Annotated in this window: 207 protein-coding genes, 11 tRNA genes and 1 riboswitch (1 of these 219 running past the window's edge); of the genes, 106 read left to right on the top strand and 112 right to left on the bottom strand. The window is 59.9% G+C overall.

The genetic code is table 11. The features are described from left to right. On the top strand, window positions 1-531 hold the 3' portion of the coding sequence (gene adk, locus DW58_RS08775; RefSeq protein WP_024550994.1) for an adenylate kinase. Its footprint begins 114 nt before the window's first position; only the last 531 of its 645 coding nucleotides appear in the window; its start codon lies beyond the left edge, outside the window; the stop codon is at window positions 529-531. A gap of 61 nt (window positions 532-592) precedes the next feature. On the opposite strand, the gene DW58_RS08770 is transcribed toward adk, so the two are convergent. Next, window positions 593-2,572, bottom strand: coding sequence for a PhoX family protein (locus DW58_RS08770; RefSeq protein ID WP_024549596.1), 1,980 nt, complete (start codon window positions 2,570-2,572; stop codon window positions 593-595). Window positions 2,573-2,751: 179 nt separating this feature from the next. Here DW58_RS08770 and hemH point away from each other — a divergent pair, with 179 nt between their 5' ends. Both hemH and DW58_RS08760 read left to right on the top strand, forming a co-directional pair. Next, on the top strand, window positions 2,752-3,717 hold the full coding sequence (gene hemH, locus DW58_RS08765; protein WP_024549597.1) for a ferrochelatase: 966 nt from the start codon (window positions 2,752-2,754) through the stop codon (window positions 3,715-3,717). A gap of 63 nt (window positions 3,718-3,780) precedes the next feature. Beyond that, window positions 3,781-5,085 carry an inosine/guanosine kinase gene (locus DW58_RS08760; RefSeq protein ID WP_024549598.1) on the top strand — a complete coding sequence of 435 codons (1,305 nt, stop codon included), beginning with the start codon at window positions 3,781-3,783 and terminating at the stop codon, window positions 5,083-5,085. Between the two features lie 90 nt (window positions 5,086-5,175). Here DW58_RS08760 and ybaL read toward each other — a convergent pair whose 3' ends face one another. Both ybaL and DW58_RS08750 read right to left on the bottom strand, forming a co-directional pair. Next, the gene (gene ybaL, locus DW58_RS08755) at window positions 5,176-6,879 is read right to left on the bottom strand and encodes a YbaL family putative K(+) efflux transporter (RefSeq protein WP_024549599.1); all 1,704 of its coding nucleotides are present in this window, start codon (window positions 6,877-6,879) and stop codon (window positions 5,176-5,178) included. 251 nt (window positions 6,880-7,130) lie between these two features. Next, window positions 7,131-8,351: an MFS transporter gene (locus DW58_RS08750; RefSeq protein ID WP_024549600.1), complete on the bottom strand. Its 1,221-nt coding sequence runs from the start codon at window positions 8,349-8,351 to the stop codon at window positions 7,131-7,133. A gap of 176 nt (window positions 8,352-8,527) precedes the next feature. On the opposite strand from DW58_RS08750, the gene ushA reads away from it, so the two are divergent. Further along, complete coding sequence (gene ushA / locus DW58_RS08745) at window positions 8,528-10,180, top strand: bifunctional UDP-sugar hydrolase/5'-nucleotidase UshA (RefSeq protein ID WP_024549601.1); 1,653 nt, start codon at window positions 8,528-8,530, stop codon at window positions 10,178-10,180. 76 nt (window positions 10,181-10,256) lie between these two features. On the opposite strand, the gene ybaK is transcribed toward ushA, so the two are convergent. The 3 genes from ybaK to copA all read right to left on the bottom strand — a co-directional run bounded on the left by ybaK (window position 10,257) and on the right by copA (window position 14,335). After that, window positions 10,257-10,736, bottom strand: coding sequence for a Cys-tRNA(Pro)/Cys-tRNA(Cys) deacylase YbaK (ybaK, locus tag DW58_RS08740; protein ID WP_024549602.1), 480 nt, complete (start codon window positions 10,734-10,736; stop codon window positions 10,257-10,259). A gap of 202 nt (window positions 10,737-10,938) precedes the next feature. Next, a complete protein-coding gene (locus DW58_RS08735) occupies window positions 10,939-11,739 on the bottom strand; it encodes a TraB/GumN family protein (protein ID WP_024549603.1) in 801 nt (266 codons plus the stop codon). Window positions 11,740-11,833: 94 nt separating this feature from the next. Next, complete coding sequence (gene copA / locus DW58_RS08730; RefSeq protein ID WP_024549604.1) at window positions 11,834-14,335, bottom strand: copper-exporting P-type ATPase CopA; 2,502 nt, start codon at window positions 14,333-14,335, stop codon at window positions 11,834-11,836. A gap of 109 nt (window positions 14,336-14,444) precedes the next feature. Between copA and cueR the strand changes: the two genes are divergently transcribed. Then, window positions 14,445-14,855, top strand: coding sequence for a Cu(I)-responsive transcriptional regulator (gene cueR / locus DW58_RS08725; protein ID WP_024549605.1), 411 nt, complete (start codon window positions 14,445-14,447; stop codon window positions 14,853-14,855). Here cueR and DW58_RS08720 read toward each other — a convergent pair whose 3' ends face one another. The 7 genes from DW58_RS08720 to tesA form a co-directional block, all read right to left on the bottom strand. Continuing rightward, window positions 14,856-15,581, bottom strand: a complete 726-nt coding sequence (locus DW58_RS08720) for a DUF3142 domain-containing protein (protein ID WP_024549606.1) — start codon at window positions 15,579-15,581, stop codon at window positions 14,856-14,858. After that, window positions 15,551-17,704 carry a hypothetical protein gene (locus tag DW58_RS08715; protein ID WP_083478900.1) on the bottom strand — a complete coding sequence of 718 codons (2,154 nt, stop codon included), beginning with the start codon at window positions 17,702-17,704 and terminating at the stop codon, window positions 15,551-15,553. The genes DW58_RS08720 and DW58_RS08715 overlap by 31 nt, the downstream gene beginning before the upstream one ends. A gap of 61 nt (window positions 17,705-17,765) precedes the next feature. Continuing rightward, window positions 17,766-18,215, bottom strand: coding sequence for an NfeD family protein (locus DW58_RS08710; protein ID WP_024550724.1), 450 nt, complete (start codon window positions 18,213-18,215; stop codon window positions 17,766-17,768). Then, the gene (locus tag DW58_RS08705; RefSeq protein WP_024550725.1) at window positions 18,215-19,129 is read right to left on the bottom strand and encodes an SPFH domain-containing protein; all 915 of its coding nucleotides are present in this window, start codon (window positions 19,127-19,129) and stop codon (window positions 18,215-18,217) included. Before DW58_RS08705 ends, DW58_RS08710 begins: the two co-directional genes overlap by 1 nt. 182 nt (window positions 19,130-19,311) lie before the next feature. Next, complete coding sequence (locus DW58_RS08700; protein ID WP_024550726.1) at window positions 19,312-20,166, bottom strand: co-chaperone YbbN; 855 nt, start codon at window positions 20,164-20,166, stop codon at window positions 19,312-19,314. A 57-nt stretch (window positions 20,167-20,223) separates the two neighbouring features. Beyond that, window positions 20,224-21,012, bottom strand: coding sequence for an SDR family oxidoreductase (locus DW58_RS08695; RefSeq protein WP_152525675.1), 789 nt, complete (start codon window positions 21,010-21,012; stop codon window positions 20,224-20,226). Between the two features lie 10 nt (window positions 21,013-21,022). Next, on the bottom strand, window positions 21,023-21,652 hold the full coding sequence (gene tesA, locus DW58_RS08690) for a multifunctional acyl-CoA thioesterase I/protease I/lysophospholipase L1 (protein WP_024550728.1): 630 nt from the start codon (window positions 21,650-21,652) through the stop codon (window positions 21,023-21,025). On the opposite strand from tesA, the gene ybbA reads away from it, so the two are divergent. The 3 genes from ybbA (at window position 21,620) to DW58_RS08675 (ending at window position 26,049) form a co-directional block, all read left to right on the top strand. Next, complete coding sequence (gene ybbA / locus DW58_RS08685) at window positions 21,620-22,306, top strand: putative ABC transporter ATP-binding protein YbbA (protein WP_024550729.1); 687 nt, start codon at window positions 21,620-21,622, stop codon at window positions 22,304-22,306. The genes tesA and ybbA overlap by 33 nt on opposite strands. Further along, entirely contained in the window at window positions 22,303-24,717 is a 2,415-nt protein-coding gene (gene ybbP, locus DW58_RS08680) for a putative ABC transporter permease subunit YbbP (protein WP_024562680.1), read from the top strand. Before ybbA ends, ybbP begins: the two co-directional genes overlap by 4 nt. A gap of 183 nt (window positions 24,718-24,900) precedes the next feature. Continuing rightward, the gene (locus tag DW58_RS08675) at window positions 24,901-26,049 is read left to right on the top strand and encodes a porin (RefSeq protein ID WP_024548560.1); all 1,149 of its coding nucleotides are present in this window, start codon (window positions 24,901-24,903) and stop codon (window positions 26,047-26,049) included. A gap of 252 nt (window positions 26,050-26,301) precedes the next feature. Here DW58_RS08675 and purK read toward each other — a convergent pair whose 3' ends face one another. From purK to ppiB, 5 genes are all read right to left on the bottom strand, one after another. After that, window positions 26,302-27,369 (bottom strand): 5-(carboxyamino)imidazole ribonucleotide synthase, encoded by a 1,068-nt coding sequence (purK, locus tag DW58_RS08670; protein WP_024548561.1) that lies wholly within the window; start codon window positions 27,367-27,369, stop codon window positions 26,302-26,304. Continuing rightward, window positions 27,366-27,875: a 5-(carboxyamino)imidazole ribonucleotide mutase gene (gene purE, locus DW58_RS08665; protein WP_029592725.1), complete on the bottom strand. Its 510-nt coding sequence runs from the start codon at window positions 27,873-27,875 to the stop codon at window positions 27,366-27,368. Before purE ends, purK begins: the two co-directional genes overlap by 4 nt. A 163-nt stretch (window positions 27,876-28,038) precedes the next feature. After that, window positions 28,039-28,455, bottom strand: coding sequence for a GNAT family N-acetyltransferase (locus DW58_RS08660; protein WP_024548975.1), 417 nt, complete (start codon window positions 28,453-28,455; stop codon window positions 28,039-28,041). A gap of 78 nt (window positions 28,456-28,533) precedes the next feature. After that, complete coding sequence (lpxH, locus tag DW58_RS08655) at window positions 28,534-29,256, bottom strand: UDP-2,3-diacylglucosamine diphosphatase (protein WP_024548974.1); 723 nt, start codon at window positions 29,254-29,256, stop codon at window positions 28,534-28,536. 2 nt (window positions 29,257-29,258) lie between these two features. Further along, window positions 29,259-29,753: a peptidylprolyl isomerase B gene (gene ppiB, locus DW58_RS08650; protein WP_024548973.1), complete on the bottom strand. Its 495-nt coding sequence runs from the start codon at window positions 29,751-29,753 to the stop codon at window positions 29,259-29,261. A 186-nt stretch (window positions 29,754-29,939) separates the two neighbouring features. Here ppiB and cysS point away from each other — a divergent pair, with 186 nt between their 5' ends. Next, window positions 29,940-31,325 (top strand): cysteine--tRNA ligase, encoded by a 1,386-nt coding sequence (cysS, locus tag DW58_RS08645; RefSeq protein ID WP_024548972.1) that lies wholly within the window; start codon window positions 29,940-29,942, stop codon window positions 31,323-31,325. Between the two features lie 82 nt (window positions 31,326-31,407). Here the strand turns inward: cysS and malI are convergent, their stop codons facing one another. After that, entirely contained in the window at window positions 31,408-32,421 is a 1,014-nt protein-coding gene (gene malI / locus DW58_RS08640) for a Mal regulon transcriptional regulator MalI (RefSeq protein ID WP_024548971.1), read from the bottom strand. Window positions 32,422-32,499: 78 nt separating this feature from the next. After that, complete coding sequence (locus DW58_RS08635; protein WP_024548970.1) at window positions 32,500-33,999, bottom strand: PTS transporter subunit EIIC; 1,500 nt, start codon at window positions 33,997-33,999, stop codon at window positions 32,500-32,502. Between the two features lie 372 nt (window positions 34,000-34,371). Here DW58_RS08635 and budC point away from each other — a divergent pair, with 372 nt between their 5' ends. Continuing rightward, entirely contained in the window at window positions 34,372-35,136 is a 765-nt protein-coding gene (gene budC / locus DW58_RS08630) for a meso-2,3-butanediol dehydrogenase (RefSeq protein WP_024548969.1), read from the top strand. A gap of 37 nt (window positions 35,137-35,173) precedes the next feature. Here the strand turns inward: budC and ybcJ are convergent, their stop codons facing one another. Together ybcJ and folD are read right to left on the bottom strand one after the other, a co-directional pair. Beyond that, entirely contained in the window at window positions 35,174-35,386 is a 213-nt protein-coding gene (ybcJ, locus tag DW58_RS08625; RefSeq protein WP_024548968.1) for a ribosome-associated protein YbcJ, read from the bottom strand. A 1-nt stretch (window position 35,387) separates the two neighbouring features. Then, window positions 35,388-36,254 (bottom strand): bifunctional methylenetetrahydrofolate dehydrogenase/methenyltetrahydrofolate cyclohydrolase FolD, encoded by an 867-nt coding sequence (folD, locus tag DW58_RS08620; RefSeq protein WP_024548967.1) that lies wholly within the window; start codon window positions 36,252-36,254, stop codon window positions 35,388-35,390. Between the two features lie 199 nt (window positions 36,255-36,453). Between folD and DW58_RS08615 the strand changes: the two genes are divergently transcribed. Continuing rightward, window positions 36,454-36,530 (top strand) — tRNA-Arg (locus DW58_RS08615). Window positions 36,531-36,906: 376 nt separating this feature from the next. Continuing rightward, entirely contained in the window at window positions 36,907-37,992 is a 1,086-nt protein-coding gene (locus DW58_RS08610; RefSeq protein ID WP_071789247.1) for an acyltransferase family protein, read from the top strand. A 429-nt stretch (window positions 37,993-38,421) separates the two neighbouring features. Here DW58_RS08610 and DW58_RS08605 read toward each other — a convergent pair whose 3' ends face one another. Both DW58_RS08605 and DW58_RS08600 read right to left on the bottom strand, forming a co-directional pair. Further along, the gene (locus DW58_RS08605) at window positions 38,422-40,950 is read right to left on the bottom strand and encodes an autotransporter outer membrane beta-barrel domain-containing protein (protein WP_024548965.1); all 2,529 of its coding nucleotides are present in this window, start codon (window positions 40,948-40,950) and stop codon (window positions 38,422-38,424) included. 288 nt (window positions 40,951-41,238) lie between these two features. Further along, window positions 41,239-42,480, bottom strand: a complete 1,242-nt coding sequence (locus DW58_RS08600; protein ID WP_024548964.1) for an MDR family MFS transporter — start codon at window positions 42,478-42,480, stop codon at window positions 41,239-41,241. A gap of 276 nt (window positions 42,481-42,756) precedes the next feature. Here DW58_RS08600 and eitA point away from each other — a divergent pair, with 276 nt between their 5' ends. From eitA to DW58_RS08580, 4 genes are all read left to right on the top strand, one after another. Then, the gene (gene eitA / locus DW58_RS08595) at window positions 42,757-43,761 is read left to right on the top strand and encodes a siderophore ABC transporter substrate-binding protein EitA (RefSeq protein WP_051195561.1); all 1,005 of its coding nucleotides are present in this window, start codon (window positions 42,757-42,759) and stop codon (window positions 43,759-43,761) included. Further along, on the top strand, window positions 43,761-44,801 hold the full coding sequence (locus DW58_RS08590) for a FecCD family ABC transporter permease (protein WP_024548962.1): 1,041 nt from the start codon (window positions 43,761-43,763) through the stop codon (window positions 44,799-44,801). The genes eitA and DW58_RS08590 overlap by 1 nt, the downstream gene beginning before the upstream one ends. Continuing rightward, on the top strand, window positions 44,798-45,556 hold the full coding sequence (gene eitC, locus DW58_RS08585) for a siderophore ABC transporter ATP-binding protein EitC (protein WP_024548961.1): 759 nt from the start codon (window positions 44,798-44,800) through the stop codon (window positions 45,554-45,556). The genes DW58_RS08590 and eitC overlap by 4 nt, the downstream gene beginning before the upstream one ends. Window positions 45,557-45,752: 196 nt before the next feature. After that, entirely contained in the window at window positions 45,753-46,382 is a 630-nt protein-coding gene (locus tag DW58_RS08580; protein WP_024548960.1) for a hypothetical protein, read from the top strand. 57 nt (window positions 46,383-46,439) lie between these two features. Here the strand turns inward: DW58_RS08580 and DW58_RS08575 are convergent, their stop codons facing one another. The 3 genes from DW58_RS08575 to DW58_RS20030 all read right to left on the bottom strand — a co-directional run bounded on the left by DW58_RS08575 (window position 46,440) and on the right by DW58_RS20030 (window position 48,328). Next, complete coding sequence (locus tag DW58_RS08575; RefSeq protein WP_024548959.1) at window positions 46,440-47,321, bottom strand: manganese catalase family protein; 882 nt, start codon at window positions 47,319-47,321, stop codon at window positions 46,440-46,442. 34 nt (window positions 47,322-47,355) lie between these two features. Beyond that, window positions 47,356-47,862: a ferritin-like domain-containing protein gene (locus tag DW58_RS08570; RefSeq protein WP_024548958.1), complete on the bottom strand. Its 507-nt coding sequence runs from the start codon at window positions 47,860-47,862 to the stop codon at window positions 47,356-47,358. Between the two features lie 289 nt (window positions 47,863-48,151). Continuing rightward, window positions 48,152-48,328, bottom strand: a complete 177-nt coding sequence (locus tag DW58_RS20030) for a con-10 family general stress protein (RefSeq protein ID WP_024548957.1) — start codon at window positions 48,326-48,328, stop codon at window positions 48,152-48,154. Between the two features lie 666 nt (window positions 48,329-48,994). Between DW58_RS20030 and DW58_RS08565 the strand changes: the two genes are divergently transcribed. Then, window positions 48,995-49,522 (top strand): fimbrial protein, encoded by a 528-nt coding sequence (locus DW58_RS08565; RefSeq protein ID WP_024548956.1) that lies wholly within the window; start codon window positions 48,995-48,997, stop codon window positions 49,520-49,522. Window positions 49,523-49,586: 64 nt separating this feature from the next. Next, entirely contained in the window at window positions 49,587-50,210 is a 624-nt protein-coding gene (locus tag DW58_RS08560; protein WP_024548955.1) for a helix-turn-helix transcriptional regulator, read from the top strand. Between the two features lie 66 nt (window positions 50,211-50,276). Here the strand turns inward: DW58_RS08560 and DW58_RS08555 are convergent, their stop codons facing one another. Together DW58_RS08555 and DW58_RS08550 are read right to left on the bottom strand one after the other, a co-directional pair. Then, the gene (locus tag DW58_RS08555) at window positions 50,277-50,768 is read right to left on the bottom strand and encodes a DMT family transporter (protein ID WP_024548954.1); all 492 of its coding nucleotides are present in this window, start codon (window positions 50,766-50,768) and stop codon (window positions 50,277-50,279) included. 9 nt (window positions 50,769-50,777) lie between these two features. Next, window positions 50,778-51,212: a DMT family transporter gene (locus tag DW58_RS08550; RefSeq protein ID WP_024548953.1), complete on the bottom strand. Its 435-nt coding sequence runs from the start codon at window positions 51,210-51,212 to the stop codon at window positions 50,778-50,780. 106 nt (window positions 51,213-51,318) lie between these two features. On the opposite strand from DW58_RS08550, the gene DW58_RS08545 reads away from it, so the two are divergent. Beyond that, the gene (locus tag DW58_RS08545; RefSeq protein ID WP_409371865.1) at window positions 51,319-52,245 is read left to right on the top strand and encodes a LysR family transcriptional regulator; all 927 of its coding nucleotides are present in this window, start codon (window positions 51,319-51,321) and stop codon (window positions 52,243-52,245) included. A gap of 3 nt (window positions 52,246-52,248) precedes the next feature. On the opposite strand, the gene DW58_RS08540 is transcribed toward DW58_RS08545, so the two are convergent. The 4 genes from DW58_RS08540 to DW58_RS08525 all read right to left on the bottom strand — a co-directional run bounded on the left by DW58_RS08540 (window position 52,249) and on the right by DW58_RS08525 (window position 56,815). Then, the gene (locus tag DW58_RS08540) at window positions 52,249-52,503 is read right to left on the bottom strand and encodes a DUF1158 domain-containing protein (RefSeq protein WP_024548951.1); all 255 of its coding nucleotides are present in this window, start codon (window positions 52,501-52,503) and stop codon (window positions 52,249-52,251) included. A gap of 80 nt (window positions 52,504-52,583) precedes the next feature. After that, window positions 52,584-53,705: a YbdK family carboxylate-amine ligase gene (locus DW58_RS08535; protein ID WP_024548950.1), complete on the bottom strand. Its 1,122-nt coding sequence runs from the start codon at window positions 53,703-53,705 to the stop codon at window positions 52,584-52,586. A gap of 134 nt (window positions 53,706-53,839) precedes the next feature. Next, window positions 53,840-54,505 (bottom strand): enterobactin synthase subunit EntD, encoded by a 666-nt coding sequence (gene entD / locus DW58_RS08530; protein WP_024548949.1) that lies wholly within the window; start codon window positions 54,503-54,505, stop codon window positions 53,840-53,842. Between the two features lie 36 nt (window positions 54,506-54,541). After that, window positions 54,542-56,815, bottom strand: a complete 2,274-nt coding sequence (locus tag DW58_RS08525; protein ID WP_024548948.1) for a TonB-dependent siderophore receptor — start codon at window positions 56,813-56,815, stop codon at window positions 54,542-54,544. A 276-nt stretch (window positions 56,816-57,091) separates the two neighbouring features. On the opposite strand from DW58_RS08525, the gene fes reads away from it, so the two are divergent. The 3 genes from fes to DW58_RS08510 are packed head-to-tail and all read left to right on the top strand — an operon-like array spanning window position 57,092 to window position 62,464. Then, window positions 57,092-58,324, top strand: a complete 1,233-nt coding sequence (gene fes / locus DW58_RS08520) for an enterochelin esterase (protein WP_029592698.1) — start codon at window positions 57,092-57,094, stop codon at window positions 58,322-58,324. A gap of 17 nt (window positions 58,325-58,341) precedes the next feature. Further along, on the top strand, window positions 58,342-58,575 hold the full coding sequence (locus DW58_RS08515) for an MbtH family protein (RefSeq protein WP_024551121.1): 234 nt from the start codon (window positions 58,342-58,344) through the stop codon (window positions 58,573-58,575). A gap of 25 nt (window positions 58,576-58,600) precedes the next feature. Then, window positions 58,601-62,464 (top strand): enterobactin synthase subunit F, encoded by a 3,864-nt coding sequence (locus tag DW58_RS08510; RefSeq protein ID WP_029696691.1) that lies wholly within the window; start codon window positions 58,601-58,603, stop codon window positions 62,462-62,464. Window positions 62,465-62,510: 46 nt separating this feature from the next. Here DW58_RS08510 and fepC read toward each other — a convergent pair whose 3' ends face one another. Genes fepC through fepD form a run of 3 tightly spaced genes read right to left on the bottom strand, consistent with a single transcriptional unit; the run spans window position 62,511 to window position 65,289 of the window. Beyond that, window positions 62,511-63,299 (bottom strand): iron-enterobactin ABC transporter ATP-binding protein, encoded by a 789-nt coding sequence (fepC, locus tag DW58_RS08505; RefSeq protein WP_024550842.1) that lies wholly within the window; start codon window positions 63,297-63,299, stop codon window positions 62,511-62,513. Continuing rightward, window positions 63,296-64,285: an iron-enterobactin ABC transporter permease gene (gene fepG / locus DW58_RS08500; protein WP_024550841.1), complete on the bottom strand. Its 990-nt coding sequence runs from the start codon at window positions 64,283-64,285 to the stop codon at window positions 63,296-63,298. Before fepG ends, fepC begins: the two co-directional genes overlap by 4 nt. Next, on the bottom strand, window positions 64,282-65,289 hold the full coding sequence (gene fepD / locus DW58_RS08495) for a Fe(3+)-siderophore ABC transporter permease (protein WP_024550840.1): 1,008 nt from the start codon (window positions 65,287-65,289) through the stop codon (window positions 64,282-64,284). Before fepD ends, fepG begins: the two co-directional genes overlap by 4 nt. 113 nt (window positions 65,290-65,402) lie before the next feature. On the opposite strand from fepD, the gene entS reads away from it, so the two are divergent. Continuing rightward, window positions 65,403-66,644 carry an enterobactin transporter EntS gene (gene entS / locus DW58_RS08490; RefSeq protein WP_024550839.1) on the top strand — a complete coding sequence of 414 codons (1,242 nt, stop codon included), beginning with the start codon at window positions 65,403-65,405 and terminating at the stop codon, window positions 66,642-66,644. 69 nt (window positions 66,645-66,713) lie between these two features. Here entS and fepB read toward each other — a convergent pair whose 3' ends face one another. Then, complete coding sequence (gene fepB / locus DW58_RS08485) at window positions 66,714-67,652, bottom strand: Fe2+-enterobactin ABC transporter substrate-binding protein (RefSeq protein WP_051195560.1); 939 nt, start codon at window positions 67,650-67,652, stop codon at window positions 66,714-66,716. 226 nt (window positions 67,653-67,878) lie between these two features. Here fepB and entC point away from each other — a divergent pair, with 226 nt between their 5' ends. The 8 genes from entC to DW58_RS08445 all read left to right on the top strand — a co-directional run bounded on the left by entC (window position 67,879) and on the right by DW58_RS08445 (window position 76,456). Continuing rightward, on the top strand, window positions 67,879-69,057 hold the full coding sequence (gene entC, locus DW58_RS08480; RefSeq protein WP_024562650.1) for an isochorismate synthase EntC: 1,179 nt from the start codon (window positions 67,879-67,881) through the stop codon (window positions 69,055-69,057). A gap of 8 nt (window positions 69,058-69,065) precedes the next feature. Then, window positions 69,066-70,676 carry a (2,3-dihydroxybenzoyl)adenylate synthase gene (locus DW58_RS08475; protein ID WP_024551096.1) on the top strand — a complete coding sequence of 537 codons (1,611 nt, stop codon included), beginning with the start codon at window positions 69,066-69,068 and terminating at the stop codon, window positions 70,674-70,676. 19 nt (window positions 70,677-70,695) lie between these two features. After that, a complete protein-coding gene (locus DW58_RS08470) occupies window positions 70,696-71,568 on the top strand; it encodes an isochorismatase (RefSeq protein ID WP_024551095.1) in 873 nt (290 codons plus the stop codon). Beyond that, window positions 71,568-72,323 (top strand): 2,3-dihydro-2,3-dihydroxybenzoate dehydrogenase, encoded by a 756-nt coding sequence (gene dhbA, locus DW58_RS08465; RefSeq protein ID WP_035885594.1) that lies wholly within the window; start codon window positions 71,568-71,570, stop codon window positions 72,321-72,323. The genes DW58_RS08470 and dhbA overlap by 1 nt, the downstream gene beginning before the upstream one ends. A 1-nt stretch (window position 72,324) precedes the next feature. Continuing rightward, entirely contained in the window at window positions 72,325-72,738 is a 414-nt protein-coding gene (gene entH / locus DW58_RS08460) for a proofreading thioesterase EntH (RefSeq protein ID WP_024551016.1), read from the top strand. Between the two features lie 317 nt (window positions 72,739-73,055). Next, window positions 73,056-75,161 carry a pyruvate/proton symporter CstA gene (gene cstA / locus DW58_RS08455; protein WP_024562648.1) on the top strand — a complete coding sequence of 702 codons (2,106 nt, stop codon included), beginning with the start codon at window positions 73,056-73,058 and terminating at the stop codon, window positions 75,159-75,161. Window positions 75,162-75,222: 61 nt separating this feature from the next. Then, window positions 75,223-75,420 (top strand): YbdD/YjiX family protein, encoded by a 198-nt coding sequence (locus DW58_RS08450; protein WP_024550181.1) that lies wholly within the window; start codon window positions 75,223-75,225, stop codon window positions 75,418-75,420. 16 nt (window positions 75,421-75,436) lie between these two features. Then, window positions 75,437-76,456 carry a CobW family GTP-binding protein gene (locus tag DW58_RS08445; RefSeq protein WP_024550182.1) on the top strand — a complete coding sequence of 340 codons (1,020 nt, stop codon included), beginning with the start codon at window positions 75,437-75,439 and terminating at the stop codon, window positions 76,454-76,456. A 54-nt stretch (window positions 76,457-76,510) separates the two neighbouring features. Here DW58_RS08445 and DW58_RS08440 read toward each other — a convergent pair whose 3' ends face one another. Both DW58_RS08440 and DW58_RS08435 read right to left on the bottom strand, forming a co-directional pair. Continuing rightward, window positions 76,511-77,578, bottom strand: coding sequence for an SDR family oxidoreductase (locus DW58_RS08440; protein WP_024550907.1), 1,068 nt, complete (start codon window positions 77,576-77,578; stop codon window positions 76,511-76,513). Between the two features lie 168 nt (window positions 77,579-77,746). Next, the gene (locus DW58_RS08435) at window positions 77,747-78,832 is read right to left on the bottom strand and encodes an oxidoreductase (RefSeq protein ID WP_024550906.1); all 1,086 of its coding nucleotides are present in this window, start codon (window positions 78,830-78,832) and stop codon (window positions 77,747-77,749) included. A 258-nt stretch (window positions 78,833-79,090) separates the two neighbouring features. On the opposite strand from DW58_RS08435, the gene DW58_RS08430 reads away from it, so the two are divergent. From DW58_RS08430 to DW58_RS08415, 4 genes are read left to right on the top strand one after another with little or no spacing between them, the layout of a single operon-like run. Next, window positions 79,091-80,596, top strand: coding sequence for a sugar ABC transporter ATP-binding protein (locus tag DW58_RS08430; protein WP_024562466.1), 1,506 nt, complete (start codon window positions 79,091-79,093; stop codon window positions 80,594-80,596). After that, window positions 80,593-81,588 (top strand): ABC transporter permease, encoded by a 996-nt coding sequence (locus tag DW58_RS08425; protein ID WP_024562467.1) that lies wholly within the window; start codon window positions 80,593-80,595, stop codon window positions 81,586-81,588. The genes DW58_RS08430 and DW58_RS08425 overlap by 4 nt, the downstream gene beginning before the upstream one ends. Window positions 81,589-81,609: 21 nt before the next feature. Next, window positions 81,610-82,674, top strand: coding sequence for a sugar ABC transporter substrate-binding protein (locus DW58_RS08420; RefSeq protein ID WP_024550337.1), 1,065 nt, complete (start codon window positions 81,610-81,612; stop codon window positions 82,672-82,674). Next, on the top strand, window positions 82,674-83,918 hold the full coding sequence (locus DW58_RS08415) for an LVIVD repeat-containing protein (RefSeq protein ID WP_024550336.1): 1,245 nt from the start codon (window positions 82,674-82,676) through the stop codon (window positions 83,916-83,918). Before DW58_RS08420 ends, DW58_RS08415 begins: the two co-directional genes overlap by 1 nt. 52 nt (window positions 83,919-83,970) lie before the next feature. Here DW58_RS08415 and mtnK read toward each other — a convergent pair whose 3' ends face one another. Continuing rightward, window positions 83,971-85,170 carry an S-methyl-5-thioribose kinase gene (mtnK, locus tag DW58_RS08410; RefSeq protein WP_024550335.1) on the bottom strand — a complete coding sequence of 400 codons (1,200 nt, stop codon included), beginning with the start codon at window positions 85,168-85,170 and terminating at the stop codon, window positions 83,971-83,973. 106 nt (window positions 85,171-85,276) lie between these two features. On the opposite strand from mtnK, the gene mtnA reads away from it, so the two are divergent. Continuing rightward, window positions 85,277-86,299, top strand: coding sequence for an S-methyl-5-thioribose-1-phosphate isomerase (mtnA, locus tag DW58_RS08405; protein WP_024550334.1), 1,023 nt, complete (start codon window positions 85,277-85,279; stop codon window positions 86,297-86,299). 52 nt (window positions 86,300-86,351) lie between these two features. Here mtnA and DW58_RS08400 read toward each other — a convergent pair whose 3' ends face one another. From DW58_RS08400 to DW58_RS08390, 3 genes are read right to left on the bottom strand one after another with little or no spacing between them, the layout of a single operon-like run. Beyond that, window positions 86,352-86,894, bottom strand: a complete 543-nt coding sequence (locus DW58_RS08400) for a 1,2-dihydroxy-3-keto-5-methylthiopentene dioxygenase (RefSeq protein WP_024550333.1) — start codon at window positions 86,892-86,894, stop codon at window positions 86,352-86,354. Beyond that, window positions 86,891-87,580, bottom strand: coding sequence for an acireductone synthase (gene mtnC, locus DW58_RS08395; protein ID WP_024550332.1), 690 nt, complete (start codon window positions 87,578-87,580; stop codon window positions 86,891-86,893). The genes DW58_RS08400 and mtnC overlap by 4 nt, the downstream gene beginning before the upstream one ends. Then, window positions 87,577-88,182, bottom strand: a complete 606-nt coding sequence (locus DW58_RS08390; protein WP_029696466.1) for a methylthioribulose 1-phosphate dehydratase — start codon at window positions 88,180-88,182, stop codon at window positions 87,577-87,579. Before DW58_RS08390 ends, mtnC begins: the two co-directional genes overlap by 4 nt. A 135-nt stretch (window positions 88,183-88,317) precedes the next feature. Between DW58_RS08390 and DW58_RS08385 the strand changes: the two genes are divergently transcribed. From DW58_RS08385 to DW58_RS08370, 4 genes are all read left to right on the top strand, one after another. Then, window positions 88,318-89,478, top strand: coding sequence for a pyridoxal phosphate-dependent aminotransferase (locus tag DW58_RS08385; RefSeq protein WP_024550330.1), 1,161 nt, complete (start codon window positions 88,318-88,320; stop codon window positions 89,476-89,478). Between the two features lie 355 nt (window positions 89,479-89,833). After that, window positions 89,834-90,397: an alkyl hydroperoxide reductase subunit C gene (gene ahpC, locus DW58_RS08380; protein WP_024550329.1), complete on the top strand. Its 564-nt coding sequence runs from the start codon at window positions 89,834-89,836 to the stop codon at window positions 90,395-90,397. A gap of 248 nt (window positions 90,398-90,645) precedes the next feature. Further along, on the top strand, window positions 90,646-92,211 hold the full coding sequence (gene ahpF / locus DW58_RS08375) for an alkyl hydroperoxide reductase subunit F (RefSeq protein ID WP_024550328.1): 1,566 nt from the start codon (window positions 90,646-90,648) through the stop codon (window positions 92,209-92,211). A 247-nt stretch (window positions 92,212-92,458) separates the two neighbouring features. Then, a complete protein-coding gene (locus DW58_RS08370; protein ID WP_024550327.1) occupies window positions 92,459-93,691 on the top strand; it encodes a zinc-dependent alcohol dehydrogenase in 1,233 nt (410 codons plus the stop codon). A gap of 176 nt (window positions 93,692-93,867) precedes the next feature. Here DW58_RS08370 and rnk read toward each other — a convergent pair whose 3' ends face one another. Next, on the bottom strand, window positions 93,868-94,278 hold the full coding sequence (gene rnk, locus DW58_RS08365; protein WP_024550326.1) for a nucleoside diphosphate kinase regulator: 411 nt from the start codon (window positions 94,276-94,278) through the stop codon (window positions 93,868-93,870). A 147-nt stretch (window positions 94,279-94,425) separates the two neighbouring features. Continuing rightward, complete coding sequence (locus tag DW58_RS08360; protein WP_024550325.1) at window positions 94,426-95,802, bottom strand: GntP family permease; 1,377 nt, start codon at window positions 95,800-95,802, stop codon at window positions 94,426-94,428. 476 nt (window positions 95,803-96,278) lie between these two features. Here DW58_RS08360 and DW58_RS08355 point away from each other — a divergent pair, with 476 nt between their 5' ends. The 6 genes from DW58_RS08355 (at window position 96,279) to DW58_RS08330 (ending at window position 103,969) form a co-directional block, all read left to right on the top strand. Further along, the gene (locus DW58_RS08355) at window positions 96,279-97,544 is read left to right on the top strand and encodes an ABC transporter substrate-binding protein (protein ID WP_024562468.1); all 1,266 of its coding nucleotides are present in this window, start codon (window positions 96,279-96,281) and stop codon (window positions 97,542-97,544) included. Between the two features lie 167 nt (window positions 97,545-97,711). After that, window positions 97,712-98,671 (top strand): carbohydrate ABC transporter permease, encoded by a 960-nt coding sequence (locus DW58_RS08350; RefSeq protein WP_024547808.1) that lies wholly within the window; start codon window positions 97,712-97,714, stop codon window positions 98,669-98,671. Then, window positions 98,668-99,513: a carbohydrate ABC transporter permease gene (locus DW58_RS08345; protein ID WP_024547809.1), complete on the top strand. Its 846-nt coding sequence runs from the start codon at window positions 98,668-98,670 to the stop codon at window positions 99,511-99,513. The genes DW58_RS08350 and DW58_RS08345 overlap by 4 nt, the downstream gene beginning before the upstream one ends. 3 nt (window positions 99,514-99,516) lie before the next feature. Then, entirely contained in the window at window positions 99,517-100,629 is a 1,113-nt protein-coding gene (locus tag DW58_RS08340; RefSeq protein WP_024547810.1) for an ABC transporter ATP-binding protein, read from the top strand. 10 nt (window positions 100,630-100,639) lie between these two features. Further along, complete coding sequence (locus DW58_RS08335; RefSeq protein WP_024547811.1) at window positions 100,640-102,289, top strand: glycoside hydrolase family 13 protein; 1,650 nt, start codon at window positions 100,640-100,642, stop codon at window positions 102,287-102,289. Window positions 102,290-102,292: 3 nt separating this feature from the next. Beyond that, complete coding sequence (locus DW58_RS08330) at window positions 102,293-103,969, top strand: glycoside hydrolase family 13 protein (protein ID WP_024547812.1); 1,677 nt, start codon at window positions 102,293-102,295, stop codon at window positions 103,967-103,969. A gap of 23 nt (window positions 103,970-103,992) precedes the next feature. Here DW58_RS08330 and rna read toward each other — a convergent pair whose 3' ends face one another. Beyond that, window positions 103,993-104,799 carry a ribonuclease I gene (gene rna, locus DW58_RS08325; RefSeq protein ID WP_024547813.1) on the bottom strand — a complete coding sequence of 269 codons (807 nt, stop codon included), beginning with the start codon at window positions 104,797-104,799 and terminating at the stop codon, window positions 103,993-103,995. A 502-nt stretch (window positions 104,800-105,301) separates the two neighbouring features. On the opposite strand from rna, the gene pagP reads away from it, so the two are divergent. After that, on the top strand, window positions 105,302-105,853 hold the full coding sequence (pagP, locus tag DW58_RS08320; protein WP_152525637.1) for a lipid IV(A) palmitoyltransferase PagP: 552 nt from the start codon (window positions 105,302-105,304) through the stop codon (window positions 105,851-105,853). 191 nt (window positions 105,854-106,044) lie between these two features. Beyond that, window positions 106,045-106,254 (top strand): transcription antiterminator/RNA stability regulator CspE, encoded by a 210-nt coding sequence (gene cspE / locus DW58_RS08315; protein ID WP_004100146.1) that lies wholly within the window; start codon window positions 106,045-106,047, stop codon window positions 106,252-106,254. A 220-nt stretch (window positions 106,255-106,474) separates the two neighbouring features. On the opposite strand, the gene crcB is transcribed toward cspE, so the two are convergent. After that, window positions 106,475-106,855: a fluoride efflux transporter CrcB gene (gene crcB, locus DW58_RS08310; protein WP_029696468.1), complete on the bottom strand. Its 381-nt coding sequence runs from the start codon at window positions 106,853-106,855 to the stop codon at window positions 106,475-106,477. 102 nt (window positions 106,856-106,957) lie between these two features. On the opposite strand from crcB, the gene DW58_RS08305 reads away from it, so the two are divergent. Together DW58_RS08305 and tatE are read left to right on the top strand one after the other, a co-directional pair. Beyond that, complete coding sequence (locus DW58_RS08305) at window positions 106,958-107,746, top strand: deaminated glutathione amidase (RefSeq protein ID WP_024547816.1); 789 nt, start codon at window positions 106,958-106,960, stop codon at window positions 107,744-107,746. Window positions 107,747-107,872: 126 nt separating this feature from the next. After that, window positions 107,873-108,076, top strand: a complete 204-nt coding sequence (tatE, locus tag DW58_RS08300) for a twin-arginine translocase subunit TatE (protein ID WP_024547817.1) — start codon at window positions 107,873-107,875, stop codon at window positions 108,074-108,076. Between the two features lie 87 nt (window positions 108,077-108,163). On the opposite strand, the gene lipA is transcribed toward tatE, so the two are convergent. The 14 genes from lipA to leuS form a co-directional block, all read right to left on the bottom strand. After that, window positions 108,164-109,129, bottom strand: coding sequence for a lipoyl synthase (lipA, locus tag DW58_RS08295; RefSeq protein ID WP_024547818.1), 966 nt, complete (start codon window positions 109,127-109,129; stop codon window positions 108,164-108,166). Between the two features lie 186 nt (window positions 109,130-109,315). Further along, on the bottom strand, window positions 109,316-110,284 hold the full coding sequence (locus DW58_RS08290) for a YbeF family transcriptional regulator (RefSeq protein WP_024547819.1): 969 nt from the start codon (window positions 110,282-110,284) through the stop codon (window positions 109,316-109,318). Between the two features lie 309 nt (window positions 110,285-110,593). Continuing rightward, window positions 110,594-111,232: a lipoyl(octanoyl) transferase LipB gene (gene lipB / locus DW58_RS08285; RefSeq protein ID WP_024547820.1), complete on the bottom strand. Its 639-nt coding sequence runs from the start codon at window positions 111,230-111,232 to the stop codon at window positions 110,594-110,596. Between the two features lie 85 nt (window positions 111,233-111,317). Continuing rightward, window positions 111,318-111,581 (bottom strand): DUF493 family protein YbeD, encoded by a 264-nt coding sequence (gene ybeD, locus DW58_RS08280; protein WP_024547821.1) that lies wholly within the window; start codon window positions 111,579-111,581, stop codon window positions 111,318-111,320. Window positions 111,582-111,688: 107 nt separating this feature from the next. Further along, complete coding sequence (gene dacA, locus DW58_RS08275; protein WP_024547822.1) at window positions 111,689-112,900, bottom strand: D-alanyl-D-alanine carboxypeptidase DacA; 1,212 nt, start codon at window positions 112,898-112,900, stop codon at window positions 111,689-111,691. A gap of 135 nt (window positions 112,901-113,035) precedes the next feature. After that, a complete protein-coding gene (gene rlpA / locus DW58_RS08270; RefSeq protein ID WP_024547823.1) occupies window positions 113,036-114,214 on the bottom strand; it encodes an endolytic peptidoglycan transglycosylase RlpA in 1,179 nt (392 codons plus the stop codon). Window positions 114,215-114,224: 10 nt separating this feature from the next. Further along, the gene (gene mrdB / locus DW58_RS08265; protein WP_024547824.1) at window positions 114,225-115,337 is read right to left on the bottom strand and encodes a peptidoglycan glycosyltransferase MrdB; all 1,113 of its coding nucleotides are present in this window, start codon (window positions 115,335-115,337) and stop codon (window positions 114,225-114,227) included. A 2-nt stretch (window positions 115,338-115,339) separates the two neighbouring features. Then, window positions 115,340-117,241, bottom strand: coding sequence for a peptidoglycan DD-transpeptidase MrdA (mrdA, locus tag DW58_RS08260; protein WP_024547825.1), 1,902 nt, complete (start codon window positions 117,239-117,241; stop codon window positions 115,340-115,342). Window positions 117,242-117,267: 26 nt separating this feature from the next. Further along, window positions 117,268-117,735, bottom strand: a complete 468-nt coding sequence (gene rlmH / locus DW58_RS08255) for a 23S rRNA (pseudouridine(1915)-N(3))-methyltransferase RlmH (protein ID WP_024547826.1) — start codon at window positions 117,733-117,735, stop codon at window positions 117,268-117,270. Between the two features lie 3 nt (window positions 117,736-117,738). Further along, entirely contained in the window at window positions 117,739-118,056 is a 318-nt protein-coding gene (rsfS, locus tag DW58_RS08250) for a ribosome silencing factor (RefSeq protein WP_024547827.1), read from the bottom strand. Window positions 118,057-118,317: 261 nt separating this feature from the next. Further along, a complete protein-coding gene (gene nadD, locus DW58_RS08245) occupies window positions 118,318-118,974 on the bottom strand; it encodes a nicotinate-nucleotide adenylyltransferase (RefSeq protein ID WP_024547828.1) in 657 nt (218 codons plus the stop codon). Between the two features lies 1 nt (window position 118,975). Next, entirely contained in the window at window positions 118,976-120,007 is a 1,032-nt protein-coding gene (holA, locus tag DW58_RS08240; protein WP_024547829.1) for a DNA polymerase III subunit delta, read from the bottom strand. Next, complete coding sequence (gene lptE / locus DW58_RS08235) at window positions 120,004-120,594, bottom strand: LPS assembly lipoprotein LptE (protein WP_024547830.1); 591 nt, start codon at window positions 120,592-120,594, stop codon at window positions 120,004-120,006. Before lptE ends, holA begins: the two co-directional genes overlap by 4 nt. A 14-nt stretch (window positions 120,595-120,608) precedes the next feature. Continuing rightward, window positions 120,609-123,191 (bottom strand): leucine--tRNA ligase, encoded by a 2,583-nt coding sequence (gene leuS / locus DW58_RS08230; protein WP_024547831.1) that lies wholly within the window; start codon window positions 123,189-123,191, stop codon window positions 120,609-120,611. 268 nt (window positions 123,192-123,459) lie between these two features. Between leuS and DW58_RS08225 the strand changes: the two genes are divergently transcribed. Beyond that, window positions 123,460-123,942, top strand: coding sequence for a zinc ribbon-containing protein (locus DW58_RS08225; RefSeq protein WP_024547832.1), 483 nt, complete (start codon window positions 123,460-123,462; stop codon window positions 123,940-123,942). 56 nt (window positions 123,943-123,998) lie between these two features. Here the strand turns inward: DW58_RS08225 and DW58_RS08220 are convergent, their stop codons facing one another. From DW58_RS08220 to miaB, 9 genes are all read right to left on the bottom strand, one after another. After that, window positions 123,999-124,724 (bottom strand): amino acid ABC transporter ATP-binding protein, encoded by a 726-nt coding sequence (locus tag DW58_RS08220; protein ID WP_024547833.1) that lies wholly within the window; start codon window positions 124,722-124,724, stop codon window positions 123,999-124,001. Beyond that, entirely contained in the window at window positions 124,721-125,398 is a 678-nt protein-coding gene (gene gltK / locus DW58_RS08215) for a glutamate/aspartate ABC transporter permease GltK (RefSeq protein ID WP_024547834.1), read from the bottom strand. Before gltK ends, DW58_RS08220 begins: the two co-directional genes overlap by 4 nt. Beyond that, window positions 125,398-126,138: a glutamate/aspartate ABC transporter permease GltJ gene (gene gltJ / locus DW58_RS08210; RefSeq protein WP_024547835.1), complete on the bottom strand. Its 741-nt coding sequence runs from the start codon at window positions 126,136-126,138 to the stop codon at window positions 125,398-125,400. The genes gltK and gltJ overlap by 1 nt, the downstream gene beginning before the upstream one ends. Window positions 126,139-126,377: 239 nt before the next feature. Further along, window positions 126,378-127,289, bottom strand: coding sequence for an amino acid ABC transporter substrate-binding protein (locus DW58_RS08205; protein ID WP_024547836.1), 912 nt, complete (start codon window positions 127,287-127,289; stop codon window positions 126,378-126,380). A gap of 369 nt (window positions 127,290-127,658) precedes the next feature. After that, a complete protein-coding gene (gene lnt / locus DW58_RS08200; RefSeq protein ID WP_024547837.1) occupies window positions 127,659-129,203 on the bottom strand; it encodes an apolipoprotein N-acyltransferase in 1,545 nt (514 codons plus the stop codon). A 5-nt stretch (window positions 129,204-129,208) separates the two neighbouring features. Next, window positions 129,209-130,087, bottom strand: coding sequence for a CNNM family magnesium/cobalt transport protein CorC (gene corC / locus DW58_RS08195; RefSeq protein WP_024547838.1), 879 nt, complete (start codon window positions 130,085-130,087; stop codon window positions 129,209-129,211). 78 nt (window positions 130,088-130,165) lie between these two features. Beyond that, window positions 130,166-130,633 (bottom strand): rRNA maturation RNase YbeY, encoded by a 468-nt coding sequence (ybeY, locus tag DW58_RS08190; RefSeq protein ID WP_024547839.1) that lies wholly within the window; start codon window positions 130,631-130,633, stop codon window positions 130,166-130,168. Further along, window positions 130,630-131,691 carry a PhoH family protein gene (locus DW58_RS08185; protein WP_024547840.1) on the bottom strand — a complete coding sequence of 354 codons (1,062 nt, stop codon included), beginning with the start codon at window positions 131,689-131,691 and terminating at the stop codon, window positions 130,630-130,632. The genes ybeY and DW58_RS08185 overlap by 4 nt, the downstream gene beginning before the upstream one ends. 223 nt (window positions 131,692-131,914) lie before the next feature. Further along, complete coding sequence (miaB, locus tag DW58_RS08180; RefSeq protein WP_024547841.1) at window positions 131,915-133,339, bottom strand: tRNA (N6-isopentenyl adenosine(37)-C2)-methylthiotransferase MiaB; 1,425 nt, start codon at window positions 133,337-133,339, stop codon at window positions 131,915-131,917. A gap of 179 nt (window positions 133,340-133,518) precedes the next feature. Between miaB and ubiF the strand changes: the two genes are divergently transcribed. After that, window positions 133,519-134,694: a 3-demethoxyubiquinol 3-hydroxylase gene (ubiF, locus tag DW58_RS08175; RefSeq protein ID WP_024547842.1), complete on the top strand. Its 1,176-nt coding sequence runs from the start codon at window positions 133,519-133,521 to the stop codon at window positions 134,692-134,694. A gap of 83 nt (window positions 134,695-134,777) precedes the next feature. Here ubiF and DW58_RS08170 read toward each other — a convergent pair. The 11 genes from DW58_RS08170 to nagB form a co-directional block, all read right to left on the bottom strand. Further along, window positions 134,778-134,852, bottom strand: a tRNA-Gln gene (locus DW58_RS08170). Window positions 134,853-134,889: 37 nt separating this feature from the next. Next, a tRNA-Gln gene (locus DW58_RS08165) sits at window positions 134,890-134,964 on the bottom strand. A gap of 6 nt (window positions 134,965-134,970) precedes the next feature. Further along, window positions 134,971-135,047 (bottom strand) — tRNA-Met (locus DW58_RS08160). 70 nt (window positions 135,048-135,117) lie between these two features. Beyond that, window positions 135,118-135,192 (bottom strand) — tRNA-Gln (locus tag DW58_RS08155). A 22-nt stretch (window positions 135,193-135,214) separates the two neighbouring features. Beyond that, window positions 135,215-135,299, bottom strand: a tRNA-Leu gene (locus DW58_RS08150). 7 nt (window positions 135,300-135,306) lie between these two features. Continuing rightward, window positions 135,307-135,383: transfer RNA gene (locus DW58_RS08145), tRNA-Met, on the bottom strand. Window positions 135,384-135,618: 235 nt separating this feature from the next. After that, a complete protein-coding gene (gene asnB, locus DW58_RS08140; protein WP_024547843.1) occupies window positions 135,619-137,283 on the bottom strand; it encodes an asparagine synthase B in 1,665 nt (554 codons plus the stop codon). Between the two features lie 303 nt (window positions 137,284-137,586). Next, on the bottom strand, window positions 137,587-138,339 hold the full coding sequence (locus DW58_RS08135) for an HAD-IIA family hydrolase (protein ID WP_024547844.1): 753 nt from the start codon (window positions 138,337-138,339) through the stop codon (window positions 137,587-137,589). Between the two features lie 61 nt (window positions 138,340-138,400). After that, window positions 138,401-139,621: a DNA-binding transcriptional regulator NagC gene (gene nagC / locus DW58_RS08130; protein WP_024547845.1), complete on the bottom strand. Its 1,221-nt coding sequence runs from the start codon at window positions 139,619-139,621 to the stop codon at window positions 138,401-138,403. A 7-nt stretch (window positions 139,622-139,628) separates the two neighbouring features. Beyond that, complete coding sequence (nagA, locus tag DW58_RS08125; protein WP_024547846.1) at window positions 139,629-140,777, bottom strand: N-acetylglucosamine-6-phosphate deacetylase; 1,149 nt, start codon at window positions 140,775-140,777, stop codon at window positions 139,629-139,631. 21 nt (window positions 140,778-140,798) lie between these two features. Then, complete coding sequence (nagB, locus tag DW58_RS08120) at window positions 140,799-141,599, bottom strand: glucosamine-6-phosphate deaminase (RefSeq protein WP_024547847.1); 801 nt, start codon at window positions 141,597-141,599, stop codon at window positions 140,799-140,801. A 324-nt stretch (window positions 141,600-141,923) separates the two neighbouring features. Between nagB and nagE the strand changes: the two genes are divergently transcribed. From nagE to DW58_RS08100, 4 genes are all read left to right on the top strand, one after another. Further along, window positions 141,924-143,942 carry an N-acetylglucosamine-specific PTS transporter subunit IIBC gene (nagE, locus tag DW58_RS08115; protein WP_024547848.1) on the top strand — a complete coding sequence of 673 codons (2,019 nt, stop codon included), beginning with the start codon at window positions 141,924-141,926 and terminating at the stop codon, window positions 143,940-143,942. A 174-nt stretch (window positions 143,943-144,116) separates the two neighbouring features. Beyond that, complete coding sequence (gene glnS, locus DW58_RS08110; RefSeq protein ID WP_024547849.1) at window positions 144,117-145,784, top strand: glutamine--tRNA ligase; 1,668 nt, start codon at window positions 144,117-144,119, stop codon at window positions 145,782-145,784. Between the two features lie 436 nt (window positions 145,785-146,220). Then, window positions 146,221-147,630, top strand: coding sequence for a chitoporin ChiP (gene chiP / locus DW58_RS08105; protein WP_024547850.1), 1,410 nt, complete (start codon window positions 146,221-146,223; stop codon window positions 147,628-147,630). A gap of 102 nt (window positions 147,631-147,732) precedes the next feature. Continuing rightward, window positions 147,733-150,390, top strand: coding sequence for a beta-N-acetylhexosaminidase (locus DW58_RS08100; RefSeq protein ID WP_024547851.1), 2,658 nt, complete (start codon window positions 147,733-147,735; stop codon window positions 150,388-150,390). Between the two features lie 102 nt (window positions 150,391-150,492). Here the strand turns inward: DW58_RS08100 and fur are convergent, their stop codons facing one another. From fur to ybfF, 4 genes are all read right to left on the bottom strand, one after another. Then, a complete protein-coding gene (fur, locus tag DW58_RS08095) occupies window positions 150,493-150,945 on the bottom strand; it encodes a ferric iron uptake transcriptional regulator (RefSeq protein ID WP_024547852.1) in 453 nt (150 codons plus the stop codon). Window positions 150,946-151,240: 295 nt separating this feature from the next. Next, on the bottom strand, window positions 151,241-151,771 hold the full coding sequence (gene fldA, locus DW58_RS08085; protein WP_024547853.1) for a flavodoxin FldA: 531 nt from the start codon (window positions 151,769-151,771) through the stop codon (window positions 151,241-151,243). Window positions 151,772-151,932: 161 nt separating this feature from the next. Then, complete coding sequence (gene ybfE, locus DW58_RS08080) at window positions 151,933-152,217, bottom strand: LexA regulated protein (protein WP_024547854.1); 285 nt, start codon at window positions 152,215-152,217, stop codon at window positions 151,933-151,935. A gap of 129 nt (window positions 152,218-152,346) precedes the next feature. Beyond that, entirely contained in the window at window positions 152,347-153,123 is a 777-nt protein-coding gene (gene ybfF, locus DW58_RS08075) for an esterase (protein WP_024547855.1), read from the bottom strand. Between the two features lie 192 nt (window positions 153,124-153,315). Between ybfF and seqA the strand changes: the two genes are divergently transcribed. Together seqA and pgm are read left to right on the top strand one after the other, a co-directional pair. Further along, on the top strand, window positions 153,316-153,864 hold the full coding sequence (gene seqA / locus DW58_RS20880) for a replication initiation negative regulator SeqA (RefSeq protein ID WP_024547856.1): 549 nt from the start codon (window positions 153,316-153,318) through the stop codon (window positions 153,862-153,864). Between the two features lie 24 nt (window positions 153,865-153,888). After that, entirely contained in the window at window positions 153,889-155,529 is a 1,641-nt protein-coding gene (gene pgm / locus DW58_RS08065; RefSeq protein ID WP_024547857.1) for a phosphoglucomutase (alpha-D-glucose-1,6-bisphosphate-dependent), read from the top strand. Window positions 155,530-155,625: 96 nt separating this feature from the next. Here pgm and potE read toward each other — a convergent pair whose 3' ends face one another. From potE to kdpF, 9 genes are all read right to left on the bottom strand, one after another. Further along, window positions 155,626-156,939, bottom strand: a complete 1,314-nt coding sequence (gene potE, locus DW58_RS08060) for a putrescine-ornithine antiporter (protein WP_024547858.1) — start codon at window positions 156,937-156,939, stop codon at window positions 155,626-155,628. Next, entirely contained in the window at window positions 156,936-159,134 is a 2,199-nt protein-coding gene (gene speF / locus DW58_RS08055) for an ornithine decarboxylase SpeF (RefSeq protein ID WP_024547859.1), read from the bottom strand. Before speF ends, potE begins: the two co-directional genes overlap by 4 nt. Before the next feature lie 251 nt (window positions 159,135-159,385). Next, window positions 159,386-159,490, bottom strand: coding sequence for a leader peptide SpeFL (speFL, locus tag DW58_RS20875; RefSeq protein ID WP_106875989.1), 105 nt, complete (start codon window positions 159,488-159,490; stop codon window positions 159,386-159,388). Window positions 159,491-159,859: 369 nt separating this feature from the next. After that, window positions 159,860-160,537: a two-component system response regulator KdpE gene (gene kdpE / locus DW58_RS08050; RefSeq protein WP_024562638.1), complete on the bottom strand. Its 678-nt coding sequence runs from the start codon at window positions 160,535-160,537 to the stop codon at window positions 159,860-159,862. Further along, window positions 160,534-163,218 (bottom strand): two-component system sensor histidine kinase KdpD, encoded by a 2,685-nt coding sequence (gene kdpD / locus DW58_RS08045; protein ID WP_024550979.1) that lies wholly within the window; start codon window positions 163,216-163,218, stop codon window positions 160,534-160,536. Before kdpD ends, kdpE begins: the two co-directional genes overlap by 4 nt. Before the next feature lie 9 nt (window positions 163,219-163,227). Next, window positions 163,228-163,803 (bottom strand): potassium-transporting ATPase subunit KdpC, encoded by a 576-nt coding sequence (kdpC, locus tag DW58_RS08040; protein WP_024550980.1) that lies wholly within the window; start codon window positions 163,801-163,803, stop codon window positions 163,228-163,230. 12 nt (window positions 163,804-163,815) lie between these two features. Beyond that, window positions 163,816-165,864 carry a potassium-transporting ATPase subunit KdpB gene (gene kdpB / locus DW58_RS08035; RefSeq protein WP_024562610.1) on the bottom strand — a complete coding sequence of 683 codons (2,049 nt, stop codon included), beginning with the start codon at window positions 165,862-165,864 and terminating at the stop codon, window positions 163,816-163,818. A gap of 19 nt (window positions 165,865-165,883) precedes the next feature. Next, a complete protein-coding gene (gene kdpA / locus DW58_RS08030) occupies window positions 165,884-167,566 on the bottom strand; it encodes a potassium-transporting ATPase subunit KdpA (protein ID WP_024562611.1) in 1,683 nt (560 codons plus the stop codon). Further along, on the bottom strand, window positions 167,566-167,655 hold the full coding sequence (gene kdpF, locus DW58_RS20650) for a K(+)-transporting ATPase subunit F (RefSeq protein WP_081706720.1): 90 nt from the start codon (window positions 167,653-167,655) through the stop codon (window positions 167,566-167,568). Before kdpF ends, kdpA begins: the two co-directional genes overlap by 1 nt. A 311-nt stretch (window positions 167,656-167,966) precedes the next feature. Here kdpF and DW58_RS08020 point away from each other — a divergent pair, with 311 nt between their 5' ends. The 11 genes from DW58_RS08020 to nei all read left to right on the top strand — a co-directional run bounded on the left by DW58_RS08020 (window position 167,967) and on the right by nei (window position 177,261). Further along, on the top strand, window positions 167,967-168,173 hold the full coding sequence (locus DW58_RS08020) for a YbfA family protein (RefSeq protein WP_024550558.1): 207 nt from the start codon (window positions 167,967-167,969) through the stop codon (window positions 168,171-168,173). Window positions 168,174-168,315: 142 nt separating this feature from the next. After that, entirely contained in the window at window positions 168,316-169,272 is a 957-nt protein-coding gene (locus DW58_RS08015) for a YbgA family protein (RefSeq protein WP_024550559.1), read from the top strand. Window positions 169,273-169,381: 109 nt separating this feature from the next. Next, a complete protein-coding gene (gene phrB / locus DW58_RS08010; RefSeq protein WP_029592675.1) occupies window positions 169,382-170,800 on the top strand; it encodes a deoxyribodipyrimidine photo-lyase in 1,419 nt (472 codons plus the stop codon). A gap of 13 nt (window positions 170,801-170,813) precedes the next feature. After that, window positions 170,814-171,557: a type 2 GTP cyclohydrolase I gene (locus tag DW58_RS08005; protein WP_024550114.1), complete on the top strand. Its 744-nt coding sequence runs from the start codon at window positions 170,814-170,816 to the stop codon at window positions 171,555-171,557. Window positions 171,558-171,575: 18 nt separating this feature from the next. Beyond that, window positions 171,576-172,232: a 5-oxoprolinase subunit PxpB gene (pxpB, locus tag DW58_RS08000; RefSeq protein ID WP_024550113.1), complete on the top strand. Its 657-nt coding sequence runs from the start codon at window positions 171,576-171,578 to the stop codon at window positions 172,230-172,232. Continuing rightward, window positions 172,226-173,158, top strand: a complete 933-nt coding sequence (pxpC, locus tag DW58_RS07995; RefSeq protein WP_024550112.1) for a 5-oxoprolinase subunit PxpC — start codon at window positions 172,226-172,228, stop codon at window positions 173,156-173,158. Before pxpB ends, pxpC begins: the two co-directional genes overlap by 7 nt. Beyond that, window positions 173,148-173,885: a 5-oxoprolinase subunit PxpA gene (pxpA, locus tag DW58_RS07990; protein WP_024550111.1), complete on the top strand. Its 738-nt coding sequence runs from the start codon at window positions 173,148-173,150 to the stop codon at window positions 173,883-173,885. Before pxpC ends, pxpA begins: the two co-directional genes overlap by 11 nt. A 177-nt stretch (window positions 173,886-174,062) precedes the next feature. Continuing rightward, window positions 174,063-174,788 (top strand): DUF969 domain-containing protein, encoded by a 726-nt coding sequence (locus tag DW58_RS07985; protein ID WP_024550110.1) that lies wholly within the window; start codon window positions 174,063-174,065, stop codon window positions 174,786-174,788. Continuing rightward, entirely contained in the window at window positions 174,785-175,792 is a 1,008-nt protein-coding gene (locus tag DW58_RS07980) for a DUF979 domain-containing protein (protein ID WP_024550109.1), read from the top strand. The genes DW58_RS07985 and DW58_RS07980 overlap by 4 nt, the downstream gene beginning before the upstream one ends. 18 nt (window positions 175,793-175,810) lie before the next feature. Then, complete coding sequence (gene pcp, locus DW58_RS07975; RefSeq protein ID WP_024550108.1) at window positions 175,811-176,455, top strand: pyroglutamyl-peptidase I; 645 nt, start codon at window positions 175,811-175,813, stop codon at window positions 176,453-176,455. A gap of 14 nt (window positions 176,456-176,469) precedes the next feature. Further along, window positions 176,470-177,261, top strand: coding sequence for an endonuclease VIII (nei, locus tag DW58_RS07970; protein ID WP_024550107.1), 792 nt, complete (start codon window positions 176,470-176,472; stop codon window positions 177,259-177,261). A 94-nt stretch (window positions 177,262-177,355) separates the two neighbouring features. Here the strand turns inward: nei and DW58_RS07965 are convergent, their stop codons facing one another. Next, window positions 177,356-178,639: a citrate synthase gene (locus tag DW58_RS07965; protein ID WP_024550106.1), complete on the bottom strand. Its 1,284-nt coding sequence runs from the start codon at window positions 178,637-178,639 to the stop codon at window positions 177,356-177,358. Window positions 178,640-178,848: 209 nt separating this feature from the next. Then, on the bottom strand, window positions 178,849-178,953 hold the full coding sequence (locus tag DW58_RS21645) for a hypothetical protein (protein WP_420852894.1): 105 nt from the start codon (window positions 178,951-178,953) through the stop codon (window positions 178,849-178,851). A gap of 332 nt (window positions 178,954-179,285) precedes the next feature. Between DW58_RS21645 and sdhC the strand changes: the two genes are divergently transcribed. The 25 genes from sdhC to pnuC all read left to right on the top strand — a co-directional run bounded on the left by sdhC (window position 179,286) and on the right by pnuC (window position 201,411). Then, window positions 179,286-179,675: a succinate dehydrogenase cytochrome b556 subunit gene (gene sdhC / locus DW58_RS07960; protein WP_024550105.1), complete on the top strand. Its 390-nt coding sequence runs from the start codon at window positions 179,286-179,288 to the stop codon at window positions 179,673-179,675. Next, window positions 179,669-180,016, top strand: a complete 348-nt coding sequence (gene sdhD / locus DW58_RS07955; protein WP_024550104.1) for a succinate dehydrogenase membrane anchor subunit — start codon at window positions 179,669-179,671, stop codon at window positions 180,014-180,016. Before sdhC ends, sdhD begins: the two co-directional genes overlap by 7 nt. Further along, entirely contained in the window at window positions 180,016-181,782 is a 1,767-nt protein-coding gene (gene sdhA, locus DW58_RS07950) for a succinate dehydrogenase flavoprotein subunit (RefSeq protein ID WP_024550103.1), read from the top strand. The genes sdhD and sdhA overlap by 1 nt, the downstream gene beginning before the upstream one ends. Before the next feature lie 16 nt (window positions 181,783-181,798). Next, on the top strand, window positions 181,799-182,515 hold the full coding sequence (locus DW58_RS07945; protein ID WP_024550102.1) for a succinate dehydrogenase iron-sulfur subunit: 717 nt from the start codon (window positions 181,799-181,801) through the stop codon (window positions 182,513-182,515). A 333-nt stretch (window positions 182,516-182,848) separates the two neighbouring features. Further along, entirely contained in the window at window positions 182,849-185,656 is a 2,808-nt protein-coding gene (gene sucA, locus DW58_RS07940; RefSeq protein ID WP_024550101.1) for a 2-oxoglutarate dehydrogenase E1 component, read from the top strand. Window positions 185,657-185,670: 14 nt separating this feature from the next. Beyond that, window positions 185,671-186,900 (top strand): 2-oxoglutarate dehydrogenase complex dihydrolipoyllysine-residue succinyltransferase, encoded by a 1,230-nt coding sequence (gene odhB / locus DW58_RS07935; protein ID WP_024550100.1) that lies wholly within the window; start codon window positions 185,671-185,673, stop codon window positions 186,898-186,900. 112 nt (window positions 186,901-187,012) lie between these two features. Further along, window positions 187,013-188,179: an ADP-forming succinate--CoA ligase subunit beta gene (gene sucC / locus DW58_RS07930; RefSeq protein ID WP_029592673.1), complete on the top strand. Its 1,167-nt coding sequence runs from the start codon at window positions 187,013-187,015 to the stop codon at window positions 188,177-188,179. Then, window positions 188,179-189,048: a succinate--CoA ligase subunit alpha gene (gene sucD, locus DW58_RS07925; RefSeq protein ID WP_024548050.1), complete on the top strand. Its 870-nt coding sequence runs from the start codon at window positions 188,179-188,181 to the stop codon at window positions 189,046-189,048. The genes sucC and sucD overlap by 1 nt, the downstream gene beginning before the upstream one ends. 853 nt (window positions 189,049-189,901) lie before the next feature. Next, window positions 189,902-191,470, top strand: a complete 1,569-nt coding sequence (gene cydA, locus DW58_RS07920; RefSeq protein WP_024548049.1) for a cytochrome ubiquinol oxidase subunit I — start codon at window positions 189,902-189,904, stop codon at window positions 191,468-191,470. Between the two features lie 15 nt (window positions 191,471-191,485). Then, window positions 191,486-192,625 carry a cytochrome d ubiquinol oxidase subunit II gene (cydB, locus tag DW58_RS07915; protein ID WP_024548048.1) on the top strand — a complete coding sequence of 380 codons (1,140 nt, stop codon included), beginning with the start codon at window positions 191,486-191,488 and terminating at the stop codon, window positions 192,623-192,625. Window positions 192,626-192,639: 14 nt separating this feature from the next. Further along, entirely contained in the window at window positions 192,640-192,753 is a 114-nt protein-coding gene (gene cydX / locus DW58_RS07910; RefSeq protein WP_055725978.1) for a cytochrome bd-I oxidase subunit CydX, read from the top strand. After that, entirely contained in the window at window positions 192,753-193,046 is a 294-nt protein-coding gene (gene ybgE / locus DW58_RS07905) for a cyd operon protein YbgE (protein WP_024548047.1), read from the top strand. The genes cydX and ybgE overlap by 1 nt, the downstream gene beginning before the upstream one ends. Window positions 193,047-193,238: 192 nt before the next feature. After that, the gene (gene ybgC, locus DW58_RS07900; protein ID WP_024548046.1) at window positions 193,239-193,643 is read left to right on the top strand and encodes a tol-pal system-associated acyl-CoA thioesterase; all 405 of its coding nucleotides are present in this window, start codon (window positions 193,239-193,241) and stop codon (window positions 193,641-193,643) included. Beyond that, window positions 193,640-194,332 carry a Tol-Pal system protein TolQ gene (gene tolQ / locus DW58_RS07895; protein WP_024548045.1) on the top strand — a complete coding sequence of 231 codons (693 nt, stop codon included), beginning with the start codon at window positions 193,640-193,642 and terminating at the stop codon, window positions 194,330-194,332. The genes ybgC and tolQ overlap by 4 nt, the downstream gene beginning before the upstream one ends. A gap of 3 nt (window positions 194,333-194,335) precedes the next feature. After that, window positions 194,336-194,764: a colicin uptake protein TolR gene (tolR, locus tag DW58_RS07890; protein ID WP_024548044.1), complete on the top strand. Its 429-nt coding sequence runs from the start codon at window positions 194,336-194,338 to the stop codon at window positions 194,762-194,764. 37 nt (window positions 194,765-194,801) lie between these two features. Next, on the top strand, window positions 194,802-196,016 hold the full coding sequence (gene tolA / locus DW58_RS07885; RefSeq protein ID WP_024548043.1) for a cell envelope integrity protein TolA: 1,215 nt from the start codon (window positions 194,802-194,804) through the stop codon (window positions 196,014-196,016). Between the two features lie 131 nt (window positions 196,017-196,147). Continuing rightward, window positions 196,148-197,440: a Tol-Pal system beta propeller repeat protein TolB gene (tolB, locus tag DW58_RS07880; protein ID WP_024548042.1), complete on the top strand. Its 1,293-nt coding sequence runs from the start codon at window positions 196,148-196,150 to the stop codon at window positions 197,438-197,440. 35 nt (window positions 197,441-197,475) lie between these two features. Beyond that, entirely contained in the window at window positions 197,476-197,997 is a 522-nt protein-coding gene (gene pal, locus DW58_RS07875; RefSeq protein WP_024548041.1) for a peptidoglycan-associated lipoprotein Pal, read from the top strand. 9 nt (window positions 197,998-198,006) lie between these two features. Further along, complete coding sequence (gene cpoB / locus DW58_RS07870; RefSeq protein WP_024548040.1) at window positions 198,007-198,810, top strand: cell division protein CpoB; 804 nt, start codon at window positions 198,007-198,009, stop codon at window positions 198,808-198,810. A gap of 162 nt (window positions 198,811-198,972) precedes the next feature. Beyond that, a tRNA-Lys gene (locus tag DW58_RS07865) sits at window positions 198,973-199,048 on the top strand. A gap of 43 nt (window positions 199,049-199,091) precedes the next feature. Further along, window positions 199,092-199,167, top strand: a tRNA-Val gene (locus DW58_RS07860). 4 nt (window positions 199,168-199,171) lie between these two features. Further along, window positions 199,172-199,247 (top strand) — tRNA-Lys (locus tag DW58_RS07855). Window positions 199,248-199,300: 53 nt separating this feature from the next. After that, window positions 199,301-199,376: transfer RNA gene (locus tag DW58_RS07850), tRNA-Lys, on the top strand. 226 nt (window positions 199,377-199,602) lie between these two features. After that, a complete protein-coding gene (gene nadA, locus DW58_RS07845) occupies window positions 199,603-200,664 on the top strand; it encodes a quinolinate synthase NadA (RefSeq protein WP_029592671.1) in 1,062 nt (353 codons plus the stop codon). A gap of 24 nt (window positions 200,665-200,688) precedes the next feature. Then, on the top strand, window positions 200,689-201,411 hold the full coding sequence (gene pnuC, locus DW58_RS07840) for a nicotinamide riboside transporter PnuC (protein WP_024548038.1): 723 nt from the start codon (window positions 200,689-200,691) through the stop codon (window positions 201,409-201,411). Here pnuC and zitB read toward each other — a convergent pair. Both zitB and DW58_RS07830 read right to left on the bottom strand, forming a co-directional pair. Beyond that, the gene (zitB, locus tag DW58_RS07835; RefSeq protein WP_024548037.1) at window positions 201,405-202,370 is read right to left on the bottom strand and encodes a CDF family zinc transporter ZitB; all 966 of its coding nucleotides are present in this window, start codon (window positions 202,368-202,370) and stop codon (window positions 201,405-201,407) included. The two genes, pnuC and zitB, sit on opposite strands and share 7 nt — an antisense overlap. 125 nt (window positions 202,371-202,495) lie before the next feature. After that, on the bottom strand, window positions 202,496-202,909 hold the full coding sequence (locus tag DW58_RS07830; RefSeq protein WP_024548036.1) for a protein YbgS: 414 nt from the start codon (window positions 202,907-202,909) through the stop codon (window positions 202,496-202,498). 321 nt (window positions 202,910-203,230) lie between these two features. Between DW58_RS07830 and aroG the strand changes: the two genes are divergently transcribed. Continuing rightward, window positions 203,231-204,283: a 3-deoxy-7-phosphoheptulonate synthase AroG gene (gene aroG / locus DW58_RS07825; protein ID WP_024548035.1), complete on the top strand. Its 1,053-nt coding sequence runs from the start codon at window positions 203,231-203,233 to the stop codon at window positions 204,281-204,283. A gap of 65 nt (window positions 204,284-204,348) precedes the next feature. On the opposite strand, the gene gpmA is transcribed toward aroG, so the two are convergent. From gpmA to modE, 7 genes are all read right to left on the bottom strand, one after another. Beyond that, complete coding sequence (gpmA, locus tag DW58_RS07820; protein WP_024548034.1) at window positions 204,349-205,101, bottom strand: 2,3-diphosphoglycerate-dependent phosphoglycerate mutase; 753 nt, start codon at window positions 205,099-205,101, stop codon at window positions 204,349-204,351. A 267-nt stretch (window positions 205,102-205,368) separates the two neighbouring features. After that, complete coding sequence (gene galM, locus DW58_RS07815; RefSeq protein ID WP_024548033.1) at window positions 205,369-206,409, bottom strand: galactose-1-epimerase; 1,041 nt, start codon at window positions 206,407-206,409, stop codon at window positions 205,369-205,371. Next, window positions 206,403-207,551: a galactokinase gene (galK, locus tag DW58_RS07810; RefSeq protein WP_024548032.1), complete on the bottom strand. Its 1,149-nt coding sequence runs from the start codon at window positions 207,549-207,551 to the stop codon at window positions 206,403-206,405. The genes galM and galK overlap by 7 nt, the downstream gene beginning before the upstream one ends. 4 nt (window positions 207,552-207,555) lie before the next feature. Next, window positions 207,556-208,602: a galactose-1-phosphate uridylyltransferase gene (galT, locus tag DW58_RS07805; RefSeq protein WP_024548031.1), complete on the bottom strand. Its 1,047-nt coding sequence runs from the start codon at window positions 208,600-208,602 to the stop codon at window positions 207,556-207,558. Window positions 208,603-208,611: 9 nt separating this feature from the next. Beyond that, complete coding sequence (gene galE, locus DW58_RS07800) at window positions 208,612-209,628, bottom strand: UDP-glucose 4-epimerase GalE (RefSeq protein ID WP_024548030.1); 1,017 nt, start codon at window positions 209,626-209,628, stop codon at window positions 208,612-208,614. A gap of 237 nt (window positions 209,629-209,865) precedes the next feature. Then, window positions 209,866-211,341: a molybdate ABC transporter ATP-binding protein ModF gene (gene modF, locus DW58_RS07795; RefSeq protein WP_024548029.1), complete on the bottom strand. Its 1,476-nt coding sequence runs from the start codon at window positions 211,339-211,341 to the stop codon at window positions 209,866-209,868. Between the two features lie 75 nt (window positions 211,342-211,416). Continuing rightward, entirely contained in the window at window positions 211,417-212,208 is a 792-nt protein-coding gene (gene modE, locus DW58_RS07790) for a molybdenum-dependent transcriptional regulator (RefSeq protein WP_024548028.1), read from the bottom strand. A gap of 131 nt (window positions 212,209-212,339) precedes the next feature. Here modE and DW58_RS20025 point away from each other — a divergent pair, with 131 nt between their 5' ends. The 4 genes from DW58_RS20025 to modC all read left to right on the top strand — a co-directional run bounded on the left by DW58_RS20025 (window position 212,340) and on the right by modC (window position 215,145). After that, on the top strand, window positions 212,340-212,489 hold the full coding sequence (locus DW58_RS20025) for an AcrZ family multidrug efflux pump-associated protein (protein ID WP_024548027.1): 150 nt from the start codon (window positions 212,340-212,342) through the stop codon (window positions 212,487-212,489). A 135-nt stretch (window positions 212,490-212,624) separates the two neighbouring features. Continuing rightward, complete coding sequence (modA, locus tag DW58_RS07785) at window positions 212,625-213,398, top strand: molybdate ABC transporter substrate-binding protein (RefSeq protein WP_024548026.1); 774 nt, start codon at window positions 212,625-212,627, stop codon at window positions 213,396-213,398. Continuing rightward, complete coding sequence (gene modB / locus DW58_RS07780; RefSeq protein WP_024548025.1) at window positions 213,395-214,087, top strand: molybdate ABC transporter permease subunit; 693 nt, start codon at window positions 213,395-213,397, stop codon at window positions 214,085-214,087. Before modA ends, modB begins: the two co-directional genes overlap by 4 nt. Further along, window positions 214,087-215,145 (top strand): molybdenum ABC transporter ATP-binding protein ModC, encoded by a 1,059-nt coding sequence (modC, locus tag DW58_RS07775; protein WP_024548024.1) that lies wholly within the window; start codon window positions 214,087-214,089, stop codon window positions 215,143-215,145. The genes modB and modC overlap by 1 nt, the downstream gene beginning before the upstream one ends. Here modC and DW58_RS07770 read toward each other — a convergent pair whose 3' ends face one another. Next, window positions 215,146-215,964, bottom strand: coding sequence for a pyridoxal phosphatase (locus tag DW58_RS07770; protein ID WP_024548023.1), 819 nt, complete (start codon window positions 215,962-215,964; stop codon window positions 215,146-215,148). It abuts the gene before it with no gap. Between the two features lie 142 nt (window positions 215,965-216,106). On the opposite strand from DW58_RS07770, the gene pgl reads away from it, so the two are divergent. Beyond that, a complete protein-coding gene (gene pgl, locus DW58_RS07765; RefSeq protein WP_029592666.1) occupies window positions 216,107-217,102 on the top strand; it encodes a 6-phosphogluconolactonase in 996 nt (331 codons plus the stop codon). An 81-nt stretch (window positions 217,103-217,183) separates the two neighbouring features. Here pgl and DW58_RS07760 read toward each other — a convergent pair whose 3' ends face one another. From DW58_RS07760 to bioA, 4 genes are all read right to left on the bottom strand, one after another. Beyond that, entirely contained in the window at window positions 217,184-218,494 is a 1,311-nt protein-coding gene (locus DW58_RS07760; RefSeq protein ID WP_024551019.1) for a putative acyl-CoA thioester hydrolase, read from the bottom strand. Between the two features lie 118 nt (window positions 218,495-218,612). Then, a complete protein-coding gene (locus DW58_RS07755) occupies window positions 218,613-219,089 on the bottom strand; it encodes a kinase inhibitor (protein WP_024551020.1) in 477 nt (158 codons plus the stop codon). Window positions 219,090-219,104: 15 nt separating this feature from the next. Beyond that, window positions 219,105-219,785: a type 1 glutamine amidotransferase domain-containing protein gene (locus DW58_RS07750; protein ID WP_024551021.1), complete on the bottom strand. Its 681-nt coding sequence runs from the start codon at window positions 219,783-219,785 to the stop codon at window positions 219,105-219,107. 57 nt (window positions 219,786-219,842) lie between these two features. Further along, a complete protein-coding gene (bioA, locus tag DW58_RS07745; protein ID WP_409371883.1) occupies window positions 219,843-221,150 on the bottom strand; it encodes an adenosylmethionine--8-amino-7-oxononanoate transaminase in 1,308 nt (435 codons plus the stop codon). 70 nt (window positions 221,151-221,220) lie between these two features. Here bioA and bioB point away from each other — a divergent pair, with 70 nt between their 5' ends. Genes bioB through bioD form a run of 4 tightly spaced genes read left to right on the top strand, consistent with a single transcriptional unit; the run spans window position 221,221 to window position 224,824 of the window. Beyond that, window positions 221,221-222,261, top strand: coding sequence for a biotin synthase BioB (bioB, locus tag DW58_RS07740; protein ID WP_024551023.1), 1,041 nt, complete (start codon window positions 221,221-221,223; stop codon window positions 222,259-222,261). Beyond that, the gene (gene bioF / locus DW58_RS07735; RefSeq protein ID WP_024551024.1) at window positions 222,258-223,412 is read left to right on the top strand and encodes an 8-amino-7-oxononanoate synthase; all 1,155 of its coding nucleotides are present in this window, start codon (window positions 222,258-222,260) and stop codon (window positions 223,410-223,412) included. The genes bioB and bioF overlap by 4 nt, the downstream gene beginning before the upstream one ends. Next, complete coding sequence (gene bioC / locus DW58_RS07730) at window positions 223,393-224,151, top strand: malonyl-ACP O-methyltransferase BioC (RefSeq protein ID WP_024562534.1); 759 nt, start codon at window positions 223,393-223,395, stop codon at window positions 224,149-224,151. The genes bioF and bioC overlap by 20 nt, the downstream gene beginning before the upstream one ends. Beyond that, window positions 224,144-224,824 (top strand): dethiobiotin synthase, encoded by a 681-nt coding sequence (bioD, locus tag DW58_RS07725; protein ID WP_024562535.1) that lies wholly within the window; start codon window positions 224,144-224,146, stop codon window positions 224,822-224,824. The genes bioC and bioD overlap by 8 nt, the downstream gene beginning before the upstream one ends. Here bioD and DW58_RS07720 read toward each other — a convergent pair. Beyond that, a complete protein-coding gene (locus tag DW58_RS07720) occupies window positions 224,821-225,531 on the bottom strand; it encodes an ABC transporter ATP-binding protein (RefSeq protein ID WP_024550098.1) in 711 nt (236 codons plus the stop codon). The two genes, bioD and DW58_RS07720, sit on opposite strands and share 4 nt — an antisense overlap. An 858-nt stretch (window positions 225,532-226,389) precedes the next feature. On the opposite strand from DW58_RS07720, the gene uvrB reads away from it, so the two are divergent. Further along, a complete protein-coding gene (uvrB, locus tag DW58_RS07715; protein WP_024550099.1) occupies window positions 226,390-228,408 on the top strand; it encodes an excinuclease ABC subunit UvrB in 2,019 nt (672 codons plus the stop codon). A gap of 105 nt (window positions 228,409-228,513) precedes the next feature. Here uvrB and yvcK read toward each other — a convergent pair whose 3' ends face one another. Further along, a complete protein-coding gene (gene yvcK / locus DW58_RS07710; RefSeq protein ID WP_024551098.1) occupies window positions 228,514-229,422 on the bottom strand; it encodes a uridine diphosphate-N-acetylglucosamine-binding protein YvcK in 909 nt (302 codons plus the stop codon). 223 nt (window positions 229,423-229,645) lie between these two features. After that, window positions 229,646-229,777, top strand: a riboswitch (molybdenum cofactor riboswitch). Between yvcK and moaA the strand changes: the two genes are divergently transcribed. Further along, window positions 229,765-230,686: GTP 3',8-cyclase MoaA (gene moaA, locus DW58_RS07705; protein WP_152977160.1), on the top strand; the 922-nt coding region annotated here is incomplete at its 3' end. (Overlaps the previous riboswitch by 13 nt.)

Below are 230,686 nucleotides of genomic sequence, written 5' to 3'. Positions count from 1 at the left end.
GTGAAATCTGGCTCAGAGCTGGGCAAACAGGCAAAAGACATCATGGACGCCGGTAAGCTGGTGACTGACGAACTGGTTATCGCCCTGGTCAAAGAGCGTATCGCACAGGAAGACTGCCGCAATGGCTTCCTGCTCGACGGTTTCCCGCGCACCATTCCGCAGGCTGATGCGATGAAAGAAGCCGGCATCAAGGTGGATTACGTGCTGGAGTTCGACGTGCCGGACGAGCTGATCGTCGATCGCATCGTGGGCCGTCGCGTACACGCCGCCTCTGGCCGCGTCTACCACATCAAATTCAATCCGCCGAAGGTGGAAGGAAAAGACGATGTGACCGGTGAAGAGCTGTCTACCCGTAAAGACGATCAGGAAGAGACCGTGCGTAAACGCCTGGTGGAGTACCACCAGATGACCGCGCCGCTGATCGGCTACTACCAGAAAGAAGCGCAGGCGGGTAACACCCGTTACGCCAAAGTTGACGGCACCAAAGCCGTGAGCGATGTGCGCGCCGAGCTGGAAAAAATCCTCGGCTAAGGCTGAGCGAGACAAAAAAACCGGGCAATGCCCGGTTTTTTTATGCCTGCGACGCGCGGGATCAGGTCCCGATCATGCCGCCGTCGGCTTTGACAATCACCACCGTTGACGAGCGTGGGCGCCCGGCCGGATCGGCATCTGGCCAGCTTGACACCGCCGTCGGGTTGGCCGGATCGGTAATGTCGTCACCGCCTTCACCCGGATGCTGAATATTGATAAACAGCGTGCGGTTGTCCGGGGTAAACGCGATACCGGTGATCTCGCAGCCGCGCGGCCCGGTCAGGAAGCGGCGATACTCGTTGGTGCCTGGAATGGTCGCCACCATCTGGTTGTTGCCCATATCCTGGTAGGCTTTCTTGTTGATGGTGCTGGAAGAGACGTCGGTCTGGATCCACAGCACGCCGCGGTGGTCGAACGACAGTCCATCCGGGCTGCCGAACGCCGCACCCTGCATGGAGCCTTTGGCTTTCTCGTCCGCGCCGTCGGTACGGCCCGCCATCACCAGGATATCCCATTTGAAGGCCGTCGCAGCCGGATCGCTGTCGGCTTCCAGCCAGTGCATGATGTGCCCGAACACGTTGTTGGCGCGTGGGTTGGCGGCATCCACCGGCGCTTTGCCCTCTTTGCCGCGATCGCTGTTGTTGGTCAGGGTGCAGTAGACGCTGCCCGCCGCATGGGGATCGACGGCGATCCACTCCGGACGGTCCATTTTGGTCGCACCGACCGCATCCGCCGCGAGACGCGTTTTCACCAGCAGGTCGCCCTGGTTCTCGAAGCCTTTGCTGCTGTCGAGGCCGTTCTGACCGTAAACCAGCGGCAGCCATTCTCCGCTACCGTCCTCGTTGAATTTCGCCACGTAGAGCGTACCGGACTCCAGCAGCGCCATGTTGGCGTCGCGGTTGGCGGCGTCATACTTTTTGTCCGACACGAACTTATAGATGTATTCGAACTTCTGGTCGTCGCCCATGTAGACCACCGCACGGTTGTCCGCCGCCAGGGTGACCGCCGCGCCTTCATGCTTGAAACGGCCGAGCGCCGAGTGTTTACGCGGCGTGGAGGTTGGGTTGTAGGGATCGATCTCCACCACCCAGCCGAAGCGGTTCGGTTCGTTCGGGGTTTTATCGACGCTAAAACGCGCGTCCACCTCGTTCCAGCGATAGGATTCATCTTCGTCAGCGATGCCGTAGCGTTTTTCCAGCGGCGTCATCTCGCCTTTTTTGACGAAAATATCTGACCAGTTCTCTTCGCAGGTCAGGTAAGTGCCCCACGGCGTGTGGCCGTTGGCGCAGTTCTGCATGGTGCCAAGGATGGTTTCACCTTCGGGATCGGCGGCGGTTTTCACCAGCGCATTGTGGCGCGCCGGGCCGGTGATCTGCATCGGCGTGTTAACGGTGATGCGGCGGGCGAAGGAGGAGGGGCGTACTACTTCCCATCCGTCACCCTGCTTTTTCACTTCGATAACGGAGATCCCCATCGCGTTCTGGCCCTTGCGCGCTTTGTCGAGGTTCCAGTTCGCGGTGCCGTCCTTGAACAGCATACCGTTATCAATGTATTCGTGGTTGAGCGCCAGCAGGCCGTGATCGGGGCTGGTGCCGCCCTGCGGGAGGCTGAACCAGGCCATACCGTCGTGGTGCATGCCCGCCTGGGCGGCCTGCTCGTCGGTGGTGTTGCTGGCGTCTTTCTTAAAGGCCGGCAGGTTGCCGCTGATGCCGGTGGCGTCGCCCCAGCGGTAGAACGGACGGGCAATGTAGCCCTCTGGCACGATAACGCTGTCCTCTGACGACACGGGAATGCTGGTGAAGCCCAGCGAGACGGCCTTCGCCAGCGTCGACGGCGTGGTCTGTGTCAGCGCCGCGAACGCCTCTTCCGGCTTCAGCAGCATCGGGAAGGAGACAGCAGTGCCCGCCACGACGCCCATCTGTAAAAAGCGGCGGCGTGATAAAAAGGCGCTGGCGACGGTGGAGAATACCGGGTTGTCGCTGCGGTTGCTGATGTCGTCGCTATGTTCTTTTTTGAATACGGACTTAAGGGGTCTGCTCATTGCGGCTTCCTGTCGTTTATTACCAGAGGAGAACGAAATCGCAGCCAGTGTAGGGTTAATTTGTTACAGTTTTATAACATGTCCGGCGACGCATGACGTCGTCTCCTTTCGCACTAATTGGTTCCGTTTGAGTGCATTCACGTTACAATTGGCCGCTAATTAAGAGATAAGGGACGGTAATGAGTCAGGCTAAAACAGGTATTCTACTGGCGAACCTCGGCACACCCGACGCGCCTACCCCGGCGGCGGTGAAACGCTATCTTCGGCAGTTCTTAAGCGACAGACGCGTGGTGGATACCCCGCGCCTGCTGTGGTGGCCGCTGCTGCGCGGCGTAATCCTGCCGATTCGCTCCCCCCGGGTGGCAAAACTCTATCAGTCCGTCTGGATGGAAGAGGGATCGCCGCTGATGGTCTACAGCCGTCGGCAGGAGAAAGCGCTCGCGGCGCGGCTCGGCCCTGACGTTCCGGTGGCGCTCGGCATGAGCTACGGCTCGCCGTCGCTTGAGAGCGCGGTAAAAGCGCTGATGGCGCAGGGCGTCACCCATATCGTGGTGCTGCCGCTCTATCCGCAGTACTCCTGCTCAACCGTTGCGGCCGTGTGGGACGAGCTGGGGCGCATCTTCACAAAAACCCGTTTTATGCCGTCGCTGAGCTTTATCCGCGACTATGCCACCAACGAAGACTATATCGCCGCGCTGGCAAACAGCGTGCGTCGGTCATTTGCCGAGCACGGCGAGCCGGATCTGCTGCTGCTCTCCTACCACGGCATTCCGCAGCGCTACGCCGATGAAGGCGATGACTACCCGCAGCGCTGCCGCGACACCACCCGGGAGCTGGTCAGCGCCCTTGGCCTGCCGCCGGAAAAGGTGATGATGACCTTCCAGTCGCGCTTTGGCCGCGAGCCGTGGCTGACGCCGTACACCGACGAAACCCTGAAAATGCTGGGTGAGAAGGGCGTGAAGCACATTCAGGTGATGAGTCCGGGCTTTGCCGCCGACTGCCTGGAAACCCTGGAGGAGATCGCGGTGCAGAACCGGGAGTTTTTCCTTGAGGCGGGTGGAGAGAAATACGAATACATCCCGGCACTTAACGACAATGACGATCATATCACCATGATGGTCAACCTGACCCAGCCTTACCGCTAATCGCAAGCCGGGCGGGGAGTGTGCTACCATTCTCCGCCTGTTCCCCAGGCGTAAAGCAAGACCATGAAATTTCCCGGTAAACGTAAATCCAAACACTATTTCCCCGTCAATAACCGCGATCCGCTGCTCCAGCCGATTCAGCCCGAAAGCGAAATCGGCACCTCGTGGGTGGTTGGCATTGACCAGACGCTGGTGGATATCGAAGCGAAGGTCGATGACGAGTTTGTCGCCCGCTACGGTCTGAGCCTCGGCCACTCGCTGGTTATTGAAGATGACGTCGCGGAAGCGCTTTATCAGGAACTGGTGCGTGAGAATCTGATTACCCATCAGTTTGCCGGCGGCACCATCGGCAACACCATGCACAACTACTCGGCGCTGGCGGATGACCGCTCGGTGCTGCTCGGCGTGATGTGCAATAACGTGCAGATCGGCAGCTACGCGTACCGCTACCTGTGCAACACCTCCAGCCGCACCGACCTCAACTATCTGCAGGGCGTGGACGGGGCGATTGGCCGCTGCTTTACGCTTATCGGTGAAAACGGCGAACGTACCTTCGCCATCAGCCCCGGCCAGATGAACCAGCTGCGCCCGGAGAGCATTCCTGAAGAGGTGATTGCCGGCGCATCCGCGCTGGTGCTGACGTCTTATCTGGTGCGCTGCAAGCCGGGCGAACCGATGCCGGATGCCACCATGCAGGCCATCGCCTACGCCAAAAAGTACAACGTGCCGGTGGTGCTGACGCTCGGCACCAAATACGTGATTGCCGATAACCCGCAGTGGTGGCGCGATTTCCTGAAAGAGCACGTGTCGATTCTCGCCATGAACGAAGAAGAGGGCGAAGCGCTGACCGGCGAAAGCGACCCGCTGATGGCGGCCGATAAGGCGCTCGACTGGGTGGATCTGGTGCTCTGCACCGCCGGACCGGTCGGGCTCTTTATGGCGGGCTTCACCGAAGAAGAGGCGAAGCGTAAAACCCAGCATCCGCTGCTGCCGGGGGCGATTGCCGAGTTCAACCAGTATGAGTTCAGCCGCGCCATGCGCTACCAGGACTGCCAGAACCCGCTGCGTATCTACTCCCATATCGCGCCATACATGGGCGGGCCGGAGAAGATCATGAATACCAACGGGGCGGGCGACGGCGCGTTAGCCGCGCTGCTGCACGATATCACCGCCAACAACTACCACCGCAACAACGTGCCGAACTCCAGCAAGCACCAGTTCACCTGGCTGACCTATTCGTCGCTGGCCCAGGTGTGCAAGTACGCCAACCGCGTGAGCTATCAGGTCCTGAACCAGCACTCGCCGCGTCTGACCCGCGGGCTGCCGGAGCGTGAGGACAGCCTCGAAGAGGCATACTGGGATCGGTAAGGGGTAACGGCGGGTAAGCGCAGGCTTGCGCCGTCGGCCTGAAAGGATACGCGTCCTCCTCGCGATATGAGGAGGACAACGTCAAGGGCGTTACTGCTGTAGCGTCGGGTGTGGGGTCGGCGCCACGTCGATATCGTCCGGGGTTTTCTTGTCCAGCAGCGCCAGCATGGTGTTGGCAATCTCTCGCTCGCCCATCACCACCTCATTTGCACCCCGTTCCGCGATGTAGTCCACCTCATCGTCATAGTGCGCCCGGGCGATAATCTCGATATCCGGGCACTTCGCGCGGGCGGTAGTGACAATCTCACCCGCCTCGTAGCCGTTTGGAATGGTCAGCAGCAGCCAGCGCGCGCAGTCGAGGTGTGCCAGCGCGAGAATTTCTTCGTTTGCCGCATTTCCCAGCACCGCCCGGATACCGCGCTCGCGCAGCTCATCCACGCGGCTGCGTGAGGTTTCAATCACCACCAGCGGAATACCCTGGGCCAGCAGCTTCTCGCCCAGCAGGCTGCCGACGCGGCCAAAGCCCACCAGCAGCGCGTGGTTGCAGATATCCACCGGGATCTGCTTCTCGTCTTCGATGGCCTCTTCCAGGGTCTGCTCTTCCAGCGTTTCGGTCTTATCCAGGTACTTCTCAAGGATGGCGAACAGGATCGGGTTGAGCATAATCGACAGGATGGCGCCGGCCAGCACCAGATTCTGACCCTCCTGCGGCAGCAGGTCGAGCGCCATACCGAGGCCCGCCAGGATGAAGGCAAACTCACCGATCTGCGCCAGGCTGGTGGCGATGGTCAGGGCCGTGCGGTGCGAGTGACCGAACATTTTCACCAGCGCAAAGGCCGCCAGCGACTTACCAAAGACGATGATGGCGACCGTGCCAAGCACCGCCAGCGGCTGCTGGAGCAGCACCATCGGGTCGAACAGCATCCCCACCGACACGAAGAACAGCACCGCAAACGCGTCGCGCAGCGGCAGCGTGTCGTGCGCCGCGCGGTGGCTGAGCTCAGATTCGTTCAGCACCATCCCGGCGAAGAACGCGCCCAGCGCAAAGGAGACGTCGAACAGCTCCACCGCCCCGAAGGCGATGCCGAGCGCCAGCGCCAGCACCGAGAGGGTAAACAGCTCCCGGGAGCCGGTCGCCGCGCTGCGAGCGAGGATCCAGGGAACCAGACGGCGGCCCACCAGCATCATCAGGGCGATAAACGCCACCACTTTACCGATGGTCAGCCCTAAATCGAGGCTCAGGGTGGCAAAGCCAACGTCGCCTTTCTCAACCATGCCGGCGACGGCAGGGAGCAGCACCAGCGTCAGCACCATCACCAGATCTTCAACGATAAGCCAGCCAATCGCGATCTGCCCGCGCTGGCTGTCGATAAGCTGCCGCTCCTCAAGGGCGCGCAGCAGTACCACGGTACTGGCGGTGGAGAGACACAGCCCGAAGACGATGCCGGTCATCAGCGACCAGTCAAGGAAGAAGGAGAGCGCCATACCCAGCAGCGTGGCCACCACTATCTGGGCGATGGCGCCGGGAATGGCGATCGACTTTACCGCCATCAAATCCTTAAGGGAGAAGTGAAGACCCACACCAAACATCAGCAGAATGACGCCCAGCTCAGCGAGCTCCGGCGCAAGTTTGGTATCGGCAACGAAACCTGGAGTAAACGGCCCTGCGAGGACGCCTGCTAACAAATATCCGACCAGAGGTGATATGCGAAGCCTGGTCGCCAGCATGCCGAGCAAAAAAGCGAGCACAAGGCCGCCGACAATGGTGGTGATTAGCGGGGTGGCGTGATGCATTCCGTCTCCTTTCGTTATTCGTTGATCCACTATGGCGTAGCGCCCGGCTCGGGACGATAAGCCATAACTCCAGTAAATAGTTTATGACAAATTACTTATCGGCGTTTGTGAATAATTGTTGAATGCTAATGAAAAAAGGCATTTGAAGACGAAAAATGTGAAATCAAGGGTTATCCGCAGGTTATTTCATGGAGGGCTGCGTAAAACCAGCGTTAGAAAATGGCCTGTATCATATTACAGGCCATCAACAGTCACGCTTTATGGCGGTTTTCAGGGAGGAAGATTGCCAAAATCCCCAGCAGAGGCAGGAAAGCGCAGATCTTATAGACCAGATCGATACTTGTATGATCGGCCACCACCCCCAGCACTGCCGCGCCGAGGCCGCCCATCCCAAAGGCAAAGCCGAAGAACAGCCCGGACACCATGCCGATGCGTCCCGGCAGCAGCTCCTGGGCATAGACCAGAATCGCCGAAAACGCCGAGGCGAGGATAAAGCCGATAATCACAATCAGTACCCCGGTCCACCACAGCGAAGCCCAGGGCAGCAGCAGGGTAAAGGGCGTCACGCCGAGAATCGATCCCCAGATAACGTATTTACGCCCGATTTTGTCCCCGACGGGGCCACCGATCACCGTTCCGGCCGCCACGGCAAACAGAAACGCAAACAGGTAGAATTGTGAGGTCTGCACGCCGATGCCGAACTTATCCATCAGGTAGAAGGTGAAGTAGCTGCTGATGCTCGCCATATAAAAGTACTTCGAGAAAATCAGCGCCAGCAGGATCCCGATCGCCAGCACTACTTTTTTACGCGGCAGCGGATTCACCGCCCGCTCAACCGGCTTACCTTTATTCACCTTCTGCTGCGCGGCGTACCAGCGGCTGATCTGCACCAGCACCACAATCGCCAGCAGCGCGGCCAGCACAAACCAGCCGACGTTGCCTTTGCCGTAAGGGGCGATAATCAGCGCCGCCAGCAGTGGTCCAAGCGAACTGCCGAAGTTGCCGCCCACCTGGAACAGGGACTGGGCCAGGCCGTGACGCCCGCCGGACGCCATGCGTGCCACCCGGGAGGACTCCGGGTGAAACACCGATGAGCCGGTGCCCACCAGCGCTGCGGCGATCAGCACGGTGGTAAAGCTGCCCGCCATCGCCAGCAGGATCAGGCCGCACAGGGTGAAGCACATGCCGATCGGCAGCGACCAGGGCATCGGGTACTTATCGGTGTAGTAGCCCACGAACGGCTGCAGCAGCGATGATGCCAGCTGGAAGGTGAGGGTGATCATCCCTATCTGCATAAACGACAGGGAAAAGTCGGCCTGCAACAGCGGATAAAGCGCCAGGATCAGCGACTGGATCATGTCGTTGAGCAGGTGCGACAGGCTGATCGCGCCGAGAATACCAAAGGCGGTTCGGGCCGGGGGTGAGGACGCGGGTTTACCGGCCAGCGCGCCGGTTTGTTCACTGATAGCCATAGATTCCAACGTTACAAAGGTGAAGGGAGAAACGAGGTCGTTCAGCCTGCGTATTATTATCTGGCTAACATACCGTTACCCGTCATTTGAGGAAAGTCGCAATTTTGAAATCTTATTTGTAGATCCTGTCAGCCCACTGTAATTTCAGCCTTTACGACACCTTCAGGGAGAGAGAAATGACGTTTTTACCCAAAAGCCTGGCGCTGGCGCTGCTGACCACGCTCAGCGCCCTCAGCCAACCGGCGTTCGCCTGGGAGCAGGATAAAACCTATAACCTGACGATCCTGCACACCAACGATCATCATGGCCACTTCTGGCGTAACGAATATGGCGAGTACGGGCTGGCGGCGCAAAAAACGCTGGTGGATAAAGTGCGCAAGGAAGTGAAGGCCAGCGGCGGCAGCGTGCTGGTGCTCTCCGGCGGCGACATCAATACCGGCGTGCCGGAGTCGGATCTCCAGGACGCGGAACCCGATTTTCGCGGCATGAACCTTATCGGCTATGACGCGATGGCGGTGGGCAACCACGAGTTCGATAACCCGCTCACCGTGCTGCGCCAGCAGGAGAAGTGGGCGAAATTCCCGTTCCTGTCGGCCAACATTTACCAGAAAAGTACCAACCAGCGGCTGTTCAAACCCTGGGCGCTTTTCAAACCGCAGGACATTAAAATCGCGGTGCTGGGCCTGACCACCGATGACACTGCGAAAATCGGCAATCCGGAATTCTTCACCGATATCGAGTTCCGCAAACCCGCCGACGAAGCGAAGCTGGTGATTCAGGAGCTGCAACAGACCGAGAAGCCGGACGTGATTATCGCGGTGACCCATATGGGCCACTACGATAACGGCAACCACGGCTCCAACGCGCCGGGCGACGTGGAACTGGCGCGCGCGCTGCCCACGGGTGCGCTGACAATGATTGTGGGTGGTCACTCACAGGATCCGGTCTGCATGGCCGGGGAGAATAAAAAGCAGGCGGACTACGTGCCCGGCACGCCGTGCGCACCGGACCAGCAGAACGGCACCTGGATCGTACAGGCGCACGAGTGGGGGAAATACGTCGGGCGGGCCGACTTCACCTTCCGCAACGGCGAGATGAAACTGGTGCGCTACCAGCTGATCCCCATCAACCTGAAGAAAAAGATTACCTGGGATAACGGTGAGAGTGAGCGCGTACTCTATACCCCGGAAATTCCGGAGAACCAGCCGATGCTCTCGCTGCTGACCCCGTTCCAGAACAAGGGCAAAGCGCAGCTTGGCGTGAAGATCGGCAGCGTTAACGGCAGGCTGGAAGGGGACCGCAGCAAAGTGCGTTTCGTGCAGACCAGCATGGGGCGTCTGATCCTCAACGCCCAGATGGCGCGCACCCAGGCCGATTTTGCCGTGATGAGCGGCGGCGGCATTCGCGACTCCATCGAGCCGGGGGACATCACCTATAAAGACGTGCTCAAGGTACAACCCTTTGGCAACACCCTGGTCTACGTCGACATGACCGGCAAAGAGGTGACCGACTACCTGACCGCGGTGGCGCAGATGAAGCCCGATTCCGGTGCCTACCCGCAGTTCGCCAACGTCAGCTTTACCGCCCGCAACGGCACCCTCAGCGACCTGAAAATCAAAGGGGAACCGGTAGACGCAGCGAAAACCTACCGCATGGCGACGCTCAGCTTCAACGCCACCGGCGGGGATGGTTATCCGCATATCGATACCAAACCGGGGTACGTCAATACCGGCTTTGTGGATGCGGAAGCGCTGAAACAGTATATCCAGCAGAATTCACCGCTGGATATCGGCACCCTGGAGCCGAAAGGCGAGGTGGTGTGGCAGTAAGAGGCTGCCAGGGGACGCATAGCGCCCCCTGGCGACAGCAGACCCGGCCCTCCGGAAGAGGGCCGGGGAAACGGCGTTAGTCCCGGCGCGCGATATCCGCGAACGTTGCGTTCAGCAGGCGGGCGAGATCCGCCGCCGCCAGTTCAATATCCAGCCCGCGTTTCCCACCGGAGACATAGATGGTGGGAAACCCCTGGGCGGGAGCGTCGATCAGCGTCGGTAGACGCTTTTTCTGCCCCAGCGGGCTAATGCCCCCCACCAGATAGCCGGTGGTACGCTGCGCCACCATCGGATCGGCCATCTCAACCTTCTTCGCACCGAGCGCTTTCGCCACCTTTTTCAAATCCAGCTGCGTCGCCACCGGCGTCACCGCGACCGCCATCTGTTTCGGGTCGCCATTCATCGACACCAGTAACGTTTTATACACCTGGTCGGCATCAAGCCCGAGCTTGCGCACCACTTCGTCACCAAAATTAGTTTCGTGAGGATCGTGCTCATAGGTGTGGAGCCGGAAGGCGATGCCCTGTTTTTCGAGTAAGTTAACTGCGGGTGTCATGTTTATTTCTGCCTTTTTCATCAACCTGGCCCAGCTTACGCTGCGGTCAACGGGAAAAAATAGTACCAGCTTGCTTAATTGTTCTGGTAGTCACCGGGCGTTTGCGAGACAATTTTTAACCACTGCTGGTGCAAGCCGCAGGATAACCACAACAATAATGACGTTCCTCTTTGACGGGCCAATAGCGATATTGGCCGTTTTTTTATCCACTGCGCAGCAGCTGCGGCAGATTCCCCTCACCGTAAAGATGCAACGCCCCCACCGCGACCACATAGCGACCCGGCGGCAGGGCGCGCATGACCTCGCACCAGTGGCGGTTGCGCTGGTGCATCAGCACATCGTAGAGCTCGTGGCCGAAGGTCGCGGGCAGCGCGACGTTTTTCTGACGCGGCGGCGCATCCAGCCACCAGCTCACCATCAGCTGCAGCAGGCGGGCGTTGGTATGCCAGTGGGTGAGGGTATCCTCCAGCAGGCTAAGCCCTTCGTCCGGCAGCGTTTCCAGCAGCGACATCTGGCTCTCGGTGCCTTCCAGCTCTCTGAGCGGCACGGTGGATGCCTGGGCGGCAGCGATCATCTGCACATCAATGCCGTAATCCGGGCGTAAACCGAGGCGCTGCGCCTGGTGCGCCTGCATCACCAGCGCCACCTGCCAGGGCGGCTGCCAGTCAAACGTTCCCATATCCAGAGCCAGCTCGTCCGCCCGCTGACGCAACCGGGCGTAGAGTTCGGGCGCGAGGCGCGCGCTGAGCGGCTGGTCATAATCCGGGGTGCGGAACGGGGCATTGCTGCCGCTGATATCGGCTTCGACAAACAGCGCGTCGGCGGCGGCAATCTTCTGTACCAGGCGTGCGGGGAGCGGTGCCATATCGCGGGTGCCCATATGGATGCTGCCCACCAGATGAAGATGGCGCCCGCTGGGCAGGGTGATGTCGATGGCTGGCCACGGATAGCTGCCTGCGGTCAGGCCAGACAACCAGGCGTGTAAGCGACTGAACAGGCTCATCATTCCTCCGGGGCTAAAAGATCATGCTAGCGCGCCCGGCAGGAAGGTGCAAATGGCGGGACGCCGCCACCGACGATGCGGTGGCGGCAGCGGGTCACTTTTTCGGCGTAAACCGCAGCAGGCGGTTGGCGTTGCTGACCACGGTGATAGACGAGAGCGCCATCGCCGCGCCGGCCACCACCGGGTTGAGCAGCGTGCCGGTGAGCGGCCAGAGAATACCGGCCGCAATCGGGATGCCGAGCGAGTTATAGATAAACGCCCCCAGCAGGTTCTGCTTCATGTTTCGCAGCGTGGCGCGGGAGATATCCAGTGCATCGGCGACGCCGGTGAGGCTGTGGCGCATCAGGGTGATGGCCGCCGTTTCAATCGCCACGTCGCTGCCGCCGCCCATGGCGATACCCACGTCGGCCTGGGCCAGCGCAGGGGCATCGTTGATGCCGTCGCCCACCATCGCCACCTTATGCCCGTCGCGCTGCAACGCCTGGATCGCGCTGGCTTTGCCATCGGGCAGCACACCGGCGATCACCTCATCGATCCCCACATCCTGGGCAATCGCCTGCGCCGTGGTCTGGTTGTCGCCGGTAAGCATCACCAGACGGTAGCCCTGGCTGTGCAGACGCGCCAGTGCGGCACGGCTGTCCTCACGCAGCGGATCGCGGATCGCCAGCAGGGCGGCCAGCGTACCGTCTATCGCCAGCAGCACCGGCGTACTGCCGTGCCGGGCCTGCTGCTCCATCGCCTGCGCCAGCGGGGCCGTATCAATGCCGTTGTCGTGCATCAGCGCAGCGTTACCGAGCAGCAGTCGCTGGCCCTCAACCTCGCCTGACACCCCCTGGCCGCGCAGCGTGCGGAAGGCGTTAACCGTCGGCAGCGAAGAGGCGTTCGCCTTATCGAGGATTGCCTGCGCCAGCGGATGGCTGGAGCCTTGCTCCAGCGCCGCCGCCAGACGCAGCGCATCGGCCTCGGTGTGGCCGCCGGCGACCTCGACCGCCACGACGCGCGGCTTGCCCTCGGTGAGGGTCCCGGTTTTATCGAACACCAGGGTATCCAGCTCGCTGGCGCGTTGCAGGGCATCGGCATCGCGCACCAGCACCCCAAACTCAGCCGCACGGCCGACGCCGGAGATGATCGACATCGGGGTTGCCAGGCCGAGCGCACAGGGGCAGGCAATGATCAGCACCGTGGTGGTGATCACCAGCGCGTAAACAATCTGCGGCGCGGGACCAAACAGGTACCAGATGGCACCGCTGAACAGCGCTATCGCCACCACGACCGGGACAAATACCGCGGAGATACGGTCGGCCAGCTTGCCGATCTCCGGCTTGCTGCTCTGGGCCTGACGAACCAGATGGATAATGCGCGCCAGCGTGGTCTGGTTACCGGTGCGGCTGGCGCGAAACAGCACGCTGCCATCCTGCACCATGGTACCCGCGTGGATCGGTGCCCCATCACCTTTCTGCTGCGGCACCGGTTCGCCGGTCAGCATCGCTTCGTCGAACCAGGCCTCGCCCTGGGTGATATCGCCGTCCACCGGTACGCGGTCACCGGTGGTCAGCCGCAGGATCATCCCGGCGGTCACCTCGGCCAGCGGCACGGTTTTGTCACCGCTCCCGGTCACCACGCGCGCAGTGGGCGGGGTGAGATCCAGCAGGCGTTCCAGCGCTTTTGACGAGCGCTGACGGGCGCGGGCTTCCAGCATATGGCCGAGGTTAATCAGACCAATAATCATTGCGCTGGCTTCGTAATAGAGATGGCGTGCTTCCATCGGGAACCACTGCGGCCACAGGTTCACGCTGATGGAATAGAGCCACGCCGTCCCGGTTCCCAGCGCCACGAGGGTATCCATCGTGGCGGTGCGATTCATCAGGCTTTTCCAGGCGCTGCGGTAGAAGTGGCCGCCGGCGAACACCATCACCGCCAGCGTAATCAGGCCAATCACCAGCCACAGCGTGCGGTTGGCCTCGGTGACCATCATGTTGTCGCCGACCATTCCCCAGATCATCACCGGGATACCCACCGCCAGCGCCAGCGCGGCCTGCCAGCGGAAGCGCTTCATCGCGGCCAGCGCGGTCTGCTGCTGGCGCTCGCGGCGCGCGTTGTCATCCTCAATGGCTTCCGCGCCGTAGCCGGCGTTCTCTACCGCGCGAAGTAAATCGGTTGCGGAGGCGTGGCCCATCACCAGCGCCGTGCGCTCCGCAAGGTTGACCCGTGCCTGCGTCACGCCCTCGACGCCGGACAGCGCTTTCTGGACCCGGGTGACACAGCTGGCGCAGCTCATGCCGGTGATGAGCAACTGCTGGCTGTCATCAAACGGCGCGTCTGCCGGAAGCGTCTCGGGAACCGCTGTCAGTGCTTCCGACGGGATTTCTGACTCTGTCAGCGGTTTAGCCTTTGGGTGGCTGAGAGTGGCGTCGTATCCGGCTTCTTTAACGGTGTCGATCAGCGCGTCCGCAGAGGCGCTGCCGGTCACCTGCGCAGAGGTCAGGGTGACCTCCGCCTGTTCCACGTCCGGACGTTTCTCCAGGCTTTCTTTCACGCGTTTGACGCAGTGCCCGCAGGTGAGGCCGTCCAGGGCCAGTTCAATAGTGTGAGACATGATGCTCCTCCTGTATAATCGGTCGTACAGATATTGACCGGGTTGATGTTTTTTACCGAACTGTCAGTAAGGGTAAACCTTCCATCAAGGGGAAGGTCAAGGGGAAAGCATGAATATCAGCGACGTGGCGAAAAAAACCGGCTTAACCAGCAAGGCAATTCGCTTTTATGAAGAGAAGGGGCTGGTGACGCCACCGGCCCGGGGTGAAAACGGCTACCGCACCTACAGCCAGCGGCACCTTGATGAGCTGACGCTGCTGCGTCAGGCCCGCCAGGTAGGGTTTAACCTGGAGGAGTGCAAAGAGCTGGTGCACCTGTTTAACGATCCGGCCCGTCACAGCGCGGACGTGAAAGCGCGCACCCTGCACAAGGTGGCGGAGATCGAACGCCATATCGAGGAGCTGCAGTCGATGCGCCAGCAGCTGCTGACGCTGGCCGCCGCCTGTCCGGGCGACGACAGCGCCGACTGCCCGATTATCGATAATCTCTCCGGCTGCTGCCACCGCAAGGTCGGGGCGTGATCACGGCGGCGCGTTGCCCAGCATGAACACCACCGCGCCGCGATAGAAGGGCGATGCGGCCAGCTCGCGCTCGTCGCCTGGGTCCCACTCGCCGTGTTCGACCACCCCGATTTTGAACGGAATACGCAGCCCGCGCAGCGCGGGAAGATAGCGCTGGTAGCCCGGCACCGTATGCCGTCCCTGATAGGTCTGCACCACCAGTTCATCCACCGGCAGGCCGTTGAGCACCTCTACGTTGCCGGTTTTCGCCCAGTCGAGCAGGCCGGTAACCCCGAGGGCGTAGTGCGCCGGCAGTCGCTGGCGTACCTGACGAAGGAAATCGGCATAGTCCGCCAGACGGTGCGTGGCCGCATCGAAATCGATCTGCAAACCCAGCACCTGGTTTCCCGCCGCCGTCCAGCGGTCGGGCAGGCGCAGCACGCGATCCAGGATCGCATCAGGAATATCAAGCGTGGCGATACGCACCGTGATCCACACCGCGGGCACCGCGAGTCGGCTTACCGGCATCCCAAGGCGTGAAAACACCGTCCGCTGCGGGTAGGCCACCACATCGCCCTGATGCAGATAGACCACCTGCGCCTGGCGCATCGATGGCGTCGCCCGCACGCCTGACCAGAGCCAGAAGGCCTGGTAGGCGTCGGCCTGCACCCGCGCCTCGCCAGCCGCCCGTACCGGCGTAGCCAGCAGCAGGGCGATTACCAGTAGTACTTGAGCTTTTGCGCCCATACGCTGCCCGGATAGCGTTTCTTCAGCTGGCTAAACCAGGCCTGGCGCGTGGCTTTGCTTACCTCTTTGCCACCGCAGTGGTTATAGCCCGACGGGGCGTAGCACATCACCGCCCGGTACAGCGCGTAGCTCTTATCTTCCGGCTCAACGCCGGGGCTGGCGATAACGCGCTGGTAGAGCGCCTGACGATCCGGCGGGCTGAAGGCCGGGTCGGTTTCCGACAGGTTCCACAGCATCGTATCCGTCATCTCCGGCGCGGTGCTGACTTCAACTCCGGTGGTGAAAATAAACTCCCCGAGGCAGTTCAGCGCATGGCCATCCTCAGGCTTTTTCACCAGGGTGCCGACGGTCTGGTCCAGCGAAGGGCACACGTAGCCTTTAGTGGTCGCGGTACCGTCCCAGTCGAAGGTGGCGAGATCCACATCCTTAAAATCGCTGGCGCTGATGGTGCCGGTAATATGCTGGCGCAGCGTCTTATCCTTGAGATAGCCCTGATAGTCACCGGCCATCAGATCCCGGGTCAGCAGGGTGTGCAGCGCGATAGTGCGCTCTTCATCATTGATGCCGTGCTCCGCCTGACGGCGCAGCAGCGCGGGTGATGCCGCAGACTTCAGCGTCAGGGAGCGCCAGTAAAGGTTGGTTATCGGGCTATCCGCAGCAAAAATCGCCTCCGGCTCGCCGCGCTGGATACGCGTCTCCATCAGGCGTTTTTCCAGCAGCTGTTGCTGTTCGCTGAGCGGGCGATCTTTCAGCAGGCGCAGCCACCAGCTGTCCGCCTCGGCCCACTGCTTCTTCGCCATCAGCGCATCGCCGTAGAGCACTTGCTCGCTGAACAAAATGAGATCGGGCTGCGGTGCGGTCTGTGCGGCGGGCGGACTGGCGAGGATCGCCTCGTAGTCGGCCTCCTGCCAGAACTGGCGGGCGTGATGCAGGTAGTTCCACAGCGGCAGCAGCGAGGCTTTTTCATAGGCGGGCTTGAGGCTGTCCAGCATCTGCGGCGTGATGGCGGCTTTATCACCGTCGCGCAGCTTACGCAGAATTTCCGTCGCGGCGATACGCGGGGCCTGGTCTGCACTGGCGAAGACGTCGCGTTGCCAGCTGACGATCCCGTTTTGCAGCTTACTCTCGGTTTCGGCGATATCCGCGATCAGCGTGTCGCTGGTGTCGGCGGCGGTCAGTTGCTGCTCGAGATCCCCTGCCAGGGTTTTCCAGTCCTGCTGATACCAGGCGATACGGCGCAGCATGCCGGTGGCGGAATCAGCGTACTGGCCTTCAGGCCAGGCAGTGAGATAGGCTTTCGCATAGTCCCGCGCCTGCTGCACCGCTGCGGCGTCGATTGCCTGGTTATTGAAGAAACCGTACTCGTCGGTGGCGTTCTGCGTGCTGTGGTTGAGGGCCGTGCGCATCAGCATATAGCGGGCGGTTTCTGACACCCAGGGCTGCGACGCGGCGACGAGAGCGGTATAGCCGCGGTTCGCCTCGGGGTAGTCGCCCTGATAGAACGCCGCGCTGGCGGCCAGGTAGTCGCGAAACGCCTGCGCGGCTGGGTTATCGCCCGGTTTCAGCGTCGCCAGCGTCGCGCCGGCATCGGCCGGGGCGGTGTACAGCGCGAGCCGTGCCTCGGCCAGTGCCCGGCGCTCCTCAGGCGTCAGGTTTTTTTCCGCCAGCAGCGCGGCGAAAAACGCCGATACCGTCGGCAGGGTGTTAGAGACAAAGCGGTTCTCCCGCTCGGCATCGGCCTCGCCGCTGAGCGGGGTCTGTTCCAGCCCCAGCGCGGTACGCTGAGCGGCCAGCGTCGCGCTCAGCGGAGTGGGCGTTGCTTCGGGCTGCGGGGCGTCGGACGGGGCGTCATACCACTCGTCGAGGTGCGTCCCAAAGTAGTAGCTGCGGCTGCGGGCGATCTCCTTCGGGAAGGGCAGCACCGGCAGCGCCAGCGGTTTCTCGCGCGTGACCAGGCGGATAAGGTTATCGCGCGTGTCGCTGGCCGGGTCAAGCCAGGGCTCGCCGGAGAGATAGCAATACTCTGCGCCCCACGGGCAGGCGCCGCCGTCGGAGGAAGCAAGGGCCTGGGCTGAGGCAAACGACAGCAAAAGCAGGCCAGCGGCCTGAGTTGTCCTGAACATGATAGATTCCGTTAGCAATGAAAAAGACGCCGCGACGAGCGCGCGGCGTCGGCAGGGACGGTCAGGCGCACGCTTTAATTCGCAGCGTGATCCCGTCTACGGCGGTGACTTCCACCAGCGTCGCCGCGGGCAGATCGGCGTCGGCCTGCACCGGCCAGCTGCTGTCGCCGATGCGCACGTGCCCGCGCCCGTTGACCAGCGGCTGCTCAAGGCGAAAACGCTGGCCGATCAGCTGGCGTCCGCGCTGGTTGAGCCCGTTGTTGCCTTCCGGCTGCGCTTTGCGCTTCAGCCAGCGCGACCAGAGCACGGCGGCGACCACGGTAATCAGGGCAAAGCAGATGCCCTGCCACTCCCAGCCGGTGGGCACAATCCAGGCCACCAGGCCGGTGACGATAGCCGCCACGCCGCTCCACAGCAGATAGCCACCGGCACCCAGCATCTCGGCGGCCAGCAGCAGGCCGCCAAGCGCCAGCCAGAATATGTGTGCGTGTTCGCTTATCAGCTCAATCATCATTTATGCCGGGCGGTGCCGCTCTCTTTGATAAGTTCGCTGATACCGGCGATGGAGCCCATCAGACTGCTGGCATCCAGCGGCATCAGCACCACTTTGCTGTTGTTGGCCGAACCGATCTGCTGCAGCGCTTCGGTATATTTCTGCGCCACGAAGTAGTTCACCGCCTGAATATCCCCTGCGGCAATCGCCTCGGACACCATTTTAGTGGCGCGCGCTTCGGCTTCGGCGCTACGCTCGCGGGCTTCCGCTTCGAGGAAGGCCGACTGACGCTCCCCTTCGGCCTTCAGGATCTTCGACTGCTTCTCCCCCTCGGCTTTGACGATTTCCGCCTGACGGATCCCCTCCGCCTCCAGAATATAGGCGCGTTTGGTACGCTCCGCCTTCATCTGGGCATTCATGGCATCAATCAGTTCAGCCGGCGGACGCACGTCGCGGATCTCAATACGGGTGATCTTGATGCCCCACGGGTTGGTGGCTTCATCCACGATATGCAGCAGGCGGGTATTGATGTTGTCGCGCTGGGAGAGCATCTCGTCCAGCTCCATCGAGCCGAGCACGGTACGGATGTTGGTCATGGTGAGGTTGATGATCGCCAGTTCGAGGTTGCTCACCTCGTACGCGGCCTTCGGCGCATCGATAACCTGAATAAAGCACACCGCGTCAATGGCGACGTTGGCGTTGTCTTTTGAGATCACTTCCTGGGACGGGATGTCGAGCACCTGCTCCATCATGTTGATCTTGCGGCCGATGCGATCCATAAACGGCACGACAAGGTTCAGGCCCGGTTGCAGAGTGGTGGTGTAGCGGCCAAAACGCTCCACCGTCCACTGGTAGCCCTGCGGCACGATTTTGACACCGGCAAAGACCACCACCAGCGCCACGAGAATCAGTACGGGAATCAGAATAAGCATCAAACAACCTCCTTTGTTAGTTTGACGCTATTTTAGCCCGCGGCAGGGGGCGGGGGATAGCTATTAACATCCGGGGGCGACGGTAAGTGTGAAGCGGCGTGATGCGCGTGGGGGAAAATGAGAGACGGTAGCGGAAAAAGGGAGTGGCAGGAGCGGGTTATCAGCCCGCTCCCGGGGCAGGATCAGTAAAGCAGGGAGTAGAGCTGGCGGCGGTATTTCGAGGCCAGCGCGTCGCCGGTCCCGAGTGCAGCCAGGATCTCCTGCATGATTTTGCGCGCCTGACCGTCGGCGGCACCGAGATCTTTTTTCAGGTGATCAAACAGCAGCGCCAGCGCCTCTTCGTTACGACCCACCTGATGCAGCTGCAACGCCAGCTGGCTTGCCAGCGCGGCATCGTCAGGATTATCGGCAACCTGCTGCTGCAGCTGCTGGATCTCCGGCGTGTCGGCGGCCTGCTTCAGCAGATCGATCTGCGCCACCAGGCCCTGGTAGCGGGTATCCTGGTCCTGAAGCGGGATGGTTTTCAGCACCGCTTCCGCATCCTCGGAGCGGTTCAGGGCGATCTGCGTCTGCGCCAGCAGCAGGCCAATTTCGCTCTGCTGGTTAGAGAGCTGCCAGGCCTCTTTGAGCAGCGGCAGCGCCTCCTGATGTTTACCCTCTTCGATAAGCTTCATCGCTTCCTGAGCTTTCAGCTCCTCTTCGCGCGGCAGCACTTTGTCGAGCAGGGCGCGAATCGCCTCTTCCGGCTGAGGACCCTGGAAGCCATCTACCGGCTGCCCGTTCTGGAACAGGTAGACGGTAGGAATAGCGCGCAGGCCAAACTGGGAGGCCACCATCTGCTCGGCGTCGCAGTCGACCTTCGCCAGCACGAACTGGCCGTTGTACTGGGCGGCAAGGGATTCCAGCACCGGGGTCAGCTGCAGGCAGTGCTGGCTGCGCTCGGACCAGAAGTAGAACAGCACCGGGGTGGTCACGGACTGTTCAAGGACCTGATGCAGGTTCGCTTCGCTGATGTTGATAATATTTTCTACAGACATGAGTCACTCTCTGTTGTCAGTTTCTTTTTACATGGGGGCAGCGGCAGGCGCTTCAACTTAGCCACGTAAAATTTTATCCATCGCCCGCGTTGGCAGCAGGCGTTTCAGTATGCATACCGCCCTGGTGACCAGCGTGACCGGATAGCGAATTTTCGGCGCGTTGCTCTCAAACGCATGGCGTACTTTTGCGACCACCGCGTCCGGGCCGAGGGTAAAGCGCGCTGCGATACCGGGATTCTCTACCGGCTTGTCGGACTGGGTCTGGTTGACGTTGTCGGTAAAACGGGTGCGAATCGGGCCGGGCTCAATCAGGCTGACCTTGATCCCGGTATGGCGCAGCTCCATGCGCAGCGCGTCCGACCAGGCTTCCAGCGCGTACTTGCTGGCGGCGTAGGCCCCGCGGCCTGGCGTGGAGATCAGCCCCATCACCGAACTGGTCATCACGATGCGCCCTTCGCCGTGCGGCAGCATGGCGGGCAGCAGCAGCATGGTGAGCTGGTGCGCGCCAAAAAAGTTGGCGGAAAACTGCTGCTCAAGCTGCGCGCGGTTGATGGTGTGCAGCGGCCCGTACAGGCCAAAACCGGCGTTGTTGAAAATCCCCCACAGGCGATTACCGGTGTGTTCGATGACGTACGCGGCAGCCTGTTCTACGCTTGATGGCGAGTCGAGATCGAGCAGAACGCCGGTAAACCCCAGCCCGTTCATGGTATCGACGTCCGCTTGCTTGCGGCACGCGGCCAGCACGTGGAAGCCCTGACGCTGTAATTCCCGTGCGCTTTCAAGGCCAATCCCGCTCGAACAGCCTGTAATTAAGACAGATTTTTGCATAACTTTACCAGACGGCATCCCCGAACATTTATGAGTCGTGGTTAACTAAAGGAGCCAGTCGCGTTGCCATCCAGTCCGCAATAAAGGGCTGCGCATCGCGATTGGGGTGAATACCGTCATCCTGCATCCAGCCCGGTTTCAGATAGACTTCTTCCATGAAAAAGGGAACCAGAGGAATATCGAATTCCTTCGCAAGCTGCGGATAAATCGCGCCAAACGCTTCATTATACCGGCGTCCATAGTTGGCCGGCAGACGAATTTGCATCAGAAGCGGCTCTGCATCGGCCGCTTTCACGGTCGTAATGATTTTACGCAGCGTGGTTTCTACGGCGTCCGGCTGAAAGCCGCGCAGGCCGTCGTTGCCGCCCAGCTCAATCAGCACCCAGCGCGGCTGGTGCTGCTTCAGAAGCGCCGGGAGGCGCGCCAGCCCCTGCTGTGAGGTATCGCCGCTGATGCTGGCATTCACTACCTTTGTGTCGCGCTGCTGCCACTTCTCGTTGAGCAGCGCAGGCCAGGCGCTGGTAGCCGACATACGGTATCCGGCGCTCAGGCTGTCACCCAGCACTAACAACGTGTCCGCCGCGGCGGCGCGACAGGTCAACAGAGCCAGAAACAGGAAGGGCAAATGCCAGCGGAAAACATTGTTGAAGTTCATCATCTTAAGAAATCCGTCGGTCAGGGGGAACATGAGCTTTCCATCCTTACCGGAGTTGAGCTGGTTGTCAAACCGGCGCAGACCATCGCGCTTATCGGTGAATCCGGCTCCGGGAAGTCCACGCTGCTGGCTATTCTCGCCGGGCTGGACGACGGAACCGACGGCGAGGTTAATCTGCTCGGCCAGCCGCTGCACCGCATGGACGAAGAGGCCAGAGCGCAGCTGCGCGCGCGCCAGGTCGGGTTTGTGTTCCAGTCGTTCATGCTGATCCCGACCCTTAACGCGCTGGAGAACGTCGAGCTGCCGGCGCTGCTGCGCGGTGAAAGCAGCGCGGAAAGTCGGGCAAAAGCCAAAGCGCAGCTGGAAGCGCTTGGCCTCGGCAAACGCCTCGATCACCTTCCGGCGCAGCTCTCCGGCGGTGAGCAGCAGCGCGTGGCGCTGGCCCGCGCCTTCAACGGCCAGCCTGCGGTACTGTTCGCCGATGAGCCGACCGGCAATCTGGATCGCCACACCGGCGACAAGATTGCCGATCTGCTGTTCTCCATGAACCGCGACTACGCAACAACGCTGATTTTAGTCACCCACGATCCGCAGCTGGCGGCGCGCTGCGATCGGCGTCTGCGGTTGGTGGACGGTACGCTGGTGGAGGAAGCATGATTGCACGCTGGTTCTGGCGCGAATGGCGTTCGCCATCGCTGCTGATTGTCTGGCTGGCGCTGAGCCTGGCGGTGGCCTGCGTGCTGGCGCTGGGCAGCATCAGCGACCGCATGGAAAAAGGGCTGAGCCAGCAGAGCCGGGAGTTTATGGCGGGCGACCGCGTGCTGCGCAGCAGCCACGAGATCCCCGAGGCCTGGCTTGCGGAGGCAACAAAGGCGGGCCTGCGGGTTAACCGCCAGCTCTCTTTCCCGACCATGACCTTTGCCGGGGACACGCCGCAGCTGGCGTACATCAAAGCGGTGGACAGCGGCTATCCGCTCTACGGTACGTTGCAGACGGCCCCGGCAGGCCTGAAGCCTGCACCGGGCAGCGTCCTGCTGGCCCCGCGCCTGATGGCAATGCTTAATCTCAAGCCCGGCGACACCATCGACGTCGGCGACGCCACGCTGCGGGTCGCCGGGGAGGTTATCCAGGAGCCGGACGCGGGCTTCAATCCCTTCCAGATGGCCCCGCGTCTTTTAATGAACATTGAGGACGTGGCGAAGACCGCCGCCGTGCAGCCCGGCAGCCGTATCAGCTGGCGCTATAAGTTCGCCGGCGAACCCAATCAGATAGCGGCCTACGAATCCTGGCTGCTGCCGAAGCTCAAGCCGGAGCACCGCTGGCTGGGGATGGAGGACGAAGAGGGCGCGCTGGGGAAATCGCTCCAGCGCTCCCAGCAGTTCCTGCTGCTCTCGGCGCTGCTGACGCTGCTGCTGGCGGTCAGCGCCGTGGCGGTGGCGATGAGCCACTACTGCCGCAGCCGCTACGATCTGGTGGCGATTCTGAAAACCCTCGGTGCCGGACGGCAGGCGCTGCGCAAGCTGATCATCGGCCAGTGGCTGATGGTGCTGGGGCTGGCGACGCTCACCGGCGGCGCGGTGGGGTTACTGTTTGAGCGCGTGCTGCTGCTGTTGCTCAAACCGGTGCTGCCGGCGACGCTGCCCGCAGCAAGCGGCTGGCCGTGGCTGTGGGCGGTTGGCTCGATGGTGGTGATCTCCCTGCTGGTCGGGCTGCGGCCGTATCGTCTGCTGCTCGCCACGCAGCCGCTGCGCGTGCTGCGCCGCGATGTGGTCGCCCGGGTCTGGCCGCTGAAGATATATCTGCCAGTCATGGCGGTGGTGGTGGTGGCGCTGCTTGCCTGGCTGATGGGCGGGCAAACCCTGCTCTGGGCGGTACTGGCCGGGGCGGTGGTGCTGGCGCTGATTTGCGGTCTGGCCGGCTGGCTGCTGCTGCGCCTGCTTAAGCGCCTGACGTTCCGATCGCTGTCGCTGCGGCTGGCGGTGAATCGCCTGCTGCATCAGCCCTGGTCCACCATGAGCCAGCTGGCGGCGTTTTCGCTCTCCTTTATGCTGCTGGCCCTGATGCTGGTGCTGCGCGGCGATCTGCTCTCGCGCTGGCAGCAGCAGCTCCCGCCAGAAAGCCCGAACTACTTCCTGATCAATATCGCGCCGGAAGAGGTGGGATCGCTGAAAGCGTTTCTTGCCGAACACCAGGTGATCCCTGAAGCCTTCTACCCGATTGTGCGGGCGCGTCTGACCGCCATCGACGGTAAAACCACCGCCGGTAACAGCGATGAGGCGCTCAACCGCGAGCTGAACCTCACCTGGCAGGAGAGTAAGCCGAGCCACAACCCGATTACCGCGGGCAGCTGGCCGCCAAAAGCCGGAGAAGTGTCAATGGATCAGGGGCTGGCGACGCGCCTGAATATCGGGCTGGGGGACAGCATCACCTTCACCGGCGATACCCAGGACTTCACCGCCAGGGTCACCAGCCTGCGCAAAGTGGACTGGGAGAGTCTGCGGCCTAACTTCTACTTTATCTTCCCGCAGGGCGCGCTTGACGGGCAGCCCCAGAGCTGGCTCACCAGCTTCCGCTGGGAGCAGGGTAACACCATGCTGACCCAGCTTAACCGCGAGTTTCCCACGGTAGGGCTGCTGGATATTGGCGCCATCCTGCGTCAGGCCGGACAGGTGCTGGAGCAGGTGAGCCGGGCGCTGGAAGTGATGGTGGTGCTGGTCACCGCCTGCGGCGTGCTGCTGCTGCTCGCCCAGGTACAGGTGGGGATGCGCCAGCGGCATCAGGAGCTGGTGGTCTACCGCACGCTTGGGGCCAGTAAACGGATGCTGCGCGCCACCCTGTGGTGGGAGTTTGCGCTGTTGGGCATTGTTGCCGGGCTGGTGGCGGCGATCGGTGCCGAGACCGCGCTCGGCATGTTGCAGACCCGGGTATTTGATTTTCCGTGGGAGCCGGAGTGGCGGCTGTGGGTGATCCTGCCGCTGTCCGGTGCGGTGCTGTTGTCGCTGTGCGGCGGCTGGCTGGGCGTGCGACTGTTGAAAGGAAAAGCGCTGTTCCGCCAGTTCGCCGGTTAATTACGGCGATTAAGTAAACAGAGGCGTCTGATTAATTTTCAGGCGCCTTTTTCTTTTTGTAATATATATTAATAAAATATTTACACCTTAACGGCACAAATCATTAAACCTGCTGACGAATCGGCCGTTAATTAGCGGTACCATTTTTTTCGCTAAAAGAAACGTAGTTACTAAGGATAATAAATGAAGTTTACATTGCGCGCTTTGCCAGTACTGGTAGGGGCAGGTCTGCTCGTGGGAATGACCTCTTTCAACGCCAGTGCGGAAATTACGCTGATCAAAGCCGACACACAGCCGGGCGATCCGTTAAGCCGTCTTAATTTCACCGTCGGCGGCAGTATTCGTCCGCAGTTTGAAATGATGACCGGCGACAGCGATAAAGGGTCTTATAAGCGCAACGGTTTTGACGGCGGTACCCGTTTCCGTTTCGCCGCCGATTATTATCTGTTCGACGATATCAGCTGGGTAAACTATTACGAGCTGGGCGTGAATATCCCGGCGGTATTTAACTGGGATAATCACTATAAAGACGGCGCGACCGACACCAGCCGCCGTATGCTCTATACCGGTCTGAAAAGCGACACCTGGGGTATCCTGACCTTCGGCCAGCAGAACAGCGCCTATTACGATGTGGTCGGTTCCAAAACCGATATCTGGGATTACGACATGAAAGCCCAGGCGCCAGGCAACGGTATCAATGGCGACTACGACGGCTCTTATCGTTCACGTAAGATGCTGAAGTATAAGAAAACCGTGGGCGATACAGACATCTATGCCGCCTACCTGTTCAGCGATGACTACAATGCCAACGACGGCTTCCGCTATCACCGTAAAGGCGGCGGCTCGCTGGCGCTGGATTACCACCTGACCTCCGATCTGACCTGGGGTGCAGCGTGGAACTACACTCGTGCCGACATCCGCGAAAACGACACCAGCAACAGCAAGACCTGGGATCAGAACATCCTCGGTACCGCGCTGAGCTGGACCCCGGACAACTGGACCTTCTCCTTCGGCGGCGGCTGGTACGAAAACTTCATGGTCACCAAAAAGAAATCAGCTAATGATTACTTTGCCGGCGATGCATGGGGCATTGAATACTTCGCGGGGTACAAAATCCCGGTGGGCCAGTACGCCATGAAATCCGTTCAGCCTTACGTGATGGGTGACCGTAAAGAGTTCATCAGCGGCCGCAGCTATCAGCGTATCGACAACGGTGTCGGTATCGCCTTCCAGCTGGATTACGGTTTCCGCGTGGACTACGAGCACGTGTTCACCTCCAGCACCGACAACCTGGGCGACATGAACCTGGTTCGTCTGCGTTACGACTTCTAAGACGTCGTTTCCCCCGGCATCGTTTCCCCGCCGGGGGAGTTCTCTCCCCGCTTCTCTCTTTTCTGTCTGGTCATCACCCGGTTTATCTGCCCGCTGCGGCAGGCTGGCTTCTCTGTGCACCCGTAATGGCGCTACATGAACTGACGGTCGTGCGGAGTACGCAGGGCGTGGCGCTATCAGGAGAAAACCTGCATTGGGGGAGGGGGATACGGTATCGCAGTGGGTACGTTACGCGCACCCACCGCGATGACATCAGTCCAGCTTGACGCGCGCCCAGGTGATGCCGCTGGCGTAGTCGGACGGCAGCAGCGGAACCAGCGCTTCAAGCGTGGCGCTCAGGCGGTCGGTGTCGCTGTCGGTGAGGTTGAGATGCCCGACCTTGCGGCCCGGACGCACCTCTTTGTCATACCAGTGCAGACGCACCAGCGGGAGCTTCATCCAGTCGTCGTTCAGCGCGGTGCCAATCAGATTGACCATTACCGACGGCGTATTCACTACCGGCGTGGGCAGCGGCAGGCGCAGAATCGCCCGCAGATGCAGCTCAAACTGGCTGATGGAGGCCCCGTTTTGCGTCCAGTGCCCGCTGTTATGCACGCGCGGCGCCAGCTCGTTGATCAACAGCCCGCCGGGCGTAATAAAGCACTCCATCGCCATCACACCCACGTAGTTCAACTCGTGCATGATAGCCGACAGCATCGTTTCGGCCTGCGCCTGCTGAGCGGCGTTGGCATGAGGGAAGACCACGCTGGCGCGCAGGATGCCGTCCTGATGCAGGTTGTGGGTCAGCGGGTAAAACACCGTGCTGCCATCGTGGCCGCGGGCGCCCACCAGCGAAACCTCGCCGGAGAAATTGATCCCCTGCTCGACAATGCACTCCCCGTAGCACTCGTCCGGCAGCTGCGCGGCTTCATCGGCGCGCAGTCGCCACTGGCCGCGGCCATCGTAGCCGCCGGTGCGGCGCTTCACGATCGCCAGCTCGCCCAGGGTGCTGAAGACCTCAGGCCACTGCGCGGCGGAGGCCAGCAGCTGCCAGGGCGCGGTTGCCAGGCCGAGGCGGTCGAAAAGCTGCTTCTGGGTCAGACGGTCGGCAATGATGGGAAACACATCGCGGTTAACGAACGCCGGGTGACGCGCCAGCTCGCGGGTGAGCGCGGTTTCCGGCCAACGCTCAATCTCTGCGGTGATCACGCTCTGCTGAAACGGTACCGCCTGCGGCTCATCGTCCAGACCTACCGGCCAGACCGCAATGCCCAGCGGCTCGCCAGCCTGACGCAGCATCCGCCCAAGCTGGCCGTTACCGAGTACGCATACCTGCTTCATGCCTGATCCCTCGGGTCCGGGTTGTCCAGCACCTCATCGGTCTGCGCCTGACGCCAGGCCGCGAGCCGCTCCAGCAGCGCCGCATCGTGCTGCGCCAGGATCTGCGCCGCCAGCAGCGCAGCGTTTGCCGCTCCCGCTTTACCAATCGCCAGGGTGCCCACCGGAATACCGCGCGGCATCTGCACAATCGAATAGAGGCTGTCCACCCCGCTCAGCGCGGCGCTCTGCACCGGCACGCCCAGCACCGGTACCAGGGTTTTGGCCGCAATCATGCCCGGCAGGTGCGCCGCGCCACCGGCACCCGCGATGATCACCTGGAAGCCGTTGTGCTGTGCGCTTTCGGCGAAGCTGAACAGTTTGTCCGGCGTACGGTGAGCGGAAACCACCTCGACATGATGAGGAACGTTAAGGGCATCAAGGATTTCTGCAGCGAACTGCATGGTGGCCCAGTCGCTTTTCGACCCCATAACAATGGCGATACGCGCCGGATTTTGGCTGGAAGACATGCGTCTTAAAACTCCTGTGAGTGTGCGTGGACAAGGTGCTTTGTCGTTCAGAAGGGCACAAAGAATAGCATGGAAAAATAGCAAGGAAAACGGTTGCGTAGCCATCGAAGCGGGAATTTACGCCGCGTGGCGCCAGGGGCGACGCGCCGTAAAAACGCCTGCGCTACAGCGTTTTCGTCAGGTAATAACGCTGCTGACCGGCGTGGGGGAAATTATCCAGCGTCATTTTTAGCAGGTAGCCGTTTTTTTCATAAAAGGGCCGCGCCTGAAAGCTGAAGGTATCCACCAGCACATACTCACAGCCGCGCCGCCGGGCCTGGCGTTCTGCCGCCGCAATCAGTGCCCGGCCGGTCCCATTGCGGCGTCGCGCGTCGGTCACCCACAGAAAGTCGATACACAGCCAGTTCCCCTTGAGGGTGCCCATCAGTCCACCGTCGAGGCCGCCCGCCTCATTGCGCAGCCAGACGCCGAGGCTACCCGAGGCGTCGCTTTCGATAAACTGCTGGTTGTAGCTGTGCAGGCCGAGAAACAGCGCGGCGCGATCGTCAGGTGAAATGACGTCGGTGATATCCAGTTCCATGGGAAAACTCCCCTCGTGTTCGTAAAGCGTGGTTGTAACACAGCGAGAGAAGAGAAAAAACGACAAGAAATGAGGGTGTTAGAACGGGAAGTAAATCAGCTCGACGCCGTCAGGGCTGACTTTTACCATCGACCCTTCATGATGCCATGCCCCGAGCACCACGCGACGGGCGGCGTCGCCGTTGACGATCAGCTCATGGACCGCCGGGCGATGGGTATGACCGTGGATCAGCCACTGCACGCCGTGCTGCGTCATGGCAGCCTCGACCGCGGCCTGGTTAACGTCCATGATCGCCTGGGTTTTGGTGCTGTTTGCGGCTTTGCTCCCGGCACGCATTCGGGTGGCAATACGTTTACGCACCCACAGCGGCAGGGCGAGAAACAGCCGTTGCAGCCAGGGCTGATGCACTTTGGCGCGAAACGCCTGATAGCCCGCATCGTCGGTACAGAGGGTATCGCCATGCATGATCAGCACCCGGCGGCCATAGAGGTTCAGCACCTGCGACTCGGGCAGTAGCTGCATCCCGCTCTCCCGCGCAAAGCGTTTGCCCAGCAGGAAATCACGATTGCCGTGAATGAAATAGCAGGGTACACCATAGTCGACCACGGCCCTGATGGCCTGCGCGATGTCGCGATGCAGCGGCACCGGTTCATCATCGCCAATCCAGGCTTCAAACAGATCGCCGAGAATATAGATCGCATCGGCTTCGCGGGCCGGGCCTGCCAGAAAATGCAGAAAACCGGCGGTGATCGCCGGTTCTTCTGGGCAGAGATGAAGATCTGCAATAAAAAGCGTGGCCACGATTACTCGCTGACGGTGACGCTTTCGATGATCACATCTTCTTTCGGCACGTCCTGATGCATACCGCTGCGGCCGGTGGAGACGCCTTTGATCTTATCGACCACGTCCATGCCTTCAACCACTTCGGCGAACACGCAGTAGCCCCAGCCCTGCAGGCTTTCGGCGCTGAAGTTCAGGAAGTCGTTGTCGGCCACGTTGATGAAGAACTGCGCGGTTGCCGAGTGCGGTGCCTGGGTACGGGCCATCGCCAGGGTACCACGGGTGTTTTTCAGGCCGTTGTTGGCTTCGTTCTGAATGGCATCTTTGGTGTTCTTCTGCTTCATGCCCGGCTCGAAGCCGCCGCCCTGAATCATGAACCCGTTGATGACACGGTGGAAAATAGTGTTGTTGTAGAAACCTTCACGACAGTAGTCCAGGAAGTTCTTCACTGTAACCGGCGCTTCGTTATCAAAGGTTTTGATGACGATATCGCCGTGATTGGTATGAAAAGTAACCATGTTTGCATCCTGTTCTGTTAAGTGGCGCTGCGACCTGACTTTCCAGGTCATATCAGGCGCCTGTTATAGCATAGGTCGCCCGCTTCGATCACCTTGCAAAGTGTGCTGCTTCGGGTTTGAATTACGGGTAAACTACACGGCTGCTCCGATCCGTATACTTTCACACACGTCTACATGGAATCTTCGATGTTAAAAATCTTTAATACACTGACGCGCCAAAAAGAGGAATTCAAACCTATCCATGCCGGGAAAGTAGGCATGTACGTGTGTGGTATTACCGTTTACGACCTGTGTCACATCGGCCATGGCCGCACCTTCGTGGCGTTTGACGTGGTGGCGCGCTACCTGCGTTTTCTCGGCTACGACCTGAACTACGTGCGTAACATCACCGATATCGACGATAAGATCATCAAGCGCGCCAATGAAAACGGTGAGGGCTTTGTCGAGCTGGTGGATCGTATGGTTGCCGAAATGCACAAGGACTTCGACGCGCTCAATATCCTGCGCCCGAACAGCGAGCCGCGCGCGACCCAGCATATTCCGGAGATCATTGAGATCGTCGAGCAGCTCATCGCCCGGGATCACGCTTACGTGGCTGATAACGGCGACGTGATGTTCTCGGTAGAGACCGATCCGCAGTATGGCCTGCTGTCACGCCAGGATCTCGATCAGCTCCAGGCGGGTGCCCGCGTGGAAGTGGCCGACGTGAAACGCAACCCGATGGACTTCGTGCTGTGGAAAATGTCCAAGCCGGGCGAGCCGAGCTGGCCGTCGCCGTGGGGCGAAGGCCGTCCTGGCTGGCACATCGAGTGTTCCGCCATGAACTGCAAACAGCTGGGCAGCCATTTTGATATTCACGGCGGCGGTTCGGACCTGATGTTCCCGCATCACGAAAACGAAATCGCGCAGTCCACCTGCGCCCATGACGGCGAGTACGTTAACTACTGGATGCACTCCGGGATGGTGATGGTTGACCGCGAGAAGATGTCCAAATCGCTGGGCAACTTCTTCACCGTGCGCGACGTGCTGAAGCATTACGACGCCGAAACCATTCGCTACTTCCTGATGTCCGGCCATTACCGCAGTCAGCTCAACTACAGTGAAGAGAACCTCAAGCAGGCCCGCGCCTCGCTGGAGCGCCTCTATACTGCGCTGCGCGGTACGGATTCGCAGGCGCAGCCGGCGGGCGGCGGCGCATTTGAAGCCCGCTTCCGCGAAGCGATGGATGATGATTTCAACACGCCTGAGGCTTACTCGGCGCTGTTTGATATGGCGCGGGAGGTTAACCGCCTGAAAGCGGAAGACATGAACGCCGCAAACCAGCTCGCCGCGCACCTGCGCAAGCTGGCCGCGGTGCTGGGCCTGCTTGAGCAAGCGCCGGAGCAGTTCCTGCAGTCGCGCGCGCAGGCGAACGACGATGAAGTGGCAGAGATTGAGGCGCTGATCCAGCAGCGTCTGGATGCGCGCAAAGCCAAAGACTGGGCGGCGGCGGATGCGGCACGCGATCGCCTCACTGCGATGGGTATCATCCTTGAAGATGGCCCGCAGGGCACCACCTGGCGCCGTAAGTAATTATTCACCGACGTAAAAAAGCCGCCTTCGGGCGGCTTTTTTTATGCAGCGTGGGTGCTATTCCCGTAAAAATCGCTGTGGGTCATGCCGAGTCGCGCGGGACCAGCTGGCCAGAAAGCGTAATGTACTGCGGAGGCAGCGTCGGCGCTTTCAGCTTGCGGATCATCAGCATGGCCGCCTGTCGCCCGGCCTCTTCACTGGCGGAAGAGACGTAGGTGAAAGAGGGCGAGGTGAGGTTAATTTGCAGCATATCCTCGAAGCCTATCAGCGACACCTGTTGGGTGAGAAACACATCTTTCCCCACCGTGCGCCCCACCTGTTGTATCCCGCTCAGGCTGCCGATGATGGCGTGCGGGGAGTGGCAGAGCAGGGCGGTGATGGTGTTGTTTTTCTCCAGCAGCTGACGGGTCACCACGCTTGCGGCAAAGGTATCCTCGGCGCAGACCGGGGTAAACTCCTCGCGCAGCGGTAAACCGTACTGCGCCAGCGCGGCGCGGTAGCCCAGCAAACGCTGATGGCGCAGCAGGCTGTTCGCCTCGCCGCCAATCCAGGCGATGTTGCGATGCCCACGCTCAATCAGGTAGCGGGTCGCCAGGCTGGCGGCCTGGCGGTTATCGCGCATCACCACGTCGATGTTGCTTTGCAGCGGCGTCTGAGACACCGCCACCAGCGGCAGCGGGCAGGTTTTAAGCGGCTCCGGCAGCGTGTCGCAGCGGTGGTCGGCGCACAGCCAGATGACCCCTGCCACCCCCTGACGGGAGAATGAAACCAGGGTACGCGCCAGATGCTCGTCGTCCTGCGGCTGGGCCAGAAACACCATGAAGCCCTGCGTTTCCAGCTCCTGTATCAGGCTGGCGGTCACCTTCATGGCAAAGGTATCGCCAAAATCGCGCAGGATAAGGCCAATCAGGTTCGAGGTGCTGGCGCGCAGGTTGGCCGCCGCGACGTTGTGCACATAGCCGAGCGACGCAATGGCGACCTGCACTTTCTCGATCGTGGCCTGTGAAATTTTCCCTTTCTGGCGCAGCACCAGCGACACGGTAGAGACCGAGACGCCCGCTGCTTTCGCCACATCGATAATGCCGACCTTTTTCATTCCCTGCCTTTAAAACGTTCCGGTTAACAACGTGATACCACAACGCCCTCCGGGATGATACAGAGGGCGTTGGCGTGATTATCTCCCCAGCATGCCGGACATCTCCTGAGCAATAAACTGCGCTCTGGCACCGAAGATCACCTGAATACCGTTATCACCGACGAACACCACCCCGCGTGCGCCGACGTTATTCAGCCCGTCGCGGTCCACTTCCTTGCCGTCGGCCACTTCCAGACGCAGACGGGTGATGCACGAGCCGACCGACCCAATGTTCTGCGCACCGCCCAGCAGCGCGACGATCTCGGTCGCCAGCTCAGCATCGCTCTTGTTGCCGGTGCTGGCGGTAACGTCGGTACGACCCGGCGTCTTCACGTCAAAGCGACGGATCACGAAGCGGAAGGTGAAGTAGTAGATAATCGCCATCGGCACGCCCACGATCACCGCATTGAGGTAGTGGGTCTGGAAGCCGTTAAACGACGGGAGAATACCAAACGAAATATAGTCGATAAGCCCGGCGGAGAATGACTTGGCGATATGCGCATCGAGCAGGTACATGCACATATAGGACAGGCCAGCCATGATGGCGTTAAACACGTAGAGCACTGGAGCCACAAAGATGAAGGTGAACTCTACCGGCTCGGTAATACCGGTTAAAAAACAGGTGAGTGCGGCGGAGAACAGGATCCCAGAGGCAATCTTTTTGTTTTTGGTGTTGGCTTCATGGTACATCGCCAGACAGGCCGCCGGCAGCGCGAACAGCATCAGCGGGAACTCGCCCTGCATGAATTTACCGGCATTCTGGTAGGTATCGCTGCTGAAGGACTTCACGCCCTCTTCCAGCATTTTGAACCAGATGGTCTGGTCGCCGTGGATCACCTGCCCGGTCTGGGTGGTGTAATCCCCGAACGAATACCAGAACGACGGATACCAGATGTGGTGCAGGCCGAGCGGGATCAGGGCGCGTTCCACCAGCCCAAAGATAAAGGTTGAGGCCGCCTGGTTATCGCCGTTGACCACCACCGACAGCGCATCGATCCCCGCCTGGATGTGTTGCCAGATGTGGGGCAGCACCAGACCGAGGATGAAAGAGAGGAACGCCGTAGCGATAGCGACAAAGCGCTTACCTGAGAAGAAGCCCAGGAACTCCGGGAGCTGCATCGTGTGGAAGCGGTTGTAGCACCACGCCGCCAGGATGCCGCAGATCAGGCCGCCAAACACACCCATTTGCAGGGTAGGGATGCCCACCACCATGGCGTATTTCCCGCCCTGAGAGGCCATCTCCGGCGTGATGCTGAGCACCGTGCCGATGGTGACGTTGGTAATGAACACCGATACCGCCGCCGACAGCGCGGCAATCCCCGATTCCGACGCCAGTCCGACCGCGGAGCCAATGGCGAACAGCAGCGGCAGGTTATCAAAGATGACCCCGCCGGCATTCATCATCAGCGGCAGATGAAATTTATCCCCGAACGCCAGCAGCAAACCTGCCGCCGGCAGAAGCGAAATCGGCAGCATTAACGCGCGACCGATCATCGACAGTTTTGAAAGCGATTTTACGAACCCTGACATCAGACTCATGCTGATTTCCCCCGAATGGCGACGCTGTGTGCGTGGTGCCTTGTTATTGTTAGTAGAACGTTTTAGTAGAACGTTTTAGTAGAACGTTCTACTCATCGTCTTTGAAGGCGATTATTCATGCAACAAATACTTCATTTCCAGCCAGACGAATTTCTGATTCTTTGAAGTCGCACGGCAATATGCACAGCCGCCACAGGGTTATTTGTGAGACGGAAAAATGTGCGCGATGTCACATTTATTCAGAATTTTTATTTGCCGAAAACTCAAGGGGTTACCTGGCGCTGGCCGGAGCCCGGGTTGCGATAATCGCCATGGCTGCCAGTCTTAATAGCGTTAAAGACACAGTGACTCACTGAGAAAACAGGAGGTTATATGGAACGCTTTCATAACAAAGTGGTAGTGATTACCGGTGCAGGTTCGGGCATTGGCGCAGGCGCGGCGCAGCGCTTTGCGAAAGAGGGCGCGAGCGTGGTGCTGGTAGGGCGTACCCAGGAGAAACTGGAAAAAGTGGCCGCCTCCCTGCCGCAGGGCAAACACCTTGTGGTGCCGTGCGATGTCTCAGTACCGGAGGAGGTCAAAGCACTGGCCCGTCGCGTGGAAGAGGAGTTTGGCCGCGCCGACGTGCTGGTCAATAATGCCGGGATGATCGTGCAGGGCCGTATTCATGAGATCGACCTGAACGACTGGGACACGCTGATGAAAACCGACCTTAACGGCGTGTTCTACGGCGTGCACTACTTTATGCCGGCGCTGCTGAAAACCAAAGGCAACGTCATCAATATTTCGTCGGTATCCGGGCTTGGCGGCGACTGGGGCATGAGCGTTTACAACGCGGCGAAAGGTGCCATCACCAACTTCACTCGCGCGCTGGCGATGGACTATGGCCGTGACGGCGTACGCGTTAACGCCATCTGTCCGGGCTTCACCTTTACCGATCTGACGGAAGAGATGAAGAGCAATAAGGCGCTGCTGGAGAAATTCTACGAGCGTATTCCGCTTGGGCGCGCCGGTGAACCGGAAGACATTGCGGATGCGATCGCGTTTCTGGCCAGTGACGATGCGCGCTACATCACCGGGGTCAACCTGGCAGTGGATGGCGGGATCACCGCCTCGAACGGCCAGCCCCCGCAGGCATAGGGGCAATAAAAAACCCGCCGGCTGGCGGGTTTTTTTATCAGGCGACGACGGTGATGCTCTCACCGGCGAAACTGACCGTCTGCCCGGCCACGATCTTGCAGCGCTTGCGCGTCTCGACCTGACCATCCACGGTCACCAGACCGTCGGCGATAAAAATTTTGGCCTGGGCTCCGCTCTCGCTCCAGCCTTCCAGCTTGAGCAGGTCGCACAGCTCAACGTGAGGGTGTTTACCCAGAGAAAACGTTGCCATCTTAGTTAGCCTCCACGTCATGATACTCTTCGCACGCCTGTAGCGTATTTTGAATCAGGGTTGCCACGGTCATTGGGCCGACGCCGCCCGGAACCGGCGTAATGTAGCCTGCACGCGCTGCGGCGTCGTCAAACACCACGTCGCCGACCACTTTGCCGCTCTCAAGACGGTTGATGCCGACATCAATCACGATCGCACCTTCTTTGATCCACTCGCCCGGAATAAAGCCCGGCTTACCCACCGCCACCACCAGCAGATCGGCATTCTCGACGTGCTGACGCAGGTTTTTAGTAAAGCGGTGGGTCACGGTGGTGGTGCAGCCCGCCAGCAGCAGCTCCATGCTCATCGGACGGCCAACAATGTTAGAGGCCCCGATAACCACCGCATTCAGACCGTAGGTGTCGATGTTGTAGCGCTCAAGCAGCGTCACGATGCCGCGCGGCGTACAGGGACGCAGACGCGGCGCGCGCTGGCACAGACGACCGACGTTATACGGGTGGAAGCCGTCCACGTCTTTGTCCGGCGCGATACGCTCCAGCACTTTGACGTTGTCGATGCCCGCCGGCAGCGGAAGCTGAACCAGGATGCCGTCGATATCGCTGTCGTTATTGAGCGTATCAATCAGCGCCAGCAGCTCGGCTTCGCTGGTGGTGTCGGGCAGATCGTAAGAGCGGGAGAGAAAGCCAACCTCTTCGCAGGCCTTACGTTTGCTGCCGACATAAATCTGGGATGCCGGGTTGTCGCCGACCAGCACCACGGCAAGACCCGGGGCACGTTTTCCGGCGGCCACACGGGCCTGCACTTTAGCGGCAACTTCAGCGCGAACCTGCTGCGCAATCGTTTTACCGTCGATTATCTTTGCTACCATCAGGGAAAGGATTCCATCTGTCATCAGGGAAAGGGGGATGGTGATATTTTGTCAGAAGCGCGCCGCGCTGTCAGTCACAGAAACGGTTTTATGGTTATTAAGCGCGCAGGCGGTGGAAAAGCCATTGACTCGACAGGCCCTGACCGTATAATTCCACGCGTTTCGCCCTCCCTGAGCCGGGCGAAATCCTTTCTGTCACGCGCCCTTAGCTCAGTCGGATAGAGCAACGGCCTTCTAAGCCGTGGGTCGCAGGTTCGAATCCTGCAGGGCGCGCCATGTGATATCTGATTTTACATCCTCTTCACCCTGACTGATTATCTGCCCGGAATCCCAGGACTCATATTGAATCTGATTGCGTTATGTGTTCGGTCAGGTGCAAGGTGATTTTACGGCGACGTGTCTGGCCAGACTCCAGATGTACATTTTCTGAAGAACCTTAACGCTACGTCTCCATGTGTTTGTCGGCGAGCGAAATCGCAAATCCAGCATTAGCACTTTTAAGATCTTACTTTTACTTTTCGCCTGCACACCCCAGCCGCCTGTCTTGCTAATTACATTTGACAGACATCCTTCAGCGCGTAACGAAACGAATGATCTTTATCTATGAATAAGCTATAGATGTATCATTATCGATAATGTTTCCGGTGAAAATTTGAACAGAAATGCGGCCATAGATGTGTCAAGAGCTTTAGCTGTGATGCTTGTCACGTTGTTCCACGTATCGCGTGGACCTTCTCTTCCCGTTTATCAAGTGGGGGACGTTAATCTATTTGGATTTATGGCAAATGGATGGGTCGGCGTTGGGATTTTCTTTATCATTTCTGGATATTGTATGGGAATGTCGACTGAAAGAGATTTTTCAGGCGGAATGACTTTATCAAATTATGCAAGATATTCATTTAAAAGAATGTTGAGGATAATCCCTCCTTATTATATATCGATCGCTATATGGGTGTTAATAATTGATGTTTACCATATTGCACCGAAGGCTACAGCATTCCGGGATATCATTACGCATGTAACCTTCACCCATAACCTTTTTCAGGATACATTTTTTAACATTTCAGGTGTGTTCTGGTCTATAGGGGTGGAAATGCAATTTTATCTTCTGCTTCCTTTTATTATTCTGCTGTGCCGAGGAACGGTTTCATTTTTGATGGTTTTATTGGTATGCCTTGGTGCTTCGATTGCGACGTACTACAGCAATCTTGGAATAGTATATAAGTGGGGGTTGTTGAATTATTTGGTTCTTTTTGTATATGGGTGGGGTATTTATAAGTATAAATCTTCGCTTTTGTATTTTATAAACAAGACCAAAGCCATTTACATTGCGACTCCTGCTTTTCTTTTATTGCTAAGCGTTAACGTTGAGAGTGGTAACCAACAAAAAATGTATGAGATGGGGATAGCGATAATCTATGGCGTGATTATGTTAAAGTTGAGTGATGTTATTCCAGAAGAGAACAGATCAAAGTTGCTTTATGTTCTTCTTTTGATAGGGCAGGCATCGTTTTCAATATATCTCTATAATTATATTTACCACTTTGTTATGCCCCGTACTCCATCGCCGTTTTCGATCGCCTTTATGTTTACAGGCGTTCTCGGTTTTGGCGTTATTATGTATCTGTTGGTTGAGGTTAATACCGAAAAAATGCGCGCGAAGTTGTTCAAAAACAAAAGAGTGCCAAGTGGCGCCAGACTGGATGGGAAGTATTCGGCTACTGTTACTGACAAGTAGCAGTACACCCATAAAAGGAGCCCACCGTTGTGGGCTTTATAAGTGTATTATTTAATATATTGAACTCATCGTATGATGTTTAAGGCTGTAATGTACCATGCCTACAAGCACAGGCATGAGAAGGTAATAGAATAATTATCAGTTCGTGAAGGGCTCAACCTCTTGATTAAAAAGGATTGTCCTGCTAGACGACTAGTTTTATGTTCTTTGTAAGATTAATTATGTATTGGTCAACGTGTTATAAAATATTAATGATTGGGCCTCAGGTTTGTTGGCCTGAATAGCGAACCCAAACTTTATTTTTATCGCAATGCCTCACACGATACTAAAAATACGCGGCGTCGACCTCTTTACGACGCCGCTACTGCGCCCCGGCACTGTCGACGTCAGGCCGCGGCACGCTCCCCATTACCACCCCTTCACCCATCCTCAAAAATCAAAGCTCAGCCCGGCCTGCAGGCTGACGCTGTTGTCCACGTCTCCGGTGCCGGTATAGATGCCGCTGGTGAAGTAGAGATCCCTGGTGATGACCAGGTTAGCGCCAGCACCGAACATCCCCATTTTCTGGTTATGACCTGAGGTGACGGCGTAATCGGCGGCGGTGAGAGAGGTATTATCGTTAAACTCGGTGACGTAGCGGGCGTCGAGCCAGGGCAGCACGCGGATTTTTGCCAGGTTAACCTCCAGCTCTCCGGTGACGCGCACGCCGCCGCCGGTATGCCAGGAGGCGGTTTTGTTTTTTGCCATGTCGATGCGGCCGCTGGAGAATTTGTCGCTGTTCACCTCGTTCCAGCCCAGCAGCACATAGGGCTGGATCAGCGCAGCGCCCGCGTTGACGTTAAAGCCGGTGCGGGCCTCCACATCGTACATATTGCCGTCATAGGTGCCGTTCAGCGCCTCTTTAATGCCGGTGGTGGTGGTGGGCAGATTGTGTACCCTGAGCGAATAGCGGATCTCTCCGGCACTGACGCTGCCGTCGGCAAACAGGCTCAGGCCATCATCATTTAGCGGCTGCTGCCAGCCGCCGTACAGGCTGTAAAAGTCGCCGTAGACCGCATTATTGAAGTTGCCCTGGTTGTCGCTGTCGCTGACACGATTACGCACCCAGGCCAGCGCAAAGCCACCGGTCAGCATGTCGCCATTGTCCAGCAGATGGCTCCAGTCCACCCCAATCTGGGCGCCCTGCAGGTTGCTGTGATAGTCGGCATCGTCAGTAAAGTCACCGGTCTGATAGAGATAATCTCCCCAGACGTGAGCGCCTTCGCTCACGCCGTTGAGAAGAAAGCTGCTGCGCAGTTTGTCGAGACGGCTGGCGAGATCGGCGCTCACCGACTGGCCTGCCTGCTTCGCGCCATCCAGCCCGGCTATCGCGCCCCGGACGTCATGCGCAAGGCCACTGTGCCGCTGGACAACGACGATCTCCGCCCCGTTGGTTGCGTTATTCATTGGCACGGTGGTGGCGAGCAGATCGTAGTTCCATGCCCCTGATCGCGCGGCAGCCTGCTGCTGGCCGTTGGCGAACTGATAGTTCACCGTGCCGCGCGACAGATCGTTAAAGGAGCCGACGATGAAGTGGCCCTCCTGGCTCTGCGGCCCCATCTCGCTGATGATGAGCGAGTTAACGCCCGTCACCGCGCCGGTGACAATCACCATGCTGTCGGTGCTGAGCGTCAGCCGGGCGTCGGACATGGTCTGGCCAATCAGCAGCGAGCGGTTCATCAGGCTGTACGCCGTCCCGCTGCCGATATGGGGCGTGACGATGGTGTTATCCTGGGTGGCATGGACGGTGCTGATATTGAGGATCGCGCCGTCGATGGCGCTTTTACCGTCCAGCAGAAGGCTGTTTTTCCCCGCACCGCCGTCGAGCGAACCCTTTACCTCGGCGCCCCCAATCACCGCCATACTGTCGTTCCCGGAACCGGTTATCACATCCCCGGTGAGCGTGGTGCCATCGCTGATAACGATCGTGCTATTCCCGGTAGTGGTGGCGGCGTCGATGCTGCCGTTGATCAGGCTGCTGCCCGCCTCAATCCTGGCGCTGCCTGCCCCGGCGAGCACCAGATCGCCGTTCAGCGTGCTGTTTTTCATCGTGACCTGATTGGCACCTGTTCGGTTCAGCAGTCCTGCGTCGCCCGTCACCGTGGCGTTGGTGAGGGTCAGCCGGTTGGTTTGCGTGCCTGCCAGGCCCAGCGCAACCGCATCTAAGGCGGCGGGCGAGGCGGGAAGCGAAATACCCGTTGCGCTGACATAGCTGTCAAACGCGCCGGCAACCGGGCTTTGCGTGGCATCGAGTCGGGCGTTGGTAAGCGTAACCGTACTGTTGGCATTTTTGCTCAGGGCATAGATCGAGCCCTTATCCAGGGTACTGCCGTCGAGGTTAACGCTTTGCGCCCCCGCGCCGCCGGTAATAATACTGCCGTGAAGCTGGCTGCCGTTGACCGCGCTGACGCTGTGCGCGCCGCGATCGGCCTGGTCGATGAAGACGGTGGCGCCCTTCATATAGGCTTTGTCGCCCACGGCGGAGCGGTAGCCCACGCTGTCGTTTTCCCCAAGTAAGCGGGCGTTATCGAGGGTAATCGAGATAGTGGTCTCGGCACCGCTGTTGCCGCCTTCAATCATATCGGTGCTGGCACCCTTATTGAGGGTGATAGCTGCCGTACCGTTCTGGCTCGCCTGAATGTATTTCCCGGTCATATCGGTGCCGGAGACGGTTAGGGACTGGGTATCGTTCTGCTGGCGCGTGTCCATATAAATGGTGGCGTCAGAGGTGGGGTCGTTGAGAAATCCACTTCCGCTCGGCCGATCAAAATAGAGGTCCTGCCCGTTATAGGGCGACAGACCGCAGGTTGCCGTGGGGGAAGAGGGGCAACCGGCCGCACTGACGCTGAACGCCGCGCCTGTCATCAGGGCGAGGGCAGAAAGCGGAAACAACGGGGCAAGCTTACTTGTGATTATCATGGCCTGGCTCCAGTGGCAAAACGTGCAGGGACGCGCCCGGCTTATGAATGGGAAAGCAAGCCGGAAGAGAATGACTGACTGGATTAAGGGTACGTGGCATCCGGCAGGAAAAGAGGGCGGCGGGTGAGGCGGTGAGGATTTGTGTGGCGCAATGAGAAAAGGTTACGGCTCGTTATCGCCCCGGGGTAAGTACCGGCGCGACGGGCCATGATGGTGAGGCGAAATGAGGCGGCGCTTCACTTGCGCGTGACACGCGCGGGCCGCAGCGAAGCGGCCTCGCCAGCCGCGCTACGCCGCGCGGTGTGCCTGGAACGGACGGCAGATCACCGTCATGGCGATGGCGCTGCACAGCGGCACGATCCCCAGCAGCACCCAGGCCATGGAGGCCTGAGGCGACGGCGTCAACGCGCGATCGAGCTGGCCGCCCAGCAGCAGATTGCCCACCAGCACTGCGATCCCGCCCATCGACGAGAGCGCCCCGTAGTGCGCGCCGAGATTGCGATCCCCGGCGAAGCGGGGGACCAGATCCATCCCCACCGGCACGATCAGCATCTGGCCAAGCGTCAGCAGGGTGACCATCAGCATGGCAGGCGCGAGGCGCGTGATGCCCGACGGCGGGGGCGTGGCGGCAAACAGCGCGACGCTGAAAAAGGCGCAGGCCAGCAGAAAAAAGCCGAGCGGCAGAATGCGCGCCGCGCCCGCCCGGCGGGCAAGCCGGGCCAGCGGAAGTTGCAGGACGATAATCAGCAGCGAGGCGAGCACGAACAGCGGGCCTAAGTCCTTCTCGCTGCTGCCGGAGCGGCTCAGCTCCACCGGCAGGGCCAGGTAGAGCTGGTTATAGCTGAACAGGTAGGCGCTCCAGGCCACGATAAACGCCACAAAGCGCGGCTGATGGAAGGTTGTCCACCAGGGGGTGATATGCAGTTCGCCCTGCCGACGGGCGGTCTGCGGCAGGCTGAAAAACAGGATAATCAGGGCGATAACAAACACCCCGGCCCCGGCGAGCGCCGCGCGCTGGAAGCCAAAACCGGCCAGCAGCGACCCCAGCACCGGGCCGAGCACCGCGCCCAGTTCACCGCACACCGCAAACAGCGCAAACCACTCCGAGCGCGTGCGTTTGCCGGCGCGCTCGCTTTCACCGCCGGCTTTGGCCAGCAGCGCTTCAATCGCCGGGGAGAACAGCGCTCCGCCGACGCCGGTCAGGCAGGCACCGAGCACGATAGGCCACAGGGTGTCGCCCAGCGCCAGCAGCAGGTAGCCGCTGATGCGGACCACGCAGCCGCAGAGGATGATGGCCCGGGCGCCGAAGCGATCCGCCAGCGCGCCGCCCACCAGAAACATGCCCTGCTGAGAAAAGGTGCGCATCCCCACGATAAGCCCCACCGCCCAGCCGGAGAGCAGCATGTCATCGCGCAGAAAGATCGCCAGAAACGGCACCACCGCGTAGAAGCCAATATTGAATACCAGCTGGCTGCCCAGCAGCAGGGGCGGATAGAGCCGCGTTGAGCGGCGGGCGGACAAAAATGACATGCGCAATCCACAGGGTCAAAAAAAACAGACGGCTACTATGCCCGCAAGCGATGAGGCGCGCAATTGGCGGACGGCGCTCCCGCTGATAGTTTGATAATGGAATAGTTAGCCTGCAAAACTATCCGCGTTGACTTTGCCGGAACCGCCCGGTATAAAACCGACTGTTTAAGAATGATTAGCATTTACACCTGCAAGCGGCGCGCCGTCTGATGTGAACGCGAGGCGGCGTTTTCTGACGAAGCAGGGGCACAACAACGATAAAAAACAGGGTTGATGATGGGAAAGGTTAAACAGATTTTATGGGCGCTGGGGCTGCTCGGTATGACCGGTAGCGCGCTCGCCACGCAGTATCCGCTGACCATTGAAAACTGCGGGGCGCAGGTCACCTTCGAGAAGAGCCCGCAGCGGATGGTGGCGCTGGGGCAGAACACCGCGGAAATCATGTTGCTGCTCGGCCTGCAGGACAAAATGGTTGCCAGCGCCTTCTGGCCGACCCGGGTACTACCCGAACTCGCGGCGCGAAACGAGCAGGTGAAGGTACTGACCGTGGAGATCCCGACGCTGGAATCGATCCTGGCGCAGGACCCGGATTTTGTCGCCGCCCAGCTTCCGCTGCTGCTCGGCCCTGATAGCAAAGTCGCCAAACGCGAAGATTTCGCCGCCGTTGGCATCAACAGCTACCTCTCCCCTGGCGTGTGCGCTACGAAGAAAAATACCGGAGATATCTACGGCAGCCGCAGCCAGCTGTGGGATATGTCGCTGCTCTATAAAGAGATCGACGATCTGGCGAAAATCTTCGACGTTGAAGCGCGCGGTACGGCGTTGATCGCCGACTTCAAAGCCCGTGAAAACGCACTGCGCACCAGCTTCGGCAAGAACAAGCGCGACCTGTCGTTCCTGTTCTGGTTCTCCAGCGCCTCGCCATCCGCCGATGCCTATCTCGGCGGTAAAAACAGCGCGTCCGGTTTCATTGCCCACCTGCTGGGCGGCCATAACGCCATCGATTCCGACAGCGAGTGGCCAACCGTTGGGTGGGAAAGCATTATCGCCGCCAATCCTGACGTGATTGTGGTGTCGAGCCTCGATCGCAACCGCTGGAAGCTCGACAGCGCCGAGGAAAAAATTCGCTTCCTGAAGAGCGACCCGGCGGTCAGCCAGCTTGAGGCGGTGAAAAAAGGGCATATCGTGGTCATGGACGGTCAGGCGATGAACCCGACTATCCGTACGCTCTACGGTGCTGAGCAGGTGGCAAAACAGCTTGAGACGCTGGGGCTGAACTGATGACCGCCCTGGTACAGAGTCCGACACGCAGCGTGCAGCATCTGGCGCTGTTTATTGCCTCCGTGGCGCTTCTGCTGCTGGTGATCGCGATCGGGGTAGGGGTGGGCGAGCTGACCATTCCGCTCAGAACCACCTTTTTTGCCGTGACCAATAAGCTTGGCCTGACGGCGCAGCCGTTGAATCGCATCCATGAAACCGTGATCTGGGACTTCCGCCTGAGCCGTGCACTGGTGGCAGCCTGCTGCGGCGCCGGGCTGGCGATCTGCGGCGCGGTGCTGCAGAGCCTGCTGAAAAACGCGCTGGCTGAACCCTACGTACTGGGCGTCTCCGCCGGGGCCTCGACCGGCGCCGTTGCGGTGGTGGTGCTGGGCATCGGTACCGGGGCGGTATCGCTCTCCGCCGGGGCCTTTACCGGCGCGTTTGCTGCCTTTGCCTTCGTCGCGCTGTTGACCAACGGCGCACGCGGCGGCAACGAGCGCACTATTCTGGCCGGGGTCGCGGCGTCGCAGCTCTTTAATGCCATTACCGCCTGGACCATCAGCACCTCCGCCAGCGCGCAGCAGGCGCGGGACGTTATGTTCTGGCTGCTGGGCAGCTTTAGCGGCGTGCGCTGGCCGGAGTTTCAGCTGGTGCTGAGCGTGGTGCTGGTTGGCCTGGCGGTCTGCCTCTGGTATGCCAAAGCGCTGGATGCCTTTACCTTCGGCGACGACGCTGCGGCCTCGCTGGGCATTCCGGTGGGCTACGTCAGGCTGATTCTGTTTACCGTTACGGCGCTGATGACCGCGGCGATCGTCAGCATGGCGGGCTCCATCGGTTTCGTCGGGCTGGTGGTCCCGCACGTGATGCGCTATTTCTTTGGGCCGCTGCACCGCACGCTGCTTATCGCCTGCGCCATGATGGGGGCCATTCTGATGGTGCTGGCGGATATCGCCGCGCGTACCGCCATCGCGCCGCAAAGCCTGCCGGTAGGGGTGGTCACCGCCCTGGTAGGGGTGCCGTTCTTTGCCGCGATCCTCTATCGTGGACGGAGGCCGCAATGAGTATTCACGCTGAAAATATTACCTGGCGCGTCGGTAAAAAAGTCATCGTCGATAACGTCTCACTTTGCGCCGCGGAAGGGCAAACCCTGGGGCTGCTTGGCCCGAACGGGTCGGGGAAGTCGTCGCTGCTGCGTATTCTCGCCGGGCTGCGTCGCCCCCACGCCGGACGGGTGCTGCTTGACGGTCAGCCGATGGCCGGCATTGCCAAAAAGCAGGTGGCGAGGCGAGTGGCGTTTGTCGAGCAGCATGCCGGTACCGACGCCGACATCCGGGTGCGTGACGTGGTGAAGCTCGGGCGTATTCCGCACCACTCGCCGCTCTCCTCCTGGACCGCGGCGGATGACCGCATCGTCAACGACGCGCTCAACCGCGTTGAGATGTTGGATCGCAGTGAACAGGGGTGGCTCAGCCTGTCGGGTGGGGAACGCCAGCGGGTGCATATTGCCCGTGCGCTGGCCCAGGCCCCCTCCGAGATCCTGCTGGATGAACCGACCAACCACCTCGATATTCATCATCAGATTCAATTAATGCGGCTTATCAGCGACCTGCCGGTGACCAGCATCGTGGCGCTCCACGATCTTAACCATGCGGCGATGTTTTGCGATGCGTTGATTGTCATGCAGAAGGGAACCGTGGTGGCGAGCGGTACTCCGGATGAGGTGCTGACCGAAGCGCTGCTGCGGGAGGTATTTAAGGTCGAGACGCGGATCGAGACCTCGGCCTGGCACGGGAAAAAGCATATTCACTTCATCTGATCTCAACCGGGCCTGTCGGTGGTGGGAACCAACAGGCTCGGTGCAGCGCACCGCCTCATTCACAGATTGTGCTTTCTTGTATGCAAAATGCTAATAAATTAACTTTTCCTTAAGAATAAGCACACGCAACGTTAAGTCGGCGACCTGTCGATGCCATACCCTGAGCCGCCTGATATTTCAATTGGCATTATTCTGTATGAAGCTTGATACCCATCTCACCCCCGTTACGGCTGGTCTGATTGTCCTTGCCGTGCTCTTTCCATATGCGGCCGATCTCCATCTCGCGTTATTTAACGGCGGGCTGGTGCAGGTTATTGAAGACGCTCAGGCGCTGTGGCTACTGTTCGGTGCGGCCTTCACGCTGTGCTACGCCTTCTCCTCCGGTCTGCCGGCGCGCTCGCGGACTTTCTGGCTGTGGGCCGTTGTCTGGTGGGTGGTGCTGTTTGGACGCAGCATCAGCTGGGGCCGCGACTACTTCCCGGATGAGCCTAAGATCGTGTTCCGTGGCATCTCGGTGGTGCTGATCGGTACCCTGGTGCTGATGCCGGTCTTCTCCCGCGTGCTGCGCCAGGAAGTTATGCGCCGTCTGCGCAGCGAGACCCTGCCGGTCTGGACCGCAGCGCTGGTGGTGGTGGCGTTTTTGATCTCCGATACCGTAGAGCACCATCGTCTGCTGGCGCCGCTGTTTTTACACCAGCCGCAGTATCAGGATTTGATTGAAGAGCTGTACGAGATCCCGTTTATGGTGGGGCTGTTTACCCTGACGGCAGGCATGTTACGGCGTGAAAAACGCAGCGTGGCTACCGCGCTCGCCGCCGCGCACTGATCGGCACCCATAAAAAAAGCCCGCGCAGCTGCGCGGGCTTTTTTTTGCGTCAGGGCGTTAGCCTTTTCGCTCGTGGGGCTCACCGATACCCAGATCGACACCGGTAATCGGGTCGATAGCGGTATCAGATTTGGTGCGATCGGCCATCGCTTTCAGCATCGCCATCTGTTCAGATGACAGGTTCACTGAGGCAGAGCCGTCGCCGCCATCCACCGCTGGCTGCGGATCGGCAACGTATTTAAAGTGCTCGTCGCTGTTCCAGCTACCGCGGATGTCATCCCCCTGCGACATGTTGTAGTACGTGTTAGCGTACTCTTCAACCGGTGGCAGTTTGCCCGCAGGGAAGTTGTTGCGAATCGAGTAGAGCGCCTTCTCAAAGGAGAGCTGGTGCGCCACTTCACGAGTCATCAGGAAGCTCAGTGCATCCTTCACGCCTGGATCGTCAGTCACATTGATAAGACGCTCATAGATGATTTTTGCACGCGCTTCGGCGGCAATGTTAGAGCGCAGATCGGCGGTCACTTCGCCGATGGTATCAATGTAGGCTGCCGTCCACGGCACGCCGCCGGAGTTGGTCAGCGGCGGCCCACCACCGTACAGCAGGGAGGTGATGTGGCTGTCGTTACCATTGTTACTCAGGGAGCGGTACAGCTCCGCTTCGCTTTCGGTCCCTTCCGCCAGCGCGCCTTTTGCCCCTTTGTTCAGCATCCCTACCAGGGTGCCGATGATCTCAAGGTGGCTCAGCTCTTCGGTGGCGATATCCATCAGCATCGCTTTACGGCCCGGATCGTCGTCGCCGAGACCCTGGGTGAAGTAGCGGCAGGCGGCGGCCAGCTCGCCCTGAGGGCCACCGAACTGCTCAAGCAGCAGGTTAGCCAGGCCCGGATTGGGTTCTGCAACCCGCACCGTATATTGAAGTTGTTTTACGTGTCGAAACATAGGCTCTCCTTAGAGAAGAAAATCGGCGGTCGGGTTATTTTTTCGCTTCTACACCCGGCGCTTCTGAGCGAGTGAGGTACTGCTGCGTCACGTCCGGCAGGTGGGTGAGTGCCCAGTCCGCCATCGCTTTTTCCTGCTCAAGGATCTGCTTAAACGCTGCTACGCCTTCGAGGTCGCCCACTTTTTCGGCGGCGGCGATCAGGGAGGTGTAGCACCCGATTTCGAACTGCTCGAACACGTAGCTACTGATAGCACCCTTCACGATTTCATCGGAAGTGAACATGCCGCCAATGGACTGACCAAAGGCCGACATTTTCCCCATGGTGTCTTTCATCATGGAGTGAGAAACATTGTTGCGCTCTAAAACCTGCTCCAGAATCTGGAGTTGACCTTTGGTCTCGTCGAGGTGCTGCTGAATACGGGCTTTCAAATCAGGGTAGTTATCAATACGACCCGCCATTGATTCGAGCATGGATTCAGCCTGCTTTTCCATAGCGTGGGCATCGCGTAACCAGTCATGGTAATGTTCTTCGTAGGTCATTATATTGCCTCCCGGAATACATCATTTACAAATAATAAATACAGCATAATTATCTGGTCTATCGCGAGATAAACCGGATGACTCGGCTGTAAAGTCAAATGGTCCTTCATGGGCGATAAAATAGCGACCATGAGAAGGATGATGAAATTAATATGGCTGAGGTGTCCATAACTAATTCTTCAATAACTCTGCGGACTACACTGCGCCCGCAGAGTAATTACCTCTGCATGTGGATGCAGAAATAATATCTAACGTTGCCAGGAATAAATTAATTGTACGGCATCAGAAATCAGGATTTTTTACCGCCGCCATGGCTGTTTTTTCCACCTTTGCTGCCTGCTTCAGAGGCGCGCTCAGGATCGTTTTTGAAGTTACCGCCGCTCTGCTGGCCGCCTTTGCGACCTGCCTCGGAAGCTTTCTGCTTATCATCAGCAAAATTACCGGAACCACCACGTTGTTGAGCCATAATACTGTCCTCACTTTGGGTTAGTTTACCGCTAAATATGACGTCACTCATATTTCGTTGTTGCGTTAATAAATCTAGCTCATCCCCCTGAGACGTCAAATAGCCGTGATACAGGAATCAGGCTGTACGGGGAATATTTACGCTTCGCTTGTTGTCAAATATTTTTACCGAGCGGCGGAGAATCAATGAGTTAATTTGAAAGATGCGCAAAAATCAGCCGTTAAATTGTGAGAATAGTCCTGGAGGGTTTTCTTATAACGAAGCGGTGTTTTGCCCCGTACAGCGCCAAAAATAGCCTCTACGCGCTGCGCTTAAAAAGGCGCGTAGTCCCGCACACAAACGCATAAACCAGAACGCGCCGAGATAATCTGACCGCCATTATTTCGTTGCCGTTGCGTTTCGCCATCAAGACGATAATTCGACGCAGCGGCAATCCAAATCTGGACTACTAATCGATTGAAGCTTCCGGCTGCAAAACGTAAATTTCGCCCACCGCAGCCGGGAGATCCGTGCGTTCAGGTAAATACCTTTATCCCACCGGGCGATACACCGATCTTTTTTATCGCGGCGTAGCGCTGCTCGTTCGCCGTGTCTGTACCTGAAAGTGAACCTGCAGCAGCACACACCCTTGGCTGGCGGACGATTCATATACTCAGGAATGGAACCATGAAAAAACAGTTTATCTTCGCAGCTATTGCGATGACGGCCGCAGGCGGGGAATACACGCATGCGGCAGACGGTACGGTGAACTTTACCGGCTCGATTGTCGATCAGGCATGTGTGGTCGACATTGGCACCAATGACACCATGACGGTTGATTTAGGCAACGTAGCAAAGTCATCTTTCACCGCCTCGGGCGACGAATCACCGGAAACCAAATTTACCCTTACGTTGAAAAGCTGCCCGGAAACGATCACCTCCGCTCGGGTGAAATTCGACGGCCTCAATGATGCGACCAATTCATCGCTGCTGGCGCTCACGCCAGAACAGGGGGTGGCAAAAGGGATCGCCATTACGCTGCGCACTGCGGATAAAGCGGGACTGGGGCTGAACGCCGTCAGCGACTACAGCTACCCGCTTGTCTCAACCGGAGAAAACACCCTCGACTTCTATTCTGCCTATCGCTCGACGTCCGATACGGTTGTCGCCGGCAAGGCCAACGCGGTTGCCACCTTTACCATGGATTACAACTGATCGCCTTTCAGGCCGGTCGGGGCCAGGCTCCGGCTGGCTTCTTCTCCTTATCAGGAAGATAAATATGATCAATATCGTTATTGAAGAGCGCGATCGTTATTTTGCCAGCGGGCTGGAGAGCGCCTTTTCGCAGCTGTTTATGGCTAAATATTGCCGCGCACCCGCTTTTTTCCATGAGGTGAATAACAGCACGATGCCCGAAATGGATATTATCGTGCTCTCTATTAATACTGGCGATAATGTCGACTGCCTGTGGCCTGCCCTGGCACTGCGCAAAACCCGCAGCCTGATTATCGGTTTTTATGAAAAAACGATGCCGGTACGGGTCAAAAAGCCGCTGTTTTGTCTGAGTAAAGTGCTGTGGCTCGATAAGCGATGCACTATCAACGAGCTGGCGCTAAAAGTGATTCAGGCGTGGCGTGAAACGCTGGTCGGAAACGGGGAAGTGGCGATGCGCGACTGCGCGCGCTGTAGCCGGCTTAAATTAACCGAACAGCAGCGCCGCATTGCCTGGTATATGCTCCACGGTTTCAGCATCGCTGAGATTGCAGCCGAGATGAAAATTAATAGTAAGACCGTCAGCGTCCATAAATATTTCATGATGGATAAGCTCAGCCTGCACAGCAACCAGCAGTTTCTGGCGTTCCTACACCGTAAAAATCGCATAAGCACTATTTCGCTGGAGTAACCGTTGGCGAGGGGAGTGGAGAGGAGAAGAGCGCCACGGCGTGAATCCCTTCACACCGTGTCCGGTTTAGCGCGGCGCGTTGGCCGTGCTGCCGTCCGTCTCTTCGGTCGGGTTGGCTGACACGCTGCCCGAATAGATAAAGTACAGGGCGATGCCCAGGCACACTACCGCGGCCAGTCGGGTCGGGGAGAAGGGGATAGCCGGGTTGTTGAGCCAGCCGAAGTTATCAATCAGCATACTCATGGTCAGCTGACCAAAAATGACCGCGACCGTCGCCACCGCGGTGCCGATACGCTGCACCGCCAGCACCATAATCACGATGTAGGGCACGCCAAACAGGGCGCCGATAAGCTGCCACTTCGGCACGTCGAACAGCGTGAGCGTCTGCTTAGGCTCGAAGAAGACGATCAGCAGGGCCGTCACCAGCGCGCCAACCGAAAAGGTGAGGAACGCGCTGCGAAATACGCCGACTTTGCTGCCAAGCTGGCCGTTAATCGCGGCCTGGATGCTCAGCAAGGCGCCGCCCGCCACGGCCAGAATAATCATTATCAGGGACATCGTTTCTCCTTAGCTCATCGCCACCAGCGCGAGGGCAATGATGATAAAAATCAGGGCATAGACGCGACGCGCATCAATCTTGCGGTGCGGCGTGCCGAACAGCCCGAAGTGGTCAATGATCAGGCTCTTGAAAACCTGGCCCGCCAGAATGCCGATCATCGTCATCGCGACCCCGATGACCGGCGTGGCGAGTGTCAGGACGATCACGTAGCCGGCGCCCAGAATACCGCCGGTGAGCTGCCAGCCCGGCTGGGCGAACAGCGACGGCGCGTTGCGCGGGCTGAAAAACAGCATCAGTAAAAACGTCAGGGCGGCACCCACGCCGAAGATGCTGAAGGTGGCCCAGAGATCCCCCACCTGTTGACCCAGCGGCCCCAGCAGGCCCGCTTCTATGGATAACCCCATCCCACCGGCAATGACCAGCACCAGTAATAACGCCCGCATAGATATGTACTCATGATTGAAAGAGGAGCGGCAGCATAAAGCAGGTGATTGCCCGGAAAAACGATATAATCCAGGAAACACCTTTGCAGGAATTGCATTAATGCCGATGACCGACGCCATCTCTATGCGGGCGCTCCGCTTCTTTCTCGCGGTTTTCGAAACCCAAAGCTTTTCAGTCGTGGCGCGACGCGAAGGGGTATCCGCCTCAATGATTTCGCGCACCATTCATCAGCTGGAAGATGCGCTCGGACAGCAGCTGTTCTACCGCAATACCCGGGCGGTAATCGCCACCGAAGCGGGGAGGCTGTTTGTGGAGTACGCCCGGGCCATCAGCGAACAGCTGGGCCAGGCACAGGAGGAGCTGCAAAACCGCGCCAGCGAGCCGGCAGGGCTGGTTCGCATCAACGCCCCGGTGTTTTTCGGCCAGCGCCATATCGCACCGGGGCTGACCGCGCTGGCGGCGCGCTATCCGCAGCTGCGCATTGAGCTGACCCTCACCGACGACTATATCGACCCGCATCGCGACCCCGCCGACGTGGTATTCCGCATTGGTACGCTAAGCGATGCCTCGTGGCACGCCCGGGTATTCGGCACGCAGCGCTACTATCTGGCCGCGTCGCAGGCCTATCTGGCGCAGCAGGGGACGCCGACCACGCCGCAGGCGCTGCATCACCACAGCTGTCTGGTGTACCGCGGCTCGTCCGGGCCGAACCGCTGGCTGTTCAGGCATCAGGACGACGAGTGGGTGCACCATCCGGTTCCGGCGCGGCTGGCGTCGAACAACGCCATGACGCTTCTGACCGCCGCGCTGGATGGAATGGGCATCGTGTTATTTCCCGACTGGCTTATCAGCGAACGGCTGGCCAGCGGCGAGCTGGTGCGGCTGTTGCCCGACTGGGAAGCGGCGATCAACCCTGAGCCCCAGCATATTGCCGCCCTTTATCCCCACGCGCGGCATCCGCCGCTGAACGTCAGGGCGGTGATTGATTACTATCTGGAAAGATTCGGGACGCCGCTCTACTGGCAGCAGTAGGTCTTAACTATCGCGCTCAAGGGAGAACCAGCGCTTCCAGACAAAACGGATCGCGGCATATTCGATAACGCCCAGCAGCAGGAACCAGAGGCAGAACAGGATGGTGTACAGCTGATTGAGATCCAGCAGGTGAAAACGCGTCATCAGCGACTGGGCCAGCTCAATACCCAGCGATGGCGCGGGCAGAAGCAGGCAGGAGAGAAACGCCAGCAGCAAAATGCCGCCTGCGGTCATCAGGGATTCAAGAGGGTGTTTCATCGGACGCTCGCTGCGATAAAAAGGGGCATTGTCCGGGATATGGCCGGGCAGTGCAACCGCCCGGCCCCGCTATCCGGCCGTTACAGCGGCGACGCCCAGGCCTCGCACTGACGGCGCACCAGCTCCGTCAGCGACCCGCCGTCGGCGATAAAGTGGCGCATACGCTGCGCTTCGTTTTCCCCACGCGCCAGCCAGCGATGGATCTCCTCCAGCGCGCTGCCGGCGTGCAGCTTGTCGGCATAGGGCTGAATGCGATCGAGCAGCCTTTCGAGATCGGCCTTGATCGGCGTCTGTTTCCCGCTGTGCACATCGGTCAACACGCCCTCCAGCCCGAAACGGCAGGCCTGAAAACGGTTAAATTTGTAGAGCAGGTAGTCGCGCTCCTGATGCTGGAACGGGCGCTCGGCCAGCAGCCAGTGGGCCATCGCCTGAATAAAACCGGCAATGTTCACCGCGTGGGCCAGCGTCAGCGGGGTATCCATCACCCGCACTTCCACGGTACCGAAGCCGGGGCTGGGGCGCACATCCCAGTGCAGATCCTTGATGGAGGTGATCATCCCGGTGCTGGCCAGGCGGCGGTACAGCCCCTCGAACTCCTGCCAGTTTGCGGTCCAGGGCGCGTGGCCGTTATCCGGGAAGGCGGAAAAGATGTTCAGGCGCGACGAGGCAAAGCTGGTGTCCGACCCCTGCATATAGGGCGAGGAGGCCGAGAGCGCAATCAGATGCGGGACGTAGCGTGACAGCCCGTGCAGCAGATAGATGGCGTCGTCGCCGTTGCTGCAGCCAACGTGAACGTGCTGCCCGAACACCGTGGCCTGCTTCACCAGATAGCCGTATAGCTCCAGGGTGTGGTTATAGCGCTCGTTGCTGCACACCTCCTGCCGCTGCCAGGTCTGAAACGGGTGGGTGCCGCCGCCGCAGATTTGCAGGTGGTGCTTGTCGGCGGCCTGCAGAATCGCCTGCTGCAAACCGGCAAACTGCAGCTCAACCTGCGCGATGTCGTGGCAGACGTCGGTGGCCATCTCCAGCATGCTTTCCGTAATGTCGTGTTTGACTTCGCCCGCGGTGACCTGATGTCTGGCTTCGTCGATAAGCGTGGAGGAGTCCTGACTGAGGTCGTAACCGGGTGGATTAACCACCTGCAGTTCCAGCTCGACGCCGAGCGTAAAGGGATCAGAGAGATGAAAAGGAGTCAGGGACATAGGCTGCTCATCACAATATGGGTGTCAGATAAGTATAGCGGCGGCGAATGAGGCGGGTTTGAGAATCCTGAAAATGCGATCGCCAGCAGGTGAAAACGGTTGCCGGGTGGAGGAACGTGCCCTGGGGGTAGCCGTTACGCGCGGATCAGCGTCACGACCCGACCGGACTCACACAGCGTGTGGGCGGTAAAGGTCATGGCGGCGGGGTAGGGGCCGAGACGGGCCGCCAGACGCAGCGTTATATGTCGGCTATCCAGCGCCGTCACCTGCGCGGCTTCAAAACCAAATCCCTCACCAACCCGTGGAAACAGGGCTTTGAACAGGCTCTCTTTGGCGGAAAACGCCAGCGTCAGCGCCAGCGGGAAGGGCAGACCGCTGGCGGCAAGCGCGCGGCGTTCCGCGGCGGTGACCGTCTCATCGGCAATCTCGCGCGCGGTCGCTTCATCAAGCGGCGTTTCGCAGTCGATACCCAGGGCGTGAAGCGCGTCGGTCTGGCGCACCGCCACCGCCAGCGCGGTACAGCCGGCGTGGGTGATGCTGCCGATAAACCCGCTCGGCCACAGCGGTTCCCGGTGCGTCCCGATGCCGGGCACGCCGTGCTCCGCGCCGGCCTCACGCAGCGCCAGCCCGGCGGCAAGGCGTCCGGCCAGATGCTCCGCCTGACGCGAAGCGACGGCCCTGGCCAGCAGCGCGGCATGGGGCAGCGCCTGCATATCGGCAGGGGTGAGGCTGTGCGGGATGAAATCGAGACGCTGCACCGGCAGACCGGCGAGCAAAAAGCGTGAGTATGTGGTATCCATCGTTAAAAAACCCTCCCCGGGGGGAGGGGTAGCCTATCAGAACTGGGTGTTGATGCCCATATACCAGGTACGACCGGACTCGTTGTAGGTCGCCGCGCCGGCCCCGTACATATAAGAGCCCGTTTTGGCGTTCCCCGTGGTCTGGGCGTTCCCTTCGCGCCAGTGGCGCTTGTCGAAGACGTTATCCACGCCGCCGGTCAGGCTGACGTTTTTGGTCACGTCCCAGGTCGCGCTCAGGCCAACCAGGCTGTATGGACTCACTTCCTGGGTTTCCGGCCCGGTCGCCGGCTGGCCCTTATAGTTGTACTTCTTCGGCTGCTGCTTGCCGTACCAGGTGAAGGTCGACTGCAGGGAGAGATCCTGACGCACCTGCCAGCTCAGGGTCGAGTTCAGCGTGTACTGCGGAATGATCGACAGACGGTCGCCGGTTTCCTTGTTCTTACTCTGCAACATCCAGGTCAGGTTGTTGGTCCAGGTGACGGTATCGCTCACCGGCACGTTCAGCGTACCTTCCAGCCCTTCCACCACCGCTTTCGGCACGTTTTCCCACTGGTAGATATCGGTACCCAGACGGCCGTTGGGGATCCAGTTGGTGACGCTGTAGCCCGATTCAATCTTGTTGCGGTAGTCGTTGCGGAACCAGGTCACCCCGGCCAGCCAGCCGTCGCGCTTGAACTCCAGGCCAATTTCTTTGTTGATGCTGGTTTCCGGTTTCAGATCGTCGTTACCCATCAAGTAGCAGCCAACGTCGCTGGCGCTGGCGTAGCAGCCCTGGCCGCGGCTGTAGAGGATGTAGTTCGGGTTGGTCTGATAGAGGCTCGGCGCTTTATAGGCCCGGGCGATACCCATTTTCAGCGTAATGTCATCGCTCAGCCCCTGGGAGAGGTTCAGCGACGGGCTCCAGTTGTTGCCCACCACGCTATGGTGATCGAAGCGCAGGGCCGGCGTCAGAATGGTGCTGTCGGTCAGCTCCATGTTGTCTTCGGCAAACAGCGAGAAGATCTCGGCTTTTGAATAGGGGCTGCGCGCGGAATCGCTGTAGCCAGGGATAAGCCCGCCACCGGTGTTGCCGGTCAGCGTCTGGCTGTTGGAGAGCAGATCCTTCAGGCGCTGCTGGTTCCATTCGGTGCCAAGCGTCAGCGTCTGGTTCACCAGCAGATCGAGCGGCAGGCTGATTTCGCTGTGCAGCATGACGTCGGAGAGATCGCTGTCGACGAACTTCTGGGAAGCTTTCGGATCGAAAATCCCTTCGGTACCGCCCGCCAGGCCTTCCGGCATGCGGGAGTTGCGGGTGTGTTCGTACTGCGCCCAGCTGCTGGTGCTCACGCCGTTATCCCAGCCGCCGTTCCAGGTAAGGGCCCAGGTCTGGCGATAGAGGCGGTTGGTCTCTTCCCCGTATTTGTCCTTCACCAGGTCATTGGTGTTGGTGTTCTGGGTGTCCCCCGCGTAGAGGTTGCCCTGGCGGCTGTAGCCCGCTTCAAACTCCAGGGACTGCATCGGCGCGAAGTCCCAGCGCAGCTGGCCGTTGATGTCCTTGTCGATCACCCCTTCACGGCCTGCCGGCATGGTGTCGGCATAGGTGCCGGTACGCAGCGACTCGTGGCCTGCGTTGATGTTGCGCCCGTCGGCCTGGGTTTTATCCAGGTTGCCGAACAGGCGGAAGCTGACGTCGCCGCCCAGCGGGCCGGTGAGGCTGAAGTTGGTGCGCTTGGTCGCGCCTTCCTCTTTATGCTCCGGGGCGTTGAAGTAGCTGTTCCACGATCCGTGCCACTCGTTGCTGCTTTTTTTGGTGATGATGTTCACCACACCGCCCGCCGCGCCGTTGCCGTAGCGCGCCGCCGCCGGGCCACGCAGCACGTCGATGCGTTCGATCATCTCCGGCGGCACCCAGCCGGTGTCGCCGCGGGTATCGCGCTCGCCGCGCCAGCCCAGACGCACCGAGTTGCGGCTGGTGACCGGTTTACCGTCCACCAGAATCAGGGTGTTTTCCGGGCCCATGCCGCGAATATCGATCTGGCGGTTGTTGCCGCGCTGGCCGCTGCTGGAGTTGCCGGTCAGGTTGACGCCCGGCATGGTGCGGATAATCTCCGACACGTCGCGCGCCGGCATGTTTTTACGGATTTCATCGGCGGTAATGGTCGATACCCCCGGCGCCTGCAGGTTCTGCTCGGCGGCGGTCACCACCATCGTTTCTTCAGGCGTTTTTTCCGCGCTGTCCGTGGTGGACGCGGCGGCACAGACCGGCGCGGCCGCGCCGAGGATCCCCAGATGTACCATCATCGCCAGGGAGTACTGCACTTTTTTATTCATTATGATTTCCTGCTTTCCCGTCCGCATTTCCCTTGTCATCCAGCCCCAGAGGGAGGAAACGCGGCATGCCAGTCCACCGTGTCAGCACCCGGTAACGCCCGCAAACCGCACGGCGACCGCAGCAGCACTAAAGGTGGGTGAGTGAAACACGTTACGTGCTGCGCTTCCCACAGCGCGCCAATACGCTATTGCAAATACGAATAATTATCAATAATATTATCGTCGTTTTCCGAATGACCAACGATTTCTACACGTAAAACATGGGGTTATAGGGCGTTGAATCAGCTGACAACGGGAAGTGAAGCCTGGTGGCAGGCGCGGCAGGAACAGGGCGGGCCGAGCGTGGTCCGGCGAGACGACGGCGACTGTCAGGTCACCTTCTGGTGGCGCGACCCGCAGGGCGATGAGCGTACCTCCCCGGTACAGCGCGTCTGGCTGCACATCACCGGCGTGACCGACCACCACAATCTCTCGACGCCGCAAACGCTGCGCCGCCTGCCGGGCACCGATGTCTGGCGCTGGGAAACGGTGCTGCCCTCCGCCTGGCGCGGCAGCTACTGTCTGATGCCTGTCGTCAACACCGATGATTTTCCGCCGTCGGTGTTCAGCCCGCAGGGGCCGGATCGCGCCGGGCTGCGTACCGGCTGGAGCCGCCTGCTGTCCCAGGCGATTGCCGACCCGCTCAACCCGCACAGCTGGCGGGGCGGACGCGGGCACGCGGTGTCGGCCCTGCATCTCCCCGACGCGCCACCCCAGCCTGGCTGGGACGGCCCGGACGAACCCTTTACCCCACCGCAGTGCATCACCTGGCGCAGCGCCCGGCTTGGCAATGAGCGCCGGGTGTGGATCTACACCACCGGCAATGATAACGCCGCCGACCGCCCGCTGGCGCTGCTGCTTGACGGCCAGTTCTGGGCCGAGAGCATGCCGGTCTGGCCTGCGCTGGCCCGGCTTACCCGCCAGGGCAAACTGCCCCCCGCCGTCTACGTACTGGTCGATGCCATCGACACGGTGCACCGTGGCCATGAGCTGCCCTGCAACCCGGCGTTCTGGCAGGCGCTGTTCGACGAGCTGCTGCCTGAGGTCCGCGCCGTGGCGCCCTGGCAGGACGATCCCGCCCGCACCCTGGTGGCCGGGCAGAGCTTTGGCGGCCTGGCCGCGCTCTACGCTGCGCTGCGCTACCCCGATCGTATCGGGTGCGTTATCAGCCAGTCCGGCTCGTTCTGGTGGCCCGACCGCGAGCAGGGCGCCCAGGGTGGGGTGCTGGTTCAGCAGCTGCGCAGCGGCGAGCTGACCTGGCGCGCGCCGCGCGTCTGGCTTGAGGCCGGTGTGCGCGAACCGCTGATCCACGCGGCGAACACCGCGCTCTGTTCTCTGCTTCAGCAGGCGCAGCCGCCGGTTATCTGGCGGGAGGTGGACGGCGGACACGACGCATTGTGCTGGCGCGGCGGCCTGACGGAAGGGCTTATCGCCCTCTGGGGCAAGCAGCCGGCAGCGCAGGGCACCTGATTCGACAGGAGTATGGTATGGAACCGAGTAATCCCTTCGACGATCCCCAGGGACGCTTCTTTATTCTGGCTAACGCCCGCCAGCAGTTCAGCCTCTGGCCTGAACGCTGCGCGCTGCCCGACGGCTGGCAGCAGGTGTGCGACCCGCAGCCGCAGGAGGCGTGCTTCCGCTGGCTGGAACAGCACCGGGAGCGCCTGCAACCGGGCCGCTTTGTAACGCATCAACAGCAAAAAGGGACTGGCAGTGAGTGAACAGAGATCGAATCGCGGCGTGCTGATGCCGCTGGTGGCGGCCCAGCCGGGGATCTGGATGGCGGATAAGCTAAGCCGTCAGCCCAACGCCTGGAGCGTGGCGCACTACGTGGAACTGCACGGCGACCTTGACGGCCCGCTGCTGGCCCGCGCTATCGCCGCCGGTCTTGAAGAGGTCGATACCCTGCGGATGCGTTTTGTCGAGCAGGACGCCGAGGCGTGGCAGTGGCACGATCCGACCCTGACCTTTGCGCCCCCGCCGGTTATCGATCTTCGCGACTGCGCCGACCCGCAGCAGGCCGCCCACGCGCGAATGCAGGCGGATCTCGATCGCGATCTGCGTCTGGAGAGCGGGCAGCCGCTCTGGCACCACGCCCTGCTGCGCCTTGGGGAGCAGCACTGGTTCTGGTATCAGCGCTATCACCATGTGGCGGTGGATGGCTTCAGCTTCCCGGCCATTACCCGGCGTATTGCCGCGATCTACACCGCCTGGCGTCAGGGCGAGGTGCCGGCCCCGACGCCGTTTACTCCGTTCAGCGAGGTGGTGGAGGAGTACCAGCGCTACCAGACCTCCGAAACCTGCGCCCGCGATGCCGCGTTCTGGCGCGAGCAGCTTACCCGGCTGCCCGACGCCGCCACGCTCTCAGGCGAGCCGCTGACCGGCGATCTCTCCACCACCGCCTTGCACCGCTACCACATCCGGCTTGAAACCGCGGACCTCACCCGTCTGGTGGCGCAGGGCAACGGACAGACGCTGGCCGAGATGGCGCTGGCGCTGGCCGCGGTATGGCTGGGCCGGCTCAGTGGACGCCGCGCCTTCAGCGCCGGGTTTATCTTTATGCGCCGCATCGGCTCCAGCGCGCTGTGCGCCACCGGACCGGTGCTCAACGTGCTGCCGCTCGGCGTGCAGATTGAGGCTGACGCGACCCTGCCGCAGCTCGCGGCTCAGCTCAGCGCCCAGCTGAAAAAAATGCGTCGCCATCAGCGTTACGATGCCGAGCAGATCCTGCGCGACGCCGGGCGCGTGACCGGCGACCAGCCGCTGTATGGCCCGGTGATCAACCTGAAAATGTTTGATTACCAGCTCGATCTGGACGGCGTGGAGGGCATCACCCACACCCTCGCCACCGGGCCGGTGAAGGATCTGGAGATCGCGCTGCTGCCGGATGAGCAGGGCGGTCTGGTGGTGGAGCTGCTGGCGAACGCCGGACGCTACGACGCCCGCCAGCTGGCACAACATCTGGCCCGGCTGCCGCTGCTGCTGCGCCAGTTCGCCGACCGGCCCGACATGCGCTGCGTCGAGGCCGCGCTGCTCCACCCCGAAGAGCAGGATTTGCTGGCCCAGGTGAACGACACGGCGATGATGCTGCCCACGGAGACGCTGAGCAGCCTGATCGTCAGACAGGCCGCCCTGACGCCGGATGCCCCGGCGCTGGCGGATGCGCATTATCAGTTCAGCTATGCCGGGATGCGCGCTCAGGTGCAGGCTCTGGCGGCGGCATTGACGCAGCGCGGCGTGCAGCCAGGGGATATCGTCGCCGTGGCGCTGCCGCGCTCGGTGTTTCTGTCGCTGGCGCTGCAGGCGATTGTCGAGGTAGGGGCCGCCTGGCTACCGCTCGACACCGGCTATCCCGACGAGCGCTTGCGCATGATGCTGGAGGACGCCGCGCCGCGACTGCTGATTACCGAACCGTCCCAGGCCGCGCGCTTCGACGGCCAGCCGATGCTCCACTTCACCGCGCCGCTGCCGCCGGTGACGGCGGTTCAGCCGGTGGCGTCGCAGCCGGACCATACCGCCTATGTGATCTTCACCTCCGGCTCCACCGGGCGTCCGAAAGGGGTGATGGTAGGGCAGGCCGCCATCGTTAACCGCCTGCTGTGGATGCAGAACCACTACCCGCTGAACGGGGATGACGTGGTGTTGCAGAAGACGCCGTGCAGCTTTGACGTGTCGGTCTGGGAGTTCTTCTGGCCGTTTATCACCGGCGCGCAGCTGGTGATGGCCCCGCCGGAAGCGCACCGGGACCCGCAGGCGCTTCAGCAGCTGTTTGCCCGCTACCGGGTTACCACCACGCACTTTGTGCCCTCGATGCTGGCGGCCTTTGTCGCGGCGCTTGGGACGCCGGAGGCGACCGCCAGCTGTGCCTCGCTGCGTCGCGTCTTCTGCAGCGGGGAAGCGCTGCCCACCGCACTGTGCCGCGAGTGGGAGCAGCTCACCGCGGTACCGCTGCACAACCTTTATGGCCCGACCGAGGCAGCGGTGGACGTCAGCTGGTATCCCGCCTTCGGGCCGGAGCTGGCGGCGGTGCGCGGCAGCAGCGTGCCGATTGGCTTCCCGGTCTGGAACACCGGGCTGCACATTCTTGACGACGCCATGCGTCCGGTGCCGCCGGGCATCGCCGGCGATCTGTACCTCACCGGCGTCCAGCTGGCCCAGGGCTACCTGGGGCGGCCCGATCTCACCGCCAGCCGCTTTATCGCCGATCCGTTTGCCCCGGTCGAACGCATGTACCGTACCGGCGACGTGGCGCGCTGGCTGGAAAACGGCGCGGTGGAGTATCTGGGACGCAGCGACGATCAGCTTAAAATTCGCGGTCAGCGTATTGAGCTTGGCGAGATAGATCAGGCGCTGCTCACTCTCCCCGGCGTGGCGCAGGCGGTGACCCATGCCTGCGTGCTGAATGCCGCAGCGGCCAGCGGCGGCGATGCGCGCCAGCTGGTGGGCTATCTGGTACCAGAGACCGGCGCGACCCTCGACGTGGCGGCGCTGCGCGCGCAGCTTGCCGCGCAGCTTCCGGCGCATATGGTGCCGGTGGCGCTGGTCACGCTCGACGCCTTCCCGCTCAGCGCCAACGGCAAGCTCGATCGCAACGCGCTGCCGCTGCCGCAGGCGGTCTCCCGCGCCGATGCCCGCGCGCCGCAGCCGGGGCTGGAGCAGGAGATTGCCCGGGCGTTCTCCGCGCTGCTGGGCTGCGAGATTGACGATGCCGCCGCCGACTTCTTCGCGCTTGGCGGCCACTCGCTGCTGGCGATGCGCCTGGCCGCTGGCCTGAAGCGCACCCTGAACCGGCCGGTAACGGTGGGGCAGGTGATGGTAGCGTCTACCGTGGAGAAACTCGCCGCGCTGCTGAGTGCGACGGAGAGCGAAGAGCACGCCAGCAGCGCGGGCTTTGAAGCGGTGCTACCGCTGCGCCAGAGCACCGGGCCGACGCTGTTCTGCTTCCATCCGGCCTCCGGTTTTGCCTGGCAGTTCAGCATCCTGCAACGCTACCTGGATCCGCGCTGGTCGATAACCGGTATTCAGTCGCCGCGTCCGGACGGGCCGATGATGACCTGCGCCACGCTGGATGAGGTGTGCGATGCGCATCTGGCGACGCTCAGACAGCGTCAGCCGACCGGGCCGTACTATTTGTTCGGCTACTCGCTTGGCGGGACGCTGGCCCAGGGCATTGCGGCGCGGCTGCAGGCGGCGGGTGAGCAGGTGGCGTTTCTCGGCCTGCTCGATACCTGGCCGCCGGAGTCGCAGAACTGGGCCGGGAAAAGCCCTGACCAGCGCGATCCTGAGGTGCTGGCGGAGATCGCCCGCGAGCGCGAGGCCTTTGTCGCCGCCCAACAGGGGCAGGGATCGGATCGCCTGTTCGGGACCATCGAAGGGAACTACGACGATGCGGTGCGGCTGCTCAGCACCGCGCGTAGCGCCCGCTTTGACGGAAAGGCGACGCTGTTCGTGGCCACCCATACCCTGAAGCCGGGGATGGATCCGCATACCACGTGGGCGCCGTGGATCGGCGAGCTGGAGGTCTATCCGCAGGCCTGCGCGCACGTGGACATCATCTCTCCGCAGGCGTTCGAGGCGATTGGGCCGGTGTTACGGCAGATTCTGGGATAAGGGACGTAGTGGGTAAGCGACGCTTACCCACCCTGAACGCGCGCGGCTACGGGCGTCCCAGCGGCACAATCAGCGGGGTGTGGGCCACTGGATCGTCAATGATCATGCAGCGCATACCGTAGACCGCCTCGATAAGCTCGGGAGTAACGATCGCTTTCGGCGCGCCCTCGGCCACCACCTTGCCGTCGCGCAGCGCGATCAGGTGCGTGGCGTAGCGGCAGGCCTGGTTCAGATCGTGCAGCACCGCCGCCAGGGTATAGCCGCGATCGCGGTTGAGGGTGCGCAGCAGCTCCAGCAGATCGATCTGATAGCTGATATCAAGCCAGGTGGTGGGTTCATCCAGCAGCATGATCGCCGTCTCCTGGGCCAGCACCATGGCGATCCACGCCCGCTGGCGCTGCCCGCCGGAGAGCGTATCCACGCTCTGGGAGGCCAGCGCTTCTACGCCCGTCGCCTTCATCGCCCGGACGACCGCCTCCTCATCCTCCTTGCGCCAGCGGGTAAACAGCGGCTGGTGCGGGTAGCGACCGCGCGCCACCAGCTCCTGCACCGTAATATCCCCCGGCGTGGTCGCGTTTTGCGCCAGTAAACCCACCCGTTTCGCCACCTCTTTGGTGGCGTAGCGACTAATCGCCTCGCCGTCCAGCAGCACCTCGCCGTGAAGGGGCTTCATCAACCGGCTCAGGGTGCGTAACAGGGTCGACTTGCCGCAGCCGTTGGGGCCAATAATCGCCGTAAAGTGGCCGTCGGGGATCGCCACGCTTAAGCCGTCGGCGACCACGTGTTTACCGTAGCCGAGGGTTAAATCGCTGCCGTACAGACGAGAATGGGTCATCTCTTGCGGGACTCCTGAATCAGCAAGGCGATGAGATAGATACCGCCGATGCTCACGGTAATTACCCCTACCGGAAGCTGGTAAGGCATAAACAGGTGCTGCGCGCACAGATCGGCGAGCAGCAGCAGCGTGGCGCCACACAGCGCCGACTGGGTCAGCCCCAGGCGCGCCGTACCGGAGAGGCGGCGCACGATGTGTGGCGCAACCAGCGCAATAAAGGAGATCGGCCCGGCCAGCGCGGTGGAGGCCGCGGTCAGCAGCACGGCGGTCAGCATCAGCAGCAGGCGCGAGCGCTCAACCGGCACGCCGAGCGCGCAGGCGCTGTCGTCGCCCATCTCCAGCAGCCGCATGCGGCGCACCAGCAGGCCGGCGGCGATAAACATCAGCACCATCACCGGCACCGCGGGGAGGGTTTTGCTCCAGGTCAGGCCGTTAAGCGATCCGGCATTCCATAGCCCGGCGGAGATGGCCGTCTCCAGCGAGGCGTGCAGCAGCAGCCAGGTGTTGAACGCCACCAGCATGGCGCGGGTGCCGATGCCAATAATGATCAGACGGAAGGTATCAATGCCGTTGCGCCAGGCCAGCAGCCAGACCAGCAGCGAGGTGACAATCCCTCCCACCATCGCGGCCAGGGTGATGGCGGTCTGGTGCTGACCAAACAGCACCATCGCCACCAGCACGCCGCTCCAGGCCCCGGTATTAAAGCCCATTACGTCAGGGCTGCCGAGCGGGTTACGCATCAGCGACTGGAACATGGCGCCGCTGACGCCAAGCGCTGCGCCCACCAGTAGCGCCATGGCTACGCGCGGCAGGCGCCACTCCACCACGACCATCGACATGGCGCGCGGGGCGCTGCCGGTCAGGGCATCCAGCACCTGGCCGGGAGTGAGGATCACGCTTCCGGCGCGCAGCCCCCATCCGACAAACAGCAGCGCCGCCAGAATAAACAGCCCCAGCACCAGGGCAAGACGCGACAGGCGGCTCATAGCGTCACCCCGTTACGGCGACGACGCACCAGCCAGATCAGCACCGGCGCGCCGATAAAGGCGCTGACCACCGAGACGCGCAGTTCGCCCGGCACCAGCAGTCGGCCAATAATATCGGCAAGCAGCAGCAGGGCAGGGGTCGCCAGCATCGTCACCGGCAGCGTCCAGCGGTGGTCCGGCCCCACCAGCCAGCGGGCCAGGTGCGGCATCATCAGGCCGATAAACGCGATGGGGCCGACGGCGGCGGTGGCGCTACCGCACAGCACGGTGATCGCCAGCAGTCCGAGGATCTGGGTGCGCGCCACGCGGCTGCCGAGCGCGGTGGCGGTGTCGCTGCCCATGCTCAGGCTGTTCAGCGCCCGGCTCAGCAGCAGGGCGACCGCGGCGGCGGCCAGCACCGGCAGCAGAATGATTTTCAGCGGCAGCAGGCTGCGGATATCCAGCGAACCGGCCTGCCAGAAGCGCAGCTGGTCATACACCTGGGGATTGAGCAGCGAGATGCCGCTGGTCAGCCCCTCCAGCACCGCCGCCAGCGCCACCCCGGCCAGCGTCAGGCGCACCGGGTTGAGCTGCCCGCCGCCCTGGCTGCCGGTCAGGGCGACAATCAATGCGGCCAGAAACGCACCGCTGAAGGCCAGCGTCAGTAGGGTTAGGGGGGAGAGGGACGTCATTAGCGCCGCGCCGATGACAATGGCGAAACTGGCCCCGGCGTTAACGCCGAGCAGGCCCGGGTCGGCGAGCGGGTTGCGGGTGAGGGTTTGCATCAGCGCGCCGGCAATGCCCAGCGCCATACCGGCCAGCAGCCCGGCGAGGGTGCGCGGCAGACGCGCATCCAGCACGATGATGCAGTCCGCGCTCTGGCAGCTACCGGCCAGCGCGTCCATCACGGTGCCTGGCGGCAGCGCTTTGGCGCCTGTCAGCAGGCTGAACAGCATCACAATCAGAAGCAGAATTAAGAGGCTCAGCACAATGTAAGGGCGGGCTGAAAACCGTGACCACGACATAACACACTTCCCTGACATGATAATGATATTAATTATCGTTATCGCTCTTTGCGGATTATGTTAGCATGAGCCCCCTGCTATCCGGTAAGGAAAATTGGTGTTAAGGCCCTGTAATGAACCGACATTCAATGCTGCTCAACCTGAGTTTGCTCAAGACCCATCCTGACTTTCGCGCTGTCTTTATTGCCCGTTTTATCTCCATTCTCTCCCTCGGCCTGCTCGGCGTTGCCATTCCGGTACAGATCCAGACCCTCACCGGGTCGGCGTTGCAGGTCGGCCTGGCGGTAACCCTCACCGGCAGCGCGATGTTTATCGGCCTGATGACGGGCGGCGTGCTGGCCGACCGGCACGAGCGCAAGCGCCTGATCCTGCTGGCGCGTTCCACCTGCGGACTGGGGTTTATCGGGCTGTGCCTTAACGCTGCGCTGCCCCAGCCGTCGCTGGCGGCCATCTATCTGCTGGGTGTCTGGGACGGCTTCTTCGGGGCGATTGGCGTCACGGCGCTGCTGGCGGCGACGCCAGCGCTGGTGGGTCGTGAGAATCTGATGCAGGCGGGGGCGATCACTATGCTCACCGTGCGGCTTGGCTCGGTGATCTCCCCGGTGGCGGGCGGCCTGCTGCTGGCCTGGGGCGGGGTGGTGTGGAACTACGGTCTGGCGGCGCTGGGCACCTTTATTACCCTCCTTCCGCTGCTGCGCCTGCCGCGCTTAGCCCCGCCGCCCCAGCCGCGCGAACACCCGCTGCGTGCCCTGTGGGCCGGGCTGCGCTTTTTGCTGCACAGCCCGCTTATCGGCGGCATTGCGCTGCTGGGCGCGCTGCTGACGATGGCGAGCGCGGTGCGGGTGCTCTATCCGGCGCTGGCTAACCACTGGCAAATGAGCGCCGGGGATATCGGCCTGCTCTATGCGGCGCTGCCCGCCGGCGCGGCGCTCGGGGCGCTGACCAGCGGTAAACTGGCGCACAGCGCGCGACCGGGGGCGCTGATGCTGGCGACCACCCTCGGCGCCTTTATCGCCGTGGCGATGTTCAGCCTGATGCCCAACGGCGCATTAGGGATGCTGTGCCTGGTGGCGGTCGGCTGGCTCAGCGCCATCAGCTCTCTGCTGCAATACACCCTGATTCAGCAGCAGACCCCGGAGGCGATGCTGGGGCGCATCAACGGACTCTGGACGGCGCAAAACGTCACCGGGGATGCCATCGGCGCGGCGCTGCTCGGCAGCATGACGGTGGTGATGGCGCCGATGTACGCGGCCAGCACCGGCGGAGCGGTGCTGACGCTGGCCGGCGTCGTGCTGCTGATGCTGCTGACCACGCTGCGGCGTTTTCGTCAGCCAGAGACCCCGACGGCGCCATAACCCCAGCGGTTTACTCGCCTCACTCCGCCAGGCGATGCCGGCGGGGGTGGGGCACAACCGCCGCGCCCGTCAGCCCGCCGGTGTCGCAAACCGCGCCATCAGCTGCTCCAGCGTTCGGGTGGCGCTGTAGTAATCGAGCCGGAACGTCTCGGTACCGAGGGCGTACACGCGCTGCTGCTTCACCGCCGGAAGATGCGCCAGCAGCGGGTTGGCATAGATCGCCTGCGCGTCTTTCTCGTCCCCGGCAAACAGCAGCAGATAGTCGCCGTTGAGACCCGCCGCCAGATTTTCACCGCCCAGCTGGATGATGTCGTGACGTTTGCCCATGCTCTGGCTGGCATGCAGCGCGGCGGGCGGCGTGGCGAGGGTAAAACCGATCTGCTGCAACAGCTGTCCCTGGGCGGAATCCGGCGTCCAGAGATTCGCCGCGCGCGCCGCCGGGTTATACACCAGCGCGCTGACCGTACCAGCGGGCAGGGCAATGCGGCTGCGCGCCGTCTCCAGCTGCTGATTGAAGCTGGCAATGCGTGCCGCCGCCTGCTGTTCGTGGCCGGTTATCTCACCGAGTTGGGTCAGCAGCGTCTGCCAGCTCTTATCGTCGTAGTTGACCACCAGCGTCGGGGCAATGGCGGAGAGCTGCTCGTAGAGCGCCATCGCGGAATCACCGCCGGTGGCGCTGATAAGGATCAGATCCGGCATCTGCGCGGCGACCGCTTCGGCCACCGGTTCACCAATCCACAGGCGCTGCACGTTGTGCTCGCGGGCAATGTCGCTCCACTGGCGGAAAAAGCCCTGGCTGTCCGCGACGCGGTTACCCGGTGACGTTGCCCCGCTGGCGATGACCGGCGCATCGATCGCCAGCAGCGAGCCGGTGAGGGTAACGCTGGTCGAAACAATGCGCGTCGGCGCACGCTCCAGGGTATGCGTGCCCTTACTGTCGGTGATCTGACGCGGCCATTCCGCCGCCCCGGCGTTTACGGCAATTCCGAAAAACAGTGCGCCCGCCATCAGGGCGACGCGTAAGCCTGCAAAACAACGTATCACGGTGAAAAAGTCCTGTTTTATGGTTTAATAATGCTTCTCATTTTCATTGTTGGCGGCGCAGGATGCAAGCGAAGGTGACGTCAGGTTCGCATCCACAGAGTTGACTTCCGGGTCGATTGCTTTTAGGTTAGCGCCCCAAAATACAAATGATAATTATTACCAACAGGCATAGCATTGTTTGGAGGATCGCATGGATACGTCACTGGCAGAGGAAATGCAGCAAGGGGCTGCCCGGGTTTCAGCGGACGACTTTTTCTTTATGTCGCCGTTTCGCAGTTTCATCGCCTCCGGCTGCGTCAGCCGGGTGTCGCAGCCCGCGCTTGACGGCGACCAGGTGGACGGCAGCTTCCAGCAGGCGGTGAAAGACGCCTTCGCCCACGCCCGGTCGCAGGGCGTGACGAAACCGGTGTTAGTGGGGGCTATCCCGTTCGACACCTCGCGCCCGTCGGCGCTGTTCGTACCGGCCCGCTGCGAGAGCTTCTCCCGCCCGGCGCGCCAGAAAGCGGCGCTCTACCAGCCAGAGACTACCGCGCTGCGGGTGACCGGCAGGGACACGCTTCCCGACCAGCCGGTATTCGAGGCGATGGTGGCCCGCGCCGCTGCGCTTACCGCGACCCCGCAGGTCGATAAAGTGGTGCTCTCCCGGCTTATCGATATCACCACCGATCTCCCGCCCGACAGCGGGGCGCTGCTGGAGCGGCTTATCGCCCAGAATCCTGCCAGCTTCAATTTCCACGTGCCGCTGCCGGACGGCGGCGTACTGCTCGGCGCCAGCCCGGAGCTGCTGCTGCGCAAAGAGGGCACGCATTTCAGCTCGCTGCCGCTGGCCGGTTCGGCCGGACGTCAGCCGGATGACACCCTCGACCGCGAGGCGGGCCGTCGCCTGATGAACTCGGAAAAAGACCGCCATGAGCATGCCCTGGTCACCGGGGCGATGAAAGCGGTGCTGGCCCCGCGTAGCCGTACCCTGAGCCTGCCGGACACCCCGCAGCTCATCACCACCCCGACCCTGTGGCATCTGGCGACGCCGATTGAGGGCGACGTGCGCGATGCGCATGAGAACGCCCTGTCGCTGGCCTGCCTGCTGCATCCGACGCCGGCGCTGAGCGGCTTCCCGCACGAGGTTGCCAAAACCCTGATTGCCGACCTTGAACCCTTCGATCGCGATCTGTTTGGCGGCATCGTCGGCTGGTGTGACGAAGAGGGGAACGGTGAGTGGGCGGTCACGATCCGCTGTGCGCGCATCACGGGAAATCAGGTGCGCCTGTTTGCCGGCGCGGGCATCGTCCCGGCCTCTTCTCCGGAAGGGGAGTGGCACGAAACCGGCACCAAACTCTCCACCATGCTCAACGTATTTGGACTCAACTGAAGGTAGCTATGACCGTTTCTTATACCCGCTGGCCGGACGATCTCGCCGCACGCTATCGTGAAAAAGGCTACTGGATCGACAGGCCGCTGACCGACATTCTTACGCGCCACGCCGACAGCGATGCCTGTGCGCTGATCGATGGCGAGCGCACCTTCAGCTACCGCGACCTGAATGCCGCCTCGGATCGCCTGGCCGCGGCGCTGCAACGCCAGGGGCTAAAGCACGGCGAAACCGCGCTGGTGCAGCTTGGCAACGTGGCGGAGTTTTACATCACGCTGTTTGCGCTGCTGAAGATCGGCGTCGCGCCGGTGAATGCCCTGTTCAGCCATCAGCGCACCGAACTCGACGCCTACGCCGGACAGATCGCCCCGGCGCTGCTGGTGGCCGACCGCGAACACGCGTTCTTTGCCAGTGATGAGACGCTGAGCCAGTTTGTGGCGACCCACGGGTCGCTGCGCGTGGTGGCGCTGCGCAACGAGGCGGGCGAGCACTCCCTCGAAGCCATGATTGATGAACCGGCGGGAGCGTTTGTCGCCAGCCCGACCCCGGCGGACGAGGTGGCGTTCTTCCAGCTCTCCGGCGGCAGCACCGGCACGCCGAAACTTATCCCGCGCACCCATAACGACTACTACTACAGCATCCGGCGCAGCAACGAGATCTGCGATTTCAGCCCGGAAACCCGCTACCTGTGCGCGCTCCCGGCGGCGCACAACTATCCGCTCAGCTCTCCTGGGTCGCTCGGGGTGTTCCTGGCCGGTGGTAGCGTGGTGCTGGCCCGGGACCCGAGCGCTACGCTCTGCTTCCCGCTGATTGAACAGCACCGCATCAACGTCACCGCGCTGGTGCCGCCGGCGGTGAGCCTCTGGCTGCAGGCGATTCAGGAGTGGGGCGGCAACCAGCAGCTCGCCTCGCTGCGTCTGTTGCAGGTCGGCGGCGCGCGGCTCTCGTCGTCGCTGGCCGCGCGGATCCCCGCTGAGATCGGCTGCCAGCTGCAGCAGGTGTTCGGGATGGCGGAAGGGCTGGTGAACTACACCCGTTTAGACGACAGCGACGCGCGCATCTTCAATACCCAGGGCACGCCGATGTGTCCGGACGATGAGGTGTGGGTGGCGGACGAAAACGGCAATCCGCTGCCGCGCGGCGAGGTCGGGCGGCTGATGACCCGTGGCCCGTACACCTTCCGCGGCTACTACAACAGCCCGGCGCACAACGCTCAGGCGTTTGATGCCAACGGGTTTTACAGCTCCGGGGATCTGATCGCCATCGACGAGGATGGCTACATTACCGTTCAGGGGCGCGAGAAAGATCAGATCAACCGCGGTGGGGAGAAGATCGCCGCCGAGGAGATCGAAAACCTGTTGCTGCGCCATGAGGCGGTGATCCACGCCGCGCTGGTGAGCATGGAGGACAGCCTGCTGGGCGAGAAGAGCTGCGCCTGGCTGGTGACGTCACGCCCGGTGCGGCCGGTGGAGATGCGCCGCTGGCTGCGCGAGCTGGGCGTCGCCGATTTTAAACTGCCGGATCGCGTGGAGTGCATCGACTCGCTGCCGCTCACGCCGGTCGGCAAAGTCGATAAAAAAATGCTGCGCCAGTGGCTCGCTGAACGCGCACAAGCCTGAACGATGAAAGGGAAAGACAATGGCCATTCCAAAACTTAACGCCTATGCGCTGCCTGCCGCGCAGGAGATCCCGACCAGCAAAGTGAGCTGGCCTTTTGAGCCGCAGCGCGCTGCCCTGCTGATCCACGACATGCAGGATTACTTCGTGAACTTCTGGGGCGACAACTGCGCGATGATGGAACAGGTCATCGCCAACATCGCGGCGCTGCGCCAGTTCTGCAAACAGCAGGGCATTCCGGTCTACTACACCGCCCAGCCGAAAGATCAGAGCGACGCCGACCGCGCGCTGCTCAACGATATGTGGGGGCCGGGGCTTAACAAGCACCCGGAGCAGCAGCAGGTGGTGGCCGCGCTGGCGCCGGATGCTGACGATACGGTGCTGGTGAAGTGGCGCTACAGCGCGTTCCACCGCTCGCCGCTGGAGCAGGCGCTCAAAGAGACCGGACGCGATCAGCTGATCATCACCGGGGTCTACGCCCATATCGGCTGCATGACCACCGCCACCGATGCGTTTATGCGCGACATCAAACCCTTTATGGTGGCCGATGCGCTGGCGGACTTCAGCCGGGAAGAGCACCTGATGGCTCTGAATTACGTGGCGGGCCGTGCCGGTCGCGTGGTGATGACCGCCGATCTGCTCCCCCAGCAGGAGAGCGCCGACGTGCCGGCCAGCAAAGAGGCGCTGCGCGCGCTGGTGCTGCCGCTGCTCGACGAATCCGACGCCCCGTACGATGACGACAACCTTATCGACTACGGTCTGGATTCGGTGCGCATGATGGCGCTGGCGGCCCGCTGGCGTAAAGTGCATGGCGATATCGATTTTGTGATGCTGGCAAAGAACCCGAGCATCGACGCCTGGTGGGCGCTGCTCTCCCGGGAAGGCGCGCGCTGATGGCCGGACTGGATTTCAGCGGCAAAACCGTCTGGGTCACCGGCGCAGGCAAAGGGATTGGCCACGCGACGGCGCTGGCCTTCCTTGACGCCGGGGCCAGCGTGGTGGGCTTCGATCTGGCCTTCGACCAGCCGTCTTACCCGTTTCGCACCGAAGTGCTGGACGTCGCCGACGCCGACGCGGTGGCGCAGGTTTGCCAGCGGGTACTGACCGACACCGCCGCGCTCGACGTGCTGGTCAACGCCGCGGGCATCCTGCGTATGGGGCCGACCGATGCGTTGAGCCACGACGACTGGCAGCAGACCTTCGCCGTCAACGTCGGCGGGGCGTTTAACCTGTTCCAGCAGACCATGCCGTGGTTCCGCCGCCAGCAGAGTGGGGCCATCGTTACGGTGGCCTCCGACGCGGCGCACACCCCGCGCATCGGCATGTCGGCCTATGGTGCCTCGAAAGCGGCACTGAAAAGCCTGGCGCTGACCGTCGGCCTTGAGCTGGCTGCCAGCGGCGTGCGCAGCAATGTGGTGTCGCCTGGCTCTACCGATACCGACATGCAGCGCGTGCTCTGGACCCGCGATGATGCCGAACAGCAGCGCATCAAGGGCTTCGGCGAGCAGTTTAAGCTCGGCATTCCGCTCGGCAAGATTGGTCGTCCGGCAGACGTGGCCGCCACCGTGCTGTTTCTTGCCTCCGACGCTGCAGGCCATATCACGTTGCAGGATATCGTGATCGACGGCGGCTCAACGCTGGGGGCATAGGATGATCTGGAAACGTCATTTATCGCTGGATGAGCTGAATGCCACCAGCCTCAATACGCTGGTGGCGCACCTCGGCGTGGTCTACACCCGCATCGGGGACGACACCCTGGAAGCTGAAATGCCGGTGGATGCCCGCACCCACCAGCCGTTCGGCCTGCTGCACGGCGGCGCGTCCGCCGCGCTGGCGGAAACCCTCGGGTCGATGGCGGGCTACCTCACTACCCGTGACGGACAGTGCGTGGTCGGCACCGAGCTTAACGCCACCCACCATCGGCCGGTTTCGCAGGGCAAAGTGCGCGGCGTCTGCCAGCCGCTGCACCTGGGGCGTCAGAGCCAGTCGTGGGAGATCACCATTTTCGACGAGCAGGGCCGCCGGGTTTGCACCTCGCGCCTGAGCACGGCGGTGATGGGATAACCCCGCCCTTACTCCGACCCTCTGCCACAGGGGAGGGCGCCCCGTTTTGGTCGGGGTGGCCTCTCCCGACATCGCCCCACACCGCTGCTTCTCTCTCGCCTGCCTGAAGCGGGGCCGGTGAGGGAAACCCCTCGCTGTCTACCCTTTGTACAACGCCATTGCACGCCGTTTCCCTCGTAAAGTGATCCCGCTAGCAATGTCAGGTAAATCCCTCCCGTCGCGCCCCTTTTATCCGGATTCAGCGTTGTTAAATTTTGGCTGCTGATATAGATACAAAATGTAACACCTTTGCTGCATCACACTGACGGACAACAACTATGAATAAATCAGGGAAATACCTTATCTGGGTGGCGCTGTCGTTGCTAGGCGCGTTTGCCCTCGGATATATCGCTCTCAATCGTGGCGAACAGATCAACGCGCTGTGGATCGTGGTCGCCGCGGTGTGTGTTTACCTTATCGCCTATCGCTTCTACGGCATCTTCATCGCCCGTCGCGTGCTTGCCGTCGACGGCACCCGCATGACGCCCGCGGTGCGGCATAACGATGGCCTCGACTATGTGCCAACTGACAAAAAGGTGCTGTTCGGTCACCACTTTGCCGCTATCGCCGGTGCCGGGCCGCTGGTCGGGCCGGTTCTGGCAGCCCAGATGGGCTATCTGCCGGGGATGATCTGGATCCTGGCCGGTGTGGTCCTGGCCGGTGCGGTGCAGGATTTCATGGTGCTGTTTGTCTCCACCCGCCGCGACGGGCGCTCGCTCGGTGAGCTGGTGAAAGAGGAGATGGGCCCGACCGCCGGAGTGATTGCCCTGGTGGCCTGCTTTATGATCATGATTATCATCCTGGCGGTGCTGGCGATGATCGTGGTGAAAGCCCTGACCCACAGTCCGTGGGGAACCTATACCGTCGCCTTTACCATTCCGCTGGCGGTCTTTATGGGGATCTACATCCGCTATATCCGTCCGGGGCGCATCGGCGAAGTGTCGATCATCGGTCTGGTGATGCTGATTTTCGCCATCATCTCCGGCGGCTGGGTGGCGGAAAGCGAAACCTGGGCACCGTGGTTTGACTTCACCGGGATTCAGCTGGTGTGGATGCTGGTGGGCTACGGCTTCGTTGCCGCAGTGCTGCCGGTCTGGCTGCTGCTGGCCCCGCGTGACTACCTCTCCACCTTCCTGAAAATCGGGACCATCGTCGGGCTGGCGATTGGCATCCTGATTATGCGTCCGACGCTGACCATGCCGGCGGTGACGAAATTCATCGACGGTACCGGCCCGGTCTGGTCCGGCAACCTGTTCCCGTTCCTGTTTATCACCATTGCCTGCGGCGCGGTGTCTGGTTTCCATGCGCTGATCGCCTCCGGCACCACCCCGAAAATGCTGGCCAATGAGAATCAGGCCTGCCTTATCGGCTACGGTGGCATGCTGATGGAGTCGTTCGTTGCCATCATGGCGCTGGTGGCGGCCTGCGTTATCGACCCGGGCGTCTACTTCGCGATGAACAGCCCGATGGCGGTGCTGGCACCGGCGGGCGCAACCGATGTGGTGGCCTCGGCCGCGCAGGTGGTAACCAGCTGGGGCTTCCAGATCACCCCGGAGACCCTGACGCAAATCGCCAACGAGGTGGGTGAGCAGTCGATCATCTCCCGCGCGGGCGGGGCACCGACCCTGGCGGTGGGGATGGCGTACATCCTGCACGGTGCGCTGGGCGGCCTGATGGATGTCTCATTCTGGTATCACTTCGCCATTCTGTTTGAGGCGCTGTTTATCCTGACGGCGGTGGACGCCGGGACCCGTGCGGCGCGCTTTATGCTGCAGGATCTGCTGGGCGTAGCGGCCCCGTCGCTGAAGCGCACCGACTCGCTGCCCGCTAACCTGCTGGCGACCGCGCTGGTGGTGCTGGCCTGGGGCTACTTCCTGCGCCAGGGCGTGCTTGACCCGCTGGGCGGCATCAACACCCTGTGGCCGCTGTTCGGCATCGCCAACCAGATGCTGGCCGGTATGGCGCTGATGCTCTGCGCCGTGGTGCTGTTCAAAATGAAGCGTCAGCGCTACGCCTGGGTGGCGCTGGTGCCGACCGCCTGGCTGCTGATCTGTACCCTGACCGCCGGCTGGCAGAAAACCTTCAGCCCGGATCCGAAAGTCGGCTTCCTTGCCATCGCCAACAAGTTCCAGGCGATGATCGACAGCGGCACCATCCCGGCACAGTACACCGTGTCGCAGCTCAATCAGCTGGTGTTTAACAACCGTCTCGACGCCGGACTGACCATGTTCTTTATGGTGGTTGTGGTGGTGCTGGCCTGGTTCTCGCTGAAAACCGCACGGGCGGCGTTGAAGTCCGACAAGCCGACGGCCAACGAAACGCCGTATGAGCCGATGCCGGAAGATGCAGACCGCATCGTTGCCCAGGCGAAAGGCGCGCACTAAGCCCTGGCCCTCTCGCGGCGCATCGGCCTTCACCGGTGCGCCGCCAACCGGAGTAACCACGATGTTCGATACTCTTGCAAAGGCCGGGAAATACCTCGGTCAGGCAGCAAAGCTGATGGTCGGCGTACCCGACTATGACAACTACGTGCAGCACATGCGTCTCAACCACCCGGACGAGCCGCCAATGAGCTACGAAGAATTTTTCCGCGAGCGTCAGGATGCGCGCTACGGCGGTAAAGGCGGCGCGCGTTGCTGCTGATTAAAAGGAAGACGTCATGACGACTGCCGTATCCGTCACCCTGCTCACCGGTTTTCTCGGTGCGGGTAAAACCACCCTGTTAAACCACTACCTTCATCATCACGCCGACAGTTCGGTGGTGATTGTCGAGAACGAATTCGGCGCCGTCGGCATCGACGGACAGCTGCTCGCCCGGGGCGACAACATCCGCGTCGTTGAAGTGAGTAACGGCTGCGTATGCTGTAGCGTGCGCGGCGAGTTTACCGAGGCGATGGTCGATCTGCTGGATCGTCGCGCCTCCGGCGAAATGCCCTTTGAGACGCTGATCGTGGAAGCCACCGGCCTCGCCGATCCCGGCCCCATCATTCAGACCTTCTTTACCGAGGAGCGGCTGCGCGAATCGCTGCGGCTGGACGCGGTAATCACCCTTGTGGACTGCCAGCACATCGGCCAGCAGCTGGATGAGCATCCGGTGGCCGCGGCGCAGATTGCCTTTGCCGACCGCCTGCTGCTGACCAAAACCGACCTGTGCGACGAGGCGCATAAAGAGGCGATGCTGGCGCGTATTCACCGCATCAATAACAAAGCGCCGCTGCTGGCGATCCATCACGGCGCCTGCCCGCCCGGGGAGTGGCTGAACATTGCCGCCTTTGAGATGGACGACCGCAACGCGCTGACCGAGGGCTACCACATTATCTCCGCCCGCGCCGACGCGCCGGGCCGCTTCCGACCCTTCGCCACCACCCGCGCGGAACCGACGCCGGACGTGATCCAGGCGCACGTGTTCGACGCCGGCACGCTGGATTTGAAAAAGATCGGGGCGTTTATGGAGCGCTGCATCGCCGACCACGGCAACGACATGCTGCGCTACAAAGGCGTGCTGGCGATCGACGGGCAGCCACAGCGTCTGGTGGTGCAGGGCGTGTATAAAGTGGTGGGCTTTGATTACGGTTCAGCGTGGCAGGAGAGCGAAACCCCGCACTCGCGGCTGGTGATCATTGGCCGCTACCTGCCTGTGGAGCAGTTAGGACGCGCGTTTGCCGAGACCGCAAGCTAAGCGTGGCTTCAGCCCGCAGCACAACGGTGCACGCCAGGCGTGCACCGCTCAGGATCAGCGGGGAATGATGTTCTCCGCTTTCAGCTTTTCAAACAGCGCGATAAAGGCGTCCGGGGTGGAGCGATACCCGGTAAACCCGGCTTTGCGGCTCTTGCTCATATCGGTGAAGGCTTCCATCGGACGGCCCAGATCGGCATCGGTGTGCCACCATGAGGCAAGTCTGGTGATGTCCGCTTCGCGTAGCTGATACCGGGCGGCGATCTCCTGCCAGGCCTCTGCCGCCTCCTGCATCCGCGTTTCCAGCGGCATCGCCCGTCCGGGATACTCCGCCGCCTCAATGCCAAACCAGGCGGCCAGCCGCGGCCACAGCCAGTTCCAGCGGAACACATCCCCGTTGACGGCGTTGAAATCTTCATTTGCCGCTTCCTCAGACGTGGCGGCCCACAGCAGCTGTTCGGCCAGTAGTCCGGCGTCGGTCATATCCGCCAGGCCGTTCCACTGCTCCGGCGAGCCGGGGAAGATAAACGGCCAGCCTTTTTCGCGGCACAGGGTAGCGTAGACCGCCAGCGTCTGGCCCATGTTCATGGCGTTACCCACGGCATAGCCGATGATGGTGTGCGGACGGTGGACGCTCCAGCGATAGCCGTATTTCTTCGCACCGGCGAACACTTCGTCCTCCTGGGCGTAGTAGAAATTTTCCACGGGCTGGCGTCCCTGCTCTTCGCGGAACGGCGTAACGGGAACGGCGCCTTTGCCATAGGCTTCGAAGGGGCCGAGATAGTGCTTCAGGCCGGTAATCAGCGCCACGTGAGCGCCGTTCAGGCGTTCACCCAGCGCCTCAATGACGTTACGCACCATCCCGCCGTTAACGCGAATATTTTCCCGCTCGTTCTCCTGCCGTGACCAGACGCTGAAGAACAGCGCATCGGGCTTCACGTCCGCCAGCGCTTCACGCACCTGGTCGCTGTCCGTCAGGTCGGCGGTGAGGCTGCGGCAGCCTTCAGGCGCGGCGCTACGCCCGCGGGAAAGCCCGGTGACCTGCCACCCTTCATGCTGCAGTTTTTCGGCCAGCGCGCGACCGTTGATGCCGCTGATACCGATAATCAATGCCTGCTTTTGCATTTCACTCCTCCTCTTGTGCGTTGATCCTTAGGGTAGTCGAGAATTTCAGCTTTACCGGAGACAGAGGCAGTTCTGACTTGCCGGGTGAGGCGAGAGGCGCCATCGGCGGCGAGCCAATGGCGTGGGCGAATAACGGCGGGAGAACGGACGACGGGGTGGTGGCTGAGGTTAGTTTCCCCAGCGTTCCACCTTCTCAAAGGCGGCACGCAGCCGCTGCGGGGTGACCTCGCCCGGCAGATAGTGGATGGATTCCACCGGACGCAGGGTATGGGCAATCACCTTCTCAAGCTCGGGGCTGTGGATATCAACCTCCAGCTGCGCCAGGGTAGTCGGCAGGGTGAAACGCTGCCACGCCGCAATCAGGGTGTCCAGCACCTCGTCCTGGCCGAGCAGGGCGCTCTGCACCAGAATGCCGTAGGCCACTTTGGTGCCGTGCAGGAATTTGTCGGTCTGGGGCAATACGGTCAGGCCGTTGTGCACCGCGTGTGCCGCCGCAACCCGCGTATAGCGCTCGCCCAGCCCGCCCACCATGCCGCCACCGGCGATAATCGCCTCCACCACATCGCAGAAATCCTGGCTCAACACGCCGTTCTGCTGGTCGGCCAGCGCGGCTTCGCTCTGCGTCAGCAGCATATCGCGAATAACCTGCGCCCCGTTAATGCCGAGCCGCACCGTCAGCGGTAGCGTCTCCGGCTGCGGCGCCAGCACCACCGCTTCATACCATTTCGCCAGGGTGTCGCCGATCCCCGCCAGCAGATATTCCGCCGGGGCATTGAGGATAATCGTTGGCTCCACCAGCACCAGATGGTTGGCATCGTCAAAAATTTCGAAATGCAGCGCCTGCCCGGCGTCGTTGTACCACACCGAAAGCGGCGTCCAGGCCGCGCAGGTGGCCGCCACGGTCGGTATGCCGACTACCGGGACGCCAAGACGGCGCGCCAGCGCTTTGGCGGTATCCAGCAGCGTGCCGCCGCCCACGCCGATGACCACGGCTCGATCGTCACCAGCTTCCTGTGCCAGCGCGGCGACGTCGCGTTCGCTGCAGTGGCCGCGGAACAGGATCTGTCGTGCGCCCGGGGCGTTGAAACTCGCCGGCAGGAAGGGGCGCGCCGCGGCGATGGCGCGCTCGCCGTAGACCCACACCGCGCGGGAGAGCTGCTCAGGCGTGTAGAAGTCATCAAGTCGCGCCAGCGCGCCTGGGTGGGCGTAATAGTTGGCCGGGCCGGGAACCACGCGAATAGCGGTATCAGTCATGATGTTGTCCTTTTTTATTTTCCCGACACCTTAGCACGAGCAGACTTCCAGACGTCCATATAAATACGGGTTATCAGATGCAATTTTTTCATGTTGGCCGCCAGATCGCGTGGCAACATGAATAATTTTGATGTTACATCCAGACATCTGGACGGCTAATATTTTTTTGCTTTATCTTATGCCGATTCGTTCATTGCCAGCAGATATATCCTCGTGAAAAAGTGGCAAAACCCCCAACCCGTGCAGGAGAGTGCCGCCATGTCCGTAACGCAACGCCTTGAAATGCGGAATATCTCCATTGCCTTCGCGGGCGTTAACGCGCTCAGCGGGGTGGATTTCACCCTGCACGGCGGGTCGGTCCATGCGCTGACCGGGGCCAACGGGGCGGGAAAATCAACCCTGATGGCGGTGCTGTGCGGCACGTATGCAGACTACACCGGCCGCATCGCCATTGACGGCGAGCCGGTGGAGATTCGCTCGCCGCGCGAGGCGAAAGCGCTGGGCATTCACCTGGTGCAGCAGGAGGTGGACGTCGCGCTGGTGCCGGGCCTGAGCGTGGCGGAGAACATTCTGCTGGACGATCTGGCGCAGCCTGGCCATCGCTATCGCTGGGGAGCCATCCGGCAACGCGCACGGCAGGCGCTGGCCCAGCTGGACTGCGATCTGGACGTGAACCGGCGTATTGACGACTGCACCCTGGCGCAAAAGCAGCAGGTGCTGCTGGCCCGGGCGCTGTCGCACCGCTGCCGCTTTCTTATTCTTGATGAACCCACCGCGCCGCTGGATCAGCACGAAAGCGAGCGCTTATTCGCCGTGGTGAAGCGCCTTCAACAGCAGGGTATCGGCGTGGTGTTCATTTCCCACCGTTTGCAGGAGCTGAACGAGGTGTGCGACACCCTGACGGTGCTGCGCGACGGGCGGCTTATCGAATCCGGCCCGATGCAGGCGCTGACCCCCGGCGAGATCGTCGAGAAGATGCTGGGCCACCAGCTCACCGACCTCTACCCGCCGCGCCGCGCCGAGCAGGGAGGCGAGACGCTGCTGCGCGTCAGCGGCCTGCACGACGACGCCCTGCTGGACAATATCTCCCTGCACCTGCGGCGCGGCGAAATCCTCGGCATTGCCGGGCTGGCGGGGGCGGGGAAAACCGAACTCTGTAAGGCGCTGTTCGGCGCCAGTAAAAGCCGCGTTGATGAGGGCGAGCTGAACGGCGCGCGCTGGCGTCCGCGGGATCCGGCGGACTCGGTGGCGCGCGGGCTGGCGCTGATCCCCGAGGAGCGTCGCAAAGAGGGCATTTTTATTGATGAACCGGTGGCCATGAACCTGGCGGTGAGCGCCGATCGTCACTTCTCACGCTGGAGCCTGTTCGGGCACCGTGCGGCGTGGCGCTGGGCGGAGCAGGTGATCGCCCGTCTCGGCGTGCGCACTACCGGGCCTGGGCAGACGCTGCGTCGTCTGTCGGGCGGCAACCAGCAGAAGGTGGCGATTGGCAAATGGCTGCGCGGCGGGGCAGAGGTGCTGATTTTTGACGAGCCGACCAAAGGCGTGGACGTCAAAGCGAAAAGCGATCTGTTTGTCCTGATCGACCAGCTGGCCCGGGACGGCAAAGGGGTGATCTACGCCTCGGGCGAGTTCAACGAGCTGGTTGGGCTGTGCGACCGCATCTGCGTGCTGTGGGACGGGCGCATCGTCGCCGAAATGGAAGGCCGCATGGCCTCAGAAGAAACATTATTACTCTACTCCACCGGAGGAACCCCCGCGTGAACAAAGCCGTAGCCCTGAAACCGACGCTGTCGGCCCGTCAGCAGATCATCGAGTTTCTCTATAAGTGGGGGATGCTGGTCACCGTGGTGGCGCTGATTGCGATCTTCGGTATCGCGTCCGACAACTTCCTCGACCCGAACAACATCATCAATATTCTGCGCTCCATCGCCATCGTGACGGTGATTGCGGTGGGGGTGTCGATCTCGCTGACCATCGGCGGCTTTGACCTGTCGGTGGGCTCCACCGCGTCGCTGGCCAACGCGCTGGTGATTTCGCTTTTCGTCTGGCACGGCTTCGGGACCACCGAAGCGATTGTGGTCACGCTGCTGCTCTGCACCCTGGTCGGGCTGTTTAATGCCTTCCTGATCGTGGTGCTGAAAATTCCCGATATGCTCGCCACGCTTGCCAGCCTGTTTGTTATTCAGGGCGTGGCGATGACTTACAGCTACGGCGGCTCCATCACCGAGAACATGGTGCTGCCGAGCGGCGATATGGCGGAAGGCATGATTCCCGCGGCGTTTGGCCTGCTGGGCCAGGTGCCGATCATCGTCATCATCATGCTGGCGGTCACGCTGGTGGCGCAGCTTGGCCTGTCGCTAACCACCCACGGGCGGCGCATGTACGCCATCGGCGGCAACCCGGAGGCGGCGCGCCTCTCCGGGATCCGCACCACCCGCTATAAGGTGGCGGCCTACGTGATTGCCTCGCTGCTGGCGGGCCTCGGCGGCATTCTGCTGGCCTCGCGCATCGGTTCGTCCCAGGTGAATGCCGGCGGCGGCTATCTGATGGACGCGGTGGCGGCCGCCTGGATCGGCTTCTCGTTGGCAGGCTCCGGTAAACCCAACGCGCTGGGCACGCTGGTGGGGGCGGTGATCCTCGGCGTGCTCTCCAACGGGCTGGTGATGCTCTCGGTGCCGTACTACGCAATGGACATTATCAAAGGGCTGGTGCTCGCCGCCGCTCTGGCTATTACCTACATTCAGCGACGTTAACCTTTCAGACAGGGAATTATGATGAAAAAAATTACGCTTTCACTGCTGGCGCTTGGCCTGTTCAGCGCGCTACCCGGTTTCGCCGCCACGCCTGCCCCGGTGCCGGAGGCCATTGCCGGTCACAGCGGGCCAATCCGCATTGCGGTTATCCGCAACCTCGGCTCCGATGACAACACCACCCAGTTTGTTGCCGGTGCGATCCAGCAGGGCAAAAAGCTGGGCTTTAAGGTCAGCACCTTCCTGAGCAACGGCGACGATGCGAAGTTCCAGGACTTCGTGAACCAGGCCATCAGCCAGAAATATGACGGCATCATTCTCTCCCAGGGGCGTGACCCGTACTCCACGCAACTGGTGAAGCGCATCGTCGATGCCGGTATTAAGGTGTCGGTTTTCGATACCGCAGTGAGCGGCGACATTCCGGGCGTCACCGTGACCCAGCAGGATGACGCCTCCCTGACCAACCTCTCTTTCGGCCAGCTGGCAAAAGACTTCAACGGCAAAGCCAACATCATCAAGCTGTGGGTCGCCGGCTTCCCGCCGATGGAGCGCCGCCAGGCGGCGTATAAAGCGCTGCAGCAGCAGTACCCGGAGATCAAGGAGCTGGAGTCCATCGGCGCGGTGTCCTCTGATGTGCAGGGCGATACCGCCAATAAAGTGGGCGCCGTGCTGGCCAAGTATCCGAAAGGGCAGATCGATGCGATCTGGGGCACCTGGGATGCGTTCAGCCAGGGGGCGTATAAGGCGCTGAAAGAGAACGGCCGTACCGAGATCAAACTCTACAGCATCGACATCTCCAACCAGGATTTGCAGCTGATGCGTGAGGCGGGCAGCCCATGGAAAGTGAGCGTGGCGGTGGATCCGAAGCTGATCGGTGCGACTAACGTGCGCCTGATCGCCAACAAAATTGCCGGTGAGCCGACGCCTGCCACCTACGACTTCAAAGCTGCCGCCATTCCGCAGGCGCTGCTGACCAGCCAGAGCGGTGCCGTGAACGTCGCCAGCCTCGGCAAAATCATTCCCGGCTGGGGCCAGACCGACGATTTTATCGCGCCCTGGTTTGCCACCCTTGAAGCGCAGCACAAATAATGGCGACCGAACCTCCTCGTCCTGACTACAGCCGCAATATGCGGCTGATTGGCCACAGCGATCAGGGCGGCCGCCCGGACGGCGTCCAGCTGATGGTGCATCGCGGCTATGCGTATGTGGGTCATATGGTGTCCCAGGGGTTTACCATCGTCGACGTGCGCGATCCGAAAAACCCGCAGGCGGTGGGGTATGTGCCCGCGCCGCCGGGTACCTGGAATGTGCATCTGCAGGCGCATGACGATCTGCTGCTGGTGATCAACGCCCGGGATCTGTTTGCCGATGCGCGGTTCGCTGACGAAAAGGTCTACTACACCCGTTCGGTGGGTGACACGGTGCGTGATGTGCAGGATCGCGGCTGGTGCGCCGGGCTGCGGATTTTTGATATTGCCACCCCGGACAAGCCGCGGGAAATCAGCTTCCTGTCGCTGAACGGTATCGGTATTCACCGCATCTGGTACGTGGGGGGACGCTGGGCGTACGTCTCGGCGCTGATCGACGGCTTTACCGACTACATCTTCCTGACCATCGATCTGGCCGACCCGCGCAGGCCGGAGGTCGCCGGACGCTGGTGGCTGCCGGGCATGAACGAGGCCGCGGGCGAGCAGCCGTCGTGGCCCGAAGGCAAACGCTATGCGCTGCATCACGCCATTATCGCCGGGGATACCGCCTACGGCAGCTGGCGCGACGGCGGGCTGACGCTGCTCGACGTGAAGGACCGCACCCGGCCAACGCTTATCAGCCACCGAAACTGGAGTCCGCCGTTTGGCGGCGGGACGCACACCGCGCTGCCGCTGCCGGATCGCGATCTGCTGGTGGTGCTGGATGAGGCGGTGCTGGACAATCAGGAGGATGGCGAGAAGCACATCTGGCTGTTTGATATTCGCGAGCCGTCAAACCCCATCAGCATTGCGACCTTCCCGCAGCCGGACGAGGCGGACTATGTGGCAAAAGGGGCGCACTTCGGCCCGCATAACCTGCATGAAAACCGCCCCGGCAGCTTTGTCAGCTCGACGCTCATCTTTGCCACCTGGCAGAACGCCGGGGTGCGGGCGTATGACATCTCGAACCCATACCGCCCGGTGGAGACCGGCGCGCTGGTGCCCGCCGCGCCTGCACGCATGATGGACACCCGGCCCGGACGCCCGCAGGTGATTCAGTCCTGCGACGTGTTTGTGGATGCCCAGGGCATCATCTACAGCACCGATTATAACGGTGGTCTGTCGGTGATTGAGTATCTGGGATAGGTCGACACAGAAGAGGGTGGGCGGGTAAGCAATGCCCACCCACCGCGACAGGCTAGCTGTACTGCCGCACCCGGATAAGCAGCTCGTCGGCATTATCCACTTGCCCGGCAACCAGTATCAGCGCTTTGCCGAGTTCAATGGCGTGGCGCAGGCAGGCGTGCTTCATCTCTTCATCAGCAATGGTGTCGATGTCTGCCACATGGGAGAGGCCCACGCTGCGGCGAATCAGCTCGCTGCCGGCAAAACCGACGGCATCGGTCAGCACTTTCTTCAGGAACGCTTCAACGTAGCCCGGCGCCGCCAGCGCGGCGTCGTGGGTTTCCGTGGCGGCAAGGCGGGCAAAGCGCGTGGCAAACGCCTGCCACAGCTCGCGAATATCCGTCAGGCGCTGCTCGCGTGCCGCGGCGGCATCGCGAATACCCAGCTGCCCCGGCGCGCCGCAGTAGTTGAGCAGCAGGTTGCCGATAGCGGTGCCGACGTCGAACCCGATGGGGCCGACGTAGCCAAATTCGGCATCAATGGCTTTCAGGCTGCCGTCGGCAACGAAAATAGAGCCGCTGTGGATGTCGCCATGCAGCAGGGCTTCGGCATGGGAGAAGAAACGATGCTTGAGACTTGCCACCGCCACCTTTAGCGCGCTGTCGTCGCGCAGGGCGGCGACGCTGGCTTCAATGGCCGCCGGATAGCTGTTGCGCTCATGGATCTGATAGGGGTCATTGAAGAACAGGTCTTCGGTGATCTCGCACATTTCCGGGTTGATAAACTGCGCCACCAGCGCCTTTTTGTTATGCGGATGAAGATGAAAATCGCTGGTGTGAAACAGCGTCTGCGCCAGGTACTCCCCCAGCTGCGTGGCGGCCTGCGGGTAGTAAGCGCCCTTGATAAGCTCCCCACGCCAGATGCGGTGGTCGGAGAGATCCTCCATCACCATCACCGCCAGCGCCGGATCGTAGTGCAGCACCTGCACCGTGTGCTGCGGGCAGTGGCGATAGTGCTCTACCAGCGTCTGGGCTTCAAGCCGGGCGCGGTCGAGGGTCAGCGGCCAGGACTCGCCGACGCAGCGCACGTAGGGTAGCGCCTGCTTCACAATCACGCGGCTGCGATGGTGAATGTCGAAAATTTTAAACACCAGGTTGAGATTGCCGTCGCCGATCTCCTGCGCGTCCACCAGCTCGTCAGGCGAGTCCACGCCGCCAAATTGTTGTGCGTAAGCCACGGCATCGGCGGCTGTGAAAGTGCGGTATTGCGACATTGCCCCTGTCCTCTCTCATTCTGGATATTAAGCCATTCAGACGTCTATACATCTGGACTTCATCCTGACACAATGTTCCACATTAACGCAACAGGGATTTAACGACATGCAGACACTTCAGACCACCAGCCTGCGGGTCGAGGGAAACCAGTTCTGGATCCTCGATCAGCAGGCGTTGCCGCAGCAAAAAAACTGGCTTCCTGCCGACAGCGTCGAGGCGCTGGTCGGGCATATTCACGCCTTGCGGGTACGCGGTGCGCCGCTGATTGGGCTCTCCGCCAGCCTGCTGCTGGCGCTGCTCGCTGAACGGGGCGAGAGCCGCGAGGCGCTGGCTGCGGCGCTGGAAACCCTGCGTGCCGCGCGGCCCACCGCGGTCAACCTGATGAACAATCTCGATCGCATGCGTACCGCGCTGGCGCAGCCCGACCACGTGACGGCCCTGGTGACGGAAGCGCTGCGGCTGGTGGAGGAGGACAGGGCGCTGTGTGAGCGCATCGCCCACGCCGGTGCCGCGCTGGTGACGCCCGGCAGCCGCCTGCTGACGCACTGCAACACCGGCGGTCTGGCTACCGCCGGACGCGGCACCGCGCTGGGGGTGATTGCTCACGCCTTCGAGGCGGGTAAGGTAGCCAACGTCTGGGTGGATGAAACCCGGCCCCTGTTGCAGGGCGGGCGTCTGACGGCCTGGGAGCTGGGGGAGTGGGGCGTGCCGTACCAGCTGATTACCGACTCCATGGCGGCAAGCCTGATGGCGCAGGGCGAGGTGGATGCGGTGTGGGTCGGGGCGGATCGCATCGCGGCGAACGGGGACGTGGCGAACAAAATCGGCACCTACTCGCTGGCGGTGCTGGCGCACTACCACGGCATTCCGTTCTACGTCGCCGCGCCGCAGACCACGCTCGACCCGGCCTGCCCGAACGGGGCGGCCATTCCCATTGAGCAGCGTGCGGCAACGGAGATCACCGGCGTGGCAGGGAGTTTTGGAGCGGTACAGTGGGCGCCGGAGAACGCCCGCGTCTACAACCCGGCGTTCGACGTTACCCCCGCCGCGCTGATCAGCGGCTGGGTGCTGGACAGCGGCGTGGTCACCCCGGCGCAGGTGCGCGACGGCGCCTTCGCCACGGCGTAATTGATGGGGTTACCCCCGGCGCGCTCCTTGAGGAAAGGGCCGGGGGAGGGGATCAGGCCAGCGTCGGGTAGGCACCGGCGATGTCGTTGCCGGTGAACTGCGCAATCCAGCCTTCGGGGTTATCGAAGATGCGGATTGCGGTAAAGCAGGGCTGCGATCCCATATCAAACCAGTGCGGTGTCCCGGCGGGCACCGAGATCAGATCGTTTTTCTCGCACAGCACCTGATAGACCTTATCCCCGATGTGCAGGCAGAACAGCCCGGCGCCTTCAACGAAAAAGCGCACCTCGTCCTCGCCGTGGGTATGCTCATTGAGGAATTTGCCGCGCATTGCCTCTTTCTGCGGGTTGTCCGGGCGGATGCTGATGACATCCCAGCTCTGATAGCCCTTCTCCTGCACCAGACGATCGATGGCGTGCTGATAGGCCGCGATGACGGTCTGTGCATCCGGTGCCGCGCCGAGATCGCGATCCGCTTCCCAGCGCTCGAAGCGCACGCCCTGGGCGTTCAGCTGCGCCCTGATCTCCTCGGCGTCACGGCTCTGCCACAGCGGGGTTTCGGCATCGTTATCAGAAAAAATCGTCAGTCCACTCATAAGGCAATCTGCTCCGGTAAAATGTCACTAAAGGAAGCCACCTGGCGATGCTGGCTGTGGGCATCCGGCTCGCCGCGAATCAGCTGTAGGGTATGCCAGCCCGCCGCGCGTGCCGCGTCCAGCTCCTGATGGATGTCTGATAAAAATAGCAGCGTATCGGCAGGGGCGCCGATGTGCGCGGCAATGTTGCGATAGGACTGCTCCTCGCGTTTAGCGCCAACGTGGGTATCGAAATAGCCGCTGAACAGGGGGGTAATGTCGCCCGCGTCGCTGTAGCCAAACAGCAGCTTTTGCGCTGCCACCGAGCCTGAGGAGTAGACGTAGAGATCCAGCCCCTGGGCGCGCCAGGCCTCCAGCGCCGGCAGTACATCGGGGTAAAGATGCCCGGTAAAGTCACCGTTAAGGTAGCCGTCGCGCCAGATATGACCCTGTAGCGCTTTCAACGCCGTGGACTTGCGATCCTCATCCATAAAGCGGAACAGCGTCTGAATCAGCGTGTCGGTATCCGCCTTCGGATCGGCGATTTCAACGCGCAGATCGTCAAGCGCGGCGCGCACCGGTTCGCTCTCCTGCTGCGCCTTAACGAACGCCGCCAGCCGCTCCCGGGCGTAGGGGAACAGAACGTTATGCACAAAGCGGATGTCGCTGGTGGTGCCTTCTATATCGGTAACAATCGCGCGAATCATTTTCTCTCCAGCAGGCGTAAACGCAGTTCACATTCAAATAAAAACTCCAGCCCTTCCAGGTGGCGACGCGCTTCATTGACGTCGCGCCCCCAGCAGGTCAGGCCATGGCCGCGTAACAGGAAACCATAGCGCAGCGGCGCAGCCTCTGCATAGTGGGCGATGCGTTGCGCCAGGGCGTCAATGTCCTGATCGTTGTCGAACAGCGGAATATCGACCGCGTCGAGATGGGTCTGCTGCCCGGCAAGGGATTTTTGCATCTCGTAGCCCTGAAGCCGCAGCACCGGGGCGTTCTCCAGCCGCGACAGCACCGTGGCGTTTACGGTATGGACGTGCAGAACGGCGTGGGCCTCCGGGAAGAGGCGGTAGATAAGGGTGTGCAGCCCGGTCTCCGCCGAGGGTTTTCGCCCGGAGGGAACGCGGCCGGTGGCAATCTCCACCTGCAGAAAGTCATCGCGGGTCAGGCTGCCTTTGTCGCGACCGGATTCGCTCAGCCAGCACCAGCGGGCATCTTCGCGCACCGACATATTGCCGCCGGTGGCGGGGGCCCAGCCTTTGTGGCCTATCCAGTGGCAGGTTTCTACCAGCGCATCGAGTTGTGTCATCTGCAGGCTCCGTCTGTCGGGAGGAATAATCTTATGGTTTAGACGTCTAAGCGTCTTGATTGCCAAATACTATCATCGTGATATAGTGGCGGCAACACACGCTTAACATCCTTTCTTACTGCAGGCACGATAATCATGAGCGCTAACCCTTTGATTCCGGAAAGTAAACTTCCCGCTCTCGGCACCACCATCTTTACGCAAATGAGCGCCCTGGCGCAGGCGCATCAGGCGATTAACCTGTCGCAGGGCTTCCCGGATTTTGATGGCCCGCGCTATCTCCAGACCCGCCTGGCGCACCACGTTGCCGAGGGATCGAACCAGTACGCGCCGATGACCGGCGTGGCGCCGCTGCGTGAAGCCATCGCCGACAAAACCGCCGCGCTTTACGGCTACCGGCCCGATGCCACCCGCGAGGTGACCGTGACCGCAGGCGCAACCGAAGCGCTCTACGCCGCCATCACCGCGCTGGTGCGGCCGGGCGATGAAGTGATTTGCTTCGATCCCAGCTATGACAGCTATGCGCCAGCGATCCAGCTGGCGGGCGGGGTGCTGAAGCGTCAGGCGCTCCAGCCGCCGCATTTCCGCGTCGACTGGGCGCATTTTACGACGCTGCTGAGCGAGAAAACCCGGCTGGTGATCCTCAATACGCCGCACAACCCCTCCGCGACGGTGTGGCAAAAGGCAGATTTTGCAGCGCTGTGGCAGGCCATCGCCGCGCACGATATTTTTGTGCTGAGCGATGAAGTGTATGAGCACATCTGCTTTGCCCCGCAGGGCCACGCCAGCGTGCTGAGCCATCCGCAGCTGCGCGAGCGGGCGGTTGCCGTCTCGTCGTTTGGCAAAACCTATCATATGACCGGCTGGAAGGTGGGCTACTGCGTGGGGCCCGCCGCGTTGAGCGCCGAGGTGCGTAAGGTGCATCAGTACCTGACCTTTTCCGTGAACACGCCGGCGCAGCTGGCGCTGGCGGATATGCTGCGCGAGCAGCCCGAGCACTACCGCGAGCTGCCGGATTTTTATCGCGCGCGCCGTGACCGGTTTGTGCAGGCGCTGGCGGCCAGCCGGTTTGAGATCCTGCCGTGCGAAGGCACTTATTTCCTGCTGGCGGACTACAGCGCCATTTCCGATCTCGACGACGTCAGCTTCTGCACATGGCTGACCACCGAGGTGGGGGTGGCGGCCATTCCGCTGTCGGTGTTCTGCGCCGATCCGTTCCCGCACAAGCTGATTCGACTCTGTTTTGCCAAACAGGAAGCCACGCTGGATGCCGCGGCGGCCCGTCTGGTCGCGCTGTGAGGCAGCGACAGTCAAAACCTATCACAGCCATAGGCGAGATAGCCGACAAGGCGCATTGCCCTTTGTCAGGGGGAGTGTTCTAATCAAAGCGTTTTGCGTGTAAGTGCAAGACCCATCCTTGAAGTTGCCTGCGGGAATTTCAGGTTTAAAGCCACCCCGTCAGGAGGTGGCTTTTTTATTTTCAACGCTCAACACGTTGGTCCGGCAAAAGATGCGCATGCACCTTTTCGTCGTCAAAAACGTTATCGGTAAGGGTTGTTAGCTATCGCTTATTGATTTGATAATGCAAACGCATTAGCAGCAGCGAGAGAATTTCGATACCTTACATCCCATCGAAACCACGGAGGAAGTATAGATGTCCTTGATTAACACTAAAATCAAACCTTTCAAAAACATGGCGTTCAAAAACGGTGAATTCATCGAAGTCACCGAGAAAGACACTGAAGGCCGCTGGAGCGTATTCTTCTTCTATCCGGCTGACTTTACCTTCGTTTGCCCGACCGAACTGGGCGACGTTGCCGATCACTACGACGAACTGCAGAAGCTGGGCGTAGACGTGTACTCCGTCTCTACCGACACCCACTTCACCCACAAAGCATGGCACAGCAGCTCCGACACCATCGCTAAAATCCAGTACGCGATGATCGGTGACCCGACTGGCGCCCTGACCCGTAACTTCGAAAATATGCGTGAAGACGAAGGTCTGGCTGACCGTGGTACTTTCATCGTTGACCCGCAGGGCATCATCCAGGCGATTGAAGTTACCGCTGAAGGCATCGGCCGTGACGCATCTGACCTGCTGCGTAAAATCAAAGCGGCTCAGTACGTTGCTGCGCACCCAGGTGAAGTTTGCCCGGCTAAGTGGAAAGAAGGCGAAGCGACGCTCGCTCCTTCCCTGGACCTGGTCGGCAAAATCTAATTTTTCGTCGGCTTTCGCCTCATAGCGGCGTTGGCTTCACTCTCGCGCCCCGGTCACTTACTTGAGTAAGCTCCCGGGGACTTGAGAGTTCGCCGCCTTGCTCTGAAGCGAAAATCCTTTGAAAAATTATGCTTTATATCGGGTGCAATATTGCACCCGATTTTTATCCCCACACCATGATTCAAGTTGCATTCAGGCAGCCCGCACAAGGCAGCTTGCATGATGATGTTTTAAGCCCAGGAGATTGTATGCTCGATTCAAACATGAAAACTCAGCTCAAGGCGTATCTTGAGCGTCTGACTAAGCCTGTCGAGTTGGTTGCTACGCTGGATGACAGCGCGAAATCGGCAGAAATCAAGGAACTGCTGGCTGAAATCGCTGAACTGTCTGACAAAGTGTCTTTCCGTGAAGACAACGCGCTGCCGGTTCGCAAACCGTCGTTCCTGATCACTAACCCGGGTTCCGCTCAGGGCCCGCGCTTCGCCGGCTCCCCGCTGGGTCATGAGTTCACCTCGCTGGTACTGGCGCTGCTGTGGACCGGCGGTCACCCGTCGAAAGAAGCGAAAGAGCTGCTGGAGCAGATCCGCGATCTGGACGGCGACTTCGAGTTTGAAACCTACTACTCGCTCTCGTGCCACAACTGCCCGGACGTGGTGCAGGCGCTGAACCTGATGGCGGTGCTCAACCCGCGCATCAAGCACACCGCTATTGACGGTGCAGTGTTCCAGAACGAAATCACCGACCGCAACATCATGGGTGTGCCGGCGGTGTTTATGAACGGTAAAGAGTTCGGTCAGGGCCGTCTGTCACTGGCTGAAATCATGGCGAAAGTCGATACCGGCGCGGAGAAACGTGCGGCAGAGGCGCTGAACCAGCGTGACGCTTACGACGTCCTGATCGTCGGTTCCGGCCCGGCGGGTGCGGCAGCAGCGGTCTACTCTGCGCGTAAAGGTATCCGTACCGGTCTGATGGGTGAACGTTTCGGCGGCCAGGTGCTCGACACCGTGGACATCGAAAACTACATCTCGGTACCGAAAACCGAAGGTCAGAAGCTGGCCGGCGCGCTCAAGGCGCACGTGAATGAATACGATGTAGACGTGATCGACACCCAAAGCGCGACGAAGCTGATTCCGGCAAGCGTGGAAGGCGGCCTGCATCAGATTGAAACCGCCTCAGGCGCCACCCTGAAAGCGCGCAGCGTCATCATCGCCACCGGCGCCAAATGGCGTAACATGAACGTGCCGGGTGAAGACCAGTACCGCACCAAGGGCGTAACCTACTGCCCGCACTGCGACGGCCCGCTGTTTAAAGGCAAGCGCGTGGGTGTGATCGGCGGCGGTAACTCCGGTGTGGAAGCGGCTATTGACCTCGCCGGCATCGTAGAGCACGTCACCCTGCTGGAGTTCGCCCCAGAGATGAAAGCGGACCAGGTGCTGCAGGACAAGCTGCGCAGCCTGCCGAACGTCGAGATCATCCTGAACGCGATGACCACCGAAGTGATCGGCGACGGCAGCAAAATGACCGCGCTGGAGTATCAGGATCGCGTCAGCGGTGCCAAACACACCCTGGAGCTGGCCGGTATCTTCGTCCAGATCGGTCTGCTGCCGAACACCAACTGGCTGGAAGGCGCGGTTGAGCGCAGCCGCATGGGCGAAATCATCATCGACGCCAAGTGCGAAACCAGCGTGAAGGGCGTGTTTGCCGCAGGGGACTGCACCACCGTTCCGTACAAGCAGATCATCATCGCCACCGGCGAAGGTGCGAAAGCGTCACTCAGCGCGTTCGACTACCTGATCCGTACCAAAACCGCGTAACAACTGACGTTACGCAGCAAAAAGGCCGCCGATGCGGCCTTTTTTTATGCCCAGGATAAATCCCAATCCACCGCCGTCTGGCCCTAAAAAGCCGGGCAGCGCACCTCACCTGGCTACGCTTGGTCAGAGGAGAGTGAAGCATACCGCTTCGCTTTTTCGCTGAAATTCCAGCCACCTGGCTCAGTCATGCAGATTCATCGTCGATGATGCTGCCTGATGAGCCTGGCGATAACCAGGAGGTCAGTTTATGAAAGCGTTAACCTATCATGGCGCCCACGATGTTCGCGTTGATAACGTTCCGGACCCGTCCATCTATGCCGATGACGATGTGATCCTGCGGGTCACCGCCACGGCTATCTGCGGGTCAGACCTGCACCTCTATCGCGGTAAAATTCCCCAGACCGAACACGGCGATATTTTTGGGCACGAGTTTATGGGCGAGGTGGTGGAAACCGGCCGCGGCGTCACCAACCTGCAAAAGGGTGACCGGGTGGTGGTGCCGTTTGTTATTGCCTGCGGCGACTGCTTCTTCTGCCACCTGCAGCAGTACTCCGCCTGTGAAACCACCAACGGCGGCCACGGCGCCGCGCTCAACAAAAAGCAGATCCCGGCTCCGGCGGCGCTGTTCGGCTTTAGCCACCTCTACGGCGGCATACCCGGTGGCCAGGCGGAGTACGTCCGGGTGCCGAAAGCGAACGTCGGGCCGATCAAAGTGCCTTCTACCCTCGCCGACGACAAAGTGCTGTTCCTGTCGGATATCCTCCCGACCGCATGGCAGGCGGTGAAAAACGCCGAAATCGGCAAAGGTTCGCGCGTGGCCATCTACGGTGCCGGGCCGGTGGGGCTGCTGAGCGCCGCCTGCGCCCGCTATCTGGGGGCCGAGCAGATTTTCATGGTCGACCACAACGCCTATCGACTCGCCTTTGCGGAGCAGCGCTACGGCGTAATCCCGATTAACTTCGATGAGATCGACGATCCGGCTGCGGCAATTATCGAGCGCACTCTGGGGAATCGCGGCGTGGACGGCGTGATTGATGCGGTGGGTTTCGAAGCGAAAGGCAGTAAAACCGAAACCCTGCTGACCAACCTGAAAATTGAGGGCAGCAGCGGTAAGGCGCTTCGTCAGTGTATCGCCGCCGTGCGCCGCGGTGGGGTGGTGAGCGTGCCGGGCGTCTATGCCGGGTTTATTCACGGCTTCATGTTTGGCGACGCCTTCGATAAAGGCATCACCTTTAAGATGGGCCAGACTCACGTGCAGAAATGGCTGCCGGAACTGCTGGAGCTTATTGAGAAGGGGCTGATTCATCCGGAGGAGATTGTCACTCACTACATGCCGCTCGATGCGGCGGCGGAAGGGTACAAAATCTTTGAGAAGCGCGAAGAGGAGTGCCGGAAGGTGATTCTGGTGCCGGGGGCGACCACACCGGAAGCCGCACGCGATAAAGTGACCGGTATCGTGAATACGCCGCTAATGCCGTAACGGCTCGCCCGGCGCGCCCGTATGGGGTGCGTCGGATGCCCTTTCAGGATCGGCGTGAAAACGGCCGCTGTCGCCGGTCAGGCGATGACGTAAAGCGTGGAATGGGCAGGCGGTAAAACGGAAAGAGGATGCGTACGCATCCTCTGCAACAACGCGTCGCGGCGCGTCAGGGGAGGTTACAGATGGAAATCGCCAGCGGCTTCAGGCTGGTAGCGTAACCCCAGCACTTCAAGATGCGTCTCGCTGCCGCCCGGTAGCGTCCACTGAATGGTATTCCCCACCTCTAACCCCAGCAGTGCGGCACCTACCGGAGCCAGTACCGACAGCTGGGTACTGCTGTCCGTCATCTGCGACGGGTAGACCAGCTTACGCACGTAGCGCTCACCGCTGTTCACATCACGAAACTCCACTTCACTTTGCATGCTCACCACGTTATGCGGCATTGCCTGCGGGGAGAGCAGCGTAGCCCGGTCAAGCTCGGTGTTTAACGCCTGGGCGACCGGCAGCGTGGCGTACTCAGGTTTCTCAAGCAGTTTATCGATGCGCACAGCATCAAGTTCACTGATGATGATGGCAGGTCTGGACATCTGTCACTCCATGTTATGTCGTTACGCCCGCGGCATGCGGGGCATATAGCCAAAAGAAAACCCTCACCGCCAGGCGATGAGGGTTAGCTAAGGGGGATGATACTGGCCCCGACGGGGATTTTGAAGAGCCTTACTTCACAAACTCTCTTACAAAATCAGGCTGCCGATAGCGGCGAAGATAAACGCCAGGCTGCCGAGCAGAGTTTCCATCACGGTCCAGGTTTTCAGCGTGGTTTTCTCGTCCATTTCCAGGAAGCGACCCACCAGCCAGAAACCGGAATCGTTCACGTGGGACAGCACCGTAGCGCCGCCCGCGATAGCGATAACGATAAAGCACAGGTCGAATTCGCTCAGTCCGGTTGTCACCTGCACCATCGGGGCAACCAACGCCGCGGTAGTGGTCAGGGCCACGGTGGCAGAGCCCTGCGCCACGCGCAGCGCGGTGGAGATCACGAACGCGGCAACGATAAGCGGCATGCCGGTATCAGACAGCACCCCGGCCAGCGCGTCGCCGATGCCGCTGGCGCGCAGTACGCCACCGAACATCCCGCCCGCACCGGTCACCAGGATAATGCCGCAGATCGGGCCGAGCGCGCCGTCGCAGATTTTTTCCAGATGGCTGAGGCTGTTGCGACCGCTGAACACCCACAGCGAGAAGAACACGGTAATCAGCAGCGCGATCGGGGTTTTACCCAGCATACGCAGGAAGTTAACCAACGTGCTGTCGGCGCTGACCCAGCCCATCACCGTCGCGGTATTAAGACCGGTATCAAGGAAAATCAGCACCAGCGGCATCAGCAGAATGGTCAGTACCAGACCAAATGACGGCGGCTGATGGTTCGCGTCCTGCTGGACTTCACCCAGGAAGGAGCTGGGCAGTTTGACGTCGAATTTTTTACCGGCGTACTGGCCATACAGGTAGCCACCCAGATACCAGGTCGGCAGGGCGATGATCAGACCCACAAACACCAGCAGACCGATGTTGGCACCCAGCAGTTCGCTGGCGGCAACCGGGCCCGGATGCGGCGGTACCAGCGCATGCATTACCGCAAAGGCGCCTGCGGCAGGGAAGGCGTACTTGAGGGTCGAGCCGCCAAACTGCTTCGCGACGCTGAAGATGATCGGCAGCATAACCACCAGACCGGCATCGAAGAAGATCGGGAAGCCAAACAGCAGCGAGGCGACGCCCAGCGCGAACGGCGCGCGCTGTGAGCCAAACTTGTTGATCAGCGTATCGGCCAGCACCTTCGCGCCGCCGGACACTTCAAGCAGACGACCAATCATCGCGCCAAGGCCGACCAGCAGGGCGACGCCTGCGAGGGTGGAGCCGAAACCGCTCAGGATGGTCGGGACGATTTTATCGAACGGGACTTTGGTCGCGATGGCAACGACCACGCTGACCAGCGTCAGGGCCAGGAAGGCATGCACACGAAAGCGCATGATCAGTACCAGCAGCAGGATCACCGCAGCGGCGGCAATGCCGAGCAGCGTTCCAGCGCCGTAAGCGTAAGTTGTTTCGGTCATTCTTATTATCCTCTGGGATTCACAATGGCGCTTTACCGATGCGGTGTGCAGGTGCGCTCTCTGATACCGGTAACATGATACTGGTAACATCCCTGGCGCTGTAAATAACCCCGGACATATTTATTAACATTTTGAGAGGCAGTTCAAAGAACCGTGTAAAGCCAGCGAGTGCGGTTTTCAGGCCATGATGGCCAGGCCTCGTCGCCCGGTGCGCCGCGGGATTAACAGGCTCACCGGCTTAATGCTTTGCAGCTTTTCGCCATTTCGCAACATCAGACCGCTTTTTTACTGCCTTTATGCTGCGTTCCGTGCACTGCATCGCTATTTAGCGTAACCGTGCGACAACTTTTTTGCAGCATAAGACGATCCTTAACTAGCTTGTTGTTATGGCGCATTTTTGCGCGATTCCGATTACGGCGGCCTGAAGGCTTTAGCCTGAGGCCACCTCTTACTACAACAATTATCAAGAGGTGAAGATGAAAACGCTGACGTTAAGTGCCCTGACGGTGGCGCTGGCGGGTTTTTGCCAGGCCAGTTTTGCGGATACCCTGCGGATGGAGTGCCCGGTGTCGCCGGGCGGCAAAGAGTACTGTAAGTACATCAAAGATCGCTTTGAAAAGCAGACGCAGCACCAGCTTGAATTTGTGGAATTCCCGTCGGGCTCCGATGAAAAACTTGCGCTACTTCAGCAGCTCTTCGCGGCAAAAGATGGAAAGGCCGTCGACGTCTTCGAAACCGATACCATCTGGATCGGCCTGCTTGATAAGCAAACCCTGGATCTCACCGAGGCGATGGGATCTGAAAAAGACAAATTCTTCCCCGGCCCGTGGCAGAACAACAGCGTTAACGGCCACCTGAAAGCGGTGCCCGGTTATATCGATACCGGCGTGCTGTTCTACCGTAAGGATCTGCTCGATAAATATCAGGAGCAGCCGCCCAAAACCTGGCAGGACCTGACGCGTATCGCGACCAAAATTCAGGCCGCCGAGCGCAAAGAGGGCAAAAAGAACTTCTGGGGTCTGGTGTTCCAGGGCAAGTCGTATGAGGGGCTGACCTGCAATGCGCTGGAGTGGGTGGACTCTTACGGCGGCGGCACCTTTATTGACGAAAAGGGCAACATCACCATCAACAATCCGAAGGCGGCGCAGGCGCTGGATATGGCCCAGGGCTGGATCGGGACCATCGCGCCAAAAGGGGTGCTCGGCTACAAAGAGGAGGAGTCGCGCTCGGTGTTCCAGAACGGCGATGCGCTGTTTATGCGCAACTGGCCCTATGCGTACCAGCTCTCTCAGGCTGACGACAGCCCGCTGAAAGGCAAGGTGGGCGTGACGGCTCTGCCGAGTGGCCCGGAGGGCAACGGCGCCACGGCGCTGGGCGGCTGGCACTGGTCGGTTAACGGTAACACCAGGAATCCGGACGCGGCCATTGCGCTGGTGAAAATCCTCACCGATGACGACTCCCAAAAAAACCGTCTGAAAATGCTCGGCCATGCACCGACCCGCGTGGCGCTCTATGACGATAAAGAGGTGCAGGCGCTGGCACCGCATCTGACCATGTTCCGCGACATCTTTGCCAAAGCGGTGCCGCGCCCGGCGACGGTAACCAAGGCGCAGTATCCCCGCGTCTCCAACGCCATCTTCAACGTGACCTTCAGCGTGTTGAACGGCAAAGAGGACGGCAAAAAAGCGGTGGCGGATCTGGAGAAACGCCTGAAGCGCACCAAAGCCTCCGACTGGCGGTAAGCCGCGCGGTCGCCTGACCCTCTCCCGGCGGGAGAGGGGATCACCGTGCTCACGGCAGCGTGGCGGCGTTGATGATGACGCCCCGACGCTCTCATGCCGGTCGCTGGCCGACAGGGACAGCCGCCGTGAGCGTGGAGGTAACACTGTGAACCGTCACTGGAGTGCCTATGCGTAGCGATATTTCCCCTCCCTTACCGGCGTCGCGCGGCAGGCGTAAAGTCAGCCTGCACCAGCGTCGTCGGCGCGGCGCCTGGCTGTTGATTGCCCCGGCGCTGCTGCTGCTGGCGTTTGCCGCCGGCTGGCCGCTGCTGAGAACCATCTGGTTCAGCTTTACCAACGCCATGCTCGATAATCCCAACGAGTATGAAATAGTCGGCGTGGCGAACTACTTCGCCCACCGGGACGGCATGGCGATTGGCGTGCTGAGCGACCCGCTGTGGTGGCAGGCGGTCGGCAACACGCTGTGGTTCAGCATCGTGTCGGTGTCGCTGGAGCTGGTGCTTGGCCTGCTGCTGGCCCTGCTGATGAACGAGAAGTTTCGCGGCCGGGCGCTGGTGCGCACCGCGATTCTGGTGCCCTGGGCGATCCCGACCATCGTCAGCGCCAAGATGTGGGGCTGGATGTTTCACGATCAGTACGGCGTGATTAACGACCTGCTGGGGCGGCTTGGGCTGCCGTCGCACCTTGCCTGGATCGCCGAGCCGTCGCTCTCCATGTGGGCGGTGGTAATCGCCGACGTCTGGAAAACCACGCCGTTTATGGCGCTGATGCTGCTGGCGGCGCTGCAGCTCATTCCCGGCGATCTCTACGAAGCGGCGCGGGTCGACGGCGCCAGCGCCTGGCAGCGCTTCAGGCGCATTACGCTACCGCTGATCATGCCGGCGCTGGTGGTCGCCCTGATCTTCCGCATCATGGATGCGATGCGCGTCTTCGACCTGATCTACGTCCTGACCTCTAACAGCGAGGCAACGATGTCGATCTCCGGCTACGCCCGGGAGCAGATCGTCTCCTATCAGGACATGGGCATGGGGTCGGCCGCCTCGGTGCTGGTATTCATGATGGTGGCCGGTATTGCGGCGGTGTTTATTCGCGTAGCGCGGCTGAACGCAAAGGAGGATAACGCATGAAGCTTTCCCGTAAGCAACGCAACATCGGTGGCCGGGTGGTTATCTATACCGGCGCGCTGCTGGCCTCGCTGTTCTGCCTGTTTCCCTTCTATTACGCGGTGCTGAGTTCGCTGCGCAGCGGCCAGGAGCTGTTCACGCCGGTGTGGTACCCCACCGGCTGGCACTGGGATAACTACGTGGTGGCGCTGATGGATAACGGCATCGCCCGCAGCCTGCTCAATTCGTTTCTGGTCGCTGGCATCACGGTAGGGCTGTGCTTGCTGGTGTCCATCACCGCCGCGTTTGCTCTGGCGCGGGTTAACTTCCGCGGTCGTCGTTTCCTGCTGTTTACCATCCTCTGCGTGTCGATGTTTCCCCAGGTGGCGGTGCTGACCGGGATGTTTGAGCTGGTGCGTTTTCTGGGGCTGTATGACTCGCTCGGGGCGCTGATTGTCTCCTACACCACCTTCTCGCTGCCGTTCACCGTCTGGGTGCTCACCACCTTTATCAAAACCATTCCGGTTGAGCTGGAGGAGGCGGCCATCGTCGACGGTGCCAAAACCGGCACCATTATTCGCCGGGTATTTGCCCCGGTGCTGGCCCCGGCGCTGGCGACCACCGGCCTGCTGGCGTTTATCGGTGCCTGGAACGAGTTCATGTTTGCGCTCACGTTCATTATTTCCAGCGCGAAGCGCACGGTACCGGTGGCGATCAGCCTGTTCAGCGGGGCATCCAGCTTTGAACTGCCCTGGGGCAGCATTATGGCGGCATCGGTGATTGTGACGCTGCCGATAATCGTGTTGGTGCTTATCTTTCAAAAACGGATTGTCAGCGGCCTCACCAGCGGCGCAATTAAGGGGTAACGAATGGCTCAACTACAGCTGGCGAAAGTTCAGAAGCGCTTCGGCACCCACGCCGAGGTGATAAAGCCGCTCGATTTACAGATCGACAGCGGCGAGTTTGTGGTGGTGGTCGGCCCGTCGGGCTGCGGCAAGTCGACCCTGCTGCGGCTGGTGGCCGGGCTTGAGGAGATCAGCAGCGGCGAGATGTTTATCGACGGCGTGTGCGTGAATGACGATACCCCGTCCGAGCGCGGCATCGGCATGGTGTTCCAGTCCTATGCGCTCTATCCCCATATGACGGTGTACCAGAACATGGCCTTTGCGCTGGAGATGGCAAAGCTGTCGGAGAAGAAGATCGACGAGCGGGTGCAGGCCAGCGCGCGCATCCTGCAGCTGGAAAGTCTGCTCGACCGGCGGCCGAAGGATCTCTCCGGCGGGCAGCGCCAGCGCGTGGCGATTGGCCGCGCCATCGTGCGCGAGCCGAGCCTGTTTCTGTTCGACGAGCCGCTCTCCAACCTCGATGCCTCGCTGCGCGTGCAGATGCGCATGGAGATTGCCGCCCTGCACAAGCGCATCAACGCCACCATTCTTTACGTCACCCACGATCAGGTGGAAGCCATGACGCTGGCCGATCGCATTGTGGTGCTTAACAAAGGGGCGATAGAGCAGGTCGGCACCCCGCTGGAACTTTACGATCATCCCGCCAACGTGTTTGTGGCGCAGTTTATCGGCTCGCCGAAGATGAACCTGATGCCGGGGCGCGTGGTGACCTGCGACGCGGCGCAGTGCGAAATCGAGCTGGAGAACGGCTTCCGGCTGACGCTGGCGGTGGAGGGCGAATCGGTGTCTCCGGGTGATGCGGTGCAGTTCGGCATCCGGCCTGAGCACCTGGAGGTGATGGATCTGGCGGGCGCCGACGTTGAGGGCGAGGTGCTGTTTGTTGAGCACATGGGGAATGAAACGCTGCTCTACGTGAACGGCGGCTACGGCGCAGAACCGCTGGTGATGCGCCATACTTCACGGCTTGAGGTCAGACCGGAGCAGCACGTCGGGCTGCGGCTGGCCCCGGAGCACGGCTATCTTTTCGACGGGACCGGGAGGGCGTTACGGCGTCTGAATGTGGACAACCAGCACTGAAGGAAGCGTGATGAAAGCATTTGAGAGAAAGTGGTGGCACAGCGCGGTGGTGTATCAGATCTACCCCCGCAGTTTTATGGACGCGAACGGCGACGGCATCGGCGATCTCGCGGGCATTATCAGCAAGCTCGACTATCTCAGGCAGCTCGGCATCAATCTTATCTGGCTCTCGCCGGTGTACCGCTCGCCGATGGACGACAACGGGTATGACATCTCCGACTACGAGGATATCGCCGCCGAGTTCGGCACCATGGCGGAGATGGAGCAGCTTATTGAGGAGGCAAAGGCGCGGGACATTCATATCCTGATGGACCTGGTGGTCAACCACACCTCCGATGAACACCCCTGGTTCCTGGAAGCCCTCAAGGGGAAAGATAACCCGTACCGCGACTTTTATATCTGGCGCAAACCGGCCCCGGACGGCGGGCCGCCGAACGATTTTCGCTCCTACTTTGGCGGCAGCGGCTGGGCATTTGATGAGGCCAGCGGTGAATACTATCTGCACCAGTTCTCGGTGCGTCAGCCGGATCTCAACTGGGAAAACCCCCGGGTGCAGGAGGAGGTTCACGCCATGATGAACCGCTGGCTGGATCGCGGCATCGGCGGCTTCCGTATGGACGTTATCGATCTTATCGGCAAAGAGGTCGATAAGCAGATCATGGCGAAGGGGAAAAACCTGCACCTGCTGATCCACCAGATGAACCGCGCGACCTACGGGGCGCGGGATAAGCTCACCGTCGGCGAAACCTGGAGCGCCACCCCCGAAGATGCGCTGCTTTACAGCGACCCGGAGCGCCAGGAGCTGTCGATGGTATTCCAGTTCGAACACATCAAGCAGACCTGGGACGAGAAGCACGGCAAGTGGCGCAGCCGTCCGTTTGAGCTGTCGCGCTTTAAGGCGGTGATCGACAAATGGCAGACCGCGCTGGCCGACCGGGGCTGGAACTCGCTGTTCTGGAGCAACCACGATCTGCCGCGTGCGGTGTCGAAGTTTGGCGACGAAGGCGAGTACCGGGAGGCCTCGGCCAAGCTGCTCGCCACGGCGCTGCACTGCCTGAAAGGCACGCCCTATATCTATCAGGGCGAAGAGATCGGCATGACCAACGTGCGCTGGAGCACCATCGAAGAGTATCGCGACATTGAAAGCCTCAATTTCTACCGGGAGCGGATCGCGGCCGGTATTACTCACGACGAGATGATGACCGGTATCCACGCCAACGGGCGCGACAACGCCCGCTCGCCGGTGCAGTGGGACGACAGCCCGCACGCGGGCTTCACCACCGGCACGCCGTGGATGGCGGTAAACCCCAACTACCGCAGTATTAACGTCGCCCAGGCGCTGGCCGAGCCGGACTCCATCCTCTGGCACTATCAGAAGCTGGTGGCGCTGCGCAAGCTCTACCCGGTGCTGGTCTACGGCGACTATCAGATGCTCTTCGCTGAACATCCGCAGGTGTTTGCCTGGCTGCGCCGCTACGAGGGCGATACGCTGCTGGTGCTCAATAACGTCAGCCGCGAGCATCTGACGCTGGATATTCCCGAGCCGCTGCAGGCGTGGCACGGGGAGTGTCTGATCAGCAACTACGCACCGCGCGATCAGCTGGCGGTGAGCCTTGAACTCCAGCCCTGGGAGTCGTTCGCGTTACTGATACGGGAGTAGTGCATGAGTGAAATAACCACGCCGCACAGCCAACGCTGGTGGAAAGAAGCCGTGGCTTACCAGATTTATCCGCGCAGTTTTAAGGACAGCAACGGTGACGGCATCGGGGATCTGAACGGCATCACCGGCAAGCTTGATTACCTGCAGCAGCTGGGCATCGACCTCATCTGGATCTGCCCGATGTACCGGTCGCCGAACGACGATAACGGCTACGACATCAGCGACTACCACGCCATTATGGACGAGTTCGGCACCATGGCGGATTTTGACCGCCTGCTGGACGCGGTGCACGCCCGCGGAATGCGGCTGATCCTCGACCTGGTGGTGAACCATACCTCGGATGAGCACCCGTGGTTCCTCGAATCACGCGCCTCGCGGGATAACCCGAAACGCGACTGGTATATCTGGCGTGACGGGCGCAACGGAGCGGAGCCCAACAACTGGGAGTCGATCTTCAACGGCTCGGCCTGGGAGTACGACGACGCCACCGGGCAATATTTCATGCACCTGTTCAGCCGCCGCCAGCCGGATCTCAACTGGGAAAATCACCAGATGCGCCAGGCGGTGTACGACATGATGCGCTGGTGGCTAGATAAAGGCATCGATGGCTTCCGCATTGATGCCATCGCGCACATGAAAAAAGAGCCGACGCTGGCCGACGTGCCGAACCCGGACAAGCTGCCGTATGCCCCGTCGATGGTCAGCCATCTTAACTACGATGGCTTGCTGGACTACGTGGACGATATCTGCCGCGAGGTGTTTAACCGGTACGATATTGTCACCGTCGGCGAGATGAACGGCCTCGATGCGGCGCATGCCGAGGAGTGGGTCGGGGAGCACCGGCAGCGCCTCAACATGGTGTTTCAGTTTGAGCACGTGCGGCTCTGGGAGCCGGAGGCCGGGCTGCGGCCCGACCCGCTGACGCTTAAGCGCATTTTTACCGGCTGGCAGGAGGCGCTGGAAGGGAAGGGCTGGAACGCGCTCTATGTCGAAAACCACGACGTGACGCGGATTGTGTCGCGCTGGGGCGATACCGAACGCCACTGGCGGGAGAGCGCGACCTGCATCGCGGCGATGTGGTTTCTGATGCAGGGCACGCCGTTTATCTACCAGGGCCAGGAGATCGGCATGACCAACATGCGGTTTACCTCCCTCGACGAGTTTGACGATGTGTCAGCCCATAACAAGGCCCGGGAGCTGGCGCGGCAGGGGATGAGCGAGACCGAGATCCTGGCGTATCTCAACCGCACCGGGCGGGACAACTCACGCACCCCGATGCAGTGGGATGCCTCGCCGTATGCCGGGTTCAGCACCCATCAGCCGTGGCTGCCGGTGAATCCGAACTACGAGATGATCAACGTCGAAAGCCAGCTCTACGATAGCCATTCCGTACTCAATTTCCACCGTGAGATGATTCGTCTGCGCAAGCGCGAAACGGCGCTGGTGTACGGCAGATATGCGCTGCTGCTGGCGGCGCATCCGCAGATTTACGCCTACAGCCGCACCTGGCAGGGTGAGCGCATCCTGGTGCTGTGCAACCTGTCGGGCAAGCACGCGCTCTGGCCGGAGGCAGAGCTGTCGCTGCGCGGCGCAATTAGCATGCTGGCTAACATGGAGGAGGGTGAGGACGCTTATCGTCTGCGTCCGTGGGAAGCGCGCATCTATAAGTGCCACCACTAAACAACCGGGCGTAAAGCCCGGTATTAGTCGACGCCGACGGCGTCGAGCGTGAAGGTGCTGCCGCAGTTGCCGGGATGCGGCTGCGGCACGAAGCTGGATTTGCTCAGCGGCGCGTTGATGGTGCTGGCCTTAAGGGTGAACTGGATTTCTGTCAGCCAGGCCGGGTTCCCGTCACAGCGCAGCGCCAGCGATTTGGCGGCGTTTTTTCCCCAGGCTTTTTCCACCGCCGCGGTCATCTCACTGCGGCTTACCGTTTTCCCGTAGTTCGCCGCAAGAAACGTCCCCACGGGACTCGCTTTGACCTCGTGGTTCATGCGCACCATGGTGCCAAACCACGCGTCGGGGTCGAAGCCAAAGCACACCCCGTGCCGGGCGTATTCGTAGCGATCGAGGCAGGAGTTGCCCCCGGCGCCGGGCATCACGTCGCTGAGTTTGGCCGCCATCTCCAGCGACAGGCCCGTCTCTTCCGCATCGCATTTGCGGGACGCGCGCACTTCCGGGGCGTTCGGAATCGGGCGTGAGGCGCAGCCGTAGCGGATCCAGCGACGCTCATCCACGCCACGGGCCGCCACGGATTTGGGCAGTGAAGGCCACAGGCCATGCACCGTCAGAAAATGGGTTTTGTCGGGCTGCTCTTTTTGCAGACGGCACTCATCAGGCTCAGAGCGCTTTTCCGCGTGCAGACTCTGGCAGAAGCCGGTCTGCCAGGAGAGGGCGAGAACGTAGCGATCGAAGTCGGCATAGCGGGTCGCCACCAGCGGCTGTGCCTGCGCAAGCGAGGCAGCACACGTCGCCAGGACGCACAAAATACCATACCCGATCTTATTCATTTTTCATCCTGATGTGTTATCCCGCTCATTTCCGGGGGCTATTAAAGCACATAACCTTTAACGAAGGTTGAATAACCCGTGCGTTTTCGATATCAACACGTCTCATCAGAGGTCTGCTTTTATCGCCTGCGACGTTAATTGTCACGCCGCTATTCTGCGTCCTTGTAATGGCAATGGGCGGCCGCGCTGTGCGGGGCGGGAGACTATTTATTTTTTTATCTCACGGCGCAGGTGACAGGCCTGTAAGCCGCGCCACGCGCGGCCAGTGACAACCAGCAGGCCTGTCACGCTTCGGGCAGGCGGCGGGCGAGAATATTGCCAGGGTTATTATATGGTGAGTAAAGAGCTTATTATCCTCGTGAAAACCAGGTGTTAATAAAGCGCGAATATCCGGCTGTTTGAGACTTAACTGAATACTGGTTAGGCTTTCATTAAGGTACTCTCCGTTACGCTGTATCGATATTTTTTGAATGGTATGTAACGCGTGAACTCTTATAAACACCTGGTATTATTTTTAACTCTGCTGACCTGCACTCCTCTGGCTCAGGCCGCAATCGAAAGTGGCAGTACGATAAAAGGCTGGTTTGACACCTTCACCGATAACGTCGCACAGACCTGGGATGCCCCGCAGCACTACGATCTCTACGTGCCTGCCATCACCTGGCACGCCCGTTTCGCCTATGACAAAGACAAAACCGATCGCTATAACGAGCGTCCATGGGGCGCCGGTATCGGGCAGTCGCGTTGGGATGAGAAAGGGAACTGGCACGGCCTGTACGTGATGGCGTTCAAAGACTCCTACAACAAATGGGAACCCTTTGCCGGATACGGCTGGGAAAAGACCTGGCGACCGCTGGCGGATGAGAACTTCCATCTGGGTCTGGGGTACACCGCCGGGGTAACGGCACGCGATAACTGGAACTACATTCCGGTGCCGGCAGTGCTGCCGCTGGCGTCAGTAGGTTACGGCCCGGCAACGTTCCAGATGACCTATATTCCCGGCACATACAACAACGGTAACGTTTACTTCGCGTGGTTTCGCTTCCAGTTTTAAAAGAAATGTAAACGGAAAATCGGGCACTTAGGATATATCCCTTAGAAATTAAGGGGAAAAGGCGGAGCGGCTTTTCAGGAACGAGACTTTTATCACTATTTCGCAAATCTCCACTGGACAAAAGCCGCCACAATTGGTGTACTGATGTCCGACACAGCATTTGTGTCCATTTTCATGTAAAGGTAATATAGATGTCTAAGATTAAAGGTAACGTTAAGTGGTTTAATGAGTCCAAAGGATTCGGTTTCATTACTCCGGAAGATGGCAGCAAAGACGTGTTCGTACACTTCTCTGCGATCCAGAGCAATGGTTTCAAAACTCTCGCTGAAGGTCAGCGTGTAGAGTTCGAAATCACTAACGGTGCCAAAGGCCCTTCAGCTGCTAACGTAATGCCTATCTAAGCTTACGAAGCGCAAGTTTCAAAAACCCGCTCACTGAGCGGGTTTTTTTTGTCCTATTTTTACCCCATCAGTAAAAAAGATAGAGCTTCAGAAACGCCGCCGTCATCAGCACACTGAACGTCAGCGCGCCCATGTTGATCATCTTCTCTCTCATCGCCACACCCTCCGCCTGAAAATAGCCCAAGCGTCGCAGAGTAAGATTAAGGCAAGATGAAGACGCCTACGACGACGCCAGACTGTTTACCAGCCAGAACGCGAATGCCGTCATGATAAATGACCCGGCGAGATTCAGGGCAACATTCAGCCCCGCCCAGGCGTAGCGCCCGTCCTGCAACAGAAACACCACCTCAGCGGAAAACGTCGAGAAGGTGGTTAAACCGCCGCATAAGCCGGTTGTGATAAGCAGCTTCCACATAGGGTCCAGTTGTGGCATACGGTTGAACCACGCCAGCCCGGCACCAATAATAAAGGCACCCACCAGGTTCGCCGTCAGCGTACCGAGCGGAATAGCGTGATGCACCGCGTTGAACCGCAGACTCAGGGCCCAGCGCGCGACGCTGCCCAGCCCACCCCCAATAAACACCGCCAGCAGCAGATTCACCGTCAGTCTCGCCTTTTGCCATCAAAAGCGCAGTGTAGCGCGTCTGTTGGCGGGCTGGCTATCAGGTATACTCAGGCTAAAGCCATTATGCGGGAGCTGACGATGAAAGTTGCAGTGGGGCAGTTCGCGGTAACGCCGGATGCGCGGGCCAATGCGCAAACCTGCGTGGATTTTATGACCAACGCGGCGAAGGCCGATGCCGATCTGCTGGTTCTGCCTGAAGCGCTGCTGGCACGCGACGACGGCGACCCGGATCTGAGCGTCAAATCCGCTCAGGACGTGGACGGCGAGTACCTTGCTACGCTACTGCGTCAAAGCGCCGGAAACACGCTGACAACGGTGCTGACGCTGCATGTGCCCACGCAGCCGGGGAGGGCAGCCAATACGCTGTTTGCCCTGCGCAACGGCGAGATTATCGCGCGCTATGAAAAATTGCATCTGTACGACGCGTTTGCAATGCAGGAGTCGCGTCTGGTTGATGCCGGCCACCAGATCCCACCGCTGATCGAGGTGGCGGGAATGCGGGTAGGGTTGATGACCTGCTATGACGTGCGCTTTCCCGAACTGGCGCTGGCCCATGCGTTAAACGGGGCGGAGGTGCTGGTGCTGCCCGCCGCCTGGGTCCGCGGACCGCTGAAAGAGCACCACTGGCAGACGCTGCTGACCGCACGTGCGCTGGACACCACCTGCTGGGTCATCGCCAGCGGAGAGTGCGGCACGCGCAATATCGGCCAGAGCCGGGTCGTGGACCCGCTTGGCGTGACGGTGGCATCGGCGGCGGAAACCCCCGCGCTCTTTTATGCTGACATCAGCGAAGAACGGGTGGCAGAGGTGCGCGCGCGGCTACCGGTGCTGGCAAACCGGCGTTTCGCTGACCCGCAGCTGCGGTGATGTTTTTTTAATCAACGCTTGATTCATCTTGTTACAGCTTGCTATTGTGTGTCGGGCCAGGAACCCCGTTAAATACAGGGGTACTGAGCCGCGAAGTTCGCAGCCTGTTTTCTAGAGAAGGTATTTATGGGTGAGATTAGTATTACCAAACTGCTGGTGGTAGCAGCACTGGTTGTCTTGTTGTTTGGTACCAAGAAACTGCGCACGCTCGGCGGCGATCTTGGGGCGGCAATTAAAGGCTTCAAAAAAGCGATGAACGACGATGACGCGACCGCAAAAAGCGCATCAGACGCTGCCGCTCCGGCTGACAGACTCTCTCACAAAGAGTAACTGCGCCAGAAGGCAGAGATAAAAAAACCGGCACTCAGGCCGGTTTTTTTATTGCTGTACGCAGATGTGTTACCTGACGTAACAGACTTACTTCACTTCCATCCCTTTTGCCTGCAGATCAGCATGGTAGGAGGAGCGAACAAACGGACCACAGGCCGCGTGGGTAAAGCCCATCGCCAGCGCTTCCGCTTTCATCTCTTCAAACTCGTCCGGGCTGACATAGCGCTGTACCGGCAGGTGATGGCGGCTTGGCTGCAGGTACTGACCCAGCGTCAGCATGGTCACGCCGTGACGACGCAGATCGCGCATAACCTCAATTATTTCCGCATTGGTCTCACCCAGACCGACCATCAGGCCAGATTTGGTTGGCAGCTCTGGATGGGCTTCTTTAAAGCGCTCCAGCAGCTTCAGGGACCAGGCGTAATCGGCACCGGGACGCACCTGACGATACAGACGCGGCACGTTTTCCAGGTTGTGGTTGAACACATCCGGCGGCGTGGCGGTGAGGATATCCAGCGCCTTGTCCATGCGGCCACGAAAATCCGGTACCAGCGTCTCGATTTTGATGGTCGGGTTTTTGTCGCGAATGGCGCTGATGCAGTCAGCAAAGTGCTGGGCACCGCCGTCGCGCAGATCGTCACGGTCAACCGAGGTGACCACGACGTAGCGAAGCCCCATATCGGAAATGGTCTGCGCAAGCTTAAGGGGTTCGTTGGCGTCAGGCGCAACAGGGCGGCCATGTGCCACATCACAGAACGGGCAGCGGCGGGTGCAGATCGCGCCGAGGATCATGAAGGTTGCCGTACCGTGGTTGAAACACTCCGCAAGGTTCGGGCAAGAGGCCTCTTCGCACACCGAGTGCAGGCCATTCTTGCGCATCGCCGCTTTGATTCCCTGGATGCGGGACGAGTCGGCCGGAAGTTTGATTTTCATCCATTCCGGTTTTCTTAACAGGGCCTCGCGCTCCGTCACCACGTTTTTAACCGGGATAAGGGCCATTTTATCGGCGTCGCGGTATTTAACACCGCGTTCCATCACAATGGGTTTACTCATAGCGTGCGTGTTCCAGTTGCGGATATCGAAGGAAAGCGTTTCAGTTCAAGCGAATTTTTTATTTATCAACTATTTTTGAAACAACGCCCGGCAGTATACCATCGATGCCCCCCTGAAAGCAGCACGGGGTGGCACGAAATGGAAAAAGAATTGTAAAGCAGTTGTTACGTTGTGAGCGCGGGTCGGTTAACGCCCCTTCGCGGGAAAGGCGCGCTGCACGGTTTCAATGACGCTTTGCATCATGGGGTCGCGCAGGCTCAGCTTGTTGTAGTGCAGCGTGGTATCAAGCCGATCATCGCTGAACAGCGAGGTGTCAATTTCGCGCAGACGCCAGCTCTCTTTGAACATCTCGAACAGACGCGCTGGCATAATGCCAATCAGATCGCAGCTGCTGATCATCGCGGCAATAGTCACCATGTTGTAGCTGCTGAACGCCACCTGCAAGTTGGGGAACAGGTGATTCAGGCGCTTACGTATTTCGTTTACCGAATCATTCTGCAGGGTGATCAGCGCCTGTTCATGCTCCTGAAGCTGCTCCAGCGACACGGAGGACTGGCTGCACGGATGACCTTCGCGGCACACCATCACCAGACGATCGCTAAAAAGCAGATGGCTGCCGATGGTGCGCGAGGTATAGGTGGAGCCATCGACAACCAGGTCGGTCTGAAACTGGCTAAGCTGGGTTTCGGTATCGGTAATGGCCACATTGCGGATCAGCAAATGGGGATTGGCTTTTTGAATCGCGCTGTAAAGTAATGGAATGACCTGCGCGCCCACCGAAGGCGATGTCGCAATGGTAATGGTGCGCTGTTTGTTATGTGAGCCATGAAAGTCCAGCGCGCCGAGAATCGATTCCAGCCCCTGGCTAATATATTCGTGTAAATGCGTGGCGTATGCCGTCGGCGTTACCCCCTGGCCTTTACGGATGAATAAAGGATCGGGAAATATAAGACGTAATTTCTGGATAGACTGGCTAATGGCGGAGGGCGTCAAATTAAGAATTTTCGCAGCGTTTACAATGCCTTTATGGACGTAAACGGCTTCGAAAATGGTCAGCAGATTGAGATCGATATTACGCAACGTCCTGAATATCTCACGTTTTCTTTCATCGTCCTGCGGTGAAATCATATGTTCAGAGGTGCCCTTATATTCCACGCCTGGTCTCCAGATATATTCACTCTATGAATAATAGTTTACTTTTGGTATTTTTATTGTAGTTGTTGTTTATTTCGACAAAAAAAACGGCGCGTAGCGATTATTTATAGAAATAGCAGAGTGGTAGTACTCTGAACAGGCATTAAGAATATGCCTAATGTAAAGCCCATCAACGGTAAATTACTGTCAATAAGATATTTGCCTTTGGGACCGCAACGAAAATATATAATTCAGCCGTCAATGTAAAGGAGCAATGTTAAATCCTGGGAGACGCCCGCTGTGCAACGGGCTGGCGGTTAAAATATATTCTTATTTGATATTTTCAACTGGTGGATTATTCAGCAGGGCCAGGAAATGCTGCACCAGCAGCGGCTGGACGCTGTCGACGGTAGCATCAGGGTGCAAATCGCTTACCTGCACCATCTGCATACCGGCATAGCCGCAGGGGTTGATGCGCTGGAACGGCGACAGGTCCATGGCGATATTCAGCGCCAGGCCATGGAACGAACACCCTTTGCGAATGCGTAGCCCAAGTGAGCAAATCTTTTGCCCGTTGACGTACACCCCCGGCGCATCGGCACGCGCATAGGCGTCTATTCCCCACTCGGCGAGGGTATTCACCACGGTATTTTCCAGTACCGTGACCAGCTCGCGCACACCAAGACGGCGGCGTTTAAGATTGAGCAGCACATACATCACCTGCTGACCAGGGCCATGGTAGGTCACCTGTCCGCCGCGGTCGCTCTGCACCACGGGAATGTCACCGGCGGCCAGCACGTGTTCGGCTTTACCGGCCTGACCCTGGGTGAAGACCGGGTAGTGCTCAACCAGCCAGATTTCATCGGCGGTCTGCTCATCGCGGGTATCGGTAAAATCATGCATAGCCTGCGATACCGGTTCGTAAGGTTGCAGACCGAGGTGGCGGATCAGAATCTTGTCCTGAAGCAAAACAGCATCTCCGGGGAGCAGAAAGGGTGCGGGGAGTATAACACAGCGGGGCGGGGCAGTACCCGGCTTGCGCCGGGCGGGTGGATCAGAGCACCATACGAACGATGTCGATATTTCCCAGCTCTTCGTACAGGGTTTCAACCTGTTCGATATGCGTCGCGGTAATGGTGATCGAGACAGAGTGGTAGTTTCCTTTGCTGCTCGGTTTTACCTGCGGGGTATAGTCTCCCGGCGCATGGCGCTGCACCACTTCCACCACCATATCGACCAGCTCAGGTTTCGCCAGACCCATTACTTTGTAGGTAAAGGGGGTAGGGAATTCCAGCAGTTCATTCAGTTTGGTTTTCATGTCAGCTCCGGTAGTGCGTAAAAAATAACAACTCCCGCCAGAAGCGGGAGTAAAAAAGAGATGCTTAGTATATGGGGATAAAAATCACACTTTCAAGCGTGTCGATTTTAACCAAACCAGTGGTGGAACATCAGCTTGATGTAATCAATGAGGCGACCAAAGAAGTTACCCTCTTCAATCTGCTCCAGCACCACCAGCGGACGCTGCTCAATGGTTTTACCATCAAGCTGGAAGTTGATGGTGCCGACAACCTGGTTCTTCTGCAGCGGGGCATGCAGTTCCGGCGTGTTCAGCACGTAGCTGGCTTTCAGATCCTTCAGACGGCCGCGCGGGATGGTCAGGTAGAGATCTTTATCAACCCCGAGCGAGGCGCGATCGCTGTCGCCGAACCATGCCGGTTCAGAGGCGAACTCTTTGCCTGCCTTGAGCGGATTCACGGTTTCGAAGAAGCGGAAGCCCCAGGTCAGCAGCTTTTTGCTTTCGGCTTCACGGCCCTTAAAGGTACGGCCGCCCAGCACGGCAGAAACGAGACGCATCTGGCCTTCGGTTGCTGAGGCCACAATGTTGTAGCCCGCTTTCTCGGTGTGACCGGTTTTGATGCCGTCCACGTTCAGGCTGTTGTCCCACAGCAGACCGTTACGGTTGGTCTGGCGGATGCCGTTGAAGGTGAACTCTTTCTCACGGTAAATCACGTATTCCGCCGGCACATCGCGGATCAGCGCCTGGCCAATCAGCGCGATATCGCGCGCGGAGATGTACTGCCCATCGGCATCCAGACCGTGCACAGTCTGGAAGTGAGTGTTCTTCAGGCCGAGCGCGCTGACGTAGCTGTTCATCAGACCGACGAACGCATCCTGGCTGCCGGCAACAAAGTCGGCCATCGCCACGCACGCATCGTTACCGGATTGCAGGTTGATACCGCGGATCAGCTGCGATACCGGCACCTGCATGCCCGGCTTCAGGAACATCAGGGAGGAGCCTTTGAAGACCGGGTTACCGGTCGCCCAGGCGTCCTGACCGATGGTCACCAGATCGGACTCTTTGAATTTGCCCGCTTTCATCGCCTGACCAATTACGTAGCTGGTCATCATTTTTGTCAGGCTGGCCGGATCGCGACGCTGGTCGGCATTCTGCTCGGCCAGCACTTTGCCAGAGTTGTAGTCGATCAGGATATAGGCTTCGGCATCGATCTGCGGTACGCCCGGGATCATCGTTTTAATGTTCAGGTCGTCTGCGTGAGCAGCGGAGAGTGCCGAAACGGAGAGTGCCGTGGCGAGCGCGAGGCGCGTAACAAAATGAGCTGAGAAAGTGGTCTTCATGGTCTGTACAGCGACATCCGTGATGGAATTAAAAAAGTGCTTCACTATAGCAAAAGCCTTACGGGCTGGCATCCGACTTTGCACGTGAGTTTGTTACGGTGCTTTACACAAACTGACAAAGTCGGATGACCGGTTTTACTGGGCTGCAGCGGTGATGAAGGACTGCTGCTGCGCCTCGCTAAGCAAGCGTTGCTGAATAGCCGCGGCCTCGTTGCGGCTGCTGAACGGCCCAAGCTGAATGCGGTAAACCGCGCCGTTCTGGTTCACCTTGCCCGGCACGCCATACTGCTGCGTCAGCTTCTGTAGGAACTGCTGCGCGCGTGCGCCATCGCTGACGGCACCCACCTGCAGCATGTAACCCTGTGAGGCGGCGGCTGGCGCGGCGCTGGCCGCAGGCGCGCTGGAAGCCACCGTACCCTGCGTGGTACCCGGTGCGGTGACCGGCGCGTTCGGCGTGCCCGCTGCCGTCGCCGGAGCGGAGACCGGGGTTGGCGTCTGAACCGGCGCGCTGGCGGTCGGCTGAGACGGCGTATCGCTTTCCAGCACGCCGGCGGTCAGCGGTGCCGGTGCACCCAGGAAGCCGCCGCTTTTGACCGGCGCACCCAGGGTATCTTCGCTTTGCAGGGTATCGTTGTTAATCGGGCGCACGTCGCTTTCGCTGGCGACGGGCTGTGGCTGCGGCGCAGACGAGACGCTGCCCATGCCGCCGCTCAGATCGGGGCGTGCCGGCAGAGCATAGGTCTGCTTCGCCACGGTGGTGCACGCCATACCGGGGCCGGAGAGCGAACCGTCCTGGGCCACGATAATCGGGTCGATACGCACTTTGGTGTTATTCGAGGTATTAAGCCGATCGGCAGCGGCGCGCGAAAGGGAGATCACGCGATCGTTCCCGTACGGGCCACGGTCGTTAATGCGCACCACAATCATCCGGCCGTTGGCGAGGTTGGTTATGCGCGCGTAGCTCGGGATTGGCAGGGTCGGATGCGCTGCGGTGAGCTGCATAGGGTCAAACGGCTCACCGGAAGCGGTCTGATTGCTGCCTGGTTCGGCATCATAGATTGCCGCCAGTCCCGCCTGGGAGAAGCGCGACATATCCTGCACGATGCGGTAATTTTTACCGTCTCGCTGATAATCCTGGTTTGCCGCCGCGATCGGTGGCTCATAGCGCGGTTCCGCGCCGCTGATTTCTACGATCGGGCCATTACACACCGCAGGCTGCGGGGCCGCTTGCTGCTGAGGTTGTCCAACGTCATTCCCGGTACAGGCGGAGAGTAACCCCGCCGCGATGCAGACACCAAGCCACTGCTTACGCATTGCACACCTCTTATACGCTTTTAGAGAGCATTTTCCTGTGGGTATGCATCGACATTACGATGCCAAACCCCGCCATAAGCACGATCAGGGCCGAGCCCCCGTAGCTGACCAGCGGTAGCGGTACGCCAACCACCGGTAAGATACCGCTCACCATCCCGATATTCACAAACACATAGACAAACAAAATCAGCATCAGCCCGCCGGCCATGACGCGCCCGAAGGTGGTCTGGGCGTGAGCCGCGATCCACAGACCGCGCATGATAAGCAGGAGATAGAGCGCCAGCAGTACCAGGACGCCAATCAGCCCTAACTCCTCCGCCAGTACCGCAAAGATAAAGTCGGTGTGGCGTTCGGGCAGAAACTCAAGCTGCGACTGGGTACCGTGCAGCCAGCCTTTACCGCTCAGCCCGCCGGAGCCAATCGCAATTTTGGACTGAATAATATGATAGCCCGCTCCCAGCGGATCGCTTTCCGGATCCAGCAGCATCATTACGCGCTGACGCTGGTAATCGTGCATCAGGAAGAACCAAAGGATAGGGATAAAGGCCGCCACCAGCAGTGCGGCAATGGCGATCAGACGCCAGCTCAGGCCAGACAGGAACAGCACAAACAGGCCGGAGAGCGCCACCAGAATCGAGGTGCCGAGATCGGGCTGGGCGGCTACCAGCAGCGTGGGCATGAAAATCAGCACCAGCGCGATAGCGGTATTCTTCAGGCTGGGAGGGCAGACATCGCGGTTAATAAAGCGTGCCACCATCAGCGGCACGGCGATTTTGGCAATCTCCGACGGCTGGAAACGCACGATGCCGAGATCGAGCCAGCGCTGGGCACCTTTGGAGATAGCCCCGAACGCATCCACCGCAATCAGCAGGATAACGCAGATGATATAGAGATAGGGTGCCCAGCCTTCGTAGACGCGCGGCGGGATCTGTGCCATCACCACCATCACCACCAGCCCCATCAGGATCTGACCGATTTTACGTTCGGTCATGTCGATATCCTGGCCGCTGGCGCTCCAGATCACCATCGCGCTATAGGCGAGCAGCGCCAGAATGATCAGCAGAAACGTGGGGTCGAGATGGATTTTGTCCCAGAACGACTTTTTATTCGGGTTATCGGTCATTGTCACTGGTCCTCAGCGCCTGCCTGCGCAGGTGCCTCAACAGGCAGGTCGGTGTTGTTGTCGCCGAGCATAATATGGTCAAGGATCTGGCGCATGATCGTGCCGACCGCCGGGCCGGCACCGCCGTTTTCAAGGATCATCGCCACCGCCACCTGCGGTTTATCGTAGGGGGCAAAGGCGGTCATCAGCTTATGGTCGCGCAGACGTTCGGCAATTTTATGGGCGTTATAGGTTTCGTTGGCTTTCAGACCAAACACCTGCGCCGTACCGGACTTCGCCGCCACTTTGTAAGGGGCATTGGCAAAGTACTTATGGCCGGTGCCGTTTGCGCGGTTGGCAACGCCATACATACCGTCTTTGGCGATCTCCCAGTAGCCGGAATGAATATCGCCTACCGGCGGCTGCTCGGGCTGCTTCCACAGCTGCTGCTTGCCGTTCACGGCGGTGCTCATCAGCAGGTGAGGGACTTTGACCACCCCATCGTTAATCAGGATCATCATCGCTTTGTTCATCTGCAGCGGCGTTGCGGTCCAGTAGCCCTGGCCGATGCCTACCGGGATGGTGTCACCCTGATACCAGGGTTTTTTAAAGCGTTTGAGCTTCCACTCGCGGGTCGGCATGTTGCCAGAGCGCTCTTCGGCCAGATCGATGCCGGTGAAGTGGCCGTAGCCGAACTTGCTCATCCACTCTGACAGGCGGTCGATGCCCATATCGTAAGCCACCTGATAGAAGAAGGTATCCGCCGACTCCTCCAGGGATTTGGTGACGTTCAGACGACCGTGGCCCCATTTTTTCCAGTCGCGGTAGCGTTTTTCGCTGCCCGGAAGCTGCCACCAGCCGGGGTCGAACAGCGAGGTGTTGCGGTTGATCACCCCGGCACTGAGCGCGGAGACGGCGACATAGGGCTTCACGGTGGAAGCCGGCGGGTAGACACCCTGGGTGGCACGGTTCACCAGCGGCGTATTCGGGTCGTTGAGCAGACCGGAGTAATCCTTGCTGGAGATGCCGTCGACGAACAGGTTCGGGTTATAGCTTGGCGTGGAGACCAGCGCCAGAATGCCACCGGTACGCGGATCGCTTACCACGACCGCGGCGCGGCTGCCTTCAAGCAGGGTTTCAATATAGGTTTGCAGCTTGAGATCGATCGTCAGATAGATGTCGTGCCCGGCCTGAGGCGACACTTCCTTAAGCTGACGGATAACGCGGCCGCGGTTGTTGACTTCAACTTCTTCATAGCCGGTCTGGCCGTGCAGCGCGTCTTCGTAGTAGCGCTCGATACCGAGCTTACCGATATCGTGCGTCGCCGCATAGTTTGCCAGCTTGCCGTCTTTATCCAGGCGTTCGACGTCTTTATCGTTAATTTTAGAGACGTAGCCGATAACGTGGGTGAGGGCCGAGCCGTAAGGGTAGAAGCGGCGTTTGTAGCCCTTCACTTCAACACCGGGGAAACGGTACTGATTAACGGCAAAACGCGCCACCTGCACTTCCGTGAGGTTGGTTTTGACCGGAATTGAGGTAAAGCGGTGCGAACGGGCGCGCTCTTTTTTAAAGGCGGCGATGTCATCGTCGGTCAGATCGACCACATCACGCAGCGACTCCAGGGTCTGCTGCACGTTGTCGACCTTCTCCGGCATCATCTCTACCTGATAGATGGTGCGGTTGAGCGCCAGCGGGATGCCGTTTCGATCGTAAATGATGCCGCGGCTGGGAGGGATCGGCACCAGCTTGATACGGTTTTCGTTGGAGCGGGTCTGATAGTCGTTAAAACGTACGATCTGTACGGTATAGAGGTTGGCTACCAGAACGCCGGTAAGCAGCAGAATGCCGACGAAAGCGACCAGAGCCCTGCGCACAAACAGTGCGGACTCTGCCGAATAATCGCGAAAAGAATTCTGTAATTTCATCCGCAGCTTAATCTACCTGATCGCGTTTATTCACGATGATAAGGGTGGTTAGTGGTAATGCTCCATGCACGATACAGGCTTTCGGCTACCAGCACCCTGACCAGCGGATGGGGCAGGGTCAGCGCCGAGAGCGACCAGCTCTGTTCAGCCGCGGCTTTACAGGCGGGGGAAAGCCCCTCCGGGCCGCCGATGAGCAGGCTGACATCGCGGCCATCCAGCTTCCAGCGTTCCAGTTCCGTTGCCAGCTGGGGCGTATCCCAGGGCTTGCCGGGGATATCGAGCGTGACAATACGGTTTTTCCCGGCTGCGGCCAGCATCAGCTCACCCTCTTTTTCGAGGATACGCTTAATATCGGCATTTTTGCCGCGTTTTCCAGCAGGGATTTCTACCAGTTCGAACGGCATGTCCTTCGGGAAACGGCGTAGATACTCGCTAAATCCGGTCTGCACCCAGTCGGGCATTTTGGTGCCGACGGCGACCAGTTGAAGCTTCACGCATCAGCTCCAGAGTTTTTCCAGTTCATACAGACGACGGCTCTCTTCCTGCATGACGTGGACCATCACATCGCCGAGATCGACCACGACCCAGTCGGCGGCGTTTTCGCCTTCAACGCCAAGCGGCATCAGGCCGGCAGCGCGGGATTCCTGCACGACGTGATCGGCGATGGAGACGACGTGGCGTGTAGAGGTACCGGTGCAGATGATCATGCAGTCGGTGATGCTCGACTTGCCCTGAACATCCAGCGCGACAATATCCTGACCTTTCAGATCGTCGATTTTGTCGATAACGAAATCTTTAAGTGCTTTACCCTGCAAGTGTGTTCCCCCTGGGAGCGTTACGTTAATGATGGCACCCTGCGGCGCACCGCAGACCTGACGGGCGCTACACCCCAGACCTGCCTGAAATCAAGTGGGCTATCATCCCACCGCTGACATAGCTTTGCATCGCCATTTTTGTAAAACAATTTCTAAAAGCGCGCATAGCCAGCGACTAAATTCTGGCTGCGGAGAATATCAGCCTGGTGAACCCTGTCAATGTTTCAACACGATTATCGGCGTTAACCCCGCTGCGCGGCGTTACGTCTCGTCGGGCGCGTGGCGATAAAGCCCCTGCTCGCGGATGTAGCGCTCCACGGCGGCAGGCAGTAGATCGGCGCAGGTGCGGCCCTGGCGCAGGCGCTGACGAATGGCCGTGGCGGAGATATCGAACAGCGGCGTATCGGCCAGCCAGATGCAGCCGGCCGGTTCGTTGTGCAGGCGGCTGACATCGTTGGCAAGGTGAGATTCAAGCCAGCGCTGGTGCGCCTCGCTTGCCATCTTAACCGGATAACCGGGGCGGCGGCAGACCAGAATATGGCACTGGTTGAGCAGCGTATCGGCCTGATGCCAGGTGGGCAGGGTGAGCAGCGAATCCTGACCAATGATAAAACCCAGCGGCTGCTGATAGCCGTGCTCCTGGCGCCACTGGGCGAGCGTCGTCGCCGTATAGGAGGGGGTATCGCGTCGCAGTTCGCGATCGTCAAGACCAAACAGCGGATTGCCGGCAATTGCCAGCTCGACCATCGCTTTGCGCTGGGCGCTGCTGGCTTCGGGCTGGGGGCGATGCGGCGGGACGTTGTTCGGCATAATAATGACGCGCTCAAGCGCAATCTGCTGCGCCAGCGCCTCGACCACCGCCAGATGCCCCAGGTGTATCGGGTCGAAAGTGCCGCCGAACAGCGCGTGAAGCCCCATATCAGGAAGCCTCGAACAGTGCGGCCAGTGACTTATGGCACAGCAGCAGCGACAGCGCCTCCAGTTCCGACCACACCGACTGCCCGTAATCTTTTTTCAGCGTCAGCTCAATCTGGCACAGCTGATGCACCGCGCAGCTTAACTGGTGGGACGACAGACGGGCGAGCGCATCGGTAATCAACGGGCGACGATTCTGCCAGACGCGTTGTTTATCAAACAGCGCACGCAGCGGCGTATGGGCCGATGCGCGCTGCAAATTCACCAGTAAAAGCAGTTCACGTTGCAGCGTGCGCAGCAGGATCACCGGCTCGCTGCCTTCCATGCGTAGCTGATGGAGCACGTGCATGGCGCGTTTGCTCTTGCCCGCCAGCAGGGCATCAACCCAGTGGAACGGCGTGAAATGCGCGGCATCGTTCACCGCCTCTTCAACCCGCGGCAGCGTCAGTTTGCCATCCGGCCAGAGCAGCGCGAGCCGCTCCAGCGCCTGCGCCAGCGCCAGCAGATTGCCTTCATAGCAGTAGCACAGCAGCTGATTGGCGGCGTCATCAAGCGTCAGTTTCATCTGCTTTGCCCGGGTAGCTACCCAGCGCGGAAGCTGGGCGTGCTCGGGCGTCTGACAGATTACCTGGACCGCGCGTGGGGCGAGGGCGGTGATCCAGGCGGCGTTTTCCTGCGCTTTGGTGAGTTTGCCACCGCGCACAATCAGCAGCAGATCGTCATGCAGCAGCGTGACCAGCGTAGCAAGCTGCTCGTTGATGGCGGCGTTAGGCCCGTTTTCCGGCAGCAGCAGGAGCAGCGTTTGCCGACTGGCAAACAGGCTCATCTCCTGGCAGAGCGAGAAGATCTGTTGCCAGTCGGTACTGGCATCGACAGAGACGGTGTGATGTTCGTCGAAACCCGCAGCGGCTGCGCTGCGGCGCACGGCATCCTGACTCTCCTGCAACAGCAGCGGATCGTTGCCGAGCAGAAGATACGCCAGGCGCAGCCCTTCATTGAGCTGCGCCTGAAGTTGTTCAGGATAGAGACGAATCATTGCGGGGTGAGCGTGGTGGAAACGCGATTGCTGTTTTCCGGCGTGGTCAGCGCAGGTGCAGGTGCGTCCTGCCCTTGCGAGGCCGCCACGTCCTGAGCGTGTACGCTCATCAGCTTACGAATCAGCTGCTCTGCGGCTTTGTCGTACATTTCCTGGATAATCAGCGCCTGCTCGGAGTCTTTCGCCAGCGCAGTCTGCGGGTTATCGAAGAACGAACGGTACACCTTGGTGCTGATCGGATAGATGTCGTGACCCGGAATCAGTACCTGACCGGAGACGGTCATGATCATCTGATACTCCGCGGTACGCCCGTTCTGGAACACCGACGCGGTATCTTTCGCAATCGACGCACCGCCGATACGCAGCGACGGAATATCCTGACGCAGCGTGTTTTTCTCGACCAGCGTCACGCCGTTCAGCCGCAGCTGTTCACGAATAGCGCGCGCCAGCGGACCGTTCGGATCGCCCGTATCGAAGATCATGGTTTTCATTTCTGGCGGCACCGCGGTGGTGCTGCGCAGGTGCCATCCACATCCGGCGGTGACCAGCACCGCCAGGCTTAGTAACAGAGTGACTAAATATCGCACACTTCCTCCTGCGCTTAGCCTACGACCAGGTTAAGCAGTTTGCCCGGTACGTAAATCACTTTACGCACGGTAACGCCGTCGAGATATTTCGCAACCAGATGCTCCTGGCCTGCGCGTTCACGAACCTGTTCTTCAGTGGCATCTGCCGCAACGGTGATTTTGCCACGCACTTTACCGTTAACCTGTACTACCACCAGCGTGGTGTCTTCCACCATCGCGCTTTCGTCCGCCTGCGGCCACGGCGCGTTGTCCACATCGCCTTCGCCGTTCAGTTCCTGCCAGAGGGTGAAGCAAACGTGCGGCGTGAACGGATACAGCATGCGCACCACGGCCAGCAGCGCTTCGTTCATCAGCGCGCGATCCTGCTCGCTCTCCTGCGGTGCTTTGAGCAGACGGTTCATCAGCTCCATGATGGCGGCAATCGCGGTGTTGAAGGTCTGACGACGACCGATATCATCGGTCACTTTCGCGATGGTCTTGTGAACTTCACGACGCAGCGTTTTCTGATCTTCGTTCAGGGCGCTCACATCCAGCGCGGCAACCGGGCCAGCAGCGGTGTGTTCGTAGACCAGTTTCCAGACGCGTTTCAGGAAGCGGTTTGCGCCTTCCACGCCGGACTCCTGCCACTCAAGCGTCATGTCAGCCGGAGAGGCGAACATCATGAACAGACGCACGGTATCCGCGCCGTAACGCTCTACCATCTCCTGCGGGTCGATGCCGTTGTTTTTCGACTTCGACATCTTGCTCATGCCGGTATACACCAGCTCGTGGCCCGCCGGATCGGTCGCTTTGATAATGCGGCCTTTCTCGTCGCGCTCAACGATCGCCTCTTTCGGTGACACCCAGATGCGCTCGCCGTTATTGCCGGTGTAGTAAAACGCGTCGGCCAGTACCATACCCTGACACAGCAGCTGCTTCGCCGGCTCGTCTGAGTTCACCAGGCCCGCATCGCGCATCAGCTTATGGAAGAAGCGGAAATAGAGCAGGTGCATGATGGCATGTTCAATACCACCGATGTAAATATCGACCGGCAGCCAGTAGTTCGCGGCGTTCGGGTCGAGCATGCCGTCGGTATGCTGCGGGCAGGTGTAGCGCGCGTAGTACCAGGAGGACTCCATGAAGGTGTCGAAGGTATCGGTTTCGCGCAGCGCAGGCTGACCGTTGACGGTGGTTTTCGCCCACTCCGGGTCGGCTTTGATAGGGCTGGTAATGCCGTCCATCACCACGTCTTCCGGCAGGATAACCGGCAGCTGGTCTTCCGGCGTCGGCATCACGGTGCCGTCTTCCAGCGTCACCATCGGAATCGGTGCGCCCCAGTAGCGCTGACGGGAAACACCCCAGTCGCGCAGGCGGTAGTTCACTTTACGCTCGCCAACGCCTTTCGCGGCCAGCGTGTCGGCAATGGCGTTGAATGCAGCGCTGAAGTCGAGGCCGTCGAACTCGCCGGAGTTAAACAGCACGCCTTTCTCAGTGTGTGCCTGGGCGGAGAGATCCGGCGCAGAGCCGTCGGCCGCCAGAATCACCGGTTTGATCTCCAGACCGTATTTGGTGGCGAATTCGTAGTCGCGCTGATCGTGACCCGGTACGGCCATAACAGCACCGGTGCCGTATTCCATCAGCACAAAGTTGGCGACCCACACCGGAATGGCTTCGCCGGTCAGCGGATGAATCGCCTTCACGCCGGTATCGAGGCCTTTCTTCTCCATGGTTGCCATTTCAGCTTCGGCAACTTTGGTGTTACGGCATTCAGCAATGAAATCGGCCAGCGCCGGGTTGCTGGCAGCCGCGGCGGTAGCCAGCGGGTGTCCGGCAGCAACCGCCAGATAGGTCACGCCCATAAAGGTATCCGGACGGGTGGTGTAGACGGTCAGCTTCTGGTCACTGCTCTGCACGTCAAAGGTGATCTCGACGCCTTCTGAGCGGCCAATCCAGTTGCGCTGCATGGTCTTCACGGTATCTGGCCAGTGATCGAGTTTGTCCAGATCGTTCAGCAGTTCGTCGGCGTAGGCGGTGATTTTGATAAACCACTGCGGGATCTCTTTACGCTCAACTTTGGTGTCGCAGCGCCAGCAGCAGCCGTCGATAACCTGCTCGTTAGCCAGTACGGTCTGATCGTTCGGGCACCAGTTCACCGCGGAGGTTTTCTTGTACACCAGCCCTTTTTTATACAGCTCGGTGAAGAACTTCTGCTCCCAGCGATAGTACTCGGGTTGGCAGGTCGCCAGCTCGCGGCTCCAGTCATAGCCAAAGCCCAGCATTTTGAGCTGGTTTTTCATGTAGTTGATGTTGTCGTAGGTCCACGGTGCCGGCGCGGTGTTGTTCTTCACCGCTGCGCCTTCTGCCGGCAGGCCGAACGCATCCCAGCCGATAGGCTGCAGCACGTTTTTGCCGAGCATACGCTGGTAACGGGCGATAACGTCGCCGATGGTGTAGTTACGAACGTGGCCCATGTGTAGGCGACCAGAAGGATAGGGCAGCATCGACAGGCAGTAGTACTTCTCTTTGCTTGCGTCTTCCGTCACTTCAAAAGTGCGCTTCTCTTCCCAGTGAAGCTGTACGTTGGATTCTATCTCTTCCGGGCGATATTGCTCTTGCATGGCAGCCAGTGGTCCTGTGTTAAAACAGCTACAGTGGTAGCTAACGGTAGTATTTCAGATCCGCATAGCATAGCCGATTCGCCCGCCTGGCAACAGTCTTTCCCGGCAGAGATGTTTGGCATGCGGCACGCCTCGCAGATGGGTGCATATTGTGCGTATGCAGGCCGCAGCTTTGCATTCCTTTACAGCAGATGTGCAGCGGCTAACAAAGGGAGCGGGAATTAACGTCTATTATTAGAAGAGGTTACCTTACAGGAGAGAAAAGCGAATGAACAAGGTTGCTCAATATTACCGGGAACTGGTGGCCCAGCTCACCGAGCGGCTGCGCAACGGCGAGCGTGATATCGATGCGCTGGTCGCCAGCGCGCGTGAACGCGTGGTGCAGACGGGCGAACTGACGCGCACGGAAGTGGATGAGGTAACCCGGGCGGTGCGCCGCGATCTGGAGGAGTTTGCCAGAAGCTATGGCGAGAGCCAGGAAGAGTTCACCGACAGCGTATTTATGCGGGTAATCAAGGAAAGCCTGTGGCAGGAGCTGGCGGACATCACCGACAAAACTCAGCTCGAATGGCGAGAAGTGTTCCAGGACCTCAACCATCACGGTGTCTACCACAGCGGTGAAGTGGTGGGGCTGGGTAATCTGGTGTGCGAGAAGTGCCACTACCACCTGGCGGTCTATACCCCCGACGTGCTGCCGGTGTGTCCGAAGTGCGGGCACGATCAGTTCCAGCGCAGGCCGTTCGAACCCTGATAAAAAAAGCCTTCCACGTGGAAGGCTTTTTATTCTGCGCGGGCAGAATCCGGCAATTAGTGGAGGATTTTGGCGAGGAAGTCTTTGGCGCGTTCGGACTTCGGATTGGCGAAAAACTCCTCTTTTTGCGCATCCTCAACGATTTTCCCTTCATCCATAAAGATGACGCGGTGCGCCACTTTACGGGCGAAGCCCATTTCGTGCGTTACCACCATCATGGTCATCCCTTCCTGTGCCAGCTCAACCATTACGTCCAGCACTTCGTTGATCATCTCCGGATCGAGTGCCGAGGTGGGTTCGTCAAACAGCATCGCCACCGGATCCATGCACAGCGCGCGGGCGATTGCCACACGCTGCTGCTGGCCGCCGGAGAGCTGTGCCGGGAACTTGTTGGCGTGCGCCGACAGTCCGACGCGCTCCAGCAGCTTCAGCCCCTTATCGCGGGCTGCGGCTTTGTCACGCTTCAGAACCTTAACCTGCGCCAGGGTCAGGTTTTCGATAATCGAGAGGTGAGGGAACAGTTCGAAATGCTGGAACACCATCCCCACGTGGGAACGCAGCTGTGCGAGGTTGGTTTTCTTGTCGTTCACCCGGGTGCCGTTGACGGTAATCTCGCCCTTCTGGACAGGCTCAAGGCCGTTCACCGTTTTGATAAGGGTGGACTTACCCGAGCCTGACGGGCCGCAAACCACGACCACTTCGCCTTTTTTCACCTCGGTGGAGCAATCGGTCAACACCTGAAAGTGACCATACCATTTAGAAACGTTTTTCAGGGAAATCATGACACAGTCCTTCTTTTCAGATAGCTGACCAGCAACGAGGCGCTCAGGCTGATAACAAAGTAAACGAAACCGGCGAAGAGGATCATTTCGACCTGGGTACCGTCGCGCTCACCAATGGTGGAGGCGGTGCGGAAGAAGTCCGCGAGGCTCAACACATAGACCAGCGAGGTATCCTGGAACAGGACGATCCCCTGGGTGAGCAGCAGCGGCACCATGGCGCGGAACGCCTGCGGCAGAATAATAAGCTTCATCGACTGCCAGTGGGTCATCCCCAGTGCCAGCGCGGCGTGGGACTGGCCGCGGGAGATGCTCTGGATCCCGGCGCGGATAATTTCGGAGTAGTAGGCCGCTTCGAACATCGAGAAGGCGACCATCGCCGAGATAAGGCGGATATCCGTGCTCGGCGACAGGCCCAGCACCTGCTGCAACAGGCCAGGGACAATCAGGTAAAACCACAGCAGCACCATCACCAGCGGAATGGAGCGGAAGACGTTGACGTAGCTGCTGGCAAACCAGGCCAGTGGCTTGAAGGTCGACAGACGCATCACCGCCAGCAGCGTTCCCCAGACGATCCCCACCACCACGGCGGTGAGGGTGATCTTCAGGGTAATCATCAGGCCGTCCAGCAGATAGGGCATGGCCGGCAGAATAGAACTCCAGTCAAACTCGTACATTATTTGCCCCCCATATTGCCCGGCAGGCGAATTTTGCGCTCGACGAGGTTCATCACCAGCATAATCACGGCGTTAATCAGCACGTAGGCCAGCGTGATCGCGGTAAAGGATTCCCAGGCATGCGCGGAGTAGTCCAGCAGCTTGCCAGCCTGAGCGGCCATGTCCACCAGGCCGATGGTCGAGGCGATGGCCGAGTTTTTCACCAGGTTCATCATCTCAGAGGTCATCGGCGGCACGATAACGCGATAGGCGTTTGGCAGCAGCACGTAGCGATACGCCTGAGGCAGCGTGAGCCCCATCGCCAGCGCGGCGTTCTTCTGGCCGCGCGGCAGCGACTGGATCGCGGCGCGCACCTGTTCGCACACGCGTGCTGCGGTAAACAGGCCCAGACAGATCATGGAAGAGAGGAAGAACTGAATGTTGGGATCGAGCTCCGCTTTAAACCACATGCCGAGATCTTCCGGCAGCAGCTCGGGCACCACCAGATACCAGGTGAAGAATTGCACGATCAGCGGGACGTTACGGAACAGTTCAACGTAGCAGGTGCCGAGACCGGACAAAAAGCGGTTCGGAACGGTACGCAGGATGCCAAACAGGGAGCCGACAAAGAAAGCGATAATCCAGGCGGTAATCGACAGCGCGACGGTGACCTGAAAACCACTCCACAACCAGCCGAGATAGGTGGTGTTGCCGAACGGGGCGGACTGTAAAAAGATCCCCCAGTTCCAGTCTATAGACATAATACACTCCGAAAAAATGAGGGTAGCAGCGCTACCCTCGAAGATTGTTAAGAAGCTTTTTACCTTTGTGTATCAGGCGTCACTGTTTTTTATACCGTGTCGCTACAGTGGCGACCGGGGTGTGTTACCTGTACCCGCTGGGTAATTCGCGCCCGATGGGGAACGGCCATCAGGCGTATAGTCTGTCCGTGCTTCAGAGCAATCGAGAGGGCAGGAGAACCCGCCCCTAATGGTTGTAATTAATTCAGTGCCTTGTCGTTTGGCTCTTTGAACAGCGCTTTCATTTCATCGGAAAGCTCAAAGTTCAGGTTGAGATTTTTCGGTGGGATAGGGTTTTTGAACCACGTATCAAACCACTTGGCGCCTTCGCCGGAGGTCTCCACCCTGGCGATGGTGTCATCAATCAGCTTTTTAAACTCGGTGTCGCCTTTACGTAGCATACAGCCGTAGGCTTCCTGAGACTGCGGCGTGCCGACGATATCCCACTGATCCGGTTTCTTCGCTTTCGCACGCTCACCTGCCAGCAGGGCGTCATCCATCATAAACGCCACCGCGCGGCCGCTTTCCAGGGTGCGGAACGAGTCACCGTGGTCTTTGGCGCTGATGATGCGCATATCCATTTTCTTCTCGTCGTTCAGCTTGTGCAGCAGCACTTCGGAAGTGGTACCCGAGGTCACGACTACCGCTTTGCCTTTCAGGTCGTCGAAATCTTTAACCGCGCCGCCTTTTTTGGTCAGTAAACGGGTGCCGACCACAAAGATGGTGTTGGAGAAGGCAGCCTGCTTCTGGCGTTCAACGTTGTTAGTGGTCGAGCCGCACTCAAAATCGAAGGTGCCGTTCTGCAGCAGCGGGATACGGTTCTGAGAGGTGATAGGGATCAGCTTAACCTGCAGATCCGGCTTGTTCAGTTTGGTTTTCACCGCTTCAACGATAGCGTTGGAGTAAGCCTGAGAGTAGCCCACCACTTTCTGCTGGTTATCGTAGTAAGAGAAAGGTACGGATGACTCACGGTGGCCAACCACGATGACACCGTTTTTGGCAATTTTATCCAGCGTGCTCTGCTGTGCAGTGCCCGCGGCATCTTCAGCCTGAGCAACGCCTGCGGTGATACCCATCACCAGCATTGCCGCGGCCAGTTTACGTAATTGCATATCCAACTCCTTTATCGCAGCGCCAGGGACGCTGTTGATACCCATGTGAGTGTGTATGTTGTTATGTCTGCCGTAATATCGCGCAGTATTGTTGCTATTTGTTAACATCCAGCCTGGCTTAATGTAAAGATTTAGTGATTATATTGTTTATTTTTGCGAAGCGCGCCGCACCGTTTCAAGGCAAAAATCTTTTCATGCACCAATTTGGTGCCGCTGCTGTGCCGTGCTGGTGCAGGGCATTCATGCTAACGCTGATGCAGCGACGCCGGGCCGTTGTGTTAGTAAGTATTAAGCAAGGGGTGTGCCAGAATTGCGGGGAAGGGGGAGAGCGTTATAAAAGAAAGGCCCGCCGAGGCGGGCCCTGAAGCATCAGGCTTTACGCGTTCTGGCGCGCAGGCTCATCACCAGCGCCGCAAAACCGAAGATAACGGTCAGCGCCCAGAGCGGCCAGTTGCCCATTCGGGCATAGGGGGTAAGCCCGGTTGCTGGGGTCACCGTTGCATCCAGCGTCTGGCGAGTGAACTGCGGGATAATCTTCTGCACTTCACCCTGCGGGCCAATCACCGCCGTAACGCCGTTGTTGGTGCTGCGCAGCAGAGGACGAGCCAGCTCCAACGCACGCATACGCGCCATCTGGAAGTGCTGCCACGGCCCGATAGAGTGACCGAACCACGCATCGTTCGATATCGTCAGCAGGAAATCGGTATCGGCACGGAAGTTGTCCCGCACCTGCTCACCAAGAATAATCTCGTAGCAGATGGCCGCCGTCATTTTAAAGCCGTGGGCCTGCAGCTGGGGCTGTACGTACGGGCCACGGCTGAAGGACGACATCGGCAGATCGAAGAACGGCGCCAGCGGGCGCAGAATGCTCTCCAGCGGTACAAACTCCCCGAAAGGTACCAGGTGATTTTTGTTGTAGCGGTTGGTTGAGCGATAGCTGTAGGGGCTGCCCGCACCGAGCGTGATGATGGTGTTATAGGTATCGTAGCGGTTGTGGCCGTTCAGCCGCGCATCCACCAGACCGGTGATCAGCGTGCTGTTACGCGACGTGAGCAGCGAGTCCAGGGTGGTCAACAGCTGCTGCTGGTTGATCTCCAGATCGGGAATAGCCGACTCCGGCCAGATGATAAGCTGGGCTTTGCCCATCTGCGCCTGGGTGGCGGAGGTGTAAATATCCAGCGTGCGGTAAAGCTCATCCTCGTTCCACTTCAGCGCCTGCGGGATATTGCCCTGCACCAGCGCAACGCGGGTCGCCCGCTCTGGCTGCAAGGTAAACCAGCTGAGATAGCGCAGCGGCCAGGCGAGCGCAAACAGCGCAATCGCCAGCGCCAGCGGTTGCCAGCGGCGTTTAACCGCGGCCAGCACCAGCATGCCGCTTAGCGCCATCAGCAGGAAGGTAATGCTCTCCACGCCAGCAACCGGCGCCAGCCCCTTCAGCGGACCGTCAATCTGGGTGTAGCCAAACTGCAGCCACGGGAAACCGGTCAGCACCCAGCCGCGCAGGAACTCGCTGCACTGCCAGACCACCGGTGCGGCGATCGTCAGCCTTACCCAGCCCGCCTTCGGCCACAGGCGCGTCAGTACCCCGGCGAACAGCCCGGTGTAGAGCGATAGATAGGCCGCCAGCAACACCACGAGGAAGATATTGATCGCTTCCGGCATTCCGCCAAACTGGGCGATGCTGACATACACCCAGTTTACACCGCTGCCGAACAGCCCCAGCCCCCAGAAGAAGCCGATAAGCGCGCTCTGCATGGGCCTGCGATGCAGGGTTAACCCCTGAAGCGCCACCAGCGAGAGCAGGGCGGCTGGCCAGAAATCAAAAGGTGAAAAAGCCAGCGTACCGCTGGCTCCGAACAGTAAGGCCAGCAGCAGACGAACCGGCTGGCGGTTATACCAGGAAGCAACTTCCATTTGAATCATTCATCCAGTTTAGGCGGCGGCGCGTCGTCCGGGAATTTGACATGAACCTGAATAATACGGCGGCTGTCTGCCATCGCCACTTTGAACTGATAACCATTGATCTCAATGGTTTCACCGCGGGCGGGAAGATGGCCGAACGCCTGCATGACCAGGCCACCGATGGTATCCACTTCTTCATCGCTGAAGCTGGTGCCAAAGGTCTCGTTAAAATCTTCGATTGGCGCCAGCGCTCGCACCGTCCAGGTATGACGGCTCAGCTGGCGGAAATCGTTGTCCTCTTCCTCGTCGTACTCGTCGTCAATCTCGCCGACGATAAGCTCAAGGATATCTTCAATGGTCACAAGACCCGACACGCCGCCAAACTCGTCAATCACAATCGCCATGTGATAGCGCAGGGAGCGAAACTCTTTCAGCATGCGGTCAACGCGCTTGCTTTCCGGCACCACAACAGCCTGGCGTAACACTTTTTCCATACTGAAGGCTTCTGCATCGCTGCGCATAAACGGCAGCAGATCTTTCGCCATCAGAATCCCTTCGATGTGATCCTTATCTTCACTGATGACCGGGAAACGCGAGTGGGCGGACTCGATAATGACGTCGAGACACTCGTCCAGCGTCTGGTTGCGTTTCAGGGTGACCATCTGTGAGCGGGGGATCATGATGTCGCGGACGCGCTGGTCTGCGATATCCATCACGCCTTCGAGCATGTCGCGCGTATCTTCATCGATAAGCTCGTTCTGCCCGGAGTCACGAATCAGCTCCAGCAGTTCGTCACGGTTTTTAGGTTCGCCGTGGAACAGCTGGCTCAGAATAAGAGAGAAAAATCCCTTTTTAGTATTGGGTGAATCGCTACTGTGTGAGTTGTCGTCGCTCATGGCGTTCGTTCAGGTTCTCGTGTTAGTTAATGATGTGCAACCCCGCAAGGGCGGGGCGCAGGGCTCGGCTTACGCCGGTTACTCTTTCTCGGCAATGTACGGATCGGCGAAGCCCAGGGCAAGCATTATCTCTGTCTCAATGCCTTCCATCTCTTCGGCTTCATCGTCTTCAATATGGTCATAGCCCAGCAGATGCAAACTGCCGTGGATAACCATATGCGCCCAGTGCGCGTGAAGCGGTTTTTCCTGCTCACGCGCTTCGCGCTCAACCACCTGGCGGCAGATGATCAGGTCGCCCAACAGCGGCAGCTCGATGCCCGGCGGGGCTTCAAACGGGAAGGAGAGCACGTTGGTGGATTTATCCTTGCCGCGATAGGTCAGGTTAAGCTCGTGACTCTCGGCATCGTCAACGATGCGGATGGTCACTTCCGACTCTTCCTGAAACTGCGGTATCACGGCGTCCAGCCAGGTCTGAAACTGGGCTTCATCCGGAAGCCCGGCGGGGTCTTCGCAGGCAATCTGCAAATCCAGCATTACCTGGCTCATGGGTTCTCCTGCGAGCCAGTGGCCTGTGCCTGAGCTTCACGTTTGCGTTCCGCCGCCTGCTCCGCTTTACGCTTCTGATCGGCCTCTTCCCAGGCTTCATAGGCGGTGACGATGCGCGCAACGACCGGGTGACGCACCACGTCTTCGCTGTGGAAGAAGTTAAAGCTGATCTCTTCGACCTCAGCCAGCACCTCAATAGCGTGACGCAGGCCGGACTTAGTGCTGCGCGGCAGGTCGATCTGAGTGATATCTCCGGTAATCACCGCTTTGGAGTTAAAGCCGATACGGGTCAGGAACATCTTCATCTGTTCGATGGTGGTGTTCTGGCTCTCATCAAGAATGATAAAGGCATCGTTCAGGGTACGGCCACGCATGTAGGCCAGCGGGGCAACTTCAATAACGTTGCGCTCCATCAGCTTTTCCACGCGCTCAAAGCCCAGCATTTCAAACAGGGCGTCGTAGAGCGGGCGCAGGTAAGGGTCAACCTTCTGGCTGAGATCGCCCGGCAGGAAGCCCAGCTTTTCACCGGCTTCTACCGCAGGGCGGGTCAGCAGGATACGGCGAATCTCCTGACGCTCCAGCGCATCAACCGCTGCGGCAACCGCGAGGTAGGTTTTACCCGTACCCGCCGGGCCCACGCCAAAGGTGATGTCGTGATCGAGAATATTGGCGATGTACTGCGCCTGATTAGGGGTACGCGGCTTGATAACGCCACGCTTCGTTTTGATGTTTACCGCTTTGCCGAACTCCGGCACGCTTTCTGCCGTCTGTTCCAGCACGCGGGATTCTTTGATCGCGAGATGAATACTCTCCGGGTCAATGTCTTTTGTCTGGCCGCGCATCGGGGCGGTATCGACATACAGATCGCGCAGAATATTCGCCGCAGCATTTACGCACAGCGTTCTGCCAGTGAGCGTAAAGTGGTTATCGCGACGGTTAATTTCGATGCCCAGACGCCGTTCGAGCTGTTTAACATTGTCGTCGAACGGTCCGCACAAACTCAGCAGACGGGCATTGTCTGCTGGTTCCAGCGTTATTTCACGTGTATCGATATTCAAACTTATCCTCTTGTCACACTGGACCGCTAAGGTGAGCCAAAGCCTTACGGAAATTTCACAGGCCTGTCTGAAGTATTTACGGCACGGGAAAAAGGCGCAAGCATTGGGGATGATATTTGGGTGCAGCTTTCAGAAAGCAAGGGCTGTAACAGAATTTGCAGTGTCTGACTGCACGGTCAGGCCGTACAGCCAGAACGGCCCGCAGAGCGCGAGCCGGAAGACGTTACGGCTGGAAAATGCCAACGCCATACTCGTTTTCTTTACGGGTGCGGGCGATCACCGACTCGGGCGACTCAACCACGCGCAGGCCCATCTCCTCTTCGGTGCGGACCAGGGTGCCGCGCAGGGAGTTAGGCAGCACTTCGGTAATCTCGACGTCCACGAATTTCCCGACCATGTCCGGTGAGCCTTCGAAGTTCACCACGCGGTTGTTCTCGGTGCGGCCGGAGAGCTCCATGATGCTCTTCCGCGACGTCCCCTCAACCAGAATACGCTGGGTGGTACCGAGCATACGGCGGCTCCACGCCATCGCCTGCTGGTTGATGCGCTCCTGAAGGATGTAAAGACGCTGCTTTTTCTCCTCTTCCGGGACGTCATCCACCATGTCCGCCGCCGGGGTGCCCGGACGCGCAGAGAAGATAAAGCTGAAGCTGACGTCAAAGTTGACCTCGGCGATAAGCTTCATGGTCTGCTCGAAGTCCTGGGTGGTTTCCCCCGGGAAGCCGACGATAAAGTCGGAGCTAATCTGGATATCCGGGCGCGCGGCGCGCAGCTTGCGGATAATGGCTTTATATTCAAGCGCGGTATGGGTACGGCCCATCAGGTTCAGCACGCGGTCAGAGCCGCTCTGTACCGGCAGATGCAGGAAGCTCACCAGCTCAGGGGTATCGCGGTACACCTCGATGATATCGTCGGTAAACTCAATCGGGTGGCTGGTGGTGAAACGAATACGATCGATGCCGTCGATGGCGGCCACCAGACGCAGCAGATCCGCGAAGGTGCCCGGCGTACCGTCGTAGTTTTCGCCGCGCCACGCGTTGACGTTCTGGCCGAGCAGGTTGACTTCACGCACGCCCTGCGCCGCAAGCTGGGCAATTTCCAGCAGGATGTCATCGCCGGGGCGGCTCACTTCCTCACCGCGGGTGTAGGGCACCACGCAGTAGGTGCAGTACTTGTTGCAGCCTTCCATGATGGAGACAAACGCCGTCGGGCCATCGGCACGCGGTTCCGGCAGACGGTCAAACTTTTCGATTTCCGGGAAGCTGATGTCGACCACCGGGCTTTTTGAGCCGCGAACCCGGTTAATCATCTCCGGCAGGCGGTGCAGGGTCTGCGGGCCAAAGATGATATCCACATAGTGGGCGCGTTGACGGATATGATCGCCTTCCTGAGAGGCCACGCAGCCGCCCACGCCGATGATCAGATCGGGATTTTTCGCTTTCAGCAGCTTCCAGCGGCCAAGCTGGTGGAACACTTTTTCCTGTGCCTTCTCGCGAATTGAGCAGGTATTGAGCAGCAGCACATCGGCTTCTTCGGCCACGTCGGTTAGCTGGTAACCGTGGGTGGCGTCCAGCAGATCGGCCATCTTTGATGAATCGTACTCGTTCATCTGACAGCCCCAGGTTTTAATATGGAGTTTTTTTGTCATCGACTTGCTCATGCTTACGTTAAGGCGAGGAGTGCAGGGCGCGTATTGTAATGCTTTGCTCCTGATGTGACCAGCCTGACGCCCGGATTGGGCGTGTGGTTGTCGGGATTCTGCCGCGAGTTAAACGTGGGTCGCAAAAATCCGGTACACTTGCCCTATCAGCGAAAGGATAAATGACTATGGCAAATCAACCAATTGACGTCGCCGTCGTAGGCGGTGGCATGGTGGGCGCCGCGGCGGCCCTGGGACTGGCGCAGCAGGGATTTTCGGTAGCGGTCATTGAGCACGCCGAGCCGCCGGCATTCGATACGGCCTCGCCGGTGGATGTGCGTATTTCCGCCATCAGCAGCGCCTCGGTAGGACTGCTGAAAAGCCTCGGCGTCTGGGAGTCGGTGCTGGCGATGCGTGCGCATCCCTACAGCCGCCTGGAAACCTGGGAGTGGGAGAGTGCGCAGGTGGTGTTCGATGCCGCCGACCTGAAGCTCCCCGAGCTGGGGTACATGGTAGAGAACAACGTGTTGCAGTGCGCGCTGTGGCAGCAGCTGGTCTCGCAGCCCGGCGTCACGCTGCACTGTCCGGCGACGCTTAGCGCGCTGCACCGTCAGGACGACAGCAATCTGCTGGAGTTTGAGGGCGGCGAGACGCTCCGCGCCCGGCTGGTGATGGGCGCCGACGGGGCGAATTCGCAGATCCGACGCTGGGCGGGGATTGGCGTACACGCCTGGCAGTATCAGCAATCCTGCATGCTGATCTCGGTAAAATGCGCCAACGCACCGGGGCGCAGCACCTGGCAGCACTTTACCCCCAACGGGCCGCACGCGTTTCTGCCGCTGTTTGATAACTGGGCCTCGCTGGTCTGGTATGACCGTCCGGCGCGCATTCGCCAGCTTCAGGCGATGAACATGACGCAGCTGAAGCGTGAAATCGAGGCGCATTTCCCGGCGCGGCTGGGTGACGTTACGCCGGTGGCGGCAGGTGCGTTTCCGCTGACCCGCCGTCATGCGGCAGAGTATGTGAAGCCAGGCCTGGCGCTGGTCGGCGATGCGGCGCATACCATCCATCCGCTGGCAGGCCAGGGCGTTAACCTGGGTTACCGGGACGTGGATGCGCTGATTGACGTGCTGACCAACGCGCGCAGCGTCGGTGAAAACTGGTCCAGCCTTGACGTGCTTAAGCGCTACCAGCGTCGTCGTCAGGCGGACAACCTCTTGATGCAGAGCGGAATGGATCTGTTCTATGCCGGCTTCAGCAACGATCTGCCACCGCTGCGCGCGCTGCGCAATCTGGGGTTGATGGCGGCGAACCGCGCCGGCGTGTTGAAGCGTCAGGCGCTGAAGTACGCGCTGGGGCTGTGAGTCTCGTGAGCCGGGTGGGAAACCGCCCGGTTTAGCCAGAAGCAGAAAAGCAAAAAGCTCGCCGAAGCGAGCTTTTTTAATGGTGGCTGGGGTACGAGGATTCGAACCTCGGAATGCTGGTATCAGAAACCAGAGCCTTACCGCTTGGCGATACCCCAACAGGGTGCGTTTACAGCGTAAACGACTTTTTAAAAGTGGCTGGGGTACGAGGATTCGAACCTCGGAATGCCGGAATCAGAATCCGGTGCCTTACCGCTTGGCGATACCCCAACAATGTGGTGGCTACGACGGGAATCGAACCTGTGACCCCAGCATTATGAGTGCTGTGCTCTAACCAGCTGAGCTACGTAGCCAAATTGTACTGTAATACCAGAAAATTTCCTGGTAAAGATTCACGCGACAATGCGCACAAATCGAAAATTATGGCTGGGGTACCTGGATTCGAACCAGGGAATGCCGGTATCAAAAACCGGTGCCTTACCGCTTGGCGATACCCCATCCGTGCAACGCTTACTGGGAATGGTGCGGGAGGCGAGACTTGAACTCGCACACCTTGCGGCGCCAGAACCTAAATCTGGTGCGTCTACCAATTTCGCCACTCCCGCAAAAAGATGGTGGCTACGACGGGAATCGAACCTGTGACCCCAGCATTATGAGTGCTGTGCTCTAACCAGCTGAGCTACGTAGCCATCTTTTTCGCGTTACCTTATCGGCGTTGCGGGGCGCATTATGCGTATTGGGCCTGGAAGCGTCAACACATTTTTTGTCGAAAATGTCTCGTGCGCTGACTGTTTGACCAGCTTACGAACAGCTTGCTGCAATATTCGGCAATTATTGGATATCTCTCCCTTTTATGCCGCTTTTTTAGACCTTAACGCCGGAAAAAAGAAGGGCCCCGCAGGGCCCTGATAGTGATACTGGCTGTTACTGATAGGCGGACTGATGAACGCCCACGGCGCGTCCGGAAGGATCGTTCATGGTTTTGAACGCTTCGTCCCATTCGATGGCTTTGGCTGACGAACAGGCTACAGACGGACCACCCGGCACGCATTCGGCAGCGCTTGGCAGCGGGAACAGCTCCTCAAAGATTTCACGGTACAGATAGGCCTCTTTTGAGGACGGCGTGTTGTACGGGAACCGGAACGCGGCGTTCGCCAACTGCTGGTCGGTGATCTGCTGTGCCGCGACCTCTTTCAGGGTATCGATCCAGCTGTAGCCCACGCCGTCGGAGAACTGCTCTTTCTGACGCCACGCCACGCTTGCCGGCAGGTAAGATTCGAAGCATTCGCGCAGAATGTGTTTTTCCATTTTGCCGTTGCCGCACATTTTATCCTGCGGGTTGATGCGCATGGCGACATCAAGGAATTTTTTATCCAGGAAGGGGACGCGGGCTTCCACACCCCAGGCCGACATCGCTTTGTTGGCGCGGGCGCAGTCGAACATATGCAGCGCCTGAAGCTTACGCACCGTCTCTTCGTGCAGCTCTTTGGCGTCCGGCGCTTTATGGAAGTAAAGGTAGCCGCCAAACACCTCGTCAGACCCTTCGCCCGACAGCACCATCTTGATCCCCATCGCCTTGATTTTGCGGGACATCAGGTACATCGGGGTGGAGGCGCGGATGGTGGTCACATCGTAGGTTTCGATGTGATAGATAACGTCGCGAATCGCATCCAGCCCTTCCTGCACGGTGAAATGAATTTCATGGTGCACGGTGCCCAGATGGTTTGCCACTTCCTGCGCGGCTTTCAGATCCGGCGCGCCCTCAAGGCCTACGGCGAAGGAGTGAAGCTGCGGCCACCAGGCTTCGGAGCGCTCCTGATCTTCCACGCGGCGCGCGGCGAATTTCTTGGTAATGGCGGAGATAACCGATGAATCCAGGCCGCCGGAGAGCAGCACGCCGTAAGGCACGTCGGACATCAGGTGGCTTTTCACGGCGTCTTCCAGCGCCTGGCGCAGTTCGGCTTTGTCGGTGACGTTGTCTTTCACCGCCTCGTAGCTAAACCAGTCGCGCTGATAGTACGGACGAATTTCACCGTCCTGGCTCCAGAGATAGCTGCCGGCCGGAAACTCTTTAATGGTGCGGCACACCGGCACAAGGGCTTTCATCTCGGAGGCAACGTAGAGGTTGCCGTGTTCATCATGGCCCATATAAAGCGGGATGATACCGATATGGTCGCGGCCAATCAGGTAAGCGTCTTTTTCGCTGTCATACAGAACGAACGCAAACATGCCCTGCAGCTCATCGAGGAACTCCGGGCCCTTCTCCTGGTAAAGCGCGAGGATCACCTCGCAGTCGGAGCCGGTCTGGAACGGATAGCGGTCGCCGTATTCGGCACGCAGCGCCTGATGGTTGTAGATCTCACCGTTAACCGCAAGGGCATGGGTTTTTTTCTGGTTGTACAGCGGCTGCGCACCGGCGTTGACGTCGACAATCGACAGACGCTCGTGGGCGAGGATCGCGTTGTCGCCCGCATACACGCCGGACCAGTCCGGGCCGCGGTGGCGCATCAGGCGAGAGAGCTCCAGCGCTTTTTTACGCAGCTCTGTCGCATCCGTTTTAATATCCAGTACACCAAAAATGGAACACATAACCTTCTCCGTTAAGCCTTGCCGTGACGTGGTATCGAATGGGTGGTCAACGCGTTTAAGGCTTGTCAGCGCGTTGACGTATCGCTTATGCACGAAAATGCCCTGGTTGATGACGGTTGTGCAAGCGATTTGCGGTTTCGTTGAAAAATAGTCAATGCGGCATTGTGGAATAGTGAAAAAACGCAGGCATACAGCGCTAAAAATTAGCGGATCGACAATTTTATCGCAGTTTTATTGATGGCGGGCAGTGCGTAAGGCAGAGGAAATAACAATAGTACAGCCGCGCCGGGCGCGGCATAAGGATCAGATAACGTCGATCTCAGCGACCGACGGGTAAATCCAGCTTGGGCGGAACGGCATAGCGTCAATGTCGTTAAGCGTGGAGACGCCCGACAGCACCAGAATGGTTTCCAGACCCGCCTGGAAGCCTGCGAGGATGTCCGTGCGCAGGTTGTCGCCCACAATCACGGTGTGCTCGGAGTGGGCCTGCATTTTATTCAGCGCGGCGCGAATGATCCACGGGCTGGGTTTGCCGACATAGAACGGCTTGCGTCCGGAAATCTTCTCAATGCCCGCGCACAGCGCGCCGCAGGCCGGATAAAAACCGCGACCGTGGGTATCCGGGTTGGTGGCGATAAAACGCGCGCCGTTGGCAACGAAGAAAGCGGCCTTGTGCATCATTTCCCAGTTATAGGAGCGCGTTTCGCCGACGATCACGAAATCAGGGTTGATGTCGGTAATGGTGAAGCCTGCTTTATACAGCTCATGAATAAGCGCGCCTTCGCCAACCACGTAGGCTTTCTTGCCTTCCTGACGGCGCAGAAAGTCGGCCGTCGCCATGGCCGAGGTATAAAACACGCTGTCCGGCACGTTGATGCCCGCCGAGGCAAAGCGGTTTGCCAGATCCTGGCCGGTTTGCGAAGGGTAGTTGGTCAGCAGAACCAGCGGAAAGCCTTTTTCAAGGATGCGGGTCAGGAATTCGCTGGCACCGGGGACGGCAACGTTATCGTGCATCAGCACGCCATCAATATCACAAATTACGTTCTGAATGGTCATCGACTACTCGTGTCCTGATTGCGCAAAGGCGTAACTATAGCCTGGAAAAGGGCAGATCCGCTTAGCTTTCCAGCAGGTGCTGCAGCAGGATCCCGTTTAGCATCGCACGCTTCACCAGCGCAAAAGCGCCGATGGCGGAGCGATGGTCGAGCGCGGAGGTCATCACCGGCAGGTTCTTGCGAAACGCTTTCAGCACCTGCGCATTAATGCAGCTTTCAATGGCCGGCAGCAGCACTTTTCCCGCTTCCACAATCTCGCCGGCGATAATGACTTTTTGCGGATTGAACAGGTTAATGGCGATGGAAATCGCTTTGCCGAGATGACGGCCGGCGTGTTCGATGACTTCGCTTGCCAACGGGTCACCTTTGTTGGCGGCTTTGCAGATGGCTTTGATGGTGCAGTCATCCAGCGTCAGACGGCTTTGATAGCCCTGCTCAAGCAGATGGCGCACCCGTTGCTCAATGGCGGCATTGGCTGCGATGGTTTCCAGGCAGCCGAAATTGCCACAGTGGCAGCGCTCGCCCAGCGGGTCGACCTGAATATGACCGATCTCGCCGACGTTGCCGTTGCGGCCAATGAAAATGCGACCGTTAGAGATAATCCCCGCTCCGGTTCCACGGTGTACACGCACCAGAATGGAGTCTTCGCAGTCGCGGGTTGCACCAAAGTAGTGCTCGGCCAGCGCCAGACTGCGAATATCGTGCCCCACGAAACAGGTGAGGTTAAAGCGTGTTTCCAGCGCCTCCACCAGCGGCCAGTTTTCTACCGCTATATGGGGCATGTATCGCACCACACCGCTTTCCGGATCGACGAGGCCCGGCAGAATAACCGAGATGGCGATAAGCTCGCGGATTTTACGCTGCCATGTGGTGAGGAACGTGGCGATGGTGTTGAGTAGCTCGTGCTCAAGGGTTTCCTGAGTGCGCTGCGGCAGCGGGAAGTGCTCTTCTGCCAGCACTTTACTGCTGAGATCGTAGAGCGTCAGCGTGGCATCGTGACGCCCAAGACGCACGCCGATGGCCTGGAACTGACGGGTTTCGGTGACGATTGAAATGGCGCGGCGCCCACCGGTAGAGGCTTGCTGATCCACCTCTTTGATAAGGCCGCGCTCAATAAGCTGGCGAGTAATTTTGGTGACGCTGGCGGGTGCAAGCTGACTCTGTTCGGCAATCTGAATGCGCGATATGGGACCGTGCTGGTCAATCAGGCGATACACCGCCGCGCTATTCAGTTGTTTTACCAGGTCAACGTTACCAATTTGAGCTTGTCCGCCAGTTGTCATGCCTTACTTACTCAGTGACGACCTCGTTACCATTAACGATGGTCTTGATGATTTTATAATCGTGGGTGAAGGCAGTCAGGTTTGCCACTTTACCCGGTTCAATGGTGCCGAGGTGCTTGTCCACGCCCATGGCGCGCGCCGGATAGAGGCTTGCCATACGCAGCGCTTCGTCCAGCGACACATTGACGTGCTGCACCAGATTGCGCACCCCTTCGATCATCGTCAGGGCGGAACCGCTTAAGGTGCCGTTCTCATCCACGCAGAGTCCGTTGCGATAGTATATTGTTTTACCAGCAAAAATGAACTCTTCGATGTTAGCGCCTGCCGGTGCGGTCGCATCCGTCACCAGGCACAGCTTATCGCCTTTAATACGTTTTGCGTTGCGTACGTTGGCATAGTCCACGTGTAGACCGTCGACGATGATACCGCAATAGAGGTCCGGCTCGTCAAAAATCGCACCGACCAGGCCCGGCTCGCGACCGCTGATGTACGGCATCGCATTAAACAGGTGCGTGGCGAAACGGATCCCCGCGCGGAAGCCGGTTTTCGCTTCGGCAAAGGTTGCATTGGAATGGCCGGCGGAGACCACGATGCCCGCGTCCGTCAGTTGGCGGATGGTTTCCGGCGCCACCATTTCAGGGGCAAGGGTAATTTTGGTAATGACATCCGCGTTCTGGCACAGATAATCGACCAGCGCCGCGTCCGGCTTGCGCACAAACGACGGATTGTGGGTGCCTTTTTTTACAATGTTCAGCCATGGGCCTTCAAGGTGAAGCCCCAGTGCCTGATGGGGATGGTTGCTGAGGTAGTCTCGCATCACCGCGACACCCTGTTTCATCAGGTCATCGCTGGTGGTGATGAGGGTTGGCAGATAGCTGGTGCAGCCTGATTTTTCATTGGCTTTTTGCATGATTTCCAGCGTTTCTACACTGACGGCCTCGGCGGTGTCGTTGAACTGCACGCCGCCGCAGCCGTTGAGCTGCACGTCAATGAAACCGGGGGCGATGATGGCACCGCCGAGATTACGCTGTTCAATACCCGCGGGCAGGTCAGCCAGCGGGCAGATGCGCTCAATCAGGCCATTCGCGACAACAATCGCGTGGTCATCCAGTACGTCATGGCCGGTGTAAATCCGACCGTGGGTTAAAGCATACATAGGTTACCCCCGGTAAACTGCTTAAAGACCTTTGATGTTTTCTGCTTCTAATTCGTTGAAATACTTCAACGTCTTAACTTTCAATTCCATGGTTGACGGTTCGTCGCACACTACCACCGCTTTCGGGTGCAGCTGCAGACAGCTGATGGTCCACATGTGGTTGACGTTGCCTTCAACCGCCGCCTGCAACGCCTGCGCTTTCTGATGGCCCAGCACCAGAATCATCACTTCCTGCGCATCCAGCAGCGTACCGACACCCACGGTCAGGGCGTATTTTGGCACCTGGTTAACGTCGCCATCAAAGAAGCGCGAGTTGGCCACGCGGGTATCATGGGTCAGGGTTTTGATGCGGGTGCGTGAGGCCAGCGAAGAGGCCGGCTCGTTGAACGCGATGTGCCCGTCGTTGCCAACACCGCCCATGAAGAGATGGATTTTACCGTAGGCGCGAATTTTTTCCTCATAGCGACGGCACTCTTCGTCGATATCCGGTGCGTTTCCATCCAGCAGGTTGATGTTTTCCGGCAGAATATCCACGTGGTCGAAGAAGTTGCGGTGCATGAAGCTGTGGTAGCTCTCCGGATGCTCCTTCGGCAGGCCGACGTATTCGTCCATGTTAAAGGTCACCACGTGCTTAAAGCTTACCTGGCCCGCTTTATGCATTTCTACCAGCGCTTTGTAGGCTTCCATCGGGGTACCGCCGGTTGGCAGGCCCAGTACAAACGGGCGATCGGCAGTCGGTGCAAACGTGTTGATACGGTTTACGATATGGCGAGCGGCCCATTTACCCACTTGCTGGGCGGTTGCCAAAGGAATCAGTCTCATCATTCACCTCACAGGTCGAAAAAGAACAGCGGACGCGGATTGAAGAAGGCTACCCTAAGCGTAACCTGGTTCACATTTCCGGGCTCAATCTGTATTGATTTTTTGAATGATAAAATAAGTTTTGGGTGATAGCCAGAGAAAGGGAGGGGGAAAAGCGATACCAGGCGATCACGATCACAAAAAAAGCGCGTTTAATTTGCGATACGAATTAATTTTTCAGACACTCGGTCGGTAGGTGATAATTCGCCGCGATTTCAGGTCCGTTAAACAATAAGAAACATGGCTTCACACAAGCCTTCAACGGGGTCTCATAGGGGGAATAAGGTGAGCATTCTAGGTTATTTACAACGTATTGGCCGCGCACTCATGGTGCCCGTGGCCACGCTGCCTGCCGCGGCCATTTTGATGGGCGTCGGCTACTGGATCGACCCGGTTGGCTGGGGGGGAGATAACGCGCTCGCTGCGCTGTTCATCCAGTCCGGTTCCGCCATCATTGACAACATGGGCGTACTCTTTGCCGTAGGTGTGGCATACGGTATGTCCAAAGATAAAGACGGCGCGGCGGCACTTGCTGGCTTCGTCGGCTTCCTGGTTCTCACTACCCTGTGCTCGCCGGCAGCGGTGGCTATGATCCAGAAAATCCCGGCAGACATGGTTCCGCCTGCGTTCGGGAAAATCAAAAACCAGTTCGTGGGCATCATGGTGGGGATTATCGCCGCCGAGCTCTACAACCGTTTCAGTACCGTCGAACTGCCGAAAGCGCTCTCCTTCTTTAGCGGCCGCCGTCTGGTGCCGATCCTCACGTCGTTTGTGATGATCGTGGTGGCGTTCATCATGATGTACATCTGGCCGATGGTGTTCAGCGGCCTGGTGAACTTCGGTGAGCATATTCAGAAGATGGGCTCAGTTGGCGCGGGCGTCTACGCGTTCTTCAACCGCCTGCTGATCCCGGTTGGTCTGCACCATGCGCTGAACTCCGTGTTCTGGTTCGACGTTGCCGGTATCAACGACATTCCGAACTTCCTCGGCGGCGCACAGTCCATCGAAGCCGGTAAAGCGGTAGTGGGGATTACCGGTCGTTATCAGGCGGGCTTCTTCCCGATCATGATGTTTGGCCTGCCGGGTGCCGCGCTGGCGATTTATCACTGCGCACGTCCCGAGAACAAAGCCAAAGTGCTGGGTATCATGATGGCCGGTGCCTTTGCCGCGTTCTTTACCGGTATCACCGAACCGCTCGAATTCTCCTTTATGTTCGTAGCGCCAGTGCTGTATGTGATCCACGCCGTGCTGACGGGGATCTCCGTATTTATCGCGGCTACCATGCACTGGATTGCGGGCTTCGGCTTCAGCGCCGGGCTGGTGGATATGGTGCTGTCATCGCGTAACCCGCTGGCAACGCACTGGTGGATGCTCATCCCGCAGGGGCTGGTCTTCTTCGTTATCTACTACGTGGTATTCCGCTTCACCATCAACAAGTTCAACCTGATGACCCCGGGTCGTGAGCTGGCCGTGGCCGGCAGCGAGGCGGATGGTCAGGATCTGAGCCTGAGCGGGAAAGACGAGCAGGATGCCTCCGAGCTGGCGCGTCAGTACATCGCTGCCGTTGGCGGTTCCGACAACCTGACCGGTATTGATGCCTGCATCACGCGTCTGCGTCTGAACGTCAAAGACTCGTCGCTGGTGAACGAAAACCTGGCGAAACGCCTGGGCGCGACCGGCGTCATTCGTCTGAACAAAACCAGTGTGCAGATCATCGTCGGCTTTGTGGCTGAGAAAATCGCTAACGCGATGAAAACCCTCGGCAACGTACCGGCTGCGCAGGCCGCGCCTGTCGCCGCACCGGTGGCGGACGTGAAGCCGCAGGCAGTACCGAACGGCCCGATCATCGCCGCGCTGGTATCGCCGGTAAGCGGTGAAGTGGTGCCGCTGGATCAGGTCCCGGACGAAGCCTTTGCCAGTAAAGCGGTGGGCGACGGCGTGGCGGTGAAACCGACCGGCAATCGGGTGGTGGCACCGGCCGCGGGCACCATTGTTAAAATCTTCAACACCAACCACGCGTTCTGTCTTGAAACGGAGAACGGCGCGGAGATCGTGGTGCACATGGGTATCGACACCGTGTCGCTCAACGGTCAGGGCTTCTCACGCCTGGTAGAAGAGGGTGCTGAGGTGGTTGCGGGTCAGCCTGTTCTGGAGATGGATCTTGCTTTCCTGAATGCGAACGCGCGCTCAATGATTAGCCCGGTGGTATGCAGCAACATCGACGACTTCAGCGCGCTGGTGGTGACGGCTCGTGGGTTGGTGGTCGCGGGGCAAACGCCGCTGTTCGAGATTAAAGGCAAATAATCGTTCCTGAGTCATGTGCTTTGCCTGAAGCGGCGGGATTATCCCGCCGCTTTTTTTATTGCCGCCCCGCGCCGAAGCGGCTCCCCGCGTTTTTCTGCAACAAACAGTTGTTTCACATCGCCGGTTATAAGATCATGCACCGTTAAACGATGTTCACGCCTTGAGGAAGCTGCGATGAGTGAGGCAGAAGCCCGCCCGACTAACTTTATTCGTCAGATTATTGATGAAGATCTGTCCAGTGGTAAACACACCACAATCTGCACCCGATTCCCGCCGGAGCCGAACGGCTACCTGCATATCGGCCATGCTAAATCCATCTGCCTGAACTTCGGCATCGCCGAAGACTACCAGGGCCAGTGCAACCTGCGTTTCGACGACACCAACCCGGTTAAAGAAGATATCGAGTTTGTTGAGTCGATTAAAAATGACGTGCAGTGGCTGGGCTTTCACTGGTCAGGCGATGTGCGCTACTCCTCGAACTATTTCGACCAGCTGTATCAGTATGCGGTAGAGCTGATCACCAAAGGCCTGGCCTACGTTGACGAGCTCTCTCCGGAAGAGATCCGCGAGCACCGCGGCACCCTGACTGCGCCGGGCAAAAACAGCCCATACCGCGATCGCAGCGTGGAAGAGAACCTGGCGCTGTTCGAAAAAATGCGTGCCGGTGAGTTTGCCGAAGGGAAAGCCTGCCTGCGTGCCAAAATCGATATGGCGTCGCCGTTTATCGTGATGCGCGATCCGGTGCTGTACCGCATTAAGTTTGCCGAGCATCACCAGACCGGCAACAAGTGGTGCATCTACCCGATGTACGACTTCACCCACTGCATCTCCGATGCGCTGGAAGGGATCACCCACTCGCTGTGTACGCTGGAGTTCCAGGACAACCGTCGACTGTATGACTGGGTACTGGACAACATCACCATTCCGGTTCATCCGCGTCAGTACGAATTCTCGCGCCTGAATCTGGAATACACCGTGATGTCCAAGCGCAAGCTGAACCTGCTGGTGACCGATAAGCACGTAGAAGGCTGGGACGATCCGCGTATGCCGACCATCTCCGGGCTGCGTCGTCGTGGTTACACCGCGGCCTCCATCCGTGAGTTCTGCAAACGCATTGGCGTGACCAAGCAGGACAACACCGTGGAAATGGCCGCGCTGGAAGCCTGCATCCGTGAGGATCTCAACGAGAACGCGCCGCGCGCGATGGCGGTTATCGATCCGGTTAAGCTGGTTATCGAAAACTACCCGCAGGGAGAGACGGAAATCGTTGCCATGCCGAACCATCCTAACAAGCCGGAGATGGGCACGCGTGAAGTGCCGTTCAGCGGTGAAATCTGGATCGATCGTGCGGACTTCCGCGAAGAGGCGAACAAGCAGTACAAGCGTCTGGTGCTGGGTAAAGAAGTTCGCCTGCGCAACGCCTACGTGATCAAAGCCGAACGCGTGGAGAAAGACGCTGAAGGCAACATCACCACCATTTTCTGCTCTTACGACGCCGACACGCTGAGTAAAGATCCTGCCGACGGCCGTAAAGTGAAGGGCGTTATCCACTGGGTCAGCGCTGCGCACGCGCTGCCGGTTGAGATCCGCCTCTACGATCGCCTGTTCAGCGTCCCTAATCCGGGTGCGGCAGAGGACTTCCTCGCCACCATCAACCCGGAATCGCTGGTGATCTGTCAGGGCTTTGCGGAACCGAGCCTGAAAGAGGCCGCGTCAGGCGTCGCGTATCAGTTCGAACGCGAAGGCTACTTCTGCCTCGACAGCCGCTATGCCACCGCTGACAAACTGGTGTTTAACCGCACCGTTGGTCTGCGTGACACCTGGGCGAAAGCGGGCGAATAACCCTCGTTGTTCTGCTGTAAAAACGCCGCGCTCTGCGGCGTTTTTTTTGCCAGTATTCCTTCAAAGCGATTACCGGTTAACTTCGCGACGCAAATTATTTTATCGCTTTACTCAATAATCCCGCCGTTATTCATTATTTTAATCAATTTATTCTTCCTCGCTTTTAACGTCATTTTCGCCCTATATATACGCTATATTCCTGGTTTAACGCCTTTTTTTAACCTGCGCCGGTATATGTTTCCAAATCCGTACAATTATGTGCTCGTGGTCATATTCCTGATAATCCTCTGCAAAAATAATTGATAATTCGCGACGCGAAAAATAAGCTTCGTCAGGCAGTGCGCCACATTTTGGGCTCGCTGCCTTTAAACTTTTTTATTTTTTTTGCCTGGCCCTTTCGCGTCGGGCGTTATTTTCGTCAAAGAGGAATTTCACCATGCGCGCGTTTGCTTTCAGACGTCGTGCGCTGACGCTGGCTATTGCCGGTGCGACAGCGCTTACCGGTTTTACCCCAGGCTCCGCGGCGCTGGCCGCGGGTTTCATTGATGATTCCACCCTGACCGGCGGCATCTATTACTGGCAGCGCGAGCGCGACCGTAAAGACGTCACTGACCACGATAAATACAAAACCAACCTCTCTCACGCCACCTGGAACGGCAATCTCGATTTTCAGTCTGGCTTTATTGCCGATACCGTTGGTCTGGATATCGCCGCCTTTACGGCAATTGAGATGGCGGAAAATGGCGACAGCGGCCACCCCAACGAAATAGCCTTCTCCTCCAGTAATAAAGCCTACGACGAAGAGTGGTCCGGGGATAAAAGCGGGATCAGCCTCTATAAAGCGGCGGGGAAATTTAAATACGGTCCTGTCTGGGCGCGGGCCGGGTATATCCAGCCCACCGGGCAAACACTGCTGGCACCGCACTGGAGTTTTATGCCGGGCACCTATCAGGGGGCCGAAGCCGGAGCGAACCTCGATTATGGTCAGGCTGGCGCGCTGAGCTTTTCGTACATGTGGACCAACCGCTATAAAGCGCCCTGGCATACCGAAATGGACGGGTTCTACCAGAACGATCGGGTGACCCGCGTCGATTATCTGCACTCGCTCGGCGCGAAGTACGACTTTAAAAACGATCTGGTGCTGGAGGCGGCATTTGGCCAGGCGGAAGGGTTTGTCGATCAGTACTTTGCCAAAGCCAGCTACACGCTCCCGGTCGCTGGCAGCCCGCTCTCGACCAGCTATCAATTCTACGGTGCGCGCGATAAAGCCGATAACGCCACCCTCAACGACATCTATGACGGCACCGCCTGGCTCCAGGCCGTGACCGTTGGCTACAAAACCGGGCCGGTGGATCTGCGCCTTGAGGGCACGATGGTGAAAGCGGAGGGGCAGCAGGGCTTTTTCCTGCAGCGCATGACCCCGACCTACGCCTCCTCCAACGGTCGGCTGGACATCTGGTGGGATAACCGCTCCGACTTTAACGCCAACGGGGAGAAAGCCCTGTTCTTCGGTGCCATGTACGATCTCAGCCACTGGGATCTTGCCGGCTGGGCTGTGGGCGCCTCTTACGTCTACGCCTGGGATGCCAAACCGGCAAGCTGGGCGCTGGATGCCAACGGTGACCGGCAGGGGATTGCCGCCAATAAAATCAAGGAGTCGGCCTACAGCCTGGATGCGTCCTACACCGTGCAGGACGGGCGCGCCAAAGGCACGCTGTTCAAACTCCACTTCACCCAGTACGACAACCACTCCGACATTCCCAGCTACGGCGGCGGGTATGGCAATATTTTCCAGGACGAACGCGACGTGAAGTTCATGGTGATAGCGCCTTTCACCCTGCTGTAACCCTTACCGGTGCGCAGCCCGCGCGGTATCGGGTTGCGCAGGTGGCGTGTTGCCCGCCGGCCGCGCCACCGCATCAACAATCAGAGACTCAAAGGACGTGACATGAAAGCATTCAATCTGAGCGTGGTCGCTTCGGCGCTGATGGGCTTGCTGGGCAGCGGTGTGGTGCTGGCCGGACAGGAGACCGTCGACAGCATCAGCACATTTACCCTCAACTACACCATCAATGATAACCATGCCGCACAGCATGGCGTGGACTGCGCCGCGCTCGGCGCCGACTGGGCGTCGTGCAATAAAGCCACCCTTACCCTGACCAATAACGGCGACGCGGTCACCGACCGGGAGTGGACCATCTGGTTTCACAGCATCCGCCGCATCCTGCGCGTCGATAATCCGCAGTTCCGGGTTACCCACGTGATGGGCGATCTGCACAAGCTGGAGCCTACCGACGCCTTCACCGGCTTTCCCGCCGGGCAGCAGACCGTCATTCCCATCGTCAACGAGTACTGGCAGCTGTTTATCACCGATGTGCTGCCGCGCTGGTATGTCACCGCCGATGACGCCACGCCAAAAACCATCGCCAGTACCGACACCGACGATCTGACGCAGTTTGTCACTCCGCTCGGCGAGCAGTGGAAGCGCACCCCGGATGACAAAAACGTGCTGATGACGGCCGAAGCGCGCTTTGACAAAAACAGTGAGGTGAAGGTGCTTAACGCCCCGGCGCTGCGCGGTCAGATTGTGCCGACGCCGCTGACTCTCCATGTTCAGGGGCAGGATATCGATCTGGCCCTGGGGGTGAAACTCGATCTTGCCGCGCTGTCGTCGGAGAGCCAGCAGGCGATACGGCAGCGCTTCACGCAGCTTGGGGTGAATACCGAGGGGCGCTGGCCGGTGCGTACCGCGATAGCAGCCGATGCCTTCAGCGGCGAGATGGCAAAGCCGGGCGCCTACCGGCTGAAGATTGGCAAGCATGAAGCCGTGGTCACCGGCATCGATCGGGCCGGGGTGTTTTATGGCCTGCAATCGCTGCTCTCCCTGATCCCGGCGAACGGCGCGCCAACCATCCCCGCGCTGGAAGCCAGCGATGCGCCGCGCTTTGACTACCGCGCCATTCATCTGGACGTGGGGCGAAACTTCCACACCAAAGCGGCAGTGCTGCGGCTGCTGGATCAGATGGGCGCGTACAAGCTGAATAAATTCCACTTCCACCTGAGCGACGATGAAGGCTGGCGCATTGAGATCCCGGGTCTGTCAGAGCTGACGGAGGTGGGCGGCAGACGCTGCCACGATCTGAGCGAGAGGACCTGCCTGCTGCCTCAGCTTGGCTCCGGGCCGGACACCAGCAATAACGGCAGCGGGTTCTTCACCCGCGCGGACTACATCGACATCGTGAAGTACGCTGCCGCCCGGCAGATCGAGGTGATTCCGGAGATCGACATGCCCGCCCACGCCCGTGCTGCGGTAATGGCCATGGAGGCGCGCTACGATCGGCTGATGAAGGCGGGTGACGAGAAGGGCGCCGGCGAATTCCGTCTGCTCGACCCGACCGACACCTCCAACACCACCGGCGTGCAGTACTACAACCGCACCGGGTATCTCAACCCGTGCCTGGAGGCATCGGGCCGGTTCGTGGATAAAGTCATCGGTGAAATTCAGCGGATGCACCGTGAGGCCGGTCAGCCGCTCACCACCTGGCACTTTGGCGGCGACGAGGCGAAAAACATCTATCTCGGCACCGGCTATACCGATAAAACCAGGCCGGAAGCCGGGAAGGGCGTCATTGACCAGAGCATTCAGGATAAGCCTTGGGCGAAGTCGGCGGCCTGCCAGAAAATGGTGAAAGCGGGCACGGTGGCGGATGTGGATCATCTCTCGAGCTATTTCGGCGTAGAGGTCAGCAAGCTGGTTAACGCTCACGGCATTGAGGCGATGCAGGCCTGGCAGGATGGCCTGAAGGATGCCAAAGACGCGAGCGTATTCGGCACCCGACACGTGAACGTTAACTTCTGGGACACCCTCTACTGGGGCGGGTTTGACACGGCGAACGACTGGGCGAACAAAGGGTTCCGCGTGGTGATCTCCAACCCGGACTACGTCTATCTCGATTTCCCGAACGAGGTGAACCCGCAGGAGAGCGGCTACTACTGGGGCACGCGCTTTAGCGACGAGCGGAAAATCTTCAGCTTCGCGCCGGATAACCTGCCGCAGAATGCCGAAACCTCTGTGGATCGCGACGGTAACGCCTTCAGCGCCACATCCGATAAGCCGTGGCCCGGCGCCTATGGCCTGTCGGCGCAGCTGTGGAGCGAGGTGGTACGCACCGACAAGCAGATGGAGTACATGATCTACCCGCGTCTGATTGCCGTTGCCGAGCGGGCATGGCATCGCGCAGCGTGGGAGCAGGACTATACCGTCGGGCGCGAATACAAAGGCGGTGAAACGCATTTTGTGGACGTGAAGGCGCTGGCCCAGGACTGGGCGCGCTTCGCCGGGATTATCGGCAGCCGCGAGCTGGCGAAGCTGGATAAAGCCGGCGTGCAGTACCGTCTGCCGGTGCCGGGGGCGCGTATCGTCGGCGGCAAGCTGGCGGCGAACATCAGCCTGCCGGGTCTGGCCGTGGAGTACTCCACCGACGGGGGCAAAAACTGGCAGCGCTATGACGATAAACAGCGCCCGACGGTTAGCGGTGCCGTGCAGGTGCGTAGCGTCAGCCCTGACGGCAAACGCGTCAGCCGCGTGGATCACGTTAAAGGGTAGGCGCGGTGACTCATACGCCAGCCTGCGGGCTGGCTTTTTTGTCTGCCCGTGGTCGGGACGAAAAAAAACCGGCCTTAGCCGGTTTTCTGTCGCGCTGCGCGGTTACTTGTTATTAACCTCGTGCGCGTGTTCTTCTTCGCGGCAGTCGCCTTCAGCGCAGTGACCGTACAGGTAGAGGCTGTGGTTGGTCAGACGAATACCGTGACGGGTAGCGATTTCACGCTGACGCAGTTCGATAGAGTCATCGCTGAATTCAATCACTTTTCCGCAGTCGAGGCAGATCAGGTGATCGTGGTGATGCTGCTGCGTCAGTTCGAACACGGATTTGCCGCCTTCGAAGTTGTGGCGCGTCACGATGCCGGCATCGTCGAACTGGTTGAGCACGCGATATACGGTGGCCAGGCCAATCTCTTCGCCCATGTCGATGAGGCGCTTGTAGAGGTCTTCCGCGCTGACATGGTGGTTGTCTGGACCCTGCAACACTTCGAGAATTTTAAGTCTTGGAAGCGTGACTTTCAGGCCAGCCTTTTTTAATGCGGTATTATTGTCAGTCATGCGGAATCTGTCCTGTTGCTTTGCGATTCGCTCCGGTACACGAAGCAGAATAACCGGATATCTTGTGTTGAATGCGACTCATTATAGAACTGCCTGAGTTAAATGAAAATCGCAAGTACCAATCCGAAAGTGTGCTTAAAAACCGGAATGGCGCCACAATTTATAGGGGTTTCACTCGGTTAACCAGGGAGACATTGTACAGAGTTGAGGGGAAAAGTTACAAACTTGTAGCGATTATTTTTATTGGTTTTATCTATTGATACGGCGTAAATCGATGATTTACGCCGTTCAATTATCAGGCGTTAAGGATGTCCTGAAGATGCAGTTCTTCGGAAATCTGTTTCACCCACTGGTCGACGCGCTCGGCGGTCAGTTCCGGCTGACGATCTTCGTCAATGGCGAGGCCCACGAAGTGGTCGTCATCCGCCAGGCCCTTAGAGGCTTCAAAGTGGTAACCCGCGGTTGGCCAGTGGCCGACGATGGTGGCACCGTTCGGCTCGATGATGTCGCGGATGGTACCCAGCGCATCGCAGAAGTACTCTGCATAATCTTCCTGATCGCCGCAGCCAAACAGCGCGACCAGCTTGCCGTTGAAATCCACTTCTTCCAGCGTCGGGAAGAAATCATCCCAGTCACACTGCGCTTCGCCGTAATACCAGGTCGGAATACCCAGCAGCAGGATATCGAAGGCTTCCAGATCTTCTTTGCTGCTTTTCGCAATGTCATGCACCTCGGCAACATCCGTACCGAGCTGTTTTTGAATCATTTTTGCGATGTTTTCGGTGTTGCCGGTGTCGCTGCCGAAAAAAATGCCTACGATTGCCATGAGTTAAATAACCTCTTGAAACTAAATAGTATGGTGACGGCAGAATGCCCGCAGATAAGGGCAATCATAGCAGAACAGCGAAGAGTGCGGAAACCGCTATCACCTCGGTGTGCACAGACTGCAACATGGTGGCGTTTTTCTCGCCGTTTTTTGCGGGGAAATTATTGGGACGTGAGGTTTTTCAGCTGGGCCAGCAGCATCTCTTCAATAAGCTCGCTGCGGCTGATATCACGCGCCTGCGCCAGCTGGTTAAGTGCGTCTACCGCTTCTTCATTGAGCTTCAGTTCGACACGCTTAAGCCCGCGAACTTTGTCGCGCTTTAGCTGATTGCGTTTATTGATGCGCAGCTGCTCATCACGCGTCAGGGGGTTCGTCTTCGGGCGGCCGGGGCGACGCTCGTGCGCGAACAGATCAAGTGTCGTACGGTCCGTTTGTTCTTTTGCCATGATAGAAAATTGAGACAGGAGAAACAGGCTGCCCGACAGCGCCGGGGCGTAATTACAGCGCGCCATCATACATGAGGGCGTCCGGCGCGCCAACGCGTTAACGTCCTCAAATGGCCGGTCGGTCTGTTTTTAGTCAGTTACGCCGCCATCCAGAAAGCGGCGGATGGCGCGCAGCACCGCCTGCGGTTTCTCGGCGTGAACCCAGTGGCCGGCACCGGCAATCACATGCGCGCGGGCCTGCGGGAACTGCGCCAGCAGCGCATCGCGATAGCTTTCTGAGACGTACGAGGAGTTGCCGCCGCGAATAAACAGGGCAGGGTGCGGCCAGGCGGGCACCGTTTCCCAGCCGGTGATCTGGCGATAGCAGTCCCACAGCACCGGCACGTTAAAGCGCCACGCGCCGTCGACAAAGGATTTCAGCAGAAACTGAATCACGCCCTCTTCATCAAGATGGCGACGCATCACCTCGGCCGCCGCCTGGCGACTCTCCGCCCCCGCCTCGGTCACCGCGCGGATGGCGGCGAAGATCTCGTCGTGGCGGCGCACGTCGTAATCCACCGGCGCCATATCAATCACCACCAGCTTATCAATGCGCTCGGGCGCCAGCGCCGTTACCGCCATCGCCGCTTTACCGCCCATGGAGTGGCCGATAAGCGTCACCTTATCGACGCCCTGCGCATCCAGGGTATCGATGATGTCCTGCGCCATCGCCGGATAACGCATCTCGTCGGCGCGCGGGGAGAGGCCATGATTTCGCATATCCACCGACAGCACATCGCGGTCTTCAACCAGGTCACGCGCCAGCACGCCGAGGTTGTCCAGGCTGCCAAACAGTCCGTGGATCAGCACGACGGGAGAATTGTTGTTCGGTTGTTGCGCAGATTGCGCTCGGGTATTCAATTTCATGGCAAAGTTCTTTTTTTGAGTGCGTCAGGTTAGGGTATCATGTTGACCATTCTGCCGCCCGGCCGCAAGATTCCAGTTTAATCTGACTTTTGCTGCCTTCCTGGTTTGACGCTATTCGCTGTTGGGTTTTTGCTTCTATAATCCCAACGTCCCAACGACTTGTATTCAGAGAAGATATTGCACTGGATGAAGATGAAAACGATTGAAGTTGATGACGAACTTTACCGCTATATTGCGAGCCACACGCAGCATATTGGCGAGAGCGCGTCGGACATTTTACGGCGCATGTTGAAAGTAGCCGCCTCCCTCGACGCTGCTCCCGCGCCGGTTAAAGGTGAACCGGTTGTTAAAGCGGTAGCAACGGAAGAGACGAAGCCGGTCAGCGAGGTCAGGGACCGCGTGCGCGCCATGCGCGAGCTGCTGCTGTCGGACGATTACGCCGAGCAGAAGAAAGCCGTCAATCGTTTCATGCTGGTTCTGTCTACACTCTACTCACTGGACGCTTCAGCGTTTGCCGCCGCCACCGACTCGCTTCATGGCCGCACCCGTATCTATTTCGCCGGGGATGAGCAAACGCTGCTACACAGCGGCAATCAGACTAAGCCCAAACACGTTCCCGGTACGCCGTACTGGGTAATCACCAATACCAACACGGAACGCAAGCGCAGCATGATCGAACACATCATGCAGACCATGCAGTTCCCGGCGGAATTGATCGAAAAGGTTTGCGGCACCATTTAACTCTTGCGTCAAAAGGATCAGGCAATGGCAATCGACAAGCGCGCGGGGCAACCTGCGCAACAGAGTGACTTGATTAACGTCGCGCAGCTTACCGCGCAATACTATGTGCTCAAGCCTGACGTCGGGAATACGGAACACGCCGTTAAATTTGGCACCTCCGGTCACCGCGGCAGCGCCGCTCGCCACAGCTTTAACGAACCGCATATTCTGGCAATTGCCCAGGCGATTGCCGAAGAGCGCGCCAAAAACGGCATCACCGGCCCGTGCTACGTGGGTAAAGATACCCATGCGCTCTCCGAACCGGCCTTTATTTCGGTGCTGGAAGTGCTGGCTGCCAACGGCGTGGATGTGATCGTGCAGGAAAACAACGGCTACACGCCGACGCCGGCCATCTCCAACGCGATCCTTGAACACAACAAGAGCGACGGCGCGCAGGCGGACGGTATCGTGATTACCCCGTCTCACAACCCGCCGGAAGATGGCGGCATCAAATACAATCCGCCAAACGGCGGCCCGGCTGACACCAACGTCACCAAAGTGGTGGAAAACCGCGCCAACGCGCTGCTGGCCGATGGCCTGAACGGCGTGAAGCGCGTCAGCCTCGACGAAGCCTGGGCCAGCGGTCGCGTTAAAGCGATGGATCTGGTACAGCCGTTTGTCGAAGGGCTGGCCGGGATCGTAGACATGGCGGCGATCCAGAAAGCGGGCCTTAAGCTTGGCGTCGACCCGCTCGGCGGCTCCGGTATCGAATACTGGAAGCGCATTGCCGAGCACTATCAGCTCGATTTGACGCTGGTTAACGATCAGGTGGATCAGACCTTCCGCTTTATGCACCTCGATAAAGACGGCGTGATCCGTATGGACTGCTCCAGCGAATCGGCGATGGCGGGCCTGCTTAAGCTGCGCGACCAGTTCGACCTGGCCTTTGCCAACGACCCGGACTACGACCGTCACGGCATCGTTACGCCGGCGGGCCTGATGAACCCGAACCACTACCTGGCCGTGGCCATCAACTACCTGTTCCAGCACCGCCCGCAGTGGGGTCAGGACGTGGCAGTGGGTAAAACCCTGGTCTCTTCAGCGATGATTGACCGCGTGGTCGACGCGCTGGGCCGTAAGCTGGTGGAAGTACCGGTCGGCTTTAAGTGGTTCGTTGACGGTCTGCACGACGGCAGCTTTGGCTTTGGCGGAGAAGAGAGCGCCGGGGCCTCGTTCCTGCGTTTCGACGGCACCCCATGGTCCACCGACAAAGACGGCATCATCATGTGCCTGCTGGCGGCAGAGATCACTGCAGTGACCGGCAAAAACCCGCAGCAGCATTATGACGAGCTGGCGGAGCGCTTTGGCGCCCCGAGCTACAACCGTATCCAGGCGTCAGCCACCTCCGCCCAGAAAGCGGCGCTGTCGAAGCTTTCGCCGGAAATGGTCAGCGCCAACACCCTGGCGGGCGACCCTATTACCGCACGTCTCACCGAAGCACCGGGTAACGGCGCGTCGATTGGCGGTCTGAAAGTTATGACGGAAAACGGCTGGTTCGCGGCGCGTCCGTCCGGTACTGAAGACGCCTACAAAATCTACTGCGAAAGCTTCCTCGGGGCGGAACACCGCCAGCAAATCGAGAAAGAAGCGGTGGAAATTGTCAGTGAAGTGCTGAAAAACGCGTAATGCGTTCCCGGGAATACTGACCCCGCACCCGGCTTTCTCCGGGAGCGAGGGGAAAACAGTAAAACGGCAACCTTCGGGTTGCCGTTTTGTTTTTTATTAGCCGGGCCGATTCTTTAGCTCAAAACGCGGCGACACCAGGCCGTACAGCGTCCAGCCCATAAAGGTGACAATGGCCCCGTACAGCATGGCCTCCTCGCCCGAGGAGTAGAGCGCGTAAAAGCTGTAAATCGCCCCCACCAGCGCAATCACGTTGGCCGCTTTCGCCTTCCCCGGGTCGACATTGGCGGCTTTCTGAATAATCACCAGCGCCGCCATCGACAGAATATACGGGATGATATTGGTTACCACCGCCAGGTTCACCAGCACGTTGAACTGGCTGTTCAACGAGGGGCTGATAGTCATCAGTGACAATAAGCTCTGGAAAATCACGATGGTCAGCATTCCCTGCACCGGTGCGTTCGCTTTGGTAACGCGGGAGAAGATTTTCGGGAAGTAGCCTTCATCCGCGGAGGATTTGAACACCTGGGCGATAGTAAACTGCCAGCCAAGCAGCGACCCGCAGCAGGACATCACCATCAGTCCCATGATCACCTTGCCCACCGCCGGAGTGAACATCTGGGCAAACGCCAGCCCGAAGGGCGCGGTGGAGTGGGCAAGATCCAGATTGGGGACGATACCAGCAATCACATTGGTCGAGACGATGTAAATCACCGCCGCGCCCAGCGTCCCGCCCAGTACCGCGATCGGCACGTTGCGTTCAGGGTTCTCCACCACCTCGGCATTGGCGCAGGCCGACTCCAGCCCCAGAAAGGCCCACAGGGTCATGGCAATCGAGGAGCCGACGGCGGAGAAGAACGGCAGGTGATGCGGATTCCAGGCGCTGACGTAGCGCGCCGGGCTGAACCAGAACCAGCCGATGACGCACAGGCCCACCACCGGCACGATAACGCCCCAGACGGTGATGCCGCTGATTTGCCCGGTTATGCGCGCTCCACCGATGTTGGCCAGCGTGCAAATCCACAGCACCACGATGGTGGCAATGCCGATCTGTACCGGCGTCAGGACGACGCCCACCAGCTCGGTGCCGTAACCGACCGCCGAGATGGCAATCGCCACGTTAGCAATCAGCAGCGACACGCCGTAGGTATAGTTGGCCATGAAATTGCCGGATTTGCCGAACGCATACTCGGCATAGCCCCCCATTCCTCCGGACTTGCGGCTGTACATCCCGCATTTGGCGAAGGCCCATGCCAGCGCCATCGACCCCACGGCGGTCACCAGCCAGGAGATGATGGAGAGGGTGCCGACTTCGGCAAGCCGGGTGGGCAGCATGATGATGCCCGAGCCCATCATGTTAACGATGGTCAGCACGGTAAGCTGCACCACCCCCATTTTCGTGGATTTGCTCATAGCCGCTCCCCCTTCAGCAGGGCTGGACGCGCGTCCGGCTGTTTGATGACGTAGCAGTGCACGCCCAGGCGGCCATCCTGCTCCTCGATATAAACCCCCTGCAGTTCCGGCGCGAAGCCGGGCAGAAGGTTAATTCCCTCCTCCAGCGCGGCAAAGTAACGCAGCACCGCATCGCCCCAGATTTCACCGGGCACCACACAGAGTACGCCCGGCGGGTAGGGGAGTGCGCCCTCGGCGGCAATACGGCCCTCTGCGTCACGCAGGGAAACCAGCTCCACTTCGCCGCGTAAAAAGGCGTAATGGGCCTGCTGCGGACTCATTTTGACCCGCGGGAAATGCGCCTGGCGGAACATCTCTTTTTGCAGCAGCTTCACGTTGTGGCGCGCGTAGAGATCGTGTATCTCCTGGCAAAGCTGACGCAGCGTGTAGTTCCGGTAACGCGCCGGATGCTGTTTGCAGATGGACGGCAGCACCTCCTTGAGCGGCGCATCGCGCTCGATGAGCTTTTCAAACTGCACCAGTTGGGCAATAAGCTGCTGCAGCTTGCCCATGTCTTCGGCGGGCGTCAGCAGGAACAGGATCGAGTTAAGGTCGCATTTCTCGGGAATAATGCCGTTTTCACGCAGGTAGTTCGCCAGCACCGTAGCCGGAACGCCAAACGCCTCGTACTCGCCGGTGCGGACATTAATCCCCGGCGTGGTCAGCAGCAGCTTGCAGGGATCGATAAAGTACTGGTGTGCGGCATAGCCTTCGAAGGCATGCCACTGCGCACCGGGAACGAAATGAAAGAAACGCAGATCCGCGGCAATGTCGGCGGTTGGCCAGCTCTCCCACGGACGCCCGTCCACGCTATCCGGTACAAAGGGGCGTATCAGGCGGCAGTGTTGCAGAATAAGCTTCCGCGCCTCGATGCCGTCCACCACGCAGTCCATCCACATATTGCGGCCGCTGACCCCCTCGTGCATCCGGGCATTGATATCCAGCGCGGCGAACAGGGGATAGAACGGGCTGGTGGAGGCATGCATCATGAACGCATTATTGAGGCGCTTGTGCGGGACGTAACGCGGCTGGCCTTTGATATGACGGTCTTTCTTATGGATCTGAGACGACTGTGAGAAACCGGCCTGCTGCTTATGGACCGACTGCGTCACCAGAATGCCCGGATCGTTTTCGTTTAACGTCAGCAGCAGCGGCGAGCACTCGGCCATCATCGGGATAAACTGCTCGTACCCCACCCAGGCGGAATCAAACAAAATGTAGTCGCACAGGTGACCAATCTTATCCAATACCTGGCGGGCGTTGTAGATGGTACCGTCGTAGGTGCCAAGCTGGATCACCGCCAGGCGGAACGGGCGACGATCCCGGGCGCGCTCCGGGGCAACCGCCGCCACGCGCTCACGTAGCCAGGCTTCATTGAAACAGTGGTCATCGATCCCGCCAATCAGGCCATACGGGTTGCGCGCGGTTTCCAGATAGACCGGCGTGGCACCGGCCTGCAACAGTGCGCCGTGGTGGTTTGATTTATGGTTATTGCGATCGAACAGCACCAGATTGCCGGGCGTGAGCAGGGCATTCAGCACCACCTTGTTCGCCGCCGATGTTCCGTTCAGCACAAAGTAGGTTTTATCCGCGTGGAACACGTTCGCCGCGTGTTGCTGGGCACTGCAGGGGGCGCCTTCATGGATCAGCAGATCGCCCATTGCCACGTCGGCGTTGCACAGGTCGGCGCGAAACAGGGTTTCACCGAAGAAATCCACGAACTGGTTGCCCGCCGGGTGACGGCGGAAAAACTGCCCGCCCTGATGCCCCGGGCAGTCAAAGGCGCTGTTGCCCTGGCTGACATACTCCACCAGCGCGCGAAAAAAGGGCGGACGTAGCCGGGTCTCATATTTCTGTGCGGCGGCTTCGAGCTGGCGACCGTAAAAAGCATGGCAGGTCTCATTATTTTCAAATACCCCCTGAATACGCGGTAGATATTCTGCCGGCACAATCTCTTCCTTATATGTGGCAATAAAAATGGGAATGCCAAACCCCGTGGCTTCTATTTCATCGATCATGCCGGCGAAAATATCACTGACCGTAAGTACAGCGGCGGCGATATCAATATAATCAGAGTGGCCGGCATCCACGATGTCTCGTGCGGTGGTAAAACAGTCAGGGCATGCGCGGCTGGCGGCGATTTTTAAACTTTTCATGGTTATTCCTTTATTTTGATAATACGGGGCCCTTCAATTTCCTGATAAAAGAAATCGAATGCATCCGGAATAAAAAGCAATGCGGTATCGCTGATGGAATATCAGGCGATGGCTTTTTACGGGCGTAGCGATCCTGGCCGTCCGGTCACGGCATAGTCAGGTGCGGCAGACGAGTGTCGATCCCTCAGGCAAGTGCCTGTTACTGCTAAGTATTACGCCTGGCGGTAACGCCTTACGCTGAGCCAACAGGGCTATCGGGCGTTGAAGAAGTGAAAGTCGAAGCTGTTACGGTGGGCGAACATCATAATATGCGTAGTCCGCCTGATATGTGGCATTAAGCGGTTATTGTTTTCCATGGTGACGTATCCTTTCAGTCATTGAAAGCCTCGCCATTTTATCCAGAAAATGGGGGTAAACTGTGAAGGCGATCGGTAAAAGACGATCGAATGACAAATAAATATTCAGCATTTGTGAATAGCGAAAGGTAAAGCGGCGTTTTGTGCGGCGGCTGCGGATACGGTATTCATCGGCGTGAAATCGCGTGAAATAAATAGATGTTGGTGGGTATATAACGGTGAGTAATTTCTATTGTTGATGAGGAAGTACGTCGGAGTATGAATAAGTGCGAGAAATAAATACCGCTTCCGATAAATAAATGGCGTAGCAATATTGGCGCGCTGTTTCTGCGGGCGCAGGCATTCATCGCCGCGGCACCGCAGGCGATGTCACATCATAAACCGATATCCGACGCCGGTTTCGGTGAGCAGATGGCGCGGGCGCGCCGGGTCCTCCTCCAGCTTCTGGCGCAGATGCGCCATATAGATGCGCAGGTAGTGGCTGTGCTCCACCGCGTTCGGCCCCCACACCTGGCTCAGCAGCTGGCGCTGGGTCAGGACTTTGCCGTGGTTGTTAAGCAGGACCGCCAGCAGACGAAACTCAATGGGCGTGAGATGCACCTCCGCGCCGCCGCGGGTGATACGGCGGCTGGCGAGATCCACTTCGCTGTCTGAAAAACGAAACACCGGGTCCGGGTGCTGCTGCGACCCGTGCCGACGCAGCGCCACCCGCAGGCGCGCCTGCAGCTCGCCAATGCCAAAGGGCTTACTGAGATAGTCGTCCGCCCCGGCATCCAGCGCGGCGATTTTGTCTTCTTCTTCGCTGCGCGCCGACAGCACCACGATCGGCGTCTGGCTCCACTGACGAAAATCGCGAATAAAGGTCAGCCCGTCGCCGTCCGGCAGGCCCAGATCGAGGATCACCATATCCGGCTTGCGGGTTGCGGCCTCGATAAGCCCGCGCTGCAGCGTGTCGGCCTCGTGCACCCGCAGGCCTTCCGCCTCCAGCGCGGTACGCAAAAAGCGGCGGATCTCTTTTTCATCTTCGACGATCAGGACGTTAATCACATACCCTCGTGTAGTTCATCGACGCCGGGTGGCGTCTCCAGCGGAAGCGTGACGTGGAAGCTGGCCCCGCCTTCCGGGCGGTTACCGGCTGAGATGCGGCCACCGTGCACCTCGACAATCGCCCGGCAGATCGCCAGCCCCAGTCCCACGCCGGGAATGGCGGACTCTTTATTTCCCCTGGCGAATTTATCAAAGATAGCGCCTTCCTGACCAGCAGGGATACCCGGCCCGCTGTCCCACACCTCCAGATCCAGCGTCCCGTCATTCACCCGTGCCCGAATACCGATATCCGCCTGGCTGCCGGCGTATTTGGCCGCGTTCTCCAGCAGGTTGATCAGCACCCGCTCAAACAGCGGCCCGTCAACGTTAATCAGGGTCAGCGAATCGGGCAGGGCAAGCTGGATTGGCTTACCGGTGTGGCCGGGCTCCAGCATGCTGAGCGCACTGCCCACCACCTCTTCGAGGGTCAGCCACTCTTTGCGCAGGTTGAACCCGCCCGACTGAATGCGCGCCATGTCCAGCAGGTTGTTGACCAGCCGGGTGGTGTTCAGCACGTGGCGACGGATGTCGTTCGCCTGAGGCGCGTGGGGCGACCCTTCCGCGGCCAGGTCGAGCGTCAGGATCTCCGCCTGACCAAACAGCACGGTAAGTGGAGTGCGCAGGTCGTGGGAGAGCGCCGCCAGCAGCGAGTTGCGCAGCTGCTCGCGCTCGCTGGTCAGCCGCGCCTGCTCTTCGCTGGCGGTGAGCGCCAGACGTTCCAGCGCGCTGGCGACCAGCAGGGTGAAGGTTTCCAGCAGCCGCTGCTGCTCCGGGATCATCAGCTGACGCAGGTTTTCCGGCTCGACAATCACCAGCCCGTGGGTTTTGTGGGCGGTGCGCAGGGGCAGGATCTGGTACGGCACCCCGGGCAGGGTGTCGGTTCCCGCACCGGCCAGCTGCCCTTTATCGAAGCTCCAGTGGGCGATGGCCTCATCCCAGGCGGTGACGCCTTTATCTGCCGCACAGGGGGTGAGCGTGCCGTGCTCGTCCGGGAGCAGCAGCTGGCTGCGGGCAAAAAAGGTGGACTGGATAAACTGCTCGCTGGTGGCCGCGATGTCCGCCGCGCTGCGTCCCACGGCCAGCGACTTCGACATCTCATACAGGTGGCGGGTGCGCTGCTCGCGATAGCGGGCGACCCGGGCCTGATAGCGCACTCCGGCGGTGAGGTTACCGATAATTAGCCCCACGGAGAGCATCACCGCAAAGGTCAGCAGATACTGCACGTCGGAGACCGCGAGCGTACCGTGCGGCGCAATAAAGAACAGATCGAAGCTGAGCACGTTGAGCACGGTCGCCAGCACCGACGGCCAGCGCCCGTAGAACAGTGCCACCACCACCACGCCGAGCAGGTAGATCATCACCAGGTTGGCGGCGTCGAACGCCACCATCCACTGGCTCGCGATCAGGGTGATAAGGGTACAGAGCAGCACCGCCGCCAGCGCACCGCGTAGCTGCACGCGCCACTTTTCGGTGAAGGTGCGGGTGTCGGGGGTGCGGGCGGTGACCAGCGGTTTGTCATCCAGCGCGACAATCAGCAGGTCGAGATCCGGCGCGCGACGGGCGAGGCGATCGGCAAAGGTATCGCGTTGAAACCAGCGGCGGGTGTTGCGTCGGCCGATAACAATTTTGCCGAGATTGTGCTCCCGGGCGTAGCGCAGAATGGCTTTGTCTTCCGCCGGATCGGCGAGGGTGGCGGTCTCTGCCCCCAGCTCCTGGGCAAGGCGCAGCGCGCTGAGGATAGCGCGGCGCTGGTGCTCCGGCAGGCGGTGCAGATCCGGGGTTTCAACGTAGACCGCATGCCAGACGCTGCCCAGCCGCGCCGCCAGCCGCGCCGCGGTGCGCACCAGCTTCTCATTACCGTTTCCGTGGCCGATGCACAGCAAAATGGCATCCCGGGTGTGCCAGACGCGCTCCTGTCCTTTGTTGTCCCGCCAGGCGCGCATCTGCTCGTCCACCCGGTCGGCGGTGCGGCGCAGCGCCAGCTCGCGCAGGGCAATGAGGTTGCCTTTACGGAAGAAGTGTTCGATGGCGCGTTCGGCCTGACCACCGATATAGACTTTGCCTTCGTGCAGGCGCTGGCGCAGGTCGTCCGGCGGGAGATCCACCAGCACGATTTCGTCGGCGGCATCGAAGACCGGATCGGGCACCGTCTCCCGGACCTGCACCCCGGTCACGCCGCCCACCACGTCGTTCAGGCTCTCAAGATGCTGCACGTTAACGGTGGTGAAGACATCGATCCCGGCCTCCAGCAGCTCCTCCACATCCTGCCAGCGTTTCGGGTGACGCGAGCCGGGGGCGTTGCTGTGCGCCAGCTCATCCATCAGGATCAGCGCCGGACGGCGGGCGAGGGCGCTGTCGAGGTCGAACTCCATCACCTGGCGACCCCGGTGATGGAGGCGTTTAAGGGGCTGAACAGCCAGCCCCTCCAGCAGCGCCGCGGTCTCCTTGCGGCCGTGGGTCTCGACCACGCCCACCAGAATATCCAGGCCCTGGGCGCGCAGGCGCTGCGCCTCCTGCAGCATGGCGAAGGTTTTCCCGACGCCCGCACAGGCGCCGAAAAAGATCTTCAACGTACCGCGCGTCCGGGGCGTGGCCTGCTCCAGCAGGCGATCCGGGTCGGGGCGCGAGGGTTCCTCTGTCATAGTCCGTCCTTACGGCATGGTGCGCCCGTCCAGGGCCAGGTTAAGCTGCATCAGGGTGACCACCGGCTGGCCGATAAAATCTACCAGCGGGGTTTGCGTGGCCTCCGTTACCAGCCGCGCCACCTCCTCTTCGGGCAGATTACGCGCTTTCGCTACGCGTGGGATCTGCCAGCGGGCCGCGTCAGGCGAAATGCCGTTATCCAGCCCGCTGGCGGAAGCGGTGACCAGCTCCACCGGCACCGCCGGGGTGGCCTGCGGGTTGGCGGCGCGCAGGGCGGCGATGCGCGCCTCAATCGCCTCGTCCAGCGCCGGATTGCTGGCGGCCAGGTTGCTGCCGCCGGACGCCAGTGGATTATAAGGCGCATCCGCGGTGGCGGAAGGGCGTCCCTGAAAATAACGCGCGCTGCTGAAGTTCTGGCCGATCAGCAGGGAGCCGCGCACCGCGTTATCAATTCGGATAAGCGACCCGTTGGCCTGATCCGGGAACCACCACTGCCCGAGAGCGGTGGTGAGCAGCGGATAGAGGCCGCCGGTAATCAGCGTCAGCAGAATAAACAGCAGTAAAGCCGGGCGTAACTGTGCCATGAACAACTCCTTTTACACCAGACCCAGCACGGTCAGGATCAGGTCGATAATTTTGATGCCGATAAACGGCACCACCAGCCCACCGAGGCCATAAATCCACAGGTTACGGCGCAGCATCGCCGCCGCGCTGAGCGGTTTATAGCTCACGCCGCGCAGCGCCAGCGGGATGAGGACAATAATGATCAGGGCGTTGAAGATCACCGCGCTGAGAATGGCCGACGAGGGAGAGTGCAGGTGCATCACGTTCAGGGCATTAAGCTGCGGATACGTTGCCGCAAACGCCGCCGGGATGATGGCGAAGTACTTCGCCACGTCGTTGGCGATACTGAAGGTGGTCAGCGACCCGCGGGTCATCAGCATCTGCTTGCCGATATGCACCACTTCAATCAGCTTGGTAGGGTTGGAGTCGAGATCCACCATGTTCCCGGCTTCCTTCGCGGCCTGGGTTCCGGAGTTCATCGCGACCGCCACGTCCGCCTGCGCCAGCGCCGGGGCGTCGTTTGTGCCGTCGCCGGTCATCGCCACCAGCCGGCCTTCGGCCTGATACTGACGGATCAGCGCCAGCTTGGCTTCCGGCGTGGCTTCGGCGAGGAAGTCGTCCACCCCGGCTTCGGCGGCGATGGCCGCCGCGGTCAGGCGGTTATCCCCGGTAATCATCACCGTTTTGATGCCCATGGTGCGCAGCTGGGCGAAACGCTCCTTGATGCCCCCTTTGACGATATCCTTCAGGGCGATGACCCCCAGCACGCTGGCGCCGTCAGCCACCACCAGCGGCGTGCCGCCGACCTTCGCCACGCGTTCTACCAGCGCATCGACCTGCGCCGGGAAGTGCCCGCCGTTGGCCTCAACGTGACGGCGAATGGCATCCACCGAGCCTTTACGGATGGCGCGATCCTGCACGTTGATGCCGCTCATGCGCGTCTGGGCGGTAAAGGGCACGAAGGTCGCCTGCAGCTGCTGCACGTCGCGCTCGCGCAGATTGAAGCGCTGCTTCGCCAGCACCACGATACTGCGGCCTTCCGGTGTTTCATCCGCCAGCGAGGCGAGCTGCGCGGCGTCGGCCAGGATTTGCTCATCCACGCCAGGCGCAGGCAGAAACGCCGAGGCCTGGCGGTTGCCGAGGGTGATGGTGCCGGTTTTGTCCAGCAGCAGGACGTTGACGTCGCCCGCCGCTTCCACGGCGCGCCCGCTGGTGGCGATCACGTTGGCGCCGAGCATACGGCTCATGCCGGCGACGCCAATGGCAGAGAGCAGCCCGCCGATGGTGGTGGGGATAAGGCAGACCAGCAGCGCCACCAGCACCGTCACGCTCACCGCCGCGCCGCCGTACCGGGAGAACGGCCAGAGCGTGGCCGTTGCCAGCAGAAACACGATAGTCAGGGCCACCAGCAGGATGGTGAGGGCGATCTCGTTTGGGGTTTTACGACGCTGGGCGCCCTCCACCATGGCGATCATACGATCGAGGAAGGTTTCGCCAGGGTTGACGCTGCAACGGATCACCAGCCAGTCGGAGAGGATGCGCGTCCCGCCGGTAACCGACGCGAAATCCCCGCCGGACTCGCGGATCACCGGGGCGGACTCCCCGGTTATGGCGCTCTCATCCACCGACGCACCGCCTTCGATCACCTCCCCGTCGCAGGGGATGGTGTCACCGGCCTGCACCAGCACCAGATCGCCTTTACGCAGCGACGCCGCCGGAACCAAGTCCACCTGGGCGTCATGCTGTGGGGCGCGCAGCTTACGGGCCGGAGCGGTGTTTTTCACTCCTTTCAGGCTGTTGGCCTGCGCCTTGCTGCGTCCCTCCGCCAGCGCTTCGGCGACGTTGGCAAACAGCACGGTAAACCACAGCCACAGGCTGATTGCGCCGGTGAACAGGGCGTCGCCCGCCAGCAGACCGCCCGCCATGGCCACCGCCAGCAGGGTAGTCAGCACGCTCCCCACCCAGACGATAAACATCACCGGGTTGCGCCACTGGGCGCGCGGGTCGAGCTTGCGAAAAGAATCCATCAGCGCCTGACGAAGTAGTCCAGGTTCGAGCAGGGCCAGTTGCTTACGACTCATTGATAGCGCTCCGCAATAGTCATTGCACAAGAGAGAGGTGTTCCGCCACCGGGCCGAGGGCGAGGGCGGGAATAAAGGTCAGGGCGCCGACCAGCAGCACGGTTCCGATCAGCAGGCCGATAAACAGCGCGCCGTGGGTCGGGAGCGTACCGGGCGTGACCGGCTGAATGTTTTTGCTCACCAGCGATCCGGCAATCGCCAGCACCGGGATAATGACCCCGAAGCGGCCCACGAACATGCAGAAGGCTAGCAGCAGGTTCCAGAACGGCGTGTTGGCGCTCAGGCCAGCGAAGGCGCTGCCGTTGTTGTTAGCGGCGGACGATACGGCGTAAAGCACCTCGCTGAAACCGTGGATGCCGGGGTTGAGCATGCCGGCGCGACCGGCATCGGTCATCATCGCCAGCGCGGTGCCGAGCAGCACCAGCGCCGGGGTGACCAGAATCGCCAGCGCGGTAAGCTTCATCTCCCGTACGTCGATCTTTTTCCCCAGATAGGCCGGGGTGCGGCCAATCATCAGCCCGGCGATAAACACCGCCAGCAGCACGAACAGCAGCATCCCGTACAAACCAGACCCAACGCCGCCAAATACCACCTCGCCGATCTGCATCAGCCACATCGGGATCATGCCGCCCAGCGCGGTGAAGGAGTCGTGCATGGCATTCACCGCCCCGCAGGAAGCTGCGGTCGTCACCACGCTGAACAGTGCGCTGGCGAGAATGCCGAACCGGCTCTCCTTGCCTTCCATATTGAGCGCGCTGTCGGCGCCCAGGGCGAGAAGATGCGGATTGCCCTGGGTTTCGGCCCACATCACGATCGCCACGCACACCACGAAGATGGACGCCATGGTCCAGAGAATGGCGCGGCCCTGACGGGCATCGCCCACCGCATCGCCAAAGGCAAAGCAGAGCGCGGCGGGGATCAGGAAGATCGCCAGCATCTGCACCATGTTGGTCAGCGCGCCGGGGTTTTCGAACGGGTGCGACGAGTTGGCGTTAAAGAAGCCCCCGCCGTTGGTGCCGAGCAGCTTGATGGCCTCCTGGGACGCCACCGGCCCCATCGGCAAGAACTGCTTCGCCCCTTCCAGCGAGGTAAAGGGCTGGTAGGGCAGCAGGTTTTGCAGTACGCCCTGCTGGATAAAGAACAGCGCGACAAGCAGCGACAGCGGCAGGAGCACCCACAGCGTGATGCGGGTGAGATCCACCCAGGCGTTGCCAAGCGTCGTGACCGTATGCCGCGCAAAGGCGCGGATCAGGGCGAACACCACCGCGATACCGGTCGCCGCTGAGAGGAAGTTCTGCACCGTCAGGCCGACCATCTGGCTGAAGTAGCTCAGGGTGCTCTCCCCGGCGTAGGACTGCCAGTTGGTATTGGTCACAAAGCTCACCGCCGTGTTCAGCGCCAGATGCCAGGAGAGGCCCGGCAGCTGCTGCGGATTAAACGGCAGTGCGCCCTGGGCCATCAGCATGACGAACAGCACCGCCAGCCCGATAAGGTTGAGCAGCAGAATAGCGAGCAGATACTCGCGCCAGTTCATCTCTCGGGCGTTCACGCCGGAGACCCGCCAGATAACCCGCTCGATACCGGCCAGGCCAGGCAGCGGTGACCCCTCAATGAAGCGGGCCAGCCCGCTACCCAATGGCTTTGCCAGAATCAGCAGCACCAGTAAAAAGCTGGCGATCAGTAAAAATGCCGATGCGGCCATCAGAACGCCTCCGCATTAATCAGGGCGTAAACCAGATAGCCCAGCAACAGGAAAACCAGCACAACGCCGGCTAATACGCCTGCACCCACAGTCCACCTCCAGTGGTGTTAATGATGTGCGGTCATGGTGAACGGGCGGGCGAAAAGAAGTCGCAAAAAAGGCGAGGCGGGGTGTAAAAAAAGTATAAAAATGGGCAAAAGCCACAATTTAACCGTGGGTTAGTATTTATTTAACCGTTTTGTAACTTATTTACGGTATGAATTGTAAAGAGGCCGATTTTTTTGCATTTTACTGGTCTGATGAGTAGTAAAATTACAAACAAAGCGATACTATTTTAACCAGATCACATTTTCACTTTCACGACAGCCTGGCCTGTCAACCAGTTAAGGGGAGAAGCCTTATGTCTTTATATAAGCACTATCCAGCGCATCAGGTTTTCCTGCGCCGCGTGTATGCCGTACTGCTGGGCGTGCTGGCGCTGCCGGTTATGCTGTTCTGGAAAGATCGCGCCCGTTTTTACAGCTATCTGCACCGCGTCTGGTCGAAAACCAGCGACAAACCGGTCTGGATGGATCTCTCTGAGAAAGCCGCCTGCGACTTCTACTGAGCAGAAAAACAGCAAAAACCGCCCCGCTTCGTCGGGGCGGTTTTTTTTTGTGGTTAATTTATTACTGCTTCTGGTTATTATCCGCTTTCGCGCCTGCCTGCGGCCTGGCTACACTTATCCATGACGTGAATGAGGAGTCGCTATGAGTGAAAAAATCCCTGTTGGCATCAGCGCCTGTCTGTTGGGGGAGAAGGTACGTTTTGACGGCGGTCATAAGCGACTGGCTTTTGCGGTGGAATCCCTTTCCCCGTGGATGAAGTTTGAACCGGTATGCCCGGAAATGGCCATCGGCCTGCCGGTCCCGCGCCCGGCGCTGCGCCTGGTAAAGGAGCCGGATGGCGCCGTGGCGCTGCGCTTTAGCGATAAACGCGACGGTGACCTGACGGCAGACATGGAGACCTACTCCACCGAGCGGGTGAGCCGGCTGGCGCACCTGTGCGGCTATATCGTCTGCGCCAAGTCGCCGAGCTGCGGCATGGAGCGCGTGCGTATCTACGACGCCGACGGAAAAAATAACCGTAAAGCGGAGCGCGGGATCTACACCCGTATCCTGATGGAGACCTTCCCCTGGCTGCCGGTGGAAGAGGACGGACGCCTGCACGACCCGGTGCTGCGTGAAAACTTTATCGAACGCGTCTACACCCTGCATGAACTCAATCAGCTGCACGCCGAGGGCCTGAGCCGCGGCGCGCTTATCGCGTTCCACAGCCGCTACAAGCTGCTGCTGCTCGCCCATTCCCAGCCGCAGTACCGCGAACTGGGGCGCTTTGTGGCGGCCATCAACGAGTGGGACGATCTGGAGGCCTTTTTCGTTGCCTATCGCCAGAAGCTGATGGATCTGCTTGCCATTCCGGCCACCCGCCGCAATCACACGAACGTCCTGATGCACGTGCAGGGGTACTTCCGCAACCAGCTCAATGCTCGCCAGCGCCAGGAGCTTGCCACGCTGATTGACAGCTATCGCCAGGGCACGCAGCCGCTGCTCGCGCCGCTGACGCTGCTCAAACACTATATGGCCGAGTTCCCGGACAGCTACCTTTCGGTACAGCGCTATTTCGAGCCGTACCCGGAAGCGCTGCGTCTGCGCTACGGTCACTGAGTGCGGCCTTTCCGCTGATTACCATCCACAGCCGGGCGCGACAGGGGTCGCGTCCGCCGTATCCGTCAACCTGAGCCTGAATAACAAGGCGTGTAGCAACGGGAGTTTTATGACCACGCATCTGGTCTGGTTCCGGGCCGATTTGCGCCTGCATGATAACCTCGCCCTGGCGGCGGCCTGCCGCGACAGCGGCGCACAGGTGATTGGCCTGTTTATCGCCACCCCTGAACAGTGGCAGGCGCACGGCGTGGCGCCACGGCAGGCCTGGTTTATTCGCCAGCACCTGCACGCGCTGCGTGAGGCGCTGTCCCGACGCGGCATTCCGCTTTATACCGCGCAGGTCGATGACTTCGACGCCTGCATTCCCTGGATCGCCTCGTTCTGCGACGAGCACCGCGTCGATGCGCTGTTTTATAACTATCAGTACGAACTCAACGAGCGTAAGCGCGACGTGGCGCTGGAGAAGCACCTCGACGGCTTCGTGACCTGCCAGGGGTTCGACGACAGCGTGGTGCTGGCCCCCGGTAGCGTGCTGACCGGCAACCGCGAGATGTACAAGGTGTTTACGCCCTTCAGCCGCGCCTGGCTGAAGCGGCTCGATGAAGGGCTGCCCGAGTGCGTTCACGCCCCAAAAGCGCGCCAGCATGCCCCCTGCGAGGCACCCGCGCTGGCCGCGTTTGATTACCCGCTGGAGCCAGCGGACGAGACGCTGTTCCCGGTGGGCGAAGAGGCGGCGCTGGCGCAGCTGCGCCGTTTCTGTCAGAACGGGGCAGGGGAGTACGAGACCCAACGCGATTTTCCGGCGGTGGACGGCACCAGCCGGGTGTCGCCGTATCTGGCCATCGGCGTACTGTCGCCGCGCCAGTGCCTGCACCGGCTGCTGGCCGAACAGCCCCGGACGCTTGACGGTGGGCCGGGCGCGGTGTGGCTCAATGAGCTTATCTGGCGCGAATTCTACAAGCACCTGATGACCTTCTATCCGGCGCTCTGCCGTTATCAGCCGTTTATCGGCTGGACGAAAAACGTTGCCTGGTCTGACGATGAGGCGCACTTCACGGCATGGTGCGAAGGCCGCACCGGGTACCCGATCGTGGATGCCGCGATGATGCAGATGAACCAGACCGGCTGGATGCACAATCGCCTGCGTATGATCACCGCCAGTTTTCTGGTAAAGGATCTGCTTATCGACTGGCGCCGGGGAGAACGCTATTTTATGTCTCAGCTGCTGGATGGCGACTTCGCCGCCAATAACGGCGGCTGGCAGTGGGCGGCCTCGACGGGAACCGACGCGGCACCCTATTTTCGCATCTTTAACCCCACAACCCAGGGGGAGCGCTTTGACGCCGCAGGCGAGTTTATTCGCCGCTGGATCCCGGCGCTGAGCAGCGTACCGGACAAGGCGCTGCACGATCCCTGGCGCTGGGCGGACAAACAGGGCGTCACGCTCGACTACCCGCGCCCCATCGTCGACCACAAACAGGCGCGGGTCGCAACGCTTGCGGCCTATGAAGCCGCGCGTAAATCTTGAGAAGGGAACAGCGATGAAAAATACCGAACTGGAACGTCTGATTAACGACACGCTCAACAGTGCTGCATTCAGCGACTATGCGCCGAACGGCTTACAGGTCGAAGGAAAGGAGCAGGTGCACAAGATTGTCACCGGCGTCACCGCCAGCCAGGCGCTGCTTGATGAAGCGGTACGTCTGGGGGCGGATGCAGTGATCGTGCATCACGGCTACTTCTGGAAAGGTGAGGCCCCGGCGATTCGCGGCATGAAGCGCAACCGCCTGAAAACGCTGCTGACGAACGACATCAACCTCTACGGCTGGCATCTGCCACTCGATGCGCATCCGGAGCTGGGCAATAACGTGCAGCTTGCCCAGCTGCTGGGAATTACGGTCATGGGCGAGATTGAACCCCTGGTGCCGTGGGGCGAGCTGTCGATGCCGGTACCGGGACTGGAGCTGGCCTCGTGGATTGAAGCCCGTCTGGGGCGCAAACCGCTGTGGTGCGGCGATACCGGGCCGGATACCGTCCAGCGCGTTGCCTGGTGTACCGGCGGCGGGCAGGGCTTTATCGACGCCGCGGCGCGCTTCGGCGTCGATGCGTTTATCACCGGTGAGGTCTCCGAGCAGACCATCCACTCGGCGCGTGAGCAGGGGCTGCACTTTTACGCCGCCGGCCACCATGCCACCGAACGCGGCGGTATCCGCGCCCTGAGCGAATGGCTCACTGAAAATACCGACCTGGATGTCACCTTTATCGATATCCCGAATCCGGCCTGATAACCCACAGGGGGCAAGGTGCAACGAGCACGATGTTATTTGCTGGGCGAAAGCGCGGTTGTGCTGGAGCTGGAGCCGCCGGTCACGCTGGCCAGCCAGAAACGAATCTGGCGTCTGACGCAGCGGCTGTCCGACATGGAAGGGATCGCAGAAGTTATCCCTGGAATGAACAATATTACCGTCGTTTTGCTGGAGCCGGAGAACAAGGCGCTCGACGCCATTGAGCGGTTACAGCGTTGGTGGGAAGAGAGCGAGGCGCTGGAGCCTGAATCGCGGCATATCACCATTCCGGTGGTGTATGGCGGCAGCGCCGGGCCGGATCTGGGCGTGGTGGCGCAGCACTGCGGCATGCGCGAGCGCGATGTCGTCGAGCTGCACGCCTCCATTGATTACGTGGTGTGGTTCCTCGGTTTTCAGCCCGGATTCCCGTATCTGGGTGGGTTGCCGGAGCGCCTGGCGACCCCACGCCGCGGTGAACCCCGCCTGAGCGTTCCGGCCGGGTCGGTCGGCATCGGCGGCAGCCAGACCGGGATCTACCCGCTGGCGACCCCGGGCGGCTGGCAGCTGATTGGCCATACGCCGCTGCGGCTGTTCGATCCCACGCGCGACGCGCCGGTGCTGCTGGCGCCGGGCGACACGGTACGCTTTGTGCCGCAGAAGGAGGGGGTATGTTAAGGATTATTCGTGCCGGGATTCATACCTCGGTTCAGGACGGTGGCCGCCACGGCCTGCGTCAGTCGGGGATCAGCCGCTGCGGCGCGCTGGATGTGCCGGCGCTGCGCATTGCTAATCTGCTGGTGGGGAACGACGCCAACGATGCGGCGCTGGAGATCACCCTCGGCCAGTGTGAGATCGAATTTACCCAGCCCGGCTGGTTTGCCCTGACCGGGGCGGGATGCGATGCCACCCTCGACGGCGGTGCGGTGTGGACCGGCTGGCGTCTGCCGGTAAAAGCCGGGCAGCGCCTGACGCTCTCCCTGCCGCGCCGCGGCATGCGCAGCTATCTGGCGGTCGCCGGGGGGCTGGACGTGCCGGAAGTGATGGGCTCGCGCAGTACCGATCTGAAAGCCGGTATCGGCGGGCTGGAAGGGCGCCTGCTGAAGGCGGGGGATCGGCTGGGAGTACGCCCCTCGTCGCGCCACTTTCGCGAGGCGCGCGGCGTCAAACAGATGCTGTTCGGCAATCGACTGCGCACGCTGCCAGGCCCGGAGTATCACGAGTTCAGCCCGCAGGCCCAGGCGATGCTCTGGCGCACGCCGTGGCATCTCAGCCCGGACAGCAACCGCATGGGCTACCGTTTGCAGGGCCAGCGCCTGGAGCGCACTACCGACAGGGAGATGCTCTCCCACGGTCTGCTGCCGGGCGTGATTCAGGTGCCGCATAACGGTCAGCCGATTGTGTTGATGAACGATGCCCAGACCACCGGTGGCTATCCGCGCATTGCCTTTGTGATCGAAGCCGATCTCTGGCATCTGGCGCAGATCCGTCCGGGGGAGCCTATCCACTTCATGCAGTGTACCCACGAGCAGGCGCTGGCGGCCCGGGCCGATCATCAGCGCTTCTTTGAGCAGCTGGCCTGGAGGCTTAACGATGCAGATTGATCTGAATGCCGATATGGGAGAAGGCTGCGGGGATGACGCGACGCTGATGACGCTTATCAGCTCGGCTAACATCGCCTGCGGCTTTCACGCCGGTGACGCGCAGACCATGCGCCTTAGCGTCCAGCGCGCGCTGGCGAACGGCGTTGCCATCGGGGCGCATCCCTCCTTTCCAGACCGGGAGAATTTTGGTCGCAGCGCCATGCAGCTTCCGCCTGAAACGGTCTATGCTCAGACGCTGTACCAGGTGGGGGCGCTGGCCGCCATTACCCGCGCCGAGGGCGGGGTGCTGAAACACGTCAAACCCCACGGCATGCTCTACAACCAGGCGGCGAAGGATGCGGCGCTGGCGGAGGCTATCGCCCGGGCGGTGAAGGATCTCAATCCGGCGCTGGTGCTGGTTGGGCTGGCGGGCAGCGAGCTTATCGCCGCCGGGACGCGTCACGGGCTTCGCACCCGGGAAGAGGTGTTTGCCGACCGCGGCTATCAGGCCGATGGCACTCTGGTACCGCGCAGCGAGCCGGGCGCGCTGATTGAAAGCGATGACGAGGCGGTGAGCCAGACGCTGGAGATGGTGCTGCGCGGCAGAGTGAAAACCCGCGACGGCGGCTGGGCGCAGGTTAACGCCCAGAGCGTGTGCCTGCACGGTGACGGGGCGCACGCCCTGGATTTTGCCCGGCGGCTGCGCGCCCGTTTCCAGGCGGAAAACATCGCCGTCAGCGCCGCATAGCGTCTGCGCCCTGGCGCAAACGTTGACATCCCCCGACCCGTGTCGCTATATGGGTCAGAGAAGGATATATCCTTCCCGCTTTGTTTAGCACGACCTCCGGAGGCCCGCCTGCGACGACGGGCCTCTGCATACTTATAAAAAAACACAACGACGACATAACTGATAAGGACACGAACAATGCAAGAGACCATCAATCTCTGGCCGCTGATGGGGATCGCCACCATCGTGGTTGGGTTTCTGTTGCGCTTCAACCCGGTACTGGTGGTCATCGTCGCCGGACTGGTGACCGGACTGGCGGCGCATATGCCGTTTGTGCTGATCCTCGAGAAGCTCGGGGAAGGGTTTATGAACACCCGCAACCTGCCGTTTATCCTGTTAATCCCGCTGGCGGTAATCGGTCTGCTGGAGCGTCATGGATTGAAAGAGCGCGCCCAGGCCTGGATCGCCCACATTCGCAGCGCCACCGCCGGTCGCCTGTTGATTGTCTACCTGTTCGTGCGTGAAGCCACCGCGGCGCTGGGATTGACCAGCCTCGGCGGCCACCCGCAGATGGTGCGCCCGCTACTGGCGCCGATGGCGGAAGGGGCGGCGGAAAAGCACTACGGCGACCTGCCGGGTGCGGTGCGCTATCGCCTGCGCGCCATGTCGGCGGCCACGGATAACGTGGGGCTGTTCTTCGGGGAAGATATTTTCGTTGCCTTCGGGGCGATCATCTTTATGCACAACTTTATGCTGGAGTCCGGCGGCATTCAGACCGAGCCGCTGCATATTGCGCTGTGGGGCATCCCGACCGCGCTGTGCGCCTTTGCTATCCACGCCACGCGCCTGTGGCGACTCGATAAGCATCTGGAACGCGAACTGGGCAAAGTGAATGCCGCCTCGCGTACAGGAGGTGCCCAATGATCTTCCAGCAAACCTGGCTCTACTGGCTGGCAGGCGTGGTGCTGCTGATTGTTGCGGTGATGTCGTTTCGCGATAAAGCCAACCCACGTCGCGTGACCACCGGGCTGTTCTGGGGCATCTACGGCCTGATCTTTTTACTCGGCGACTGGACCTACGATCTGTTCGGCGGCGGCGCGGACGGCAAGCGGCTGGTGAATATTGGCGTGGGCGCCTCGGTCGTTGCCCTGGCGCTGATCGCCGGGTTCGGCGGGGTGCGGCTTGGCAGCTACCATCAGCGTACCCAGCCAGAGCGCGAGGCGAGCGCGCAGCGTCTGGGCAACCGGCTGTTTATTCCGGCGCTGATGATCCCGCTGGTGACCGTGATCGGCGTGCTGCTGTTCAACAACGTGCCGGGCTTGCAAACCGGGCTATTCGGTGAGGGCAACCACGCTACGCTGGTGACGCTGTTCTCCATGACCGTCGGCTGTCTGCTGGGACTGGCGCTGGCGGTGAAAATGACCCATGAGCGCGTGCTGCAGCCGATTCAGGAGGCGCGACGCCTGCTCGACTCCATCGGCTGGGCATTCATTCTGCCGCAGATTCTGGCCACCCTCGGCCTGCTGTTTACCACGGCGGGCGTCGGAAGCGGCATCTCCTGGCTTACCCAGGAGTACCTGGCGGTGGACAGCCGCTTCATCGCCGTCGCGGTGTATGCGATTGGTATGGCGGTACTGACCATGGTGATGGGCAATGCGTTTGCGGCATTTCCTATCGTCACCGCCGGCATCGGGATTCCGATTCTGGTGCTGCAGCACGGCGGCAACCCGGCGGTGATGGCGGCCATCGGGATGTTCTCCGGCTACTGCGGGACGCTGATGACGCCGATGGCGGCAAACTTCAATATCGTGCCGGCGGCGCTGCTTGAGCTGCCGGACAAAAACGCGGTAATCAAAGCTCAGGTTCCGACCGGGGTACTTCTGCTGGCAGTGAACGTGGTGCTGCTTTATTTCCTGATGTTCTTATAACGCACTGGAGAGACGATGATACAAACGGTACTGGTAACCGGTTTTGAGCCCTTCGGCGGTGAAACCCTCAACCCTTCCTGGGAAGTGGTCAAGCAGCTCGACGGCAGCATCATCGGCAGCGGTCTGGTGGTGGCGCGTCAGCTGCCGTGCGTGTTTGGCGAGTCGCTGCGGGTGCTTGACGCCGCGATTGACGAGCTGAACCCGTCGCTGGTGCTGGCGATAGGCCAGGCGGGCGGACGCAGCGACATCACCGTAGAGCGCGTGGCGATCAACGTCGATGACGCGCGTATTCCCGACAACCGCAAGCAGCAGCCTGTCGACCGGCCGATCGTTGCCGATGGCCCGGCGGCGTGGTTCAGCACGCTGCCGATCAAAGCGATGGTGGAAGCGATGCGCGAGGCGGGGATCCCGGCCTCGGTATCCCAGACTGCCGGCACCTTTGTCTGTAACCACGTGATGTACGGGCTGCTGCACAAGCTGGCACACGGCTCGGGGATGCGCGGCGGGTTCATTCATATCCCTTATCTGCCGGAGCAGGCGGCGGCGCACCCTGGCGCGCCAAGTATGGCGGCCAGCACCGTGCGTGAGGCGCTGGAGATTGCTATCGCCGTGGGGCTGGAGGTGCAGACCGATCTGAAACTCGTGGGCGGTGCCACGCACTAATAAAGGGAGAGGCTATGCCGGAAGGACCGGAGATCCGCCGCGCGGCGGACAATCTGGAGCGGGCCATCGGCGGTGAGCCGCTCACGGAAGCGTGGTTCGCGTTTCCTGAGCTGCAACGCTATCAGACGACGCTGGTGGGGGAGCGGGTGACGGCGATTGAAACCCGCGGCAAAGCGCTGCTCACCCACTTCAGCAACGGCCTGACGCTCTACAGCCACAACCAGCTGTACGGCGTATGGCGGGTGGTGAAGGCCGATGAAACGCCGCAGTCGAACCGCATCCTGCGGGTGCGGCTGGCGACGGCGCGAAAGGCGATTTTGCTCTACAGCGCCTCGGATATTGAGATGCTCGATGCCGATACCCTGGCGGCGCACCCGTTTTTGCAGCGCGTCGGGCCGGACGTGCTCGACCCGACGCTGGATACCGCCACGGTTAAGGCGCGGCTGCAAAGCCGTCGCTTCTGCCGCCGCCAGTTTTCCGGTCTGCTGCTCGATCAGGCCTTCCTTGCCGGGCTGGGGAACTACCTGCGGGTGGAGATCCTCTGGGCGGTGGGGCTGGCACCACAGCATAAGGCGGCCGATCTCAGTGATGCGCAGCTCGATGCGCTGGCGCACGCGCTGCTGGACGTACCGCGTCTCTCCTACACCACGCGCGGCACGGTGGATGAGAACAGGCACCACGGGGCGCTGTTCCGCTTTCACGTCTTTCATCGGGCGGGGAAAAAATGCGAGCGCTGTGGGGGGGTAATTGAGAAAACCACGCTCTCATCGCGGCCGTTTTACTGGTGTCCGGGGTGTCAGCGATAGTTGGCATCCAGGGCGCGCGTGAACGCACCCGCCGCGACGTTAGCCCAAAAAAAACGCGCCTGTAGGCGCGTTTTTTCGTGTGGTTCCCGGGCAATTATTTTTTCAGATTGCTGGTGAACTCACGTTTTTCATACCCGGTATAGAGCTGACGCGGACGGGCAATTTTAATGCCGTCGTCGTGCATCTCGTTCCAGTGTGCGATCCAGCCCACGGTACGCGCCATCGCGAAGATAACGGTAAACATCGAGGACGGAATACCCATCGCTTTCAGAATAATGCCAGAGTAGAAATCGACGTTCGGGTAGAGCTGACGCTCGATGAAGTACGGATCGTTGAGCGCGATGTGCTCAAGCTCCATCGCCACCTGCAGCAGTTCATCCTTGGTACCCAACTCTTTCAGCACTTCGTGACAGGTTTCACGCATCACGGTAGCGCGCGGGTCGTAGTTTTTATACACACGGTGCCCGAAGCCCATCAGACGGAACGAGTCGTTCTTGTCTTTGGCGCGCTTCACGAACTCCGGAATATGTTCAACGGTGCTGATCTCTTCCAGCATCTTCAGCGCGGCTTCGTTCGCGCCGCCGTGTGCCGGTCCCCACAGGGAGGCGATGCCCGCGGCAATACAGGCAAACGGGTTAGCGCCGGACGAGCCCGCGGTACGGACGGTGGAGGTCGAGGCGTTCTGCTCGTGGTCGGCGTGCAGGATCAGAATACGATCCATGGCGCGCTCCAGCACCGGGTTCACCACGTACTCTTCGCACGGGGTGGAGAACATCATATTCAGGAAGTTACCGGAGTAGGAGAGATCGTTACGCGGATAAACAAAAGGCTGGCCGATTGAATATTTGTAACACATCGCCGCTACTGTCGGCATTTTGGAGAGCAGGCGGAAGGCGGCGATCTCACGGTGGCGCGGATTATTAACATCCAGCGAGTCGTGGTAGAACGCAGCCAGCGCGCCGGTGACGCCGCACAGCACGGCCATCGGATGAGAATCACGACGGAAGCCGTTGAACAGACGGGTAATCTGCTCGTGGATCATGGTGTGGCGGGTTACCGTGGTAACGAATTCGTCGTACTCCTGCTGGGTCGGTTTTTCACCGTACAGCAGGATGTAGCAGACTTCCAGATAGGTAGAGTTTGTGGCGAGCTCATCGATGGGAAAACCGCGGTGGAGCAGGATACCTTCATCACCATCGATAAAGGTGATTTTAGATTCGCACGATGCGGTTGAGGTGAAGCCAGGGTCAAATGTGAATACACCTTTCGAACCCAGACTACGGACATCAATAACATCCTGACCGAGTGTGCCTTTTAGCACATCCAGTTCGATAGCATCATCACCATTGTATGTGATTTTTGCTTTAACATCAGCCATTTACGGTCTCCTTAGCGCCTATTACCAGGACTGCTGGCGACACAATTTGCATTTCAGTCCGCGGACTTACGTTACCGGTATGTTGTTTGGCTCGCTGCTCTGCGGTGTAGAGGAAGACTTCAGGGTACAGAGCGATGGGCGCGTGCAGGAAACGTGTGTATTACGGCGAAATTACAGCAAATCAGGACGTTAGCAATCCGTATTATTCGTTAATCTCTATCACTAATACCGGGCCAGGTCACTGCGGTCAATACCGACACACTGTTACATAACTTATTCTCAGGTGAAAGCATGACCCCATAACTTTTACGCATTATATGCCTTTTCGGGTGACGTTTGTAACAATATTGTTTAACATTTGTCAAATCAGATGGTTAAATTTTAAAATTATGTTGTTATCGTGATCCTGGTCACTGTTCAGAGCAAAATTCTCCAAACTATTTGTAGGTGAATTGTAATGATATTGTGAACGGCCTATACTGCCGCCAGGTCTCCGGAACACCCTGCATCAGGAGCCACCCAGCGTAGTAACCCGTCGTTTTAACATCTGGAAGCAGTTGTTTTTGCATGACGCAGAGTTATAGAAAAGTGACGCTGTCTGACCCGGTTAGCAGACCCGGAGGTAGGAAACAATAAGAACAGCAATGTGGGCATAACCGTGAAAAAACAAAGACCTGTTAATCTGGATCTGACAACGATCCGGTTTCCCGTAACGGCTATAGCATCCATCCTCCACCGCGTGTCCGGCGTGATCACCTTTGTGGCGGTCGGGATTCTGCTCTGGTTGCTTGGGCTGTCGCTCTCTTCACCCGATGGTTTTCTGGCCGCGTCCTCCATCATGGACAGCTTCTTCGTCAAATTCATTATGTGGGGCATCCTCACCGCGCTGGCGTATCACGTCGTGGGCGGCGTTCGCCATATGCTGATGGACGTGGGCTATCTGGAAGAAACCTTCGCGTCAGGTAAACGTACCGCTTATCTTTCTTTCGTTATCACTGTCGTGCTTTCCCTTCTCGCAGGAGTCCTCGTATGGTAAGCAGCGCTTCCGCACTGGGTCGCAATGGCGTACATGACTTTATTCTGGTTCGTGCTACCGCCATCGTCATGACCCTGTACATCATCTATCTGATCGGCTTCTTCGCGATAAACGGCGAGATGACTTACGACATCTGGAGCGGCTTCTTCGCCTCCTCGTTCACCAAAGTATTCACGCTGCTGACGCTCTTTTCGGTGTTAGTGCATGCCTGGATCGGCATGTGGCAGGTGTTTACCGACTACGTTAAACACGTGGCGCTGCGCCTGTTCCTGCAACTGGTCGTGGTACTGGCGCTGCTGGTTTACGTTATTTATGGATTCGTTGTGGTGTGGGGTGTGTGATGAATTTGCCAGTCAGAGAGTTTGATGCTGTTGTTATTGGCGCAGGCGGCGCAGGTATGCGCGCGGCGTTACAGATTTCCCAGAGCGGCCAGACCTGTGCGCTGCTCTCCAAAGTGTTTCCTACCCGTTCTCACACCGTGTCCGCGCAGGGCGGCATCACCGTAGCCCTCGGCAATACCCATGAAGATAACTGGGAATGGCACATGTACGACACCGTCAAAGGTTCCGACTACATCGGTGACCAGGACGCTATCGAATACATGTGTAAAACCGGGCCAGAGGCGATCCTCGAGCTTGAGCACATGGGTCTGCCGTTCTCCCGTCTTGACGATGGAAAAATTTATCAGCGTCCGTTTGGTGGCCAGTCGAAGAACTTCGGCGGCGAGCAGGCGGCACGTACCGCAGCGGCGGCTGACCGTACCGGTCACGCCCTGTTGCATACGCTTTACCAGCAGAACCTGAAGAACCACACCACCATCTTCTCCGAATGGTACGCGCTCGATCTGGTGAAAAACCAGGATGGCGCGGTGGTGGGGTGTACCGCGCTGTGCATCGAAACCGGTGAAGTGGTTTACTTCAAAGCCCGCGCAACCGTGCTGGCGACCGGCGGCGCAGGCCGTATCTACCAGTCCACTACTAACGCACACATCAACACCGGCGACGGTGTGGGCATGGCGCTGCGCGCCGGCGTACCGGTGCAGGACATGGAGATGTGGCAGTTCCACCCGACCGGCATCGCCGGGGCAGGGGTTCTGGTGACCGAAGGCTGCCGCGGTGAAGGCGGTTATCTGCTGAACAAACACGGCGAGCGCTTCATGGAGCGTTATGCGCCGAATGCCAAAGACCTGGCGGGTCGTGACGTGGTGGCGCGTTCCATCATGATCGAAATTCGCGAAGGCCGCGGCTGCGACGGTCCGTGGGGCCCGCACGCCAAGCTGAAGCTCGACCACCTCGGAAAAGAGGTGCTGGAATCCCGCCTGCCGGGCATCCTGGAACTCTCCCGTACCTTTGCCCACGTCGATCCGGTAAAAGAGCCGATTCCGGTTATCCCGACCTGCCACTACATGATGGGCGGTATTCCGACCAAAGTGACCGGTCAGGCGCTGACCGTTAACGAGCAGGGCGAAGACGTGGTCATCCCGGGTCTGTTTGCGGTGGGTGAGATCGCCTGCGTATCGGTTCACGGTGCCAACCGCCTGGGCGGCAACTCGCTGCTCGACCTGGTGGTGTTTGGCCGTGCGGCCGGGCTGCACCTGCAGGAGTCCATCGCCGAGCAGGGTCCGCTGCGTGATGCCAGCGAGTCTGATATCGAGGCCTCGCTTGCCCGCCTCAACCGCTGGAACAACAACCGCGACGGCGAAGATCCGGTTGAGATCCGCAAAGCGTTGCAGGAGTGCATGCAGCACAACTTCTCGGTATTCCGCGAAGGGGATGCGATGGCCAAAGGGCTTGAGCAGCTGAAAGCGATCCGCGAGCGCCTGAAAAATGCGCGCCTCGACGACACCTCCAGCGAGTTCAACACCCAGCGCGTTGAGTGCCTGGAGTTGGACAACCTGATGGAAACCGCGTTCGCCACAGCGGTCTCTGCGAACTACCGTACCGAAAGCCGCGGGGCCCACAGCCGCTTTGATTATCCGGATCGCGATGATGAAAACTGGCTGTGCCACTCCCTGTATCTGCCGCAAAGCGAATCCATGACCCGCCGTGAGGTGAACATGGAGCCGAAACTGCGTCCGGCATTCCCGCCGAAAGTGCGTACCTACTAATTGCGGAGAGACGGTGATGAAACTCGAATTTTCTATCTATCGCTATAACCCGGACGTCGACGACGCACCGCGGATGCAGGAGTACACCCTCGAGCAGGAAGAGGGGCGTGACATGATGCTGCTTGACGCGCTGATGCTGCTGAAAGAGAAAGATCCCAGCCTCTCTTTCCGCCGCTCGTGCCGTGAAGGGGTATGTGGTTCCGACGGTCTGAACATGAACGGTAAGAACGGCCTCGCCTGTATTACCCCGGTGTCAGCCCTCGGAGCAGGCAAGCAGAAGATTGTTATCCGCCCGCTGCCGGGTTTGCCGGTTATCCGCGATCTGGTGGTGGACATGGGGCAATTCTATGCTCAATATGAGAAGATTAAGCCTTACTTGTTGAATAATGGGCAAAATCCGCCGGCGAGAGAGCACCTGCAGTCGCCGGATCAGCGTGAGAAGCTCGATGGTCTGTACGAGTGCATCCTGTGCGCCTGCTGCTCGACCTCGTGCCCGTCATTCTGGTGGAACCCTGAGAAGTTCATCGGCCCGGCGGGCCTGCTGGCGGCGTATCGCTTCCTGATCGACAGTCGCGATACCGAAACCGACAACCGTCTCGACGGTCTGAGCGACGCTTTCAGCGTGTTCCGCTGTCACAGCATCATGAACTGCGTCAGTGTATGTCCGAAAGGGTTGAACCCGACGCGTGCCATCGGTCACATCAAATCGATGTTACTGCAGCGCAGCGCGTAAAGTATTGTCTAATCAAGTGGGTATGCTCAGGTATACCCACTACAATGAATCAGCAGGAAACCTTTAAAAACTGCCGTTATAAGCAGATAGCCAATGTTTCAGAGGTGTTGTAAGGCGGAGAAGCGCAGCGTATCCGCCGTTGCAACGGTGGGGCGCCACGTTTACCCACCACGAAGACAGCACGTCTGGAACACAGGGTTATCGACAGTTTCTAAAGGTTCCTTCGCGGGCCCCATGAGAAGAGCTCGCAAGTGAACCCTGGGAAGTGCGTCTTACCGCGCACGTTGTAGTTATCCACGGCGAAGTAAGCATTCAAATGCTTAAGGGATCACGATGCAGAACGGCGCAATGAAAGCCTGGCTGGACTCTTCTTATCTCTCTGGTTCAAACCAGAGCTGGATAGAACAGCTCTATGAAGACTTCTTAACCGATCCTGACTCAGTGGACGCCCACTGGCGCTCCATGTTCCAGCAGTTACCTGGCACCGGGGCCAGACCGGATCAGTTCCACTCCAAAACACGTGATTATTTCCGCCGTCTGGCGAAAGATGCCTCACGTTACTCCTCCTCAGTGTCCGACCCGGACACCAATGTGAAGCAGGTTAAAGTCCTGCAGCTCATCAACGCGTATCGCTTCCGTGGTCACCAGCACGCGAATCTTGACCCGCTCGGACTGTGGAAGCAGGAACGCGTCGCGGATCTCGATCCGGCGTTCCACGATCTCACCGAGGCGGACTTCCAGGAGAGCTTCAACATTGGTTCATTTGCCATCGGCAAAGAGACCATGAAGCTCGGCGAGCTGCTGGAAGCGCTGAAACAGACCTACTGCGGCCCGATCGGTGCCGAGTACATGCACATCACCAGCACCGAAGAGAAGCGTTGGATCCAGCAGCGTATCGAATCGGTTGCCGGTCACGCGAACTTCACGCCGGAAGAGAAAAAACGTTTCCTCAGCGAGCTGACTGCGGCCGAAGGGCTGGAACGCTACCTGGGCGCGAAATTCCCGGGTGCCAAACGCTTCTCGCTGGAAGGCGGCGATGCGCTGGTCCCAATGCTGAAAGAGATGATCCGCCACGCTGGCAACAGCGGCACCCGTGAAGTGGTGCTGGGCATGGCCCACCGCGGTCGTCTTAACGTGCTTATCAACGTGCTGGGTAAAAAATCCCAGGAGCTGTTTGACGAGTTCGCCGGCAAGCATAAAGAGCATCTGGGTACCGGCGATGTGAAGTACCACATGGGCTTCTCCTCAGATATCGAAACCGACGGCGGCCTGGTTCACCTGGCGCTGGCGTTTAACCCGTCGCACCTTGAGATCGTAAGCCCGGTGGTGATGGGCTCGGTGCGCGCGCGTCTGGATCGTCTCGACGAGCCAAGCAGCAATAAAGTGCTGCCCATCACCATTCACGGTGACGCGGCGGTGACCGGGCAGGGCGTGGTTCAGGAAACCCTGAACATGTCGAAAGCCCGCGGCTACGAAGTGGGCGGTACCGTGCGTATCGTTATCAACAACCAGGTGGGCTTCACCACCTCGAACCCGCTTGATGCCCGCTCCACCCCGTACTGCACCGACATCGGTAAAATGGTACAGGCACCGATCTTCCACGTTAACGCGGACGATCCGGAAGCCGTGGCCTTCGTTACCCGTCTGGCGCTCGACTTCCGTAACACCTTCAAGCGCGATGTGTTTATCGACCTGGTATGTTACCGCCGTCACGGCCATAACGAAGCCGACGAACCGAGTGCAACCCAGCCGCTGATGTATCAGAAAATCAAAAAGCACCCGACGCCGCGTAAGCTTTACGCCGACCGTCTGGAGCAGGAGAAGGTCGCCACGCTGGAAGACGCCACTGAAATGGTGAACCTCTACCGTGACGCGCTGGATGCCGGCGAGTGCGTAGTGAAAGAGCTGCGCCCGATGAACATGCACTCCTTCACCTGGTCGCCGTACCTGAACCACGACTGGGACGAAAGCTACCCGAACAAAGTCGATATGAAGCGCCTGCAGGAGCTGGCGAAGCGTATCGCCACCGTGCCGGAAGCCATTGAGATGCAGTCCCGCGTGGCAAAAATCTATGCTGACCGTCAGGCCATGGCCGCAGGTGAGAAGCCGTTTGACTGGGGCGGTGCGGAAAACCTGGCCTACGCCACGCTGGTTGATGAAGGCATCCCGATTCGCCTGTCCGGTGAAGACTCCGGCCGCGGCACCTTCTTCCACCGTCATGCGGTGGTACACAACCAGAGCAACGGTTCCACCTACACCCCGCTGTGCCACATCCATAACGGCCAGGGCCAGTTCAAAGTGTGGGACTCGGTGCTGTCTGAAGAAGCGGTGCTGGCGTTTGAATATGGCTATGCCACCGCTGAGCCGCGCACCCTGACCATCTGGGAAGCGCAGTTCGGTGACTTCGCCAACGGTGCGCAGGTGGTAATTGACCAGTTCATCAGCTCCGGCGAGCAGAAGTGGGGCCGTATGTGTGGCCTGGCGATGCTGCTGCCGCACGGTTACGAAGGCCAGGGCCCGGAGCACTCCTCCGCCCGTCTTGAGCGTTACCTCCAGTTGTGCGCCGAGCAGAACATGCAGGTGTGCGTTCCGTCCACCCCGGCACAGGTCTACCACATGCTGCGTCGTCAGGCGCTGCGCGGTATGCGCCGTCCGCTGGTGGTGATGTCGCCGAAATCGCTGCTGCGTCACCCGCTGGCGGTATCGAGCCTGGATGAACTGGCTAACGGCACCTTCATGCCGGCCATCGGCGAGATCGACGAGCTCGATCCGCAGGGCGTGAAGCGCGTTGTGCTGTGCTCAGGTAAGGTTTATTACGACCTGCTGGAGCAACGCCGTAAGAACGATCAGAAAGACGTTGCCATTGTGCGTATCGAACAGCTCTATCCGTTCCCGCATCACGCGGTGCAGGAAGCGCTGAAGCCGTTCGCTCACGTGCACGACTTTGTCTGGTGCCAGGAAGAGCCGCTCAACCAGGGCGCCTGGTACTGTAGCCAGCACCATTTCCGCGAAGTGATTCCGTTTGGTTCTGCATTGCGTTATGCAGGCCGCCCGGCCTCTGCCTCCCCGGCGGTAGGGTATATGTCCGTTCACCAGAAACAGCAGCAAGATCTGGTTAATGACGCGCTGAACGTCGATTAATTAAAGGATAAATAATGAGTAGCGTAGATATTCTTGTTCCTGACCTGCCTGAATCCGTTGCCGATGCAACCGTCGCGACCTGGCACAAAAAGCCGGGCGATAGCGTAAAACGCGATGAAGTGCTGGTAGAAATCGAAACTGACAAAGTGGTACTGGAAGTGCCGGCGTCCGCGGACGGTATCCTTGATGCCGTGCTGGAAGAGGAAGGCACCACCGTTACCTCTCGCCAGATTCTGGGCCGCCTGCGTGAAGGCAACAGCGCGGGCAAAGAGAGCAGCGCGAAGTCTGAAAGCAAAGAGACCACCCCGGCCCAACGCCAGCAGGCGTCTCTGGAAGAGCAGAACAACGATGCCCTGAGCCCGGCGATCCGTCGCCTGCTGGCTGAGCACACCCTGGACGCCGAAGCTATCAAAGGCACCGGTGTTGGCGGTCGTCTGACCCGCGAAGACGTGGAAAAACACCTGGCGAAAGCGAACACCGCGCAGCCGGAAAGCGCGAAGGCGCCAGAGCAGCAGGCCGCAGCCGTACAGCCGGTGGCCGGCAACCGCTCTGAAAAACGCGTGCCGATGACCCGCCTGCGCAAACGCGTGGCCGAGCGTCTGCTGGAAGCGAAAAACTCCACTGCCATGCTCACAACCTTCAACGAAGTGAACATGAAGCCGATCATGGATCTGCGTAAGCAGTACGGCGACGCGTTTGAAAAACGTCACGGCATCCGTCTGGGCTTTATGTCCTTCTACGTGAAAGCCGTGGTAGAAGCCCTGAAGCGCTACCCGGAAGTGAACGCGTCCATCGACGGCGAAGATGTGGTGTACCACAACTACTTCGACGTCAGCATGGCGGTCTCCACCCCGCGCGGTCTGGTGACCCCGGTGCTGCGTGACGTTGACCTGCTGGGCATGGCCGACATCGAAAAACGCATTAAAGAACTGGCGCTGAAAGGCCGCGACGGCAAACTGACCGTTGAAGACCTGACCGGCGGTAACTTCACCATCACCAACGGTGGTGTGTTCGGTTCCCTGATGTCTACCCCGATCATCAACCCGCCGCAGAGCGCCATCCTCGGGATGCACGCCATCAAGGATCGCCCGATGGCGGTTGACGGCAAGGTTGAGATCCTGCCGATGATGTACCTGGCGCTCTCCTACGATCACCGCCTGATTGACGGCCGTGAATCCGTGGGCTTCCTGGTGGCCATTAAAGAGCTGCTGGAAGATCCAACCCGTCTGCTGCTGGACGTGTAGCCCGGTGCGGGAGCCTGGCTCCCGCCAGTATTGATTTTCTCGTCGCCCCGCTGCGGGGCGGCATTTTCCATACTCCGAGCGTGATGCTCTACATTCTTGATGGACAGAACTCATGAACTTACACGAATATCAGGCGAAGCAGTTATTTGCCCGTTATGGCCTACCGGCGCCGGTAGGTTATGCCTGTAATACCCCGCGTGAAGCTGAAGAAGCGGCGTCCAAAATTGGTGCCGGTCCGTGGGTGGTAAAATGTCAGGTTCACGCAGGTGGTCGCGGTAAAGCGGGCGGCGTGAAAGTGGTAAACAGCAAAGAAGATATTCGCGCATTTGCCGAGCAGTGGCTGGGCAAACGTCTGGTGACCTACCAGACAGACGCCAACGGTCAGCCGGTCAACCAGATCCTGGTAGAAGCTGCAACCGACATTGATAAAGAGCTCTACCTGGGCGCGGTCGTGGATCGTAGCTCTCGCCGCGTGGTGTTCATGGCGTCTACCGAAGGCGGCGTGGAAATTGAGAAAGTGGCGGAAGAGACCCCGCACCTGATCCACAAAATTGCCCTCGATCCGCTGGCCGGCCCAATGCCGTACCAGGGACGCGAGCTGGCGTTCAAGCTGGGTCTGGAAGGCAAGCAGGTTCAGCAGTTCACCAAAATCTTCATGGGACTCGCGACCATCTTCCTTGAGCGCGACCTGGCGCTGATCGAAATCAACCCGCTGGTTATCACCAAACAGGGCGATCTGATCTGCCTCGACGGTAAACTGGGCGCCGACGGCAATGCGCTGTTCCGCCAGCCGGATCTGCGCGAAATGCGCGATCACTCGCAGGAAGATCCTCGTGAGTCGCACGCGGCGCAGTGGGAGCTGAACTACGTTGCGCTCGACGGCAATATCGGCTGCATGGTTAACGGCGCGGGCCTGGCAATGGGCACCATGGATATCGTTAAGCTGCACGGCGGCGATCCGGCGAACTTCCTTGACGTGGGCGGCGGCGCGACCAAAGAGCGCGTAACCGAAGCGTTCAAAATCATTCTCTCTGACGACAAAGTGAAAGCCGTACTGGTTAACATCTTCGGCGGCATCGTGCGCTGCGACCTGATCGCAGACGGCATCATCGGTGCGGTGGAAGAAGTGGGCGTTAACGTACCGGTCGTCGTGCGTCTGGAAGGTAACAATGCCGAGCTGGGCGCGCAGAAGCTGGCGGAAAGCGGCCTGAATATTATTGCAGCACAGAGTCTGACGGATGCAGCCGTTCAGGTCGTTGCTGCCGTGGAGGGGAAATAATGTCTGTTTTGATCGATAAAAACACCAAAGTTATCTGCCAGGGCTTCACCGGTAGCCAGGGTTCTTTCCACTCCGAACAGGCGATTGCCTACGGTACGCAGATGGTGGGCGGCGTAACGCCAGGTAAAGGCGGCACCACGCACCTCGGCCTGCCGGTGTTTAACACCGTGCGCGAAGCGGTAGAAGCAACGGGCGCCACCGCTTCCGTTATCTACGTTCCGGCTCCGTTCTGCAAAGATTCCATCCTTGAAGCAATTGATGCGGGCATCAAGCTTATCATCACCATTACCGAAGGTATCCCGACGCTGGATATGCTGACCGTGAAGGTGAAGCTGGATGAAGCGGGCGTGCGCATGATCGGGCCGAACTGCCCGGGCGTTATCACCCCAGGCGAGTGCAAAATCGGTATCATGCCGGGCCACATCCACAAGCCTGGCAAAGTGGGTATCGTGTCCCGTTCCGGCACCCTGACCTACGAAGCGGTTAAACAGACCACCGACTACGGTTTCGGCCAGTCCACCTGCGTGGGCATCGGCGGCGACCCGATTCCGGGCTCTAACTTCATTGATATCCTGAAGTTGTTCCAGGAAGACCCGCAGACTGAAGCAATCGTTATGATCGGTGAGATCGGCGGCAGCGCGGAAGAAGAAGCTGCTGCGTACATCAAAGACCACGTGACCAAGCCGGTTGTGGGCTACATTGCGGGCGTTACCGCGCCGAAAGGCAAGCGTATGGGCCACGCCGGGGCAATCATCGCCGGTGGTAAAGGCACCGCTGACGAGAAGTTTGCCGCGCTGGAAGCTGCAGGCGTGAAAACTGTCCGCAGCCTGGCCGACATCGGCGACGCGCTGAAAACTATTCTCAAGTAATTACTCTCCTCCCTCCGTCCTGCGGAGGGTTTACTATTCGAATAACGTTTCGACATGGTTGCCACCTTCGGGTGGCTTTTTTTATGCTTACAGGGTAGGGCGGGTAACCCCCTGGAGAGTGCTTATTAACGCTTTCCGGTAGAGTTAACAACAGTTCTCTGCGCCAGAAAATGGCACGCGTACACCTTTTTCGGCGCAAGAAAATGAACTGAGGGTAACTCACCACGTTTATTCAACGATAGCTGGTGTTAAATATATGCTATCAATAGTGAATAATTTGTAATAAGTAAGCAGGTGAGCGTTTTTATCGTTACGGCGTGATGTATTTAACAGTTAATTAATAACTGATGCTCAAATTTATTATCCCCTCACATTAATTAAATATCTCAGTCTTATAATTATCGCCTGCCGCTAACGATTAAGTGCCTTTTGTTAAACAACTGCGCAACATAGGCGTCACGGCTGCAGGCGCATTAGAAAACATGGTTAACAAGCACGATTTTAATTGAGCTAGATCAATATTATTGGCGTGCTTTTTTCTGTGGTGAAAGTAAAATTGCGGCAGATCAATCTGAGCGTTTCGTGGTAAATTGGCTGTAAATTGATCGCCGTCGTAAAACGCAATAAAGAGAGTATAAAAACCTGTTTATTGTGAGGGGATTGCGGCGTAATATATTTGCGAAATCAATTCCAGTTTTTATTAACCAATTTGTAACCTTTTTATTTCACAATTCACACTTTCCGTGAATGGCCGGGATAAAGGGACGCAAATTTTTTGTATTGGGGCATGTGCTGTGAATCTTTTTATAAAGGTTCACGTTCGAAGTCTTCATGCGAAGAGCAAGGAGTCAGGATGTTTGATATTGTCGAACTGTCGCGCTTACAGTTTGCCTTGACCGCGATGTACCACTTCCTTTTTGTGCCGCTCACGCTGGGTATGGCGTTCCTGCTGGCCATCATGGAAACGGTCTATGTGCTTTCCGGCAAGCAAATCTATAAAGATATGACCAAGTTCTGGGGCAAGTTGTTTGGTATCAACTTTGCGCTGGGCGTGGCGACCGGTCTGACCATGGAGTTCCAGTTCGGGACTAACTGGTCCTATTACTCTCATTACGTGGGCGACATCTTCGGTGCGCCGCTGGCGATTGAAGGGTTGATGGCCTTCTTCCTTGAATCGACCTTCGTGGGTCTGTTCTTCTTCGGTTGGGATCGCCTGAGCAAAGTGCAGCACATGGCGGTGACCTGGCTGGTCGCGCTTGGCTCTAACCTCTCCGCACTGTGGATTCTGGTCGCCAACGGCTGGATGCAGAACCCTATCGCCTCTGACTTCAACTTCGAAACCATGCGCATGGAGATGGTCAGCTTCTCCGAGCTGGTGCTGAACCCGGTTGCGCAGGTGAAGTTCGTGCACACCGTTGCGGCGGGCTACACCTGTGGTGCGATGTTTATCCTCGGTATCAGCGCCTACTACCTGCTGCGTGGCCGTGACGTTGCCTTCGCGAAACGCTCATTTGCTATTGCTGCCAGCTTTGGTATGGCCGCGGTGCTGTCCGTTATCGTGCTGGGTGATGAATCCGGGTACGAAATGGGCGACGTGCAGAAAACCAAACTCGCTGCCATCGAAGCCGAGTGGGAAACCCAGCCGGCGCCGGCCGCCTTTACGCTGTTTGGTATTCCGGATCAGGATGCGCAGGAAAACAAATTCGCTATTCAGATCCCTTATGCGCTGGGCATTATCGCCACCCGTTCGGTGGATACCCCGGTCATCGGCATTAAAGACCTGATGGTGCAGCACGAAGAGCGTATCCGTAACGGGATGAAGGCCTATGCCCTGCTTGCGCAACTGCGTGCCGGTTCTACCGACCAGACCGTGCGTGACGAATTCAACAGCATCAAGAAAGACCTCGGTTATGGCCTGCTACTGAAGCGCTATACCCCGAACGTCTCTGATGCGACTGAAGCGCAGATCCAACAGGCAACCAAAGACTCTATTCCACGCGTTGCACCGCTCTACTTCGCTTTCCGTTTGATGGTGGCGTGTGGCGTGCTGATGCTGTTAATCATCGGCGTGGCGTTCTGGACCGTGATCCGCAACCGCATCGGCGAGAAGAAATGGCTACTGCGCGCAGCGCTGTACGGTATTCCGCTGCCGTGGATCGCGATTGAGTCCGGCTGGTTCGTTGCAGAGTATGGTCGTCAGCCGTGGGCAATCGGTGAAGTACTGCCGACCGCGGTGGCCAACTCCTCCCTCACCGTCGGCGATCTGCTGTTCTCTATGATCCTGATTTGTGGCCTCTACACGCTGTTTATGGTGGCGGAGCTGTTCCTGATGTTCAAATTTGCTCGACTTGGGCCGAGCAGTCTGAAAACAGGACGCTATCACTACGAGCAGTCCACCGTCACATCTCAGCCGGCACGCTAAGACAGGAGTCGTCAAATGTTTGATTATGAAGTATTACGTTTTATCTGGTGGCTGCTGATTGGCATTCTGCTGATCGGTTTTGCGGTCACCGACGGCTTCGACATGGGCGTGGGGATGCTATCTCGCATCATCGGCCGCAACGATGTTGAACGCCGCATCATGGTTAACTCCATCGCCCCGCACTGGGACGGTAACCAGGTATGGCTCATCACCGCCGGCGGCGCGCTGTTCGCTGCCTGGCCGATGGTCTACGCTGCTGCCTTCTCCGGCTTCTACGTGGCGATGATTCTGGTACTGGCCTCGCTGTTCTTCCGTCCGGTCGGGTTTGATTACCGCTCCAAGATCGAAGATATGCGCTGGCGCAACATGTGGGACTGGGGCATTTTCATCGGCAGCTTCGTGCCGCCGCTGGTGATTGGCGTGGCGTTCGGTAACCTGCTGCAGGGCGTACCGTTCCACATCGATTCCGATCTGCGTCTGTTCTACACCGGCAACTTCTTCCAACTGCTGAACCCGTTCGGGCTGCTGGCGGGCGTGGTCAGCGTGTCGATGATCCTGGCGCAGGGGGCAACCTACCTGCAGATGCGTACCGTGGGTGAAGTGCATCTGCGTTCACGCGCCGTTGCGCAGATTGCCGCACTGGTGATGATGGTCTGCTTCGTGCTGGCGGGCGTCTGGGTGATGTACGGCATCGATGGTTACGTGGTGACCTCCGAGCTGAACCGTCACGCGGCGTCTAACCCGCTGACTAAAGAAGTGGCGCGTCAGGCCGGTGCCTGGTTCACTAACTTCAACAATACGCCTGTGCTGTGGGCTATCCCGGCGCTGGGCGTGGTGCTGCCGCTGCTGACCGTGCTGTTCTCACGCATGGAGAAGGGCGCCTGGGCGTTCCTGTTCTCCTCGCTGACCCTGGCCTGTGTGATCCTGACTGCCGGTATCGCCATGTTCCCGTTCGTGATGCCGTCAAGCACCATGCTGAACGCCAGCCTGACGATGTGGGATGCGACCTCAACGCAGCGCACCCTGAATCTGATGACCTGGGTTGCCGCGGTGTTCGTTCCCATCATTCTCCTGTACTCCGCCTGGTGCTACTGGAAAATGTTCGGGCGCATCACCAAAGAACATATTGAAAGCAACACCCACTCTCTGTACTAAGTAAGGAGCTGATTATGTGGTACTTCGCATGGATTCTGGGGACGCTGCTTGCCTGTGCGTTTGGTGTTATCACCGCGCTGGCGCTGGAGCACGTAGAGGCCACCAACGCCGGTAAAGAAGAGCACTGATGAATAAGCTTATCGCAGCAGTATACGCGGTAATGGATAAGAGCCCGTTAAGGGCTCTTTCCTTAGTGATGGCGCTGGTTCTGGCAGGCTGTATGTTCTGGGACCCGTCGCGCTTCGCGGCAAAAACCAGCGAGCTTGAGATCTGGCAGGGCTTCCTGCTGATGTGGGCGGTGTGCGCTGGCGTAATCCACGGCGTCGGGTTTCGTCCACGCGCGGTGGTGTGGCAGGGGATTTTTTGCCCGCTGATAGCCGACCTGGTGCTGCTCGCCGGACTGCTTTTTTTCTTCTTCTGACCCCCTTTCTGACGGGGCGGCGAGGGCGGGTTTCAAAACGCGATCTGCGTCGCGAAATCCTCCCGCTCAGCCCCTCGCAATTCCCGCTTTCACATACCTGGAAATATTTACTCTCCGTTTACCTGAACCCATTCCAAACCCCTGACAGCTTGCGTATAGTAGCGAAGTTTAATGGTATTCCCGGGATGTAGAGTGAGCACAACGCCGTTTCGATGGCCGGTTCGTGTCTATTACGAAGACACCGACGCCGGTGGTGTGGTTTACCACGCCAGCTATGTTGCATTTTATGAGAGAGCACGCACAGAGATGCTGCGCCATCACCATTTCAGCCAGCAGGCTCTGATGGCAGAGCGAGTCGCTTTTGTGGTGCGCAGAATGACGCTTGACTATTTTGCGCCGGCGCGGCTCGACGACATGCTCGACATCCAGACCGAAATTACATCAATGCGTGGCACCTCCATGGTTTTCACGCAGCGGATCCTCAACGCGGACGGCACGCTTCTCAACCAGGCTGAAGTGCTGATCGTGTGCGTTGATCCACTCATCATGAAGCCTCGTGCGCTTCCCAAGTCTATTGTCGCGGAGTTCAAGCAGTGACTGACATGAATATCCTTGATTTGTTCCTGAAGGCGAGCCTTCTGGTTAAACTTATCATGTTGATTTTGATTGGTTTTTCAATCGCCTCCTGGGCTATCATCATCCAGAGAACGCGTATCCTTAATGCGGCAAGCCGTGAAGCTGAAGCGTTTGAAGATAAATTCTGGTCGGGCATCGAGCTGTCGCGCCTGTATCAGGAGAGTCAGGGGCGCCGTGACAATCTGGCGGGCTCTGAGCAAATCTTCTACTCCGGCTTTAAGGAGTTTGCCCGTTTACATCGTGCGAATAACCACGCGCCGGAAGCCGTCGTCGAAGGGGCATCGCGTGCGATGCGTATCTCGATGAATCGCGAGCTGGAAACGCTGGAAAACCACATTCCTTTCCTTGGCACCGTTGGCTCCATCAGTCCGTACATCGGCCTGTTTGGTACCGTATGGGGCATCATGCACGCCTTTATTGCGCTGGGCGCCGTTAAGCAGGCCACCTTGCAGATGGTTGCACCGGGTATCGCCGAAGCGCTTATCGCCACGGCAATCGGCCTGTTCGCTGCGATCCCGGCGGTAATGGCCTACAACCGCCTTAACCAGCGCGTGAACAAGCTGGAGCAGAACTACGACAACTTTATGGAAGAGTTCACCGCAATTCTCCACCGTCAGGCGTTCACCAGCAGCGAAAGCAGCAAGGGGTAAGAGATGGCCAGAACACGTGGACGTGGTCGCCGTGAACTGAAGTCCGAGATCAACATCGTGCCGCTTCTGGACGTGTTGCTGGTGCTGCTGCTTATCTTTATGGCGACGGCGCCCATCATTACCCAGAGCGTGGAAGTCGATCTGCCGGACGCGACCGATTCACAAACCGTCAGCGCCAACGATAACCCGCCGGTCATCATTGAGGTGTCGGGCGTGGGGCAGTACAGCGTTGTGGTGGACAAAGATCGTCTCGATCAGCTGCCGTCTGAGCAGGTGATCGCCGAAGCGCAGCGCCGCTTGCAGGAAAACCCGAAAACGGTCTTCCTGATCGGCGGGGCGAAAGAGGTGCCTTACGATGAAATTATCAAGGCGCTTAACCTGCTTCATCAGGCGGGAGTTAAATCCGTCGGCCTGATGACCCAGCCGATCTAACGCACGCTTACCAGACGAACAGTGACGGAAACCGAGAGTGTCAAAGGCTACCGAAGAAAACAGCAAGCTTAAACGAGCGATAATTATTTCCGGCGTTCTGCACGTGCTCCTTTTTGCACTGCTGATCTGGAGTTCGTTCGATGAGCATATTGAAGAAGCCGCGGGCGGTGGCGGCGGCTCTGCGATAGATGCGGTAATGGTCGATCCGGGCGCCATGGTGCAGCAGCACAATCGCGAACAGCAGCAGCAGGCGAGCGCCCAGCGTGCGGCCGAGCAGCGTGAAAAGCAGGCGCAGCAGCAGGCGGATGAGCTTCGCGAGAAGCAGGCCGCCGAACAGCAGCGTCTGAAAGAGATTGAAAAGCAGCGGCTCGAAGCGCAGGAACAGGCGCGTCAGCAGGAGCAGCAGCAGAAACAGGCCGAAGCCGCAACCAAACGCGCGCAGGAGCAGCAGAAGCAGGCAGAAGAGGCGGCAGCGAAAGCGGCAGCCGATGCCAAAGCAAAAGCGGACGCTCAGGCGAAAGCGGCGGAAGAGGCCGCGAAAAAAGCAGCAGCTGACGCCGAGAAGAAAGCCGCTGCGGACGCCGCGAAGAAGGCCGCCGAGGCCGAAAAAGCCGCTGCCGATGCAGCCGCGAAGAAAGCCAAACAGGACGCTGAGAAAAAAGCCGCCGCCGAAGCCGCTAAACAGGCTGCGGCAGAAAAAGCCGCCGCCGAGAAAGCCGCGGCTGCGGAAAAAGCGGCCGCAGAGAAGGCCGCTGCCGAGAAGAAAGCCGCTGCGGATGCGAAGAAAGCTGCCGACGCGAAGAAGAAAGCGGCTGCCGAGAAAGCCGCCGCAGATAAGGCCGCCGCGGCGAAAGCAGCGGATGGCGTGGATGAACTTTTCGGCGATCTCAGCTCAGGTAAGAATGCACCTAAAACAGGCGGTGGAGCGAAAGGAAATAATGCTTCCCCTGCCGGAACAGGTAACACTAAAAACAGTGGCGCGTCGGGTGCCGATATCAGCAACTACGCCGGGCAGATTAAATCTGCCATCGAGAGCAAGTTTTACGATGCCGCATCGTACTCGGGTAAAACCTGTACGCTGCGCGTGAAGCTGGCGCCGGACGGCCTGCTGCTGGATATCCAGTCTGAAGGCGGCGACCCGGCGCTCTGCCAGGCCGCAATTTCCGCGGCACGCCAGGCGCGGATCCCGAAACCGCCAAGTCAGGCTGTCTACGAAGTGTTCAAAAATGCACCGCTGGACTTCAAACCATGAGTTACACTTCCCCCCATCAGCGGGGGAAATCGAACCATGGTGAACCCCGCAGCGGTAATAGTGTTGTCAATTTGAGTTTGTTAACATTCTGCTAAATTATCGTGGCCGAGCGCCTTGATAAGGGAGATATGATGAAGCAGGCATTACGAGTAGCGTTTGGTTTTCTGATGCTGTGGGCAGCGGTGCTGCACGCAGAGGTGCGCATTGAAATCACCCAGGGCGTCGATTCCGCACGTCCTATCGGCGTGGTTCCCTTCCAGTGGGCCGGGCCAGGTGCGGCACCGGAAGATATTGGCGGCATTGTTAGCGCTGACTTACGTAACAGCGGTAAATTCAATCCGCTCGATCGTGCACGTCTGCCGCAGCAGCCGGGCACCGCGCAGGAAGTACAGCCGGCGGCATGGTCTGCGCTGGGTATTGATGCAGTAGTAGTAGGGCAGGTGACGCCGAACGCCGACGGTAGCTACAACGTGGCTTACCAACTGGTGGATACCGGTGCTGCGCCGGGTACCGTGCTGGCCCAGAACAATTTCAAAGTGAACAAGCAGTGGCTGCGCTATGCCGGCCATACTGCCAGCGACGAAGTGTTTGAGAAGCTGACCGGTATTAAAGGCGCGTTCCGTACCCGTATCGCCTACGTGGTGCAGACGAACGGCGGCCAGTTCCCGTATGAGCTGCGCGTATCCGACTATGACGGCTACAACCAGTTCGTGGTACACCGTTCGCCGCAGCCGCTGATGTCTCCGGCCTGGTCGCCGGACGGCAGCAAAGTGGCTTACGTCACCTTCGAAAGCGGCCGTTCTGCGCTGGTTATCCAGACGCTGTCCAACGGTGCGGTGCGTCAGGTTGCGTCGTTCCCACGCCACAACGGTGCGCCGTCCTTCTCGCCAGACGGCACCAAGCTTGCTTTCGCGCTCTCTAAAACCGGTAGCCTGAACCTCTACGTGATGGATATCGGCTCCGGCCAGATCCGTCAGGTGACCGACGGTCGAAGCAACAACACGGAACCGACCTGGTTCCCGGATAGCCAGACCCTGGCCTATACCTCTGACCAGGCAGGTCGTCCTCAGGTTTATAAAGTGAACATCAACGGTGGTACCCCGCAGCGTCTGACCTGGGAAGGTTCACAGAACCAGGATGCGGACGTCAGCAGCGACGGTAAGTTCATGGTGATGGTCAGCTCTAACGGCGGTGCTCAACACATCGCTAAGCAAGATCTTGTGAGCGGTGGCGTACAAACTTTATCGTCAACGTTCCTGGATGAAACGCCAAGTCTGGCACCTAACGGCACTATGGTTATCTACAGCTCTTCTCAGGGGATGGGATCCGTGCTGAATCTGGTCTCTACAGATGGGCGTTTCAAAGCGCGTCTTCCGGCAACCGATGGTCAGGTTAAATCTCCGGCCTGGTCGCCGTATCTGTAATAATAAAATACTGATAATTTTAAAGGATCAAAGAAATGCAACTGAACAAAGTGCTGAAAGGGCTGATGCTGGCTCTGCCTGTAATGGCAATCGCGGCGTGTTCTTCTAACAAGAACGCGAGCAACGATCAGAGCGGCGAAGGCATGCTGGGTGCCGGCACTGGTATGGACGCTAACGGCAACGGCAACATGTCTTCTGAAGAGCAGGCTCGTCTGCAGATGCAGCAGCTGCAGCAGAACAACATCGTTTACTTCGGTCTGGACAAGTACGATGTGAGCTCTGAATTCGCAGCAATGCTGGATGCCCACGCAAACTTCCTGCGTAGCAACCCGTCTTACAAAGTCACCGTAGAAGGTCACGCTGACGAACGTGGTACCCCGGAGTACAACATCTCCCTGGGTGAGCGTCGTGCTAACGCCGTTAAAATGTACCTGCAGGGTAAAGGCGTTTCTGCTGACCAGATCTCCATCGTTTCTTACGGTAAAGAAAAACCTGCAGTACTGGGTCACGACGAAGCGGCTTACGCTAAAAACCGTCGCGCCGTACTGGTTTACTAAGAGAATTGCATGAGCAGTAACTTCAGACATCTCGTTATGGGTCTGTCGTTACTGGTTGGCGTAGCGACCCCCTGGGTCGCTACTGCCCAGGCGCCAATCAGTAATGTCGGCTCGGGCTCGGTCGAAGACCGCGTCACACAGCTTGAGCGTATTTCTAACGCTCACAGCCAGCTCTTAACCCAGCTTCAGCAACAGCTTTCTGACAATCAGTCCGACATCGATGCATTGCGCGGTCAGATTCAGGAGAGCCAGTATCAGCTGAATCAGGTGGTCGAGCGCCAGAAGCAAATTTTGTTGCAGATGGACAGTTTGAACAACGGGGCTGCAGCAGGCGCTACGCCTGACGCAGGCGCGAATACGCAAAGCAACGCCGGTGGTAATGCCACCGACGGGCAGCAGGCTGCGGCAGCACCGGCTACCGGTGCGCCGGTTCAGAGTGGTGATGCCAATACGGATTACAACGCCGCGTTCGCTCTGGTGCAGGATAAATCGCGCCAGGACGATGCCATCGCCGCGTTCCAGAATTTTGTCAAAAAGTACCCGGATTCCACTTACCAGCCGAACGCAAACTACTGGCTGGGACAGTTGAATTACAACAAGGGGAAAAAGGACGATGCGGCGTACTACTTTGCCTCCGTGGTGAAGAACTACCCGAAATCGCCGAAAGCGCCAGACGCGATGTTTAAAGTCGGCGTGATCATGCAGGACAAGGGCGATAGCGCCAAAGCCAAAGCGGTGTATCAGCAGGTGATCGGTAAATACCCTGGCACCGAAGGGGCGAAGCAGGCCCAGAAACGACTGAACGCGATGTAACGCCTGGTGGATGACCAGATGCCGTTGGTTTTCTGGTCGTGCCGCGCGAAACGTAAACAGTTAAGTCGTTCTGAATGAAATAGTTGTTGCGTCATAATCTTAAATCAGTAATATATGCCGCCGTTGCCACGGGATGCGAAGCAGGCCCGGTGTGACTAAAGTGGGTCGTTAGCTCAGTTGGTAGAGCAGTTGACTTTTAATCAATTGGTCGCAGGTTCGAGCCCTGCACGACCCACCACTTCTGAGAAGTTCGCTTCATTGAAGACCAGCATTGCATTTGTGGGTGATTAGCTCAGCTGGGAGAGCACCTCCCTTACAAGGAGGGGGTCGGCGGTTCGATCCCGTCATCACCCACCACTTCGGGTCGTTAGCTCAGTTGGTAGAGCAGTTGACTTTTAATCAATTGGTCGCAGGTTCGAGCCCTGCACGACCCACCACTTTCTGAAGTGGTGTCCGGAAAAGTTTTACGTTTCGAAGTCATCACCCGAATGGGTCGTTAGCTCAGTTGGTAGAGCAGTTGACTTTTAATCAATTGGTCGCAGGTTCGAGCCCTGCACGACCCACCACTTCGGATATCGATGTAGAAAGGCGCCCTGAAGGCGCCTTTTTGCTGTCTGCGTTTCGCCGCCGCACCGTTACGCCTCTCACCTTTACCGCTTCCCGGTTTTTCCCCACGACTTTTATTTTATTATCGGCTATCTTGTTTAGCATACAAAACAGGTGTCCGGGTTGAAGGCGCACATCGGCGTAAACCAGCGGCATTTGGTTAAGTCAACAAAACGAGAATGCATAATGAGCCTGATGTTTGACCCTGAAACGGCCATTTACCCGTTTCCCGCAAAGCCGGTGCCGTTGAGCGTTGATGAGACGCAGTTTTACCGTGAGAAAATCAAACGCCTGCTGAAGGCGCGTAACGCGGTGCTGGTGGCGCACTACTATACCGATCCCGAGATCCAGGCCCTGGCCGAAGAAACCGGTGGCTGTATTTCCGACTCGCTGGAGATGGCGCGCTTCGGGGCCCACCACAGCGCCTCCACGCTGTTGGTAGCCGGCGTGCGCTTTATGGGAGAGACGGCAAAAATCCTCAGCCCGGAAAAAACCATCCTTATGCCGACGCTCGACGCGGAGTGCTCGCTCGATCTCGGCTGCCCGGAAGAGGCGTTCAGTGCGTTCTGCGATGCGCATCCCGACAGAACGGTGGTGGTCTATGCCAATACCTCTGCGGCAGTCAAAGCGCGCGCCGACTGGGTGGTTACCTCCAGCATCGCGGTTGAACTGATTGAACACCTCGACAGCCTCGGGGAGAAGATCATCTGGGCGCCGGATCGCCACCTTGGAAACTACGTTCAGAAGCAGACCGGGGCGGACGTGCTGTGCTGGCAGGGCGCCTGTATCGTTCATGACGAGTTTAAAACCCAGGCGTTGGCGCGCATGAAAGCGCTCTGGCCCGACGCGGCGGTGCTGGTGCATCCCGAGTCGCCGCAGGCGGTGGTGGATCTGGCCGATGCGGTAGGCTCCACCAGCCAGCTTATCGCGGCGGCGAAAACCCTGCCGCACCAGCAGCTGATTGTGGCCACCGACCGCGGGATTTTCTACAAGATGCAGCAGGCGTGTCCGGAGAAAACCCTGCTGGAAGCACCGACAGCGGGAGAAGGGGCGACCTGCCGCAGCTGCGCCCACTGTCCGTGGATGGCGATGAACGGCCTCAAAGCGATTGCTGAGGCGCTGGAGCACGGCGGGGCGGCTCATGAGATTCATGTCGATGCCGCGCTGCGAGAGGGCGCGTTACGGCCGCTCAACCGGATGCTGGATTTTGCGGCTACACTTCGACTTTCCACCAAAGGCAATGCGTAAGGACGATTACGCTCAGGGGATAACATGGATTTTTTGAGTACGCAGAACATTCTGGTACACATTCCGCTTGGCGCGGGTGGGTACGATCTGTCATGGATTGAGGCGGTCGGCACCCTCGCCGGGCTGCTCTGCATCTGGCTTGCCAGCCTGGAAAAAACCATCAACTACGCGTTTGGGCTGGTCAACGTCACCCTGTTCGCGATTATCTTTTTCCAGATCCAGCTTTACGCCAGCCTGCTGCTGCAGATCTTCTTCTTTGTGGCCAACGTTTACGGGTGGTATGCCTGGACGCGGACGACCGCCCAGGATGAAGCGGCGTTACAGATTCGCTGGTTGCCAGGCGGCAAGGCCGCGGCGTGGGGAGCGGCCTGTGTGGTGGCGATTGGCCTGATGACGCTGTTTATCGACCCGGTGTTTGCGTTCCTGACGCGTACCGCGGTGGCCTTGATGCAGGGCCTGGGGCTGAACGTGGCGCTGCCTACGCTGCAGCCTGATGCGTTCCCGTTCTGGGACTCCTGCATGATGGTGCTGTCCATCGTGGCGATGATCCTGATGACGCGCAAGTATGTGGAGAACTGGCTGCTGTGGGTGGCGATTAACGTCATCAGCGTGGTCATCTTTGCCCTGCAGGGCGTATATGCCATGGCGCTGGAGTACCTGATTCTCACCTTCATTGCCCTGAACGGCAGCCGGATGTGGATCAACAGTGCCAGGGAGCGCGGCTCGCGCCCGCTGGCCAGTCAGTGATGGTGCGTATGGCCGTGCTCATGGTCGTGATGAGCGTGGCCTGACGCCGGTTGCAGGGTATGCAGATTACAGTCCAGCCCGCTACAGGGCTGGTACTCCATCTGTACCGTGGCGTGGGCAATCTGGTACTCGTGCGCCAGGAAATGATGAATGCGTTGCAGCAGAGCGTCATGGTCGTGCGGCGGAACCACTCTGACGTGCAGCGTCATCAGGGGTTTTTCGCCCACCAGCCAGATGTGCACGTGATGAATATCGCGCACCTCGGGCACTGCGCTGCCCAGTTTCCGCTTGAGTGACGCAACGTCCATACTGCGCGGTGCGCCTTCCAGCAGCTCGTTCACGCTTTCGCGCAGCAGCCGCCACGCGCTGCGTAGCACCAGCGCGGATACCAGAATCGACAGAATCGGATCGATCGGCGTCCAGCCCGTCCAGAGGATCACCAGCGCCGCGACGATGGCCCCCACTGACCCCAGTAGATCGCCCATCACATGCAGCGCCGCCGCCCGCACGTTGAGGTTTTTCTCTTCGCTGCCGCGGTGCAGCATCCAGAACGCCAGCAGGTTTGCCACCAGCCCGGCAATCGCGATACCAAGCATCAGCCCGCCCGCTACCGGGTGCGGCGTACGAAAGCGCTGTATCGCCTCCCAGAATATAAAGACCGTAATCAGCACCAGCGCGAGGGCATTGATAAACGCCGCAAGGGTAGTAAGGCGCAGCCAGCCGAAGGTGCGATGCGCATCGGGCGGGCGACGGGCGAACTGTACCGCCAGCAGAGCGACCAGCAGCGCGGCGGCGTCGGTCAGCATATGGCCAGCATCGGCCAGCAGCGCCAGCGAGCCGGAAATCAAGCCGCCGATCACTTCGATCAGCATAAACGTGGCGGTGATAGCAAAAGCAATCAGCAGACGACGCGCGTTCGCGTCCTGCGGAAGATGAGAGTGTGAATGATCGTGCGGCATAGTCCATCCCGGGTATACGGAGTCGTTGTCGTTTTCCGTCACGGCATCGTGAAGGGTAACCGGAATACCATAGCAAAAAAAAAGAGAGCCTAAGCTCTCCTTTTTTATTAACGAAGATGTAGCCGTTACTGCGTGGTGCCGTCTACTTTGGTATTGACTTCGTTATTGTTGGTCGTGCCATCAACTTTGGTACCGGCATCATTGTTCATTCCGTCACCGGTCTGCACTTTTTTATTCACGTCCGGGCAGCGTCCGTCTTTGCACATGGTATTTTTGTGCACTTCATCTTTGGACATGTTATCGGTGCCGGTGGCGCCGGTCGCAGAGTTGGTGCTGCCGGTATTGATGTTATTGTTGTTAACACCATTCGGCGCGATGTTTTCTTTCGCGTCAGGGGCTACCTGGCCTGCATCGGCCGCGGCGTTTGCCTGACCCTGATTGCCGCCGCTTGCTGCGCCGCCGGTTGCAGCCAGAGCCGCACCGCTTGCCAGTGTGAGTGTCGTTGTCAGGATTAAGGTCGCTAATTTATTCATTCTGATGCTCCTGTTCTGGTCGTTATGTGCTGGATAACTTCTTCCAACAGTGCAGTGCAAAATTCTGGCAAAAAACCAGAATCGGGTGAAATGTATCTTTGCTGCGTTTCAATTCAGCAGGCACTCTTGATAAAAGGCATAAAAAGAGAGCTAACAGTTAAAAAGTGTAGATTCGATCTCGCTTTTCGCTACGCCATTGTGCATATTTCCCGCTTTCCAGGATTTTTCTGCACCAAGTGTAAAAGACGGTTTACACTTCTTTTCGGGCAATATAGATTGAAGGGATTGCAACGAAGCAAAAATACAGAAATCCACTGGAACAGCCCGATGAATTATCAGAATGACGACCTCCGCATCACCGAAATTAACGAACTCCTTCCTCCTGTAGCGCTGCTTGAGAAGTTTCCGGCCACTGAAAACGCCGCCCGTACCGTCTCTCAGGCACGCCAGGCTATCCATCAGATCCTGAACGGTCATGACGATCGTCTGCTGGTGGTGATCGGGCCATGCTCCATTCACGATCCGAAAGCAGCCAAAGAGTACGCCAGCCGCTTGCTGGCCCTGCGCGACGCGCTGAAAGGCGAGCTGGAGATCGTGATGCGCGTTTACTTTGAGAAGCCGCGTACCACCGTGGGCTGGAAAGGGCTGATCAACGATCCGCATATGGATAACAGCTTCCAGATTAACGACGGCCTGCGCATTGCGCGTGAACTGCTGCTGGACATTAACCACAGCGGGCTGCCGGCGGCGGGCGAGTTTCTGGATATGATCACCCCGCAGTACATGGCGGATCTGATGAGCTGGGGAGCCATCGGCGCCCGTACCACCGAGTCCCAGGTTCACCGCGAGCTGGCGTCCGGGCTCTCCTGTCCGGTTGGCTTCAAAAACGGTACCGACGGCACCATCAAAGTGGCGATTGACGCCATCAATGCCGCCAGCGCGCCGCACTGCTTCCTCTCCGTGACCAAATGGGGCCACTCGGCGATTGTGAATACCAGCGGCAACGGTGACTGCCATATCATCCTGCGCGGCGGCAAAGAGCCGAACTACAGCGCAGCCCACGTTGCGGAAGTGAAGAGCGGTCTGCAGAAAGCTGGCCTGGCGCCGCAGGTGATGATCGATTTCAGCCACGCCAACTCCAGCAAGCAGTTTAAAAAGCAGATGGAAGTAGGGGCGGACGTGTGTCAGCAGCTGGCGGGCGGTGAAAAAGCCATTGTCGGCGTGATGATCGAAAGCCATCTGGTGGAAGGGAACCAGAGCCTGGAGAGCGGCGAACCGTTGGTATACGGCAAAAGCGTGACCGACGGCTGCATCGGCTGGGAAGACACCGACGCGATTCTGCATCAGCTGGCGGACGCCGTGAAAGCGCGTCGCGGCTAATCCTGCCTTGCGCGGATAAAAAAAGGCGTGGTCGATGACCACGCTTTTTTATTAGCGGTCGCGAATTACTTCGCTTTACCCTGGTTGGCGACGGCCGCGGCTTTCGCTGCGATCTCATCGGCGTTGCCGAGGTAGTAGTGTTTGATCGGTTTGAAGTTCTCGTCGAACTCGTACACCAGCGGTACGCCGGTCGGGATGTTCAGCTCAAGAATTTCGTCTTCGCTCATCTGATCCAGGTATTTCACCAGCGCGCGCAGGGAGTTACCGTGAGCGGCGATGATCACGCGCTCACCGCTTTTCAGACGCGGCAGGATGGAGTCGTTCCAGAACGGGATAACGCGATCGATGGTCAGCGCCAGGCTTTCGGTCAGCGGCAGTTCCTGCTCGGTCAGTTTTGCATAACGCGGGTCGTGGCCCGGGAAACGCTCGTCGTCTTTGGTCAGGGCCGGCGGCGTAATGGCAAAGCCGCGGCGCCACTGTTTAACCTGCTCGTCACCGTATTTCTCAGCGGTTTCGGCTTTGTTCAGACCCTGCAGCGCACCGTAGTGACGCTCGTTCAGCTTCCAGGATTTCTCAACCGGCAGCCAGGCCTGGTCAAGTTCGTCCAGCACGTTCCACAGGGTGTGGATTGCGCGTTTCAGCACTGACGTGTAAGCATAATCGAAAGAGAAACCTTCCGCTTTAAGCAGCTTACCCGCTGCTTTCGCTTCGCTTACGCCCTTCTCGGACAGGTCAACATCATACCAACCGGTGAAGCGGTTTTCGTTGTTCCACTGACTTTCGCCGTGACGAACCAGAACCAGCTTAGTAACAGCCATTTTATTACTCCTTATATACACGTCATCATCAAAGCCGCTTCACGCCAGGCGCAACGCAACTTGAATGAGTCGTGCATGAGATTGATAGAATGATAACAATTCTCATTATATTGCTACGGTGACGACAGCAGCAACGCTAAACCTTTACCATAGCGAAAATAGCGGCATAGTGTAAGCCGGTTGTGAATCCGCCGTTACTATTTTAGCGGTGACTGGCGCGATAATCGGCAACCCGCATAAAAAAAGCCCTCCTGAGAGGGCTGATGCTTAACGCGGGGTAAAGCGGTACTCCGTGACGCTGCGGTAGTCCTCACCGGGCCGAAGAATGCAGTCAGGCTGCGGCCATTCGGGGTGGTTAGGGGTGTCGGGCAGGAATTCGCTCTCCAGCGCCAGGCCTTGCCAGGCCTGATACTCGCCCTGTTCGCGCGCCGGCGTTCCCTCAAGGAAATTACCGGTATAGAACTGCAGGGCAGGGGCGGTGGTGAACACGCTCATCTGCAATTTATCATCCGCCGACCAGACCTCGGCGGCAGGCGTGGTCAGCTCGCCCGGCGCGTCGAGCAGGAACGCATGGTCATAACCGCGCGTTTTCTGCTGCGCCTCGTCGCTGAGGAAATCCTGGGCGATACGTTTGGGCGTGCGGAAATCGAAGCTGGTGTTTTCCACCGGCTGCAGACCGCTTTCCGGGATCCCTTCGGCGTTGACCGGCAGCCAGCGGCTGGCGAACAGCTGCAGCCGATGGTCGCGCACGTCGTCCTGGGTACCGTCAAGATTGAAATAGGCATGGTTCGTGAGGTTAACCGGGCAGGGCTTGTCGACCTGCGCGCGGTACTCAATCACCAGACCGTTATCGTCGCTCAGCGTGTAGTGCGCCGTGGCGCGCAGTTCGCCAGGATAACCCTGATCGCCATCCGGTGAGTCCAGGGTGTAGAGCACTTCGCGCTCGTTCTGCCGCACGATACGCCAGCGGCGTTTGTCGAACCCGTCCGGGCCACCGTGCAACTGGTTTTCCCCCTGGCTCGGTACCAGCTGCACGCGGGTACCGTCGAGGGTAAACTCGCTGCGGGCGATGCGGTTGGCATAGCGGCCAATCGACGCGCCGAGAAACGCAGTTTGCTGCTGATACACTTCCGGGCTTGGGCACCCCAGCAGGGTTTCCCGTACGGTTCCATCTTTCATCGGCACACGGCAGGAGAGCAGGGTAGCTCCCCAGTCCATTACCGTCACCACCATCCCGTTGGCGTTACGCAACGTGGAAAGACGGTACGGTAACCCATCCGGTGCCAGCGTCGGTGTTTCTTTTAGCACTGACCTGCTCCTTGTGAAGGTTTACAGACGTAAAACGTCTCCTTAATACCGGTTTTCGCTTCGTACTGCGCTTCAACGGCCTGCTTCACGTCCGCCACGCGGTGCTCCGGCACCAGCGCCACGACGCAGCCGCCGAAACCGCCGCCGGTCATGCGCACGCCGCCTTCATCGCCGATCACGCCCTTCACGATCTCAACCAGCGTATCGATCTGCGGCACGGTGATTTCAAAGTCATCACGCATGGAGGCGTGTGACGCCGCCATCAGCTCGCCCATACGCTTCAGGTCGCCTTTCGCCAGCGCGTCGGCCGCCTCCAGCGTGCGGGCGTTCTCGGTCAGCACGTGACGCACGCGTTTCGCCACCACCGGGTCCAGTTCGTGCGCCACGGCGTTGAACTGGTCGAGGCTGACATCGCGCAGTGCTTTCTGGGTAAAGAAACGCGCCCCGGTTTCACACTGCTCGCGGCGGGTGTTGTACTCGCTACCCACCAGCGTGCGCTTGAAGTTGCTGTTGATGATTACCACCGCCACACCCTGCGGCATCGGCACGGCTTTGGTACCGAGGCTGCGGCAATCCAGCAGCAGCGCGTGCCCCTCTTTACCGAGCGCGGAGATCAGCTGATCCATAATCCCGCAGTTGCAGCCGACAAACTGGTTCTCGGCTTCCTGGCCGTTAAGGGCGATCTGCGCGCCGTCCAGCGGCAGATGGTAAAGCTGCTGAAACACGGTGCCGACCGCCACTTCCAGCGACGCCGAGGAGCTCAGGCCAGCGCCCTGCGGCACGTTACCGCTGATCACCAGGTCCGCGCCGCCAAAGCTGCTGTCGCGCTGTTGCAGATGCTTCACCACGCCGCGCACGTAGTCAGACCACTGCTGCGACCCGTGCGACATGATCGGAGCATCCAGCGAGAAACTATCCTGCTGGTTGTCATAGTCCGCGGCGATCACGCGCACCATGCGGTCATCGCGCGCGGCACAGCTGATAACCGTTTGATAATCAATGGCGCACGGCAGTACGAAACCATCATTATAGTCGGTGTGTTCGCCGATGAGGTTTACGCGGCCAGGTGCCTGAATGGTATGGGTGGCAGGGTAGCCAAATTTTTCAGCAAACAGAGATTGGGTATGTTCTTTCAGACTCATTGTTTTAGACTCCTGATTCGCGAAAATGGACGTCGCTCACCGCACGCAGACGCTCGGCGGCCTGCTCGGCGGTTAAGTCGCGCTGGGTTTCCGCCAGCATTTCGTAGCCCACCATAAATTTACGTACCGTGGCGGATCGCAGCAGCGGCGGATAGAAGTGCGCATGCAGCTGCCAGTGCGCGTTCTCTTCGCCGTTAAACGGTGCGCCGTGCCAGCCCATTGAGTAGGGGAACGAGGTCTGGAACAGGTTGTCGTAGCGGCTGGTCAGTTTTTTCAGCGCTACCGCCAGATCGCGACGCTGGGCGTCACTCAGATCCGGCATCCGCAGCACCTGCGCTTTTGGCAGCAGCAGGGTTTCAAACGGCCAGGCCGCCCACCAGGGTACGACGGCGATCCAGTGCTCGGTTTCCACCACGGTACGGCTGCCGTCCTTCTGCTCGCGCGCCGCGTAGTCCACCAGCATCGGCGAACCGTGCTGTGCGAAATAGTCCCGCTGAAGCTGGTCTTCGCGCGCCGCTTCGTTGGGCAGGAAGCTGTTGGCCCAGATCTGACCGTGAGGATGCGGGTTGGAGCAGCCCATGGCGGCGCCTTTATTCTCAAACACCTGCACCCACGGCCACGCTTTGCCAAGCTCGGCGGTCTGGGTCTGCCAGGTCTGCACCACTTCTTCCAGCGCCGGAAGCGTCAGCTCCGGCAGCGTTTTGCTGTGATCCGGCGAGAAGCAAATAACCCGGCTGGTGCCGCGCGCGCTTTCCAGACCCATCAGCGCATCGTCCTGCGCCGGGGCGTCCGGGGTATCGGTCATCAGCGCGGCAAAATCATTGGTAAACACGTAGGTCCCGGTGTACTGCGGGTTTTTGTCCCCGGTGACGCGGGTGTTACCCGGACACAGGAAGCAGTCCGGGTCGTGCTGCGGCAGGGTCTGCCGTGCCGGCGTCTCCTGCGCGCCCTGCCACGGGCGTTTTGCACGGTGCGGGGATACCAGTATCCACTCGCCCTTCAGGGGGTTATAGCGGCGATGCGGGTGATCGACCGGATTAAATTGCTCCATCACAGATCCTTAATCTTTATAGCCTTGTGGGTGACGAGACTGCCAGCGCCAGGTGTCCGCCGCCATTTCATCGAGCGTACGGGTCACGCGCCAGTTGAGTTCTTTATCCGCTTTGCTGGCGTCCGCCCAGTAGGCGGGCAGATCGCCGTCGCGACGCGGCGCGAAGTGATAGTTCACCGGCTTGCCGCTGGCTTTGCTGAAGGCGTTTACCACGTCGAGCACGCTGCTGCCGACGCCCGCCCCGAGGTTATAGATGTGCACGCCCGGCTTGCCGGCCAGCACCTGCATGGCGGCAACGTGGCCGTCGGCGAGGTCCATCACGTGGATGTAGTCGCGCACCCCGGTACCGTCTTCGGTGGGGTAGTCGTTACCAAAAATCGCCAGCGAGTCGCGACGGCCAACCGCCACCTGGGCGATGTATGGCATCAGGTTATTCGGGATACCCTGTGGGTCTTCGCCCATATCGCCTGACGGATGCGCGCCGACCGGGTTGAAGTAGCGCAGCAGGGCAATGCTCCAGGCCGGATTGGCTTTTTGCAGGTCGGTGAGGATCTGCTCGACCATCAGCTTGCTTTTGCCGTACGGGCTCTGCGGCGTACCGGTCGGGAAGCTTTCCACGTAAGGGATTTTAGGCTGATCGCCGTAGACGGTGGCGGAGGAGCTGAAAATGAAGTTGGTGACGTTGGCGGCGCGCATGGCGGAGATAAGACGCAGAGTGCCGGTGACGTTGTTATCGTAATATTCGAGCGGCTTAGCGACCGATTCGCCCACGGCTTTCAGACCCGCAAAGTGAATCACGGCGTCGACCGCGTGGTCGTGGAAGATTTCCGTCAGCAGGGCTTCATCGCGAATATCGCCGTCGATGAACAGCGGCTGCTTGCCGCTCAGACGTTCAATCACCGACACAACGCTGCGCTTACTGTTACAGAGGTTATCGAGAATGATGACCTCGTGCCCATTCTGCAGCAGCTGCACGCAGGTATGACTTCCTATGTAACCGCTACCACCCGTTACGAGAACTCTCATTTTTCGCTCCATTAGGCCTATGGTATGTGAGAAACATAGCATAACAGAGAAGAAAAAAGTGTGACATGGGATAAAATAGTGGAATCGTTTACACAGGCGTTCGCTCAGGGTTAACCACGTTAATAACCTATTGTAAAACAATAATGTGGGCGTGGCAGATGCAGCTTGTCTGAAAGTCGCGGTCGGGTAAAGGCCGACCGCGTTTTATGAGGAAAAAGGGCGGGAGGGTTTTCGCTGTTAACGCTGCTGCGGGGCGCACTCATAGCGGTAGATGTCGCCCTGGGGCACAAAGGTCAGTCGATGGGTAATACAGCCCGGGGCATCCTCTGCGTGGTGGGACACAAACAGCAGCTGGGTAGTGCCTTCGCCGATCAGCACATCAATAAAGCGCCGCACCAGCTGGCGGTTGAGCGGGTCCAGACCCTGAAGCGGTTCGTCGAGGATCAGCAGCGTCGGGTGCTTCACCAGCGCCCGGACGATCAGCGCCAGCCGCTGCTGCCCCCAGGAGAGGCTGTGGAACGGCGCGTCCGCCACCGACGAACCAATCCCCAGAATATCGAGCCACTGCTGCGTCAGCGTGCGCTGCCGATCGGAGACCGCCTGGTAGATGCCGATGGAGTCAAAATAGCCGGATAAAATCACCTGTCGCGCCGTGGTGCTGACCCGGTAATCGAGATGCAGACTGCTGCTCACATAGCCGATATGCTTTTTGATATCCCAGATGGTTTCGCCGCTGCCGCGCCGGATGCCGAACAGCGTCAGGTCGTTGCTGTACCCCTGGGGGTGATCGCCGGTGATCAGGCTGAGCAGCGTGGATTTCCCCGCGCCGTTCGGGCCGACGATTTGCCAGTGCTCGCCGGGGTTCACCGTCCAGTTCAGGTTGTGCAGCACCGGGCGGTCGTTCCAGGAAACCACGCCGTTGCGCAATACCACCGGCGCGGTGCCCGGCGGCAGCGCGTGACGCGCGGCGGGTTCATCCGCTTCCGGCAGCGCGATACCGGTGAGGGTTTCGCTGTGCGCCAACTGGGCGACCAGCGCCTGCTCCAGCAGATCGCGTTTCTCACCCGCCTCGACCAGCGTGCAGTCAGCCACCACGCCGGCATAGCGTACAAAGTCGGGAATATCGTCAAAGCGGTTGAGCACCAGTGCCAGGGTGTAGCCCTGCGCGCTGAGCGTTGCGAGCAGATCCGCCAGCTGGTGGCGCGAGTCGACGTCCAGACCATCGAAGGGTTCATCGAACACCAGCAGGTCCGGCTCATCCATCAGCGCCTGGCACAGCAGGGTTTTCCGGGTTTCCCCGGTAGAGAGGTATTTGAAACGGCGATCGAACAGGTGCGCGATGCCAAAGCGCTCGGCCAGCGCCTGCGCCCGGGCGTCATTTTTCACCTGCTCCTGAATGATTTGCCCGACGGTGCGCCCGGTATCGTCCTCGTCGGCGCCCAGCAGGTCGGTGTTGTTGCGCTGCCACTCGTCGCTCACCAACTGCTGAAGCTGCTCAAACGACAGGCGGGCAATGCGGCGAAACTCACAGCGGCGTTCGCCTTTGTGGATTGTCTGCTCCCCGGACAGCGCCCGGGCCAGCGCGGACTTACCGCTGCCGTTGGCGCCGACAAACGCCCAGCTCTCACCGGCGCGAAGGGTCAGGGCATCAATATGAAGCGTTTTGGTGTCGCTCAGGTGAAATGTGCCTTGCGAAATCTGCAATATTGTCATGTTATATCCCGTTTTTTGCAGCAGAACTGACAGGGATACGGTGTGACGCCGCGCTTGTCAATGCGCGGCCGGGTTTTAGCAGAGTGTGGCGAGGATAACGCGATCGGCGTTAAAAAATGCGGTGATCTCAGCACCTTCTTCTGGCGCTGCGGCGGCGAACTGCGCATCGGAAAGCGTGGCGCACAGGGTTTGCCCGTCCGGCAGCCGCACCAGCACTTCGTGGACTTCCCCGGCGCTGTCAATATGGGTCACCACGCCCTGAAGCTGGTTGTCGGCGTCTGCCGCCAGGACCGGATCGCGGGTCAGCGAGACCCAGGGGGCTTTTATCAGCACCAGCACCTCTTTGCCGGGAGCAAGCCCCAGCCGGTCTGCGCTCTGGCCGGTCACCGCAGCGTTAATGCGCGTCTCGCCATCGGCCAGCAGGACGCCGACCTGAGGCTGGAGCGCCTTGTTATCGCTCGCCACTACGCTGCCGAACCACTGATTGCGCGCGCTGGTCTGGAGCGAAAAGCGGGCGATGGCCGCCAGCAGGCTGTCGAGCGGCAGCGTGTCGTCGCTCAGCGCATCGAAGGCCTTTTGCTGAATTTTGGTCAGCAGATCGTAAAGCTGGATCAGGCGTTCGCCGTAGCGGGTAAGCAGCGCACCGCCGCCGCCCTTGCCGCCGGTAGCGCGTTCCACCAGCGTTTGCTCGCTAAGCAGGTTCATCTCGTTGATGGCATCCCAGGCGCTCTTATAGCTGATGCCCGCCAGCTTCGCGCCCTGGCTGATGGAGCCGGTTTGCGCTATCTGTTTAAGGAGCGTGATCCGACGCGGATCGGCAAACAACCGCTCCTGAAGTCTGAGGGTAAGGAGAATTTCAGCCTGCATCACGAACTCCTGAGAAAAAAACGCATTGTGACTCACGGCGGGGCGGGTGCGCAAATGGGCACCGCACAAAAGGGGAGTGCGTTTTTTGCCGACGAGGGTAGAATAGAAGTTCTTTTTTACTGGAGGCGACCATGCTGGAATTATTGAAAAGTCTCGTATTTGCCGTGCTCATGGTGCCGGTAGTGATGGCCATTATCCTGGGCGCCATCTACGGTCTGGGTGAAATCTTCAACCTGTTCTCGGGCGTCGGTCACAAAGACAAGTCCAGAGAAACCCGCTGAATCCCTTGCGAACGCCCGGTCTGACCGGGCGTTTTGCTCTCAAGCTCTTCCCCTTTTTGCCGATACTCCTGTGAATTGAACAGAATAGCCGCTATATTACCGCGTATATAACGAAGCGATAAAATGAGGTTAATCATGGCAACATCATGGGTTCGACTGGCGGCCGGCGCGGCGCTCTCTCTGGCGATGGCAGGCCAGGCGCAGGCGGCAGAAAAAGTAACCGTTTTTGCAGCAGCCTCGCTGACCAACGCGATGCAGGACATTGCAGCCGATTACACCAAAGCAAAATATGTGCAGGTGGTGGCATCCTACGCCTCCTCCTCAACGCTGGCGCGCCAGATAGAAGCGGGCGCCCCGGCGGATATTTTCATCTCGGCGGATCAGAAGTGGATGGACTATGCCGCGAGTAAAAACGCGGTGGATGCCTCAAGCCGTATTACGCTGCTGACCAACAGTCTGGTGGTGATTGCGCCGGAAGCCTCGGCTCAGAAGCCGTTTACCATCAGCGAGAAAACCGACTGGAAAACCCTGCTCAACGGCGGTCGACTGGCGGTGGGCGATCCGGCGCACGTGCCGGCGGGCATCTACGCCAAAGAGGCGCTGCAAAAACTGGGTGCCTGGGATAAGGTAAGCCCGATGCTGGCCCCGGCTGACGACGTGCGCGGCGCGCTGGCGCTGGTGGAGCGCAACGAAGCCCCGCTCGGCATCGTCTACGGCTCCGACGTTATCGCCAGCAAAGAGGTGAAAGTGGTCGCCACCTTCCCGGAAGACTCGCACAAGAAAGTGGAATACCCGATGGCGATTGTCGCCCGGCACGATAACGCGGCGGTAAAGGCGTTCTATGAGTATCTGAAAGGCCCGCAGGCTGCGGCGGTATTTAAACGTTACGGATTCACGACTACGCAATGATTCTGACCGAACCCGAATGGCAGGCGGTATTACTCAGCCTGAAAGTCTCAACGCTGGCAGTGCTGGTGAGCCTGCCGTTTGGGGTGCTTGTCGCCTGGATCCTGGTGCGCTGCACCTTTCCCGGCAAAGCGCTGCTCGACAGCCTTATCCACCTGCCGCTGGTGCTCCCGCCGGTGGTGGTGGGCTACCTGTTGCTGGTGGCGATGGGGCGCAACGGGTTTATTGGAAAATACCTGTACGACTGGTTCGGGTTGACCTTCGCCTTTAGCTGGCGCGGTGCGGTGCTGGCCGCCTGCGTGATGTCCTTCCCGCTGATGGTGCGCGCCATACGGCTGGCGCTGGAAGCGGTGGATCTGCGCCTCGAACAGGCGGCACGCACGCTGGGTGCCGGGCGCTGGCGCGTCTTCGCTACCATCACGCTGCCGCTGATGCTGCCGGGCATTATCGCCGGTACCGTGCTGGCGTTCGCCCGTTCGCTGGGCGAGTTCGGCGCGACGATTACCTTTGTCTCCAACATTCCGGGTGAAACCCGCACCCTGCCATCGGCCATGTATACCCTGATCCAGACCCCCGGCGGTGAAGGCGCTGCCGCACGGCTGTGCGTCATTGCTATCGTGCTGGCGCTGGTATCGCTGATGGTGGCGGAGTGGCTGGCGACCGTCAGCCGTAAACGGTTGGGGAACGCCTGATGCTGAAGCTCGATTTTACCCAGACCCTGGGCAACCACCGTCTGCGCGTCAACGAGACGCTGCCGGCCGCAGGCATCACCGCGGTGTTTGGCGTTTCCGGCGCCGGGAAAACCTCGCTGATCAACGCCATCAGCGGCCTGACGCGTCCCGAGCAGGGGCGTATCGTCCTCAACGGCCGGGTGCTGAGCGATACGGCGGGCGCGGTTTTCCTTCCCCCGGAAAAACGCCGGGTCGGCTACGTGTTCCAGGACGCGCGCCTGTTCCCGCACTACAACGTGGCGGGCAACCTGAAATATGGCATGGCGAAAAGCATGGCCAGCCATTTCGATAAGCTGGTGGCGCTGCTGGGCATCGAGAAACTTCTCACCCGTCTGCCCGGCTCGCTGTCGGGCGGCGAGAAGCAGCGCGTGGCCATTGGCCGGGCAATCCTCACTGCCCCCGAACTGCTGCTGCTCGACGAACCGCTTGCCTCCCTCGACCTGCCGCGCAAGCGCGAGCTGCTGCCGTATTTGCAGCGCCTGGCGCGGGAGTTCTCGGTGCCGATGCTCTACGTCAGCCATTCGCTGGATGAAATTCAGCAGCTGGCGGATAACGTGCTGGTGCTGGAGAGCGGCGAGGTGAAAGCCTTTGGTCCGCTGGAGAGCGTGTGGGGTAGCCGGGTGATGCACCCGTGGCTGCCGGCGGAGCAGCAGAGCAGCGTCCTCAAGGTGTCCGTGCTGGAGCATCACCCGCACTACGCCATGACCGCGCTGGCGATTGGCGACCAGCACGTCTGGGTTAACCGGCTCGACAAGCCGCTGCAGGCCACGCTGCGCATCCGCATTCAGGCGTCTGACGTCTCGCTGGTGCTCCAGCCGCCGCTGCAAAGCAGCATCCGCAACCTGCTGCGGGCACAGGTGAAACAGTGCTATGACGATAACGGCCAGGTGGAAGTGGCGCTGGATGTGGCGGGGCGCACGCTCTGGGCGCGCATCAGCCCCTGGGCGCGGGATGAGCTGGCGATTAAACCCGGGCTGTGGCTCTATGCCCAGGTGAAAAGCGTCTCGATCTCCGCCTGATCAGAGTACGTACTGGTAGAGCGCTTCGGCGATGCTGGGCTGCGTGTTATCGCCAATTACCTTGTCGGCGCGCGCTTTAATGGCGTCGTCGGCATTGCCCATCGCAAAGCCGAGGCCCGCCGGTTCGAGCATGCTTAAATCGTTGTAGTTGTCGCCGAACGCCACCACGTTCTCCATGCCAAGCCCCTGGGTCGCCAGCCACTGGGCGAGGCGTGCTCCTTTGCTGTTGCCCTTCTGCGCCACGTCCACCTGATCGTGCCATGACCACTCGCACACCAGCCCCAGCGTCTGCTCCACTTCAGTGGCAAAGGCGTTGAGTTTCAGGGTGTCGATGTCCGTCAGGGCGAACTTCCAGATCGCCTCCACGCTGTGGGCCGCTTCCTGCAAAGAGGACACCTGAGTAAACACCGGGCGCTGGTGTTCCGGCAGCCGCTGGGCCCAGTTCTGGGTGCGCAGCACGTGTCCGGTGGCGATTTCATACATCATCGCGTCGTCAACGTACATCAGGCCGTGAATATGATGCGTTTGCAGCATCCCGGTCAGCGCAACGGCCTGATCCGGGCGCAGCGGGTCGGCGGAGAGCACCTTTTTTGCATGATAATCATACAAATAAGCACCGTTACAGCAAATTGCAGGTGTATCCAGTTCCAGTGCCTGATAAAAAGGATGGATGGCGACATGATGGCGGCCGGTGACGATCGCCAGCGTAAAGCCCGCCTCGCGCGCGTGGCGCAGTGCGTCAAGGGATTCCGGCAGGATGGTTTTCTGCGGCGTCAGCAGCGTGCCGTCCAGATCGAGTGCGATTACGCGAAGGGTCATTCGTGTGTCCAGGTCTTGTTGAATCATAAGGTTTGCGGTGATGGTACACCGTGGCGGCGTCCGGACAAAACCCGGCGCGCACTGATGGATAAATACGCTACCCTTGTGACTATCTTCCCCCGTTTTCAGGAAAGGAGCATTCATGAAACAAACCGTTTATACCGCCAGTCCCGAAAGCCAGCAGATCCACGTCTGGCGCCTTGAAGAGCAGGGCGATCTGACGCTGCTGCAGGTCGTCGACGTGCCGGGCCAGGTCCAGCCGATGGTCATCAGCCCGGACAAGCGCTTTCTGTACGTGGGCGTACGCCCGGAGTTTCGTGTAATCGCCTACCGCATCTCTCCGGAAGACGGCATTCTCGCTGAGGCAGGCCACAGCGCACTGCCGGGCAGCCCGACCCATATCTCCACCGACCACAGCGGGAAATTCCTGTTCTGCGGCTCCTATAACGCGGGCTGCGTGAGCGTGACGCGCCTGAACGACGGCCTGCCGGGCGAGATCGTCGCGGTGGTGGAAGGTCTGGAAGGGTGCCACTCGGCGAACATCTCCCCGGACAACCGCACCCTGTGGGTGCCGGCGCTGAAACAGGATCGCATCTGCCTGTTTACCCTCGGCGAGGACGGTTCGCTCTCTCCGCAGACGCCGCCGGAAGTCACCACCGTTGAGGGCGCTGGCCCACGCCATATGGCGTTCCACCCGAATCAGAAGTACGCCTACTGCGTCAACGAGCTGAACGGCTCGGTGGATGTGTGGCAGCTCAGCAACGCCCACGGCAATATCGAATGCGTTCAGACGCTCGATATCATGCCGCCGGACTTTACCGATACCCGCTGGGCGGCGGATATCCACATCACGCCGGACGGGCGTCACCTCTATACCTGTGACCGCACCGCCAGCATCCTGACCGTTTTCAGCATCTCCGAAGACGGCAGCGTCCTGGCGCTGGAAGGCTTCCAGCCGACCGAAACCCAGCCGCGCGGCTTTAATATCGACAGCACCGGGAAATACCTGATTGCCGCCGGGCAGAAGTCCCACCATATCGCGGTGTACGCCATTGAAGGCGCGCAGGGGCTGCTGAGTGAGAAAGGGCGTTACGCCGTAGGCCAGGGCCCGATGTGGGTGGTGGTTAACGCGCAGTAATCCGCGCGCCTTTGCGAGGCGGATGGACAAAAAAAGGGCGTATCCATGGATACGCCCTTTTTCAATGGTGCCGCAGTACGGTTACTGCTTCGGCTCCGCCACAACGGCGCTGCCGACGCCGCGGTTGTTGAACTCCCACATGCGGTTAGCATTGGCGTCGTTCAGATCGCGGGTAATGTTGCCTTTTTCGTCCTGGGTACCGACGTTGCCGGTGAACGGACGTTTAGAGCTGGCAGCATCGCCCCACGGCGTCGCGTTGTTAAAGCCTTCGTTGATCACGCTGTCGCGGATCACCACCTGGCCGTTGGCGGTCTGGCCCGGCGCATAGCCGTTTTCGCCCGCTTCCAGATCCCAGGCGCGGCCCAGCTGCGCGACCTTATCGCCTGCGGCGGTAAAGCGGCTGTTGATGACGAGGAAGCCGTAATAGATGTTGGCCTGAGTCGCCGGAGCGAACACGTAGCCTTCCTGCTGGGTGCGGCTGTTCACGATGCGGAAATCGGTGTTATCGAACACCACCGCGCCGCGACCGGCAACCACATCCACATCGCCTTCCACGTAGCTGTTGCTGACCAGCGTGCGGGTCTGGCGATTGGTGACGAAGCGGTTCTGCACGTCGCTGTTGGTGACCAGGAAGGTGTTCTGGCGACCCAGAATATTCACCTTGTCGATCTGCACCTTGTCGCCATCGCTGCGCAGGGCAACCGCCTGATGATTACCGGCGTCTACGCTGTCACCGAGGGTGTTTTCAATGGTCAGGTTCTGCAACTGCAGACCGTTGTTCTGCGACCAGAACACTGCTGAACACATAACGCCTACCGTGGCGTTGCGGCTGTTCTGGCAGTTGTCGAACATGTACCAGGCCGGTTTACCCGGCATATATTTGCCCGACGGGTTTACGGTGTGGCGCCAGGTATTGCGATCCATTTCGGAATCCAGCGCGAGGCCGATCTTCACGTCCAGCGGCTTATCACCGGTGCCGTACAGCGTTACGCTGCCCGGCGCTGCCGGTACGTAGACCGTGCCCTGGTACTCGCCTGGCAGAATGGCGATGTAGACGCGCTGGCTGGAGTGCTTCGCGATAGCGGCGTCCACGGCGGCCTGAATGGTGGTGTGCGTCACGCCGTTTTCACCGGCCGGGCCGACCACGAAGTCGGGCTGCGCAGGCAGACGGATCGCTGACGGCGACCAGGGCGCGGCGTTCGGATCGGTGGAGGCGAAATAGCGCGCCGCGGTGAAGTTCTGCGCTTCATCAGCGGTCAGCACCGGACGTGAGGCGGTGCCAGGGGCGTGCTGTTCGGACGGACGTTGGTCCGGCGGCGTCGAGCTACACGCGGTCAGCGTCACGCCGACGGCCAGCATCAGCGCCAGACGGGATACCGGGAATATGTTCAAGGGTGGCTCCAGCTATGCAAGTTAAAAAGAGGTACCTGAGAAACCAGCCTTTTTATACTAAGTTGAGCCAAACGGGAAGCCGATTTGCACAAACCGGCTTCAAAAGTAACAAAATGTCTCAGATATAGATGGCGGTCAGCGTGGCGCTGGCAATGGCGTGAAAATGGACGTTAAACCCCACCATCGCGCCGCTGGCGTTGGCGTTGACGTCAAGCCGCTCCACGTCCAGCGCGTGCAGGGTAAAGATGTAGCGGTGGGACTCGCCTTTCGGCGGCGCGGCCCCGCCGTAACCCGTCTCGCCGAAGTCGGTGCGGGTTTCAATGGCCCCGTCAGGAAGGGCCACCAGGCTCGATCCCGACCCCTGCGGCAGCACGCGCGTGTCGGCGGGAATATTGGCCACCACCCAGTGCCACCAGCCGGAGCCGGTGGGCGCATCGGGGTCGTAGCAGGTGACCACAAAGCTCTTCGTGCCGGGCGGTACCTCGTCCCAGGCCAGGTGGGGCGAAATGTTGTCGCCCTCATAGCCCATTCCGTTAAACACGTGACGAAGCGGGAGCTTGTCGCCGTCGTTAAAATCGTTGCTGAATAACTTCATGGCAGCTCCTGTCAGTCAGAGGTCAAGCGCTTTGAGCAGTTCCTGGGCGGCAATGCCTGACGAGGCCGGGTTCTGGCCGGTAATCAGATGGCCGTCGGTGACGGCATATTCACCCCAGTCATCGGTGCGTTCGAACAGGCCGCCGTTCTGCTTGAGCGCCTCTTCCACCAGGAACGGCACGATATCGGTCAGGCCCACGGCCTCTTCTTCACTGTTGGTAAAGCCGGTGACGCGTTTACCTTCCACCAGCGGTGAGCCGTCGGGCTTTTTGGCATGGCGCAGCACGCCCGGCGCGTGACACACCGCGGCAACCGGTTTGCCGCTCGCCCAGTATTTTTCAATCAGGGAAATCGAGTGGCGATCTTCCGCCAGATCCCACAGCGGGCCGTGACCGCCGGGATAGAACACCGCATCGTACTCGTCGATGTTGATGTCGCTGAGCTTATGGGTTGAGGCCAGCGCCTGACGGGCCGCGCTGTCGGCACGGAAACGTTCGGTATCCGGGGTTTGCGCATCCGGCTGGTCGCTCACCGGGTCGAGCGGCGGCTGGCCCCCGGCGGGGGAGGCAAGCGTGACGTCGACGCCCGCATCGCGGAACACGTACCAGGGCGCGGCAAACTCTTCCAGCCAGAAGCCGGTCGGTTTGCCGGTGTCGCCAAGTTTGTCGTGGGATGTCAGTACCATCAGAATTTTCATTCTTACCTCCGGGATGAGTAAACGTGTTACCGAAGTGTAGTGCATCCCGGCATGAGGTTAATTCTGAAACAGCGCCGGATCGTTCACCGCGCGCACCACGGCGGCGGTAAGACGCGCCAGCTGTGACGGGGTGATAACGTAGGGCGGCATCAGGTAGATAAGCCGACCAAACGGGCGGATCCACACCCCCTGGCTGACAAAAAAGCGCTGCAGCGCCGCCATGTTCACCAGCCGCTCTGTCTCCACCACCCCGATGGCACCCAGCACGCGCACGTCGCGTACCTGCGGGCTCTCCCGGCACGGCACCAGCTCGGCCCGCAGCTGGGTTTCAATCGCCGCCACCTGGCCGCGCCACTCGCCGCTCTCAAGGATAGCGAGGCTTTCGTTGGCGACCGCGCAGGCCAGCGGGTTGCCCATAAAGGTCGGGCCGTGCATAAAGCAGCCTGCCTCGCCGTTGCTGATGGTGTCCGCCACCGCACGGGTTGTCAGGGTGGCAGAGAGCGTCATGGTGCCGCCGGTTAACGCTTTACCCAGGCAGAGGATATCCGGCGCGATGCCTGCGTGATGGCAGGCAAACAGCTCCCCGGTGCGCCCGAAGCCGGTGGCAATCTCATCGGCGATCAGCAGCACGCCTTCCCGGTCGCACATCTGTCGGATGCGCTTCAGCCAGGTCGGGTGGTAGAAACGCATCCCGCCCGCGCCCTGAACCACCGGCTCCAGAATCACCGCCGCCAGCTCGTGACGGTGGGCGGCGAACAGCCGGGCAAACGGCACGATATCCTGCTCGTCCCACTCGTCGTCGAACCGGCAGGTGGGTGCCGGGGCAAACAGGTTTTCCGGCAGATAGCCCTTCCACAGGCTGTGCATGGAGTTATCCGGATCGCAGGCCGACATCGCCCCGAAGGTATCGCCGTGGTAGCCGTGACGCAGCGTGATAAAGCGCTGGCGCGGCGTACCGCGGGCATGCCAGTACTGCAGCGCCATTTTCATCGCCACTTCCACCGCCACCGAGCCGGAGTCGGCCAGGAACACGCACTCCAGCGGGTCGGGCGTCATGGCCACCAGCTTGCGGCACAGCGCCACGGCGGGTGGATGGGTGATCCCGCCAAACATCACGTGGGACATGGCGTCGATCTGGTTTTTCATCGCCGCGTTGAGACGGGGATGACCGTAGCCGTGAATGGCCGCCCACCAGGAGGACATGCCGTCAACCAGCGTCTCGCCGCTGGCGAGTTCCAGCTCGCAGCCGCGCGCGGCGACCACCGGATAGACCGGCAGCGGGGCGGTCATGGAGGTGTAAGGGTGCCAGATATGGCGCTGATCGAAGGCGAGGTCGTCGGGGTTCATATGTGACTTGTAAACCAAATTAAAAACATTTAGGTTTACGAGTCTATACCGAAACCACGATAAACAACACCCCCTTTGGAGATGCCCCATGGCTCACCCTTCACGCTGGACTTTGTCGCAAGTTACTGCTTTGTTTGATAAACCTTTGCTGGAACTGCTGTTTGAAGCCCAGCAGGTTCACCGCCAGCACTTCGATCCGCGCCATGTTCAGGTCAGCACGCTGCTGTCGATCAAGACCGGTGCCTGCCCGGAAGACTGCAAATACTGTCCGCAAAGTTCACGCTACAAAACCGGCCTTGAGGCCGAGCGCCTGATGGAAGTGGAGCAGGTGCTGGCCTCGGCCCAGAAAGCCAAAGCCGCGGGCTCCACCCGCTTCTGCATGGGGGCGGCGTGGAAAAACCCGCACGAGCGCGATATGCCGTACCTGGAGCAGATGGTACAGGGGGTGAAGGCGCTGGGGCTGGAAACCTGCATGACCCTCGGCACGCTGGAAGAGACCCAGGCCCGGCGCCTCGCCTCCGCCGGGCTGGATTACTACAACCACAACCTCGATACCTCGCCAGAGTTCTACGGCAATATCATCACCACCCGTACCTACCAGGAGCGTCTCGACACGCTGGATAAGGTGCGCGATGCCGGGATCAAAGTGTGCTCGGGAGGCATTGTTGGGCTAGGTGAAACCGTCACCGATCGCGCCGGTCTGCTGATGCAGCTGGCGAACCTGCCGACGCCGCCGGAGAGCGTGCCGATCAACATGCTGGTCAAGGTTAAGGGCACGCCGCTGGCCGATAATGACGACGTCGATCCGTTCGATTTTATCCGCACCATCGCCGTGGCGCGCATCATGATGCCGACCTCGTTCGTGCGTCTCTCCGCCGGGCGCGAGCAGATGAACGAGCAGACCCAGGCGATGTGCTTTATGGCCGGGGCCAACTCCATCTTCTACGGCTGCAAACTGCTGACCACCCCGAACCCGGAAGAGGACAAGGATCTGCAGCTGTTCCGCAAGCTTGGACTCAACCCGGCGCAGACCCACGTCGAGGCGGGGGACAACGAGCAGCAGGCGCAGCTGGTAAACCAGTTACGCAACGCCGACACCGAACAGTTCTATAACGCGGCGGCGCTATGAGCTGGCAGGCGCGTATTGACGAGGCGCTGGAGCAGCGCCGTCAGCACGGCCTGCTGCGTACCCGTACCGCCAGCCAGCAGGGCAGCGGCCGCTGGCGCGTGCAGGACGGGCGACGCTGGCGCAATTTCGCCAGCAATGACTACCTCGGGCTGAGCCACCACCCGGCGGCGATTGCCGCCTGGCAGCAGGGGGCGGCGCGCTACGGCGTCGGCAGCGGCGCCTCCGGCCACGTCACCGGCTACAGCGAGGCCCATGCCGGGCTGGAGCAGGCGCTGGCCGACTGGCTGGGCTATCCCCGCGCGCTGCTGTTTATCTCCGGGTTTGCCGCCAATCAGGCGGTGATTGCCGCCCTGGCGCACAAGCATGATCGCATCGTGGCCGACCGGCTGAGCCACGCCTCGCTGCTGGAGGCGGCGCACCTCAGCCCGGCGACGCTGACGCGCTTTCGCCATAACGATCCCGAGGCGCTGCGCGCGGCGCTCTCCACGCCCTGCGCCGGCCAGCAGTTGGCAATCACCGAGGGGGTGTTCAGCATGGACGGCGACAGCGCCCCGCTGGCGGACCTTGCTGAGGTAAGCCGCGCCGCCCAGGCGTGGCTGATGGTGGATGACGCCCACGGGATCGGCGTGGTGGGCGAGGGCGGACGGGGAAGCTGCCATGCGGCGGGCATTCAACCTGAGCTGCTGGTGGTGACCTTTGGCAAAGGGTTTGGCATCAGCGGCGCCGCGGTGCTGTGCAGCGAGAGCGTCGCCCGTTATCTGGAGCAGTTTGCCCGCCACCTGATCTACAGCACGGCGATGCCGCCGGCCCAGGCCGTGGCGTTGCAGGCTGCCCTGACCTGCATACAGCAGGGCGACGCGCTGCGTGACCGGCTGCAGCGCCACATTCGCCGTTTCCGCGACGGCGCGCGGCAGCTGCCCTGGCAGCTCAGCGCCTCGCACACCGCCATCCAGCCGCTGATCGTCGGTGATAATCAGGCCGCGCTGTCGCTGTCGGCGGCGCTCAGCGCGCGCGGCATCTGGTGCAGCGCCATCCGCCCGCCCACCGTGCCGCCTGGCACCGCGCGGCTGCGTATTACCCTGACGGCCGCCCATGAAGATGAGGATATCGACGCTCTGCTGGAGGCACTCCATGACGCAGCCCGTGGATAAACAGGCCGTTGCCGCAGCCTTTGGCCGGGCGGCGCAGAGCTACGATCGCTTCGCCGAACTGCAGCGCATCAGCGGCGAGCGCCTGCTGGGACATCTGCCCGCGCTGCGCGGACGGCGGGTGCTGGATGCCGGGTGCGGTACCGGCTGGTTCAGCCGCCGCTGGACGCAGCAGGGCTACCAGGTCACCGCCCTCGATCTTTCGCCGCTGATGCTGGCCCACGCGCGCCAGCGGCAGTCGGCGCACCGCTTTGTGGAAGGGGATATTGAGCGCATTCCGCTGGCGGACGGCCTGTTCGATCTCGCCTGGAGCAACCTGGCGGTGCAGTGGTGTACCCGGCTGAGCGACGGTCTGGCGGAGCTGTACCGCGTTACGCGTCCCGGCGGCGTGGTGGCGTTCTCAACCCTTGAACAGGATTCGCTGCACGAGCTGCACGCGGCCTGGCGCAGCGTTGATGGCCGCGCGCACGCCAATCGCTTTTTGACCGCCGGGGCAATTGCGGACGCCTGCCCGACGGCGCAGCGCGTCCTGCATCGCGAGAGCGTCACGCTGCATTTTCCCGACGCCCTGAGCGCCATGCGCTCTCTGAAAGGCATTGGGGCGACCCATCTGCACCACGGGCGCGACGGCGGCCTGCTGACCCGTCAGCAGCTGGCGCGGCTGGATGCCGCATGGCCGCGGGACGCGCGCGGTCTGATGCTTACCTATCATCTGATTTTTGGAGTTCTGCAACGTGACTAAACGCTATTTCGTGACCGGCACCGACACCGAAGTGGGGAAGACGGTCGCCAGCTGCGCCCTGCTGCAGGCCGCGGCGCAAAGCGGCTATCGCACCGCAGCCTATAAACCGGTGGCCTCCGGCAGCGAACGCACGCCGGAGGGCGTCCGCAACGGCGATGCGCTGGCCCTGCAGCGCAACAGCAGCCTGGCGTTGCGCTATGAGCAGGTGAATCCCTACGTGTTTGAGGAGCCGACCTCACCGCACATCCTCAGCGCTGAGCACAACGTGCCGCTGGACTTCGCCGTGATGTCGCGCGGGCTGCGCGACCTGGAGCAGGCGGCGGAGTGGGTGCTGGTGGAAGGCGCCGGGGGCTGGTTTACGCCGCTCTCCGCCAGCCAGACCTTTGCTGACTGGGTGATACACGAACAGCTCCCGGTGATTCTGGTGGTCGGGGTGAAGCTCGGCTGCATCAACCATGCAATGCTCACCGCGCAGGCGGTGCGCGCCGCCGGGCTGACCCTCGCGGGCTGGATCGCCAACGATATCGTGCCCCCTGGTCGCCGCCACGCTGAATATCTGGCAACGCTCAGGCAGCAGATTGACGCGCCGCTACTCGGCAAAATTCCGTGGCTGACGGGAAAGGCAGAGCGGCAGCCCACCGGCGGTTACCTCTCGCTGGCGGCGCTCCCCTAGGGCGTCATCCAGTGGGCCAGCAGCTTGTCATCCAGCTGGGCGACGCTGCCCTGGGCCACATTGCGACCGCGGTGCAGCACGCAGAAGCGATCCGCCACGTGGCGGATAAACGAGAGGCGCTGCTCAACCAGCAGCACGGTCAGCCCCAGCTCGCGGTTGAGCCGCACAATGGCCGCCCCCAGCTTCTGCATCATCTTCGGCCCGACGCCGCGGCCGGGCTCGTCGAGGATCAGCAGCCTCGGGCGCGTCACCAGCGCCCTGGCAAGCGCCAGCTGCTGGAGATCGTCCTCCGCCAGATCCGCGCCGCGCAGCAGACGCTGGCCGTAGAGCTCAGGAAACAGATCGAAAATATCCGCCGGGATCGCCTGAGGCTGCCCGGTGGCCGCCATCATCGCCAGCTGAAGGTTCTCCTCGACCGTCAGGCGCGAGAAGATGCGCCGGTCTTCCGGCACGTAGCCGATGCCAAGCGCCATGCGCGCTTCCACGCTCACGCCGTGCAGATCCTGCGCCGCCTTGCCGGCCTCGTGCCACAGGATCGTCCCGCTCTCCACCGGCTGATGGCCGGTAATACAGTTCAGCAGCGTGGTTTTGCCCATGCCCGGCAGCCCGGTGACGCAGGTGCACTCCCCCGGCAGCAGTTCCAGATCCACGTTCCACAGGCTGCGCTGCGAGCCGTAATAGTGATTAATCGCGCGTAAACTCAACATACTTACTCCTTCTTCGACAGGGACACTGGCGGTACCAACCGCGGTTTACCCGGATACCCGGCATCCTGTGCCATCCACCTGACAGGGGGTTGAGTTCCAGAACATCAGCTGTGCAATTCCCTTGCCAGCGCGAATAAAATTCCATCTGGTGAGGAAAATTTGGGACAAAACCGACAAAAAAGCAGGGGGCCTGCGCGCCTTAACGGAAAACCGAGCGAAGCGCTGCACTACCAGCGTGCCGGCGGCTGCGGCGACATGGTGCAGACGCCCCTGAGGCGGGGGGAGGGGATCGTTTCGGATCTGTGAGGACGATCCCAGCGGCGTTTGCCAGGATCGCTACAGCGTAACGACAATATTTTGCGATAAAATTTTTTTTCCGTGCCGTTGCGCAACCTGGAGGGGTGTCACACAGCCAGCGGCGCTGTGGCTCGAGTTGAGTTATCCACTATTCCTGTGGATAACCATGTGCATTAGAGTTAGAAAACACGTGACAAGCGAGAGCGGACGCGGGTTGCGCATAAATTGGCTTTAAAGCCGTCTTTTTTTGAAAATGCTTTTAAATTAATACTTTAGCTAAAATCAATGGCTGTAAGAAAAGTGTCATCGCCTGTCATGAAAGTTTTATACGTCGCCTTGACAAATGTTAAAAGTAAAAAAATTCTGGGGATAACCGGGGTGTGCTGGTGTTTTATATCGTCAGACACCAAATAGCCCGCTAACGCGTCCGTTTTGGCCCCGGCGCGTCAACATCCCGTCCGGGAGTACTGTTTTTTCATCCAGTCTTTTTTTCTGGCAAATTAGCGTACGACGAGTAAAATTACTCCTCGGCCCGCGCACATCGTCATCAGGTAGCCATCCATGAGTAAAGCTTTCAAACTGAATTCCGCCTTCCGCCCCTCCGGGGACCAGCCCGAGGCCATCCGTCGCCTGAAAGAGGGGCTGGAGGATGGTCTGGCCCACCAGACGCTGCTCGGGGTAACCGGGTCCGGTAAAACCTTTACCGTGGCGAACGTCATTGCCGATCTGCAACGCCCCACGATGGTGCTTGCCCCGAACAAAACCCTGGCGGCGCAGCTCTACGGCGAGATGAAAGAGTTCTTCCCGGATAACGCGGTGGAGTACTTCGTCTCCTACTACGACTACTACCAGCCGGAAGCCTACGTTCCCAGCTCGGATACCTTTATCGAGAAAGACTCGTCGGTGAACGAACACATCGAGCAGATGCGTCTTTCCGCCACCAAAGCGCTGCTGGAGCGACGCGACGTGGTGGTGGTGGCTTCGGTCTCGGCGATCTACGGTCTGGGCGATCCCGATCTCTACCTGAAGATGATGCTGCACCTGACCAAAGGGATGATCATCGACCAGCGCGCCATCGTGCGCCGCCTGGCGGAGCTGCAGTATGGCCGCAACGATCAGGCCTTCCAGCGCGGCACCTTCCGGGTGCGCGGCGAGGTCATTGACATCTTCCCGGCCGAGTCAGACGACTTCGCGCTGCGCGTTGAGCTGTTTGATGAAGAGGTTGAGCGACTGTCGCTGTTCGACCCGCTGACCGGGCACGTGGAGTCGGTGATCCAGCGTTTTACCGTCTATCCGAAAACCCACTACGTGACGCCGCGCGAGCGCATCGTGCAGGCGATGGAGGAGATCAAAGTCGATCTCGCCGAGCGCCGTAAAGTACTGCTGGAAAACAACAAGCTGCTTGAAGAGCAGCGTCTCACCCAGCGCACCCAGTTCGATCTCGAAATGATGAACGAGCTGGGCTACTGCTCGGGGATTGAAAACTACTCGCGCTATCTCTCTGGCCGTGGGCCGGGTGAAGCGCCGCCGACGCTGTTCGACTACCTGCCGGCCGACGGTCTGCTGGTGGTGGATGAATCCCACGTGACCATTCCGCAGATTGGCGGGATGTACCGCGGCGACCGGGCGCGTAAAGAGACGCTGGTGGAGTACGGCTTTCGTCTGCCGTCGGCGCTGGATAACCGTCCGATGAAGTTCGAAGAATTTGAGGCGCTGGCGCCGCAGACCATCTACGTGTCGGCCACGCCCGGTAACTACGAGCTGGAAAAATCCGGCACCGAGATTGTCGACCAGGTGGTGCGTCCTACCGGTCTGCTCGATCCGATTATCGAAGTGCGTCCGGTGGCGACCCAGGTCGACGATCTGCTGTCTGAAATCCGTCAGCGCGTGGCGATCAACGAGCGTGTGCTGGTCACCACGCTGACCAAACGCATGGCGGAGGATCTGACCGAGTACCTGGAAGAGCACGGTGCAAAGGTGCGCTATCTGCACTCGGATATCGACACCGTAGAGCGTATGGAGATCATCCGCGATCTGCGCCTCGGTGAATTTGACGTGCTGGTGGGCATCAACCTGCTGCGTGAGGGGCTGGATATGCCGGAGGTGTCGCTGGTAGCCATCCTTGACGCCGACAAAGAGGGCTTCCTGCGCTCCGAGCGCTCGCTGATCCAGACCATCGGCCGTGCGGCGCGTAACGTGAACGGGAAAGCCATCCTTTACGGCGATAAGATCACGCCGTCCATGGCAAAAGCCATCAGCGAGACCGAGCGCCGTCGTGAGAAGCAGCAGGCGTACAACGAAGAGCACGGTATCGTGCCGCAGGGGCTGAACAAGAAGGTGGTGGATATCCTTCAGCTCGGCGAAGGGCTGGCGAAAACCAAGTCCAAAGGCCGCGGCAAGTCGCGTCCGACCATTGTGGAAGATGATGAAGTGGCGCTGACGCCGAAAGCGCTGAGCCAGAAGATTCATCAGCTGGAGGCGCAGATGCTGCAGCATGCTCAGAACCTGGAGTTCGAACAGGCCGCCGAGCTGCGCGACAAGCTGCATCAGCTGCGCGAGCTGTTCATCGCCGCGTCGTAACGCCGCCTGACCCTCTCCCGGTGGGAGAGGGAGCAAACAGGTTATGCATTGCTGTGATTCGTCCTCTCCCTGCGGGGGAGGGCATGTCTTACGAGACGCCGGGCATTATCCCAGCTGCTGAATGGCTTTTTCGAGCGCAACGCGCAGCAGATGGCGATCGTGACGGTAGGGCACGTCGGAGGCTTCCAGCGGCTCCTGCACAATCAGGCGCCCCTTAACGTCGCTGACGTCCACTTTTGGCCCTACCACCACCGCATCAATGATCTTTTTCCCCACGTACTGCTCCATCAGCGCCAGCTTCTCTTCCAGCCGCAGGCTCGCCGCGGCGGGGCTCAGCTCGCGCCCGAGGTTACCGACGTAGACCACCGGTGCCGGGGTGCGACGCAGCGCCTGAGCCAGATCGGGCAGCAGCAGCAGCGGTATCAGGCTGGTATAAAAACTGCCAGGGCCAATCAGAATCAGATCCGCTTCGGCAATGGCTTCAATCGCTTCTCGCGTCGCCGGGGCGGAGGGGTAGAGCATCAGCTCCTGTGGCGGCAGCGCCAGCGCATCGACATTCACCTCGCCGTAGACGTGGTTTCCATCCGCATCGAGGGCCATCAAATCTACCGGGTGCTCGGACATCGGGATAAGAAAGGCATCTACTTTCAGCAGATTACGAATGATGTTGATCGCTTCCAGCGGGCGCACGCTCAGGTGATCCAGCGCCTTTAACATCAGATTTCCGAGGTTATGACCCGAAAGTTCGCCGTTCCCGCCAAAACGGTACTCAAACATTGCCGATGCCACGCTCGGCTCGGTAATTAACTGATTAAGACAGTTGCGCATATCGCCCCAGGCGATGCCGCCCTCGGAGCGGCGAATACGGCCGGTAGAGCCGCCGTTATCGGTGGTGGTGACGATGCCCGTCAGCCGCGAACCCAGCGACGAAAGGGAAGACATGACGCGCCCAAGCCCGTGCCCGCCGCCGAGGGCGACGACGCGATCGAGATCGGCGAAGGTACGATTACGCATAGAAAATCCTTATCACTGACTGGCGCTGCTACGGTAGCGTAAAACGCGGAAAAAAACTAACTGCCGCCCGGGTTAAATGATGCATATCAAGGCAATTGTTGTGCTTTCGCGTATTCTGCCCGAATTGTTGCAATAAACCCGCTATATAACAATTTACATAGCGAAAATGCCGATGGTCGATCGCGGCCTTACGCGTTATTATTGTCTTCACCGGTTTCATTCACTGATGAAACAACACTCTAGCCTTCTCGCCTGGGTCTTCGGATATGGCGCGCTGGCCGTGGCACAAGCCACCAGGGTACAGCCAGAAATAGCTGTGCCTCCCGAACTGGAAAGGTGTACATGGTCTCACAACTCACTGACGCATTCGCGCGTAAGTTTTACTACTTACGTCTGTCGATCACCGACGTCTGCAACTTTCGTTGCACCTACTGCCTGCCGGATGGCTACAAGCCCGGCGGCGTCACCAATAAAAGTTTCCTCTCGCTCGATGAAATTCGTCGGGTGACGCGTACCTTTGCCGCGCTCGGCACCGAAAAAGTGCGCCTGACCGGCGGGGAACCCTCCCTGCGCCGTGATTTCACCGACGTCATCGCCGCGGTGCGTGAGAACGCCGCGATCCGCCAGATCGCCGTCACCACCAATGGCTACCGCCTGGCGCGCGACGTGGCGCAGTGGCGTGATGCCGGGCTGACCGCCATCAACGTCAGCATCGACAGCCTCGACGCCCGTCAGTTTCACGCCATCACCGGGCAGGATAAGTTTCATCAGGTCATGGCGGGCATCGACGCCGCGTTTGACGCCGGCTTCGAGCGCGTGAAGGTGAATACCGTGCTGATGCGCGACGTTAACCATCATCAGCTCGATACTTTCCTGGAGTGGATCCAGCCGCGCCCGATTCAGTTACGCTTTATTGAGCTGATGGAAACCGGTGAGGGCAGCGATCTGTTCCGTCGCCACCATCTGTCAGGGGTTGTACTGCGCGATGAACTGCTGCGCCGCGGCTGGATACGCCAGCTTCGCAGCCGCAGCGACGGCCCGGCACAGGTGTTTTGCCACCCGGACTACGCGGGCGAAATCGGCCTCATCATGCCCTACGAGAAGGATTTCTGCGCCAGCTGCAACCGCCTGCGCGTCTCCTCCGTGGGCAAGCTGCACCTCTGTCTGTTTGGCGACGGCGGGGTGGACCTGCGCGATCTGCTGCAGGAGGACGCCCAGCAGGTGGCGCTGGAAGAGCGCATCGCCGCGGCGCTGAGCCATAAAA

Origin of the sequence: Siccibacter turicensis LMG 23730, from assembly GCF_000463155.2 — a bacterium.
GTDB classification, from domain to species: Bacteria; Pseudomonadota; Gammaproteobacteria; order Enterobacterales; family Enterobacteriaceae; genus Siccibacter; species Siccibacter turicensis.
Note: the sequence above shows the minus strand (reverse complement) of the source record. Positions and strands in the feature narration are given on the sequence as shown.

Coding starts and splice junctions, on each gene's coding strand:
- DW58_RS08770 (WP_024549596.1), bottom strand. CDS start 2,572: ATGAGCAGACCCCTTAAGTCCGTATTCAAAAAAGAACATAGCGACGAC.
- hemH (WP_024549597.1), top strand. CDS start 2,752: ATGAGTCAGGCTAAAACAGGTATTCTACTGGCGAACCTCGGCACACCC.
- DW58_RS08760 (WP_024549598.1), top strand. CDS start 3,781: ATGAAATTTCCCGGTAAACGTAAATCCAAACACTATTTCCCCGTCAAT.
- ybaL (WP_024549599.1), bottom strand. CDS start 6,879: ATGCATCACGCCACCCCGCTAATCACCACCATTGTCGGCGGCCTTGTG.
- DW58_RS08750 (WP_024549600.1), bottom strand. CDS start 8,351: ATGGCTATCAGTGAACAAACCGGCGCGCTGGCCGGTAAACCCGCGTCC.
- ushA (WP_024549601.1), top strand. CDS start 8,528: ATGACGTTTTTACCCAAAAGCCTGGCGCTGGCGCTGCTGACCACGCTC.
- ybaK (WP_024549602.1), bottom strand. CDS start 10,736: ATGACACCCGCAGTTAACTTACTCGAAAAACAGGGCATCGCCTTCCGG.
- DW58_RS08735 (WP_024549603.1), bottom strand. CDS start 11,739: ATGAGCCTGTTCAGTCGCTTACACGCCTGGTTGTCTGGCCTGACCGCA.
- copA (WP_024549604.1), bottom strand. CDS start 14,335: ATGTCTCACACTATTGAACTGGCCCTGGACGGCCTCACCTGCGGGCAC.
- cueR (WP_024549605.1), top strand. CDS start 14,445: ATGAATATCAGCGACGTGGCGAAAAAAACCGGCTTAACCAGCAAGGCA.
- DW58_RS08720 (WP_024549606.1), bottom strand. CDS start 15,581: ATGGGCGCAAAAGCTCAAGTACTACTGGTAATCGCCCTGCTGCTGGCT.
- DW58_RS08715 (WP_083478900.1), bottom strand. CDS start 17,704: ATGTTCAGGACAACTCAGGCCGCTGGCCTGCTTTTGCTGTCGTTTGCC.
- DW58_RS08710 (WP_024550724.1), bottom strand. CDS start 18,215: ATGATTGAGCTGATAAGCGAACACGCACACATATTCTGGCTGGCGCTT.
- DW58_RS08705 (WP_024550725.1), bottom strand. CDS start 19,129: ATGCTTATTCTGATTCCCGTACTGATTCTCGTGGCGCTGGTGGTGGTC.
- DW58_RS08700 (WP_024550726.1), bottom strand. CDS start 20,166: ATGTCTGTAGAAAATATTATCAACATCAGCGAAGCGAACCTGCATCAG.
- DW58_RS08695 (WP_152525675.1), bottom strand. CDS start 21,012: ATGCCGTCTGGTAAAGTTATGCAAAAATCTGTCTTAATTACAGGCTGT.
- ybbA (WP_024550729.1), top strand. CDS start 21,620: ATGCCAGCGGAAAACATTGTTGAAGTTCATCATCTTAAGAAATCCGTC.
- tesA (WP_024550728.1), bottom strand. CDS start 21,652: ATGATGAACTTCAACAATGTTTTCCGCTGGCATTTGCCCTTCCTGTTT.
- ybbP (WP_024562680.1), top strand. CDS start 22,303: ATGATTGCACGCTGGTTCTGGCGCGAATGGCGTTCGCCATCGCTGCTG.
- DW58_RS08675 (WP_024548560.1), top strand. CDS start 24,901: ATGAAGTTTACATTGCGCGCTTTGCCAGTACTGGTAGGGGCAGGTCTG.
- purK (WP_024548561.1), bottom strand. CDS start 27,369: ATGAAGCAGGTATGCGTACTCGGTAACGGCCAGCTTGGGCGGATGCTG.
- purE (WP_029592725.1), bottom strand. CDS start 27,875: ATGTCTTCCAGCCAAAATCCGGCGCGTATCGCCATTGTTATGGGGTCG.
- DW58_RS08660 (WP_024548975.1), bottom strand. CDS start 28,455: ATGGAACTGGATATCACCGACGTCATTTCACCTGACGATCGCGCCGCG.
- ppiB (WP_024548973.1), bottom strand. CDS start 29,753: ATGGTTACTTTTCATACCAATCACGGCGATATCGTCATCAAAACCTTT.
- cysS (WP_024548972.1), top strand. CDS start 29,940: ATGTTAAAAATCTTTAATACACTGACGCGCCAAAAAGAGGAATTCAAA.
- malI (WP_024548971.1), bottom strand. CDS start 32,421: ATGAAAAAGGTCGGCATTATCGATGTGGCGAAAGCAGCGGGCGTCTCG.
- DW58_RS08635 (WP_024548970.1), bottom strand. CDS start 33,999: ATGAGTCTGATGTCAGGGTTCGTAAAATCGCTTTCAAAACTGTCGATG.
- budC (WP_024548969.1), top strand. CDS start 34,372: ATGGAACGCTTTCATAACAAAGTGGTAGTGATTACCGGTGCAGGTTCG.
- ybcJ (WP_024548968.1), bottom strand. CDS start 35,386: ATGGCAACGTTTTCTCTGGGTAAACACCCTCACGTTGAGCTGTGCGAC.
- folD (WP_024548967.1), bottom strand. CDS start 36,254: ATGGTAGCAAAGATAATCGACGGTAAAACGATTGCGCAGCAGGTTCGC.
- DW58_RS08605 (WP_024548965.1), bottom strand. CDS start 40,950: ATGATAATCACAAGTAAGCTTGCCCCGTTGTTTCCGCTTTCTGCCCTC.
- DW58_RS08600 (WP_024548964.1), bottom strand. CDS start 42,480: ATGTCATTTTTGTCCGCCCGCCGCTCAACGCGGCTCTATCCGCCCCTG.
- eitA (WP_051195561.1), top strand. CDS start 42,757: ATGGGAAAGGTTAAACAGATTTTATGGGCGCTGGGGCTGCTCGGTATG.
- DW58_RS08590 (WP_024548962.1), top strand. CDS start 43,761: ATGACCGCCCTGGTACAGAGTCCGACACGCAGCGTGCAGCATCTGGCG.
- eitC (WP_024548961.1), top strand. CDS start 44,798: ATGAGTATTCACGCTGAAAATATTACCTGGCGCGTCGGTAAAAAAGTC.
- DW58_RS08580 (WP_024548960.1), top strand. CDS start 45,753: ATGAAGCTTGATACCCATCTCACCCCCGTTACGGCTGGTCTGATTGTC.
- DW58_RS08575 (WP_024548959.1), bottom strand. CDS start 47,321: ATGTTTCGACACGTAAAACAACTTCAATATACGGTGCGGGTTGCAGAA.
- DW58_RS08570 (WP_024548958.1), bottom strand. CDS start 47,862: ATGACCTACGAAGAACATTACCATGACTGGTTACGCGATGCCCACGCT.
- DW58_RS20030 (WP_024548957.1), bottom strand. CDS start 48,328: ATGGCTCAACAACGTGGTGGTTCCGGTAATTTTGCTGATGATAAGCAG.
- DW58_RS08565 (WP_024548956.1), top strand. CDS start 48,995: ATGAAAAAACAGTTTATCTTCGCAGCTATTGCGATGACGGCCGCAGGC.
- DW58_RS08560 (WP_024548955.1), top strand. CDS start 49,587: ATGATCAATATCGTTATTGAAGAGCGCGATCGTTATTTTGCCAGCGGG.
- DW58_RS08555 (WP_024548954.1), bottom strand. CDS start 50,768: ATGTCCCTGATAATGATTATTCTGGCCGTGGCGGGCGGCGCCTTGCTG.
- DW58_RS08550 (WP_024548953.1), bottom strand. CDS start 51,212: ATGCGGGCGTTATTACTGGTGCTGGTCATTGCCGGTGGGATGGGGTTA.
- DW58_RS08545 (WP_409371865.1), top strand. CDS start 51,319: ATGACCGACGCCATCTCTATGCGGGCGCTCCGCTTCTTTCTCGCGGTT.
- DW58_RS08540 (WP_024548951.1), bottom strand. CDS start 52,503: ATGAAACACCCTCTTGAATCCCTGATGACCGCAGGCGGCATTTTGCTG.
- DW58_RS08535 (WP_024548950.1), bottom strand. CDS start 53,705: ATGTCCCTGACTCCTTTTCATCTCTCTGATCCCTTTACGCTCGGCGTC.
- entD (WP_024548949.1), bottom strand. CDS start 54,505: ATGGATACCACATACTCACGCTTTTTGCTCGCCGGTCTGCCGGTGCAG.
- DW58_RS08525 (WP_024548948.1), bottom strand. CDS start 56,815: ATGAATAAAAAAGTGCAGTACTCCCTGGCGATGATGGTACATCTGGGG.
- DW58_RS08515 (WP_024551121.1), top strand. CDS start 58,342: ATGGAACCGAGTAATCCCTTCGACGATCCCCAGGGACGCTTCTTTATT.
- DW58_RS08510 (WP_029696691.1), top strand. CDS start 58,601: ATGCCGCTGGTGGCGGCCCAGCCGGGGATCTGGATGGCGGATAAGCTA.
- fepC (WP_024550842.1), bottom strand. CDS start 63,299: ATGACCCATTCTCGTCTGTACGGCAGCGATTTAACCCTCGGCTACGGT.
- fepG (WP_024550841.1), bottom strand. CDS start 64,285: ATGAGCCGCCTGTCGCGTCTTGCCCTGGTGCTGGGGCTGTTTATTCTG.
- fepD (WP_024550840.1), bottom strand. CDS start 65,289: ATGTCGTGGTCACGGTTTTCAGCCCGCCCTTACATTGTGCTGAGCCTC.
- entS (WP_024550839.1), top strand. CDS start 65,403: ATGAACCGACATTCAATGCTGCTCAACCTGAGTTTGCTCAAGACCCAT.
- fepB (WP_051195560.1), bottom strand. CDS start 67,652: ATGGCGGGCGCACTGTTTTTCGGAATTGCCGTAAACGCCGGGGCGGCG.
- entC (WP_024562650.1), top strand. CDS start 67,879: ATGGATACGTCACTGGCAGAGGAAATGCAGCAAGGGGCTGCCCGGGTT.
- DW58_RS08475 (WP_024551096.1), top strand. CDS start 69,066: ATGACCGTTTCTTATACCCGCTGGCCGGACGATCTCGCCGCACGCTAT.
- DW58_RS08470 (WP_024551095.1), top strand. CDS start 70,696: ATGGCCATTCCAAAACTTAACGCCTATGCGCTGCCTGCCGCGCAGGAG.
- dhbA (WP_035885594.1), top strand. CDS start 71,568: ATGGCCGGACTGGATTTCAGCGGCAAAACCGTCTGGGTCACCGGCGCA.
- entH (WP_024551016.1), top strand. CDS start 72,325: ATGATCTGGAAACGTCATTTATCGCTGGATGAGCTGAATGCCACCAGC.
- cstA (WP_024562648.1), top strand. CDS start 73,056: ATGAATAAATCAGGGAAATACCTTATCTGGGTGGCGCTGTCGTTGCTA.
- DW58_RS08450 (WP_024550181.1), top strand. CDS start 75,223: ATGTTCGATACTCTTGCAAAGGCCGGGAAATACCTCGGTCAGGCAGCA.
- DW58_RS08445 (WP_024550182.1), top strand. CDS start 75,437: ATGACGACTGCCGTATCCGTCACCCTGCTCACCGGTTTTCTCGGTGCG.
- DW58_RS08440 (WP_024550907.1), bottom strand. CDS start 77,578: ATGCAAAAGCAGGCATTGATTATCGGTATCAGCGGCATCAACGGTCGC.
- DW58_RS08435 (WP_024550906.1), bottom strand. CDS start 78,832: ATGACTGATACCGCTATTCGCGTGGTTCCCGGCCCGGCCAACTATTAC.
- DW58_RS08430 (WP_024562466.1), top strand. CDS start 79,091: ATGTCCGTAACGCAACGCCTTGAAATGCGGAATATCTCCATTGCCTTC.
- DW58_RS08420 (WP_024550337.1), top strand. CDS start 81,610: ATGAAAAAAATTACGCTTTCACTGCTGGCGCTTGGCCTGTTCAGCGCG.
- DW58_RS08415 (WP_024550336.1), top strand. CDS start 82,674: ATGGCGACCGAACCTCCTCGTCCTGACTACAGCCGCAATATGCGGCTG.
- mtnK (WP_024550335.1), bottom strand. CDS start 85,170: ATGTCGCAATACCGCACTTTCACAGCCGCCGATGCCGTGGCTTACGCA.
- mtnA (WP_024550334.1), top strand. CDS start 85,277: ATGCAGACACTTCAGACCACCAGCCTGCGGGTCGAGGGAAACCAGTTC.
- DW58_RS08400 (WP_024550333.1), bottom strand. CDS start 86,894: ATGAGTGGACTGACGATTTTTTCTGATAACGATGCCGAAACCCCGCTG.
- mtnC (WP_024550332.1), bottom strand. CDS start 87,580: ATGATTCGCGCGATTGTTACCGATATAGAAGGCACCACCAGCGACATC.
- DW58_RS08390 (WP_029696466.1), bottom strand. CDS start 88,182: ATGACACAACTCGATGCGCTGGTAGAAACCTGCCACTGGATAGGCCAC.
- DW58_RS08385 (WP_024550330.1), top strand. CDS start 88,318: ATGAGCGCTAACCCTTTGATTCCGGAAAGTAAACTTCCCGCTCTCGGC.
- ahpC (WP_024550329.1), top strand. CDS start 89,834: ATGTCCTTGATTAACACTAAAATCAAACCTTTCAAAAACATGGCGTTC.
- ahpF (WP_024550328.1), top strand. CDS start 90,646: ATGCTCGATTCAAACATGAAAACTCAGCTCAAGGCGTATCTTGAGCGT.
- DW58_RS08370 (WP_024550327.1), top strand. CDS start 92,459: ATGAAAGCGTTAACCTATCATGGCGCCCACGATGTTCGCGTTGATAAC.
- rnk (WP_024550326.1), bottom strand. CDS start 94,278: ATGTCCAGACCTGCCATCATCATCAGTGAACTTGATGCTGTGCGCATC.
- DW58_RS08360 (WP_024550325.1), bottom strand. CDS start 95,802: ATGACCGAAACAACTTACGCTTACGGCGCTGGAACGCTGCTCGGCATT.
- DW58_RS08355 (WP_024562468.1), top strand. CDS start 96,279: ATGAAAACGCTGACGTTAAGTGCCCTGACGGTGGCGCTGGCGGGTTTT.
- DW58_RS08350 (WP_024547808.1), top strand. CDS start 97,712: ATGCGTAGCGATATTTCCCCTCCCTTACCGGCGTCGCGCGGCAGGCGT.
- DW58_RS08345 (WP_024547809.1), top strand. CDS start 98,668: ATGAAGCTTTCCCGTAAGCAACGCAACATCGGTGGCCGGGTGGTTATC.
- DW58_RS08340 (WP_024547810.1), top strand. CDS start 99,517: ATGGCTCAACTACAGCTGGCGAAAGTTCAGAAGCGCTTCGGCACCCAC.
- DW58_RS08335 (WP_024547811.1), top strand. CDS start 100,640: ATGAAAGCATTTGAGAGAAAGTGGTGGCACAGCGCGGTGGTGTATCAG.
- DW58_RS08330 (WP_024547812.1), top strand. CDS start 102,293: ATGAGTGAAATAACCACGCCGCACAGCCAACGCTGGTGGAAAGAAGCC.
- rna (WP_024547813.1), bottom strand. CDS start 104,799: ATGAATAAGATCGGGTATGGTATTTTGTGCGTCCTGGCGACGTGTGCT.
- cspE (WP_004100146.1), top strand. CDS start 106,045: ATGTCTAAGATTAAAGGTAACGTTAAGTGGTTTAATGAGTCCAAAGGA.
- DW58_RS08305 (WP_024547816.1), top strand. CDS start 106,958: ATGAAAGTTGCAGTGGGGCAGTTCGCGGTAACGCCGGATGCGCGGGCC.
- tatE (WP_024547817.1), top strand. CDS start 107,873: ATGGGTGAGATTAGTATTACCAAACTGCTGGTGGTAGCAGCACTGGTT.
- lipA (WP_024547818.1), bottom strand. CDS start 109,129: ATGAGTAAACCCATTGTGATGGAACGCGGTGTTAAATACCGCGACGCC.
- ybeD (WP_024547821.1), bottom strand. CDS start 111,581: ATGAAAACCAAACTGAATGAACTGCTGGAATTCCCTACCCCCTTTACC.
- dacA (WP_024547822.1), bottom strand. CDS start 112,900: ATGAAGACCACTTTCTCAGCTCATTTTGTTACGCGCCTCGCGCTCGCC.
- rlpA (WP_024547823.1), bottom strand. CDS start 114,214: ATGCGTAAGCAGTGGCTTGGTGTCTGCATCGCGGCGGGGTTACTCTCC.
- mrdB (WP_024547824.1), bottom strand. CDS start 115,337: ATGACCGATAACCCGAATAAAAAGTCGTTCTGGGACAAAATCCATCTC.
- mrdA (WP_024547825.1), bottom strand. CDS start 117,241: ATGAAATTACAGAATTCTTTTCGCGATTATTCGGCAGAGTCCGCACTG.
- nadD (WP_024547828.1), bottom strand. CDS start 118,974: ATGGGGCTTCACGCGCTGTTCGGCGGCACTTTCGACCCGATACACCTG.
- holA (WP_024547829.1), bottom strand. CDS start 120,007: ATGATTCGTCTCTATCCTGAACAACTTCAGGCGCAGCTCAATGAAGGG.
- leuS (WP_024547831.1), bottom strand. CDS start 123,191: ATGCAAGAGCAATATCGCCCGGAAGAGATAGAATCCAACGTACAGCTT.
- DW58_RS08225 (WP_024547832.1), top strand. CDS start 123,460: ATGAACAAGGTTGCTCAATATTACCGGGAACTGGTGGCCCAGCTCACC.
- DW58_RS08220 (WP_024547833.1), bottom strand. CDS start 124,724: ATGATTTCCCTGAAAAACGTTTCTAAATGGTATGGTCACTTTCAGGTG.
- gltK (WP_024547834.1), bottom strand. CDS start 125,398: ATGTACGAGTTTGACTGGAGTTCTATTCTGCCGGCCATGCCCTATCTG.
- gltJ (WP_024547835.1), bottom strand. CDS start 126,138: ATGTCTATAGACTGGAACTGGGGGATCTTTTTACAGTCCGCCCCGTTC.
- DW58_RS08205 (WP_024547836.1), bottom strand. CDS start 127,289: ATGCAATTACGTAAACTGGCCGCGGCAATGCTGGTGATGGGTATCACC.
- lnt (WP_024547837.1), bottom strand. CDS start 129,203: ATGGAAGTTGCTTCCTGGTATAACCGCCAGCCGGTTCGTCTGCTGCTG.
- corC (WP_024547838.1), bottom strand. CDS start 130,087: ATGAGCGACGACAACTCACACAGTAGCGATTCACCCAATACTAAAAAG.
- ybeY (WP_024547839.1), bottom strand. CDS start 130,633: ATGAGCCAGGTAATGCTGGATTTGCAGATTGCCTGCGAAGACCCCGCC.
- miaB (WP_024547841.1), bottom strand. CDS start 133,339: ATGACAAAAAAACTCCATATTAAAACCTGGGGCTGTCAGATGAACGAG.
- ubiF (WP_024547842.1), top strand. CDS start 133,519: ATGGCAAATCAACCAATTGACGTCGCCGTCGTAGGCGGTGGCATGGTG.
- asnB (WP_024547843.1), bottom strand. CDS start 137,283: ATGTGTTCCATTTTTGGTGTACTGGATATTAAAACGGATGCGACAGAG.
- DW58_RS08135 (WP_024547844.1), bottom strand. CDS start 138,339: ATGACCATTCAGAACGTAATTTGTGATATTGATGGCGTGCTGATGCAC.
- nagC (WP_024547845.1), bottom strand. CDS start 139,621: ATGACAACTGGCGGACAAGCTCAAATTGGTAACGTTGACCTGGTAAAA.
- nagA (WP_024547846.1), bottom strand. CDS start 140,777: ATGTATGCTTTAACCCACGGTCGGATTTACACCGGCCATGACGTACTG.
- nagB (WP_024547847.1), bottom strand. CDS start 141,599: ATGAGACTGATTCCTTTGGCAACCGCCCAGCAAGTGGGTAAATGGGCC.
- glnS (WP_024547849.1), top strand. CDS start 144,117: ATGAGTGAGGCAGAAGCCCGCCCGACTAACTTTATTCGTCAGATTATT.
- chiP (WP_024547850.1), top strand. CDS start 146,221: ATGCGCGCGTTTGCTTTCAGACGTCGTGCGCTGACGCTGGCTATTGCC.
- DW58_RS08100 (WP_024547851.1), top strand. CDS start 147,733: ATGAAAGCATTCAATCTGAGCGTGGTCGCTTCGGCGCTGATGGGCTTG.
- fur (WP_024547852.1), bottom strand. CDS start 150,945: ATGACTGACAATAATACCGCATTAAAAAAGGCTGGCCTGAAAGTCACG.
- fldA (WP_024547853.1), bottom strand. CDS start 151,771: ATGGCAATCGTAGGCATTTTTTTCGGCAGCGACACCGGCAACACCGAA.
- ybfE (WP_024547854.1), bottom strand. CDS start 152,217: ATGGCAAAAGAACAAACGGACCGTACGACACTTGATCTGTTCGCGCAC.
- ybfF (WP_024547855.1), bottom strand. CDS start 153,123: ATGAAATTGAATACCCGAGCGCAATCTGCGCAACAACCGAACAACAAT.
- seqA (WP_024547856.1), top strand. CDS start 153,316: ATGAAAACGATTGAAGTTGATGACGAACTTTACCGCTATATTGCGAGC.
- pgm (WP_024547857.1), top strand. CDS start 153,889: ATGGCAATCGACAAGCGCGCGGGGCAACCTGCGCAACAGAGTGACTTG.
- potE (WP_024547858.1), bottom strand. CDS start 156,939: ATGAGCAAATCCACGAAAATGGGGGTGGTGCAGCTTACCGTGCTGACC.
- speF (WP_024547859.1), bottom strand. CDS start 159,134: ATGAAAAGTTTAAAAATCGCCGCCAGCCGCGCATGCCCTGACTGTTTT.
- speFL (WP_106875989.1), bottom strand. CDS start 159,490: ATGGAAAACAATAACCGCTTAATGCCACATATCAGGCGGACTACGCAT.
- kdpD (WP_024550979.1), bottom strand. CDS start 163,218: ATGACAGAGGAACCCTCGCGCCCCGACCCGGATCGCCTGCTGGAGCAG.
- kdpC (WP_024550980.1), bottom strand. CDS start 163,803: ATGGCACAGTTACGCCCGGCTTTACTGCTGTTTATTCTGCTGACGCTG.
- kdpB (WP_024562610.1), bottom strand. CDS start 165,864: ATGAGTCGTAAGCAACTGGCCCTGCTCGAACCTGGACTACTTCGTCAG.
- kdpA (WP_024562611.1), bottom strand. CDS start 167,566: ATGGCCGCATCGGCATTTTTACTGATCGCCAGCTTTTTACTGGTGCTG.
- DW58_RS08020 (WP_024550558.1), top strand. CDS start 167,967: ATGTCTTTATATAAGCACTATCCAGCGCATCAGGTTTTCCTGCGCCGC.
- DW58_RS08015 (WP_024550559.1), top strand. CDS start 168,316: ATGAGTGAAAAAATCCCTGTTGGCATCAGCGCCTGTCTGTTGGGGGAG.
- phrB (WP_029592675.1), top strand. CDS start 169,382: ATGACCACGCATCTGGTCTGGTTCCGGGCCGATTTGCGCCTGCATGAT.
- DW58_RS08005 (WP_024550114.1), top strand. CDS start 170,814: ATGAAAAATACCGAACTGGAACGTCTGATTAACGACACGCTCAACAGT.
- pxpC (WP_024550112.1), top strand. CDS start 172,226: ATGTTAAGGATTATTCGTGCCGGGATTCATACCTCGGTTCAGGACGGT.
- pxpA (WP_024550111.1), top strand. CDS start 173,148: ATGCAGATTGATCTGAATGCCGATATGGGAGAAGGCTGCGGGGATGAC.
- DW58_RS07985 (WP_024550110.1), top strand. CDS start 174,063: ATGCAAGAGACCATCAATCTCTGGCCGCTGATGGGGATCGCCACCATC.
- DW58_RS07980 (WP_024550109.1), top strand. CDS start 174,785: ATGATCTTCCAGCAAACCTGGCTCTACTGGCTGGCAGGCGTGGTGCTG.
- nei (WP_024550107.1), top strand. CDS start 176,470: ATGCCGGAAGGACCGGAGATCCGCCGCGCGGCGGACAATCTGGAGCGG.
- DW58_RS07965 (WP_024550106.1), bottom strand. CDS start 178,639: ATGGCTGATGTTAAAGCAAAAATCACATACAATGGTGATGATGCTATC.
- DW58_RS21645 (WP_420852894.1), bottom strand. CDS start 178,953: ATGCGTAAAAGTTATGGGGTCATGCTTTCACCTGAGAATAAGTTATGT.
- sdhD (WP_024550104.1), top strand. CDS start 179,669: ATGGTAAGCAGCGCTTCCGCACTGGGTCGCAATGGCGTACATGACTTT.
- sdhA (WP_024550103.1), top strand. CDS start 180,016: ATGAATTTGCCAGTCAGAGAGTTTGATGCTGTTGTTATTGGCGCAGGC.
- DW58_RS07945 (WP_024550102.1), top strand. CDS start 181,799: ATGAAACTCGAATTTTCTATCTATCGCTATAACCCGGACGTCGACGAC.
- sucA (WP_024550101.1), top strand. CDS start 182,849: ATGCAGAACGGCGCAATGAAAGCCTGGCTGGACTCTTCTTATCTCTCT.
- odhB (WP_024550100.1), top strand. CDS start 185,671: ATGAGTAGCGTAGATATTCTTGTTCCTGACCTGCCTGAATCCGTTGCC.
- sucC (WP_029592673.1), top strand. CDS start 187,013: ATGAACTTACACGAATATCAGGCGAAGCAGTTATTTGCCCGTTATGGC.
- sucD (WP_024548050.1), top strand. CDS start 188,179: ATGTCTGTTTTGATCGATAAAAACACCAAAGTTATCTGCCAGGGCTTC.
- cydA (WP_024548049.1), top strand. CDS start 189,902: ATGTTTGATATTGTCGAACTGTCGCGCTTACAGTTTGCCTTGACCGCG.
- cydB (WP_024548048.1), top strand. CDS start 191,486: ATGTTTGATTATGAAGTATTACGTTTTATCTGGTGGCTGCTGATTGGC.
- cydX (WP_055725978.1), top strand. CDS start 192,640: ATGTGGTACTTCGCATGGATTCTGGGGACGCTGCTTGCCTGTGCGTTT.
- ybgE (WP_024548047.1), top strand. CDS start 192,753: ATGAATAAGCTTATCGCAGCAGTATACGCGGTAATGGATAAGAGCCCG.
- tolR (WP_024548044.1), top strand. CDS start 194,336: ATGGCCAGAACACGTGGACGTGGTCGCCGTGAACTGAAGTCCGAGATC.
- tolB (WP_024548042.1), top strand. CDS start 196,148: ATGAAGCAGGCATTACGAGTAGCGTTTGGTTTTCTGATGCTGTGGGCA.
- pal (WP_024548041.1), top strand. CDS start 197,476: ATGCAACTGAACAAAGTGCTGAAAGGGCTGATGCTGGCTCTGCCTGTA.
- cpoB (WP_024548040.1), top strand. CDS start 198,007: ATGAGCAGTAACTTCAGACATCTCGTTATGGGTCTGTCGTTACTGGTT.
- nadA (WP_029592671.1), top strand. CDS start 199,603: ATGAGCCTGATGTTTGACCCTGAAACGGCCATTTACCCGTTTCCCGCA.
- pnuC (WP_024548038.1), top strand. CDS start 200,689: ATGGATTTTTTGAGTACGCAGAACATTCTGGTACACATTCCGCTTGGC.
- zitB (WP_024548037.1), bottom strand. CDS start 202,370: ATGCCGCACGATCATTCACACTCTCATCTTCCGCAGGACGCGAACGCG.
- aroG (WP_024548035.1), top strand. CDS start 203,231: ATGAATTATCAGAATGACGACCTCCGCATCACCGAAATTAACGAACTC.
- gpmA (WP_024548034.1), bottom strand. CDS start 205,101: ATGGCTGTTACTAAGCTGGTTCTGGTTCGTCACGGCGAAAGTCAGTGG.
- galK (WP_024548032.1), bottom strand. CDS start 207,551: ATGAGTCTGAAAGAACATACCCAATCTCTGTTTGCTGAAAAATTTGGC.
- galT (WP_024548031.1), bottom strand. CDS start 208,602: ATGGAGCAATTTAATCCGGTCGATCACCCGCATCGCCGCTATAACCCC.
- galE (WP_024548030.1), bottom strand. CDS start 209,628: ATGAGAGTTCTCGTAACGGGTGGTAGCGGTTACATAGGAAGTCATACC.
- modF (WP_024548029.1), bottom strand. CDS start 211,341: ATGACAATATTGCAGATTTCGCAAGGCACATTTCACCTGAGCGACACC.
- modE (WP_024548028.1), bottom strand. CDS start 212,208: ATGCAGGCTGAAATTCTCCTTACCCTCAGACTTCAGGAGCGGTTGTTT.
- DW58_RS20025 (WP_024548027.1), top strand. CDS start 212,340: ATGCTGGAATTATTGAAAAGTCTCGTATTTGCCGTGCTCATGGTGCCG.
- modA (WP_024548026.1), top strand. CDS start 212,625: ATGGCAACATCATGGGTTCGACTGGCGGCCGGCGCGGCGCTCTCTCTG.
- modB (WP_024548025.1), top strand. CDS start 213,395: ATGATTCTGACCGAACCCGAATGGCAGGCGGTATTACTCAGCCTGAAA.
- modC (WP_024548024.1), top strand. CDS start 214,087: ATGCTGAAGCTCGATTTTACCCAGACCCTGGGCAACCACCGTCTGCGC.
- DW58_RS07770 (WP_024548023.1), bottom strand. CDS start 215,964: ATGACCCTTCGCGTAATCGCACTCGATCTGGACGGCACGCTGCTGACG.
- pgl (WP_029592666.1), top strand. CDS start 216,107: ATGAAACAAACCGTTTATACCGCCAGTCCCGAAAGCCAGCAGATCCAC.
- DW58_RS07755 (WP_024551020.1), bottom strand. CDS start 219,089: ATGAAGTTATTCAGCAACGATTTTAACGACGGCGACAAGCTCCCGCTT.
- DW58_RS07750 (WP_024551021.1), bottom strand. CDS start 219,785: ATGAAAATTCTGATGGTACTGACATCCCACGACAAACTTGGCGACACC.
- bioB (WP_024551023.1), top strand. CDS start 221,221: ATGGCTCACCCTTCACGCTGGACTTTGTCGCAAGTTACTGCTTTGTTT.
- bioF (WP_024551024.1), top strand. CDS start 222,258: ATGAGCTGGCAGGCGCGTATTGACGAGGCGCTGGAGCAGCGCCGTCAG.
- bioC (WP_024562534.1), top strand. CDS start 223,393: ATGACGCAGCCCGTGGATAAACAGGCCGTTGCCGCAGCCTTTGGCCGG.
- DW58_RS07720 (WP_024550098.1), bottom strand. CDS start 225,531: ATGTTGAGTTTACGCGCGATTAATCACTATTACGGCTCGCAGCGCAGC.
- uvrB (WP_024550099.1), top strand. CDS start 226,390: ATGAGTAAAGCTTTCAAACTGAATTCCGCCTTCCGCCCCTCCGGGGAC.
- yvcK (WP_024551098.1), bottom strand. CDS start 229,422: ATGCGTAATCGTACCTTCGCCGATCTCGATCGCGTCGTCGCCCTCGGC.